The sequence below is a fragment of the Gemmatimonadota bacterium genome (genome assembly GCA_026387915.1).
Lineage (GTDB): Bacteria > Gemmatimonadota > Gemmatimonadetes > Gemmatimonadales > Gemmatimonadaceae > Fen-1231.
The window spans coordinates 57,060-287,745 of record JAPLKS010000017.1 but is presented as its reverse complement, the minus strand read 5'-3'; the positions used below and the strand labels follow the sequence as shown (position 1 = coordinate 287,745).

Genomic DNA, 230,686 nt, shown 5'->3' with positions numbered 1-230,686 from the left:
TACACAACCTCGCCGACGGGACCTACAAGCTCGTCGTGCACTTCATCGGGTTCCGTCCCGCGGAACGGACGGTCGTCGTTCGCGGCGGCACCACACCGCGCCTTTCCATCGCACTCACGGCAGCCGTGGTGACGCTATCCGCCGTGCAGATCAGCGCGCAGGCGCCGATAGCGGTGGATACGCGCACCGGCGACCAGACGTACACCGAGGAACGCGCCCACGAGGCCCCCACGACGTCGTCGTCGCAGATCATCCAGCAGTCGGTGGCGGGCGCGGTACGCGCGCCTTCGGGCGAGGTGCACATCCGCGGGCAACATGCCGAGTACACGTACTACGTGGATGGCGTGCCGGTGCCGAGCGGCATCTCGGGGAGTCTCAACGAACTGTTCGACCCGAAGATCGTGAACAACATCAAGTTCAAGACGGGCGGGTGGGACGCCGAGTACGGCAACAAGAACGCCGCCGTGATCGACGTCACGACGCGCGTGCCGTCGGGTGGGTTCCACCTGAACGCGTCAGCGTTCGACGGCGCCTTCAACACGAACGGCCAGTCGCTGAGCGCGAGCACCAACAGCGGCAAGGTCGGATTCTTCGCGTCGTTCTCGCGGCAGGGCACCGATATGCGCAAGGAACCGGTGGCGTTCGACACCGTGTCGTTCAAGCCGTACAACTTCCACAACCACGGCGAGGACCTCTTCGGCTTCGCCAAGCTGCAGATCAGCGCGTCGAACACCGACCTCGTGAATCTCGAGGCGAACTGGTCGCGCACGAAGTTCCAGGTGCCGTTCGACACGGCGGGCGGCGTGAGCGCCGACGACAACCAGGAAGACATGAACGCCTTCGTGAACCTGGGCTGGCGGCACCGGTTCGGCGACGTGACGGCCAAGGATGCCGACGAGGCGAAGGGCGGCGAGCTGTTCGCCGGGCTCTTCCACCGGACCGGGAGCCTGAAGTTCGTTCCTGGATTGGCTGACGACCCGCAGTTCTCGTTCTATCCCGATCCCACGGTGTACAGCCTCCGAGAGAACCGTTCGTTCACGACGGACGGGCTGAAGCTCGACTACAGCTACCGGCCGGACCACGAGTTTGAGTTCAAGACCGGCGTGCTCGCGCAGTTCACGAACGGATCGGAGTCGTTTTCCACCTTCACGCCGGCGGGCAAGGACGGTCCGGCGTCGAACTCGGCGCTCAACGGCAGCGACATCGGCGGCTACGCGCAGATCGCCTGGTCGCTCACCGAGCAACTCGAGTTGCGCGCCGGCGCGCGCTACGACGCGCACACGGCGCCGTTCGCAGGGACGCAGTCGCAGCTCAGCCCGCGTATAAAGCTCAACTACTATCTCGATCAGTCGAACACTTTCTACGCATACTACGGCCGGCTGTTCGTGCCGACGAACGTCGAGGACCTGCGCGCCATCACGAGTGTCGCGCAGGGGGGCGTCCCGGCGCTGCCGACCCTGCCGGAGCGCGACCACTTCTTCGAGGCTGGCCTCATCCATCGGTTCCCGCAGGGCGTCGTGGCGAAGCTCTCGGGCTACCACAAGGAGAGCTCGCCGGGCATCGACGACAACACGGTCCCGGGCTCGGCGATTGTGACGTCGGTGAACATCGAGCAGGTGCGCATCGACGGGCTCGAGGCGGTGCTGGAGGTGCATCCCGAGGACTCGCCGCTCTCGGCGAACCTCAACGTCGCGATCTCGCACGCCTACGGAAGCGGCACGATCACAGGCGGTTTCTTCCCTGACGCGCCTCCGAAGGGCTATTTCGACCTCGACCACGACCAGCGCCTCTCGGTCCTCGGCAACGTGGCGTACACGGAGGGGAGGTATTTTGTGAGCGCGACGGGGATCTACGGGAGCGGGCTCACGAACGGCGTCGCGCCCAGTGATTGCGCTTGCACGTACGGGCGCGGGTTGTTCGACTTCAACTCGGGCATCAAAGTGAAGCCGAACTTCGTCGTGAATGCGAGCGCGGGGCTCACGTTCGTCGTCGGCGAGACAACAGTGAGGCCGGAGGTGTACGTCGACAACCTGTTCGACTCACACTATTTGTTGAAGGGGACGTTCTTCAGTGGGGCGTCGGTGGGGCGGCCGCGGAGCGTGCAGTTGCGAGTGAACGTGGGCATCTGATCGGAATGCAGGTCGTGGCGGCGCGGCGCCCCTGTCGCGCCGCCACGAGCATCCGCAGCGAGAGTCGTGCAGAAGTAACCCGTGCGTCGTCAGTAGGATATGAAACCTCTTCTCGACGATGCGCTGTGGGCGGTCGTAGAGCCGTTGTTGCCCAAGGAACGGAAGCCGGGCAAGGCGGGCGGACGACCGCGCGTGAGCAACAAGCAAGTCTTCACCGGTATTCTCTTCGTGCTGCGCACCGGGCTGCCGTGGCAGTTGCTCCCGCTGGAAATGGGGTGCGGGAGTGGGTCGACGTGCTGGCGGCGGTTTCGGAGTTGGACGAAGCGCGGGATTTGGCGACGACTCCATGCGCTGCTGTTGCAGGAGTTGGCGTGGGCGGACGAGATCGACTGGGACCGCGTGGCCATCGACAGCTCGACGGTGGCGGCGAAAAGGGGGGCAACATCACCGGCCCGAACCCGACGGACAAGGGCCGTCCGGGCTGCAAACGCCATCTTGTGGTCGACGCCAAAGGCGTTCCCCTCGCGGTCCGCCTGACCAAGGCGAACGTCAACGATTGCCAGTTGTTCGAGGAAATGCTGGAAGCGATTCCCGCCCTGAAACGTCGCGGCCCCGGTCGACCGCGCCACCGTCCGGGCAAGGCCCATGCGGACAAGGGCTACGACTTCCGGAAGTGTCGGGACGCGTGCCGGACGCGCGGCATCAAGCACCGCATCGCTCGTCGGGGCATCGAGTCGAGGGAGCGCCTAGGTCGGCATCGCTGGGTCGTCGAGCGCACTTTTGCGTGGCTCAATCGGCAACGGCGCCTCATCTTGCGCTACGACCGCTGGGCCTCGCACTACTCGGGCTTCCTGCATCTCGGCTGCGCGCTCATCTGCTGGTACTACGTCGCGAAGTTATGAAATGCGCTCTTAGTCCGACCGAAGAGTGATGGCGGGGTCAACCGCCGCAGCGCGACGAGCAGGCACGTATGTCGCGGCGGCGGCCACACCAATGAGCACGAGCGGTACCAATACGAACGTCAGCGGATCGAGCGCACTGCCACCGTAGAGAATGCTCCCGAGCAGTCGCGATGCGCCTAACGCGCCAACAAGACCAATCGCAGTGCCAATCAATACAAGCGTGAGACCCTGCCGCATCACCAGCCGAATCACATCCGCCGGCGACGCGCCGATGGCCATGCGAATCCCAATCTCTCGCGTCCGCTGCGACACCGAGTATGCCATCACGCCGTACATGCCAACAGAGGCCAGGAGCAGCCCGAGCACGCCGAACACGCCGAGCGCCGCGCCGGTGACGCGTGCGGGAAGCATGGTGTAGCCGAGGTGCCGATCCATAGAACGAATGTCGCTCAAGGGAAGATTCGCGTCGAGCGCGGTTACTTCATTGCGGAGCGTCGCGATCATTGAATTCGGCTCGCCGACCGTGCGTAGCACGACTGTCATATGCGATGACCAACTCTGCGCCTGCGCGAACCACATGAACTCCGTCGGGGCCTCGCCGAGGCTCCGGTAGCGCCCCGTGGGCACCACGCCGATGACCGTGTAGTCGCGCCTGCCGTTGTGCACGGTGCGCCCTAACGCGTCTTGGCCTGGCCAAAAGCGATCGGCAAATCGCTGGTTCACCACGAGGGCGTGCACCGCGTTGCTGTCATCCTGCGGGGTAAACTCCCGCCCCTTGGTCAACGGAATCCCCATCGTGCGGAAATAGCCGGGACTCACAGCAGACGTCGCGATCGACATCCCTTCACCCTTGGCCGGCACGTAGCCGGGGATCTCGACACCACGCGTGTCGTTCGACGTTCCGAGCGGCATGACATCGGCCATTCCCACCGAGCGAATCGCGGGATTTGCCGCGAGCCGTTCGGTGAGCTGCCGGTAGAAAATTTCCGTGGCGGAGCGCGAGTACCCCTGTAACCCTGGGTCGAGATCGCCCAGCAACAGATTCCCGCCCTGAAATCCTTTGTCCACGCTCGTCGCGTTGCGGAGATTCGCGAGGAAGAGCCCTGAGCAGACAAGCAGCACCATCGAGAGCGCCATCTGCGCCACCACGAGCCCTCGCGTCATCCGAGAACGACCGCCGCCGGCGGGAGCCTCTCCCTTGAGTGCCGGAATGAGTTCGGGGCGCGTGGCCTGCAGCGCGGGTGCGAGACCAAACAGCACGCCGGTCAGCATCGTCACGGCGAGCGAAAAGGTCAGCACCAGCGGGCTCAGTCGAAAATCAGGACGAAAATCCGCATCGACGGGCAACGTGATGCCGTTGCCGAGGGTGATCGTTCCCCAGGCCAGCAACAAACCCGCCGCGCCCGCGACCACCGAAAAGAGCAGGCTCTCCACGAGCAACTGTCGCACCAACGCGCTACGCCGAGCGCCGAGCGCGAGACGAATGGCCATTTCACGGGCACGGTCGCGCGCACGCGCCAGAAACAGGTTCGCCACATTCACACACGCAATGAGGAGGAGCAGGAAAACGACAACCATCACGACCGCGCTCATCCCAACCTGTGCGTCGCGCATTGACGGATGAATCCCGGCGTCAACTTGCCGCACGAGAAGAATGTCACTCTTCTCATACTCCTCCGGAAACTCCGTGCGCAGGTCGCGGCTAATCGCACTCATGCGCGCGCGCCCCTGCGCCAACGAGATGCCGGGCCGCAACCGCGCAATTATGTTCATAAAATTATTGCCGCGGCTATCAAATTCGGCTGCAGGCTGCAGTTGTTTGAGCTGCATCAACGGCATCCAGAGCGCCGGCATGGCGAGCGGGAGCGGCCCGCGGAAGTCCGGTGGCGCAACACCAATAATCTCGGTACTCTGCCCGTTCACCAGCAATTTGCGTCCCACCACATTGGGATCGCCACCGAAAATCGATTGCCATCCGCCGTCGCTCAGCACCGCCACCGGATGGGCGCCACGTCCCTCATCCTCCGCTGGGACGAACGTGCGACCACGCACCGCATTCACGCCAAGCACCGAGAAAAAATCGGCTGACACGATCTGACCGAGCAGCCGCACCGGCCGCTCACCGGTCGAGACGTTCATGTAGCCGAAAGACCAAGCGGCCGTGCCCGCGAACACATCGGTGGCACGGCGGCGAACGTCCCAAAAGTGCAGGACGCTGTTGCTGCCGTACGGTTCGTTGGGCCAACTACGATACACTTGCACGAGTTCGCTGGCTTCCCGCGCGCCGGGGAGCGGGCGCAGGAGCAACGCTTCCACCGCCGAAAACACGGCCGCATTGAGCCCAATACCGAGCGCCAGCGTGAGCACAACAATGCCGGTAAAGAGCGGACTCTTCACCAGCATCCGTCGGGCGAACCGCAGATCTTGGCGCAGCGCCGACAGGGAAAAGAGGGCGCTCGTCTGGGAGTCAGGCATGGGTGGTGGCGGGGGAGAAGCCACGCACCGGAAGGTGTGTGGCGGGGCCAGCTTGGTACCAGTACGGTTGGACAGGGCAAACGGTGTCACTGTTTGAAGAGCCCCAGCTGACTCCAGATGCCTAGCGGCTTCCTGCCTCCCTCCTCGATGGCCCAGCACCCCCGAGTCGGATGTTGAGCACCAACACTCCACCGACCCCAAGGCACGCGCTCAGCAGTAGCCACGCGGCGGTGAACGAGTCGGTTTGACCACGCACCAGCCCGATCAGATACGGGCTCGCAAAGCCGCCGATATTGCCGATCGCATTAATCAAGGCAATGGCACCGGCAGCCGCGGTTCCACTAAGAAAAGCCGTCGGCAGAGTCCAGAAGGTACCGAGCGCGCCCCAAATCCCAATCGCGGCGAGCGAGATGGCGGCAAGCACCACCGTGGGCGTCGTTGCCACTGCACTGATCGCCATGCCGAGTGAACCGGCAAAGGCTGACAAGGCGATGTGCCATCGCCGCTCCCCGGTTTTATCCGAGTGTCGGGCAATAACCACCATGGCCACCGCTGCCGCGATATACGGAATCGCCGACAATACGCCGATCGCGGCATCTCCTCCTTGGGAGAACTGCCTGAGGAGCTGCGGCAGCCAAAAACCAATTCCGTAGATCCCCATGGTCAAGCAAAAGTACAGGAGACCGAGCAGGAACACGCGGGGCTCCAGCAATGCCTCGCGTAAGGTGAAATGGCGCGTGTTGTCTTTCGCCTCTCGCTCGGTCCTGAGTCGTTCGATGAGCCACGCTTTCTCCTCCGTCGTGAGCCACGTCGCTTCTGCTGGACCATTGGGCAGCACCCGCCACACGACGAACCCGAGCAGCACGGCCGGAAGCCCCTCAGCAAGGAAGAGCAACTGCCATCCCCTCAGTCCCAACGCACCGTCCATCGACAGGAGAAATCCTGAAATCGGCCCGCCAATGATTCCAGCCATGGCCGTCGACGTAATAAACAGCGCCATGGCCCGCGCACGCTCGGCGGCCGGAAACCAATAGGTCAGGTAGAGGATCATCCCTGGAAAAAAACCAGCCTCCGCAATTCCGAGCAGCAATCGGAGAGCATAGAAGCTCGCGGGGGTCGTGACGAACATCATGCCAGCAGAGATCACGCCCCAGGTGATCATGATACGCGCGATCCACGCCCTCGCTCCCACCCGCTCGAGGATCAGATTGCTCGGCACCTCGAGCAAGCTGTAGCCGAGGAAGAAGATCCCGGCGCCGAGCCCATAGACGGCCGGCGTAAACCCAAGGTCAGCGTTCATCCGGAGCGCCGCGAACCCGACGTTGATCCGGTCGAGGTACGAGACGACATACAGCAGGAACATGAAGGGAATCAGATGACGCCGAGCTTTGGCGGGGACGTGTTTCATTTAAGCTGATTGAGGTTTTAGACGGTATTCTGCGGCGTCGGATCGCCCTGCGCCAGTTACCGCAGTGTGTGGTCATCGCTCAGGGACCTGCATTTTGGTCCTGCGGCAGAGCGACTCGGGTTCGCCCGCCGCCTGCCCCCTTGCATCATCCGTTCATCCGGATATATTGATATAGACAATTGATTCGTGGCGATTTCGAGGCAACTTGCGGCCACGTTAAATATTCTGCTAAAGCGCCAGCCCGTGGCGCCTCATCGCACCGGGCATTTTTCGTCGGTATCCGCCATGTCGCTTCCGCTCAGCCAGCCGTTTCAGGTCTCCTTCGAGTTCTTCCCTCCCAAAACTGCGGAGATGGAAGAGAACCTCTGGCGCGCCGTCAAACGGCTTGAGCCACTCGCGCCACGCTTTGTGTCGGTCACCTACGGGGCGGGTGGCTCCACGCGCGAACGCACGCACAACACCGTGCACCGCATACTCAGCGAAACCACACTGCAGCCGGCCGCGCATCTCACCTGCGTGGGCGCCACGCGCGCCGAGTTGGACGAGGTCGCCGACGACTACTGGACGAGCGGCGTGCGCCACATTGTGGCGCTGCGCGGCGACCCGCCGGCCTCTTCTGAGCCGCACTATACGCCCACGCCGAACGGCTACGCCTACGCCTCAGACCTCGTGAGCGGACTCAAGGCGCGCCACGATTTTGAAATCAGCGTGGCCACCTTCCCCGAAGGGCACCCGGACTCCACCTCGCTCGATCGCGAGCTCGACAATCTCAAACGCAAAATCGACGCGGGTGCTACGCGTGCGATCACCCAGTTTTTCTTCGATAACTGGACCTATATCAAGTTTGTCGACCGCGCTCGCAAAGCGGGGATCACCGTGCCGATTGTGCCGGGGATTATGCCGGTCACGAACTTTGCCTCGATGCAGAAATTTGCGGCCAGCGCTGGCGCGAGTGTGCCGCGCGCCATGGCTACGCTGTTCGAAGGGCTCGAGCACGACACCGAAACGCGCAAACTGGTCGCCGCGACGTATGCGGCCGAACAGTGCCAACGGCTCGCCGACTCGGGCGTGACCGAGTTCCACTTCTACACGCTCAACCGCGCGGACCTGACGTACGCGCTGTGCCATATCCTTGGGCTGCGCCCAACGACACCCGACGTTAACGGTCAACCGTTAACGGTCAACCGTTAACCGTTCACGACAGTGAACGGGTGTTTGCCGACGACGCGTCGGCACAGCTGAGACGCAATGACCGCCTTCACACGCGCCACCCGCCTCGCCCTGCTCCCCGCCCTCGCGCAAGACCGTATCCTCTTGCTCGACGGCGCCATGGGCACCGAAGTCCAGAAACTCCGCCTTACCGAGGCCGACTATCGGGGCGCGCGCTTTGCCAACTGGCATCGCGAACTGCGCGGCAACAACGATCTCCTGCTCCTCACTCGCCCCGACGCCATCCGCGCCATTCACGCCTCGTATCTCGAAGCGGGCTCGGACATCATCGAAACGAGCACCTTCAACTCCACCACTATTTCCATGGCCGACTACGGCATGGAAGACATTGTCAGCGAGTTGAATGAGACGGGTGCACGCCTCGCACGCGCCGTCTGCGACGAGTTCGAAGCCCGCGACGGTCGGCCGCGCTACGTCGCAGGCATCCTTGGCCCGACCTCGCGCTCGGCGTCCATCTCCCCCAAGATCGAAGACGCGGGCTTCCGCAACGTCACCTGGGACGACCTCGTCACGGCGTACGACCAAGCGACGCGCGCCCTCCTTGCGGGCGGTGCCGACCTCTTGATGGTCGAGACCATCTTCGACACGCTCAACGCCAAGGCCGCACTCTTTGCCATTGAGCAAGTGTTCGACGCGCTCGGCGAACGTGTGCCCGTGATGATCAGCGGCACGATCACCGACGCGAGCGGACGCACGCTCTCGGGGCAGACCACCGAAGCGTTCTTCACCTCGCTGGCACACGCCAATCCATTTTCGATTGGCCTCAACTGCGCCCTTGGCGCCAAAGATTTGCGCGCCTACGTGCAGGAGCTGGCACGCGTAGCGCCGTGCCGCATCAGTGTGCATCCCAACGCCGGGCTCCCCAACGAAATGGGCGGCTACGACGAAACGCCCGCCTTCACCGCTGGCGTGTTGAAAGAGTTCGCCGATGCGGGGATGCTCAACATCGTTGGCGGTTGCTGCGGTACCACGCCGGCGCACATTCGCGCGATCGCCGAGTCGATGCGTGGGGTGGCGCCGCACGTCCCGGCTGCGCCGGAGCCGCGCCTGCGACTGAGCGGGCTTGAACCGTTTGTTATTGGAGCCGATTCCACATTTGTGAATATCGGCGAACGCACCAACGTTACGGGCTCCGCCAAGTTCAAAACGCTGATTCTCGAAGGACAGTACGACGCCGCACTCAAGGTGGCACGTCAGCAGGTAGACGCCGGCGCCGTAATCATCGATATCAATTTTGATGAGGCGATGCTCGACAGCGAGCTCGCCATGCAGACTTTCCTGAATCTCGTAGCGAGCGAGCCATCCATCTCGCGCGTGCCGGTGATGATCGACTCGTCGAAGTGGCGCGTGATCGAGACCGGGCTCAAGTGCCTGCAGGGCAAAGGGGTCGTGAACTCCATCTCGCTCAAGGAAGGGGAGGACGCCTTCATTGCGCAGGCCAAGCTCGTACGCCGCTACGGCGCCGCCGTGATTGTGATGGCGTTCGACGAGCAGGGGCAGGCCGACACGGTCGCGCGCAAAGTGTCCATCTGCACGCGCGCCTACAAGATTCTCACCGAGCAAGTCGGCTTCCCCGCCGAAGACATCATCTTCGACCCGAACATCTTTGCGATTGGCACGGGGATCGAAGAGCACAACAACTACGCCGTCGACTTTATTGAAGCCACGCGGCAGATCAAAGCCACGCTGCCATACGCCAAAGTGAGCGGCGGCGTGAGCAACGTGAGTTTTTCGTTCCGCGGCAACAACCCGGTGCGCGAAGCCATCCACGCGGTGTTCTTGTATCACGCCGTGGCGGCTGGCATGGACATGGGGATTGTGAACGCGGGCGCGCTCACCCTCTACTCCGATATTCCGCCGCAGGTGCTCGAACGTGTTGAGGACGTGGTCCTCAACCGCCGCCCCGACGCCACCGAGCGGTTGCTCGAAGTGGCCGACTCCGTCAAGGGCGAAGCCAGCAAGAAGGGAGCCGATCTCACCTGGCGCAACGCGCCAGTGCACGAGCGGCTCACCTACGCACTGGTACATGGCATCGCCGATTTTGTGGTGGACGACACCGAAGAAGCGCGCCATCTCGCCGAACAGCCGATTGATGTGATTGAAGGCCCGCTGATGGCGGGGATGAACGTCGTCGGCGATCTCTTCGGCAGCGGCAAGATGTTCTTGCCGCAGGTGGTCAAGAGCGCGCGCGTCATGAAGCGCGCCGTGGCCCACCTTGTGCCCTACATCGAGGCGGCGCGGCTCGCGGCGGGCGGCGCGGAGCACAAGGCCAAAGGGCGCATCATCATGGCCACCGTCAAGGGCGACGTGCACGACATCGGCAAGAACATTGTGGGCGTCGTCCTGCAGTGCAACGACTACGAAGTCATTGACCTCGGCGTCATGACGCCGTGCGCAAAGATTCTCGAAGCGGCCGTGGACGCCAAGGCCGACATCATCGGGCTCTCGGGCCTCATCACGCCCTCCCTCGAAGAAATGGCGTTTGTGGCTCAGGAAATGGAACGGCAGGGATTCACGATTCCGCTGCTCATTGGTGGTGCCACCACGAGCAAGGTGCACACAGCCGTGAAAATTGCGCCCGGCTATTCGGGGCCGGTGGTGCACGTGCACGACGCCTCGCGCGCCGTGGGCGTGGCGGGCGCCTTACTCAGTGCCACGCAGCGCGACGGATTCGTGCGCGACCTCGCCACGGAGTACGAAGAGGTGCGCGTCGCCCGCGCCGAACGCCGCAAGGAAGTCACCAAGCAGTCGCTCGCCGAAGCGCGCGCCAAACGCCCCGCGCTCAACCTGCAGGTTCCGGTGCCGCGCCCGACCTTCACCGGCGTGCGCACCTTCGACGACGTAGCACTCAGCGACCTCGTGCCGCGCATTGACTGGACGCCTTTCTTCCAGACGTGGGAACTCGCCGGGCATTATCCGGAAATTTTTGAGGATGCCACGGTAGGCGCCGCCGCGAAGAATCTCTTTGATGACGCGCAGGCCATGCTCCGCCGCATTGTGGACGAACAGTGGCTTCGCGCCCGGGCCGTGGTGGGATTCTTTCCCGCCAACTCCAATGGCGCCGAAGATATTTCGGTGTGGGCCGACGAAGCGGCGCGCGCGGCGGGCGCGGCTCCGCTCGCTACGATTCACACCATCCGCCAGCAGATGGTGAAGCCCGACGGCCGCCCCAATATGGCGCTCGCCGATTTTGTGGCGGATGCCACGAGCGGTGTGTGCGACTGGATGGGACTCTTCGCCGTGACCACCGGGCTCGGGCTCGACGAGCGGGTGGCAGCGTACGAAGCCGCACACGACGACTACAACTCGATTTTGCTCAAAGCACTCGCGGATCGGCTCGCCGAGGCGTTTGCGGAATATTTGCACGAGCGGACGCGGCGCGAGCTGTGGGGGTACGCGCCGCAGGAACAGCTGGACAACGCGGCCATCATTCGGGAGCAGTACCAAGGCATCCGCCCCGCGCCGGGGTACCCCGCCTGCCCTGACCATACGGAGAAGGCGACGCTGTTTGCGTTGCTCGACGCCACCGCGCGGACCGGCATTACATTGACGGAGAGTTTTGCGATGCTCCCGACCTCAGCGGTTAGCGGATACTACTTTTGGCGCCCTGAATCGTCGTATTTTGGAGTGGGAAAGATTGAGAAGGACCAGGTACAGGACTACGCAGTCCGAAAAACCATGTCGCTGGCCGATACGGAGCGATGGCTGGCGCCAATCCTTGCCTATGACCGATAATTAGATATGGCTACTGCCGCAGCCCCCCAATCGAAGTCGATTCCATCCAACGGACGCCGAATTCTCGTCATTGACGATGAACCGGCCGTACTCCGTGTCGTCGGCATGTTGCTCGAACGAAGCGGCTTTTCCGTCGAGAGCGCTGACAGCGCACACGCCGCCCTCAAGCTGGTGGAAAAGGACAAATACCACGCCATCCTCACGGACATCATCATGCCCGAGTTGTCGGGTGTGGAGTTCCTCCGCGAGTTGCGCCGCCACGACCTCGACGTGCCGGTCATTCTGATGACCGCCGGCCCGACCCTCGACTCGGCTATCGAAGCCATTGAATACGGCGCGCAGCAGTATTTGCTCAAGCCGGTGGAACCGGAAGCCCTCGTGCGCGCCGTGGGGCGCGCCGCCGCGCTCGGCGAACTCGCGCGGTTCAAGCGCAATGCGTATGCCAAGGCATCGTCGGAATCGATGCCGTACGGCGACCGGCCAACCCTCGAGAAGGTGCTCAACCAGGCGTTCGGCACCATTCGGGTGGTCTTTCAGCCGCTGGTATCGCTGCGTGAAAAGCGCCTGATTGGCTATGAGGCACTCATGCGGTGCGACGAAGCGCTGTTCGCCTCGTACGGCGCCTTGCTCGCGGCGGCGGATCGGATTGGCTGGCGCACAACACTGTCGCGCACCATTTATCAGCGCATTGCGGCGGCCTGCACCGAACTACCAGAAGGCGCCTTGCTCTTCGTGAACGTGCACCCGAACGACGCGCAGGAAGGATTACTCGCGGGCCCTGAAGCGCCGCTGGAGCCGATTGCGCGCAGCGTGGTGCTTGAGGTGAGCGAGAACACCTCGACGCAGCAGTTCGACTCGATGGCGTCGCAGCTGGCGAATCTTCGCGGCGCGGGCTTCCGCGTGGCCGTGGACGATCTTGGCACTGGCCCGTCTGGGCTCTTGGCGTTCATCCGCATGGCGCCGGACTATGTGAAGCTCGACCGTACGGTGCTCGCCGGGCTCGACAAGGACGAGCCGCGCCGCCGCGCCGTGGCAGGGATGTATGCGCTCGTCCGCGAACTCGGCATCCCGATGATCGCCGAAGGGGTGGAGAGCGCCGGGGAACGCGACGCACTCCTCGCGATGGGTGCGGACTTGGCGCAGGGCAACCTGTTCGGCGCTCCCGCGTCGGGGTTTGTGGCGCCGGTTCTCGGGTAGCTCGACCGTCCCAACCGCTGGCCCGTTGACCGCAACCCAGTGCTGCGGGTAGCCGGCGCGTGCCTCGGCGGTGTCCGTTCTGGCGCTCCTAGCCTTGGTATGCGTAGATTTTGTTTGTATACAAGTCTGCATACCAACCTTGGAGGCTGACGTGACGTTGCCGATACTGTTCGCACTGTGGGCCGGATCCGTGTCGGCCACCCCGCTCCCGCCGCAGGCACCGGTGGCCGCGAAAGCCGCTCAGGTTGCGGCTGCTCCGGCGAAGGCAGCATCGAAGGCGTCCGCGCCGGTCGCCGCCGCGCACGCGCGCGGACCGGTGGATAAAGCCGAAGTCGAAGCGTTCGTCGACGGCCTCCTCGGCGCCTACATGCGCGACAAGCACATTGCCGGCATCACGCTGTCGGTGGTGCGCGACGGCCGCGTGTTGCTCGCCAAGGGCTATGGTTTCGCCGACGTCGCCAAGCGCAAACCGGTGGACCCCGACAAAACGCTCTTCCGTATTGGCTCCATCTCCAAGCTCTTCACCTGGACTGCCGTGATGCAGCTCAATGAGATCGGGAAACTCGACCTCAATAAAGACATCAACGAGTATCTCGACTTCAAGATTCCGGCGACCTATCCACAGCCGATCACGCTCACCGACGTGATGACGCACACACCCGGACTCGAAGAGGACGGGCGCGATCTCTTTAGTTTCGACCCAGCACACATCACCCCGATGTCCAAGTGGCTCCCCGCGCACATGCCGGCGCGCGTACGGCCGCCGGCCACCTTCGCGTCGTATTCAAACTGGGCCACCGCCACGGCCGGCTACATCGTCGAACGACAGGGCGGCGAAAAGAGCTGGGACGAATACCTCGAAAAGCACATCTACGAACCGCTGGGCATGACGCATACCACTGGGCGCCAACCGCTGCCCGCGCAATTCGCCGACGACATGTCGGTGGGCTACGAGTACAAAAACGGTGAGTTCGTGCCGCAGAAGTTCGAGATCATCACCGGCGCGGCGCCGGCCGGCTCGATTGGCGCGTCGGCCACTGACATGGCGCGCTTCATGATCACGCACCTCAACAACGGCGTGCTCGGCAGCGTGCGCATTCTCGGTGAGAAACAATCCGAGTTCATGCACACGCGCGTCCGCGGACACGATCCGCGTATTCCCGGCTTTGCCTACGGCTTCTATGAGCAGTCGAGCCACGGCATGCGGCTTATTGGGCATGGCGGCGACACACAGTACTTCCACTCCGATCTCGCCCTGATTCCAGACGACAAAGTTGGCGTGTTCATCTCCACGAACACCGACAAGGGCAGTGCGATCAGTTTTGAACCGTTCCTCACGGCATTTCTGGATCACTACTATCCTGAATCGTATCCCGTGATCACGCCGAGCGCCGCGGCCAAGCAGACCGCCAAGCGCTTTGAAGGCGAGTATGTGTTCAACCGGATGAGCTACTCCACGTATCAGAAAGTGGCGACCCTCTTCGGCAGCATCCCCGTCAAGGCAATGGACGACGGTTCCTTGTTGGTGGAATCGCCACTCGGCTCGATGCGCCTCGTGTCGGTGGACTCCCTGCTCTTCCGCGACGTGAACAACGGCTCGCTCGTGGCGTTCCGGGCCGATGCGCAGGGAAACATCACCCACGGCTTTCTCGCCATGCTGCCGATGATGGTGATGGAAAAAATGTCACCGCTCTCGGCGCCGTCGCTGCATCGCATCATCCTGATTGGCGGACTGCTGCTATTCCTCGGCATCGTGGTCACCACGGTCGTCCGGTTCTTCTTGCGGAAGACCCCGGGGCGTATCGCCGCACCGGCGCTGGTGGTTGGCGGTCGCCGCAGTATGACGTGGGCGGGACTCGTGCTTGGTGTGTTCGTGGCGATGGTCGTCGGAATCGCGTCAGACCCGAGCATCATGACGGGTGATACGCCAACCTCCCTCAAAGTCGCCTTGGCCTTCCCGGTGATCAGCTGTCTGTTGGTGATTTGGGCGGCGTGGCTGGCGGTCGCCCAGTGGCGCGCCTCGGAAGGCACCATCTGGATGCGGCTCCGCCACAGCGGCGCGGTGGCGATTGCGGTGATCTTCTTCTGGTCGCTCAACATGTGGAACTTGCTCGGCTGGCGTATGTAGCGGTTACCCACCGACCAGCGACGGGGCAGTCCGCCCGTCGCTGGTCGGTGTTCGCCACGGCGGGAGGTGGCTAAGTTCCAGAGTGCACCGTAGGCACTCCACGTTCCGCCAGGTTTTCCGACCATGTCCTCCGAACATTCCGCGCAGCCCCTGACGCAGCTCTCTGAGGACGAATCCGCCTTCCGCGACGCGGTCGCCGAATTTGCGCGTGGTGAAGTGCAGCCGCGTGTCGCCGAGATGGAGCGCAACGCCAAACTCGACCCCACGCTCATTCCGAAGTATTTCGAACTTGGGTTGATGGGAATTCAGGTTCCTGAGGAGTACGGCGGCGCGGGCGGCAACTTGATGATGGTGACGATTGCCGTCGAAGAAATCAGCAAAATTGATGCGGCCGCGGCGATCATGGTGGATGTGCAGAACACGCTCGTGTTTTATCCGCTGCTCACCTACGCCACGGACGCGCAGAAGGCCAAATATCTTCCGCAGCTCACGAGCAGCGTGGTGGGCGCCTACGCGCTCTCCGAGGCCGATTCGGGTTCTGATGCCTTCGCGCTCTCCACGCGCGCCGAGTTGCGTGACGGAACCTGGTATCTCACGGGGCGGAAACTGTGGATTACCAACGGTGCCGAAGCTGGCATTTTCATTGTGTTCGCCACAACCGATCCGGCCAAGGGCTACAAGGGAATCACGGCGTTCATCGTGGAGCGCGGCTTCGATGGTTTTAGTGTCGGCAAAAAGGAAGACAAACTCGGCATTCGCGCGTCGAGCACCTGTGAGTTGATTCTCGATAACGTCCCGGTGCCGGCGGCAAACGTGCTCGGTCCCGTTGGGCAGGGCTACAAAGTGGCCATCGAGACACTCAACGAAGGGCGCATTGGCATTGGCGCGCAAATGATCGGCAACGCGCAGGGCGCACTTGATGCGACGGTCGCGTATGTAAAGGAGCGCAAACAGTTCGGCCGTGCGCTGCGCGAATTTCAGGGTATTCAGTTCCAGCTCGCGCAGGTGGCCACCGAACTTGAGGCGGCGCGCTTGATGGTGTACAACGCCACGCGGCTCAAGGATGCCGGTCAGGATGTGGCCGTAGTGGGCGCGATGGCCAAGCTGTTCGCGAGTCAGGTGTGTGAGCGGGTGACATCACTCGCCGTAGAACTGTTCGGCGGCGCTGGCTACACCAAAGACTACCCGGTGGAGAAGTTCTACCGCGACGCGAAGATTGGCGCGATTTACGAAGGCACGTCGAACATGCAGTTGCAGACCATCGCCAAGGCGCTGCTCAAGTAGTTCTGGGTTACGCGTCCATCACCAGCCGAATATCCGCGTCGATTTCGCTCGGCGCGTTCGCGCGCGTGAGGAGCGACACGGCAAAGAACACGAGCAATGACGCGACGAGCGAGAGCCCGGATACCGTCACACCCACCGGCAGCGAGTAGACGGTGAAGTAGCGCAGAGTCTCGCCGAGCAGGGTGACGACGAGGCCGGTGGCCATCGACGCAATGGCGCCGGCGCGGGTGGCGCCATCCCAGTTGAGTCCAATCGCCAGCGCTGGCACGATCGTCGAGGCAAAGAGCCCCCAACCGAAAATTCCAAGGAACGCGACGAGCGTTCCCGAGGCCTGCGCGACTGCGGCGGCGACCACCGTCAGCCCCACGGTGGTCAGGCGCCCCACAAACAATTCGTTCGTCACCGGCCGACCAAAGGCCTTGGGAAGGTCGTGCGTCAACGCGGCCGCGCCGACGCTGATGAACGAGTTGACCGTGGCCATGATCGCCGCGATCACGCCGGAGAAGACGAGCCCTGCCACCATCGACGGCGCGTAGTGCAGGAGAAAGGTCGGCGTGGCGTGATCGGCATTCGTGAGCGGGGGCAGTGCGCCCTGCACCACCAATGCTTTCACGGCCAATCCCACTCCGATGTACAGCAACACGATCGCCGCGAGCGCGATGGTCATCAGCACGGGATACCACTTGAGCTGCCGCGGGTCGCGCAACATGTAGAACTTGTGAATCACATGCGGCTGCCCGAGCGAGCCCATACTGAACACAAAGAAATAGGAGATCGCGGCCATCGGCCCAATGGTGCCCCAAGGGCCGAGGTAGGTGGCGTCGGCTGCCATAATGGTGTGCGAAATATGGCCAAGCCCGCCGCCGCTCTTCATCGCGAATCCAAATACGACGAGCGACGCGGCGGCCATCACCGATCCTTGAAAGACGTCGGTGTAAATCCCTGCCAGAATTCCGCCCGCCACCGAGTACGCAAGAATAATTGCGGCGCCCATCCAAATACCGGCGCCGAGTCCGGTAGAGAAGATCGCATCAATCACGAGGCCGAGCGCGAGCAGATTGGTGGCCATGTAGCCGACGACGGCAATGAGAATGGCCACCGCACTCAGCCCCTGCGCCGCTCTCGAACGATACCGCGCGCCAATGGCGTCGGGCACAGTCATCAGTCCGCGCACTTCACCGAGGAGGCGCATCTTCTTGGCCAGCACCCAGGCGCCGAGGGAGTTGGTGAGTGCGCCCGGGAGAATGATCATCACGGCGCCGATGCCAATCGTGTAGACGAGCCCTGGCCCGCCGATAAATGCGAACCCGGAGAGCGTTGCCGCCGTTTTGGCGATGGCGAGCGTAAAGAGTCCCACCCCAGCGCCCGCGACAAAGAAATCACTCGCATTGCGCATACGGCGCGTGGCCCACACCGCGATCGCCGCCACCACCACGAAATACGCCACGGCCACGCTGACAATCGTCGGCTGCGCAAGCGCTGGCAGTGCGGCCTGCAGGAGCAACGGTGGCATCAGACGCGCTCCTCGTGCGACTGGGCGCGGTGCGCCGCTCGGACGCGGGCCAGGTCGTCATCGCTGAGTGTGGATGCGTCGAACGTCAGCGCGTAGGCAAAGGGGAGGATGAACATCGGCACCACACCTACGCCGTACAGGAGTATCGCGGTCCGCACCGGAAATCCGAGCAGCAACGGTGCCGCCGCGCCTTCATTGGCCGGCATCGCCAACGCGGCGCCAAACGATGCGGCGCACAACACAAAGACAGTGAGGAATGTCCATCGGAGCGCAGGCGCGAGCGTGCCGCGTCGCGAGGCGCCGAGCGCCATGAGTGACATGACCGCGCCATTTGCGCCCATCGCGAGACACCACGGGGCCCACACGGGCGTGAGGGTAGCAACGATCACGCCGGCATAGCCGACGCCCGCCAGCGCACACGACGCCACGACGCAACCGAGCAGCATTCGTTTCAAGTGGCGTCCGTGGCCAGAAGGTCTCTAGAGCAGGCGCGCTCAATGCAGGAGCGCGCGGCGTCACCGGGAACGACCACCGGATTGGCGGCCGAAAGATCGCGCGCCTGAAGTGTAGCTTCTGCGCCTCGTTGGTGCGGAGTGCCAAGGGACGGCGGCTCGGACAGTTTCCGCGCGCCTTTCATATCGGCGACAGCGAAAACAAAAAAGCCGCGCCCCACCCGACGCGGCCCTCTTGCCAAGCACCTACGCTGGCCGGCTAGCGCCGGTGATGCCCGCCACCGCCACCACCACCGCCACCACCACCGCGACGCGGCGGCGGATAGTACGGCATGCGGCTATGACCGCCAAACAAGGGGAAGCCAAAGTTGAGGCTTACCCGCGGCCGGTAATAGTCGTAGTAGTCGTACGGCCGCACGTACACCACGCGGCGAGGTTCGACATACACCGGTTCCATCACGACCGTCTGCTCAACAACCGTTTGCTGAGCCGCCGTGCCGGCTGGGTCGAGATGACGTACCGTCACCGTTCCGGCCGCCGCCGCGCACGAGCGATCACCCTTGTGTTCCGACGCCACCAGCTTGCCCTGAACGAACAGCTGCACGTCGTTGTTGGTGGCCGACTCGAGCTCGACCAGCTCATTCGGCTGCACAGTCACCTTGCCACGCTCGTTCGTTCCGGCAACGACATACTCCACCGTGACGGCCGCGGCTCCTTCGTTACGCAGCGCGAACTTGGAGTCGCACTGATACCCGAAGGCCAGCTGTACTTTTGCCGCCTGCTGGGCGGCGAGGGGCGCGCTCACGAAGGCGAGCGCGATGGCACCAATGGCGTGCCGTGAGGTGTGAGACAGGTTCATCATGGTGATTCCTCCTTGTCTCAGGATACCCCGGCCCGCGAAAAAGGAGCCATCCGTCCGACGGCACCCGTGGCGACGCTCGGCCGCGCAATGCCAAAACCCTGCGCATACGTGGCGCCGTGCGCCTGCACCCAGGCCAGTTCCTCCGGCACCTCCACCCCCTCAGCGATCGTCTCGACACCGAGGGCGGCTGCGATCTCAATGATCTTCTGGGCGATAAGGGCTTTGTACGGATCGAGGTGGACGCCGCGAATGAGGTCCATGTCGAGTTTGACGAAATCTGGGCGCAGTTGATGGAGCACGTTGAGCGACGAGTAACCGGCGCCGACGTCGTCGAGCGCCACGCGGAACCCCGCGTCACGATAGAACCGGAGGAGGCCGCGCATATGGTGGAGTTCGTGCGACTGGTCGCTCTCTACAATTTCAAACACAATGCGCTCGTGCGGAATCTTGGCCGCATCGATCATCTCCACCGTCCGCTCCAGACTTGAGAACGGATCGTCGATGGCACTGGGCGTCAGATTCACAAAGAGCGTCTCGTCCATTTTGTCGGCCACCATACGGTCGATGGCCGACTTGCGCGCCGCGAGGTCGAGTTGCAGCAGCATGCCACAGCCGCGAGCCACGTCAAACATGTAGTTCGGATAGACGATCACATCGTCGCGGCCGATACCGCGCAGCAACGCCTCGCGCGCAAAGACGCGCTCAGGCTCCTTCGCGTAGACGATCGGCTGGAGCACCGACGTGAACCGTTCTTCCGACAGCATCTCGCCCAGCCACGTGGACTGACTGACCAACGAGAACTGCGTGTAGGATTGCACTTTCGGAATATCCGCCGTGGTCAGTTCACCGCCGGCTGGCTTGTAGAGGACGCGCAACTCGTCCGACTCGCTGTGCGTGAGCATCCGTCGCATGGGAATCACGAGATCGCGCATCGGCTGCCATTCGAGCTCCACAATCACGCACGGCCCGTCAGCGATCGTGTGCTCAATCCCACTGTCGTGCAGGAAGGCGACGAGTTTGGCCTGCGTCTGCGGAGCGGGCAGCCAGAGAAACAAGCGCCCGAGCGGCGCATAGGTGCCACCAGAATCACGCGCGGCGCGATGGCGAGCGGAGGAACGTCGGGTGGGGGGCATCGCGCGGTGCTACTCCAGTGCGGGGACGAACGAAGATTACGCACAAAATCTATGATGCGCGGTGGGCTACGTCACAGTAACCGACGGGCGGGATGCGCAGTGCGCTACGTCGCATATAACCAACGGGCGGCCCGTGACTGGGCCGCCCGTTGGTTTGCACACACGTGAATAGAAATTGAACTCTGTCAACTACGGCACGATGCGCGGGGCCGGTGGTGGACCCGTGATCGCGTTGAAGAGCAGTTTGAACGTGCCGTGCGGCTGCGCACGGAAGGTGATCTCTGGGCCAAACATATAGACGTAGCCCTGACCGTACGTGCCCTCGGCCATCGCGACACCCTGATCCAAATAGTTCTGGCCCCACGCCCACCCCGAGCGGAGTGGCGTGGCCGACTCAAACCACGCGACCGGCTTCAGCCCCTTGGCTGCGGCATCGGGTCCAAGGCGGAACACTGGGCTGTTGTCATAGAACACGATGCCGCGCGCATCCTGACCGCGCGCCACAGCGGACGTGGTATCGTACGCCACTTCGAGCAACGACCCCGGTACGTAGAATTTTTCGCTCGGCAGCGCCGTCCCCACCGTACCCGTCGGGGTGCGTTCCACGAGATGGCTCGTGATCGGGAAGCCAAACTGCTGACCAATGTTGATCGACGACGGCCCAATGGCGACGATGCGCCCGCCCTGCTGCACGAACTCCTTCAGCTTGGGTATGGTGCGATCCGCGCTCACGCTGCCCTGCCACGCCTGAAACTCGGCGGGGACTGTTTCAGCTGCCGCGGCACCGCCGCGACCGGCGCCACCACCACCACGACCGCCGCGACCGGCGCCCGTCCCTGGAATCGCAGATTCCGGGAAGATGATGACATCAAACTTCGCCCGCAGATTCCCGGCGTCGAGTTCCTGCGGATAGACCACCTTGTAGGGCAGTTCGTACTGCTCAAGCAGCCAACGGATGTGCCCGCTCGGCATCGAACCGCCAAAGCGATCCCAGAGGCCAATCCGGGCGGGGGGCGTTTTGTCGCTGCTCGCCGAGAGGTCGCTCGTCGATGCGAACTCCACACCGATATCCTTGGCCGACTTCTGCACCACCGGCGTGCTCTTGGCGTTGGCTGGCACATACCAGCTCCCCGCCGCGTAGGACTTGCCGTTAACGGTCGTGGCGCGGTTGAGACGATAGACGTCGGCGCCAGCTTCCCAGAGACGCGCGACGACATGGAACCCATCGTTCTGCTTGGGGCTCATCACCCAGCCAGCGCCGCCAGCTGCGACCGTGGTCGGATCCGGCTTGATGCGGTCGGCAAGCGGGTCCAGCAGTTTGAACGGTCCATCAAAGGCCTCGAGCACGCGATCAAACTTTACGCCCATCTGCATCGCCAAGGTCCAGCCGGCGTTGTCGTACGGGCGACTCGGCGGGGCACCCGGATACGGGAAGTCGTTCGGGTGATCCTGCGGCTCGAACATATCCAATACGTGCGCGCGGAACGCCTGACTGCTCTTCACCACGTACGAGCCCGCGGGATAGTTCTTGCCGTTGACGGTGAATGTCGCCGTCGCGCGGTGAATGAGGATGCCGGCTTTCTGCAACGCGACGAGGAACTTTTGCGCGGTCAGAAAATCGGACTGGTTCGCCGGAATGATATACCCGCGCGAAGAACGATTTTCCTTTTTCCGGAAATTCTCTTCGTACTGCTCTTTGGTGCCGCCACCGCCACGACCAAAGTCGGCATTGGCCATCGCATCGAGCGGGGCGCCACCGCGGCCACCGCGGCCGGCACCCATCTTGGCCTGAGCCTCGGCCAGAATCTTGGGCGTGACAATCCAGTCATCGCTGTTGCCGCGCGCGATTTCATCGCGGCCCATGCGGTAGATATTCCAGAGCACCGTCTCGCGGTACCGCGAGGCGTAGTCGAGGATCGCCTTGTTCGACGTCACCGAATAGTCGATGGACTGACGGAAGTGCCACTCCTGCAGCGGCGCGAGCGGATACGGCATGTCGGCAAAGCGAAGCTGCCGTTCGGGGAGGAACGGAATGTTCATCGGCGTGGGATTGCCGATGGTCTCCGTGAGAATGCCGATCATGTTGTGGAAGTAGGCCATCGTGCGGAGCCCGCCGTTCCACCACGTGGAGTACGAAGACAGCGAGCGCGACACGACGCCCGGCTTGTGCTCCGCTTCCATGCGCGCGTGAATCGCGGCGCCCACCACATCGATGCCCGTAATGATCGATTCGTGGAAGTTGTAGCTCGCCGGATCACGGAACGGCGGTGCGAACATCACGGTGCCCGTGGGGCCGGTCTGGTGATGGTTGTACATGATCTGCGGGAACCAGGTCAGGTACATCCACTTGTTCATGTTGGTGCTTTCGTTCTGGTTCGCAATATAGAAATCGCGATTGTCGTCGTGCCCGATGTACTTCTGGTACAGGCGCGGGATGTTCATGTTGCGTTTGAGCGGATCCTTCTCCTGCATATACCAGTCGGCGACGAGCTGCATGCCGTCCGGATTCGCGTGGACAAAAACGATGATCACATCCTTGAGGATGCGCATCGTTTCTTCATCACTCCGCGACAGGAACTGCCAGTTCGTCTCGATGAGCTGGTTCGCGCCGAGGACCTCGGTCGCGTGCAAGCCGCCATCGATCCACACCACAGCCTTCCCTTCCTTCGCGAAGGCCTTGGCCTCGGCTTCGCTGATGTCCGCATAGGCGAGCCGCTTCGCGATGTTTTTGTAGTGCGCGAGCTTCGCCATGTTCTCCGGACTCGACACAATCATCGAGAGCTGCGGACGCCCTTCGGCGGTCATCCCGATCGTGTCGAGATGCGCACGAGGCGATTCCTTGGCGATCTTCTGCCAATAGGCTTGGAACTGCGTGTAATTCGGGAGCCAGTAGTCGTCGCCGATATCGTGCCCGAAGAATTCCTTCGGAGACGTGACGTGACCCTGGGCGACGAGCGGCGTCGCGAACAGCGTCAGCACGACAGCAGACGCGGCCAGGCGGCGGAACGTGGAAAGTCGCATGGGAACCGGGGATTGGGTGGAAGACTGCTCTAATGTTGTGCTACGGACGTCTGGGAGCCAACGTTGAGGGGTTACATTGGGGAGAAATATATGCCCCCCGGCGTCGGCGCCCCGCGCCGGACCGTGCACTCCCATCCCTGAGGATTCCGTGAAGCTGCTGCGTCTTTTGCCGCTCGTCGCCTCGCTGGCCGCGGCCGCCCCGCTCGCCGCCCAGATTGCGCCTGCCGAATACGCCACACGCCGTGCGGCGCTGGCCGCCAGCCTGCCGACCGACGGCGTCCTCCTCGTGATCGGCGCGCCGGAACCCAAGGAAAACTTCCAAAATTTCTGGCAGACCGAAAACTTTCGGTACCTCACCGGTTTTCTCGAGCCCAGCGGAGCCCTGATCATCGTACGCAAGGGCGACAAAACCGAGCAGTTCCTCTTTGTCGAGCCGCGCGACCCCGCCCGCGAGGTATGGACCGGCGAACGACTGGGACTCGAAGGGGTCAAGCCCAAAACCGGAATGGAAGGGCGTGAGAGCAGCACGCTCCGCGGGGTACTCGACTCCCTGCTTTCCGCAGGGAGTGCGCTGTACGCCGTGGGTGATTTCTCCGCCGGCGGCGGCGCCGATGTCCCCGGCTCGCTCAAGCCGCGCACGATGGACGATCAGTTCCTCGACGCGCTCAAAGCGCGCCACAAAGACGTGAAGGTCGCCGATGTCGCGGCCAACGTGATGCGGCTCCGCGCCAAGAAATCGCCCGCGGAGCTCGCGCTGATTCGCACCGCGGCCAAAGTGAGCGCGGCCGCGCATCGCGAGGTGCTCCACGCCGTCGCACCTGGAATGGCCGAGTTCGAGATCCAGGCGCTCGCCGAGTACACGTTCCGTCGCAATGGCGCAGACGGACCGTCGTATGGATCGATTGTTGGATCCGGCCCCAACTCCACGACGCTGCACTACAACAAGGACGACCGCTTTATGAATGCGGGCGAAGTCGTCAACATGGATATGGCGGCGTACTATGCCGGCTACTCGGCCGACATCACGCGTACGGTGCCGGTGAACGGCAAGTTCTCGCCCGAGCAGCGCGACGTGTACACGGTTGTGTACAACGCGCAGGCCGCCGCCGAGCGACAGGTGAAGGTCGGGAATTATTTTCGCCTAGCCAATGATTCCGCAGTGGCGGTGCTGAAGAACGGGCTCGCCGCGCTGGGATTGATTGAGTCCGCGAACGCCACGTACGAGTGTGGCAGCGATGGGCGCGCGCGCAGTTGTCCGCAGTACACGCTGTACTACATGCATGGCCTCGGGCATCCGATCGGTCTCGATGTGCACGATGTTGACGTGTATACCAGCGGCCCCCTCGTCGAAGGAAGCGCCTTCACGATTGAGCCTGGCCTGTACGTGCGCGCGAACACCGTGGACATCATCTCGAATGATCCCAAGAACGCGGCGTTGAAGGCCAAGATCACGCCGGCCGTGAAGAAGTACGCGAATGTCGGCGTGCGGATCGAGGACGATTACATCGTCACGGCCAAGGGCTTTGACCGCCTCACCGCCGACGCACCGCGAGAGATGGACGAGATTGAGCGCGAGATGGCCAAGAAGACAGGGGTCTCGCCGCGGGATGCGAAGCAGGTGGAGGCGTACAAGAAGCCGTAGAACTGCCGATGTTCAGTCGTGGCTTGTTTACGGTTAACCGTGAACGGTAAACAAGCCACGACTGAACACAGTTTACTTTTTCGCGGCCGTCGTCTCGCCCTTCAATATCCCTTCTCGTATCCGCCTCGCCTTCTCAGAGGCCGCCGGATCTGCTTCTAGCCGCTGCTCGATCAGCACGGCGAGCTTCACTTTCACCGTGAGCTGCATCGGCCGCCGGTTGCGCACGATCCCAACCGCGAGCGACGCCCCTTCCTGCTTCGCGAACTTCACGCGCCACGCCTGCCACGCCGGATCGTTGGTGGAGACACCGTCTACGGACGCGAGAATGTCGCCGGGCTGAATGCCAGCGCTCGCCGCGACACTCGTGGGGTCCACCACCATCACACGCAGTCCAGCGGAGTCACTTTGCAGGCTGACGCCGAGCCGCGGTTCGCGCGTAGTGTCGCTCCGCACATACCAACCGGCTTTGGCCAGCCAGGCCTTCCACGGGTATGGCTCGCGGCCGTCGATGTACCTGGCGGCAAAGTCGTTGAACTTCATCCCCTTGGCCGCACGCGAGACGGCGTTCCACCAATCATCGCCCGTAAAGCCGCGACCGTTCTTGAAGTTTGCGTGATAGAGATCGCGCATCACGTCGTCGAGTCCGGCGGCGTTATTGCTGGCATCGCGAATTAAAATGTCGAGCGCGAGGCCGGCCAACGATCCTTTGTCGTAATAAATGTCGGCGGTCCCGTCGCTCATATGCAGCCACGTTTGCAACGAGGCGTCCTCGAGCGAAACGGGATCGAGCTGCGTCACATGATCCATCTTCCGCTGGGTGGTGCCAAGGAATCCCTGCGCGTTGATCACGCCCCCGCGCACCAGCGAGAGATCGGCATAGTAGTCCGTGATGCCCTCGCTCACCCAGAGCCAACCGGTGGGCTGCGCCGCGTCGTAGCGGTAGGGCCAGAGGTCGAGGGGACGCAGCCGCTTCACATTGAACGCGTGAAAAATTTCGTGCGCATACACCGATGGCACAAAATCTTCGTCGAGCATGTCCGCGCCGATCACCGCGACATTCGAGTTTTCATGTTCGAGCGCGCTCATGCCGCCGACCATAGAATCGGCAATCTGCATCAGGTCATAGCGCGTCCACGGGTGATCGCCGATGGCCGCCGTCTGCTTTGGGACGACCCGCGCCATTTGATCAAAGAGCCGCGCTTTTCGTTCAGCGCTCATCGTGCCTGCGGGATACGCCGACAACCGGAACCAGATCCCGTCCACGATCGCGCTGTCGAGGTCGAAGCGCCCCACGAAGAATGGATGGTCCACCAACTCGTGGTACGTGGTGGCTTTCCAACTCGCGCGCGAGGCCGACGGTAGTCCCGTGACCACACGCCACGCCGGTTCGGTTTGCACCGTCACGATGGAGGCAAACTCCGCTGGGCGCCCCTCCGGATACAAAAAGACGTTCGTCCCGTTGAAAAATGCGAATTCGTCGCGCGCCCAACTCCCAGCGTTGTCGAGCGTGTCGGCCTTCACGCGAAAACTCACCCGCACTTCGCCGGCGGCATCCGGGATGACGCGCCAGGTGTCGGGGTCGGCTTTATCCCACGTAAGCAGCTTGGCGCCCTCCACCGCGCTGAACTTCGAGACGTTCCGCGCAAAATTGCTCACCTCGTACGCACCCGGCGTCCACACGGGCAGCGAGAGCAATACCGGCTCGTGTCCGGAAACGGTAAACCGCATCGACACGTCCAGCATGCGGTCCACACCGTTCGCGGCCTTGAAGGTGACCGAATATTGCACATCAGTAATCGGCGCGGACCGCTGCGGCGCGCGCGTTTGCGCCCCAACCGCCGAAGCGGTGAGGCTCGCCAGTCCTGCGGCCATCCAACGACGAACTCGCATTGCGATCTACCTCATGGTGATGGACTGACCCCTGCCCCGCCAGCCACTGCCACCAGTATAACCTGACAAGTCGCGCCCGACGCCCCATATTCTTCGTATGCGCTCACCTAACGATCCCTACATCCCCGCGTCGCAGTCGCTCACCGAGCTGACCGTCGGCGCCATCGTCCTCGGTTCGCTCCTCGGCCTCGTCTTTGCCGCGTCGAGCGTCTACCTCGCCCTCAAGGTCGGCTTGACCGTCAGCGCCTCGATTCCAATCGCGGTGCTCTCGATCACGATCTTCCGCGCGTTGTCGCGCTCCACCGAGCCGCGCATCCTGCGCAACAACATGGTGCAGACCACGGGCTCAGCCGGCGAGTCCATCGCGGCTGGCACGGTCTTCACACTCCCCGCACTCTTGCTCCTCGGCTATGAACTGCCGTGGGCCAAGGTCGCGGCGATTGCGGTGGTCGGAGGCATTCTCGGCGTGCTGCTGATGGTGCCCCTGCGCCGGTCGCTCATCGTCAAGGAGCACGCGGCACTCAAGTATCCCGAGGGCACCGCGTGCGCCGAAGTCCTGATCGTCGGCGAAGAGCGCGGCGTGCAGGCCAAGACCGTGTTCCTCGGCTTCGGCCTCGGCGCGTTGTACAAACTGCTCAATGGCGGCATGCACCTGTGGGCCGAAGTGCCCGCCAAGATTTTCCAGCGCGTCACCAGCGCGGCCAAGCCGGAGCTGATCGGCGAGATTCGCGCCGAAGTCAGTCCGGAGCTGACCGGTGTCGGCTACATCATTGGACCGCGCATCTCCGGACTGCTCTTTGGCGGCGGGTTGTTGTCGTTCTTTGTGCTCATTCCAGCGATCAAACTGTTTGGCGCTGGGCTGACGAACGCGATCTTCCCAGCCACCAAACTCATCGCCGACATGTCGCCGATGGAAGTGCGCGCGAACTACGTCTATTACATCGGCGCCGGCGCGGTGACTGCGGCCGGCCTGATGTCGCTCGGCCGTGCGATGCCGATGATTCTCGCCGCAATGAAGGCCGGCTTCTCGATCGGCGGCGGCGGCGACAATACCGTGCGCACCGAACGTGAACTCTCTATGAAAGTCGTGGCGATCGGCGTGCTGGCGTGCGTTGCTGCGATTGTGTTCTTGCCGCAGATCCGCATGCCACTCGTTGGCGCGGTGCTCGCGGTCGCCTTCGCATTCCTGTTTGTATCGGTGTCGAGCCGCATCACCGGACAGATCGGCGCTTCGGCGAATCCGATTTCTGGTATGACCGTTGCCACCGTACTCCTGACCGCGCTGCTCTTTCTCGCGGTTGGCTGGAAGGGCATTGAACATCGCGTGCTCGCGCTCTCGATTGGCGGCGTGGTCTGCATCGCGGCCGCCGTGGCGGGCGCCACGTCGCAAGATCTCAAGACCGGCTTCCTGGTGGGTGCCACGCCGAAGAGTCAGCAGATTGGCCTGATCTTTGGCGTGACGACGTCCGCGCTGGTCATCGGCGGCATGATCTCATTCTTGAATACCGCCAAGACGACGTATGTCATCCGCAACTATCCTGGGGTCGCGATGTCGTACGTCGAACCCACCGAGCGCATTTCGCTCGACGGCGTAGCGTACAAGGTTGGGCGTCTCGACGAACGTACCGGCGACGCGCCGGCCGGCCGTTACCTGCTCGACGATGCGGGCGCCGTGAAGTTCCTCGTGGATCCGGGCATCGGCGGCCGCGAGGCCACCGACTACAAGGGGCACACGGTCGACAAACTCGACTCGCCCAAGTCCCAGATCATGGCACTCGTCGTGGACGGCATTCTCACGCAAAAGCTGCCGTGGGGGCTCATTCTTATTGGCGCCTTTATTGCCATTGCGATGGAGATCTTTGGACTCCCGTCGTTGGCCGTATGCGTCGGCGTGTACCTCCCCATCTCGACCTCGGCCACGATGTTCATGGGTGGCGTCGTCCGCTGGCTGATTGATCGTGCCGCCATCAAGCGCGGCGAAACGTCCGAGAGCGAAGACAGCGGCCCGGGCGTACTCTTCTCCTCCGGCCTCATCGCTGGTGGCGCCATTCTCGGCGTGGCGATCGCCGCGCTCCAGGCGTTGCAACTCGACGGCGCGATCAACGCCGAGAAGTGGTTTGGTCCGGGTGTGACGGCGATCACAGAAAATCCGATCGTAGCAATGGCAGCTTACGTGCTATTGCTCGCCGTCCCCCTGTACCGCATCGCACGCCGCCCCCCCGTATGACCAGTCTCGGATCACTCTCGAGTCGCCTTCGGCCTGCGCAACCGCGCCGGCTGAACATCGTGTTGCGCGACTCGATCGTAATTGAGGGGCACATCCACATTGGCGAGGACCAGTCGCTGGTCCAGTACTTCAACTCGCGGCGCGGCGGGTGGATGAACGTCACCCGCGCGCGGCGCACGCGCACCGACGATGCGCCGGGTCACATCATCGTGCAGTCCGAGCACGTGGTGATGGCGTCGGCACCCGATGGTGGCGTTATGGTGACGAGCGCGCCCGGCGCGGAGGAGCGCCCAGTAGAAGTCGTGCTGGTGGGAGGTCACACTATTCGCGGCCACCTGCCTGCCGGCCCGCAGCAACGCCTCTCCGACGTGATCGCCGCCTACGGAAAGTTCATAGGCCTCACGCGCGCGACGCTCGCCGACGGTCGCGCGCTCGGTGACTTGGCGCTCAACGCTGGTGCGATTGCCTTGCTACGCGACCTGCGCGACGCGGCACCGATCGACGAAGGACTGTCCGGGCCGGAACTCTAGCGCGTTCGGCGGCGCCATACCCGCCGCTGGTTATCGCGTGCAGCGCGGCGTCATGGGCGCCGGCGCGCCAGGGGCGAGCGCGCGCAGACGGTCGGCGAAATTCGTGAACAGTCCGTCTACGCCGAGTGCGAGAAGTCGGCGCATGTCGCGCTCGTCGTCCACGGTGTAGGGATGTATCGCCAGACAGTGCGCGTGCGCCGACGCCACAAAGGCGCTGTCCACCAGTTTGCGGTCGGGACCCACGCCGTCGGCGTAGCGGGCAATCTCGGTGAATGCGGAATCGAGGGCCGCGCGCGGAATCGGCTCACTCAGCAACTGCACCAGCGGCAGCGTGGGCGCGAGTTCATGCACGAGTCGCAAACTGCGCTGGCTGAACGACTGCACCACCACCTGCCCACGCGGCGCCTCGCCCGGCATCAGTCGGTACTGACGCACCAGGCCAAGGAGTCGCCGCTCCATCCCGGGCGCGTCTTCGGGGTTTTTGGTTTCGATGTAGTAGTTCGCCCGTGCGCCGTACCGCTGAAACAACTCCTCGAGGGTCGGAATGCGTGCATCGGCAAATGCGGGAGTGGCGAGCGTCGGCTGCCGCTCGTTGAACCACTGGCCAGCGCTGCAGCGCCGTAGCTGCGCAAGGGTGTGGTCGATGACGCGCCCCGTGCAGTCGGCCGCATCGCCGCGCGCGGTGCGATTGAGCGTCGGATCGTGGAGCACGACGAGCACGGAATCGCTCGTCATCTGCAAATCCTGCTCGATATAATCGGCGCCCATCGCTATCGCGCGGTCGTACGACGCGAACGTATGCTCGGGATTCGTACCCGAAGCTCCCCGGTGGGCGATGACGACGGGGCGGGCACTGAAAGCGAGCAACGCCGCGGCCAACCAGAGCGGTAGGAGTGCAAAGGGCATAACGGACGATATTCGCTCCGGTCTGGCCACGCTACGGGTGCCACGCGAATCCGCGTCACAAACGCGCCACAAGCGCGCCACGGCTGGACGGACGTTCGCGCGAGGGCGAACTTCATAGGGTTGCTCGTCCCGTCCGGCTCCTTCCACCCGTGCTGAACATGCGTCGCATTCTCGCGTTTCTTGTGGCCGCCGCTCCGCTCGTCGCGCAGCAGAAACCAACGGCCGATCTCATCGTCACCAATGCGCGCGTCTACACCGTGGACGACGCCCATCCCCTGGCCGATGCCATTGCCGTGCGAGGCGGCCGCGTGCTGTTCGTAGGCGACACCCGTGGCGCGCTCGCGCTTCGCGGACCGCAAACGCGCGTCATCGATCTCGACGGTCGCACCGTCATCCCGGGCATGGTGGATGCGCACGGGCATGTGTCCGGACTCGGCTCCGCCCTCGCGATCGTCGACCTCACAGGCGCCTCGAGTTACGACGAGATCATCGCGCGCGTTGTTGCCAAGGCCAAGAGCGCGCAGCCCGGCCAGTGGATCACAGGACGCGGCTGGGACCAGAACCGCTGGGGCGACACGCGCTTTCCGACGCACGACAAACTCACCGCGGCGGTGCCGAACAATCCGGTGCTGCTCCAGCGCGTAGACGGTCACGCCTACCTCGCGAACAAAAAGGCGATGGACGCCGCGCAGCTGAGCGCCGCCACCAAGGATCCTTCGGGCGGGCACATGGAGCGTGACGCGAACGGCGCGCCGGCGGGCGTGTTCGTGGACAATGCGATGGGGCTCGTGACGCGCGTGCTCCCGCGCACGACACGCGACGACGAAAAAAAGCAGATTCTCGCCGCCATCGCTGAGGCCCAGCGCTGGGGACTCACCGGCGTGCACGATGCGGGGTCGAGCGCTCAGGTGCTCGACATTTACGAAGAGCTCGGCAAAGCTGGGCAAATGAATTTCCGCATGTACGCCATGATTAGCGGCGGACGTGAAGAATCCGCCGTCGTCGACCAATGGCTCGCCCGCGGCCCGCAGAGCGGATTGTACGACGGCACGCTCTGGGTGCGCAGTATCAAGCTCTACGCCGACGGTGCACTCGGCTCGCGCGGCGCGGCGCTGCTCGACCCCTACACCGACGATCCGCACAACAACGGACTGCTCGTCTCGCCGCCGGCGTTTATTCAGGAAATCGCCATCAAGGCGCTCAAGGCCGGCTTTCAGGTGAACACGCACGCCATCGGCGACCGCGGTAATCGCGTGTCGCTCGACGCGTACGAAGCGGCGCTCAAAGCAGTGCCCGTGGCAGATCATCGCTTCCGCGTTGAGCACGCGCAGATTTTGAACTTTGCCGACATCACGCGCTTCGCCAAGCTGGGTGTCATTCCGTCAATGCAGGCGAGTCACCAAACCAGCGATATGTACTGGGCTGGCACGCGACTCGGCGTGTCGCGTCTGCCGGGCGCCTATGCATGGCGTTCGCTAATCGACGCTGGCGTGGTCGTCCCCAACGGCAGTGATTTTCCGGTGGAGCAGGTGAATCCGATTATCTCGTTTCACGCGTCCATTTCCCGACAGGACGCGGAAAATTGGCCCGCCGGTGGATGGTATCCCGAACAACGCATGACGCGCGACGAAGCGCTGCGCTCCATGACGATCTGGCCGGCCTACTCTGCGTTCCAAGAAAAAGAACTGGGCTCGCTCTCACCCGGAAAATACGCCGATTTTGTGGTCCTCGATCAAGACATCATGCGCGTGCCGGCGGAACTCGTGTTGAAGACGCGCGTGCTCAGCACCTGGGTCGGCGGCAAAGTCGTGTACGAGCACAAGTAGTGGCTGCACCAAAGCGGGCCCTGTTCCTGATTCGCACGGCGATGATCACCGGCGTGCTCGCTATGGCAGTCGCGGTGATCGTGACGCGCCGTCAGGGCGCCGTCACCGCTGCCACCGACCGCGCCGACACGCTTCGGATGATGGCATCCGTGGCCGCGCTGATTGCTGGCATTGCACTTATTGCCATGCGGACTCGGCTCTCGGCCGTCGCACCGTCACGCGATAGCACCATGCGCATCATTGCGTGGGCGAGCGGTGAGTTTGCCGCCATCTTCGGACTCGTGGCCGTGCTCCTCACCGGCGCCGACGCGGCCGCGGCGCCCGGGCTCACCGTGTTCGCGCTTTCACTTGTTCTCTTCCCCGTACCGCGCGACTGATATGCTCAAACCCGACGCCGTTGCCCTGCTCAAGCGCCTTCTCGACACGCCCGGCCCATCGGGATTCGAGTCGGCCCCTGCGCGCGTTTGGCGCGAGGAAGCCCGCACCTTCGCCGAGGTCACGGGCGACGTACACGGCAACTCGATTGCCGTCGTGAACCCAGGCGGGTCACCCACGGTAATGCTCGCGGGCCATATCGACGAGATTGGCGTGATCGTCACGTGGATCGACGACGACGGGTTTGTATACATCGGTCCAATCGGCGGTTGGGACCCGCAGGTGCTCGTGGGCCAGCGCCTTCGATTTGCCGGACGCGACGGTGACGTGCTCGGGGTGGTCGGAAAGAAACCGATTCACCTTATGAAAACAGAGGACCGCGAAAAAGCGTCGAAGATCACGGACCTCTGGGTGGACGTCGGCGCCAGCTCGCGTGCGCAAGCCGAAGCGATGCTCTCCATTGGTGACGCTGGCGTCATCGATTCGCGCGCGCTCGACTTTCCCAACGACCGTATTGTGTCGCGTTCCATCGACGATCGCATCGGTGCCTTCGTGGTGCTCGAAGCGCTGCGGCGCTACGCCGCTGATCCGGGCGATGCGCGCGTCGTGGCCGTCGCCACCACACAGGAAGAGATCGCGTACATGGGCGGCGGTGCCCTCGTGGCTGGCGCACGGGTGAACCCCGCGATGGCGATCGTCGTGGACGTCACCTTTGCCACCGATCACCCCTCGATGGAAAAGAAGGAACTCGGCGAGCACAAACTCGGCGGCGGGCCCGTGCTCACGCGCGGATCGGTGGTGTCGCCGGTCGCGTTTCGCATTCTGCGTGACACCGCCGAGTCACTGCGCATTCCGTACAGCCTCCACGCCGCCGGACGCGACACGAGCACGGACGCCGACGCAATCCATCTCGCGCGCGAGGGCGTGGCCACCGCGTTACTCTCGGTGCCGAACCGCTACATGCACTCACCCAATGAAATGGTGAGTCTCGTCGATCTCGATCGCGCGGCAACGCTGATTGCTGCCGCGTGCAAAGCAATCACGCCGGCGACGGATTTTACCGCGCGCTAACGCGCGACAGCGGACCGGCTGGGCTTACGCCGCAGACGGGCGCGGAGCAGCCAGCGCGAGTCGTGCGGCCTCCGCGACTTCTTTATCCCGGTCGCTCTGCAACGAACGGAGCGCATTGGTGGCGTTCGGCGTGCGCGCTTCGGCGAGCGCGTGCACGGCGGCCACCCGTAGCCCGGCATTCTTCTTGGTCTTGAACAAGCCACCGCCCGACTCCGTGGCTTTGATCAGCTTTTGCACCGAGTCCGGCGTCGCGATGCGACCCAGCGCCGCCAACAGCGCAAACTGCACCTCGAGCTGCTCTTCGTCGTCGATTGCCGCACTCAACAGCGTCGCGGAGCGCGTACTCTTGCGCGCTACGAGCGCGGCAATCGCTGCCAATCGCACGCTGGGTGAGGCGTCGGCAAGCGCGCGCGCCATGGCGTCGAACACGAACGCCGTTTCCGCGCGCGCCAGCGTACGCACCGCCGCGCGTCGCACGCGTTCGTCGGCATGATTGAGCAACTCGGCCACCGCACGCTCGCTCTGTGCCGCGCCGAGATCACCGAGCAGCAGCACGGCGTGGCGCGCCATAAACCACCGAGGGTCGCTCAGCATTTGCGTGAGCGCGCTGCGCACCCCGGGTAGCGACACCAGCGCGGCGCGATACAACTCGCGCTCGGCGTCTGCATGCGCGTTGATATACTGATCCACGAGGGCGTCGACGCCGTCCTGCCCAAACCGGTCGAGGATGTTTGCGGCCATCACGGCGTGCTCAGGATTCGTCGCCACGAGATTCGCGATCGGTCGCAGAAAATTCGGCTTGGTCAACCGACGCAGCGCCACGAGAAAGAACCGTCGCACTTCGATTTCGATCATCTGCGCTTCAATTTCCTGCAGCGCCGCGCACAGCAACGCTGCATCCACGACGCGCCCCTCACGGAACGCCGTCTCCGCCACAAACATCAGGTTGTCGAGCATCCCCGATGCCACCTGTGGGTCGGTCGCCTCCGCCAACTGCTGGAGTGTCGCGCGCTCCGGGGAATCCGGCGCAAACGCCGAGAGGGTCACGGTGGCAGGAGCGCGAGCCACCTCGACCGGCGCCGTCGCCGCCTCGCGCATCAGGCGCACCGTCGGCGCTTCAAACACCAGCAGCTGCCGCGCCGCCTCCGCCCCCACCCCATCGTTTCCGCTGCCCTCGGCCAGCAATCGCGCAATCGTCAGCAGGTCGGCAGCCACCGCGTGCTCAGCAATCTCGAGTTCCGCAATACCGTGTCGACCCAACCGGTCGATGAGTTCGCTGGCTCCGGAGAGCGCATTCGGGAGTTCCACGTCATTCACCATGAGCCGGCCGTCGGTCACCGACAAGCGCGCCGCCTTGTCCTTGGACACGGTCACCACGGCACGCAGCGCTGCCTTCTGCTCATCCACGGAGTCCGGCTCGTGGATCAACAGCCAGACGAGGCGAGCAAAATGACGGGCGAGAGTGAGTGCGTTTTCCATGCGTCTCGGAGGGCGATGCTGGTGCCACCTGCGGCACTCGCATAACATAAGCCGAATATCGGTTTCACACTACAGCGTCGCGCGCGCCGGCGACCGTCGCCAGCCTTCGCCACCACCAGCCCCCAGGGACGCCGTGCCGCTGCACGCTTGGTCGAGCGCCCGCCACACCGTTCCGCTTCCGGACGGGCATCGCTTTCCCATCGCCAAGTACCAGAAGCTTCGCGATGCGGTCATCGATGGCGGACTGGTGCCAGCAACCCACCTCCACGATCCCGCCCGCGTGTCGCGCGACGATCTGCTGCGCGTGCACAGCGCGGCGTGGGTCGACGCGGTCGAACAGGGCACCCTCGACGCCGCCGCTGTGCGCCTCGTCGGGTTCCCGTGGTCGCCGCTGCTCGTGGAACGCGCCTTCCGCGCCGTCGGGGGGACCTGCGAGGCCGCCGCTGCAGCCCTCGAACACGGCATCGCCGTGAATCTCGCCGGAGGCACCCATCACGCCTTCGCCTCGCACGGCGAGGGATTTTGCGTCTTCAACGATGTGGCGGTGGCCGCACGCCTGCTGCAAGCGCGGCCTGACGCACGCACGCACCGGGTGGCTATCATCGACCTCGACGTCCATCAGGGCAACGGCACGCACGCCATTTTTTCCGGCGACCCTGACGTGTTCACCTTCTCCATGCACGGTGGACGCAACTACCCATTTCGGAAAGTCCCCGGCTCGCTCGACGTCGAACTTCCGGATGGCGCTGGCGACGACGCGTACCTGACACTCCTCGCCGAGCATTTGCCGCGCGTGCTTGTGCACGCGAAGGCCGACGTCGTGTTCTACCTTGCCGGCGCGGACCCCCACGAGGGCGACGCGCTCGGCAGACTGGCCCTCACCTTCGACGGACTCCAGCGGCGCGACACCATGGTGCTGAGCGCCTGTCGTGAGATCGGACTCCCCGTGTGCGTCACCATCGCCGGCGGCTACGGTCGCAACATCGACGACACCGTGCGTGTGCATCTCAACACCGTACGCATTGCCGCGACATTCGCGTAATCGGTTAGGATTCGGCTATGTCTCCCGCCGCCATTCCCGAACCTCGCATCCACGGCTTTACGCAGCACACCGACACGCCGCTTTATTGGTGCCGCTACGGCAGCGCCGGCGCGCCGCCCATCGTCGTACTGCACGGCGGCCCCGGAGCGCACCACGATTACCTGCTCCCGCAGCTGCTCGACCTCGCCGACACCTTTGACCTGCTCTTTTACGATCAGCGCGGAGGGGGCCAGTCCAAGACCGACGATCGCACCCCCATCACCTGGCAGACGCACGTGGCGGACCTCGCCGCTGTGCTCACAGAGCTCGAGCCCGCGACGCCGACGATCCTCGGTTATTCCTGGGGCGGGATGCTCGCGCTTCTCTACGCCGTGGAGGCAGCTGCCGGGCGGGTGACCCCCGCCCCCTCGCGACTCGCCCTCGTTGACCCCGCTCCGCTCTCCCGACAGTGGCGGTCCGAGTTCGAAGCCGAATTTGCGCGCCGCCAGACGAGCAGCGAAGTACAGACCCTGCGCAGCGCCCTCGCCGCCTCCGGACTCCGCGAAAGCGACCCCGTGGCGTATCGCCAGCGCACCTTCGAACTCAGTGTGGCCGGCTACTTTGCCGACCCCCGACGCGCCACTGACCTTACTCCATTTCGAGTCACCGGGCGGGTCCAGCAATCGGTGTGGGAAAGCCTTGGGGAGTTTGACCTCATTCCCGCCCTCGCCACCGTGCCCATCGACGTCCAAATTGTCCACGGACGGCAGGATCCGATCCCGCTCGCGTCCTCCGAAGCGGCGGCCCGCGCCCTTGGGGCGGAGCTGGTGGTGCTGGAGGACTGCGGCCACGTACCGTATGTTGAAGCACGTAGCTCCCTGATGACCGCGCTGAGGCGGTTCCTCCGGCGACCGGATGCCGTCTAACGACGCCGCCGATTTGACCCGACAGCACACGCCCCTATGGCCTCTTTCGACGAAATCTCACAACCGCATTTGGCCACCATCGACAGCGAAGGTCGACGGTATAATGTGACCGTGCGCGTCGGTTACGATGGCGTGGAGTACGTCGGTCGCCTTTGGTTTGCCGACGAGTCGTGGGACGACCTCGGTCTCCCAGACCGCGGTGCCCTCCCGGGACGCACCAAAGAAGAAGTCCTCACGGCGGCACATCGCCTGACAACGGAAGATCTCGTCAAGCGCCATCGGCGCGCCCTCTCCGAAAAACGGCGCTTCCACGGACTTCGGAAAGCAACGGACGACATTCTCGCCAAGATCCGCTATCTCAATCAGGTCGCCATCTCCATGCGCGCTGGCCTTCTCGATGTCGAGGGCGCTGCGCAGGAAATCGACCTCACGGAGAAGCAGCTGCACTCCCTCATCGATCGCCTCGCCGCGTTCGCGGGCATCGAAGACTGATCGCGCCCTGACGCGTGCCACTGCCGCACGCTTCCCACCTCGTGGCCGAGCTCCACGCCCTGCTCGAACTGCAGGGCGTTGACACGCACACCCCCGACGTCAGCCAAGCCGTTGCCGAACTGGAACGCGACGGCGAGTGCACCCTGCTCGACCGACTGCGTGAGTCCACGCCCGAAGGGCTCTTTGAGATGCTACGGATTCCAGGGCTCGGCCCGTCGCGCATCCGTCGGCTGCACGAAGGGCTCGGCATCGACTCCTTACAAGGACTCGAAGCGGCCGCCCGCGACGGCCGCCTCGCGAGGCTCCCACGGTTTGGCAGCGCGATGGCCGAGCAGATTCTTCGCGGCATCAGCGGATTACGCGAGACCGGCACCGCGTTTCTGCTCCCCCACGCCAGCGCCGAAGCCGAACGCCTGTTGGCGATGGTGCGCGCCCTTCCCGCAGTGGAACGCGCGGCCGTGGCCGGCGCCGTCCGACGGCGCTGCGAAGTCGTGCGCGACCTCGACATCGTCGCCGAGTGCGTCGGCGATCCGAGTGCCGCGGCCGCGCAGTTCGCCCGTGGCGACGCCGTGCGGTCATCGCTTGGCAACGGCACACCACGCGTCACCATCCGGTTCAACGACGGCACGCGGCTCAACCTCCACTGCGTTCCGGCTCGTGAATTCGTAGTGGCACTCTGGCGCGCCACGGGCAACGAAGCGCACGTGGCCTCGGTCGTCACCCACGCCGCGGCAATGGGGTTCCGCCTCGGCGACGTGCTCACGGATGCGCTCGGCAGCACCGTACCACTCGCCGATGAGCCAGCGCTCTACACCACCATTGGCCTCGCCTATGTTCCGCCCGAAATGCGCGAGGGACTCGGCGAAACCAATGCGGCGGCGTCACGCACGCTGCCCACGCTCGTTACGCTCGCCGACCTGCGCGGCGTGCTGCATTGCCATTCGCAATACTCCGATGGCGGCACGACGATCGCCGAACTCGCCGACGACGCCAAGCGCCGCGGCTGGTCATACATCGGCATCAGCGACCACTCGCAGTCGGCGTTTTACACGGGCGGCCTCACGCGCGAGTCTATTGATCGCCAGCACGCGGAAATTGACGAACTCAACGCACGCCTCGACGGCATGCGCGTATTGAAAGGGATCGAAGCGGACATTCTTCCCTCGGGCGATGTGGACTACCCCACCGATGTGACCGACGGATTTGATTACGTCATTGCGTCGGTGCATTCGCGATTCGGGATGAACGAAGAGCAGATGACCGAACGCGTGCTCAAAGCGCTCGACGATCCCCGCGTGACCATCCTCGGGCATCCCACGGGCCGACTCTTGCTCACACGCGAGGCGTACCCCATCGACATGCAGGCGGTACTCGCCAAAGCCGGTGCCGACGGTGTGGCCGTGGAGCTCAACGCCGACCCGCATCGTCTCGACCTCGACTGGCGCCTCTGCCGCGACGCACGCCGCCATGGCGTGCGCATTGAAATCGGCCCCGACGCACACTCGCGCCAAGGCCTCGACCACGCCGCACTCGGCGTGGACATCGCCCGCAAGGGATGGCTGACCGCCCGCGACATTCTCAACGCCGGTGACGCCGACGCCGTGCTCGATTTTTCTCGCACCCGCCGCGCTCGCGCGGTGGCCGCGCACTAAGGCGACGCATGTCACCACATCGCAAAGCGTCGGCGCGAAGCAAAGGCCGCCCGATGGGCGCCGCCGCGCTGTTCTCGCACGCGGCAGAAATCGAACGGCGATTGCTCGTGGAGTACCCCGACGCGCACTGCGAACTCGACTTCGCCACGCCGCTGCAACTGCTCGAGGCCACCATCCTGAGCGCGCAATGCACGGATAAGCGCGTCAACATGGTCACCCCCGAGCTGTTCAAGCGATATCCGACCGCGGCGGCGCTCGCCGACGCCGAGATGGAAGAGCTTGAAGAGGTCATTCGCAGTACGGGCTTCTACCGGAACAAAGCCAAGAGCCTTGTGGGCATGGCGCAGGCGCTGGTGGACGATCACGGTGGCGAGGTTCCGCGCACGATGGCGGAACTCATCAAGCTGCCCGGTGTGGGGCGCAAGACCGCAAACGTTATTCTCGGCAATGCCTTCGGCATCAACGAAGGGATCGTTGTGGACACGCACGTGGCACGGCTCGCCGCGCGCTTTGGATTCACCGACGAAACCGATCCAGTAAAAGTGGAGAAGGCGCTGCTTCCCTTGTTCCCTAAAGATTCGTGGACGAAGTTTTCGCACTTACTCATCTGGCACGGCCGCCGCACCTGCGACGCCCGCAAGCCCCGCTGCGAGTCGTGCTCGCTCCGCGACATCTGCCCGTCTGCGGACGTGTGAGTGCGCGGCATCACCGACCAATGACCGTGCGATTTGCACCCCGCGCGTCGCGGACGGTAGGCCTCTTCGCGGCAATCGCAGCACTGCTCGCGGCCGCGGCATGCGCGCCGTCGCCCCCAACACCCGAGCCCGCGCCTGCAGCGCCTCCCGCAGCCGTCGTGCCGACGGGAAGCGACCTGTGCTACCTCACCGTCGCCGAGGCGGTAAAGAATCCGCGACTCGAGGTTGAGCGCGTGCCCTCACCCGTGAAGATGGATCCGCCGGTCTTCAAGCCGCCGTATCCGCGTGGCGTGTTTGGCAAAGGGAACTACATGGAGCTCACGTGGGAGGTCCTAGTGGACACCCTTGGAAAGCCCAATATGTCCACGTTCATCGTGCTCAAGGCATCGCATCCGTGGTTTGCAACGCAGGCGCAGAAGGCGGCAGCGAAATGGACCTTTACGCCGGCCGAAAAGGGTGGCTGCAAGGTGCCACGCTTCTATAAATTCGGTATCAGTTCGGGCCCCAAGCCCACCAAGTCGCCCTGAGTGGGCGGCACCGCCCGTCGCATCGTGCGCCGAGGCGTTCCACGCACTAGAATTCCTGTCATATGACCAAGACTGCGACGTTCGAAACCAACATCGGCACCATCGTGGCCGAACTCTACGAGACGGACGCCCCGATCGCGGCCGCCAATTTTGAGAAACTCGCCAACGCGGGCTTCTACGACGGACTCAAGTTCCATCGCGTCATCCCTGAGTTCGTAGTGCAGGGTGGCTGCCCGAATACCGGCAAGGACCCCAAGGGCCCGCCGGGCACCGGCAGCCCAGGCTGGACCATCAAGTGCGAAACCAAGGGGAATCCGCGCACGCATACGGTGGGCGCGCTCTCGATGGCGCACGCCGGCAAGGACACGGGCGGAAGCCAGTTCTTTATGGTGTTGAGCGAAGACAACACGCGGCACCTCAATGGCGTGCATACGGTGTTCGGTCAGATCACCAGCGGCCTCGATGTGATGAAGAAGATCAAACAGAACGATTCCATGACGACGGTACGCGTCGCCTAACGCGCCCCACCACGCGCCCAACCACGCGTCGCCTTCGCTTCTTTCTCGAGGATTTTCCCATGTCCGGCAACCACCATCCCTCCGATCGTAACGCGGCCTTTACGGGCCTCATTGTTGGCGCCGTTGCGATTGGCATCGTGCTGTACGGCATCGTGCTTTTGACCAACGCGCAGTACGCCAAGGAAGCCGGGGCGCCCAAGCCCACGGCAAGCGCTGTCAGGTAGCGTCGTGACCGCTCCATTGCAGGAACCAGATCGCCCCTCGGCCAGTGGTCGGGGGGCGATTTTTTTTGCGATCGTGTCGTCACCTGCCGCGCGGTTGCCATTGGCGGTACTCGCCTCCCTCGTGGTGGGAGCCATCGTTCGGATCTTTGACGCCACGCTCGCGGACCGCGTCTGGCTGGTAGCGCTCGTGCTCACGGGGGCGCCCGTCACGTGGAAAACGCTGCGCGGCTTGTTCGGTGGTCACTTTGCGGCCGATGTCGTGGCGATGCTTGCGATCGTCACGGCGGTGGTGCTGCGCCAGCCGATTGCCGGCCTCGTCATTGTCCTCATGCAAACGGGTGGCGAGTTGCTCGACGCCTACGCCGAAGGCCGCGCCTCCGATGCGGTGCGTGAGTTGGAACGCGCCGCGCCGCGTGTGGCGCATCGCGTGCGCGGAGAGACCACCGAAGACATTGAAGCGGACGCCATCGTCCCTGGCGATCTGCTCCTCGTGCGTCCCGGCGAAATGGTCGCGTGCGACGGCATCATTGCCGACGGCGCGTCGCACATCGACGTCGCGCGCCTCACCGGCGAACCGTCGCCGGAATTTGTGACCGCCGGTTCCGTGGTGCGCTCCGGCTCGGTCAATCAGGAATCGGCATTTCGTCTGCGCGCCACGGCTCCCGCACGCGACAGTCTGTACGCGCGCATTGTGGAACTCGTGCGGAGCGCCCAGGCAGAAAAATCGCCCATCCAGCGCCTCGCCGACCGCTACGCCATTTGGTTCACGCCGATCACCATCATCGCGTGCGCGCTTGCCTGGTTCCTCTCCGGCGATGCGTTGCGCGTGCTCGCCGTCCTCGTGGTGGCCACGCCGTGCCCGCTGATTCTCGCCACGCCGGTCGCGATCATCAGTGGTATCAACCGCGCGGCACGGCACCAGATCATTGTGCGCACGGGGAGCGCGCTGGAGCAAATCGGCTCGGTGGATGCGGCGGTCTTCGACAAAACCGGCACGCTGACCATCGGCTACCCAGAGCTCTCCGAGGTCCGCCCTGCCGACGGCTTTGACGAGGCCACCCTGCTCTCACTGACCGCCGGTGTGGAGCATGCGAGTGGGCATCTCTTGGCGCGCACCACGGTGTTGGCGGCGCAGGCGCGCGGGTTGCGGGTGCCTGAGGCGCGTGACTCTGTAGAGACGCCCGGCCGCGGAATTTCCGGCACCGTTGATGGGCGCAAAGTATCGGTGGGTTCGCTGCGCTACGTGGCTGCCACCCAACCCTCCGCCGCGTCCGGATTGGCGGCGCTGCACGAAGAGGGCGCTGGTCTCCGCGCGTATGTCGCGATCGATGGTGCGGCAGCGGGCGAACTTCGCTACGCCGACCACGCGCGCGAAGGGCTCCCCGCCTTTTTCGCGCGGCTCAAAACGTTTGGCGTGAACCGAACCGTGTTGCTCTCCGGCGACCACGAAAAGAACGTCGCAGAGATCGCCCGTACCCTCGGCATTACCGAAGCACGCGGCGACATGCTCCCTGACCAAAAAGTGGCCGTGGTGAAGGAGTTGCTCGCCGCCGGGCACAAAGTGTTGATGACCGGCGACGGCACCAACGACGCCCCCGCGCTCAGCGCCGCCACAGTTGGCATTGCCCTCGCGGCGCACGGTGGCGGCATCACAGCAGAAGCCGCCGACATCGTGCTACTCGCGGACGACGTCACACGCGTGGCCGACGCCATCGCGATCGGCCGGCGCGCCACACATATCGCGCGGCAAAGCATCTTCGCGGGACTCCTGCTGAGCGGCGCGGCGATGGTCGCGGCCGCGCTGGGGTACATCCCGCCGACCGTCGGAGCGCTCTTGCAGGAGGCCATCGACATCGCGGTCATCCTCAACGCTCTCCGAGCAGGAACTGGACCGGCGTCAGAGATTCCCTGACAGTCGATTCAATAACTGAGGATTGTGGATAACCGGTATCTGTCCTTTCTTATGGGCTGTCCTTCCGCGGAGATTCCCCACCATATGAACGCGCGTCTCGATTCCTTCTCGTACGACGACGATATCGTACGAAAGTTCCTGTTCGCGACCATCATCTTTGGTCTCGTCGGGTTCCTTGTCGGCCTCATCGTTGCCCTGCAGCTGGCAAACCCGGCCTTCAATCTTGGCCCGATCCTGACCTTCGGGCGGTTGAGACCGTTGCACACGAATGCGGTGATTTTCGCATTCGCGGGTAACGCCTGGTTCTGCGGAGCCTACTACTCCACGCAGCGTCTTCTCAAGACGCGCATGTGGAGCGACGGCCTCAGCAAGTTCCACTTCTGGGGCTGGCAGGCGATCATCGTCGCGGCGGCGATTACGCTCCCCTTGGGCTTTACCCAAGCCAAGGAGTACGCCGAACTCGAGTGGCCGATTGACATCGCCATCGCCGTGGTGTGGGTGGCCTTCGCCATCAACTACTTCATGACGCTGGCCAAGCGCCGCGAACGCCACATCTACGTGGCGATCTGGTTCTTCATTGCGTCGATCATCACCGTGGCCGTACTGCACATCTTCAACAACCTGTCCATTCCGGTCGGGCCGTTAAAGAGCTACTCGATATACGCGGGTGTGCAGGACGCTTTCATGCAGTGGTGGTACGGCCACAACGCCGTCGCGTTCTTCCTCACGACGCCGTTCCTCGGTCTGATGTACTACTTCATGCCGAAGGCCGCAGAACGACCGGTCTTCAGCTATAAACTCTCGATTCTGCACTTCTGGTCGCTGGTCTTCTTGTACATCTGGGCCGGCCCGCACCACCTGCACTACACCGCGCTCCCCGACTGGGCGAGCACGCTCGGCATGGTCTTCTCGGTGATGCTGATTGCCCCGAGTTGGGGTGGCATGATCAACGGCCTGCTCACGCTGCGTGGCGCCTGGCACAAGGTGGTCGAGGAACCGGTACTCAAGTTCTTCGTGCTCGCAGTGACGGCCTACGGCATGAGCACGTTCGAAGGCCCGATGCTCTCTATCAAGTCGGTCAACGCGCTCGCGCACTACACCGACTGGATTATTGCCCACGTGCACACCGGTGCGCTTGGCTGGAACGGGTTCCTGACGTTCGGCATGATCTACTGGCTCGCGCCGCGCCTCTTCCAGACGCAGCTCTACAGCAAGAAACTGGCGGAGACCCATTTCTGGGTGTCGACCTTCGGCATTCTGCTGTATGTGGCTTCGATCTACAGCGCCGGCATTACGCAGGGGCTGATGTGGCGTGCCTTTGACGAGACGGGGCGTCTGCAGTTCCCCGACTTCATCGAAACCACGATGCGCTTGATGCCCATGTACTGGGTGCGCGTCGCGGGTGGCACGTTGTTTATCATCGGTGCGTTGATCTTCGCGTACAACATCCTCATGACGTGGCGCCGGCGTCCCGCGGCCTACGAAGTGCAAGTGGTCACCGCAGCACCGCTCAGCGCCCAGCCGGCACCGCACCATGCGCCGGCCGCTGGCGGAGCGTTCGCTCGGCTCATTGGCATGGGGTGGCACCGCAAGTGGGAGGCCGCACCGCTCCTCTTCACGGTGATGGTGGTGGTCTGCGTACTGGTGGCGTCGCTGTTCGAAATCATCCCGACGTTCCTCATCAAGTCGAACGTCCCGACGATCGCGAACGTCAAGCCCTACACACCGCTGGAACTCGCCGGCCGCGATCTCTACATCCGCGAGGGCTGCTTCAACTGCCACTCGCAAATGATCCGTCCGTTCCGGTACGAAACCGAGCGCTACGGCGATTACTCCAAGCCCGGCGAGTCGGTGTACGATCATCCGTTCCTGTGGGGCTCGCGCCGCATCGGTCCGGACCTCGCGCGCGAAGGCGGCAAGTATCCCGCCCTCTGGCACGTGCGGCACATGGAAGATCCGCGCTCGCTCTCGCCCAAGTCGATCATGCCGGCGTATCCGAGCCTGCTCAAGAACAGCCTCGACTTCGGCGGTATTCAGAAACGTGTTGACGCGATGGCGATGCTTGGCGTGCCCTATGGCGAGGCCGTGAACAAGGCCGAGCAGATGGCGCGTGATCAGGCGACCGTGGTCGCGACCGACATCCAAAAGAACGGTGGACCGGCCGGATTGCAGGACAAGGAAATCACCGCGCTCGTCGCCTATCTCCAGCGTCTTGGCACGGATATCAAGAAACCCGCCGGCGTCGCAGTGGCGCCGATCCCGGCGAAGGCCGGGGGCAACTGATCGTGCGCAGTCTCGCAGACGTCGTGGGCGCGTCCGGACTCTCCGGCTACGCGATCGTGGCGTTGATCCTGTTCTTTCTCGCCTTCGTCGCCGTGGCGATCAATCTGCTCCTGCCGTCGCGCTCCGCTCTCTATGAGCGCGCCGGCAGGATGCCACTCGACGACTTGAACCCCCAGACTCCTCGCGAGCCCTGAGGCTACCCAATGACGAAAGCTGGTGAAGATCGCCCCATCATGGACCACGAGTACGACGGCATTCAGGAGTTCGACAATCCGATGCCGCGCTGGTGGCTCCTCCTGTTCCTCGTGACCGTCATCCTCGTGCCGGTGTACTATTTCGCGCCGGGCGACATCGGTGCTGGCGCCAAAAAAGCAGAAGTGTATGACCGGGAAATGGCCGCCTTCGCGGCGGCGCATCCCAATCAGGGCGGCGTGAACGTGACGCCGGAGCAAATGGCCGCCATCGTGGCGGACAAAGCGGAAGTCGAAAAGGGAAAAGCGCTGTTCAGCACGAACTGCGTCAGCTGCCATCGCGCCGACGGCGGCGGGCTCATCGGCCCCAACCTGACCGACGATTTCTGGGTGCACGGCAGCTCGCCCGTGGAAATTCACACCACGATCGATCAGGGCGTGTTGGCCAAAGGCATGCCACAGTGGGGAAAGCTCCTGAAACCCGAGCAAATCAATTCCCTCTCGGCATATGTGGTATCGTTGCATGGCACCAACCCGGCCAATCCCAAGGCGCCGGACGGTGTGCTCGCCACGTCGGCTCCGGCCGCTCCCGCCGCCGCCACGCCCACACCCAGCGCTGACCCAACAAAGAAGCCGTGACCGCACCAGCCCCCACCGAGCGCGTCCTCGCCACGCTGAACGCTGACGGATCCAGACGGTGGATCCGGCCCAAACTCTCCAAGGGCAAGCTCTGGCAAAGACGTCGCTCGGTGGCTTTTGGGCTGATGGTGCTCTTCCTCGCGATTCCGCACTTTCGGCTCAACGGCAAACCGTTGATGCTGCTCGACCTCCCGCGGCGCGAGTTCACGTTGTTCGGCACCACCTTTCTGCCGACCGACACCCTGCTCCTGATGCTCCTCGGCATCAGCCTGCTCATCGGCATTTTCCTGCTCACCGCGCTCTACGGGCGCGTCTGGTGCGGATGGGCCTGCCCGCAGACCGTGTACATGGAGTTTCTCTTCCGTCCCATTGAGCGCTGGCTCGAGGGCGGGTGGGGCGGCTCTCGGCAGATGGACAAGCAGCGGCAACACTTCCATCCGCGTCGCCTCGCCAAGTACGCCATCTACGCCGTGCTCGCCGCGATCCTCGGCAACACCTTCCTCGCCTACTTCGTGGGCACCGACGCGTTGCAGCACTGGATGCTCTCGTCGCCATACGAAGAGCCGGTGCCGTTCGTGGTGATGGCCGTGGTGACGCTGATGGTCTTTCTCGACTTCACCTGGTTCCGCGAGCAAACCTGTCTCGTTGCCTGTCCCTACGGGCGCTGGCAGGCCGTGCTGCTCGACAAACAATCGCTGATTATCGCGTACGATCCTGCTCGAGGTGAGCCGCGCCGCGCGCCCAAGAAAGGACTGCCCATCGCGGGTGCGTCCGTCGGCGACTGTGTGGACTGTAACGCCTGCGTGAACACCTGCCCCACCGGCATCGACATTCGCGATGGACTGCAGATGGAGTGCATTCACTGCACCCAGTGCGCCGACGCCTGCGACACGGTGATGCGCAAAGTCGGCAAGCCCGAAGGACTCGTCCGGTACACGTCCAAGGAAGCACTCGAGGGCCACGTCCGGCATTTCATTCGCCCGCGCACCGTGCTCTACCCGTTGGCCTTTGCGCTGTTCTTTGGCGGATTTATTTACGCGCTCAAGACCAAGGCCAAAGCGGACGTCACGATCCTCGGCGCCATCGGACAGCCCTTCTCCCGTGAACCCGACGGCTCCGTGGTGAATCAAGTCCGCGTGAAAATCGCGAATCGTTCAAACGGGGTGCGTCGCTACGCCGTTGAGTTGCTCGATGCCGACGGCGCGAAACTCATCGCACCGGAACTGCCGCTGACGCTCACCAACGGCAAGAACGCCGCCACGAGCATGTTCATCATCATGCCCGAGTCGGCGTTCCACGACGGTACGCACCGCATCACCTTGCGCGTGACGGATGATGCCGGATTCTCGCAACTGATTCCTTGGCGTCTCCGCGGACCGGACGAACACGAGCGCGAATCCCGAGAGCATAAATGATGAAGAAAGGATGGTATTGGCCGTGGCTCGTCGGCGGAATGTTGCTGGCCACCGCGGTGAGTCAGGGCTGGATGTACTGGACCGCCACGCACGACGCGTCGATGGCCATCGAGCCGGACTACTACAACAAGGGCGTCGCGTACGACTCCGTGGTCGCGCAGCGCGACGCGAGCGCGCGACTCGGCTGGAAGATCACGCTCACGGCGGGCTCGCTCGCCGATCACGCCTCGGACGTCGGCATCATGCTGAGCGACTCCGCTGGTGCGCCGATCACGGGTGCGCATGTCACGGTCGCGGCGATCAACAACGTCGTCGGCGCACGACACGTGGAATCGGCGCTTCCGGAACGCGGAGCCGGGCGATACGGCGCGGTGCTCGCGCTCGACCGTCCAGGGCTCTGGGAGTTCCAGATCGAAGTGGTGCGGGGCCGCGATCGGTTTGCCATTGACCTGCGGGCCGAAGTCTCGGCCGCCGCGACACCGGCCGCGCCAGCGCGGTGATCGCGCTCGTCGCATCCGTTTTTGTCGCAGCGTTGCTCGGCAGTGCTCACTGCGCGGGCATGTGCGGCGGACTGGCCTGCTTCGTCGCTGGCACCGGCCCGACCAGTGCTCGCGCCACGTTCGGCTATAATGCGGGACGGCTCGCCGCCTACGCGGCACTCGGCGCCATTGCTGGAGCGGCCGGCGCAGGGTTCGATCGCGCTGGAGAAATCACCGGCATCGCGCGTCCCGCCGCCATTGTGGCCGGTTCGCTCATGATCATCTGGGGCGCCTCCACCGCGCTTGTCGCCGCGGGAGTGCGGATGCCGACGCTCGGAGTGCCGCCCTTCATGCGGGCGGCACTCGCCCGTGCGCTCAAGAGCGTCAGTGCGCGCGACCCGCTCGTACGGGGCCTCACACTTGGCGTGCTGACACCACTCCTTCCGTGCGGATGGCTCTATGCATTTGTCGCCACCGCCGCCGCCGCGGGCACCGCCACGAGCGGGGCGATCGTGATGGCCGCGTTCTGGCTCGGCACTGTCCCGGCGATGGCCGCGCTCGGACTCGGCGCGCAATCGCTGCTCGGGCCGCTGCGGAAGCGCTTGCCTGCCGTCACCGCCGCGGCGATGGTTGTATTCGGCTTGCTCACTGTTGTCGGCAAGTTCGGCCCTCCGGCCATGCACGCCCACCAACACGAAGCCCCCACGCATGGTCAGTAGCGTTCGCGCGGAACAACCGACCACGGAGGCCACGGAACTCATCGCGTGCGCACACTGCGGTCTTCCGGTCCCTACCGGATTCCTCGAACCCAGCGCGCTGCGGCAGTACTGTTGCGCTGGATGTAGCACCGCCTGGTCGCTCATTCACGAGCACGGCCTCGAGGATTACTACTCGTTTGTAGAACGCCGCGAAGGGCCTGTCGCGGTGAGCGGACGTTCGTTCGAAGAGTTTGACCACGACGCATTCCGTGAGCTGTACGTGACGCCGCGTACCGACGGTCTCGTCGAAACCGATCTCTACCTCGAGCGCGTGCACTGTGCGAGTTGTGTGTGGCTCGTCGAGAAGATGCCGCTCGCCATTCCTGGCGTGGCGCGCGCCGAGCTCGATGTGGGGCGCGCCCTCGCCCACATCGTGTGGGATGCCACCAAGACGCCGCTCTCACAGATCGCCGGCTTTCTCGACCGCCTTGGCTATCCGCCGCATCCGTACCGCGGCGGCAAGGCCGACGAACTGCGCAAGCGCGAAGACCGTGCGTCGCTGACGCGCATCGGCGTGGCCGGCGCCATCGCGGCCAATGTGATGATGATCGCGATTGCGATCTACGCGGGCTGGTTCGGCGGCATGGACCCCGTGTTCCACCGCTATTTCCGCTGGTGGAGTTTTCTGTTGACCACGCCTGCCGTGCTCTGGCCTGGACGGGTGTTCTTTGTAAGCGCGTGGGGCGCGCTCCGGCAACGCGCGTTGCATATGGACGTGCCCATCGCACTCGCTATTGGCGTGGGATATTTGCGCGGATCGTGGAATACAATTCGCGATGCCGGCCCCATCTACTTCGATGGTGTGGCCACGCTCATCTTTCTGCTACTCGTCGGACGCTTTCTTCAGCAACGAGCGCAGCGCGCCGCCGCCGACTCCGCCGAACTTCTCTTTTCGCTCGCGCCATCCACGGCGCGCGTGGTAGACGGCGAGCAGATTCGCGAAGTCCCCACGCAAGCGGTGCTCCCCGGTGTCACACTTGATGTGCGCGCGGGCGACACCCTCGCCGCCGACGGCGTAGTGCTGACCGGTCGATCGTCGATGGATCTCTCGCTCCTCTCTGGCGAATCGCGACCGGTGGCAGTCGCCGAAGGCGCCGAGGTGTACGCGGGCACCATCAACCTGAGTGCACCGCTCCGCGTGCGCGTCACCAGTGCCGGCGAGCAGAGCCGACTCGGCCGCATTCTCAAAGACGTGGAAGACAGCGCCCGCCGCCGCGCCCCCGTGGTGCGACTCGCCGACCGCATGGCCGGCGGATTCATTGCCGCCGTCATCGCGCTCGCGACACTCACCTTTCTGATTTGGGTGCGCAAAGACACCTCCAGCGCTATCGACAATGCGATTGCGATGCTCGTGGTGACCTGCCCGTGCGCGCTCGCCCTTGCAACGCCGTTGGCCATCACCGTGGCAATAGGGCGCGCCGCGCAACAAGGCATTCTCGTGAAGGGTGGCGACGCACTTGAGCTGCTCGCCAAGCCGTCGCGCCTCATCCTCGATAAAACCGGCACGCTCACTGAAGGCCGCATGCAGCTCGTGCAGTGGGACGGCCCCGACGATCTTCGCGCGGCGGTGCTCGCGGTGGAACAACACTCCCGTCACCCCGTGGCATCTGCATTCCTCCGCGCGTGGGGCGATCCCACGCAGATCGCGAGTGATGTGCGCGAAACTATTGGTGGTGGGCTCGACGGCGTCGTCAATGCGCGCCGCGTGGTGATCGGCAAACCTTCGTTCGTCCTCGAGCGCGCCGCCGGCTCTGCTGAACAGTTCGCCGCGCTCGACGACGCGCTCACCCCCGTGCTTGTGGCCGTCGATGGCGTGGTGGTCGCGCGCGCCGGGTTCGGCGACCCCCTGCGCGACGGCACCAAAGAGGCCCTCGACACGCTGCGCGCCGCCGGCTGGCGCATCGGCATTCTCAGCGGCGACGATCCGCGCGTCGTCGCCGCCACCGCACGTGCCCTCGGGATTCCGCAACACGAATGCCGAGGCGGCGCGTCACCCGAAGACAAACGCGCGACCATCGAAGACGCAGCGCGCTCGGGAACGGTCGTCATGGTGGGCGACGGGGTCAACGATGCCGCCGCCATTGCTGCGGCCTCCGTCGGCGTGGGGGTGCGCGGCGGCGCCGAGGCCTGCCTTGCCGCTGCCGATGTTTTCCTCACGCGCGCTGGGCTCGTACCGTTCCTCGAACTACAAACCGGCGCGCGACGCACCGTCACGCTGATCCGCCTCGGCATCGGTTTCTCGTTATTCTATAATCTGGTCGGAGCCGCTCTCGCCCTCACGGGGGTCATGGATCCGCTCATTGCGGCCATCGTGATGCCGGTCAGTTCCCTGAGTGTTGTTATCGCGGCTTGGCGCGGCCGCACCTTCACCGGAGCTACCACGTGAGCGTCTTGTATGTGTTGGTCCCGCTCGCGCTGTTGCTCGTCATCGGTTTTGTCGTGGCCTGGGTGTGGAGCGCACGCGACGGGCAGTTCGACGACCTACAGACGCCGGCGCTCCGCCCGCTGCTCGACGACAAGCCGGAGCGTCGCCCCGCGGATGCGGCAACGCACTCCACAGACCCGTCGTCCGCGGCCTAGCGGGCGGCACTAACACCGCAACCGGCGTATGTTTCCTTCGTGACGCGCCTCCCTGCCCGCCGGTCTCTCTCCCCGGCATCAGATTTCCCCGGCACCGCCTGGCGATTTTTTTTCTCGGGCCTCGCCTTTCTCGCCATCGCCGGCGCGGTGGCGTTCGCGTCCATTCGCAACTTGCGCAATGACGCCGCGCTCGTCACGCAGTCCAGTCAGATTCTCGCCGTGCTCGCAAGCGTAGACGGTGAACTGACCAAAGCCGGATCGGCACGCCGAGGCTTTTTGCTGGTGCGCGACAGCAGCTTCGTCCGGCAGTACCGGTCGTCACGCGATCACGTCGACGATCTGTTTGAAGAACTCAAAGAGTCAACCAACGACGCCCCCGCGAGCACCCGCGAGCACCTGCGGCATCTGCGAGCCGCCGCCGGTCAGCGCCTCGATCTGATGGCGGTGTCGATCCGGAATGTCGCGACGGATCACGAGGCGCCGCAGGAACTGCTGCCGAACGACGAGAACGCTCGCAAGATCCGAGACGAACTCAACGAACTCGTCGCCGAAGAACGGCGCCTGCTCGCCACCCGCGAAGGACGCGCTGAACTCACCGAAATCGCAGCCGAAACATCGATGGCCGGTGGCTTCACGCTCGCCCTCGCGCTCTTCTTTCTCGCGTGGCGACGGTCCGTCCGCTCGGCGCTCCAGCGCGACGAGTCGGAACGCCTCCTTGCCGAACGCGCGTTGGAGCTCGATGTCGCCAACCGGCAACTCGAGCAACTGCTCTTTGCGGCTTCGGGACGACTCCAAGATCCGCTCCGCGCCATTCAAGACGCCGCGCTTTCTATTGCCCGTCAGGCTAGCTTGCAACAGGCGGAGCGTGCGCCCGCTATGGCGCAGCTCAGCGAGGGCGCCTCACGCATGAGCCGCATCGTCTCCGACCTGCGCACGTATGCACAACTCGTCGGATACGAGCCCGCACACGACCGCCTTGCCCTCGACGACGTCGTGCAGCGCGTCTTGCGAGAATTCGCTCCGCGCCTCAAAACGGCGAATGGCGTCGTGCACGTGGACCTATCCCTGCCACATATTGTCGGCGACCGGCGATTGCTGGAATGGGCGCTCGTGCAACTCATCGACAACGCCCTCTCCTTCTCCAAACCTGGAACGGCGCCGGCGGTGTACGTCGGAGCACGCGCGAGCGAAGGGCTCGCCACGCTCTACGTCCGCGACGAAGGCATCGGCATCCTACGCGACTACCACGCGCGCATCTTCGGCCTGTTCGAGCGACTCGCTCCCGAAATGCACCCGGGGAGTGGCATCGGCCTCCCCATCGCCCAGCGCGCCGCCGAACTCATGGGGTCGCGCGTACAGGTGGAGTCTGAGCCCGGCGTCGGCAGCGAGTTCACACTGGTACTCCCGCTGGCACGATAAGGCGCTTGACAGCTTACTGACCGCACAGTTATTTACTTGATCGGCGGGGAAACCCGTCTTTTCTACTACTCAGTAAATGACTTACCGGTCAGTTATATAGAATGAGCAGCTCCACTCCACTGACACATGACCCCAAGTGGAGGCGGCTCCCCGAGGAGCGGCCTCGCCAGATTCTCGAAGCGGCAATCGCCGTGTTCGGGGAACATGGCATTGCCGCCGCCAAGCTCGAGGAGATCGCCACACGCGCCGGCGTTTCAAAAGGCACCATCTACCTCTACTTCCCCAGCAAAGAAGACCTCTTTCGCGAGGTCATTCGCCAAGTGCTCGTGCCGCGCATTGCCCAAGTGGAGCATCAACTCACCGGCGGCACGGCGATTGAGCAGATCGAACGCTACCTGCGCGTGCACTGGCACTATTTCGACCGTCCCGAAGCCGCCAGTTGGCTCCGCCTCGTGCTCTTTGAACTGCACAAGTTTCCGGATCTCGAGCAGTTCTATTTCGACGAAGTCGTCGCGCTCTCCAACCGCGTGCTGGGCGATGTCCTCCGTCGCGGAGTAGCCAGCGGCGAGATCCGGCAGCTCGACCCTGCGGCCTCGGTCTCGCTCATCAAGGCCGTCCTGCTGATGCATGTCATCTGGATGAGTTCTCCCGCAGCAAAAGCCTCCGCCCGCGCTCCCCAGCACACCATCGACGGCATCGTCGATTTTGTGCTTCACGCTCTTCGTCCCGACGCCCCAGCGGGCGTCGCCGCTCCGGTACTCCCGTGATCCTCCTACGTTCCCGTGTGCGACACACGCTCGCGGCCACGCTCCTCGCCGCGCTGACCGGCGCGCTGATGAGCGCGCCCGAGTCCGTTGCCGCCCAACAGCCAACTGTCACGCTCACCCTCGGCGGCGCCGCGCGACTCGCCGCCGAACGAAGCGCGGGCACCGAAATCGCCCGGTCCCGTATGGACCAGGCCGATGCGCGCCTTCGCCAACGCCGTGCCGAGTTCCTTCCCTCGATTATGGCGGCCGTGGGCGAGAGTGAGCACACGTTCAACAGCGCGAGTTTTGGCATTTCGTTCGCAGATCCGGTCAGCGGCAAGTCGCTGTTCAATCCGAACGGCCAAGTTTTGGGCCCAGTAAAAATTTGGGACGTGCGCGGTACGCTCCGTCAAAGCGTCTTCGACCCCGGGGCCTTTGCTCGCATGCGCGCGTCGCGCGCGAGTGCGAGCGCCATTGGCACAGAAGCCAACGGCGCCGCGCAGCAGGCGGCTTCCCTGGCGGCGGCTTCGTATGTGCGCGCGTTGCGCGCCGACGCACAGTGGCTTGCCCGCATTGCCGACTCCACGCTCGCCGCTGAACTGCTCAGCATTGCGCGCGACCAACTCGCGGCGGGGATGGGCATTGCACTCGATGTCACCCGCGCCCGCTCGCAACTCTCGGCTGCCCACAGTCAACTCATCGCCGCTCGCATCGAACGGGACCGTGCGCGCCTCGATCTGGTGCGCGCCCTGAACCTTCCCCTCGGCACCGTCGTGGCGTTGGGCGATTCGCTCCGCGCCTCCCCCGCCAACGGCGAGCTACCGAGCATCGCGGAGGCGCTCGATCGCGCCACGCGCACCCGCGCCGACCTTAAGACTATTGGCGAACAGATCACGGCAGCCGAACGTCAACTCGACGCCGTGCGCGCCGAAAACCTGCCGTCGCTCTCCGCCTTTGCCGACCACGGCCCCACCGGCGGATCTCCCAACCATCTGCTGGGCACCTACGCGTGGGGGCTGCAGATTTCCGTGCCGGTGTTCGATGGCTTCAAGCGTGACGGACGGATGGACGAACAACGCGCCTCCATCCGCGAGCTCGATGCCCGTCGCCGCGAGATCACGCAGCAGGCCGCGGCCGATGTCAGTGCCGCATTGCTCGACCTCGGCGCCGCCGGCGAACAGCTGGCCGCCGCCGACGAACGCTTTGGATTGGCCGAGCAGGAGCTGGCGCAGGCCCGCGATCGTTTTCGGGCCGGTGTCTCTGGTAACGCCGACGTGATTGCCGCGTCGCTCGGGCTCAACGCCGCGCGCACGCAGGTGGTGGATGCCCGCGCCGGTGTGCTGGCCGCGCGCGTGTCGCTGCATCGCGCGCAAGGCAACGTCACCGACCTTCCCTGATCAACTTTTTTCCCTTTCTGAGACGACGCCCCGTATGGCTTCTCCCAATACTTCCACGGCCGACACGGCCGCCCGCCCGCGCAACAAGGCGCTGCCCGTGTTGCTCGTCATTGCCGCCATTGGCCTCGTGTGGGGCGGCAAGACCGTGCTCTACAATCAAGCGCACGAGAGCACCGAGAACGCGCAGTTTGATGGCACGATCATTCCCGTCATTGCCAAAGTCGGCGGCTTTGTGACGGCGGTGCGTGCTGTTGAAAATCAGCGCGTGGCGATTGGTGATCCGCTCGTGCAAATCGATACCGCTGAATACCTCATGCGCGTGCAGCAGTCGGACGCCGAGCTGGCCGCCGCTGAGGCAGCGGCTGGCAGCGCTGGCTCCGCTGGGCAAGCCGAGGCGGCGGTGCAAAGCGCGTCGAGTCAGCGTTTGGTGATTGATGCGCAGATTCAGTCGGCGCGTGCGGCGGTGGCCAAGGCCACAGCCGATCTCGCTCGAGTGAAGGAACTCGTGGCCAAACAGATCGTGTCGCGTCAACAGCTCGATGCGGCGCAGGCCTCCGCCGATCAGGCGAACGCAGCGCTGGCCGCGGCCGAACGCCAGTCGGCAACCGCCACCGCGCAGTTCGCGGGCGCGCAGGCCGGTGCCAAGTTCGCGCTTGCGCGGCTCGCCGGCGCACGCGCGACGCGTGCCAACGCGCTGCTGCAGCTCGGCTATACCCACGTCACGGCACCGCTCGCGGGTTCCGTGAGTCGGAAGCAGGTGGAAGTGGGTCAGTTGGTGCAGGCCGGCCAGCCATTGCTCACGCTGGTGTCCGATACGAGCGGGCTGATTGTCGCCAACTTCAAGGAAACGCAGTTGGCCAACATGAAGCTCGGACAGTCGGTCACCGTCGAGGTCGACGCGTACCCCGGCTGCGACGCCGTTGGCACGGTGGAGAGCATGAGCGCCGCCACGGGGGCGCGCTTTGCGCTGCTGCCGCCAGATAATTCGACGGGCAATTTCACGAAGGTCGTCCAGCGGGTTCCGGTGCGCATCAAGGTGACCACGGGCTGCGGCGCCACGCGGCCACTGCGCCCGGGCATGAGTGTGACCGTGCACGTCAGCACTAAGTGAACCGCTGATGGGGACGACCGCAGGCGTGTTGACCGCGTCCGCCGCTCCGGCGGCAGACGCGGATCGCTATCGCTATAAATATTTGATCGCGATCGCGGTGACGATGGCCGCGATGCTCGAACTCATTGATACGTCGATCGTGAACGTTGCGATTCCCCACATGATGGGGAATCTCGGCGCCACCCTCGACGAAATCTCGTGGGTGAGTGTCGGCTACATCATCGCGAACGTGATTGTGATTCCGATGTCGCCGTGGCTGAGCGCGTACTATGGCCGCCGACGGTATCTCACGGGCTCCATCTTTCTGTTCATCATTGCGTCGATGTTCTGCGGTGCCGCGGGGAGTCTGGCGTCGCTCGTCTTTTGGCGTGTCATTCAGGGTATTGGCGGCGGTGCGCTGCTCTCCACCGCGCAGTCCACGCTGTGGGAAGCATTTCCGCCGCACGAAGTGGGCATTGGGCAAGCGATGTTTGGCGTGGGCGTGATGGTCGGACCGACCCTTGGCCCCACGCTGGGCGGCTACATCGTCGACAACTGGAACTGGCCGTGGATTTTCTACATCAATCTGCCGCTCGGCCTGATTGCCGCCGTGCTCACCTGGACCTACGTGCGCGACTCCATTCACCAAGAGCGTAGCAACAAGGTGGACTGGCTCGGCATTGCGTTGATGACCGTGGCCGTGGGATCGCTCCAGTGGATGCTGGAGCGCGGCGAGCGCTATGACTGGTTTGATTCGCCATTTGTTACGGGGCTCGCCATCACCTCGGCGGTGTCGTTCGTTTGGCTGGTGTTTCACGAGCTGACAACCGACGAACCCGTCATCGATTTTCACATTCTTCGGAGCCGGCAGTTATCCGCCGGCGTCGTGATGGGCGCCCTGCTCGGCTTTGCGCTGTTCGGGAGCGTGTTTGTGTTGCCGGTGTTCTTGCAATCGCTCCACAACTTCACGGCCAACCAAACCGGCATGGTCATTCTCCCTGGCGCGATTGCGTCGGCGATGACGATGGCGATCCTCGGAAAACGGCTCCGGACGATTCCTGACGGGCGGCCGTTGATCGCCTTTGGTGCGGTGATCTTTATGGTGTGCATGTGGCAACTCGGCGGCCTGACACTCGAAAGCGGAAAGGAGGATTTTTTTTGGCCGCTCGTCCTGCGGGGTGTAGGCCTCGGATTCCTGTTCATTCCGCTCAACAGCATCGCGTTGGCTGACTTGCCCCCGCGCCAGCTCGCGCAGGGCACGTCGCTGTTCAACCTGATGCGTCAGCTCGGCGGATCGATGGGCATTGCGGTGATGGCCACGATGTTGAGTCGGTTCAGCAAGGAAAAGAAGGCGATCCTCACCGAACACCTCACCACCACGGCGCCCGATGCACTGGCCCGGGTGGATGCCATTTTCCACGGGTTGGTGGCCAAGGGGATGAACCCCGTGTCGGCCAAGCAGCAGGCCCTGATGGTGCTGGATCGCACGGTGTCGGTGCAGGCCAGCGTGCTGGCATTTTCCCGCATTTACCTGCTCTCCGGCATGGCACTGTTGGCGGTTATTCCGCTGATGCTTCTCTGGAAAACCGGGCGGGGGCGCATCGCCGCGCAGGTGGACGGGCACTAGCACGGAGCGACCACACGGCGCGACGGAGCATGATAGATTTCCGTTCTCCTACGGATGCGATTCCGCACCCATTGCTGAGGGACTTTCCCTATGACTCATCGTTTGATTCGCATTCTCCCACTGGTGCTCGTCGGGGCATTACTGCCCTCGGCGACATTTGCGCAACGCCCCAGTACGCGCAGCGAGGCCACGACCGGTTCGCGCCGTGAAAGTAAAAGCGGCCCCATGATGCGTGCGCCGAGTACGCGCGAAATCGAGGAGCTGAATCCGGCCTGGCTTATGGGCGACAAACGCCGCAAACTGTCGCTCTCCGACTCGCAGGTGACGCAGTTCAAGGCGCTCGAGGAAAAGATCAAGGAGCGCAACAAAACGTTGCTCACCGAGTACGATTCGATCCGGCGCGACTTTCATGCGCCGACCGGCAACATTGCGCGGGTGGCACCGGGCTCGGAACCGCAGATTGGCGGCCCCACAGATCGCGAGATGGAAAAGGCGATGCAGCAGATGCGGGTGATGCACTACATCATCACGCAGATCGCGGATCGCCGGAAGCAGGACGTGGACGACACGCTCGCGTTGTTCAAGGACGAAGGACAGAAGAAGAAGGCGCTCGACTTCCTCAAGGATCAGGACGAGGATCTGGCGAAGATCATGCCGAAGGGCGGACCGCCACCGGGCGGCGCGCTCTGATATGTCACGACGGGGCCGCCGAGTGGCGGCCCCGCTATTTTGAGTCCTATGACCGACCATTCTCTGCATTCCCGCGCCGACGCACTCGCTCTGATGGAGTCGTGGACGCCCAGTGATTCGTTGCGTAAGCACATGTTGTCGGTCGAGGCCGCGATGCGGGCCTATGCCGGCCATTTCGGGGAGGACGTCGAGCGCTGGGGGCTGGCCGGTCTCCTGCATGATTTCGACTACGAGCGCTACCCGAACGCGACACGTGAAAGCAACGCAGAGCATCCGGCCGAAGGGGTCCGCGAGCTCCGGCGCCTAGGGTACCCCGAGGATATGCTCGAGGCCATCCTCGGCCACGCGGACTACACCGGGGTCCCACGCGTCACTCCGATGGCCAAGACGTTGTTCGCGGTGGACGAGCTGTGTGGCCTGATTACGGCCTGCGCGCTGGTCCGGCCCTCGCGGAGCGTGAACGACTTGGAGTCCTCGAGTGTCAAGAAGAAGATGAAGGACAAGGCGTTCGCCCGGGGGGTCAGCCGAGAGGACGTGATACAGGGTGCGTCCGAGCTTGGACAGGAACTGGACGCGCACATCGCGTTCGTGATTACCGCCATGCGCGCCTGCGCCCAGCAGCTCGGGTTGGACGGCGGCACCAAGTGATGCTACGCATCGCGCGGCCTGTCCAACGCTCCGTACAGAGACCGCGTAATTTGGAGTGTGATTGTTGAGGCATTGGTATGACCGCCGTGACGAGTCCCCAAGCGGGCCGTCACGCGGCGGCAACGGCGCGGTTCGTGGCTGAGCGCGGCACGGACGAACGGGCGCTGGTGCTGTCCGCGCAGCGCGGAGAGCGCGAAGCATTCTCGCAGCTGGTGCGCACGCACGAGCGGCGGGCGTACGCGGTCGCGCGAGCCATCGTCGTCAATCACGAGGATGCGGAAGACGCCGTACAGGAAGCGTTCCTGCACGCGTACCGCGCCCTGCATCGGTTCTTGCCGGATCAGGCGTTCGGCGCATGGCTGCACCGGATCGTCGCGAATGCGGCACTCGACATTACGCGGCGTCGCAAGGTACGCGACGCTGATGAACTACCGGAAACGTTGGCCTCGCCATTTCGCGATCCCGCTGAGGGAAGCGAGTTGCGACGACGACTGCAGGACGCGCTGGCCACACTGCCGGTGCGACAGCGTTCAGTGATTGTGTTGCACGATGTGGAAGGATTCCGACATGCCGAGATCGGCAAGATGCTCAGTATTCCGGAAGGCACGGCTCGGTCGGACCTGCACTATGCACGGTCGCACCTTCGCGCCGTGCTGGGATCTGTCAGGAGTGATCTATGAACAACGATTTCAACGGACTCGAACTCATCCGGGACGACGACCCCCTGACGCAGGAGCTGCGCGCGATCTATGCGCCGCCAGCTGATGCGGCCTATTGGAGTTTTCTCGAACGCCGCATCATGGATCGCCTGTCGTTGGCAGACGGGGACTCGTGGTGGGCGGTATCGGGCACGTGGTTGCGCGCTGGACTGATGGCCGCCGGCATTGCCGTGATCGTGGCGGGGACGCTCTTACTGCGCACGCAGACCCAGATGGCGCGCGCCGAATACGAAACCGTCATCGACCCGGCGACGATCGACGCGCCGACACTCGCCGCGCGTGAACGCCTGTCCGAACAGCAGTCCAACGTCCGCATCCTTACCGGCCATTGAGCGCCCGCGCCTCATGACCAGATCTAAAGGACTCGCGCTGGTGGTGTACCTCGGCGCCGCACTTGGTGGCGCGGCCATCGGCATCTCGGTGGACCGACTCGTCGTGCGCGCCATGCCGCGCTGGTGGGATCAGTCGGCGATGCGCCAGCGGACGTTCGATCGCCTCAAGTTGACGCCGGCCCAACGGGACTCGGCGGCGCGCATTTATGACGAACGCAACCGCAAGCAGGATTCCATTCTCGCGCCGGTCCGTCCGGCGCTCGACTCGGCGAGCGCCGACTCGCGTCAGCGTATTGCGAAGCTGCTGACGCCAGAACAGCAGGTCATCTACGACCAAATGCAGCGCGAGCGCCAACAGGCGCAGCGCCAGGAGAAGAAATGAGGGTTGGGTTTCTTTGCGTCGCAACATGCGTCGCCATTGCCGCAGCGCCGTCCATGGGCGTAGCGCAGGGCGGCACCGCGCGCGCCATCTCGCTCGACGAAGCCGTGCACGACGCGCAGCAGAATGCGCCGAGCGTCGTGCTCGCGCGCAACAGCGTTCGCACGAGCGACGTTTCTATCAAGCAGACGACGCTGGGGTATCTGCCATCGTTGGCGCTGTCGGCAACCGCCAACCAGCGCGGCGGGACGCAGTTGATCAACGGCGTCCCGCTCGGGTTCAGTGGCACCCCATGGTCGTATTCGCGCGGCCTCAGCTCCAGCCTCACCGTGTGGGATGGCGGGCAGCGCTATTACAACCTGCGGGCCGCTGAGTCGAATCGCTCCGCCAACGAGGCGAACGAAACGCTTCAGCGTTATCAGACGGCGTTGAACGTCAAAACGCAGTACTTCGCCGTGCTGGCCGCGCGTGAACAAGACGCGGCCGCGCACCGTCAGCTGGAGCAGGCGCAGCAGCAACTCGTGGTGGCCAGCACCAAAATGATGGCCGGTACGGCAACGCGCTCCGACTCGCTCTCCGCGGCGGTGGCCGTCGGGCAGGCAAAGCTCGCCATCTTGAATGCGCAGAACGGGCTGGGCAACGCCAACGCCGCGCTCACCCGCCTCGTGGGGTCCGCCACGCTCGTCACCGCGGTGATCGCCGATACGTCGGACGTCGGGGTGATCAACGTGGGCGAAGACGAACTGACGCGCATTGCCGCCGATGGCCCGGCCATCCGGCAGTCGCAAGCGACGCTCACCGCCGCCGGCGCCACGCACAAGGCCGCCACGGCGCCGTACATGCCGCAGATCGCCATGACCGGCTCGTACAGCTGGACGCCCGAAGGTTCCAAGGGGTTCGATTTCGGCGACGGGCTGAGCAGCAAGAGCACCGCGCTTGGCTTCTCGGTGTCGTACAACGTCTTCAACGGCTACAACCGCGAAGCGACGCTCGCCAACGCCAAGATCAGCGAAGAAAACGCGCTGGCGAACCTGCGGGACGCGCGCCTCGCCGCCGTGCAGAATCTCACCACGCAGCTGAACAGCTATCGGACAGCCGTGCAATCGATCGAACTCAACAAGCTGCAGATCTCTGCGTCCGAGGAAAACCTTCGCGTCGTGCAGCAGCAGTACAACCTCGGCACCAAGCAGGCGCTTGATGTGCTGACGGTGCAGTCTCAGCTCGACAACGCCCGCCTCAGTCTCATCACGGCGCGCCTCAACGCGCGCAGCGCCAAGGCGCAGATCGAAGCGCTCATTGGCCGCGACCTCAAGTAAGGCCGTGACCAACATGCACCCGACCCATCGCCTCCATCCGGAGTTCGCAGTGACCCGCAAGATTTTGCTGCTCGCCCTCGTCAGCGTCGCCGCGGCGTGCGCCAAGACCGATACCAAAGTCGTCACGATTCCCACCGCCACCATTCAGCGTCGCGACATCATCGTGACCGCTGAGGCCACGGGCATCATCGAACCGATCAACGTGATCGAGGTGAAGTCCAAGACCGCCTCGGGCCAGGTCATGAAGATGCCGATCGAAATCGGCAGCTACGTGAAGCCTGGCGATCTCATCGTGCAGATCGATACGACCGACCTCACGACCTCCTTCCGCCAGTCGACCGCCGACTTGGCCGCGTCGAAGTCGAACTTCGACGTCGCCTCGGCGCAGCTCAAGCGTCAGGAAACGCTGTTCAAGGATCGCATCATCACGCGCCCCGACCTCGAGTCGGCGCAAACGGGTTTTGCGAACGCGCAGGCGACGCTCGTTCGGAGTCAGTCGAGCCTCGACCTCGCCGCGCAGAAGCTCAAGGATGCGCGCGTCGTGGCATCCATCGAAGGCACGATCATCACGAAGCCGGTGTCGGTGGGACAGGTCATTCAGGCCGGCGGACAGTCGGTGAGCGGCGGCAGCGTCATTGCGACGATGGCCGACCTCACCAAGGTGCGCTCGCGCGCACTCGTGAACGAAACGGACATTGGTGCCGTGAAGCCCGGCCAGCCAGCGCAGGTCACCGTGGACGCCTTCCCGGACCGCCCGTTCCGCGGCGTGGTGGAGAAGATCGAGCCGCAGGCGACCGTACAGCAGAACGTGACGATGTTTCCAGTGCTCATTTCGCTCGACAACAGCGAAGGGTTGCTCAAGCCCGGCATGAACGGCGAAGTGCAGGTGCTTACCGACGAACGTCTCGGCGCCATCGCGGTGCCGAACGACGCCATTCGTTCCACACGTGAAGCGCGCCAGGCCGCGACGCTGCTCGGCTTGAACCCCGACAGCGTGCAGGCGCAGTTGCGCAACGCGATGGGTGGCGGATTCGGTGGTCGTGGCGGCCAGGGTGGCCAGGGCGGTCGCGGTGGCAACAGCAACAGCACGTCGGCACCGACCGGCGCGCCGGCGGGTGCCGCCACCAAGACGCAGCAGTCGCGCGGCGAACTGGCCTTCCCTCTTCAGGGTGATCAGGGTGATCGCCGTGGCATGGGCGGACAGGGCGGGCGCGGTGGCTTCAACATGCCGCAGGTGAGCGACGCCGACTGCAAAAAGGTTGACGACGCGATGGCGAAGAAGCCGGACACGCAGAAGAAGCTCGATGCGATCCGCGAGCAGATGCGTGATCCGAACGCAGATCGTGACGCGCTGCGCAAGCAGAGCGAAGAGGTGTACAAGTCGCTCGGTATGGATGCCAACGTCGTGCGCGCCTGCCGCTTCCGGAATGGCGGCGGACAGGGTGGCGGCCAGATGGGTGGCGGCCAGATGGGTGGCGGCCAGATGGGTGGCGGCCAGATGGGTGGCGGACGCGGCGGGATGAGCGCGATGGGTGGCGGCAACAACAGCCGCGGTGGCGCAGGCGCCACTGCCGGTGCGGCCGGCGGCACCGGCCGACCGACGGCATTCCCGAATCGCCGCGACAACAGCGGCGGCGGCAATGGCCAGAGTGGAATGGGTGGCATGGGCGGTGGCGGTGGCAGCGGCGGGAGAAGCCGTAGCCGGTCCGGCCTCGTGTTCGTACAGAAGGGCACGACGTGGGAGCCGAAGGTGCTGCGCCTTGGCGTCGCCAACTACGACTACACCGAAGTGATTGACGGTCTTGCCGAAGGCGACAAGGTCGCGATGCTCAGCGCCGCGGCACTACAGGCCAAGCGTCAGGAGCAGAATGACCGCATGAAGTCCATGACGGGCAGTCCGCTCGGTGGCAGCCCGGCCGGTGGTGGCGGTGGTGGTCGTGGCGGCGGACGAGGGAACTAGCCAATGCTGATTGGCGAAACCGTTCGCGTCGCACTGGGCGCCCTCCGCGCGAACAAGCTGCGCTCGCTACTCACGATGCTCGGCATCGTGATCGGCGTGGCGGCGGTGATCGCGGTGGTGGCGCTCGGTAAGGGCGCGCAAAAACAGGTCAACGACCGCATTGCGGCCCTTGGCACCACGTTGCTCACCGTCAATCCCGGGCAGTCGCAGATGGGTGGCGTGCGGACTGGTGGCGGCGGTGCCCGCTTAATCATCGACGACGCGCAGGCGCTCGCCGATCGTGGCACGCACATCGCGGCGGTGCAGCCGGAAATGTCGGGCAGTCTGCAGGTGCAGTACCTCAACAAAAACACGAATACGCAGATCGTCGGCACGACCGCCAACTATCCAGCGGTCCGGAAGTACGAGATGCAAGAAGGACGGTTCTTCACGAACGCCGAAGACCAGACGCGCCAGCGCGTGGCGGTGGTCGGCCCGACCGTCGTCGAAAATCTCGGGGTGCAGTCTGCCGTAGGGATCGTTGGCGAAACGATCCGTGTGCGCGGCATTCAGTTCACCGTGGTCGGCGTCTTCAAGAGCAAGGGACAGGCCTCGGCGTTCCAAAACCCCGACGACCAAATTCTCATTCCGATTACCACGGCTCGGTTCCGCGTCTTGGGATCGAATCGCGTGCGCGCCATCAGCGTGCTCGCGCCGACGGAAGAAGACATCCCAGAAACGATGGCCGACATCCAGAAGATCCTGCGGCGCGAACACAAACTACGCCCTGGTCGAGATGACGACTTTCAGATCCGCAACCAGTCGGACTTCTTGAACACGCTCGGCGAAACCACGCAGGTGTTCAGCTTGCTCCTCGCCGGGATTGCCGCCGTGTCGCTGCTCGTGGGCGGCATCGGCATTATGAACATCATGCTCGTCTCGGTCACCGAGCGCACGCGTGAGATTGGCATTCGCAAGGCACTCGGCGCCACCAAGCTCAATATTCTGTTCCAGTTCCTGATTGAGGCCGTCGTGCTCTGCCTCTTGGGCGGCATGATCGGTATCGGCGTTGGCGCGGGCGGTGCCACGATCTTCACCCGCATTATGGGGTGGAGCACTGAAGTGGGCGCGTCCTCCATTGCCATCGCGTTCGGTTTCTCGGCGTTCGTCGGCGTGGTGTTCGGCGTATACCCCGCACGTCGGGCCGCCGGACTCGATCCGATCGTCGCGCTGCGCTACGAGTAAGTCGCCACCGTACGATAGACGGTACGAAAAGAGGCGGCGTGCAATGCACGCCGCCTCTTTCTATCTCGCATACCCTCGTGCTACTGGGGCTTCTTCGCGACTGCACGCTGCAGGAGGAACTTGAACTCCTGTTCTGCGAGCTGGCGTACGGCGCGGTTGCCGGCGAGCGCCGGGCGGAATCGCATGCGGGGCATCACGTCGCGCACTGCCTTGGCAAAGAGCGGGTGCGTCGTGCGAATTTCCTTTACGGTGGCCATATCCACGTAGCCTGTGGTGTCCACCACAAAACGCATGGTCGCTGACCCTTCCACGTTCTGCGCCATCAAGGTTTCCGGATACGACGGCGCCGCACTCGCGGGGTCGCGCACAGCCGCAGAATCCACGTCGAGCACACTGTACGCATTTTCTTCCGCGGTGGGCTCGGCGACAGCCAAGCTTGTCCTTGCGTCGTCGCCTTGGCTCGCCGCTTGGGGCTGCGCGAAGGCGGTCGAAGACGTGGTCCGCGTGATGTGCTCGGGCGGTCGCAGGCCAGACTTTGCGTCGTTGCCTGGAGAACCCGCGTATTTCAGCTGGGTTTCCACGGGGCGCGAAATGCGGTCGGCCGGCACGAGAAAACGCACCGTCTGTTGCATGACATCGGCAATGTCGCTGGCGTAGCGACGCCCACCGATCGCCACGATCGCAATGAGCGCGACGTGCGTGGCCGCGCTGATCACCGCCCCGAGGAGGGGGCGTGGGGTTTTGAAGCGTTCGTCGAACAGCAGTTGCATCGGGGGGTCTCGGTGCGGAGCTCAGGGCTCATCCAATAGGACAGCCTGCTCCGCCTAAAGGATTACCATAGGCGGGGGTCGATTCGTCACCAAGGGGGGGGATTGTCCGATATATCGGACGCGATATATTGAAGATATAACGAAGTTAGCTTTCCCCAGCTCTTGCTGGGCAAGTCGGACCACTCGGCACAGGAGGAATGATGTGGAAACACCACGATCACGGCACATGTGGCCCTCGCGACCGGCAATGGGCCGGACGTGGCGGTGACTGGTGGTCTTCTCCTGGCGGCGCCTTCTCCTGGGGGCTGGGGAGCTTTCGCGCGAGAACGCGTTCGGGCGGGCGGATGTTTGAGCAGGGCGACCTCAAGCTGGTCATACTGCAACTCCTCTCGGAAAAGCCCCGCCACGGCTACGACATCATCAAGGAACTCGAGGAGCGCTCAGGCGGGCGCTATGCCCCGAGCCCGGGCACTGTCTACCCCACGCTCACGCTGCTTGAGGAGATGGGCCATGCGGTCGCATCCGCCGAGGAGGGTGGCAAGCGGGTGTATGCCATCACGGATCAGGGTCGGGCGTACCTCGATGAGAATCGCTCGACGGTGGACGAGGTATTGCATCGGTTGGCCGAACTGTCGAACACCATCTTTGGTGACGATGTGCGGCCAGCGCACGAGGCGATGGGCGCGCTCGGCCGCGAATATGCACGCCTGTTGTGGCGACGGCCGGCGACGGCGCAGTTGGCCAAGCAGGTGGCCGATATTCTGCAGCGGGCCACCCGGGAGTTGAGCGACTTGGCGGAAACCCCGTAGGCGGGGCAAGCACCGGCGAGGTTCTTTGCCGTTCGTCCGGTACGGTGTGACAGAATGCCCTGGGTGGAGAACGCGGCGTTCGCTGGACGCGCCTGTGACACCCACTAGATTCTTCCAACGGGTCGCGGGTTTTGCGCGATCCGTTGGCCTACTCGTACGCCGGTCTCTTTACCGTGTCTCCCTCTCACGACCCGACATTGTCGGGGACGTACCCCGCCGCAACGGCCCCCAATACGCACGCGCATGTCGAGGCGCACCCCACCGGTAAGCGACTGGCGGTGCTCGCGCTGACGGCGCTCGGGGTGGTGTACGGCGATATCGGCACCAGCCCGCTCTACGCGTTCCGCGAGTGCTTCAAGCCGGAGTACGGCATCACGCCAACGCCCGCGCACGTGTACGGCGTGCTGTCGCTCATCGTTTGGTCGCTGATGCTCGTGGTGAGCGTGAAGTACATCGTCTACGTGATGCGCGCCGACAACCGTGGCGAAGGTGGCATTCTGGCAATCCTCGCCCTGATCATCGGCAAGGACACCACCCATCGCAAACGCCGGTTCGTCTTGATTGCACTCGGGTTGTTTGGCTCCGCGCTCCTCTACGGCGACGGCGTCATCACGCCCGCGATTTCTGTGCTCGGCGCCATGGAAGGACTTGAGGTGGTATCGACGCGGTTTAGCGTGTTCGTGATTCCCGTGACGATGGCTGTGCTTGTGGGACTGTTCTTGATGCAGCGGGTCGGCACGGCGAAAGTCGGCGCGATGTTCGGGCCGCTGATGCTCATCTGGTTTACGCTCATCGCGGCGCTGGGCCTGCACGAAATACTGCGCAATCCGGCTATTATTGGCGCGCTCAATCCGTGGTATGCGGTGGCCTTTTTCATTGAAGAACGAACCGTCGCATTCGTGTTACTTGGCGCGGTCGTGCTGGCGGTGACTGGCGCGGAAGCGCTGTACGCCGACATGGGGCATTTCGGCAAGCGTCCGATTCGCTTGGCCTGGTTCTGGTTCGTGTTTCCCTGTCTCTTGCTCAACTACCTCGGCCAGGGCGCGCTCGTGTTGCGCGATCCCACCGCCGTGGCCAACCCGTTTTACTTGCTCGCCCCGCGCGCATTGCTCTACCCGCTCATTGTGATCGCCACGATGGCGGCGATCATCGCCAGTCAGGCCCTGATCTCCGGCGCGTTCTCGTTGACCCAGCAGTGCGTACAGCTCGGCTACAGCCCACGCGTGACGATCATTCACACGTCCGCGCGTGAGGCGGGGCAGATCTACATTCCGGAAATCAATCACGCGCTGATGGTGAGCTGCCTGTTCGTGGTGCTCGGTTTCAAAACGTCGAGCGCGCTCGGCGCCGCGTATGGCATTGCCGTGACCGGCACGATGGCCATTACAACCATCCTCTTTCTCGTGGTGGCGGCTGGCCGCTGGAACTGGCCGCGCTGGAAGGTGCTCCTGCTCGGCGCGGTCTTCCTCACGATTGACCTCGCGTTCTTCGGAGCGAACGTCATCAAGGTGGCCAATGGTGGCTGGGTCCCGCTGGTGGTCGCCATCGTGTTGTTCACGATGATGACTACCTGGAAGCGCGGAAAAGAAATTCTCCGTGAGCGTCTCAAAGAAATCACGATGCCGCTCGGCGCGTTTCTCGAGAGCGTAGGGCGCGGCAAGATTCCACGCGTTCCCGGCACCGCCGTGTTCATGACATCGGAGCCCGACGGTGCGCCGGTGGTGCTGTTGCACCATCTCAAGCACAACAAAGTGCTGCACGAGCAGGTTGTGTTGCTCTCGATTCAAACCGCTGATGTGCCGGAAGTGGATGATGATCACCGCGTGTCGTACGAACCGCTCACGCACGGGTTCGTGCGTGTGGTCGCGCGCTACGGGTTCATGGAATATCCCGACGCCCCGCACATCATGGCGTTGCTCAAGAAGGACGGTATACGCGCACGACCGCTCGAGACGAGCTACTATCTCGGACGCGAACTGTTGCTTCCGTTACCGCGGCCCTGGAAGACGGGCGGGCTTTCGATGAGCATCTGGCGCAAGCGACTCTTCGCGATCATGTCCAAGAACGCGCGATCGGCCGCGGAGTTCTTCCAGCTGCCTCCTAACCGCGTCGTGGAACTGGGCACGCAGATCGAATTCTGATCGGCGCAGGGCACGTCGAGGGTCGCCGTGTAGAACCGGCACCGACCCTCGACGTGCGCACGGCCGTCACATCATCACGCGTTTTGTCATGCGGACGCGGGTGGCCGGCACGAGCTCACGCAACCGTTGCATATGTTCGCGGAGCGCCGGTAGTTCCAGTGCCTGCGCTCGGAGCTTTTCGCGGAGCGCTGGCAGTTCCAGTGCCTGCGCTCGGAACTTTTCGCGGAGTGCTGGCAGTTCCGCCGCATCGCGGCCGAGGCGCGCCCGAATCGTCGAGAGTTCCTGCAACGGCAGCTCAGGGTGAATCGGAGGCATCGGAGGCGTCGGAGGCGTCGGAGGCGTCGGCATGAACAGCATGCGGCCGGCCTCGCCGTGTTCGAAGCCGTTGATGTCGCTTGGCTTGACGGTCGTCACTTTGACGGTGCGTGACTTACCGCCAGCGGCGAGGACGAGTTCCACCGTCTGCCCGGGCTTCACCTTGCTCAGCTCGCGCTGTAGCCGCTGCACACGCATAGACGAGGCGCCGGCATCGCCGGCGTCTTCTCGCGGCACGCGCACATCCACGCCATTGATGCTCGCAATGCGTTCACCTTCAACGATGCCCGATTTGTCGGCCGGCCCCCCATCGTGCACTTCGGAAATAAACACGCCGGTGGTATCGCGCTTACTTCCCGACCCGCCGATGGTAATGCCAATGGCGCCGTGTTCGTCGACGCCATTCACGATGGCCTCGCTTAACGCAGACGCGGCAACAAGCTTGGCCTTCACGGATTTTATTTTGCCGCCCGACCACACATCGAGCGTGACGTCGTCACCCGCTTTGTGCTTGCCGATTTCTCGGCGGAGCCTGTTGCTGAGCACATTGGCCGTCTCGGGCTCGCCCGCATCGTCGCGCGAGGCTTTGAGCGAGACTCCATTGATTGTGACCAAGCGGTCTCCCGCTTCGAGTCCGGCCTTCTCCGCGGGGCCATTGCGCGTCACGTCGGCGATCAACAGACCGAGGGTGTCACGACGATCGCCGCCGGTGGTGGCCACGCCAAGCACGGGACGATCGGTCGCCTCCGCGTTCGACAGCATCTTAAACACTTGAACATTTGGTGCGGCCGTTCGCGTTTGAGCACGCGCCGCGGAGGCGGCAAGGCATAGCAGGGCGGCGGTGAAAAGCAGGCGCATGGGAATCCCCTCTGGGTGCTGGTTCACTGGATGAGTCACGCCCTCGGCCCAAGGGGTTGCCACGGCGGGCGGCGCGCACGGTTGGGAGCGCCTGCTCCGTTGTGCCATATTGAGGGAGATCCGGTGCGCAGCGTTGCCGCCGGCCACTCCCCTCCGCCTTACGCCCCGTGACTGTCGATCTGCACACCTTTCAGCACCATTGGCAGGACGAAGCGGACGCCGCGTTTCTCTACCGCGTACTCGCTGAACTCGAGCCCGATGCAGTCCGCCGCGATGTCTTCGTGCGCCTCGCCGAGGTGGAAGACCGCCACGTGGTGATTTGGAACGATCTCATTCGCGCCAACGGAGGAGATCCGGGACGCTTCCGCCCCACCGGTCGCACGCGGCTCCTCGCCCAACTCGGCCGCTGGTTTGGTCCAAAGTTTCTGTTGCCCTACCTGCTGGCCGAAGAAGGGCGCGAGGTCAAAGGCTATCTGCAGTTGCATCGCGCAACGCCGGCCGGCGCACCCGGCAGCGGTGCAGCGCTCTTGCTGGCCCGCGAATCGAAGGAGCACGCCACGGAAATCGGCACGCTCGTAGGGCGCAACGGCGAACCGTGGCATCAGGCGGAGAGCGGCGGACTGCTGCGCAACGTGGTGTACGGCTTTAACGACGGCCTCACGGCAAACTTTGGACTCGTCGCCGGCGTCATCGGCGCCACGGTGGCGGCACAGCACCACGCGGTGATCGTGGCGGGCGTGGCGGGACTCATCGCCGATTCGCTCTCCATGGGCTCGAGCGGCTATCTCGCAGCCAAGAGTGAACAGGAAGTCTACGCTAACGAAATCGCGATGGAGCGCGACGAAATCGCGCTGATGCCTGAGGTGGAGCGCGACGAACTCGCCCTCATCTATGAGATGAAGGGGATGCACAAGGATCAGGCCTATGCCCTCGCCACTGAGGTGATGGCCGATCCGGAGCGCATGCTCGCCGAGCAGGTCCAGGAAGAGCTCAAGATTGGCGGGCACGAGACGTCGCCGTGGCGCGAGGCGTGGATTACGGGTCTCGCAACCGCAATTGGCGCCTTGATTCCGGTTTTCCCGTTTTTTGTGCTGCAGGGGGCGGCGGCCATTTGGCTCAGCTTCGCGCTAGCCATGGGAAGCCATTTCTTGGTGGGCGCCGCCCGCAGTGTCTTTACGGGGCGTGGCATTTTCCGGTCTGGCATCGACATGTTCGTCGTCGGACTCGGGGTCGCCGTTGTCGGCTATTACGTGGGCGAGTGGATCGCGCGGGTGTTCGCGTGAGTCAGGGGCGCGCCTCCCACGGGCTTCTCGTCGGCGTTTACCCCGCTCCGTTGTCGGGTGCTTCCTGCTGGCGCCGGTTAGCGCACTCGGCGATTCTCCGAGCGTGCTAACCATCCCCCCTGTGTCGCCTATGACCGCCGCCGAGCGCGCGCGCGGATTACGCGTGCTTATAGGCAACACGCCTCTGCTCGCGATCGACTATCAGGTCGACGACGGAGCCCCGGCGCGGCTCTATGCAAAAGCTGAGAATCTCAATCTCACCGGCTCGATCAAAGACCGGATGGCGCTGCACATTCTCCGGTGCGGCTACGATTCCGGCGCTTTGATACCGGGCGCGTTGATTATTGAGGCGACGAGTGGCAACACGGGAATTTCGTTTGCTGCCGTGGGGCGCGCGCTCGGCCATCCCGTGGTCATCTACATGCCGGACTGGATGAGTGAGGAGCGCAAAATGCTCATTCGTTCGTTCGGCGCTGAAGTGCGGCTCGTGTCGAAGGCGGAAGGTGGCTTCCTTGGCTCCATTCGACTCGCCGAGGAACTTGCGGCGCGCACACCCGGTGCGTTCTTACCTCGGCAGTTTGCCAACGAACTCAACTCTGAAGCGCACGTCCTCAGCACGGGCCCCGAAATTCTCGCCCAACTCCGCGCGATGGGGCTCGCCCCGTCGGCGTTCGTGGCGGGGGTCGGTACCGGCGGCACGATTATGGGAACCGGACGTGCGCTTCGGGCAATGCATCCGGCCGTCCGTCTGCATCCGGTAGAGCCGGCGAACTCACCGACGCTCTCCACCGGCCACAAAGTCGGCAAGCACCGTATTCAGGGGATCAGCGACGAGTTCATTCCGCCAATCGTGCATCTTGCGGAACTCGACCGTGTGGTAGCCGTTGATGACGGCGACTCGATTCTCATGGCGCAGCAACTCGCCGCACAGCTCGGACTCGGCGTCGGCATCTCGAGCGGCGCGAATTTTCTTGCAGCCATGAGTATCCGAGACGAACTGGGCACGGACGCGGTCGTCGTCACCGTGTTTTCTGACTCGAACAAGAAATATTTGAGCACCGACTTAATGCGTGAGGAGCCTGTGCTCCCCACGCACCGCACGCCGCACGTTCGTCTGCTGGCCGTGCGAGCCTTCAACCGCGTGTGCGACATGTGTATGGATCCCACGGACCCGAGCTCGACGCCCGCGGGATTTTACACGATGCGGCGCCGCTAGCTGCGCTCGCCGCGGCACGTGTTGCGCCGTTAGAGCACCAGGCTGAGGAGACGCCCCGGCACGTAGATCACCTTCTTTGGCGTGCCGGTGATGAACTTCACGATGGACGGATCGGCATGGACGGCGGCGAGCACCGCTTCTTGCGTCGCGTCCTTGGGGAGCACAACGCTGCCGCGCGTCTTGCCGCCAATCTGCACCGCAATCGTCATCGTCTCGCCACCGGCGAGCGCGGCGTCGAACGACGGCCACCCCGAGTCGAACACGCTGACATCGTGACCGAGTACCTCCCACAGTTCTTCGGCGATGTGCGGCGCGAACGGTGACACGAGCTGCACCAGCGGCTCCACTTCGCCGCGGTGTGGCACGCGTTCACTGCGCCGCAGGACGTTCATGTACTCCATCATCGCGGCGATGGCCGTGTTGTAGCTGAGGCGCGGCACATCCTCGCCCACCTTCTTGATGGTCTGATGCAGTTTTTGCAGCACGTCGCGATCCGGCTCGCCCTCGGTGCGCGCGGCGTGCACGGAGGTCCAGAGACGATCAAGGAAGCGCTTCACGCCACTAATGCCCGCATCGCGAAAATCGCCGCCTTCCTCGAAGGGGCCGAGAAACATCAGGTAGGTGCGGAAGGTGTCCGCGCCCCAGCCGTCGATGTAGTCATCGGGATTGACGACGTTGCCCTTGGACTTCGACATCTTGGCACCGTCGCGAATGATCAGTCCGTGGGCGCGGAACTTGGTAAAGGGTTCCTCGAACGCGAGATGTCCTTCGTCGTGAAGCACCATCGTGAGGAAGCGCGAATACAGCAGGTGCAACACCGCGTGTTCGTTGCCGCCGATATACGAGTTGACGGGCAGCCACTTCCGCGTGATGGTTTGGTCGAATGCGACGGTGTCGAGTCCGACGCTCGGATAGCGCAGAAAGTACCAGCCGCTGTCGAGGAAGGTGTCGCTCACGTCGGTTTCGCGGCGCGCTAGCTTGCCGCACGTGGGGCACGGCACGCGGTACCACTCTTCGTGGCGCGCGAGCGGCGAGACACCAGAGTCGTCGGGACGATAATCCGCGATGTTGGGAAGGATCACGGGCAGATCCTTCTCCGGCACTGGCACCGTACCGCACGCATCGCAGTAAATGATCGGGATTGGCGGGCCCCAGTACCGTTGACGCGAGATGCACCAGTCGTGCAGACGGAAGTTGACGACGCCCTTGCCGGCGTGACGCGACTCGAGCCACGCCGTTACTTGCTGTTTGGCTTCGTCCACGGGGAACCCGTCGAACTCGCCGCTGTTGCAGAGACGTGCAGCGTCATCGTCTTCGGTGTACGCCTCGTCGAGCGGCGTGTGCGCCGTGTGATCGGGGCCCGCCACCACGCGCACAATCGGCAGCGCGAACTTGGTGGCAAACTCAAAGTCGCGTTCATCGTGCCCTGGGACGGCCATGATCGCGCCTGTGCCGTAATCCATGAGGACGTAGTCGGCGGTCCACACGGGAATCATCGCACCCGTGGCCGGATTCGTCGCGTACGCGCCGGTGAAGACGCCGGTCTTTTCTTTGTTGGTCTTGCGCGCCACCACATCCTGACGCGACGCGCGGTCGCGATAGGCCGCCATCGCGGCGCGCTGGTCACTCGTGGTGATGTCCTCGAGCATCGGATGCTCGGGTGCGAGCACCAAGTACGTGGCGCCAAAAATCGTGTCGGGACGCGTCGTGAAGACGCGGATTTCGTGCACGCCCGTTGAGAACTCCGCCGTCACGTGCACGGCAGCGCTGCCCGCATCCTCGGGAGCGTTGAGCACGCGAAAGCGTAGCTCGGCGCCGTCGGAGCGGCCGATCCAGCCGCGCTGCGCCATCTTGGTGGTGTTCGACCAGTCGAGCCCGTCGAGGTTGTTGAGCAGCCGTTCGGCGTAGTCCGTAATGCGAAAGAACCACTGCTCGAGAAAACGCTGCTCTACGGCCGAGCCGCACCGTTCGCAGGTGCCGCCTTCGACCTGCTCGTTCGCGAGCACGGTTTTGCAGCCGGGGCACCAGTTGACGGCCGCCTTTTTCTTGTACGCCAGTCCGCGCTTGTGCAGCTGCAGAAAGACCCACTGGGTCCACTTGTAGTAGTCTGGCTGGGTGGTGTCGACGGTGCGCGTCCAGTCCACCATGAGGCCGGCACGGGTGAGCTGGCTCGTGAAGTTCGCGATGTTCTTCGGAATGAGCTCCATGGGGTGCGACCCCACCTTGAGCGCGTAGTTTTCCGAGTGGATACCGAACGCATCAAAGCCGATCGGCTCAAACACGTCGTACCCTTGTAGCCGCTGGAAGCGCGCGAAGATATCATTCCCAGTGAACGCGAACAAATTCCCGACGTGCAGTCCCTCCGCGGAGGGGTACGGGAACATCATCAGCGCGTAATAAGGCCGGCGCGCGTCGCCGATGGCGGCAACGTTGGCGCGGCGCGTGGCCCAGCGGTCACGCCACTTTAGCTCGACGGCGGCGGGCACATAGCCCGCCGGTTCGCCGGTGGGCTCGGCCGGGATGGAAACGATGTCGGTCATGTCGGGTGCCGGAATGAGCGAGACGAGAAACCTCAATTTAGCGTCACCGTCGGCTGTAACAAACTTCGGCCCCCCGGAATCTCGTCCGGACGCCGGCGGCCACGGCACGCATATCATCGACCGGCTGGCCACTTGGCTGGGGACGGGCTCGGCGGTGGTGTTCCTGGGAATCGTCTGGTTCGGCCGCGATGCGCTCGCCCATCTCCTCCACGGCTCGGAGGCGTGGCTCCTGCTGGGCCTCGCCGCGGCCCTGGTGGTGCAGTCGGGCGCCCTGATTTTCCGGTTCCTGATCTCCCCCATGGTCGGGCGCGAGCTCGGCAAACTGGCAGATGCGGCCGAGGCCGTGGCGGCTGGCGATCTCACCAAACAGCCGGAACTGGTGCACGCCGGGGGGCAAATGGGGCGCCTTGCCCGGGCGCTGGGCCAGATGACCGCGGAGCTCCGAGAGCTGTCCGGCCTGCTGCGCGAGTCCGCAGACGAGACCAATCGCCTGTCTGAGGAGATCACGAGCGGTACGGAGCACGTGGCGCAGGCCGCCTCTGGGATTGCGGGCACCGCGGCCACGCTGAGCGACCAAGCGAGCTCTATGGCGGCCGCCGTGCACCAACTGAGTGGGGACGCCACCCGTCTCACCTCGCTGGCCTCAGCGGTGACGACAGGCGCCCAAGAAGGCATTTCCCGAAACCAACGCCTACGGCTCCTCGCCAGTGAAAACCACGCGCGCCTCGACGAGAGCGCCCAGCGCCTCGAAGAGCTCGCCGTGGATGTGCGCGACGGGGCGCAGGCCACCGAGGCGCTTGCGAGGGCCACGGAGCAGATTCGGGAGTTTGTCACCCTCGTGCAGAAGATCGCCCGCCAGTCGAAGCTCCTCGCGCTCAACGCCGCGATGGAAGCCGCGCGGGCCGGGGAGCACGGCGAGGGCTTTGCGGTGGTCGCCACGGAGGTCCGCCGGCTGGCGGCCTCCGCGTCGGAGGCTGCGTCGCAGACCGATGTGCTGGTGAAGGAAGTGTTAGGCCATATGCAGGCGGCACGCGCGATCACCACCAGAACCACCACGGCGGTGGATTCCGTGCAGGCGGCAACCGAGCATGGCCGCACCTCGTTCACGCAGGTGGAGGCCGCCGTGGCCGAAGCCGAGGCGTGGACAACAACGATGGCCGAAACGGCCGGCGCCGGCAGTGCGCGCGCCAACGACGTCACCCAACGACTGGACACGTTGACCGCCGGCACGCAGGCCTTTGCCAATGCCATGCAGGATGTGGCCGCCGCCAGCGAGGAGCAGAGCGCCAGCACTGAACAGATTGCCGCTGCCGCGAGTCATCTTACACAGGCGGCCGAGCGAGTGACGCAGGCAGCGCAGGCCTTTCGCGCCACCTGACCAGAACTCTCTCTCCCACGATGGCCGACCACTTCGATTTCGACTCAAATCTCCGCGCCGCTGTAGAAGGCGCGTACGTGCTCGAGCGCGAGCTCTTGGGCGGCGGGATGAGTCGCGTCTTTCTGGCCACGGAGCGGTCGCTCAATCGCAAAGTCGTCATCAAGGTGCTCCCGCCTGAACTCGCGGCCGGGGTGAATCGCGAGCGATTTCGTCGCGAGATCCAGATGGCGGCGCAGTTGCAGCATCCGCACATTGTGCCGCTGTACAGCGCCGGCGAACACGGCGAGTTGTTGTTTTACACCATGCCCTTCATTGAGGGCGAGTCGCTCAAGCACGCCATTGAGCACGGGGCGGCGTTCACGCCGCGCGAAGTCGCGGGCATTCTGCACGATGTGGTGGACGCGCTCGCCTACGCGCATGCGCGCGGGGTGATTCACCGCGACATCAAGCCCGGGAATGTGTTGCGGAGCGGCGTGCACGCGGTGGTGACCGACTTTGGCGTGGCCAAGGCTATCAAAGCGTCGCTCCCCGCTGCCGGCGTGACGACGAGCGGCATGGCCATTGGCACGCCCGCCTACATGGCGCCGGAGCAGTTGGCTGGCGATCCCGCAGCGGACCACCGAGTAGACCTGTACGCCGTTGGACTCCTCGCCTACGAGTTGCTCACCGGCGTGGCGCCATTCGCTGGCGCATCGCCGCAGGCCACGATGGCCGCGCAACTCACGCAGGAGCCGGCGCCGATTGAGTCCAAGCGGCAGGATGTGCCGCCGGCGCTGCTCTCGCTCATCAAGCGCTGCCTCGCCAAGGCACCCGAAGCGCGACCACAAAGTGCCACCCTATTGCTGGCGGAACTCGAAGCGATTGTGCTTTCGTCCGGCGATTTTCCGCCGGCGATCGCTCCGAGCGGGAACTCGCGCGTTGTGGCGATGACCGCCGCTGCGCTCGTGATACTGACAGGCGCGCTGTACGCTTGGCGCTCAAACGCGACGATGACGCCGGACGCCACGAAAGCGCCCGCCGCCGCCGATGCGCCGAAGCCCATCGAAGTGGCGCCGGTGGCACCGGGTGCCGGACGCGCCCTGATTACGCGCGAGGATTCGTTTGCGATTGCCGCGCAGATCGAGAAGCGCACCGGTCGTCTCGCCGCCGCGCCAGCGCCACAGCCCGCGCTGACCGCGGCGGAAATCGCACGCATGGTGGACTCGCTCTATAACGAGCGCGAGTCGAGACGTCTCGACTCGCTCCAGCGGAGCGCGCGCCAGGTGACCGAGGCCGATCCGATGCGGGTCATTCGCAGTCAGCGGGCGATCATCCCCGCTGAGTCGGTGAGTTTTTGGGCGCAGCGGGGCGGCACCACGAGCGGCACCGACACCGCCACGCATTTGCCGAACGTGGGCGCCGCCCGCGCGAACGATCGCGGACGTTCCGGTGGCGCGCCGACGCGCCGGCGACTCGTGATTACTGAACTCATGAGCGACGCCAAACACCCGGACTGGGCCGTCGCACAACACGCGGTGGTCGACACACTCCGAAAGTTTTTTGCGCGCGTTCGGCCGTATTCGCTTGTCCCGGCCGATTCCGTCACCTGGGCGCTCGCACAGTCGCGCACGGCGGAACGGGTGGGGGAAATGCTACACGCCGAACTGTTCGCGTCGGTGGGTGTGCGACCGGCGGGAAAGGATTCGGTGAGCTTCGTGGTGATTTTGCGCGACCTCGCCTCGGTGAATCGGCAAACGTCGGCGACGATGCCTGCCGTGCCGGTTGCGCAACCGCTTGAGCGGATTGAGCGCCTGCTGGCATCGGTGTTTGGTGAGTTACGCGCCATCGACCATTCGCCGCGAATTTCCGACGCATCGCCCGCCGCGACTGCACCGCCGGTGGCACCCGGCACACCGACGCCGGCACCGACCGCCAAGAAACCATGATCCGGCGACCGTGGCGGGTGCTCTCGATGTTGTTGTTGTTCGGAGCAGCGCCCACGGTGCAGGCGCAAGAGTTCATCCGGCAGTCGTTTTTTGTTGCCCCGTTTCTGGGAAGCGACAACGCCACCATCGATGCCGCTCGAAAAATCAGCACGGCGGTGCGATCGCAAATGGAGCGGTCTGCGTCGAAGCGCACCCTTGACGTGATTGACGGCGACGCACTGTACTACGCGCTCAAGCGGTCTGGGTACGACGAAGACATGCCGTTGCACACCCTCGAGATTCGCGTGCTCGCGCGCGAACTGCGCACCGATGAGATCTTGGTTGCCGAGGTCAGCAAAGAGAAAGACGAGTTCGTGGTGCGCGCGTCCATTGTGCTCGCGCGCGACTGGCGACTCCGCGAACCACTCCCCGTGGTGCGCGCCGCACGCGTGGACGCGGCGGCGCAAGCACTCACGAAATCCGTACTGGCCGCGCGGGCCGAGATGGCTCCGATTCGCCGCTGCGAGAACGCCCGACGCGAAGGAAACTTCGTCGCGGCGGCGGCAGCAGCGGCCGAAGCGATTCGCGCATATCCCGGCGCGCTGAGTCGTACCTGCCTGCTCGTCTCGCTGACGTACCAACCGACGCCCGCCGATTCGTTACGGCGCGTAGCCGAGGCGGTGCTCGCGGTGGACAGCCTGAGCGTGCTCGCAGCCGTCGAACGCGCCGAAGCGCTGATGACGCTCTCCAAGAACACCGAGGCGATTGCCGCGTGGCAACGGGCCATTCGCATTGCCCCCGACAGCGTGGACATCGGGCTACGCGCCATCGATGCGATGTTGCGCCTGCGCGAGTACGAAGCCGCCCTCACGCAGAGCCGCGCGCTCACAAAGCACCACGCCACGACGTTGTCCTTTCCGCGACTCACCTTTCGCACGCTGATCGCGCTTGCGCGGTGGCAAGATGCGGCGCGACTCGGCGATTCGCTGACGGCAGCCGACACGGCCTTCGCGCACGACTCCACCTACACCGTCCGCCACATCGAAGCCCTGCGCCTGAGTGGCGACACACTCGGCGCGCTCGCCTCGAGCACCGGCGCCATTCGTCTTCATCCCGGCGATGCGCGACTGTATCTGCAATATTTGCAACTCATTACCGGCGAAGCCGGCACAGCGCTCGCGCGTGGCCTCGCGCGCTTTCCGGAGTCGCCCGAGCTCTACGTATTGCAAATGCGCGAAGCGCGCGCCTCGGGGCATCGGCGTGAGGCCATCGCCGCTGCCGAAGCCGCGCTGCGGCGCGATCCGACGCTCTTGCCGATGTACTTACAAGTCGCTGACTTGTGGCTCGACGAACTACAGCCCGACAGCGCGTTCGACGCACTGGCTCGCGCACCGCGGGAGGGTGCTGCCGCGTCCGCAGCTCTGCGCAGTTACGCCCTCAGCCGCGGCACCAAGCTGCTACGCTCCGCGGCCGACACGTCACTGACGTTGGTGCGCGCGTCGGTGCCTTTTCTCGCACTCGCCGACTCGCTTGAGAGCGGCGATGACTCGCGTGCCATGCGCACGGCCGCGAGCTTGCAACTCTCGCGCGGTGAACTGATCGCGGCCGGACGCAACCGTACCTGCCCCGAAGCGCGGCGCGCCGACGACGCACTCGGCGACGGACGCGTCGCACTCGAACGCGGCATCAACGCCGCGGCCAGTGGCGCACAGTTACGAGAGAGCTATGACGCGATGCGTGCGGCGGTGGATGTCGCGCTCCGCACCTACTGCAAAAGCCCCGGCGCCCCCTAGGAGGCGCGCACGCGCTCGCGCAGCGCTTGCACCGACGGCGGGTCACCCATGGCGATGAGCCGAGTGCCCGGCGACACAATCACATCAGCCGACGGATTGAACTGATAGGTGCCCGACGGATCGCGCGTCGCGAGGAGCAACAGGCCGGTGCCTCCTTCGTGCAATCGGAGCGACTCCAACGAAACGCCGGCAACCGGGCTGCCGTTCGGCACGAGCACTTCCTCGATGCGAAGATTCCGGTTGGTATCGCGCAACATCTGATCGAGGAAGCCGACGACGGTCGGCCGCAGTAACTCGCTCGCCAAGCGCATGCCGCCAATCTGCGCCGGCGACACCACGGCGTCGGCGCCCGCCTGACGCAACCGCGCGCCCACCCGCTCCGACGTGGCGCGCGCCACAATGCGCAACTTGGCGTTGAGTTGCCGCGCCAGCACCGTCGTCACAAGCACATTTTTGTCGTCGTCGGTGCACACCACAATCCCCGCCGCGCGCGACACACCGGCTTTCGCGAGCGTCTCGTCGTCTGCGCAGTCGCCGTGGAGCTGCAACACGTCGGGCATGTCGGCTTCTAGCGTCTGCAGATGGGCGTGATTGTGCTCGATCACCACGCAGCGCTGTCCGGTGCTGCGGAGTTCGCGCAGGACGGCGGTACCGGTCTGCCCGGCACCGCACACCACATAATGCCCAGCAAGGGCGTCAATCTGCTTCTGCATGCGACGTCTCCGAAACCCGCGCGTCAAATCGCCTTCAACAATGAAGGCCGTGATCGTGGACAGCGTGTACACCGCCGCCGTAGCGCCAAATAAGATGTAGGCGGTCGTAAAAATTTCAGCGACGTGCGACTCCACCGGAATGACTTCGCGCAGCCCCGTCGTGGTGAGGATGATCGCGGCCATAAAGACGGCATCGAGCCAATCGTGCTCCGGGCCGCCAATCAAATGGTACCCCACCACGCCAACGACGAACGCGAACAACAACAACAGCGCCGCGTTCCGCACGCGGCGTTGGAGCGTCAGGAATTCCGTTTCGTCCTTGATACTCACCGTGCTTTCGGCCGCTCCGATTCCTTGAAGAGGTACACACCCTTTTCCACTCGCGGCCCCTTCTCGTCGCACACGGCAAAGGTGCCGCCCTCGTAGGCATTGCCGCCGGCGTAGCGACCGTCCTTTGAGAGTGCGTAGAAACTCAGATCAAAGTACGGACGCCCGCGATCGTCGAGCAGTCGCTTCTCGGTCATCGCGATCACGCGCTCCATCACTTTGATGAGCGCCGTCTGCGGATCCATCCCCTGCCGCATGAACTCCACCGCCAGGAACCCACCGCACACCATGATGTTCGATTCGCCGCGCCCCGTGGAACCGGCCGCGCCGACGGTATTATCGCAGTACTGCCCCGCCCCGATGATCGGCGAATCGCCAATACGGCCAGGCACCTTCCACGAAATACCGCTGGTGGTCGTCACCGAACTGATGTCACCGGTCGCGTTCACCGCGTCCATGTTGATGGTGCCATGCGTCCAGTTGAGTTCGCCATCGCCAGCGCCCTGCGGTTTACCCGCTGCGCCCTTGGGCGCGTGCGCGGCGTTCCACTTGAGCCACGCCTGACGCTTGTCTTCGTTGGTCCATCCGTCCTTGCGGCCCGCGGCCTTCCACTTGAGCCAATCCTGCTTCGACTTCTCCGTCAGTAAATTCTGCTCTTGAAACCCCATCGCGAGCGCGAACCGCTTGGCGTCCTGCCCCACGAGCATGATATGCTCGGTGTATTCCATCACCGCCTTCGCCACGAGCGACGGCGTGGCAATCCCTTCAATCGCCGCCACCGAACCGGCGCGCTTGGTGGGACCGTGCATGCAGCTGGCATCGAGCTGCACCACACCATCCGCGTTAGGCAATCCACCGAGCCCGACTGACTGATCCTCGGGATCGAGTTCCTGCGTGTTCACGCCTGCGATAATCGCGTCGAGTGTGTCGGCGCCGGCGGCGATTTTGTCGTAAGCAATCTTGATGCCCGCCGGACGGTCGGTGTGATATCCGTTCGTTGAACTGATGACCACTGGGCGACCACGAAACGAGGCCGGCGTCTGTGCACGGGACCGCGCGCGCTCCACGTCCCACTCCTCGGCGCTGATCTCGCGCGGAAGAAATCCCAAGGCGGCCAGCGTGGCAGACTTCTCCAAAAACTCGCGACGGGTCGGCTTCACGAACGCTCCAGATGAAAAGGTCTTCCCGCTATTGTAGCGCGAGAACGCGCACCACGCGACGGCACCTCACCGAACCACTGCTAGAGATCACCATACCGGCTCGGCGCACGCTCGGCCACCCACGCGCTGAGGGCACGGTGAATCGAACGTTCCACTGCAGCACTCGCCAAATCACCAGGGTGCAGCGCGATGCGCATCACGGGCACGCGACGTTGGAGCGTCCAGCGTAGCTGCGCCTGCACGTTCGAGCCCCAACTCCGGAAGGCACCTCGTGCGCTCCATCGCAATACGGGCGAGCGACGCGTCGTGCCGGAGGAATGCAGATAAATCGTGGCATCATCTTCACTCACAGCCAACCCCGCGTTCCGCGCGGCCACATGGGTGTCGGGCCGCGCAAGCCACGCGGGTGGCACAAACCCAATAGGTGTCAGCCCCTGCGCCGTGAGTCGAGCAATACCACGGTCTATACGCGCCCGCGCCTGCGGGAGATCGAGGGTCAAAAACTCTCCCTCCTTGTTGGTGCGACCCACGGCGCGCCACTCGTCCTGCCAGCCGCGCGGCAGTCCCACTTCGTCGTGGCGTTCTCCGTGCAGAAATATTTCGGCGCCGTCAGCGGCGCGTGCGCGTACCCACTGCAAAAACGATGGGTCCTGTTCGATGGGAGCCACGCCGTGCCAGTCAGGAATCACGAGCAGGCCCGGCACAATGCCGTGCGCGGCGCACATACTCCAGAGCGTCTCCACTCTGGGCTGCAGGGCCGGCGTGACATCGTGAATCGTGACGAGGAGTGCCACGATTAGCGCCGGACCACGGAGGCATACACCGCGAAGATGCGATCGAACACGGCATCCCACGAATGGTCGCGCTCGGCGTACTGACGCCCCAGAGCGCCAAGCGCGCTGAGGTCGGCGGCCAGAAGCGCCACCGCCTCCTCCGCGAGCGACGCGGCCTGGCCGCTCACAAAGCACCGACCGGCACCACTCGCGATCACCTGCTCCCCAATGCCGCCGCGGTCCGCGGCAAGCACCGGCGTACCGCTGGCCAGTGCCTCGAGCGCTGACAGGCCGAACGTTTCGACGGAACAGGGGCCCACGTAGATGTCGAGCGCGGCGATAAGGTCGGCGAGGCGATCACGATCTGTTTCGTAGGGCAGAATCCGCGCCCACGGGGCGTCGCGAAGCCGGCTTTCGAGTTGTGACCGCATGGGCCCGTCCCCGATCAGCACGAGCTGCGCGCGTGTGCGGGCGTACACCTGCGGCCACGCATCGAGAAGCACGTCCAGCTCTTTCTCCGCCGCAAATCGACCCACAAAACCCGCGAGCGGGCCGTCGGTTAATCCGTACTGGAGCCGCGACTCCGCGCGCCGCGCGCGACGTTCCGGCGTGTAGTGCGCGAGATCCACCCCAAGCGGAATGCGCGTCACGCGCTCGACGCCGGCGCGGCGCAGATCGTCTGCGGCAAAATCCGAGCAGGCAATGGTGTGCGCAAAATGTTTGTCGATGGTGCGCGCGTATTTCCAGGCGAGATCACCCAGCGCGCGCCGCGCACCGCCCGCTTTCTCGGGGAATGGCGAGAAGAGGCGCGGAAAGTTGCTGTGATAGAACGCCACGGCGGGAATGTCGAGCCCGCGCGACGCGAAGCGCGCGATCCACGGCACGAGTCCCGGACTCCCCACTTCAATAACGTCGGGGCGTTCGTGGAGCATGATCCGGCGGTTGGTGCGCGTGGCCAGCATGAAGCGATACGGCGCCTGTGTCGGCACGCGCGGCCCGCGCAGGCGGTAGCAGCGCACGCCGTCGCTACCAGAGAGTGCGTCGCGGGCCCCGGGGAGCACGAGGACTTGGCGGAGCTCCGGCCGGGCCTCCACGTAGCGCGCTTTGGCCCGCAAATAGGTGCGAATGCCGCCCGTTGTGTCGCCGTAAAACTCGGTGATATCGAGGACGCCGAGCCGAGCGGTCGGGCGAAGGGACTCGGGAAAACCGGTGCGCGCCAGATTTATGGCCGACGCCCGTAACACGGCGTCGGGTAGGAAGATACGATCGAGCAGAGGGCCGGAATCGATCACGCGGCGGAACAGCGGAGTTGGGGGATGACGAACGTTACTCGGAGCGGATTCGCTTTCGCTACCTGCTGGCGGCGGCCCACCGTAGCTTCCATATGGCAGTAATGTGATTCGCGAAGCACTCGACCGAGCGCAGGCTCGGCCACGATGGTTGGGAGGTTGTGATGGCAGGGGTAAAGCTGGATGGCGCCGGCACGCAGAAGATGAAGACAATCGAGGAAGCGCTGATGGTGATCTCGAGTCTTCATGGGACGGTGGAGCGGATGGCGGTGGATGTGAAGGCCAACAAGGGGTTGGGGATCATTCCGCAGCAGATCAAGCGAGTGCTGGTTCCGCTCCAGGGGCAGCTCAAGGGGCAGTTTGGACTCATCGCGGATCAGATCGCCGGGATGATTCTGGCCTCGAGCCGGGGCGGCGGGGGTGATCAGGCCCGGGTGCGCGTCATGCGGGAGCACGTGGCACAGCTACGGACGGCGCTCGAGCTGGCGGCGAATAAGGTCAAGGCGCAGCATGCCGTGGAGATTGAGAGCTCAGGCGGCTGAACCGGCGGCTGAACCGGCGCTGAACCGGCGCTGAACCGGCGCTGAACCGGCGCGGACACGGTCCCCGAGCAACGCAGTCCAAAGGGGGCACTTTAGACCCCCATTTCACCGGCCGAAACTATCCCCTTCACAGGTGACATTTGGGTTGCTCGGCGCATTGTCAGAGAATACCTTACATCGCCGTCCTTATGTAACCTCCAGGCGAGCGACTTCTCGCCGAGACTCACCGTTCTTCTTCATTAGAAAAGGATCCGCTTAATGTCCTTTTTCCGTCCGCGCCGGTACGCACCCGCTCTATTCGTAGCGGTTGCTTTGCTGGCGCTCGCCGCGTGTGGAGATCAGTACCCGAACTCCACGTTCACGCACATCACAGACAACAATCGAACGATTGGTGCGCTGTGGGATCGCCTCATGTTCTTCGGAACGGGCGTGTTCGTGTTCGTCGAGGCGTTGCTGATTTTCACGATCATCAAGTTTCGCAAGCGTCCCGGTGGGCCCGCGGCCAAGCAGATTCACGGCCATGCGGCGCTCGAGATCACCTGGACCGTCATTCCGGCGCTCATTCTTGTATTGATCGCCGTGCCGACGGTGCAAGCGATCTACAAGACGCAGGCGAAGGCGCCGGACGGCTCCTTGAAGGTCGAGGTCATCGGGCATCAGTGGTGGTGGGAGTTCCGCTATCCGGAACTCGGCGTGGTCACCGCCAACGAGCTGTACCTGCCGGCCGGCCGCACGGTGAGCTTTCAGCTCAACACGCGCGACGTTCTGCACTCGTTCTGGACGCCGCAGCTCGGCGGCAAGCGCGACCTGATTTCGAACCGCACCAACTGGATGTGGTATACGCCCGACAGTTCGCTCGCGGAGAATGCCTACAACGGTTTCTGCGTCGAGTACTGCGGCACCTCGCACGCGAACATGCGTTTCCGCACGTTTGTGGTGTCGAACGACAAGTTTGAGAGCTGGGCCAAGCATCAGGCGGGCATTGCCGCCGGTGCGCCGGTGCCCACCGCCGTGGCACCCGCGGCTGGCGCCCCCGTTGTGGCGGGCGCTGCGATGGCTGGCATGAAGATGCCTGCGGCCGCTGCGGCCGCTGCGGCTGCGCCGACCGCTCCTGTCGTAGCGGACGTGGGCTACACGTTCCCGCTCGACAAACTGCCGGCGCACGTTGTGCCCACGACGCCAATGCCCTCCGGCGAGCGCACGATCAAGTTCGATGACGCGCTCCTCGCCAGCGGAAACGCGGTGGCCGGTCGTGAGTTACTGACGAACATGGCGAACATGGGCAAGGCGCCCTGCCTCACCTGCCACGTGATCAAGGGTGAGATGGCGATGGTCAAGGATGACCAGGCCAAGGGACCGAGCCTCACGCACTTTGGCGCGAGACACACGCTGGGCGGCGGACTGTTCAGCAGCGACCCGGCCACGCTGGCGCGCTGGATTAAGAATGCGCCGGCCATGAAGCCCGGTTCGGTCATGCCGACCCTGGGCGCCGGTGAATACAACGCGATGATCAAGCAGAAGCTGGCCAGCGGGCTCGACGACCGGCAGATCGCCGATATCGTCGCCTATCTGAAGTCGCTCAAGTAAGGCCCGAGGAGATACCTACCCATGGCAAATACTGCCGCTACCCAGACGACGGCCGCACCACACGCCGCCTATGAGTCGGGCCTCTGGAGTTGGATTGCGACGGTCGATCACAAGCGGATCGGCACGCTCTATCTCTTCACGGCTCTGTTCTTCTTTTTGTTCGGCGGGCTTGAGGCGTTCCTCATCCGCCTGCAGCTCGCGCAGCCGAACGGCCACGTGGTTTCAGCTGAGCTCTACAACCAGCTGTTCACCATGCACGGCACCACGATGGTGTTTCTTGCCGTCATGCCGTTGTCGGCCGCGTTCTTCAACTATTTGATTCCCTTGCAGATCGGCGCGCGCGATGTCGCGTTCCCGCGCCTCAACGCGTTCAGCTACTGGGTGTATTTGCTCGGCGCCATTTTCATCACGGTGCCGATCTTCTTTGAGCTCGCGCCGAACGGTGGGTGGTTCGGCTACGCGCCGCTCACGACCATCCAGTACTCCGGCGGTCTGAACATCGACTTCTGGGTGATGGGCCTGCAGATCCTCGGCATCAGCTCGCTCGCCGCGGCGTTCAACTTCATCACGACGATCATCAACCTGCGCGCGCCCGGCATGACGCTCATGCGCATGCCGATGTTCACGTGGATGTCGTTCATCGTGCAGTTCCTGCTCGTGCTGGCGTTCCCGCCGATCACGGCCGCCCTCGTGTTCTTGCTGTTCGATCGCTTCTTCGGGACGAACTTCTACACGCTTGCCGCCGGCGCCGACCCACTGCTCTGGCAGCACCTGTTCTGGATCTTCGGACACCCCGAAGTCTACATTCTGATTCTGCCGGCCTTCGGCCTCGTGTCGGAGATTCTGCCGACCTTCTCGAAGAAGCCGTTGTTCGGCTATCACGTGATGGTCTATTCGGGCATCATGATTGGCTTCCTCGGCTTCGGCGTGTGGGCGCACCACATGTTCGCGGTCGGCATGGGCGCCACGGCAGACGCCATCTTCTCGATGGCGACGATGCTCATCGCGATCCCCACCGGCGTGAAGATCTTCAACTGGATCGCCACGATGTGGGCCGGCGAAGTGACCTTCACCACGCCGATGAAGTTCGCGATCGGCCTGTTGGCGCTCTTCACTATCGGCGGCATCTCGGGCGTCATGCACAGCTCGGCGCCCGCCGACACGCAGCAGACGGACACGTACTTCATCGTCGCCCACTTCCACTATGTGCTGTTCGGTGGATCGATCATGGGCATCTTCGCCGGTATTTATTTCTACTTCCCGAAGATGTTCGGCCGCTACATGAGCGAGTCGCTGGGCACCTGGCATTTCTGGCTGAACTTCATCGGCATGAACCTCACGTTCTTCCCGATGCACTTCAGCGGCATGCTCGGCATGCCGCGCCGCATCTATTCGTATGATGCCGGCCAGGGCTGGGAAAAGTTCAACATGGCGTCGACCATCGGCACGGTGCTGCTGATCATTGCCACGTTGGTCTTTGTCATCAACTTCCTGAAGAGCCGCAAGGGTGGCGCCGTAGCCCCGAACGACGCGTGGGGTGCCGGTACGCTTGAGTGGTCGATTCCGTCGCCGCCGCCGGATTACAACTTTGCGCAGATTCCGACGGTCACGTCGCGCTATCCGCTCTGGGATTTGAAGCACCCGGAGATGACGTCCGATATTTCGCATGCGTCCCCCGACGCCGCGACCGTCGCTGAGGCGCACGCCTCGCCGATGCACGAAGAGACGGGCGGCAAGACCGCGGCCGAGCTCGGTATTCCCATGCCGTTCTCCACGCTGAAGCCGCTGTTCACCGCGCTGGGGCTCGTCATTATGTTCGCCGGCCTGCTGTTCATGCACGCCGACAAGTTCGCGCTGGCCATGACGACCACGATCGGCGGCGGCGCGCTGCTCATCGGGTCGCTCTACGCCTGGCTCACCAGCCCGCTCGAGTAACCGGAGACCAGACCCAGTGGCTAACGCTCACGCTGCAGAATCCGCGCACGAACACGTGCACTACACGACGACCGGCCTCGATCACAAGAAGATTGCGATCTGGGCGTTTATCGGCTCGGAGTGCATGCTGTTCATTGCGCTCATTTCCACGTACCTGATTTACAAGGGGCGCTCCGTGGTCGGCCCCTTCCCGCACGAGGCGTGGACGAGCCCGTCGGGACAGCTGTTCGCACCTATCCTGAACATCCCGGTCACCTCGGCCTCGACGTTCGTGCTCCTGATGTCCTCACTCTTCATGGTGCTCGCGCTCGAAGCCGTGGAGAACAAGGACAATCCGGCGTATGCCAACAACATCCGCGGCAACTCCAAGTTCTGGCTGATGGCCACGGCCATTGCCGGCGCGACATTCCTCGGTTTTCAGGCGTACGAGTTCACGTCGTTCGTGCACGAGGGGCTCACGATCCGTACGAACTTGTTTGGCTCGTCGTTCTTTACGCTCACCGGCTTCCACGGCGCCCACGTCACCGTTGGCGTGCTCTGGATCCTGACGTTGTTCGCGATGGACTATTCGCGTGGCCTCACGAAGAAAGACACCGTGCTGGTGGACATCTGCGCGCTGTACTGGCACTTCGTGGACGTCGTCTGGATCGCGATCTTCACGCTCGTTTACCTTATCAAGTAGGGGACCCGCGCATGACCGACCGCGAACACGCCGACCACGCGCACGAGCATCCCACGTGGAAGCAGTACAAGTGGGTGGCGCTCATCCTCACGCTCATCACGGTGGTGGAAGTGTGGGTGTACTACACGCCGTTCAAGGACTCCCCGCTGTTTGTCCCGACGCTGCTCATCATGTCGGCGGTGAAGTTCGCGATCGTCGTGCTGTTTTACATGCACCTGCGCTACGACCACAAGCTCTTCAAGGCGCTCTTCACCGGGCCGCTGATCATCGCCATTTGCACGCTGACGGCGCTGATGTTCCTGTTTGGAAAGTTCTCCCTGTAACCCCACGGCAACGCAGGGTTTCAGCGGGCGCCGCCTCTCGGGGCGGCGCCCGTTTGTTTTTCGCCTAGATTTCACCCCATGCCAATCGTGTACCTCCTGCTGCACCCCGCCGCGCGCCTGAGTTGGCAGGACTTTAGCGTGCACTGGAGCACCGTCATCGGACTGGCGGCGCTACAGGTGCTGTACGAGTGGCGGTTGCGCGTGCACGCCCGCGGTGGCGCGAGCGCGGACGAGACCGCTGGTCCGTCGGTGGGACGCCGTGCGTCGTTCACGCTTGGGCTGCTGGTGATGTTTGTGACGCTGAATGGTCCGCTCCACGACCTCAGCGACTATTACCTGTTCAGTGCGCATATGGTGCAGCACCTGATTCTCGCTCTCATGGTGCCTCCGCTCCTGCTCTACGGGACGCCGGGCTGGATGCTGCGGCCGGCGCTCGACCTGCCGGGGGTGCGCACCATCGCGACGCGTGTAAGCGGCGGGCGAGCCGCGTTCGCCATTTTCAATTTGACAATGGCGTTCTGGCATCTGCCACCGATGTACAACACGGCGATGACCTACCATCCCGTGCACATCGCGCAGCACCTCACGATGCTCATCTCGGCGACCATTATGTGGTGGCCGCTGCTCAGTCCGTTGCCGGAGCTGCCGCGCCTCTCGTTTCCGGGGCAAATGCTCTACAGTTTTCTGATGACCATTCCGATGTCGGTGGTGGCCGTGTACATCACGATGGCCGACCACACGCTCTACCCGGCGTACAGCGCGGCCCCGCGCATTTGGGGCTTCACGCCGCTGGCGGATCAGCAGTTGGGCGGACTGATTATGTGGATTCCGGGCGGTCTGTTTTTTGTTGGCGTCGCGTCGTTCGTGTTCTTTAAGTGGTCGGCGAGTGGCGCCGATTCCGAAAAAGGCGCGCAGGTTCGGACTTGATGGAGCGCTCACGGCGCGGCCACGCGTTGGTGGCCAACCCAGCGAGCGTGCGGTAGAATGTCCAACCATCCCCTTCAGACGAGCGAGAACCCGGTGAGCCTGGAACCCCGTCGCGAGCGGCTCGTGGCGCTCGATGTTTTTCGAGGCATGACTGTCGCGTCCATGTTGCTGGTCAACAATCCGGGCACGTGGGGCGCCATCTATCCGCCGCTCGAGCACGCAGACTGGAACGGGTGGACCCCCACCGATCTCATTTTCCCATTTTTTCTCTTTATTGCCGGCATCACGACGCATCTGTCATTGTCGTCCCGCCGAGCGCAGGGCGCCGATGAAGGGGCGCTCCAGCGCCAGATTGTACGCCGCGGCGCGATGATCGTGCTTTTTGGGCTCCTGCTGGGCGCCTTTCCGTTTTACCAGCTCGATCGGTGGGTACACCTGCGGATCCCCGGGGTGCTCCAGCGGATCGGTGTGGCGTACGCACTTTCGGCATTGATCACCATGCGGGGGACGCTCAAACAGCAGGTGATGGTGTTGGTGGCGCTGCTGTACGGCTACTGGTTTGCCATGACCCTGCTCCCCGTGCCTGGGGCAGACGGTGGGATTGGCGCCAATCTGCTCAATGCCCCCTCTCGTACGCTTGCGGCCTGGCTCGACCGGTTCCTGCTCGACGGCCACCTCTGGGTGACCAGCAAGACCTGGGACCCTGAGGGCCCCTTCTCCACCCTCCCAGCCATCGGCACAGCCATGCTGGGCGTATTTACTGGGCGTTGGATTGGGAGCGACCGCCCACTGACCGAGCGGCTCAACGGCCTATTTGCCGCCGGCGCGCTCGCAGTGGTGGCCGGTTTGATGTGGCATTGGTCGTTTCCGATCAACAAGAGCCTCTGGACCAGTTCGTACGTGCTATTCACGGCCGGAATGGCCTGTGTGGCCATTGCGACGATTTCTTGGATAATTGACGTTCAACGTGTTACGTGGTGGACCCGTCCGTTCGTCATCTATGGAGTGAACCCGATCATCGCCTTTGTGGGCTCTGGGGCGATGGCGCGGCTTATCTATTCCCTGTGGAAGGTCGAATATCAGGGAAAGACCGTGTCGGTGCAGTCTGTGGTGTATGAGACCATGTTCCATTCGTGGCTCGAACCGCAGAATGCGTCGTTGGCTTTTGCGCTCACGTTCGTGCTGTTCTGGTACGCCATTCTGTGGGCGCTCTGGCGCAAAAATATCATCTTCAAAGTTTGAGGCTCGTGCTTCTTTCTCTCCTCGTCTCTGCGCTGTTGCCCGTCACCGCCCCGCAGGCGGTGCAGCCGTACGCTGCGATGCGTGCCTCCGTCGCCGCCGAGCTGCCGCGGAGCCGTGCGGTCGGGAAGAAACGTGTGAAGGCCGCCGTGCCCAAGGCACGGCGCACGGTTCGCGTTGCGGGCGCATCGGCTGCCGTGGCTGCTGGAGCGGCCACCGGGGAGATCCACTTTACCTCCCCGACCGGCCGTGCGGCACTCGCGCTTGATCTGGGCGCGATGCTCGACCGTGTGATGCGCGGAGGCAACTGGGGAGTGCTCGTCGTCTCGCTCACTGGGGGCGACACGCTCTTTGGACGTAATCCGGATGCGATGCTGCTGCCGGCCTCCACCATGAAGCTCTTTACCTCCTCGCTGGCGCTGGACCGCTTTGGCGCGTCGGGGCGTTTTGAGACGGAAGTCATGCGCTCGGGCGCGATTGGATCCGACGGTGTGCTACGCGGCGATCTCGTGCTCAAAGGCGCTGGCGATCCAACGTTGGGCGGCAAACCCGTTGACGGCGCAGAGCCGCCGATGACCGTGCTCGCGCGGCAGATTGCCGCCGCCGGCGTGCGCCGTGTGAGCGGTGGGATCATTGGAGACGCCTCCGCCTTTGAAGAACGCCACGTTCCTGACGGGTGGAAGAAGCGCTACCTCGGTGCCTCCTACGCGGCGCGCGTATCGGCGCTGTCGTTCAATGAAAACAAAATCACCGTCGTCGTGCGCCCAGAGGGTGCACGCGCAGAAATCTCGTTTCTGCCGGCTGTGACTGGTGTTCCGGTAGAGAATTCAGTGGAGGTCGTGCGCGGTAGCCGCGGCAGTCGCCTTCACATCCGCCAAGATTCATCTGGACGCTTTGCCGTGGTGGGCTGGATCGGCGCACAAAGCCCGGCGCGCGACCTCCAATACGTGCTTGAAGCGCCGGAAATGTTCGCGAGCGGCGCCCTGCGCGCCGCACTGGCTGGTGTCGGCGTCGTCGTCGACGGCCCCGTCCGCATGGGCCCCACGCCCGCCGGCGCCGCACGCGTCGCGTCACTGCCGTCGCCGCCGTTGGAGAAAATCGTCACGCAAATGAACGGTGAGAGCAACAACCACTTTGCCGAGCTGCTGTTCCGCAACGTCGCGCGCAGCGCTGGCGGGGCCGGCTCAGCGGAGAACGGCAATATCTTTTTGCACCGTTTTCTCACCGAGAAGGTGAGTGTTGCGCCGCAAACCGTGTTCGCCGCCGACGGCAGCGGCCTCTCTACCCTCGACCGCGTTACGCCGCGCGCGATGGTGCAACTGCTCGGCTACGCCAAGCGTGCGCCCTGGGGGCCGGTGTTTGAAGCCTCGTTGCCGGTGGCTGGCGAAACGGAAACGCTGCGTCGGCGCATGAAGTACACGCCCGCCAAGGGAAACTTGCACGCCAAGACCGGCACCACGAACGACGTTGCCTCACTCGGCGGCTACGTCACGGCGCGCAACGGTGAGCAGTTGGTGTTCTCGTTCATTTACAACGGGGCTGATCGCTGGCGCGCCAAGAGCGCCATGGATGCCATGGGCGCCACGCTCGCGGGCTTCACGCGATAAGCCACCCAGTTGCGGTACGTATCAAAAAGGGCGTCGCGTAAGCGACGCCCTTTTCACTTTCCGAACCCTTCCGTCGGGACGGATGCCCCCGCCGCGGTTTACGCCGTGCGTTCGCGAATCATGATGCCGCGCTTGGCGAGTTCGGCGATGTAGCGTTCGCCCGGCATACATTCGTCCGGCGTGTGCACGCCCACAGGGCCCGCGGCCTTTTCGGCTTGCATCAGTCCCGTGATGGCGAGCGAGAAGCCCGTGGTACGCTCCATCGCAGTAATGCGGCGGGACTCGTCAAAGCGATCGACGAGTTCCCACTCGTGCGACACGGCTTTTCCATTCTTGATGCCGTCCACCACCACGCGTAGCGCCACGAGATCCTTACCGCGCGGCTTCTTGAGGCGCGGACCCATCGTCGCCACCGCCACATCACGGGGGGACACCATCTGCCCCTTCACATTGATTGGCTCAAGCTCAAGCAGCCCCAACTCGCGCACCGCTTCCATAATGTGCGCGTGTCCCGGGTACCGCAGCGTCTTGTATTCCATCGTCGGGATCTTGCCTTCGTAGCGCGCGGCCATCGTGGAGAGGCCGCCGGCGGTATGGAACGCTTCGAGCTCGCCCACGGGGGCGTCGAACTTTACGGGCTCGATCTCCGACAGCGCCTTCACCTGCATCTGTTTGCCGTCGCGCACGACCCACGAGAGGGTCGTGTAGTAGTCGAGCACCCCTTCGAGTGAATACACGATCTGGTACTTGAGCGGCCCTTCCGGCGCCTGCGGCAGGCCGCCGACGAAGATTTTGACCTTGCTCACCGAATCGCAGCGTGAAATGCCGAGCTGTGCCAGGATGTTCACCATTCCAGGTGCGAGCCCGCAATCCGGAATGACGCTGACGCCTTTCGCGGCGGCCTCACCAGCGAGCGCCTTCTGTTGGTTCACAATCTCCGTGTTGCCGCCCAGATCGGAGAAGTGCACACCAGCGGCGATCGCCGCGCGGGTCATGTCGAGATTGAAGTAGTACGGGAGCGCGCACATCGCCGCGGTCATGCCGTGCATCGCGGCAGCAACGGCGGCGCTGTCTTTGGCGTCGAGATCAACACGGACGAGGCGTTTATCGTTGGCATACGGCGCCAAGAACTCGGGCCACGGCGCACCGGGTCGATCAGCCAGGCGTACTTCGGTGACGGACGGCTGCTGCAGGAGATCAAAGGCGCACGCGGACCCTTGGAGTCCGGCGCCGAGCACAAGCATGCGCATAGGGTGTTCGGGATCGTAGGTCGAGGGGCTATGGCGGAACGCGCGAACCCCTTTGAATTTACCGCCTCGGGAGGGTAGACATCAGGGTTAGGCTCCGTTTTCGGGAGTAACCGGTGCCTATTTCCAGCCTCGCCCAGTCCCGACATCTAGCGATTTCTGGTCCCTATACGCCGGCTGGAGTGGCCGTCAGCGTGCGCTTGACGAACGCGCCAATCTGCGCAATCGCCTCTCGTGCCTCCGGCACAAACGGCGCGGTAATGTGCCACACGTGCGGCAAACGCGACCACACCGCGAGTTCGACGTGCACGCCGGCGGCCCGCGCCTTATCGACCACCTGCAGCGAATCGTCGAGCAAAATTTCAGTATCGCTCACATGGACGAGGAGCGGTGGCATCCCAGCATAGTCACCGAAGAGCGGCGAGACCAACGGATCCCGTGGGTCAGCGCCCGCGCGATACATCTCACTCACCGGCGCGCAGAATTCGGCCTTGAGCATGTCATCCGCCACATTGTTGCTGATGCGCGAGGGAACGGAGTTGGTGAGATCAGTCCAGGGCGAAAGCACAACGGCACCCGCTGGCAGCGGCCCGCCGGCGTCGCGCAGTGCGAGTAGCAACGACAGCGTGAGGTTGCCCCCCGCGGAATCACCGCCGATGACTGTTGAAGCCGGATCGACGCCGCTGTTGAGCAGCCAGCCCCATCCCGCGAGCGCATCGTCGGTGGCCGCCGGATACGGATGCTCTGGCGCCAGGCGATACTTGAGCACAAAGGCACTCGCCTGCGACTCCGCCGCCATGCGCGCGACCATTCCCCGGTGCGTGGACGGCGAGCAACCAATGAAGCCGCCGCCGTGGAGGTAGTAGATCACACGTCCTGAAATCGCACTGGGCGGTACAATCCATTCCCCGCACACTCCAAGTTCGTCTACGTCGGTGACGCGCGTGCCGACGGGGAGTGAGCGAACCGATTCCGCACGCTGTTGCAGGCGCGCGCGCCACACGTTGATGTCGATCGTCAGGCTGAGACGATTTTTCACGAGCCAGCGCGTGAGCAGCGAGGCCAGAAGCGCGCGGAACGACCGTGACCGTCTCATGGAAGGCGGATGGTGGCGAGCAGCGATACGTCCGGATCGAGCAGCAGCGCCTTCGGCGGCGCCGAGAGCGGAAGGTCGAGCACGAACTGTGTGGAGCGATCGGCAGGCAGCTGCACGGTCACGCGATGCACGGTCCCAGCGGCATCGGTCACCGCCACCGTCAACGGCGCACGGACAGCGCCGAACCGCTCGCTCTGACGCACGTCGAGTACCACGCGGTGAGCGGCGGCATCGTACCGCCAACTCGCCGTGAGTTCGGCGAACCCGGGACGCCGCAGCCACTGATCAAAGAACCACGCCAGCGGCACGCCTGCTCGGCGCTCGACCGCGAGGCGGAGGTCGTCGGTGAGTGCCGTGCCGTGCCGGTGCGCGGCGACGTAGTCACGAATGCCGCCAAAGAAGGCACTGTCGCCGACGATACCGCGCAACATGTGCAGCACCCAGCCGCCCTTTTGGTAGCTGTTGGTGTTGAGCAACGCCAAGAGATCGGTTTGCGCGGTGTCGATCACTGGACGGACGACCACTTCGGGCGCGGCAACGATCTCCGCACGCGTCCGGCGCATATCGCCGACCCGCGCGGAGTCACCAAACGCATGCCCGCGGTACAGCGCCGCGAAATACGTGGCGAATCCTTCGGAGAGCCAGACGTGCGCCCACTCGCGCTCCGTCACGAGGTCGCCGAACCACTGATGCGCGGTCTCGTGTGCAATGAGTCCCACGTCGGCGCCGCGGCGGCGGAAGATGGCATCAGCATAGAAGATGGCACTCGCGTTCTCCATGCCGCCGAACCGCGTGCTACTCTGGAGATGCGCGAGTTTCTCGTAGCCAAACGGACCCACCAGCCGACCGAAGTACGTCACAATATCGCCGGCGCGAGCAAACTCACCCGGCAGAATGGCGCGTTGCTCCGGAGCCACGTACACGCTTTGGGGCACGCAACCACCGATCTCAGCGAGGCCGCATGCCGTGGGGCCCAGATCGTAGCGGGCCAGCGGTGCCGCCGCGATCACCATCAGGTACGTGGCAATCGGCTGTGCTTCGCGCCACCGCGTGAGCGTGCGTGCCATCGATCGACCCGACGACCCGTCGGGATCGCGCGGCTGCGGCAGCGGCGTTTCTTCGAGGAGCTGTCCGTTGGCCACCACGCGCAACGCGGACGGAGCGCGCACCGTCCAGGTGACCGTCGCTTTGTCCGACGGATGATCGACCGACGGAATCCAGTGGCGCGCGCGATTCGGCCAGTTGTCGCCAAAGGCCATCCAGCGTCCTGCACTATCGGTACCAATGATCAAGCCGTCGACCGGCACGCCGCTGTACGAGACCGTCACGAGCAGTGTGTCCCCGACGGCGCCGCTCAGCGGAATGCGTACGTGGCCTTCGGTCTGCACAAAAGCAACCGACGCCGCACCGACCCGCACTGTGCGCACGCGGAGATCGAGCAAGTCGAGCACGAGTGTGTCGGCCCGCAGCACGCGCCGCACGGACAGCACGGCCACGCCGTCAATGGTCTTGCCCGCATCGGGTAAATCGAGCGTGATGTTGTAGTCGAGCACGTCGAAGGCCCGCTGCTGTGCTGCCACCGGTGCACTCCACGCCATCACGAGCGCACCGAAAAGCGCGCGTATCACCGCTGGCGGCCGCGTCATCATGTGTCTCATCGGCCGAACAGCCGATCGAGCACGCCAACCCCGCCGTTGGCGGCAGCCTCGAGCGCCTCGGCAAACTCCACGCTCCGCGCGTACCGATCATCGGCATTCCGAGCCATACCCTTAAGGAGCACCCGTTCCACCGCGTCGGGGAAATCCATGCCCGGACGGCGCTCGCGGAGCGGAATCGGATCGTTGCGCAAGCGCGCGATCATCATCTCCTGTTGCGTGCGTCCCTCAAAGGGCAGCTTGCCCGTGAGCATTTCGTACGTCATCAGCGCGAGCGAGTAGATGTCCGTGCGTGCGTCGAGTGGCTTGCCGCGCAGCTGCTCAGGACTCATAAACTCCGGTGTGCCAAGAATGATTCCAGTGGCCGTGAGTTTCTCGAGTTCGCCCCCGGCTTTGCGTTCCTTGGCGAGCCCGAAGTCCATCACCACGGCGTACTCCGTGCCGTCAGCGCGCGTACACACCATGATGTTCTCTGGCTTGAGATCGCGATGAATGATCTTGAGCTCATGCGCCACCTGCAGGCCGCTGGCAATCTGCGAGATGAACGTCACCACCATGGGTAACGGCAGCAAGCCGATCCGGTTGTTGCGGTCGGCGAGGATCTCGCCTTCCACGAACGGCATCACGACATACACCAGCCGATCTTCGGTCTCGCCCATTCGCACGATGTGGCACACGTTGGGGTGCGCCAACCGAATCCCAAGCGCCGCCTCACGTCGCAGGCGCGCCATGGCATTTTCATCGGTCGAGAGCGCGGGCGACAGCACTTTGATCGCGTAGCGTTCGTTGGTGCTCACGTCATGGGCGAGATACACATACGACATACCGCCCTCGCCAATTTTCTTGACAATGCGGTAGCGACCCTCGAGCACCTGCCCCGCGAGATTCGCGTGCGTCAGCACCGGCCGCTGGCCGATCTCCGGTGTTGGCGCGCGAGGCGCCGTCACACGCGCATCAGCACCTGGAGCGGCGGTCGGCGGCGCCACGGGCGGTGGACCAAACGGTATGAGCCGCGTGCCATCTTTGGTGCAGAACTTCGCCTCGCCGCCATACAAGGTGCCGCACGCCGGGCACCGCGTGCTCATTGGCACACCTTGTTCCGCCCATCGGCCTTCGCGCGGTACAACGCTTCATCGGCAAGACCAAACAACGCGTCGATCGACGGAACGCCCGGCGCGGTGTATGCCGCCACGCCGATGCTGACCGTCACGCGAGCGCCACCATACGCCTCGGCGAAGATCATCGACGCAATGCGTTCGCGCAGGCGCTCGGCAAACGCGACCGCGCCGGCCGCATTGGTCTCGGGGAGGACCACCACGAATTCCTCGCCGCCGTAGCGCGCCACGACGTCCACACTGCGAATGGACTCCTGCAACATCGCCGCGATCTCGCGCAACATGTCATCGCCCGCCAAATGACCGAGCGTGTCGTTGATACGCTTGAAGTGGTCCAGGTCCACCATGAGTAACGAGACCGACGAGTCGTAGCGCCGAGCACGCTCGAGCTCCGCCGCCAAGCGCGCCGTCAGCGCGCGACGATTCAGCACTTGGGTGAGCGGATCGGTATGCGCTAACACCTCGAGCCGCGCATTGTCGGCCTTGGTTGTTTCAATCAACTGTGCGCGGTGAATCGCGGCGACGGCGGCTTTGATCACCGAATCCGCAAAGGCGACGTCTTCCTTCGTCAGCGGTTCCTCGTCTACCATGCGGCGCAGGAAGAAGACGCCCGCCTGTACGGTGCCGATCGTAAACGGCAATGCAATAACCGAGCGCACCGGCACCTGCGTGCCGTTACTCGCCCACTCACGGCGGATATCGACGTACAGCGGATTACTCTGCACGTCCTCCACCAACACGGGCGTCCCGTGCGCCAGCGCCGCCATGATTTCGGGGTATCGGTCGAGATGAATCTCAAAGTTGCGCAACGACGGATTGTCGAACGCCGTCGCGACCACACCCACGGTATCGCCGGGCTTGGCCAAGATCACCGAACAGCGCGACAGCTTGAGCGTGCGCGCGACGCGACGCGCGAGGATGTGATAGATCTCATCGCTCGTCAGGTCGCCCGTCACTTCGTGCAGAATGTCCACGACTTTGCGGCGGCTCTCGGCGTCCTCGCGCGCGCGCACCATCTCTTCTTCCGCTCGCACCAGTGCGTGTTTCGACATGGACAGCATGCGCTGGAGCCGCAACTGTGCCTGCACGCGAGCCACCAGCTCACGAGGCCCGAGCGGCCGGCGCAGGAAATCCGCGGCGCCCAGGCCAAAAGTCAGTTCCGTCACGTCGTCGGTCGCCAGGTCCGACACCATCATCACCGGCGTATCCGACCAGCGACGATCGCTTTTCAACTCCTTGAGGAGCTGCAGATCACTGGCACCAGCCATCGAGATGCTGAGCAGTAGAACATCCACCGGCGTTGACTCAAGCGCCTCGTAGAGTTCCACGCGAGCGGCGACCGCGACAACGTCAAAGCCGGCTTCCTGCAACACGGCACGCATGGTGCCGAGTTCAGACAGGTTGTCGTCCGCGACGAGGACGCGCTTTCCGCTAGCCATTGCCAAGCAGCCGCTGCAGGCCGTTCCATTCGATGTTGCCGCCGGAGAGCACACACACCGTCCGCGCGGCGGGTGTCACAATGCCTTCGAGCAACGCCGCCACGGTGATGGCGCCACTCGGTTCGGCCACGAGTTTGTGACGGTCGAGTAGGAAGCGCATCGCCCCGGCGAGGGCGGAGTCCGGAACCGTGACCACGTCGTCGAGATATTCGCGATGGTGCGCAAAGGGAAGCGCCCCAATCTTTACCGCCAGCAAGCCATCGGCGAGCCCGTCCGGATTGGCGGGAATGACGACTGGCTCTCCGGCCGCGCGCGCGCGCGTCAACTTCGGAGAGCCGGCGGGCTCCACGCCGATGAGCCTCGCATTGGGAGCCAGCAACTTGACCGCCGTGGCCACGCCGCTCGACAGTCCGCCGCCGCCCACCGGCACGAGCACCATCCCAACGTCCGGCATGTCCTCGGCGATTTCGAGTCCAACCGTTCCCTGCCCTGCGATAATGCGCGGATGGTCGTAGGGTGGCACCAGCGTCGCCCCCTCGCCGTCGGCAATCTCTACGGCTTTGGCCATGCGTTCAGCGGTGGTCGTTCCTTCGAGCACGACGCGGGCACCGAACCGCTTGGCGCCCTCCACTTTGGCAACCGGTGCATTGGTCGGCATGACGATGGTCGCGGGCACGCCGTACAACTGCGCGGCGAGTGCCACCGCCTGTCCGTGATTGCCGGAACTGGGCGCCACCAATCCGCGCGCGCGTTCAGCCGCCGAGAGTTGCGACACAAACCAGTACGCACCACGGAACTTGAAGGCACCGGCGCGCTGCAACATTTCCGGTTTGAGATACACCGGCACGCCAAAACGCGAACCGAGCGCGTCGGACGGAACGAGCGGCGTACGCAGTGCGATCCCCCGCAGCCCTTCGGAGGCGCGGCGGAACTCATCGAGCCCGACAAGTGTGGCGGACATACTGGGCATCAATAAAATTAGGGGGCGTTTCTGGCCACCGACCGACGGTCAGCGCGACGAGCGAATGCAACTTCGGGCCATCACGTGCGCGACAAACGGTTCCTAACAGGAATCACCAAAACTCTTGCCGATACACCAGAGGGGCGACTTACGTCGCCCCTCCGAATTATTCGCTATTTCGACTACCGAGTTTCCGATGCGACATCCCATTTTGCCAGCACCTGTCCGCGGGCCACGAGTTCCAAACCAATCAACGTGACCGCTGCACCGTGCTGATCATCGCGATGCCCCACCACAAAGCGCGCTTGAACCGTGATAGGCGCCCGCAACACATCAAGCTCGCGCGCCTTGGCACGGGCGACATGCCAGAGGCCCATCGCCTCGTAGGTCATACCGCCGTCGGGGCTGCACCAGAACACGGGGCGCGTGTAGCACGCCACTGCCAGCTGCGCGGCCCCAAGGTCACGGGCAATCGGAAGCGCGACGGTTTCGAGGCCAATGTCGAGAATTTCGCGATCGGGGTCGTACTTGGGGTCTTTCGCCGTGATCTGCACGACGAACGTGCGTGAGTTCTTGGCAAAGAATTCATCTTCGCGACGCTCATAAACGGCGAGCGCCTGCGCGCGACGGCCCGCGTATTCGGCGGAACTTTCGTAGGCATCGCGAGCCAGTTCCGGAGCCTTGGCGGCCAGTACTTCTCGCGCACCAGCCGCGATCGCCGACAGACGCTCAGCAAATGCCGAGGCGCTTACCGCTTCGGAGGTCGTGCTCCCGCGTACCGTCGATGCGGCGCGGGTCTGGGCGCGCGAGTCGGCCGCGACTTCGCCCTGCGCTGGCAGGGTCGGTGCGGACAGCTTCCGGCCGCGAACCACGGGCTCGCTTCGCCGTGTGGTGGGAGGTGCGGTTTTGGTGCGTGGTGCCTGAGCGACCGTGGCATCAGCAGCCTTGGGGGCCGCAACAACGGCGGCTTTCGGGGCTTCCGCCTTCGCCGTCGGTGCCGGAGTCGGCTTGGGCGCGTCGGCCTTCGGCGGCGCGGCAACTACCGCCTTTTGCGGGGCTGGAGCGGCCTTCGCCGAGGGCGCCTTTGCCCCCTCAGCTGCGCCAGCCTTGGCGATGGAGGTTGCGGCGCTCCCACGGCGAGAATCGGTGCAAAATGGCTTGTCCACATCGGCGCTGGCCGTCGGAGACGACACAATGGCAAAGCAGACATACGGCTCGATGCCAGTGTGCGTGGCATTCGCAGCCCACGCGCGCGCCGACGCATACGACATGGTCACGAGCGCGCCACTCTGCGGCGCAAACCCGAGCGCCTTGAGATCGACCGTAAATGTGTCTTGTTTTGGGCGAAATAGCTTCGCTCGAGCTCGGAGAGCTTCAGCAGATCCGCTTTGATCGCATCGGCTTTCTGCGCTCGCTCTCCGACCAGTTCCTGCGCCGACAGCGTGCGCCCTGCAGCGAAAAGGCTGAGGATCGCGAGGGTGCGAACGACGGTTCGGAATCGGAAGGACGCCATCTGACTGTATCTCCGGCGAGCAGAGAACGACCCGAAAGGACGGGCCGCGATTATGCAGGGAAAGACGGGTCTAATTTGGCCTACGGGCACCCGATCCGCAACATTAGAGCAGACTCAATGGAAAGCTCGCAAGCCCCGTCAGCGCATTGGGTTGCCGCAGTTTTCGGTCGGCGGCGGCGATGGCACCCCATACTGCCCCCTGACCAACTGCACCCGACCTGGCGTCAGAACAAGGGTGAAAAGGTTCGAATATTGGTCATCGCAGAGGTCGCTGAGCTTGGGCCCCCCGAGCGCCCCGATGATCGCGGGGATCGTATTGCTGTGCCCCACCACGAGCACGGTCTGTCCGGCATGCTTCCGCACCGCGTCTGCCACGGCGCGGACATGTTCCTCCTTGGCGCCGAGCGCTACGGACTCAATCGCCAGACCCCTCAGCTCGGCCACCGCCCGTGCGGTCTCCCGCGTCCGAACCGTTGGCGTGGCAATCACCGCATCCACATGCGTGTCGGCCAACGCCGCCACCAGCGCTTTGGCACGGGCAACGCCCGCCTCCGTCAACGGAGGGTCGTTCGCCGGAACGGCTCCTTTTTCCGCGTGACGGACGAGGACGACGACCGTCGGCCCCTGTTGGGCCTGCGCGGAGATCGCGCCAGCCGCCATCCATGCCAGCGTGACCAACAATTTTGCACGACGCATTTCGCACTCCGAGGGAGACAGGCCGAGAATCGCTCTCGCTTACGCATCCGTCAAGCATCAGGTAGGTTAGCCGCGACCCCTTTCGGACCTACCATGGCCATTTTGGCTCCCCGGCGCATACGGCTCGGCCTGTTGCTGCTTGTGTCCCTCGGCGCGGCGTATCCCACCCGCGCCACCGCGCAGCCACGCCGCCAACGGCCACTCGGCGTTCGCATCGCCGACTCGTCGTGGATCGCGGCCGCGCGGCTCCTCGACAGCGGAACCGTGGTGGTGATTCCGCTTGGCGCACAAGCCAAGGAGCACGGACCACAGCTCCCGCTCGGCAACGACTATTTGCTCGCGGAGTACTTTGCCGCGCGCGTGCAGTCAGCGGCGCGCGTCGTGGTGTACCCCACGGTGAACTACTCGTTTTATCCGTCTTTTGTGGAGTATCCCGGAAGCACCACGCTGCGCCTCCCCACCGCGCGCGACATGATCGTGGACATCATTCGCACCATCGCGGCGCACGGACCGCGGCGTTTTTACGTGCTCAACACCGGCGTGAGCACCATTCGCGCCCTCGAACCCGCGCGCGACTCACTCGCTGCGACCGGCATTGTGATGCGCTTTACCGATATCCTGAACGTTGGCAAGGACGTGGAGGATCGCATCCGCCGGCAGGAAGGCGGCACGCACGCCGACGAGATGGAAACCTCGATGATGCTCTACATGCACCCCGAAGTCGTGCACATGTCGCTGGCCGTCAAAGATTTTCACGACGGCAAGGGCGGACTCACGGCCGACTCGGCGAAAGCCGTGCGCGAAGGCAAGGTATGGTCCCGGAGCGGTATCTTTGGGGACGCAACGCTCGCCACGCGCGACAAGGGACGTCAGTTAGTGGAAGCGCAGCTTCGCGACATGCTCAAAGAGATTGAGACGTTGCGGCATACTCCCATCCCTCAATGAGGATGCGCGTGAATCGGAGTCTTTGGAGTGGCCTCGTGCCGCGCGCGTTGATCGCCACCACTCTCCTGGGGATCGCCGCCTGCGGGAGCAGCGATAAATCAACAGCGCCCACCGCGCCGAGCGGGTCGAACACGGCCACCGTGAGCATGCCCGGCAACGCGTTCGCGCCGGTGCAGGTCATTGTGACGGTGGGCGGCACGGTGTCGTGGGATTTTCCGTCCACCGCGCATAACGTGATCTTCGACGCCCGCACCGGTGCGCCAGCCGACATTCCCGTGACGGCATCGAAGATCGTGACGCGAACGTTCGGCACCAAGGGCACCTTCCCGTATCAATGCACGCTGCACAGCGGCATGATCGGAACGGTCGTCGCGAACTAACGGCGCGCTACATAACGGCGCGCTACTTCGTGATGCTCCAGTTTTTGGGCGTGTAGCTGGGAAAGAGCGTCGAGATGTTCGGATTGCCGAGGCGGTTCAGCGCGACCTCGGCAAGGATGTCGCGATGGTCAATGGTGACCGGAACGTCCTGACCATCCGCGAGATTTGCCTTGGCCAACGGGAGCCAGTTGTTGGTCACCACGCGTCCGCCATTGATGGACTTGCCCATCACGAACATGGCGCCGCCGCGGCCATGATCGGTGCCGGCGTCGGCATTTTCTTTGACATTGCGACCGAACTCGCTCATGGCCACCAGCGTCACGGTATAGGTGCCGTTGCCCTGCATCACGTCCGCCCAGAAGGCACCGATGCTGTTGGCAAAATCCTGCATGTTCTTGAACAGAACGCCGGCAATTGGATCTTCCTGCACGTGGGTATCCCAGCCGCCGATATCCACTTCGATCGCCTCGACCCCCACATCCGCTTTGATGAGCGCGGCAGATGACTTGAGCGCGCGACCGAAGCTCGTGTTCGGATACGCGGCGCCGTTGGACGGCTGATAGCTCCCGAGATTGAGCGAGCGGAGCAAGGTGAGCGTGGCCGTGACATTGAGCGCCTTGGAGCGCGCAGGTTCGGCGTCGAGAAAGTAGTCGGCCGCAAGCCAGTTGCCGCGTTCAATGGCGGTCGTGGCGCTACCACCGATGGCGAAGTTCGTGGGATCGGCAATGGGAAGCGTGAGCGGCGCGCCGTCGAAGCCGTCGGGGAGCCCGCTCGACACGGCAACACCGCGGAGAATCGCGCCCGGTGTGCGCGCCGTGGTGGTCGCCAGATGACGGCCGAGCCACCCTGAGGTGATGGTGAGGTCGGCGGCCTTACCGCGTTCGATGAATCGTTGCGCGTCAAAGTGCGAGCGGGAGTTATACGTAAGGCCGCTGCCGTGGACGATGGCCAACTGCGACGCCTGGTATGCAGGCAAGAGCCCGAGCATCCCTTTGCCGAACATGAACGTATTGTCGAGCGCCGTGCCTTTGTTGACACTGGTGCTGTCCGGTCGCGGAATCGCGATGGTCGGCCGACTCGAGTAGTAATTCGTATCGGCAAAGGGCGCCACGAGGCTCAGCGAATCCGCCCCGCCGCGCATGAAGATGTTGACGATGATGTCGCGCGTACTCGTCGCACTGTCGGCGAGCACGACGCGCGGCACCCACTCAGGGCGCACTGCGGCGAACATGGCCGCCACTGCGGCGCCTTTTACAAATCCACGCCGTGACAGCGCGTTGTACTCCTGACACCCGCAATCGATTTCATCGCTCATGGATTGCTCCGGGGTCAGTAGTACTGAAAGGACGAAGAGGACAGCGCGAGAGCGATCGTCTCTCGCACGCGCGTCGTGGATGTGGGCGTCACCGAGACGTAGGCCGTGAGTTCATCGGCGAGCCGCGACGACATCTCGCCGGCAAACAAATACTTGTTGATATTCGCCACGATGTTGGCCGGCGTGGCCGGCGTCATCCACGGCGTCACGATGAACTGCACCGTGGTCGCCGAATTGGCGTTGGCGAAGTACGAGGCCGCGTTCCAGCGCGGCAACATGTTCCCGCTCCAGAACTCAATCGTATCGGGATAGCCGTCAGGCGTCGCCCAATCAAACGGCAGGTGCCCGGCCGACGTGATGAGCGAGAGGACACTCCCGAAACCGCCGAGCGCGACGGTCGGCCCAAGCGCACGCAGCGTTGAGGCTACCAGGTGAAAGGGCCGTTTGAACTTCGCCGGCGCCGCCGCGAGGTTCGCCGGCGACAGCACCACGCGGAGCATCGCCTTCACGTCGCCACCGGTGGCGGTATACGATGCGGCCACATCGGTGATCTGCTGCGCCGTGGGATCGTAACGCAAAAAATAGCGCAGCATTTTCTTGGCAATAAACTTCGCGGTGCTGGCGTGATTGAGCAGATAATCGATCATCTGCTCGCCCTCCTGCTGCGCCGCCACGCCAGTGCTCGTGGAGGCGGCGGGGATGGTCACGCCGAGAATCGTTTTGGTCGCGAAGTCGTGCAGGTTGGGGTCGAACACGAATCCCGCACCGCGCGCTGAAACGGTCCATCCCGTAAGCACGCGCGACAATTCGGCGACATCCGTTTGCGTGTAGCCACCGTCCACGCCCAGCGTGTGCAACTCCATAATTTCACGCGCGTAATTCTGGTTGGGCGAAGAGGCGCGGCTAGTGTTTTGATCGAGGTATACGAGCATCGCGGGACTGTGCGCACTCGCCTTGAGCAGTTTCGGAAAGGTGGTCATCGCATTGGCGCGAATCACATCACGATCGTCCACCAGCTTCATGTACGTGACTTTGTCCCACTGAATATTGAAGTGGTCGCTCCAGAACTCGACCATGCGCTCCTTCAGTGCGCGCGCGCTAAAGGCCGAACGATAGATGGACGAGTACAACAGGTGCTGCTGCACCACGCCCGAGTCCTGCGTGTAGAGCTGCGTCGCCGACTGTTGTGTAAAAGGCCAGTTCGTGGCGATGTACGTTTCGACCGCACTATCGTCGATTTGATCGGCGTTGAGCTGATACTCCAAATACGCCGAGTAGCCCATTTGCTTGGCGCGAGTCGCTTCGGTGTCGGAGAGCCCCATCGACAGTCGGCGTGCGAGTCGCAACTCGGGACTTACCCACGCGCTGGTAGGATCAATGGACGGCGGTGTTACGGTGGCGGACGACGTTTGCGGCGTCGGCCCAGTTGGGGCGCGAGGACCCTTGGTCTTGGCCTGAGCACCGGCAACCGATGGCGCGAACAGCGCTGCGACCGCCGCGACGCCCGCCGCTACGCCCGCCGCGATCGCCGCGCGGCGATCCTCGTTGGGCGCGCGCCTCTCTTCGTGTTCAGGCGCCGCTCCGCTCTCCGACTCACACACCGCGGCCTGCAGGTCTTCTGACACGCAACACCCTCCGGAACTGGGGGACGTGGAGTTGGACTCCACTTCCGGTGGTACGTTATGGACGCCAGAACTTCGGCTTGGGGACGGCCGCGGTCAAGCTCGACAACATTTGGCCTAGCGTCCCCGGCTGGCGCACCGCGGGCGGGGGCGTGCTACTTCAGTCGCCCGTACTTCTTCAGCGCCGCTACCAGTCGGTCCTGCGGCAACGCGTAGACGCGATAATCATTCGCGCCGGTTGTCGTCTCGGCAGCGAGCATCGCGTTGAGAATCGCTTCTTCGGTGGCTTGCACCGTCGCCGTGAAGAGCGGGGAGATGCGGCCATTGCTGAGCATCGTCACGGTCGCCGAATCTGGGCGAGCGGCCGCGCCCGCATTGGCAGTGGAGAAGGCCACGAAAATATCGCCCGATCCATTGCCCCCAAATCCACCGGCACGGCCCACGCCAAGCGACACCCGCGTGGCAATACGCTTGAGCTCGTGCGGCAGCAACGGCGCGTCGGTGGCCACAATCACAATGATGGAGCCGAGTTCAGGGGCCTCGTCAATGCCCGCGGCGTGAGCGCTCGCGGCCGAGAGCGCACCCGCGCCTTGCTTGGCCGGCGCCACATCATCGCAGCGACGCCGTCCGGGCACCGCCGCCGCACCTGCCGGCACTGCGCCCGCCCAACAGTTTTGCAAATCGGAGATCTCTTCACCGACCGGCACACCGGCCACGCGCAGATCGCGACGCACGCCGAAGTTGCACTGCACCAACACACCCACGGTGTAGCCGCCTTGCGATGCATCCAGTTTGCGACTCGCCGTCCCGATGCCGCCCTTAAAGCCAAGGCAGGTCATGCCCGTGCCGCCACCAACTACGCCTTCTTTCACCGTACCAGCCGCGGCACCATCGAGCGCCGAAAAGACGTGCTCAGGCTTCACGTGAAAGCCGTTGATGTCGCTGAGTCCGCCGTCGTACGTCTCGGCGACCACCGGAAGTCCCCACGGCTGCATACCAGGGCGCTTCACCTGCCACTGGAGAATGGCATCGCGCACCACGCCCACACTGTGCGTGTTGGTGATGGCGATCGGCCCCTCGAGCACGCCACTTTCCTGCAACCAAGTGGTACCCGTCATCTCACCGTTGCCGTTGAGCGTAAACCAGGCACCGAACACGGGGTCGGCGTTCTTTTTTCCGCGCGGATGCACCACGGTCACGCCGGTGCGCACCGGCCCCTTCCCCACCACGAGCGGCCCGCTTCCGCTGATCAATGTGGTATGACCAACCTCAATGCCAGCAACGTCGGTAATCGCATCGGCGGCGCCCGGCGTACCGCCGATGAGCGCCGAGATGCCGAGGTCGCGCGCGCGCGGCTTGGAGCCACCCTGTGCGAAGGCAGCGGATGCACCGGCCACCAGCAGCAATGCGACCGCCGCCACGGTGGCCGGTGTGCGCATTAGTCCACCGAATCCAGCACGGCGCCGAGCACGTCCATGATTTCGTGAATGTGCGTCTTCTCGATGATGAGCGGCGGGGAGAGCGCGATGGTGTCGCCCGTTTGCCGCACGAGCACGCCGCGCTTGAAGCACTCCAAGAACACCTCGTAGCCACGCGCACCCGGCTTTCCTTCGCGCGGTGCTGCCTCCACCGCTCCCACGAGCCCGATGTTGCGCACGTCAATCACGTTGCGACGGCTCCGCAGGCTGTGCACGGCGTCTTCCCAGTATGGGGCGAGCGTAGCGCTGCGTTCGAACAGTCCTTCGTCTTCGTAGATATCGAGCGTCGCGAGGCCTGCCGCGGCGGCCAACGGATGTCCCGAATACGTGTAGCCGTGGAACAGCTCAATGCCGGCAGGCGCGCCATCGACGACGGTATCATAGATGCCGCGACGCGCGAACACTGCGCCCATCGGAACGGCGCCGTTCGTGAGCCCCTTGGCGGCGCAGATGAGGTCAGGCATCACGCCAAAACGATCGGCGGCAAAGGCCGCACCGGTGCGGCCAAAGCCCGTGATGACTTCGTCAAAAATGAGCAGAATGCCGTGCGCATCACAGATGGCGCGCAGGCGATCGAGATACCCAACCGGCGGAACGAGCACACCCGTGGAACCAGCCACCGGCTCCACGATGACGGCGGCAATCGTATCACCGCCGCGCTCCTTGATCAGGCGCTCCAGATCATCGGCCAACTCGGCGCCATGCGTGGGCTGTCCCTTGGAGAATGCGTTGCGGGCCAGATCGTGCGTGTGCGCGATGTGATCCACGTGCGGCAACAGCTGCGAGGCAAACTGGGCTTTGTTGGTGGGGAGTCCACCTACCGAGATTCCACCGAAGCCCACGCCGTGATAGCCGCGCTGACGGCCCACAAAGCAGACGCGCTTCTCGTCGCCGCGTGTCTTATGGTAGGCGAGCACAATCTTGAGTGCCGTGTCAACCGCCTCGCTCCCCGAGTTCGTGAAGAACACGTGGTCGAGGTCGCCGGGGAGCATCTCCGCCAGCCGTTCGGCAAGGGCGAACGAGAGTGAGTGTCCCATCTGAAAGGGCGGCGCGTAGTCGAGTGTCGAGGCTGCGCGGGCGACGGCTTCGTTAATGGGCGTGCGGCAGTGCCCCGCATTCACGCACCAGAGGCCAGCCACGCCGTCGAGCACTTGGCGTCCGTCGGCGTCGGTATAGTGCATGCCCTTGGCGGACACGAGAATACGCGGCGCTTTTTTGAACGCGCGATTATTCGTAAAGGGCATCCACAGCGACTCGAGCGACGGTGCAGCGTCGAGCGGGGCGTGGAGCAGGGCTCCGAGCGAAGGGCGGTTGACGGTGGTCATACGTCGAATCTACGCGCATTGAGGGCAGGTGACCAATTGGCCCCCGAAAACGGAAAACGGAGAACGGTAGCCTTCTACCGTTCTCCGTCACCGGTTATTCCGTCCGCCGCCTACTCCTCGGCGTTCAACTCCAACTGGCTGTCCGGCGTGGCATCGTCGCCCTCATCGGCGCCTTCGACGTCTCCATCGGCGGTGTCGTCTGGCACCACGCGGGCCACAGCGGTGATGACGTCGCCCATATCGAGATTCATGAGCTTCACCCCCTGCGTGTTCCGTCCGGCCACGCGCACGTCCTTGACTGGGGAGCGAATAATCTGCCCGCCGCGCGTGATGAGCATGATTTCGTCTTCGGCCAGCACCTCAAGCAGCGACACGACATTGCCCGTGCGCTCCGTGCGGTTGACCGTCTTGATGCCCTTGCCGCCGCGCTTCTGGACGCGGTATGCCTCAATGCCCGAGCACTTGCCGAGCCCGAGTTCGGTGACGACCAGTAAGGTGGCTTCGCGCCGCACGACGACCATGCCGACGACGGCATCGCCTTCGCCCAGATCGACGCCCTTTACGCCCGTCGTGTCGCGCCCCATGGGCCGGGCATCCTGCTCGTGGAAACGCACCGACAGGCCGTGCTTGGTGGCCAGCACGATGTCATTGGTGCCGCTGGTGACCTGCACGTCAATCAGCTGGTCGCCATCGTCGATCTTGATGCCCTTCACGCCCGAGACTCGCACGTTGGAGTACTCGGAGAGCGCGGTCTTTTTGACCGTGCCCTGCTGCGTGCAGAACAGCAGGTATTCAGTGTCGGTGAACTTCTTCACCGGCACCATCGCACGAATGACGGTATCCGGCGTGACGTTAATGAGATTCACGATCGGCTTGCCGCGCGTGGCGCGCCCGGCCTGCGGAATCTCGTGCACCTTGAGCCAGAAGCAGCGGCCGTCCTGCGTGAAGCACAGGATGTAGTCGTGCGTGGAGGCGATAAACAGGTGCTCAATGAAGTCCTCGGCCTTGAGGTCTCCGCCCTGTGAGCCCTTGCCGCCACGACGCTGCTTGCGATACGTGGAGATCGAGGTGCGCTTGATGTAGCCGGAGTGCGAGATGGTGACGACCATCTCCTCGTCGGCAATCAAGTCTTCGATGGTGAACTCGCCTTCGTCGGCCGTGATCTGCGTGCGACGCTCATCGCCGAACGACGTGGTTACCACGGCGAGTTCTTCTTTCATGATGCTCATGCGCCGTTCCTTCGAGGCGAGAATGCCCTCGAGTTCGGCCAGGAGCGCGCGCACTTCGGTCAGCTCTTCTTCCAGCTTCTCAATTTCGAGGCCGGTGAGCTTGGCGAGGCGCATGTTGAGAATGGCTTCGGCCTGCTTCTCGCTGAGCTTGAAGCGGGTGCGCAGCTCAATGGCCGCCGACGCACTGTCGTCGCTCGCGCGAATAATCTTGATGACCGCGTCGATGTTGTCGACGCAGATCTTGAGCCCCTCGAGGATGTGCTCCCGTTCGCGGGCCTTGGCGCGGTCGAACTCCGTGCGGCGCACAATGACTTCGTGGCGGTGCGCAATGAAGTGCAGCAGCACCTCGCGCATCCCCATGATCTTCGGCACGAGGCGCTTGGTGACCGAATCCGGCACCAAGGCCAGCATGATCACGCCGAACGTACCCTGCATGGTGGTGTGCTTATACAGCTGATTGAGCACCACGCGCGGAATCGCATCGCGCTTGAGCTCAATGACAATGCGGGTTTCGGTGGTGCTCTCGTCGCGGAGGTCGGAAATGCCTTCGACCTTCTTGTCGCGCACGAGGTGGGCGATGGTCTCAACGAGCGTCGCGCGATTCACCTGATACGGCAGCGCGGTGACGACGATCTGCGACTTGTTGCCCTTTTCATTTTCTTCGATCACGGCGCGGGCGCGCATCACGACCTTGCCACGCCCCGTCTCGAGATAATCCTTGATGCCGTTGGTGCCGTAAATGAACGCGCCCGTCGGGAAATCCGGGCCCTTGATATGGCGACGGACGTCGTCGATGGTGGCGTCGGGATTGTCGATCAGCATGGCGATCGCCGCCGACACTTCGCGGAGATTGTGCGGCGGAATGTTGGTCGCCATACCCACCGCGATGCCGCTCGACCCGTTCACCACGAGGTTCGGCAACCCACTCGGCAACACCGTCGGCTCTTCGAGGCGATCGTCATAGTTCGGCGCAAAGTCGACGGTGTTCTTGTCGATATCGCCGAGCATGTCCATCGCCACGCGCGTGAGACGGGCTTCCGTGTAGCGGTATGCCGCCGCGGGGTCGCCGTCCATCGAGCCGAAGTTGCCTTGGCCGTCAATCAACGGATAGCGCAGCGAGAAGTCCTGCACCATACGCACGAGGGCGTCGTACACCGACTGATCGCCGTGTGGGTGGTACTTACCCAGCACGTCGCCAACGACGGTGGCAGACTTCTTGTACGGGCGACCAGGCACGAGACCCAGTTCGTTCATCGCATAGAGCACGCGACGATGGACGGGCTTGAGTCCATCGCGAACATCCGGCAGCGCTCGACTGACGATGACGCTCATCGAATAATTGATGAACGACTCTTTGATCTCGTCGTCAATGAGGCGCGGGAGGATGCGCTCGCGGTTGTTTGGAGCGGTCATCAGAGGCGGGAAAGGAGGTGGCCTAGCCGCAAAACCGGACAAGGTGAATCTAATGAGTCGCGCGCACGAGAGCAACACCCGTGCGCGCTTCTAACCCATTGATTGTTCGAGACTTACAAAATGGCTTCGGGAGCGGTTCGGAGCGGATTCCCGATATTGCCGGTTACGCGCCAGTTGGAGGGGCTGGTGGCGGTGTCAGGGGCGCGCGGGGCGCGGTGTTTTCTGGACCGTTACCAGCACCGCTCGCCGAGGAATCGTCTTCGCCAATGCCCTCGGCATTCTCCTCAATCTTCACTTCGCGATCGATGGCATCGCGCTCAGCCTTATAGCGCTCATACCACTCGCGGGTGATCTCGCCGGCGAGGTCGCGGTTGCCGAGGCCGAACGAGAGCGCCAACGCTAATGCGATGGCGCCGAAGATGATCGCGAACGCCGTGGTGACGATGTTCGTCGCGACACCGAGCTCCTGCAGCGACATGAACACGGCGAGCAGCACCACACCGAACTTGCCGGCGCGGGCGAGCGTCGGGCCGCCATGCAGGGCGCTGGTGCTGGCCATAATCAGCCCGCCCACAAAGTCGCCGAGCACAATACCAAGAATCACGATCACGATGGCTGCGATCACACTCGGGATGTAGCCCACGAGTTCAGAGAACACCTGGCCGAGCGAGTCGAGCCCGAGCGCGTTGGCCGCCACGAGCATCATCGTGAACATCACGAACCAGAACGCGACGTTGGCAATGAGGCGCGTGGGATTCAGGTGCGAGCCGGGACGATCCACCGCCTGACTCAGCCCGCCCTTTCGCATAAGGTCGTTGAGGCGCGCGCGCCGAAGCAACCGCGCCACGCCTTTTTGCGTGAGCTTGGCGAGGAGATAACCGGCAAAGAGTACAATGGCGGCGCCGAGCAGCCCGGGAATGAAATCCCAGAGCTGCGCGAAACTCGCTTGGAGCCGATCGACAAAATTCACGGAGACACCTGAGGGGATGATGCCCTCAAATCTAGAAGGTGACTCGCCCCAGCGGATAGGCACCACGCCGCCCGCTGGCGATCCCCAGCAAGCCTGCGGGGTTGAGCTCCAACCGTCCGAGCATCCGACCGGCATCGGCCCTCGGCACCACATAGTGCTCGGTGAGCAGCATGCCGGCGACTGCGCCGGTTGCCGCAAAGGCCATTGTGGCGCCACTCATGCGCTGGTGCGAGGCCACCGTGAGCAGGCTCACGCCGCCGCCTAGCACGCCACCACCGAGGGCGCCAAGGGCCACCAGCTGCCCCTCTACGCTCGAATGATCGTAGGTCCGCACGAGGTAGCGGTCACCAACAAATGCACCTGCCAGGGCGCCCGCGCCGAGCACCGCGGCCACCGTCGGTGATGTGGGTGAGCCGTTCGCGATGAAGGTTCCAGCCGCGGTTGCACCGATGGCCGCTGAGGCCCAGAGGGTGGTCACGTCGCCGGCTGTCACGCGATACGACGCGCGACTGGCATACAGGTAGCCGAGCGGCGCGCCGAGGAGCGCAGTGCCCACGGCAACGGCGCCGCCGACTCGGCCGTTGGGCGCCGTGTTGGCGCGTGAGGAGCCCAGTCCATAGCCGAGGACGGCGAGGAAATCGCCGCCAAAGGTTGTGGCAGCGGCCTCGCCTTCGGTCATCCGGTTGCCGGACATAAATCCGCCGACCATGCCGGCGGCGGAGCCAAGAAAGATTGCGCCAGAGGTGCTGTGCACGTCGGCGTGTGTGGTTTGCGCGAGCGCCCAGCCAGCAATCGCGCCGCGCACGGCGCCGTTGGTGGCGGCATCACTGCCAACGCCGGTCACGCGGTGGTGCGCCGCGTAATCGGAGGCGGCAAAGTAGCTCCCCGCTCCCACGACGAGTGCCGTGGCAATGCCGGGAATCCCTTTGTCAGCGACGGCCATGGCAAAGGACGGCGCGTAGAGCACGACGCCGAGCACGGTCTGGTCGCGGACGAGGTGCACGGAGTTCTGCGTGAGTTCTGGGCGACGCGCGGTCGCGGATTCTGCGGTGCGTCCTACTGCTGCGCGAGCGGTCGGCTCCGTGCGTGGCTCGATGCGCGGCGCGACGCTCGTTTCGGGGCGCGCGTCATTCCGCGGCCCGTTGCGCGTGGAATCGGCCAGTTCGAGGCGGCGCGACTGTGCGTGCAACGCGAACGGCATCACCGCGGCGCACAAGGCGACGCGGCGGAAGAGCTGCGGGGTACGGGGCATCGGGGCTTCGTCCGTCGAAGAGGGGCGCGAGCGGGACCACTCTTTAGACGATTGGCACCCTGCGGACGTCAGTCGGGACGCGTGACGCGGGCGATTTCTTCGGCGGTGGTCACGCCGCTCCGTACGAGCGCCGCCCCGTGTGAGGCGAGATCGCGCATGCCGTCGCGCCGTGCGATGGCCGCGAGTTCGTTGGTGGGGACGCCGGCGGCGACGGCGGTGCGTAAAGCGTCGGTCATCACCAAGAGCTCGTAAAGCCCGGTTCGGCCGCGGTAGCCGGACTGACGACAGTCGCCGCACCCGCGTCCGGCGCAGGACCCGCACACGCGGCGCACGAGCCGCTGCGCGAGTACGGCCTCGACGGTGCTGGCAATGAGAAATGGCGCCACACCTAAATCGACCAAGCGCGTGAGCGCGCCGGGAGCGTCGTTGGTGTGGAGCGTGGAAAGCACGAGATGCCCAGTGAGCGCCGCCTGAATGGCGATTTCGGCGGTTTCGCCGTCGCGGATTTCACCGACCATGAGCACATCGGGGTCCTGCCGCAGGAGCGCTCGGAGCGCCACGGCAAAGCTGACGCCAAGTCGGTCGTTGACCGGCACCTGTGGGACGCCGTCGAGTTCGTATTCGACGGGATCCTCCACGGTCAGTATTTTTTCGCGGCCGCTCTGCAGGTGCTGAATAGCGGCGTAAAGCGTGGTGGTTTTTCCGGATCCGGTTGGGCCGGTGGCGAGGACAATGCCGTGCGGCCGTGCGAGCGCGTGTTGGAGCGCGTCGAGGATTTCAGGGGGACAGCCGAGGTCACTGAGGCTATGCCGTTCGCGCTCACGGTCGAGCAGGCGGAGCACCACGCTCTCGCCGTTGAGCGTGGGAACGATCGACACGCGCACATCCACCTGCCGGTCGCGCAATGGCAAACGAATGCGTCCGTCCTGCGGCACACGTCGTTCGGCGATATCGAGTTCCGCCATAATCTTGAGTCGGCTGACAATGGCGGAGGCGTACTGCGCGGGTGGCGACGGCGCGTCGTGCAACACACCGTCGACACGGTAGCGCACGCGTAGCGCTCCGGCGTATTGCTCGAGGTGCACGTCGCTGGCGCGCGCGTCGAGCGCTTCGACGAGGAGCAGATTCACGAGGCGCACGACTGGTGCGTCATTGGCGAGGCTGACGAGATCGTCGATCGCTGCGGCGCCGGTGGCGTGATGCGCGGTGGCGGCAAGCCCCGCGATGAGCGCTTCGGCGGTCACGCGTTCGCCACCGTAGGCGCGCCGCATCGCGTGACGGAGTTCGGCTTCGTCCGCGATGACGAGGGTGATGTCGGGTACGTCGAACAACAGGCGCAGGTCGTCGAGCGCTTGGTCGTCGAGCTTTTTGGGGTCGCCCCAGGTGGCGGCGAGGAGCGACGCGCCGACGATACGCACCGGCAGCAGACGATGATGCTCGAGCCAGGCCGTGGTGAGACGGTCGGTGAGCGGTGAGAGCGCGTCGAGTTCACCAGGCGCGATGGCGCTGAGCACGTCGCGCGCGCCGAGCGCATCTAGTGCGCCGAGCGTCCGCGAAGCGGCGCTCGGCGAGCCGGCAGAGCCGGCAGAGGCGGCAGAGGCGGCCGGGCCGTGGGTCACGGCTTGTTGGGTTTGACGATGGGTTTTTCCGCGGGCGTGACGCCGGTGGAATCGCTGCCTTCGCGCTTGAGTGAGTCGCGCACGCGGTCGGCATCGTCGTCGCTCGCGATCACGTGCGGGGTGAGAAAGAGAAAGAGTTCGCTCGTGGAGGTTTTTTCGATTTGGGTGCCGAACAGTGCGCCAATGAATGGCAGCGAGCTGAGGAAGGGCAACCCAGAACGACTCTTGTCGGTTTGCCGACCGACGAGCCCGCCGATGACGGCGGTTTGTCCGTCTTTCACGAAGAGATGGGTGCTTGCCTCGCGCGTGCTGATGACCGGCGCGCCGAACTGCTGTTCGTTGGTCGCGGCACTCACTTCCTGTAGCACCTGGAGGCTGACGTAGCCGTCCGGATTGATGGTCGGCAAGATGGTGAGCGTGGTGGCGACGTCGCGATACTGGACGATTTGGTCGCGCACGGCGCTTTCGGTGGGGAGTGAGCGCGACACTTGCACGAACGGCCGCTGTTCACCCACGAGGATGCGCGCCTCGGTGTTGTTTTGCGCTAACACGAGTGGGCGCGAAAGAATCCGCACATCGCCGCGCGAGGCGAGGGCCGCGAGGGCGACATTCGCGGTGAAATTCTTGTTGGTCTGCGTCAAGCTCAACACAAAGTCACTCGCCGCCGAACTATTCAGCTCGAGGGCGCGCGTGTTGGCCGGCGTGGCTCCGTTGCCGGCGACGACTTTCCCCGACGTCCCCACTTCGAGGCCATTGGTGATGCGCACTTCGGCAATGACCACTTCGATGAGCGCCTGCATGGGGCGCAGATCCATCAACTCCACCGCCTGCCGAATGGTTTCGTAGTCGGCGGGGAGTGCGCGAATGAGGAGCGCGTTGGTGGTTTCGTCAGGGACAATTTGAATATCGCCGCGCAGTTGCGCAGACAGAGTCGGCGCGGCGGCGAGCAGTTCCGGAGCGAGGCGGCGCACGGAATCGGCAGCGAATGGCGAGATGGCCTGTGCACGGAGTCGTTCGGACAGCGGCTGTGTGCTGATCCCTGGGGCGGCGGTCGAGCCCGTTCGGCCACCGCCAAAAATGGCTTGCAGTGTGGAGGCCAAGCGCGCGGCGCGTGCGTGTTTGAGACGATGCACGTAGAGGCGTACGTCGCGCATGTCGCTGCTGGCGGGCGCGGCCGTCGACGCCGGCGCGGCCACGGACAACCGAATGAGTCCGCCTTCTTCGGAATACGTAAGGCCATTCGAGAGCGCGAGGCTCTTGAGCAGCGCCGGTATGTTCTCACGCGTCACCGGCTGCCGCAGCCGCAACGTCACACGCTTGGCGGGCAGATCCGTGTACGACACATTGAGCGATCCCGCCTCGGAGAGCGCGGTGATCACGGCGCGAATATCGGTGTCCTGAAAATCAATGAGAATGCCCTGCGCGGTGCGGCGTACGCCCGTTGAGTCTTGCGCACGCGCGGAGACGGTCGTGGCGGAGACGGCGAGCCACGCGACCACGAACCCACTCGCGACGCGACGCCAAGCCGACGACTGCAGTGAACGACTGAGCACTTACGTTCCTCCTTTGGCCACGCGCAGGACGACGCGCGCCCCACCGGTGTCGGTGAATGTCGCGCTCCCCGCCTGCACACTCAAGAGCGTGAGCGCGCCGATCCGTTGCCCCGGATACACGACGCGCGCGGAAAGCGGTCCTTCCTGGCAGAGCACAAAACTTGGAGCCCCGTCGCGCACGACGGTGCCGACGAGGCGGACTTCGGCGGCGGTCACGAGCGGCAGAGCGGTGCCTGCTTTCACAACGCGATACGCAGGACCCGGCGTTCGATCTGGGGAAAATGGATTGTGGGACACGGTGCGATCAATGGCGATCTGCGTGATCGGGGCTAACGCTGCGTCTGCCGAGTTGATTGCCGTCGGCTGCACGACGGGGAACGCGTGTAGCGCGAGGCTTTGCGTCTCGCTCCACACGGTGCGCACCAGCAGGAGTGCGGCGAGCGCGGCCGCGACCTGCGCCGATCGTAGCCAACGCAGCGCCGAAGGGCCGTTCATTGGGCTCCTCGGGCGTTGCGTAGCACCACCGGTGCCTCAAAGGTCGCAGTGATCGTGAGCACGTCGTCGGACGGTGGCGCGTTCGGCGCGCGCACGCTCTGCCCTGCCCGTTCGATTTGCAGCGTGCGCACACGGACGCGCGGCGATCCCAACTCGACGGCGCGCACAAAGCCGAGGACGCCGCGCATATCCGATTCCCCTCGGACCGTCACCCGCACGGTGCGAAGTGCGGCATCGAGCGAATCTCCTGGCGTTTCCGTAGACTGCGTGATCAACACATGCTGGTCGCGCGCCGCGTCGCGGAGGCGTTCCGCCAACCGGATGCCGGCGGTTCCCGCGGCCGTCACGACAATTGCTTGGCGTTCCTCGACGGCGAGCGCAGTGCGCGTCGCGGCGAGCGAATCGGGCAACCTCGGCGCCATCGCAATCAGCGCACGTTCACGCGCGAGTAGCTCAAACTCACGAGCGACCGTTTCGCGCGCCGCGCTCTGGCGTTGCCACAACGGGCGGCCGACAAAAACGCCGCCGAGCGAGACAATGAGAATTGCGACGCCTATGCTGATGGCGCGGCGATCGCGTGCCGTGAGGGCCATCATGGCGATGGCCTCGTGAGAGCGCCGCGCACCGGAACCGGCGCGATGCGAGCCGTGATGGAGAATCGCTCCCCCACCACCTCACCGTTTTCGATTGCTTGTTGAATGGGCGCATCGAGCCGCACGCCGCGTAGCGCGGGCGACTGCGCGAGCGCCGTAAGCGTGGCCGCCGCGTGGTCCGCCTCGCCATTCAAATAGATGGTGTCGCCGCTCGCTCGCAGTTGAATGATGGACGCGTCTGCTGGGAGCGCATCGCCGACCGCGACCATCGCGGCGGTCCACGACGGCGACTGGCCCAAGGCGCGGAGGGCCGCGAGTCGCGTGGTCATCTGTGTCAGCGAATCGCGCAGAACGAGCGCCGATTCCAGTTGTGGTCGTAGCGACGCGCGATCGGCGCGTACGCTCGAGAGGCGACGCGCGTCGCCGACGAACGACACGACGGCCGCCATCAGCACGAGACCGAGCGCCAGCGCGCACCAGCGCACCGCCGCGCGCTGTGTGGCGCGGATGCGTTCGGCGCGAATCGTTGGCGGCCAGAGGGAGCGCGTTCGGCCAACGTTGGCGAACTGCGCGGCGAGGGCGCTCGCTTCGTCGGCGTTGCGGGCAATGAGTTGCACTGCGGCGTCTTGTGCCGCCGCGCGGTGACGTCGGAGGCCGAGTATGACACCGCGCTGCACGTCGAGAATGTCGACGCGATTCGCCGTGTGGGCTTGCACCGCGTGGCGTGTGCCGTTGGAGTGCGTGCGATCCGCAGCGGCCCAGGCGAGCTGCGCCGGTGCGAGTGATTCCACGGTAAAGCCAGCCGATGCGGCGGCGGCGAGAATCGCCGTGATGTCGCGTGATGGTGCGGCCGCTACGAGGTGCGGGGCGAAGGCACCGCCGCGCGCTCCGTCCGCAAGTTCCACATACGCGAACTGCGGTTCGTGGCCCACCGCAAAATATTTTGCGGCGTCTCGCTCGACCGCCGTCAACACATGGCCTGGCGCGGCCGTCGGTAAGCTGACGATGCGCACCTCCGCGAGCGGCGGAAGGAGCGACACATGGAGCGTACGCGCGCTAGGCACTGCCACGCGCAACGCGCGCATCGCACCACGGAGTGCGTCGTTCCACACGTCGGCCGAGGCAGTCTCAGGCAGTGGCCAGCGATGCACGGTTCCCGTGCCATCGAGCGCGCGAGCCGTGAGTTGGTCGCGTGTAAGCGCCACGCCGATCGACGTCATGGAAGCCGCCCGGCAGAAGCGAACACGGCGCCGTTGCCTCGCGACAACTCCACGCGGTGCGTGACTCGCACCGGGCTCCCGTCGACCCAACCCTCGCTTTCCACCGTCACAAGGCGCGTGTCGAATGTCAGCCGCGCATTGAGTTCGGCAAACGCATCGCGCAGCGACGTCCGGTCTCCCACGGGGAGGACCGCAATGAGCTGCTCGAATGATGCGATCATCACGCCGCGCGTACGCAACTGCAGGAGCGCGCGAACCACGCCATCGGTGAATGCGGGCATGCTGCGCAACACCGCGTCGTCGGCGGTGTTCACATTGATTCGCCCATCGCCGTCCACGGAGACCAATGGACGCAGCCGCTCAAACAGCGCCGGTGTCATACCATAGAGATCGCGTAGTTCCTCGATGCGCACCAGAGGGGCATTGCGCGGCAGCACCGGCAACCCCGCGCGCTGGTACAGTTCCTGTTCACTTCCGCCGACACCCGCCGCATCGTCGGCGTCGCGCCAGTCGACGATGGCGTGGGCGATGCCAGCGGCAGCTTCGGGCTCGGCGCCAAGAGCGCGCAGCAGACGCTGCAGGGTAGCCTCGTCCGCGAGGTTCACATTGACGCGCGCATTCGCGTCCGACAGGCGCAGGTGGTAATGCGCGTTGTCGAGCGGAACGGTGTCGCGCATGAGCGCGGCGACTCCCAACCATGGATCGCGCAACGGCACGCCGGAGGGGGTCGTGGGCACTTCATTAACCAAGCGTGTGAGTCGCGCTCTGGCGTGCTCTATGCCGGCGTCGGCCGCAGCGGCGGATTGCGCTTCTTCTGTGCGGTTCGCCGCACTAAGTCGGCGGGTGCGGGCGAGCGTTGCGATCTCGAGTCCGAGTGCGCCCAGCGCAACCATAAGCCAGACGGCAGCAATGAGCGCGAAGCCACGGCGTGTCTGGTTCATCGCGCGGCCTCTGTGGCGATCACCATAGGCACGCGCGCGAGCGGCGGCAGCGAGCTGCCGGCAGCGGCAATCAGACGCACACGCACACCCACTGGGAGCCGTGCCGGTTGGAGCCAAGTCCGTTGCCACTCACCGTCCGACACCACACTCGCTCGATACTGGACACTCAGCCCACGCACGGTTGAGTCGAGCAAGGCCGCCGAGTGTGCAGTCCCGTGCCACGCGGCATACTCTGCGGCGAGCCCTTGGGGGCGGCCAGCGGCATCGCGCGCAATGAAGAGGCGCACAATGCTTGGCCCGTCGCCGAGCGGTGTGTGCGCTCGTGTGAGAAAAGTGATGGCGTCGTCTTCCACTCCATCGCGGAGCGAGGCCACGCCGCGAAACGACTGAGTGCCGGCTTCGTCAATGCTGCTCCCCGCGAGGAGCTCAGTGAGGTGCGACCGCAGCGCCGCAATGCGGGTGACTTCGCGTACGTCCGCATCGAGCGCTTGGCGGCGATCCACGAGCGAGCCGAGCGCGGCGTAGCCCGCGGCGAGCGCGACGCTGGTGATGGCGAGGGCCACCACGAGTTCTAGCAAGGTGAATCCGGCGCGCGACTTCGCGGTCATGGGCGCGCCACGAGTGTGGCGGGGCGAAAGCGGCGTGTCGTGAGCGCGGTGGATCCCTCGGGCCAGGTGACGACCACGTGCAGTTCAAAAAGGTCCGGCTCCGCGCCTAGGAGCGTCGCGCTTGCCGACCACGCGTAACGATCACCGAACTCAGGAACCGCGCCGTGCGCGAGTGAATCGGGGAGTGCGGCGAGCTCGCGCCGCGTGGCCATTTCGAGACGGGCTAGGCGCGACTGTGCGAGCGAGGAGGCTTCGAGCGCCGATCGGGCAGCGTGGGCCGTGCGCAGGTCGCCGGCAAAGGCGCCGAGGACCGCCACGGATGTGACGCCGATGATCGCGAGCGCCACGACCGCCTCGAGTACGGTGAAGCCGCGGCGTTTACGGAGCACGCGTGACTCCGGCGACGATGGTCGCGTGCACGATGGGGTCGCCGTTCGCGGCTGATACGCGCAGTTGCGCTGTTCCGCGAGGCGAGGCGATCGTGAGCGCGTCGCCGGCTGCGTGACCGTCCGGATAGAAGGCGAATCGGACGCGCGCGCCATCCGCCGAGAGACGTACATCATCGGCGAGGGCGACGACGAACGACGTGTCCACGCCCGGTGCGGGGCCATCGGTGCGCACCCAAGCGCGTCGGGACGAGGGATCGAGAATCACGGTAGTGAGACGCGCCGATTCGACCGCCGTTTGTCTGGCGCGCAGCAAGGTACGCACCAGTCCTTCGGTGTCCCCCGGACGAGCGGCATCCGCGCGACCGGCAAAGGCGGGCACGGACACGGCCAGCACCATCGCGATAATCGCGAGCACCACAACAAGTTCGATCAGCGTAAAGCCGCGCTGCGTCGGCTGGCGCCCATCGACCCGCCTCATCGAAATGAGCCCGCGTTCACACTGTAAATAGCCTGCAGCAGTGCGAGCGCAATAAACCCGACGACGCCACCGAACACGATGATCATTGCCGGCTCGAGCAGTGTGACGAGCCGACGCACCGCGCGCTCATTGCGCTCTTCAAAGAGCTGGGCCGCTTTCATCAGAAAGAGGGGCACGCTCGACGCCGCTTCGCCCACGCCCACGAGTTGTGCGAGCATCGGTGGAAAAAGTGTTTCCGCGGCGAGCGCCTGCTGCAGTGTTTGCCCGTCACGCGTGGCGGCGTGCACGCGTTCAGCGCTTTCGCGCACGAGCGGATCATCGAGGGAGCGCGCGGTATCATCCAGCGCGACGAGCAGCGGCGCCCCGCCCTCCAGCAAGGTGCCAGCGAGCCGGGCAAACCGCGCCGCCGCGAGATCGCGTCGCCAACCGCCAATGAGCGGCAACGCGTACCACGCGCGCGCCAACCACCGGCGCCCGTCAGTGGAACCTCGCGCCATCTCAATGATGGCCACGAGCGCGACGAGGCCACCGGGAATCAGGTACCAGAATCGGCGCAGACTCCTTCCCAACGAGAGCACGAGCGCTGTCGAAGTAGGAAGTGGCGCACCGGTCTGCGGTAAGAGCGCAGCAAAATTCGGAATCACCACGAGAAGAAGCACCAACACCGCCGCGCCGCCGGCGACGAGCAGGATCGCAGGATACAGTGCCGCCGAGAGCACGCGACTCCGCAGCTGCGCATCTCGTTCGAGCTCGTCGGCGAGGCGGGCAAAGGCCGGGGCCAGTGCCCCGGACCGCTCTCCAGCGCGCACGAGCCCCACGTAGTGCGGCGGAAAGAATCGCGGGTGCGCCCCAAGCGCTTCCGTGAGCGTGGTGCCACTCTCCACCGCAGCGCGCACCGCATGCCACACGACGGCGCTCTGCGGCGTTCCCAGTTGCGCGACGGCCGTGAGGGTGCGCGCGAGTGGCAGCCCCGCACTCAGGAGCGCCGCGAGCGCCCGCGTGCCTTCGAGGAGCGCCGCGTCGCCGAACGGAGAGCGGCCCCACGTCGAGCCATGCTCCGCGGGCGCGTCGCTCAGCGAGAGGACGAAGAGTCCTTCGCGCTCGAGTGTCGCCGAGAGCACGCCGACGGTCGGGGCCTCGCGCACGCCGCGATGGCGTGCGCCGGAGGCGTCGATTGCGGTGAAGCCAAAATTGGGCATCGGCACGAAGTTCGCGCCGTGACCGTCGGATGGGAAGCGGACCCCGCGAACGTTACGCGCCGATCAGGGTGCGCCGCCGAACGTTAGGTCTTGGAGCGCGACCGATCCCTGCGTGAGCAGCACGTTGCCGGTGGCCGTGGTGATGACCGTATCGGAGTGGCGGAACCCGCCCAGCCCCGGGATGTAAATCCCGGGTTCGATAGTGAAACACATGCCGGGTTCAATAAACCGATCGTCCCCCTCCGCCAAGAACGGCCCCTCGTGCCCCGTGACGCCGATGCCGTGACCGCACCGGTGCAGCAGATTGTCGCCGTACCCGGCCTGACGGAACAACGCGTTCACCTGACGATCGACCTCACTCATGCGCACGCCAGGCACGGTGAGTTCGAGCGCGAGCTGACGTCCCGCCATCATCACCTCGTACGGTTTGCGCGCTGCATCGGGGACTGCGCCAACAAAGAACGACCGCTCAATCTCCGCCGCATAGCCGTTGATGGTGCAGTTGAGGATTGCCACGTGCGGGCCGCCAGGCTCCATCACCATGTGGATGTTGGTAAAGTTGTGCGGATCGTGCGAAACGCTGGGCGGTTGGAATACCCCCATCAGTTTTGTCGCGAGCATGTTCGTTTGCGGCCGGTCCGCCAAAATGCGCGGCATCATCATCTGCTGAAGTCCGCCGGCAAATTGCAGCAACGAGAACCCCGGCTTCGCGCCCCGCAACATGAGTTGCATCGTCTCGCTGATCAGCGTCGCCGCGTAGGCAATGCGCCCGATTTCGTACGCAGTTTTGACCATCCGCGCGTCGTCAACAGCGTCGTAGCAGACTTTCTCTCCGGCAATCGCGTTGTACACCTGCAGTGGGCAGGTGGACTCCACTCCGACGCGCGCGCCTGACGGAATAAGCGGACGCAACGCGTCCTCCCACCGCCCGCCCGCGAGGGCTGGGAACTCGGCGTACGCGACGATTTCGAGCGCGCCAACCACGCGCGATCGCACATGCGGCACTTCGAGTTTGGGCGCCACAAAACGCAGCGGCCCAGTTGGTGTGATCACCAGCAGGAACGGTCGCTCATGCACGTAGTTCGCGAAGTTCGTCAGGTAGAACACGTTGTCAGGCGAGGCCGCGACGTACGCGTCGAGTGAGTGGGTGGCCATGTGTGTGCGCACTTTCGCGAGCCGGAGCTGCATTTCTTCGGCGGTAGGCGCTGCGGCGATCGGTACGGGACGTTCGGTCATTGGAATCCTCCGTTGCCCTACTGCATCCGTTCACACATCGGTCGGCCAGACGGGCACCGCCGAGCTATTGGCTAGTTGCGCGTCCCGCGCTTCACGTCAAACAACGCACTGCGGTGGCACTTGGGGCAGATGAGCCATTCCCGCTGGCGCGCATAGCCGAGGCCAAAGCTACCGCCACCAATCGACCGTTTGGTCATTGGCACTTCGCAACGCGGGCAAGCAGGCATGGCGCCGCGCGCAAACGCCTCACGCATTACCCGTTGCTCGTCGGCGTCAAACTGCGCGCGTTCCGTCACGCGATACTCAGCACAATCTTGCCGAACTGCTCACGCGCCGCGAGCCGCTCAAAGGCTCGGCGCCCCTCGGCGAGCGGAATCACAGAATCCACCGGCGGCATCAGCCGGCCAGCGTGCAGTTCGGCGATAATCGCGTCGTACTCCGCGTCGCTTCCCATGGTCGAGCCCATAATGGACCACTGGTTCCAGAAGAGGCGACGCACGTCAGTTTCGACCATCGGGCCCGCGCTGGCACCGCAGGTCACGAGGCGCCCGTAGCGTCCAAGCGCGCCGAGTGATTGCGACCAAGTGGCCGCTCCCACGCTGTCTACGACCACGTTGACGCCACGCTTGCCCGTGCGCGCGCGAATTTCCCGCGCCACGTCCATGGTGGCGTAGTTGAGCGTTTCGTCGGCGCCGAGCGCGGCGGCCTGCGCGAGTTTTCGCTCGCTGCTGCTGGTGACCCACACGGTGGCTCCGCGCGCTTTGGCGATTTGGAGCGCCGCAATGGCGACGCCGCCACCAATCCCCTGAATAAGCACCGACTCGCCCGCTTTGATGTGGGCGCGGGTCACGAGCATGCGCCACGCCGTGAGTGTGGCGAGCGAAAAGGCCGCCGCTACAGCATCTGGCACGGTATCCGGAATGCGCCGAACGTTGGCGGCCGGAACCACGATGTATTCCGCAAAGGTGCCGGCGCGATGTTCGCCCAGAAGCCGGAACTTGGGGCACAGGGGATGTTCGCCCGCGCGGCAGTATTCGCACTCGCGACAGGAGATGCCGGGGTTAATCGCTACCCGATCCCCCAACGCGAGGCCCGCGACCCCGGCTCCCAGCTGGTCAATGCTGCCAACGCCGTCGGCTCCGAGGACCCAGTTGGGGGCAATCGAGACCCCCGGCACGCCGGCGACTACAAACAGATCCAGATGGTTGAGGGCCGCCGCGGTGAGGCGAATGCGGACTTCGCCTTGGGCGCATTCGTCCGGCGTGGGGACATCGCCGTACACCACTTGGTCCAACCCGCCGTGAGCGGATATCGTGAGCGCCTTCAAAACGGTGCCTCTTCGACCCCCCGGAGGGAATCGCTGGTTATATTTGAAGCTTGCCTGCCGGCGCCGGCCGGCGGGCACTTATCCTCGGCTCCCGGCATCAATTCAATGATTGCGATCAAGGTTCCGCCACTCGGCGAGTCCATCACCGAAGCGACCGTCTCCCGCTGGCTCAAGAAGGAAGGCGATCTCGTCGCCGCCGGCGAGACGCTCGTCGAACTTGAGACAGATAAGATTACGGTCGAAGTGCCCGCTATCAAAGCGGGCGTCCTCGCCTCGCGCGCCCGTCACGACGGCGATGTGGTCGGCGTGGACGACCTTTTGGGCGAGCTAAACGAAGATGTGTCGGCGGCTGTTGCTCCGGCGGCACCTGCCGCAGGAGCAAGTGCTGCACCGGTGGCACCGGTGGCACCGGTCGCACCGGCTGCCGCGGTGACGCCCGCCACGCCAGCGGCCGACGTTCGTAGCACGCCATCTGCACGCCGTCTCGCCGACGAATCCGGAGTGAATCTCGGCAACGTGGCAGGTACTGGGCGTGGCGGCATCGTCAGCAAGCCCGACGTGATGGCCGCCGCCTCGGCGGCCCAGCGTCCGGCCGCTCCGTCAGCGCCTGCTGCGCCGCCGGCCGCTCCGCGTTCGGCGCCGCAAGCGAATGCGGGCGCGCGCGAAACTCGCGAGAAAATGACGACGCGCCGCAAGCGCATCGCCGAAAATCTGTTGCAGGCGCAGCACAACACCGCGCACCTCACGACGTTCAACGAGATCGACATGAGCGCCATCTCGTCGCTCCGTGAACGGTTGAAGGAAAAGGTCGAGAAGGAACACGGCGTGAAGCTGAGCTTTATGCCGTTCTTCGCCAAGGCCGCCGTGCTGGCGCTCGAAGCGTTTCCTGTGGTCAACGCGCAGATCGATGGCGACGCTATTGTCTACAAACACTATGTGAACCTCGGCATCGCAGTAGCCAGCGAAGCTGGGCTTGTGGTGCCAAACATCAAGGACGCCGACCAACTCGGCATCCTTGGCATCTCGCGCGCGATTGCCGCGGTGGCGAAGCGGGCTCGCGACGGCAAGCTCTCGATGGATGACCTCACCGGCGGCACGTTCACTATCACGAATGGTGGTGTGTTCGGCTCGCTGGTTTCCACGCCGATCATCAACTATCCGCAGGTCGGCATTCTCGGCTTGCACAAGATGCAGGACCGGCCGATTGCCGTGAACGGTCAGGTGGTGATCCGGCCGATGATGTACGTGGCGCTCTCGTACGATCACCGTGTGATTGACGGGCAACAGGCCGTGCTCTTCCTCGTTCGGCTCAAGGAGCTGATGGAAGATCCGGCTTCGATGCTGATCGAGTAGGCCATGTCTGACACCCTGTTGACCCCAGACGTCCTCGTCATTGGCGGCGGGCCCGGCGGCTATGTGGCCGCCATTCGCGCCGCGCAGCTTGGACTGCAGACCGTGTGCGTCGAAGGCGACCGCACGTTAGGCGGCACCTGCGTGAATGTCGGATGCATTCCGTCGAAAGCACTGCTGCAGTCGAGCGAACGCTACGAAGCGACGCGACTGCACTCAGAGGAGCACGGCTTTTCGGTTGGCGAACTCACGCTCAACCTCGCGCAGATGCTCAAGCGCAAGGACGATGTGGTGGCCGCCAACTGCAAGGGCGTTGAATTTCTCTTCAAGAAGAACAAAGTCACGTGGGCCAAGGGTTGGGCCACGCTTATGAGCGGCAATGTGGTCGAGGTGAAGGGGCACGACGGCGCGCTGACCACCTACCGCGCCAAGCACGTGATTATCGCCACCGGTTCGGTACCGAGTGGTCTGCCGTTTCTTCCGTTCGACGAAGAGCGGGTGCTCTCGAATGTGGGCGCGCTGAACATTCCGCAGGTTCCGCAGCATTTGATTGTGATCGGCGGCGGCGTGATTGGACTCGAACTCGGTTCCGTGTGGCGGCGGCTCGGCGCGAAGGTGACGGTGGTGGAATACGCGCCGACGATCTTGCCCGGCAACGACGACGAGATCATCAAGGAAGCGGACCGAATCTTCCGGAAGCAGGGACTCGCGGTGCACGCCGGCACGAAAGTCGTCGGCGGGCGTCGTGAAGGGACGAAAGTGTTGGTCGACATCGAGAAGGACGGCACCGCGCAGACGCTCGAAGGCGACTACGTGCTCGTCTCCATCGGTCGCAAGCCGTCGCTCTACGGCATTGATGCCGCCGCGCTCGGGCTCACGCTCGGCGCGCGCGGCGAGATTGCGGTGGATGATCGGATGCGCACGAATCTGCCGAATGTGTTTGCCATTGGAGATGCCGTTGGCGGCAAGCTCTTGGCGCACAAGGCCGAAGAAGAAGGGGTGGTGGCCGCCGAGGTGATCGCTGGCAAGCCGGTGCACATGCACTATCACAACATGCCGGGCGTGGTGTACACCTGGCCGGAGATCGCGACCGTTGGTTTAACGGAAGCGGAAGTGAAGGCATCTGGCCGCGCGTATCGCACGGGCAAGTTTCCGTTCTCCGCGAATGGCCGCGCGCGCACGATGGCCGAGACGAGCGGCTTTGTGAAGTTTGTGTGCGACGCCGAGTCGGATGAAATTTTGGGCTGCCATATTATTGGCGCCAATGCGAGTGATCTGCTCACGGAAGTCGTGCTGGCCATGGAAGTGCGCGGCACGAGCGAGGACATTGGCATCACGGTGCACTCGCACCCGACGCTCAATGAGGCGGTGAAGGAAGCGGCGCTCGCGGTGACAGGGCGCGCGATTCACATCTGAGCACTGTTGGATGAAACGAACGAGGGGCGATGCGCTGACGCGCATCGCCCCTCGTTGCATGCAGCCACGCGACGGCTACAGATATCGCTCGCGAATGATCCGCATGTGGTGCTTTTCGTGTCCGGCCGTGATGTAGGCCAGTGCGCGGGCCGACACCGGCTTGCCGCTCGCGGTGCCACGGCGTGCCCAGGCTTCGTCGGGGAGTGAGGCGAGCAGCGTGAGGGTGGCCGCGCGCACGGAGGCGAACTCGATCAGCAGGCTTTCGAGGGTGCGCGTGTTGGCGCCGGAGGTTGGGATCCAATGATCCTGTTCGAAACCAGGGAGCGGGGTCTCGTCGCCGCGCGCAATGCGGAGCAGGCGGTACGCGAACACGCGTTCGGCGTCGCAGATATGGCTCAGAACTTCCTTGAGAGTCCACTTCCCCGGCCCGTAGGCACGGCTGGCGACGTCGTCGCCGACGCCGGTGAGCGTGGCGAGTGTCTCGTGGAGCTGTTGGCGCAGATGATCGCGGACGTCGCCGCCAGGGACGAGGGCGATGTAGCCACCATAGTAGGGCGCGAACTCATCATCGGCTGGGCGGGTGGCGGCCGCGGAGGAAGCAGGGGGCGTTGGCATGGTGTGTCGGGGCGATTGGAGGAGCTCGGAAGATGCCTCGGCCTGACAGTCAGCGAAAGAGTGGCGGCAAATGCGGTGGGATATTCCGATTTCTTTTCTTTCAAAACGTGACGTAAGTCACAGCGGGGCTTCGTACTTCTACGGAGTTTGCCCTCTACGCCTCGCGAATCGCGGAGGTGCGTGAAGCCACGCAAGTGGCCCCTGTGCTGAGACCAGCCACGCGCCTCGCTCGACTCTTCGTCGCGACGGCAAGCCTACCCCCACAGACATCGCATGTCATCTCAGAGCACGGCCCATGCCGGGACGGCTATCCAGCCGCCGCGGGTACACCTACCGCACCCATCAGCCTCACCGGTGCCGGCGTCGCATCCTCAGCCCGTCGGCGATCCGCCGCACCGGGCACCCGCGGAGCGTCCGACAGCGCCAGCCAAACGGCCGGCGGCCGCGCCAAAAAGTCGCGGTGGTGGGCTCGCGCTCGCCATCATCGTGTTGCCGCTGGTCGCCGTGAACATTGCTGGCGCGGAGTACTACCTCGCCGCGGTGCCAGATCGGGTCCGGCATCCATGGCACGCGTGGCTGCGACCCTCGGGACTCGTGGGGCAAAGCGCGGGACTGCTCGCCTTTGTGGTGTTCGTGTTTCTCTGGTTGTATCCGTTGCGTAAGAAGTGGAAGTCGCTCGCCTTCACGGGATCTGTGGGTAAGTGGCTCGACGTGCATGTGACGACGGCGCTGGCCCTGCCCTTGCTCCTCGCGATTCATGCGGCCTGGCGCTCCGACGGCGTGATTGGATTGGGGCTCACCGCGATGCTCATTGTGATCGCGAGCGGCGTAGCGGGGCGGTATTTGTACACGCGCATTCCGCGCGCCAAGAGCGGCGTGGAACTCACGCGCGACGAAGTCGCCACACAGCGGCGCGAGCTGATCGACCGCCTCGCCGCCACGATGGGGCTCTCCGTCGATGCGGTCGAGCAGATGCTGCAACTGTCGCATGACGACGTCGCACAGGACGGCGTGCTCCGCGTGATCACACGATTGCTTACGAATGACCTCTCGCGCTGGAGCCGCACCCGCGAGCTGCGCCGTCGCTGGTCTGCCGCGGCGCCCGATGGACGGCCCATCCAGCGCACGACGCTTCGCGAAGCGCTCAAGCTGGCGGACCGCGAGATGTCGCTCATGCAACAGACGCGCATGCTTGAGGCCACGCACCGTGTGTTTCGCTATTGGCATGTGGCGCACCGCCCATTCGCGATCACCGCGCTCGTGGCGGTGGTGATTCACGTAGTGGTCGTCGTCGCCGTCGGCGCGACCTGGTTGCGGTAGGCGACGCGATGCTCGAAACAACCGTCGCTTTTTTTGCGCTGACCGCATTGATGGTGTGGCTCCACCTGCGCGCCCGTGGCGCGCCGTCGTCCGCACCGTTGGCACCTGCCGCCGTCCGCGGGCGCCCGTGCCCGCGGTGCCGCGTGGTAGTACCACAAGGCTCTACCTTCTGCCCCGGGTGTGGGGTGCCGCAACAGATCTTTGAACTGGTGCAGGCGCCCAACTCCAAGCCGGCAACAGCCGACGGCGGCGTGCTGCGCGCGATGGTGCGTGGCGACATGTGTGTGGGTTGCGGCACCTGCGTGGCCGCCTGCCCCGAGCCAGGCGCCATCACGCTACGCGGCAAACTGGCCGTCGTGGACGACGCGCTCTGCCAAGGACATGGCGAATGCGTGCGTGGCTGCCCGGTAGGCGCCATCTCCGTGACGACGGGCTCAGCGGTGAATCGCGTGCAGGTGCCGCTGATTGACGACCAATTCGAAACGAACGTCCCTGGCCTCTTCATTGTCGGTGAACTGGGCGGTCGCGGCCTCATCAAAAACGCGATCAACGAAGGCAAGATGGCCATCGAAGGCGTCGCGCGGTCCCTCCCTCCGGGCGCTGTGCGCACGGACGGTGATGCCGACACGGTGGATGTTGCGATTGTGGGCTCCGGACCGGCCGGCCTGAGCGCTGGACTCGAGGCGCTGCGCTGCGGGCTGAGCTATGTGATTCTCGAGCAAGGCTCGCTCTCCGACACGGTGCGCAAATATCCGCGGCACAAACTGCTGCTCGCGGAGCCGGTGCACATTCCGCTCTACGGCGACCTCTGGATTGCCGACGCCTCCAAGGAAACGCTTCTGCAAGTGTGGGAGACGATCGTCGCCAACACGGGGTTGCAGGTGCAGACGCAACAGCGCGTGGAAACGGTCGTGCGCGAAGATGGCGTCTTCCGCATTCAGACGCCCGACGGTGTGCACCGCGCGCGCCGAGTTGTCCTTGCGATGGGTCGCCGTGGCACGCCGCGCCGGCTTGGCGTGCCGGGCGAAGAGCTCGCGAAAGTATTTTACGACATCGTCGAAATGGAGGCGTTCGCTGGGCGGCGCGTGCTCGTGGTGGGCGGCGGCGATAGCGCGGTTGAATCGGCGCTTGGGCTCGCCAACCAGAAGGGCACCGAGGTCATTCTTTCGTATCGCGCCCAGGCGTTCTCCCGCATCAAAGAGCGCAACCAAGCCAAACTTCAGCGGCTTATCGACACCGGTCGCGTACGCACCATGCTCGGCAGCACCGTGCGGGAAATTCGCAACGATGTCGCCGTGCTCGAGTACAACGGCGAGACCACGATTCTGCCGAACGATCACGTGGTCATTCGCATTGGCGGCGATGCACCCTTTGCGTTCCTCGAGCGGCTCGGGGTGCGCATCGTGGAGAAAGACGTGCCGTTGCCGCCTGATCAGGCGCGTGCCGGATGATGCGCCGAGTGTGGCGTGTGCTCCCGTGGCTGCTGCTGGCCACATCGAGCGCGTTCGGGCAGATCTCGCCCGGCGCGCTCGCCAAGGCGCACGCCAACCTCGAAGGTCCGGCCAACTGCATCAAGTGCCACGGGCTCCGCAAAGAGCCAATGGCGCAACTGTGCCTCGCGTGTCACAAAGATCTCGCGTGGACCGTCGACAAGAACCGCGGCTTGCATGCGCGCGAAATGAAGGCCGGTGGCAAACCGTGCGCGAGCTGTCACCCCGATCACGCGGGCACGAACTTCGCGCTCATCGCGTGGCCCGAAGGATCGGCCGCCAAGTTTGATCACCGTCGCGCAGGGTGGGCGCTCGACGGCAAGCATGCAACGACCAAATGCGAAAAGTGCCACACGCCCGCGAATCGCGTGTCGCCGGCGGTCGCGCTCTTTCCGCGGCACGCCGCGCCAGGGTGGCTGGGGCTCGAAACGACCTGCGCCACCTGTCACCGCGCCGACGACATCCACCAGAACTCACTTGGCGCATCGTGCGACAAGTGCCACGACGCCAAGGCGTGGAAGCCCGCGCCGAAGTTCGACCACGCCAATAGCGACTATCCGCTCACCGGAAAGCACGCGGACGTGGAGTGCGACAAGTGCCACCTCGCGGCGCGGTTGCACATCGCGCCGACGGCCGCCGGCCGCACGGTTCCGCTCTTCAAACCGCTTGGCCACAAAGAATGCTCGGCCTGTCACGAGGACCCGCACAAAGGCCGTCTCTCAGCAAAGTGCGGCGACTGCCACGTGACGCGCGGCTTCGCGATTGTGGACCGCAAGGAGTTTGACCACAGTCGCACACGCTATGCACTCGACGGCAAGCACCGCACGGTGCGGTGTGAAGCCTGCCATGGCCCCACCATGAAGAAGAATCCGCCGTTCGCCACGTGCGGGTCGTGCCACACCGATGCCCATGCCGGAGAGGCGTCGCAGAACGGCGCGCCGCTGGATTGCAGCACGTGCCACACCGTGAGTGGCTTCGCGCCCTCCACCTTTTCATTAGCCAAACATCAGGTGACGCGCTTTGCGTTGCGTGGGCGCCATCAAACGGTGAAGTGTGCCGCGTGTCATACGGCCGTGGCACGCGCGGCCAACGCACGCGGACCGAAGACCGTGCGTCTGCACCTGTCGTTCAACGCGTGTGCCTCCTGCCACACCGACGCGCACGGCGGACAACTCAACGCAAGCGCCGACAAGGGTGCGTGCGAGGGCTGTCACACGGACGCCGGGTGGAAGCCGAGCACGTATTCCCGCGCGCAGCACGCCACGAAACGCCTGCCGCTCGAGGGCCGTCACGCTGCCGTGCCATGCGCCGCCTGCCACGCGGCCACGCGTCGCGGGCTGCCTGCGCTCACCCTCGCGGCCTCGCTCGGCACGGCGAAGGTCGCCATCGCCATTCCGGAAACCGCGTGCGAATCGTGCCACGCCGATCCGCACGCGGGGCAGTTCACCACCGATGCCGCGCGCGCGAACACGCAAGGGTGCCGCAGCTGTCACGACGCCACCGCGTTTCGGCCGTCGACGGTGACGGTCGTGTCGCACGGAAATTTTTCCTTCGCACTCGACGGTGCGCATCGGGCCGCGCCGTGCGTGGCCTGCCACGACGCTATGAAATCCGTTGGCGCCAGCTCAACACTTATCGCGGCACCAGTCAAACTCGCATCCCTACCTTTCACGCAGCGGCGCGATCGGTGTGCGTCCTGCCACGACACGCCGCACGGGAGCCAGTTCGGCGGCCGCAAGGATGGCGGCGCCTGCGAGTCGTGTCACGGCATCGCGAGCTTTGCCCCTGCGACCCGATTCAATCACGATCGCGACGCGACCTTCTCGCTCGCTGGCGCGCACGCGCGTACGGCGTGCGCGTTGTGCCATCGCCGCGACGCTCAACAACGCGTCATCTACCGCCCCCTCGCCGGGGCGTGCGAAAGCTGTCACGCCAAAGTGCCCACCGGGAGATCGAAATGACATGGTCGCACGCCGGCCTCGCCGCGCTCGTGCTCGCACTCGCGGGTCAACCCGCACACGCACAAGGCGCCGACAATCCGCATGGTCCATCCATTGGCGCGTGCAGTGGGTGCCACCGCGCTGACGGATGGAAGCCAGCGGTCATCGCCTCAACCTTCCGCCACGCGGAGGGTCGCTTTCCACTCGACGGCGCACATCAGCGCACCGAGTGCGTGAGCTGCCACAAGTCGTTGGTCTTCTCGACCGTCACGTCGAGCTGTGCGTCGTGCCACACGGACGTACACAAGAGCGAGTTCGGCACCACGTGCGACCGATGCCACACGACGCGCAGCTTTGTAGACGTCGCACGCATGGCGCGTGCCCACGAACTCACCCGCTTTCCGCTCCGCGGCGCACACGTTGGTGTCTCGTGCGAAGGGTGCCACACCGGATCCGTGCCGGGACAAGGCCAGTATCGCGGCCGTCCCACGACGTGCGTCGGCTGCCACGCGGGCACGTTCCGGAGCGCGACCTCGCCGGACCATCAGGGCGCGGGATTTTCACAGGATTGCGCATCGTGCCACGACGTCTCGACTTGGCACTCCGCCAAATACGATCACAACCTCACGCAGTTTGCACTCGCGGGCGCGCATCGCGCCGTCAACTGTGCGGGATGCCACGCCGATCGCGTGTTCAAGGGCAAACCGATGGCGTGCATGAGCTGTCACGCCCCGGACTACAACAAAACCGCAGCGCCGCCGCACGCGGCCTCGGCGTTCCCGACGTTGTGCACGACGTGCCACGGCGTGCAGGCGTGGAAGGGTGCGACGTTCGATCACAGCACCACGCAGTTCCCACTCACCGGCGCACACGGCCTCGCCCTCTGTAGCGGCTGCCACGCCGACAATGTGTTCAAGGGAAAGTCTGCGGTGTGTCAGTCGTGCCACCAGAAAGACTTTGCCGCCTCGCTACGTCCACCGCACTCGCAACTCGGTTTTACCTCCGCGTGCGCCGACTGCCACACCACCGCAGCGTGGAAGGGCGCACCATATGATCACAGCGTCACGCGCTTCCCGCTGACCGGCGCGCATCGCACGGCCACGTGCAACGATTGCCATGCGAACGGTGTGTTCCGCGGGCGCGTATCGACGTGCGTCAGCTGCCACCAAGGGGTGTTCGACAAATCGGTGAATCCGCCGCACGTCGCATCGGGGTTCCCGGTGACGTGCGAGCTGTGCCACAGCACCACCGCGTGGAAGGGTGGGTCATTCAGTCACGACGTCACGCTCTTTCCGCTCACCGGCGCACACCGGCGCACACCGGGCTGCCTCATGCGCGGGCTGCCACGGCGACAACATCTTCAAAGGCAAGGCGACCTCCTGCCAGTCGTGCCACCAAAAGAACTTCGACGCCTCCGCGCGCCCGCCACACTCGGCGCTCGGATTCTCGTCGGCGTGCGCATCGTGCCACACCACCACCGCGTGGATGGGCGGCACCTTTGACCACACACTCACGCAGTTCCCCCTAACGGGCGCGCACAAAGCCGCCACCTGCGCGTCGTGCCACGGCGATGCGGTGTACCGCGGCAAAACCAAAGAGTGCTCGGGCTGCCATCAGTCCAACTTCACCGCCACCAAGAATCCGCCGCACAGCGCGGCCGGCTTCCCCGCCACCTGCGCCAGTTGTCACTCCACCACGGCGTGGACGCCGAGCAGTTTCGACCATAACGCCACCAAGTTCCCGCTGGCCGGCGCGCATAAAGCCGCGTTGTGCATCTCGTGCCACAGCGACGGGGTGTACAAGGGCAAGAACACCGCCTGTGTGTCCTGTCACCAGGCAAGCTTCACGAACTCGAAGATGCCGCCGCATTCGCAGCTTGGATTCTCGAGCGTCTGCTCAACCTGTCACGGCGTCACCACGTGGAGCGGCGGCACCTTCGATCACAACGCCACCCAGTTCCCGCTCACCGGCGGTCACAAAGCCGCGGTCTGCGCCTCGTGTCATAGCGATGGCGTGTTCAAGGGAAAATCGACCGTGTGCGCGTCGTGCCATCAGGGCAACTACAACGCCACCAAGAATCCCCCGCACACCGCAGCAGGATTCGGCACCTCGTGCGCTTCGTGCCACACGACGAGCGGCTGGAGCCCGGCCACGTTCGATCACAACGCCACGCAGTTCCCACTCGTCGGTGCACACCGGACGGCGGCGTGCAGCCGCTGCCATACCGACGGCGTCTACAAAGGCAAACCCACCGCGTGCGTCTCCTGCCATCAGGCGAACTACAACAACACCAAAAATCCGCCGCACGCACAGATCGGCTACTCCACCGTCTGCTCTACCTGCCACACGGCCAACGCGTGGACGCCAAGCACGTTCGATCACAACGCCACGCAGTTCCCGCTCAGCGGCGCACACCGCGCGGTGCTGTGCAGCGGTTGCCACGCCGACGGCGTGTACAAAGGCAAACCCACCGCATGCGTTGCGTGCCATCAGGCGAAATACAGTGCCACAAAGAGTCCGCCGCACACCCAAGTCGGCTACTCCACCGCCTGCGCCACCTGTCACAGCACCAACGCGTGGACGCCGAGCACCTTCGATCACGGGCTAACGCAGTTTCCGCTCACCGGCGCCCACAAGGCCGCGCTCTGTGCGTCGTGCCACGCGGACGGCGTCTATAAAGGCAAGCCGACCGCGTGCGTGTCGTGTCACCAAAAGGATTACACCGCATCCAAGCTTCCGCCGCACTCGCAGCTCGGCTATCCCACCGCCTGCGCTTCGTGCCACGGCACCGCGTCGTGGAAGGGCGCCAGCTTCGATCACGGTACGACGGCATTTCCGCTCACCGGGGCGCACCGCGCGGCGGTGTGCACCGACTGCCACGGCGACGGCGTCTACCGCGGTAAGACCAAGGACTGTGTCGGCTGCCACCAGGCGAAATACAGCGCTACGAAGAATCCGCCGCACGCCGCGGCCGGCTTCGGCACGACCTGCGCCACCTGTCACACCACCACGGCATGGACGCCGGCCACGTTCAGCCACTCTGCCACGCGATTCCCGCTCACCGGCGCGCACGTGAGCACGCCCTGTAGTTCGTGCCACGGCGACGGCGTGTACCACGGTAAGACCATGGTGTGCGTGGGCTGCCATCAGGCCAAGTACGACGCCACCACAAATCCCAACCACAAGGCCGCCAGCTTCCCCACTGACTGCGCCTCGTGCCACACCACCACCACGTGGAGCGGCGCGACGTTCAATCACGATGGGTCATTCTTCCCGATCTACTCAGGCAAACACAAAGGACGCTGGAGCGTCTGCGCCGACTGCCACACCGTGCCGACGAATTTCAAATCCTTCGTCTGCACGACCTGCCATCTGAAAAACAAAATGGACAGCGCGCACCAAGGACGTTCGGGCTACAAGTACGACAGCCCCACCTGCTACTCCTGTCACCCGCGAGGCACCACATGACCGCGCACCTGCGACTCTACACTGGCACACTGCCCGTCTTTGCACGGGCCGTCGCACTCTTGGTCGCTGTTTCCTCGCACGCCGGCGCGCAGGAGTCCGGCGGTGCGGTTGCCGCGCGCACGGTGCGCGGCAACCACACCGCCGACACCACGACGACGACCGACGCCACGACGGCGTGGACTCGCGTTAGCTACCTCAGCGGCGCGATGGTGTATCTTGAGGCCGGCACCAACGCAGGTCTGCGCGAAGGATCGCGACTCGCCGTCATACGCGGCGGCACCGTCGTTGGCGAACTCGTGGTGACCTATATCTCGTCCTCACGCGCGGCGTGCACTCGGCAAACCGCTGAGGCACAGGCCGAAATCGGCGACTCCGTGCGCTTTGCACCGGCCCGCCTGGCCACCAGTACGACCACTCTGACCGGCGCGATGACACCAACGAGCATGCGCGCCAGCAGCGGCGGCTCGCTCCGCGGCCGAATCGGCCTGCGCTACCTGCTGTTGAATCCCGCTGCCGGCGTCGCGCTCGCGCAGCCGGGCATCGATGCGCGCCTCGACGGACAACGCCTCGGCGGCTCGGCCATCGGCATCGCCCTCGACGTGCGTGCCCAGCGGTCGACATTTACACGCCCGAGCACTTCCACGCAAAGTCCCGACGAACAAACGACGCGCGTCTATCAAGCGGTGATTCAATACACGCCCGATCATTCGCCGCTTCGACTCGCGCTCGGTCGCCAGTTCCCGCAGGCATTGTCCTCCGTTGGTATGTTCGACGGCGCCGCGCTCGACCTCGACGGACAGCGCTGGAGCAGTGGCGCATTCGCCGGGCAGCAACCGGACCCCGTGTCGCTCGGCCTCTCGAGCCTGTCGCGACAGTACGGCGCATACCTGCAGCTCCATAACACACGCGATGAAACGCGGCCCTGGTCGCTCACGCTCGGCGGCGTCGGTTCGTACGCCGGTGGTCAGATCGACCGAGAATACGCCTTCGCCCGCATCACCTACAACGGCCCGAAGCTTTCCATTTACGCCACGCAAGAACTCGACTTCAACCGTGGTTGGAAAGGCACGCAAGAACACGCGTCCACCACGCCCACGTCATCGTTCCTCACCGCGCAGTTCACCGTCACCGATGCATTTTCGTTGTACGGTGGGCTCGACAATCGGCGCAACGTGCGACTGTATCGCGATTTCTTGAACCCGGAAATCATCTTCGACGACAGCTTCCGCGAAGGCATGTGGGGCGGCGGGGCGTTGTCGCTGTTCGGCGTGCTGCGACTCAGCTCCGACGTGCGCCGCAGCACCGGCGGCAACACCGACGCCACGCAATCGGTGACCTCCTCGGCGTCGCTCACGCGACTCACCCGCGCGCAGATCGGTATGCATGTGCGCATGACCACGTACGACGGGCCGGCAAGTACCGGTCGCCTGCAGTCCGCATCCGTTGAAACCACGCCCTTCGGCGCGCTCCACGTGATGTACAGTGCTGGGGTACGCGAGTCCTCAACGCCCCTCAGCAGCACGGGGGCATCACGCGTGACGTGGACTAGCACCGACGCTGACATCGGCATCGGACGCTCCCTCTACCTCATGCTCTCCACGTACGCAGAATCCGGCACGCTTGACCGGAGCCGACAGACGTACGCCTCGATCAGCTACCGGTTCTAGCGGAGACGGCTGACCGCTGTTGCGTGCTCCGAAGTAGCTCACGCCGAATGCGGTTCGCCAAGCGAGCCGTATTCGGCGTTAGGGCTTCAACGCCTCAACGCCGGCTTTCGCGACCTGTGCGTCCTGCGCTGAGGTCGCACCGCTCGCACCCACCGCGCCAATGAACTTGCCGCCGACGATCACCGGCACACCCCCCTCCACCGCGACCACCCCTTCGAACGACAAAATCCCCGTGCGCCCCGCTGACACCACGGAGTCGAGGGCCTTGGTCGGCCGGCGCATCCGTGCAGCCGTGCGCGCCTTGGCCTGCGAGATCCCCACGCTTCCGGGCGACGCGTCATCCATGCGCACAAAGCCAATGAGTTCCCCCGCCGCATCCACCACGGCGATCGACACATTCCATCCGTTGCGCTTCGCCTCCGCCTCGGCAGCGGCGAGCATCGTGCGCGCGGCCTGCAGCGTGATGGTCTTGGCGTCGCCCAGCTGAGCGGCGGCCGAGCGCGGAAGCCCGCCAAGCACGAGGGCAGCAAGGGCAATCGCGACAAACCGCAACGAGAGACGGGGCATGGTCGGTGGGGTCGAGGGAAGGGAGGTTCCCGAATATATAGCGGCGCCAATCCCGCCGTGATTGGCGCCCCCCCCTCAACAAGTGGAGCGTCCGCGCCGTATCTTCTGCTGGTCATCTCAACTTTCCACACGGGACCGCCAGTGACACACTCACGTCGCGACTTCCTGCGCACCACAGCGGCCGTCGCCGCTACGGCCGCTGTCGGTTCGCGCGCACTCTACGCCGGCGACGCGTTCGCCGCACCGATGCCGACCGCCGGCGACCCAGTCGTCAAAGCACTCATGCAAGTCGCCCTCGACGTGGCCAAGGCGTCAGGCGCCAGCTACGCCGACGTGCGCGTCTCCGCGCGCCGCCAGCAGAACGTCAACACGCGCGACAAAATCGTGCAGGGCGCCAGCGACACCGACACCTTCGGGCTCGGCGTTCGCACGCTTGTTGACGGTGCGTGGGGCTTTGCCGCCACAAGCCAGCTCACCAAAGACTCCATCGCACTGGCCGCCAAAAGCGCCATCGAACAGTCCAAGGCCAATCGCTTTAGTCAGATCAAGCCGGTGAACCTCGCCCCCACCCCGGGGAATCAGGTCGGCGAATGGAAAACGCCCATCATCACCGACCCCTGGAGCATTTCGATTCCCGAGAAGTGCGCGCTGCTGCTCGACGCCAACGCCGCCGCCGCCAAAGTGAAAGGCGTGCGCAACGTCACGAGCTCAATGTTCTTCCTCAAGGAAGAAAAAACGCTCATGACCAGCGACGGCACCTACACGGTGCAAACGGTCTACCGCACGCAGCCCTCCATGAGCATCACCGCCGTCTCGAGCGACTTCAGCGATTTCCAAACGCGCCAGTCGAACGACATCGCGCCCGCAGGCGCCGGCTATGAACATGTGATCAAAGCCAATCTCGGCGAGAACTCCACGCGTTGGGCCGAAGAAGCCGTCGCCAAGCTCTCCGCCAAGCCGGTGGAACCGGGGCGCTACGACCTCCTGCTCCATCCGTCCAACCTCTGGCTCACGATTCACGAAACCGTGGCGCATCCCACGGAACTCGACCGCGCCATGGGCTACGAAGCCAACTACGCAGGCACCAGCTTCGTTGCGCCGCCAGAGAAAGTGCTCGGGCAACTCAAGTTCGGCTCCGACGTGATGAACATCGTCGGCGACCGCGACCAGCCGGGCTCGCTCGGCGCCGTCAAGTGGGATGACGAAGGCGTACAGCCCGTGAAGTTCGACATCATCAAAAACGGCCTCTTCGTGGATTACCAGACCACGCGCGAACAAGCCACGATGCTCGATTGGTATTACAAGAAAGTCGGCAAACCCGTGCGCTCGTACGGCTGCTCGTACGCACAGAGCTGGAGCGACGTGCAGTTCCAGCGCATGCCCAATGTCTCACTGCAACCGGGCAAGAACGACGACACGTGGGACAGCATGATCGCCTCAATGGACAAGGGGATCGCCATCGTCGGCGACGGCTCCTTCTCCATTGATCAGCAGCGCTACAACGGCCAGTTCGCCGGCCAAGTGTTCTACGAAGTGAAAGGCGGCAAGATCGTCGGCATGCTCAAGGACGTCGCGTATCAGTTCCAAACTCCGCTCTTCTGGAAATCCATGGACCGCATCGGCGGCCCGCGCAGCTACCACTTAGGCGGCGCCTTCGGCGACGCCAAGGGACAGCCAGGCCAGAGCAACTCGGTGAGTCACGGTTGCGTCCCCGCGCACTTCACGCAGGTCAACATCATCAACACGGGACGGCGCGCATGAGCGACTTCTCTGCCCCGAAATCGCTCTTCGCCCCCACCGGTGTGCTCTCGCGCGCCGAGGCCGAAGCGCTCACGCAACGCGTGCTCAAGCTCTCCCCAGCGGAGGAAACGCGCGTCACCGTCAACAGCTCGGCGCGCGGCGACACACGCTTTGCCGTGAACCAAGTGACCACCAGCGGCGAGAACCGTGACACCACGGTCACCATCACCGCGTTCGTCGGCAACCGCGCCGCGAGCGCCGTCACCAATCGGTTGGACGACGCCTCACTCGCCGCGGCCGCCAAGCAGGCGCACGAAATCGCCAAGCTCGTGCCGCCGAATCCGGAGCGTATGCCGGAACTCGGCACGCAGGATTATCAGTACCCCGCGCCAAAAGATCGGGCGATTGGAATGCCGAGCCCGAGCGAACGCGCCGCCGCTGCCAAGAAGGTGACGGAACGCGCGCGCGCCGCTGGACTCGTAGCGACCGGCTTTATTGAGTGCCGCGCCGGCGCCAGCGCCCTCGCCAACTCCAAGGGCTTGTTCGCGTACGACTCAAGCTCCGTCGTCACGATGACCGCGACGGTGCGCACCACCGACGGCACCGGCTCCGGATGGGCCTGCTCCGACGGTGATTCGTTTGCCGATATCGACGCCGAACGCGTGGGCATGACCGCAAGCGAAAAAGCACAACAGTCGCGCAGCCCCGTGGCTATTGAGCCCGGCCGCTACGTGACGATTCTCGAACCCACGGCCGTTGGCAATCTTGTGCAGATGATCGCCGGTGCCATGCAAGCGCGCTCGGCCGACGAAGGACGTTCGTTCTTCTCCCGCCAGGGCGGTGGCAACAAGATCGGCATGAAAGTCGTGGACGATCGCGTCACGCTTATGAGCGATCCCGCCGACTCGCCGAGCACCGGCGGCGGCTACGATGAAGATGGCGCGCCACTCGAGAAAGTGGTCTGGATTGAGAACGGCATCGTCAAGAACCTCAACTACGATCGCTTCTGGGCGCAAAAGCAGGGCGTGAAGCCCACGCGTTCTGGCGGTGGTGGTGGCGGCGGCGGTGGAGGTGGCGGCGGAGGCGGTGGTGGAGGCGGCGGGCGCTCGCTCCGCATGCTCGGCGGTATGTCGAATGTGCCCGAGATGATTCGCAGCACCGAACGCGGCATCTTGTGCACGCGCTTCTGGTACATCCGCGCCACCGACCCGCGCTCGATTCTTTACACGGGCCTCACGCGCGACGGCACGTTCTTGATTGAGAACGGCAAGGTGACCAAGTCGTTGAAGAACTTCCGTTTCAACGAAAGCCCGATCTTCTTCCTGAACAATCTCGAGGCGCTCGGGCCAGCGGTGCGCGTGAACGCGAGCGAAGCGCTCGGCGCCGGCGGCGCGACGTGGATGCCGGCGATCAAAGTGCGCGAGTTCACCTTTAGCTCCCTCTCAGACGCAGTATAGAAACCGGCGCCGTCGCTCAGCTCCAGAGCCGAGCGACGGCACCGGCGCATCAGCATGACGGCCAGAATGCAGAAGGGGCCGATCCAGTGGATCGGCCCCTTCTGCATTTCACTCGAGATAAAACTCAGCCCTTCGCGATCGCACTCATGATCTGCGCCGCAACGTGCGTCGGCGTCTTCATGCTGCGGCGGCTCGTCGTCTCGCTCTGGATCTGCTTCCAGAACTCATACTCCTTGCCCGCGGCCATCAACTGCGCGTCGCTCACCGACTCACCATCGAGCCACGCGTGCGTGGCGTCCGACATGTGCGCGCCGGCGACTTCCACTTCACGATCGGCCATTGCGGCCTGCTCGACGTTGGGGCGCGAGGTCGCGGGCTCAATATGCCCGGCGTCGCGCGGTTCAAGATTGTTGTGCATCACAGGTACCGGTCCTCCAAGAGTTTCTGAAGCGCTTCGCGGGCGCGGTGCACTCGCATCTTCAACGCGCCGACGCTGGTACCCAGCATATCGGCCATTTCTTCATACGAACGACCTTCCACGTGCTTCATGATGAACGCTTCCCGCAGGGACGCCGGGAGAGCTGAGAGGGCGTCGTCCAGATCGCCCCGCAGCTCGCCTCGGTCCAGCTCTTCTTCCGGCGTCTCGTATCCAGACGGTTGATCGTCTTCTTCGTAACTGAGATGCGTCCGCCGGATGTTCTTCAGCCAGTCCTTGCAACCGTTGGCCACGATCCGGAAGACCCAGGCATCAAACCGCCCACGCACCTCGCTGAGGTGGTGAAACGCCTTGATAAACGAGTTCTGCAGGATATCAGCCGCATCATCAGGACTCCCGGTCATCCCCACCGCGTGCCGGTACAGCGGATCGCTGTAGCGCGCGACAAGAATGCCAAAGGCCTGCTGATCACCGGCCAGCACGCGGTCAATCACCACTTGATCGGCGTCGACCTGGGGTTCCTGCGGTTCAGGGGGATGCGTCATCTTCACAGCGCTAGTGTAACCTCTCACACGCGCTGTGGACAGACCCGCCCGATGCCGAAACACCCGTGCCGCCGGTGCCGTCACATTGATATGACGACAGGGCATTCCGTCGGTAACTGTTCGGGGGTCTGATCATGGACACAGCTGCGCGGCCGTCTGTAACGGGACGGGCACCGTTGGAATCGTAAACCTATAGGCGGTATTGAGCGCGAGCGCAGCCGCGTTAGCGAGCAACTGCTGCCCGTTCACATTGGGATGCACACCGTCGAGTGACACGAACTGGCCGTAGGGCGACACGCACGACAGCTGAGTGGCCACGCTATACGGTGCCCGTGCGGCGACGATGGGGGCGAAGACGGCGTTCATGTCCACCAGCGCCCATTTGTTCTGCTGCGCCAGAGAGGTGACCACCGCGTTCATCTGATCCACCACGCCATTGAGCGTGGTCACATCGGTCGGCGTGAGAACGTAGTCCGCCGTGAGCGGTAGATCGGCACAGGACAGCGCCTGCGGCGAGCCGGTCGCCAGGGCCCGGGCAACGAGCGAGGGCACCAGCGCCGCAGTAAACACGAGATTCGCGGAGCCACTACAGTTGGGGTCCACCGCCACCCCAAACGACGCGAGGGCGAGCCGGTCGTTCCAGAGCTCGCTCCCGGCGCGCAAGGACACGAGGGTCGTGACTTTCGGCACGGTCAGGATCAGCGCCTTCGCACCGGATTTCTTGATACTATCGGCGATGGCCGTGAACACCGCACCAAACACCGACGCGGGCACGTACGTGTACGGCGCCGTTTGGCCGTACGCCGTCGCGGGAATCAGCGCACCGCTGGTGGCGGCGCCCAGCACTTCGTTGGCGCCGAGTTCCACGGAGACGAGCGATGGGGCGCGCACGAGCATGGCCGTTACTTGCGATTGCGTGGCGGCGAGCACCGCCGCGTAACGGGCTTTGTCGCTCGTGGCGTACTTGGCGCCAACGGTGGTGGTGAGCTTGGGGGTGAGATTGAGCGCCGTCCACGCAGTGGCACCGCTGAGCGCGACGTTATTGAGCGGCGGCACCACCGTGCCGACGGTTCCGGCGCAGGACGAATCACCGTCCGCGAGACTCGCGCCCGAGAGAAAGCGCGCCAACAGCAATGGCGCGACGATGGGCGGCGTGCATCCCGGCGCATTGAAGAAGGGGATCGCGAAACTCGCCCCCGCCTGATGGGCGAGGAGTGCCGGCCAGGCCTGCGCCTGGAACGAGGCGGTGAGGCCAGCCGACTGCACACCCATGGAAATGCTGGTGCCCATCGCGATGTAGCGCGTGAACGCGCTGGTGCCGACTGGGCCGGAGACGTGCGCGTCCTTGCCTTCGCAGGCCGCGAGCGTCAGGGCAACGGCGGCCAGCGCGACGAGCGCGGCGCGAGGGAAGAACGAGAATCGCATTACAGGATTCTACACCCGCGACTCATGCTTGTGCGACGCCCGCCCAGCCCTGACTGCGCAAGAGCGCGCCGTGCTGATTGAGCGTCGGTGGCACGCGGCGCACCGTCCCCGGCGCCAACGGCGCGACGCCCGTGAGCTCAGAGCCCGCCACATCTTGCAGCGCCTCGAGCACGGAGCGCACGACACCACACGGCACCCCCGCATCGCGCAGACGCCCCATCCATTCTTCGGAGCCAGCGGTGATGATGCGCAGGCGAATGGCGCCCGTGACTGCCTCGCGGTGCGCAAGGCGCCCCGCATTGGTGGCAAAGCGCGATTCGGTGAGCGCGGGAATGTCGAGCGCCTCGACCAGCGCGGCAAACTGCGCGTCGGTGCCCACGGCAATCACGATCGGTTTATCGCCCGTGTCAAAGAGTTCGTAGGGCACGAGGTTCGGGTGCGCATTTCCCCACCGCGGCGCCTCGGCAGTGGTGACGAGCGCATTTTGTGCCACATTCGCGAGCGCGGCGATGGCGCTGTGCTGCAACGAGACGTGCATATGTCGCGCCGACGGACCGCCGCTCCGCCCGCCAACGAGCGTGGCAAGAATGGCGATCGCGGTGTCGCGTCCGGCGATCACGTCGGCGAGGGCGACGCCGGTTTTCATTGGCTCCCCCAGCGGTTCACCGGTAATCGCCATCCACCCCGACTCCGCCTGCACCACAAAATCGTAGCCCGGCCGATCGCTTAACGGCCCGAACCCGGAGATGGTGCACCACACCAGTCGTGGATGCGCCTCGAGCAGCGCGAGCGGATCGAGCCCAAAGGCGGTAAGCGTGGCGGGACGGAAGTTGTCGATGACTACATCGGCGCCGGCAATGAGCGTGCGCAGAAAATCCTGATCGGCGCCGATCGTGAGATCCACGGCGACGGACAGTTTGTTCCGATTGCAGCAGAGGAAGTACGCGCTCTGTCCGCGGTCGTCAAACGGTGGCCCCCAGCCACGGGTGTCGTCGCCATTACCGGTCCGTTCGACTTTGATGACGTCCGCCCCCATATCTCCGAGGATCATGGCGGCAAGAGGGCCCGCAAGAACGCGGGATAAGTCGAGAACTCGAAGTCCTTTTAGGGGCGAACTCATGATAGTGGCCTATTTGTGTATTGTTACTGGCCTACAAATGGCGCGTAAATTATGCATTTTGGTTCAAAAAAACGTCGATTTTGCCCGAATTTGGGCCATTTTACCAATGTCACGCCATCACTTGCAACGCGCGTCTTAAAGGGTATACTTGCCCCCGATCACTCCGCGCGGAAAATAGCTAGCAAGTTCCCGGCCGTCGCCGGCCGACCGCGTGGTCCTTGATGCCGAGTCCTTGCCGGCATCCCGCTTGTGCACGGAGTTGGTGCAAATGCCCGACAAGATTCCCCAGCCACCTGAAATTATCGAACCGGTGACTGGTGCTGCTGCCCCCATTCGCCGGCACCCCGGTCACCGTGGTGCTGACGTTCGCGACACCGTCGCGGAAATGGCAGCGAAGGCTCAGGAAATTTCCATGGAGGCTGGTAGCAAGATGGCCTCCGCCATGAAAGATGTCATCAGCGCCGCCGCGGGGCTCACTGCCTTCGCCATCGAGAGCGCTCGCGATCTCGTGCAGTACATGGTGCGCCGTGGCCAGATGACGCAGGACGAAGCAGACAAACTCATCCGCGAAGCGGAAGAGTCATGGGCCAAGAAGAACAAGGGGAAGTTGCCCCCGCCGCCGAGCGTCATCAAGGCGGCCAAAGTTGCCGCTGCCGCGGCAGCCGCGAAGGCGCTTCTGCCGGTCAAGCCGAGCGCTGCGGCGTCGGCCGCGGCAAAGGCACCAGCTGCGAAGCCGGCGGCCGCAAAGCCTGCCGCGAAGCCGGCAACGAAGCCAGCCGCTAAGCCAGCTGCTAAGCCGGCCGCCAAGGCCAAGCCCGCGCCCAAGAAGTAACAGTCTCGGAGTGTGAGGGGCGTCGCGATCGCGCGCCCCTCTCGCCCCGCTACCGCACATGACTAGCCGCTCCATTCCCCTCGGCGACGCCGTCGCCCTCACGCGCGCCCTCGTCGCGGTGGATTCGCGCAACCCGTTGTTAGTGGCGAATGGCCCTGGCGAACAAGCGTGTGCCGAGTTGCTCGCGCACGTGCTCACCGACTGGGGCCTGCGCGTGGAGTTGCAGGAATCCGCTCCCGGTCGCCCCAACGTGATTGCCCGCGGCGGCGCGCGCGACGGAGGCCGGTCACTGCTTCTCAATGGCCACCTCGACACCGTGGGCATTGAAGGGATGACCCACGCACCCTGGGAGCCCACCATTCGCGATGGTCGCCTCTACGGGCGCGGCAGCACCGACATGAAGAGCGGTGTCGCGGCGATGTGCGCCGCGGCGGCGCTCGCCACGGCGCAGGGCTTTGCGGGCGAGGTCATCGTCACCGCCGTGACCGACGAAGAGTTCACGAGCCTCGGCACCAAGCGCGTGATTGACGCAGGCATTCGTGCCGACGCCGCGATTGTCACCGAACCGACGCGCCTCGCCATCTGCCCCGCGCATCGCGGCTTTGCGTGGGGCGAGCTCGTCGTGCACGGTGTGGCCGCGCACGGCAGTCGCTATGACATTGGCGTGGATGCCATCACGTTGGCGTCGTTGGTGGTGGCGGAGCTCGACGCGTATCAGCGCGAGACGCTCACGACGCGCACGCATCCGCTCCTCGGGCGGCCGTCGTTCCACGCGTCGATCATCACGGGCGGCATTGGCTCCTCGACCTACCCCGACCGGTGCAACGTGCAGTTTGAACGCCGCACAATTCCCGGCGAGGGGCCGGAGGATTTTGCGCGGGAACTGCGCGAGGCCGTGGCGCGCGTGCAGCAGCGCCGGCCGGAACTCCGCGCGGACGCGCATGTGGATTTTTCGCAGGGGCCAAACGACATTCCGGCCTCGCACCCGATTGTGCTCGCGATTGCCGACGGACTTGCCGCGCACCGACTCGCCGCGCCGATCGAAGGATTGTCCTGCTGGACCGACGCCGCGTTGCTCTCCGGCGCCGGCATTCCCGCGGTCTGTTTTGGCCCCGGCGACATTGGTTTGGCGCACGCCGCCGAGGAGTACGTGATGGTGCACGAGATTGAGCAGGCCGCCGCGGTGCTGGAGCACACGGTGCGGCATTGGTGCGGCGTGGGCGCGTGACGCAACTCTCCGTGGCGGAGTACGACGCCCTCGAGCTGGCGATTCGGCGCGGCACGCGCATTATCGTGCGGCGACGCGGTACCGATTTCATTGTGATCGCCGAACGACTCGTGCTGCGCGATCGCCGCGAAGCCATTGAAGCGCGCCACCCCACCACGGGCCAGCCACTCACGTTGTGGGTGGACGAAGCCGATTCCATTGAGGTCGTCCGGTGAGCGAGGGCGCGTTGGTGTCGATCTTTGCCGACGAGAGTTGCCTCGGCAATGGCAAGGAAGGCGATAATCCCGGCGGCGCCGGCGCGCTCATCGAGTACGAAGTGCCGGCGACCGGCGCGCTGGTTCGTCGCGACCTCTGGTTGTCGGAGCCCTCGACGACCAACAACCGCATGGCATTGCGGTCGGTGACGGAGACGTTGCGCGCCATTGGTGCCAAGGGTGCCCAGTGCCGCGTGGTCTTCACCACCGACTCGCGGTACATCGTGGACGGCATGACGCAGTGGGTGTTTGGATGGGCGCGCAATGGCTGGAAGCGAAAGACCGGCCCCATCGAGAACCTCGCGATGTGGCACGACGCCATTCGCGCCGCCGACGGACACGCGGTGGCCTGGAAGTGGGTGCGCGGCCACGACGGGCACGCCCAGAACGAGTATGCCAATCATCTCGCCACGCGCGCGGCCGCTGATCAGTCGGCGAGTGGCGGTCTGGTGGAGTCTGAGTTTGAGTCGTGGCTGAGTGCCACACGCTCGCGCGGCGCGCGGCACGCCGATCCGAGCCCCTTTCCCGCGCGCGAGAGTTTTCGCGCGGGCGCCACGCTCCCTGCTGTTCCGCGTTAATCGTTAGCTTTCCGTTCGTCCCCCGCGCTGGTGAAGCCTCCGATGACCGACACCGTTCGCGACGAGCTGGACCGCCTGTTTCTACGCCTCGTGCGTGCTGCGCGCGAAGCGCGCCCCGAGTACCTCGGCCGCGCCTTCGAAGTGGCCGAACTCGTGGCGCTCGTGCCGTATCGCAAGGTGCGCGCCGACCTGCACGTGGACACCAACGACGACTACGCACACGCGATCACGCGTTTGTTGAGCGGCGAGCGTGGCTACGTATTTGCCGACGACTTGATGCAGGATGATCTCGCGTCGGAGCTGGCGTCGCCGAACCCGGATTTGGCGGCGTACCGCGCGTATCTGAACGCCAAGGTGACGCTGGCGCAGGAGCATGTGCGCGTCGCGGTGACGCGCATTGAGGGAGAGCTCGCGGGGACGCCGGCGTCGGTGGCATTGGTCGCGGCGGTGTCGGAGCCGTTGCCGGCGGCGCCGCTGCCGACAGTGCCGATACCGACGGAGCCGATACCGGTGGCGCCTGAGCCGATACCGGCGAAGCCCATTGAGGTGGCGACTGCTGCAGCGCATGAGGCACCGGCCGATGCGCCAAGTAAGCCGCGCGCAAAAGCCACATCGGCGACGCCGCGTGTCGTGGTGCCCACCAAGCCGGATCCGGCGCCGCGACCGCTGCATCCCGATGCGGAGATGCGGCAGCACGAAGCGCGGCCGGGATGCCGTTACTGCGGCAAGGGACTCCCCGAGGGGCGCGAGATTGTTTTTTGCCCATCGTGCGGGCAAAATCTGCGCGTACGGCAGTGCGCCGCGTGCAGCGCCGAACTCGAACCTGAGTGGAAGTTCTGCGTGACCTGCGGACGCGCTGCAACGACGTAATGCTGGCACCAACTGCGTTCCGCGCTCGTAGGGATTCCTGATGGCAGACGACCTCACGCCTCCAGGCTCCGCTCCGGTAGTGCTCGACCGTGCCGCGCTCGAGCGGGTGCTGGCGCGCGCTTCTGAGTTGCAGGCAGCCATCGGCGACGCCCCAGAAGCGTTGAGCGAATCGCAACTGCTCGAACTTGGCACCGACGTGGGCATTGAGTCGGAGCACCTGCGGCAGGCACTCGCTGAGGAACGCGGGCGCGGGCTCGTGCCACCGGAAGGCGGCCTCGGCGTGTGGTTCGCAGGGCCGACCGTCGTTGCGGCGGCACGCGTGGTTCCTGGGACTCCGCAGAGCGTGCTCGCGGCGCTCGACGCCACGATGCAACGGGACGAAGTGCTGGTGCTCAAGCGCCGATTTCCTGAGCGGCTCTCGTGGGAAGCGCAGCGCGGGTTTATTGGCGGGCTACGACGCGGGCTCGCGCTTGGCGGACGCGGCCTCCACCTCTCCAGCGCAACGGACGTGTCAGCCACGGTCGCCGCGGTGGATAGCACGCGCGTGCATGTGCGGCTGGTGGCGAGCTTTCGCGATGCGCGCTCGCGCCGCCTCGCCACGGCGGCCACGGCTTGCACGGCGTTTCTGCTCGCCGGCGCGCCGGTGCTTGCTATCAACGTGCCGGCGTGGCTCGCCGCGATGCCGTTGCTCGTGCTAGGCGGCGCCACGCTGATCGCCACGCGCCGCGGGTATCGCCGCCTGTTGGCGAACGCCACCGTGGCGCTGGAGCAAGTGCTGGATCGCCTCGAATACGGACCGGCCAAGTCGAGCGGAGCGGCGGCCCTGCTCGAGGTCATCGCGGGCGCACCGCGCCGCTAACGGTTGGTCGGTGCTGGTGTGGGTCTGCCGAGCCGAATACCCTTCACGTTATGACTGCGCCGATCACCCCATCTGTTGCTGATTCGCCGCAGCGCGTGCACGACGCACTGCGCTACGGGCGACAGGCGTTGCCGGCGGTCTCGCGCACCTTCGCCATATCGGTGCGCTTTCTGCCTGGCATGCTCGGGCGCGCGGTGCTCACCGCGTATTTGCTTTGCCGAATTGCCGACACCATCGAGGACGACGGCACTGCAGCACCCGAGCGCAAACAACAGTTGCTCGACATGCTCTCGCGTTGCCTAGACGACCGCGCAGCAGCCGACGCCTTTCCGGCCCACGTGACCGACATTCATGGCGACGACGCCCACGTGGCGTTGTTGCGACACACCGATGTGGTGTGCGTATTGCTACGTTCGTTGCCCGCCGCTTCGCGCGATCGCGTGGTGCACTGGGTGCGCGAGATGATCACCGGGATGAAGAAGTTTGTGGGACTCTACCCTGCCGGCATTCGTATTCAGACGGTGGACGAGTACAAGGAGTACTGCTACTACGTCGCGGGCACCGTCGGCTGCATGCTCACCGAGCTCTGGCAACTGCACGCGCCGAGCGTGGGGCGCGAGGAGTTCGCGGAGTTGTGGACGAAATGCCGGCAGTTCGGCGAGGCCTTGCAGACGGTCAACATTCTCAAGGACATCGCGTACGACGCAACGCACGAGAATGCGATCTACATTCCCGAAGCCACGCTGGCTGCGCACGGCAGTTCGCAGGCCACGTTGCTCGTGGAATCGTTTCGTGAGCGCAATCACGAGGCGGTGAGTGCGTTTGTGCAACTCGCGTGGGCTGACCTCGACGACGCGCTCACGTATCTCCTGTACGTGCCGCGTCGCGCCGTGGCGATTCGCGCGTTCTGTGTGTTGCCACTGCTCTTTGCTTATGCCACGCTGCGCGAACTCACGCGCTCCACGGACATGCTGCGCGTGGGCGGAAAGGTAAAAATTTCGCGACGCGAGGTGCGCGCACTCATGGTCGCGGGCGTCGTCGCGCTCGTGAGCAATCGCGCGTTGCGCGCGTTGGTGGCGCGGGTCAAGGACCGGCCGTTCACGCCGCTGTCGCCAGCCACGGCGTAACTCCTCAAACGGCGAGTCAGGGTTCCGCGCACGCTGTGTGAGTGAAACGCTCTCGCACGGAGTGGCGTGAACGAGCATCCTTCTTGCGTTGACCGGCCGCCTCCGCATACAGGCGCTGGGCGGTCGACGGGAGGACGACCGGCCACTCGCTCCGCGCCGATTCCGCGGATCTCTATCGTGAGGAGGCTGTATGTACACCCCAACCCTCAACAACGTCCTCGACCGTATGCTCACGCTCAGCCGCGTGATGGATGATGCGGTGGTGGATCGCATCTACCCGGCCATCACCGACGCGCCAGCGCGTGCGCAACTCTGGTTGCCGCTCGTGGACACCTACCAGACCGACAAAGCCTTCATCGTTGAGGCAGATCTTCCGGGGGTGCATCCGGAGAATGTCGACGTGAGCTTTGCCAATGGGACGCTGACCATCGCGGGCACCCGTGGCGCGACGTTGCCGACACAGGACAAGGAAAAATCGCAGTTGCAGGTATTCACATCCGAGCGGGTGGCCGGTGCGTTCTCGCGCTCGCTGCGGCTGCCAGAGCAGGTGGACGTCGAGAAGATCGACGCCACCTTCAACCATGGCGTGCTGACGATTGTGGTGCCCAAGCTGGCCAGCGCACAACCGCGCAAGATTGTGGTGAACGTGAAGGACAAGTCCGCGCAGGTGAAGGAATAGGCGCACATTCCTCACGACGCGTCGCCGCGGAATGGTGATGCGCGTCGTGATGACAGCGTCGGCGGCGCCCCGCGGTGGGCGCCGCCGCTTGTTTGTGGGGTGTCGCCTGCGCATTCTGTGAGGGTGCGCCCCGATCACTTCCGCGGCACCTTCCGCGACGACCTCCCCGCGCGAGCGGTGTACAGCGAAAGCGCCGGCATTGCGCGCATCGTGCCGGCTGCCGTGGCGGTGCCCGCCGACGGCGACGATTTGGTGGCACTCGTGCGATGGGCCGCGCGCTCCAACACTCCGCTGATCCCGCGCGGCAGCGGCACCTCGATGGCCAATGGCGCCGTGGGTGAGGGAGTGCTGCTGGACTGCTCTCGCTTTAACTCCATTGGCGCCGCCGACCGTGCGACCGGCACCATTGCCTGCGGACCGGGCGCATTGCGCGATGCGTTGAACACAGCAGCCGCGCATGCCGGGCTCTGGTTTCCGGTGGATCCGTCGAGCGGCGCGTATTGCACCATCGGTGGCATGTGTGCGACGAACGCAGCCGGCGCCCATTCCCTGCGATACGGTCCGACACGCGCTTGGGTGCATGGACTCGACTGCGTCTTCGCAGACGGGAGCCGTGCGTGGATCCGACGCGGCCAACCGGCGCCGCGCCACATCCCCGCGGTCGCCGAGTTTCTTGACCGCGTGGCCCCGCGACTCGCCGACGCCCGATTCGCCCTCACGCATTCTGGCGTCCGCAAGGAATCCAGCGGGTACGCGCTCGACGATTTTGCCGCGAGCGGCGAACTGGTCGACTTGCTTGTGGGCAGCGAAGGCACACTCGCGGTGTTTGTGGGCGTCGAGCTGGCGCTCTTGCCCGCCGATCAAGCCACCGCGAGCCTGCTCGCGTCGTTCGACGCGCTCGAAGACGCGGTCTCCGCCGCCACGCGGTGCACCGAGCTGGGCGCGCGCGCCGTGGAGTTGCTCGACCGCACCTTTCTCGATGTGGTACGGCAAGGCTCGGCGCTGGACGTGCCCGAGTCGTCCGAAGCGGTGCTGCTCATTGAGGCGGAAGGTGCACGCGGCGAACTCGCCGAGGATCGCATGCGGGCACTCGCCGCCTGCTGCCGCGGTAGCGGGGCGACCTTCGTGGTGGAAGCGCCGCACACCGAGGCCGCCACGGCGTTGTGGGCCATACGCCACGCCGCCAGCCCGATTCTCGCGCGGCTCGATCCGAATCTTGCGTCGCTACAGCTGGTGGAGGATGGCGCGGTACCACCCGATCACTTTCCGCAGTACATCCGTGGCGTACGCGCCATCTTTGCGCGCCATGGCTTTCGCTGCGTGATCTTCGGCCATGCCGGCGATGCACACGCCCATGTGAACGCCCTCGTGGACGTGCGTGAACCCGCGTGGCGTCCGCGGCTCGGCGCCGTCCTCACCGAGGTGACTGCGCTGGTGGCGCAGTTGGGCGGCACGATTGCTGCCGAACATGGCGATGGGCGGCTCCGTGCACCCTTGCTCCCCAGACTGTGGAGCCCGCTGGCGATGGAGCTGTTTCGCGCCACCAAACGCGCCTTTGATCCGGCTGGCATCCTGAACCCCGGGGTGATTATCGCTGCGGAGGGCGCACGGCCGTTTGACCAGATCAAGTACGACCCGACGCTGGCCCCTCTTCCTGAGGAGGCGGCGGCGGCCCTCGCGACGGTGGTGCGCGAGCGGCGTTGGTCCGCCTTTCGGCTTGGCCTCGTCGCACAGGCAACTACCTGAGGCCTGCCTGACGGCTGCCTGACGGCTGCCTGACGCCCGCCGGCGCGCATTCCGAGTGGCGCGCCAACCCCTCCGAGCTCCCGCCAACAGCGCCGACGACTGCTCCCACGGCGCGCCGCGCTTTAGATTGTTGGCGTCTCCGACTCCCACGCCCATGCCTGAGTTCTTTGACGCTCCTCGTATTTCCGTGCTCGCGCGCCCGACCTTTGCCGAGCCCGCGCATCTCCCTGTGAATTGGATGGGAGAGAGCACCGATGGTGAACGCCTCGCAGAGTTTGCCGGCCGTCTTTGCTACATGAGCCAGAAGAATCCGGCCAAGCGCGACACCCGCGAGTATCTCGAGAACATCAAGAAGCAGGGGCACGGCAGCGTGTTGGAACACGCGTCGTACTCGTTGCTCCTCGAGGGGATTTCGCGCTCTCTCACGCACGAACTGGTGCGGCACCGTGCGGGCTTTGCGTACTCACAGCTCTCGCAGCGGTATGTAGACGAGAGCGACGCGGCCTTTGTGATTCCGCCCGCCATCATCGGTGACGCAACGCTGCTGGCCGCCTGGAAGGCGCAGGTCGAAAGCGCGCAGACCACGTACGTGGCGCTCGTCGATCAACTGATGACCAAGTACAGCTGGGTGGAAGACAAGGTGCACCGCCGCAAAATGTCGCGCGAAGCGGCGCGCGGCGTGCTGCCCAATTCCACCGAAACGAAGATCGTCGTGACGGGCAACGCCCGCGCCTGGCGCACCATGCTCGAACTGCGGTCGAGCGAAGCCGCCGAGTTCGAGATTCGCCGGATGGCCGTGGCCGTGCTCCGCGTGCTGCAGCACGAAGCGCCGGGGTTCTTTGCGGACTTTGAGATTTATACGGCGGGAGACCGCGCGGAAGCGGCGCGGATTTCGTACCACAAGGTGTGAGGGTTGGTTAAAAACGGATAACGGTAAACGTTTTACCGTACACGACGAAACACCGCGCGCCCGGTCCAGCATTGGATCGGGCGCGCGGTGTTTCGTCGTGAATGGTTTTCGATATTTCGTTATTCGTTTACCCCAATGGTCAGTCTTCGTGCTCCTCTTTCTTGTTCTTCGCCGCTGCCTCGATCACCTTGTTCGCGTGTTCCGCCGGCATGTTCTCGTAGCCGTGGAACCGGTGCACAAAGTAGCCGCGCCCGTGCGTCAGGCTCGAGAGCTTGGTGCCGTACAAATGCAGATCCGCCTGCGGGACGATCGCTTTGACGCGCGTGACACCGGGCATATCGGGTTCGGCTTCGGTGCCGAGGATGTGGCCGCGCCGTGAGCTCATGTCGCCCATCACGTCGCCCAGATAGTGATCCGGGGTGAAGACCTCGACCATGTCGAGTGGCTCAAGCAGCGTCGGCTTGCACTTGGGCGCGATGGTCTTGAAGGCCAGAATGCCGGCCATCTTGAACGAGGATTCGTTGGAGTCCACCGAGTGGTAGGAGCCGTCAAAGCACTCGACCACAAAATCCACGACGGGATAGCCGGCCAGGACGCCACGCGCCGCCGCTTCCTGAATACCGCGGTCTACGGCCGGGATGTACTGCCGCGGAATGGCGCCGCCGACGATTTCGTCGTTGAAGCGGTAGCCCGCGCCGCGTTGCCCGGGCATGATGCGCACCCAGCAGTCGCCGAACTGTCCCTTTCCGCCCGTCTGCTTCTTGTGACGCCCCTGCCCCTCGGCTTTCCCGAGGAGTGTTTCGCGGTACGGAATGCGCGGCGTTGAGAGTTCTGGCTTCACACCGAACTGCCGCGTGATGCGTGCGAGGGCGACTTCGATGTGCCGCTCGCCAAGCCCGCCAACGATCGTCTCGTGGGTTTCTGCGTTGAAGTGCGTCTGGAACGTGGGGTCTTCGTCGTGCACGCGATGCAACCCCATCTGCAGTTTTTCTTCGTCGTTGTGCGAGACCGCTCGCACGGCAAAGTTGACCAGCGGATCGGGGAAAGCCACCTGCGGCAAACGCACCGGATGTTCTTTGGTGGACAGCGTGTCGTTCGTGTGCGTGTTGCGGAGCTTGGCCACGCAGCCAATGTCACCTGGGAATAAGCGCGTCACTTCCACGCGTTCCCGTCCCTGCGGCACCGCGAGGTGGGTCAGTTTTTCCGCCGTATCGCGCGTGGCGTTGTAGACATCCTGCCCGCTGTTCACCGTGCCAGCGAACGTCCGGAAATACGACACGTCGCCCACGTGCGGCTCGGCGGTGGTCTTGAACACGAGCGCGCAGAAAGGATCGCTGTCCTTCGGGTGGATTTCCACGGTGCGGGTGCCTTCGGCACCCTTGAACGCGTGGGCCTCCTCCATCTCGTACGCGTTCGGCATGAGCGAGACGAGGAAGTCGAGCACGGTGCGCGCGCCCCACGTCAGTTGGCTTGAGCAGCACAGGAGCGGGAAGAGCTCTTGGCGCTTCATCGCCTCCTTCATGGCAGCCATTTCTTCGTCGCCGGGAATCTCTTCGCCACCAAAGAACTTCTCGAGCAGCGCATCGTCCGTGGAGGCAATTGCCTCGACCATTTCGGCGTGATATTTCTCGAATCGCGCCTTTTCGGAGGCCGGAATGTCCACTTCTTCGTACTCACCGGCTTTGGTGCCGGGCTTGAAGACGTGCGCTTTCTTGGTGAAAAGATTGATGATCCCCTGGAACCCGGCGCCTGCACCAATGGGGATCTCGACCGGCACGACTTTGGTCGTGAGCCGTTCCTTGATGGACAGATAGGCCGCGTCAAAATCCGCATGCTCTTTGTCCATCATTGGCACCACGAACAGCACCGGATCTTCGCGCGCGACGGCTTCGCGGAACATCCGCTCGGTGCCGGCCTCAACGCCCGTGCCGGATCCGATCGTGATCAGCGCGCCGTCAGCGGCAGCCACGGCCGCGATCGCGTCGCCCTGAAAGTCCAGGAAGCCGGGGGTGTCGAGCAGGTTGATCTTGGTGTCTTTCCACTCCGCGAAGGCGCAGCCAAGAGCGATGCTGTAGCCGCGTTCTATCTCTTCGGGGGAGGTATCGGTGAGGGTCGTACCATCCTTAATACTCCCATGCCGCTTGCTGGCGCCGGACACGAAGGCAAGAGCGTCGACCAAAGTCGTTTTGCCGCTCGCCCCGTGTCCCACTACCGCGACATTTCGGATGGCCTCACTGCGATACTCCTTCATACTGCCTCCTAGAATGGGAAATCTCTGTGTACCTCTTGAGCCTTGCGCCTGGGAAAGGGGGCGTCAAGGGATGAAACCCCGACACCGGTTCGGTGAAATGCGAAGGGGCACACCCATAGAGTGTGCCCCCCGATGGCCCTCTTCGGGCCCCTGCAGCTGACAGAGTAGCGTTCTGCTAGTTGTCCTCGCCTTCGAATGTGAACCCGTCCGCTTCGCGGAGCGAGGCGAACATGGCCTCAGTCGGCACCAACGTGGAGGCGCCGCCGCCTGCGAACGAAAAGGAAATGGCCCGAGACGTGCCTTCCGGCCAATCAGGCATCAGAAGTCCGGCAATCAGGCGACTAATGGCTTGGCCGCAGTCCTTCAGAATGGCTCCGGAGGTCTCCACCAAGAGCGCCAGCGGGATCTGCAGGTTGTGTGTCACCAACTGCCCCGTGGACTGATCCCGCCACTCCGCGTCGCCCACTGCATCGCGATCCGCGAACACCCCAAGCACACGCGCTGACTCCGTCTGACTGCCGCCCGGTACGGCGGCGCGTCGAGACTCGAGTGCGGCCGCCAGTGCCAGCGCCAGCGACTCGGAGCTGGGCACGCCGTACAGCGTGACCACATCGCGTGACGGGCGCTCACTGAAGCGCGACCCGCGCACGGAACTCACCTTCGCCCACACCGGAGAAGGCTCAGAACCTTCGTCCAGTCGTACCAGAACATCCATCGCGCTCCTCCTCTTGGTTGCCGTCCGCCAAAACGCGGGCGCATCGTTCCACGGACGGATGTTGACTGAGCACTCCAGCAGATCGCGATCCGCTCGCCTGTTCTTCTACTAGACGCTCAACTGTACTACCTCGCAATACGCCGATTCATCACGCCACACAGGGCTTCGTGACACGACCGTTGCATGGCGCGGCGCTTAACAGATTTTCGGCTCGCGCGTCTGTCTACTGTACCCCTGATCGGGAGTTGGCCGTGTCTCAGGTTCGAGTGCTCGTCATACTGCTCGCATGCGCGGTTGCCGCCAGTTCGTGCGGCCAATCGGCCAAGTCTTCTGCCGGCGGCAACCCAAGCCCGTCATTCTCGGCGGCGGGCGCGCGCGAGCAGACCGCCGACCAGCAGGTAAGCCACGTCCTGAGCCGCCTGACTTTCGGAGCCCGACCCGGTGACGCTGACCGCGTGCGCACCCTAGGCGTGGACCGGTGGATAGAGGAACAGCTTCACCCGGACCGGATTCCCGATGCCGCCGCCGACGCGTTTTTCGGGAGTTACGAGACGTATCACAGCTCGCCGGACGAACTGGAGCAGAAATATCCGCGCCCCCAGACAGTGCTCAATCAGTTGGGCAAATCGCCGAGCGCCGAGCAGGCGAAGGCCGACAGTGCGCGACTCCGCGAGTTACAGCTGGCCCAGCGCCGTCTGCTGACCGAGCTGCAAAGCGGCCGCGTGGCCCGCGCCCTCCTCACCGAACGGCAGCTCAACGAAGTGATGACCGACTTCTGGCTCAATCACTTCAGTGTGTATGTGCAGAAAGCGCCGGTCGAGCACTACCTACTGGCGCAATACGAGAACGAAGTCATCCGCCCGAACGCGCTCGGGAAATTCCGCACACTGCTGGGCGCCGTCGCGAAGAGTCCGGCGATGCTCTTCTACCTCGACAACTGGGAAAGTCAGGTCGATAGCAATCGGCTACGGCTCAACGCGCAGGGGCGGCCGATCCCCAGTGTGACACCGCTGCAGGCGCAGCGTGCACTGGAGCAGCGGCAGCGCGCGGGACGTCCCATGCCGGCGGGAGTGAACCCCCAGAACGTACAACAGGCGGTGGCAGCGCAGCGCCGGCGTGGACTCAACGAGAACTACGGTCGCGAATTGCTCGAACTGCACACACTGGGCGTGGACGGTGGCTACACGCAGACCGATGTGATCAACGCCGCGCGTGCGCTCACCGGCTGGACGTTGCTCAGACCGCCCGTGAGCGCCTTCGCCTTCAAACCGCAGATGCACGACGCTGGCGACAAAGTGCTGCTCGGGCACCATCTGACGGCCGGCCGTGGGATGGAAGACGGCGAGGAGGTGCTCGACATCGTCGCGCGCCATCCGTCTACTGCGCACTACATCGCCTTCAAACTCGCTCGGCGCTTTGTGGCGGATACGCCGTCCGCCGCGCTGGTGGACCGAGCGGCCAAGACCTTTACCGCGACCGACGGTGATATTCGCGAAGTCGTGCGCACGATCATCACGAGTCAGGAATTTTTTGCCCGCGCTGCGTATCGCGGCAAAGTAAAAACGCCTTTTGAAGTCGTGGCGAGCACGTTGCGCGCGCTGAATGCGCAGCCTGACTCCACCCCGCGCACCGCCGCGCTCGTCGCGTTCCTCGGCCAGCCCATCTACGGGCACCAGACGCCCAACGGCTGGCCCGAGACGGCGGATCAGTGGATGAACACCGGCAGCATTTTGAATCGCATCAACTTTGGGATCTCGGTAGCGGCGAATCGCGTGCCCGGCGCATCGGCGCTCGGGTGGAACGGCGCCGAAGCGCTGAAGAATGCGCCCCTCGATCAGCAGGTAGACGGCGTCGTGCGAGCCCTGCTCGGCGGTGATGTGTCAGTGGACACGCGCGCCATTTTGACGAGCGGTGCCAACCCGCTTGCCAAGAACGCGGCGCCTGACGCGAGCACGACAGACATGATGCAGCCGCCGCGCGGCGGTCGGCCGGCACCCGTGGCGCAACGCGATCCCGCAGCGGCCGCACAGCGCTTGCTCGCCAATCTTCCGCCGCTCAAAGGATTGCCACAGATCGTCGGGTTGGCCATTGGGTCCCCCGAATTTCAGAGGAGATAGGCCCATGACGATGCCACGCCGGTACTTTCTGAAATCGGGGGCGCTCGCGCTCGCGACCATGGGGCTCAGTCCGTCATTCCTGCGGCGCACGGTTTTCGGGATGGAACTCCCCGCCGCGGCCAAGGGGAAAGTGTTGATCTGCCTTTTTCAGCGCGGCGCCGCCGACGCGCTCAACGTGGTCGTTCCGTTTGGCGACAAGTCGTACTACCAACTCCGCCCCAACATCGCCATCCCGGAGCCGTTGCGCGGACAAGGCGCTGCGGCGGCGCTCGACCTCGACGGGTTTTTTGGACTGCATCCGTCGCTGGCGCCGCTGAAGCCGCTGTGGGATCGCGGCTTGCTCGCACCGATCCACGCCGTAGGAAGTCCGAGCAGCACGCGCTCGCACTTCGACGCGCAGGATTACATGGAGAGCGGCACCCCCGATCTCAAAGCCACGAACGACGGCTGGCTCAATCGGTATCTCGCTACGAGCGGCACCTGCGAGGCGTCCTGCGAGCCGTCGCCGTTCCGCGCAGTGGCCATGACACAGCAGACGCCGCGAATCCTAGCCGGCATAGCGCCGACCGTCGCGATGAACACGCTCGAAGAGTTCACCGTGCGCGGCGGCGGCGATCAAACCGCGCGGCTCGAAGCACTCTACCGCACCGGGTCGGCCGACGTCATTCACGGCGCCGGCAAAGACATGTTCGAAGCCGTGAAGATGCTCAAGTCCGCCAATCCGCTGCAGTACCAACCACAGAACAGCGCCGAATATCCCAAGTCGCCCTTTGGCAACCATCTCAAGCAGATCGCGCAGTTGATCAAGAGCAACGTCGGACTCGAAGTGGCGTTTGCGGATATCGGCGGCTGGGATACGCATGTGAATCAGGGCGCGGTGACGGGTGCGCTCGCGCAGCGGCTTGACGATTTTGCCAAGTCGATTGCCGCGCTCACCGCCGACCTCGGCGACCGTATGGACGACGTGGTGATTCTGACGATGAGCGAGTTTGGGCGGATGGCGCGCCAAAATGGGAATGGCGGCACCGACCATGGCCACGCCGGCGCGATGTTCGTGATCGGCGGCCATGTGCGGGGGAAGCAGGTGTACTGCAAATGGCCCGGCTTGGCGCCGGAGCAACTGTACGAGGGGCGCGACCTCGCGCTGACGACCGATTTTCGCACGGTCTTTGCGGAAATAGCAGGGCGCCATCTTGGGGCGTCCAAGATGGACGCGCTCTTTCCTGGGTTCTCACCGCGTGCGGGGCTGGGGTTGCTCGGATAGCGCTGAGTGGCGCGGCGACGCAACAGATTGCCGACCTCCAACACGCGGGTGATGCCTTCTCGCGTGACGAGTCGTTATTTTTCGCGCGTGAACTCACTCCGCCTTGCCACCATCGTCTCGCTCGCGCTCACTGCCGCGAGCGCCCCCGCGCAATCCGGCACCCGCGCCCCGAACCCCAACGGCCGCGTGCCGATTCTCGAGTATCACCTCGTCAGCGACAAGGACAGTCGCTGGGGGCGTTCCGTCGAGCATTTCCGACGCGATCTCGAGTTGCTCTATCAGCGCGGCTATCGCCCAGTGACCGTCGCGCAGTTTATTGACGGCAAGTACGACATCCCGGCGGGTACGACGCCCGTGGTGTTCACGTTCGACGATTCGTCGCCAGGGCAGTTCCGCTACATCGAAAAAAACGGCACGCTCGAAGTGGACCCCGCGAGCGCCGTTGGCATTTGGCTCGACTTCAATCGTGCGCACCCGGACTGGGGGAAGCGCGCCACGTTTTGCATGCTGCCGGGTGCTTCCGCTGGCCATGCATTCTTTGGCGACAAAGGCATCGACGGACAGAAAACCGCGTGGCGCCTGCAAAAAGTGAAGTTCCTCGCCGAGCAGGGCTTTGAGCTGTGCAATCACACGCTCTGGCACGCCAATCTTGCGAAGTACAGCGACGCCGTGGTGCAGGAACAGATTGCACGTGGCGTGCTGGCGATTGATTCCGCGGTTGCCGGCTACAAGGTGCGCACCTTTGCGTTGCCGTTGGGCATCTGGCCCAGGAACCGTGCGCTGGCCAAGTCCGGCGTGTGGCGCAATCCCAAGAATGGGCAAGAAGTCCGCTATAACTTCGACGCGATTCTTGAAGTGTCGGGCGCTGCGGCGCCGAACCCTTCATCGGGCAAGTTCAATCCACTCTCGTTGCCGCGCATTCAGATTGTGGGCACGGAGCTTGAGAAGACGTTGGACGATCTCGACAAGCGCAACGACCGACTGGTGACGGCGGGCGCCAAGAAGTAGCGCGAGTCCACCCGACTCGACACCTCCCAATGCAACGCAGCTCCCCCGGACACGGCGTCCGAGGGCGCTGTGCAATTACGGCATCAGGATTTCTTGCCCGACGGACGTAGCGCGTCGATCGCCTGCTGCAAGGCCACGCGTTGCGCCGTGTTCGTGGTGGCCTTGAGTAGCGACTCGTAGGTGGTAATCGCCGTCTTGAGCGCCACGGGATCGTCTTCGGCGCCAGCGAGACCGGCGGCGTTGTCGGCAAGGTTCACTTTGGCGAGCGGATCGTCGGGAAAGCGATCCACCACCTGCTGCCAGCGCTGCACTCTGCCGCGTGGCGTCCCTTCGGTGAGCGCCCACATATGCCAGCCCGCGCGATTCGCCGGGTCGAGGGCAATGATGCGTGAGGCGAGGTCGCCCACCACATCAGGGCCGCGACCCGTGAGCCAGAAGGCGTTGGCGAGTCCAACCAGTGCGCGCACGTGGTCGGGATGGCGTGACACCACGACTTCGAAAATCGGGCCCGCAACCTCGTGCAGGTCCTGATAAAACTCAGCGGCCGCAACGAGTTCGTCGATCGGCGCGAGGCGCGCGAGGCGCGTGACCTCTTCAAGGAGTCGTGGGACATCGCCCCGATGCCGATACTCTTGAACGATTGCGTCGAGCTGGGCGCGCGCGCCGGCGTCACCGGTGGGGATCAGAATGTCCATGACTGGGAATTTACCCGGGCGACACTCGGGAGGGAGCCAGATGGTGATCAGACCGTGGCGCGTGCTGGTTTCGAGCGTCGACGAGCCGTTTGCCGCGACGGTCGGCGCCGTGCTCCAAGTCCAGTTGCCTGGGTCCACCTGCGAACGCGTTCAGGCGGATCAGCTGCGCTCGGCACCGAACGCCGAGGCACTAGTGATCGACGCGCGCGACGAACCCACGGCCACGGTCGACCGGGCACGCCGGATGCGGGCGATGGGATTTGGTGGGGCGCTCGTGCTGGTGGGCTCGGCGGTGGACGATGCGCTCGGTGCGCCACTAGGTATTGGTCACGCCGCCCCGCACCGGCTGCCGGAAGAGCTCATGGCCGCGCTGACCACTGGGATGGAACAGACCGAAACGCCATTCGCTGACGCCGTGCGCCAGTCGCGTCGACTAGTCGCGGCCGGCCAAGTCGCCCTCGGACTGCAGCACGCGGTCAACAATCCGCTCGCGGCGATTCTGGCGGAAACCCAACTGATGCAACTCGAACCCTCGAGCGTGGAGCAGCAGGCGGCGCTGGAGCGGATTGTGGTGATGTGTCGGCGAATGGTGGTCATTCTGCGCTCACTCGACGGGATTGGCGAGCGAAAAATCTAAAATCCACCCCCCCATCTTGGCGAAGGGTTGCGCGATGGAGGGTCTGGAGGCATAATCAGGGGGTACGCCTCGCCCGGCAGGTGTTCGGGCCATGGGGAGCAAGATCGCCGGACTGCGCGTGTTTTTTCCGCTCATGTCCCCGCGAATCGCCCGCACAGTTGCGGGCAGCCGTTGCATCAGACCGCATCCATACCGTTTGTGCCGCGCTTTGTGCGCATCCGTGACGCTGACGAGTGATTCGTCCGTCCATTTCAGGTTCCAACGTACCACCAGCTCCATCACACACCGTAATGACTGAAAGACGTCCCAACCGTCGTGGCCGCGGTACTCGCGGCCGTGCAAGCGCCTCGGCGCCCGCCCCTGATCAGCAGGGTGAAGAAGATCCGTACCGCGATGCGTCAGAAGACGCCCCGCCTCCGGCTGCGGCTCCCGCTGAGCCGCCCAGTGCGGGACCGCCGCCGTCCGAACCGACCACCGAGGCACCGTCGTATTCCGATGCGCCACGGCAAGGCAGCGACGGCGGCAATAGTGGAAATGGCGGCGGAAACGGCGGTGGACATGGTGGCGGTGAGCGCCACCCACGACGTGGGCAGGGCGGGCAGCAGGAACGCCAACAGGGTGGCAACAACGACGGTGGGGATCGTCAGGGCGCGCGTCGCGGACGCCGGAACCGGCGAGGCAGGAACCGCGGTGCAGGTGGTGGCGGTGGCGGCGGTGGGAACGAGCCGAACCAGCAACAGTCACAGCATTCGGGGCCGCCAGCGGTCATTGTGCCCGATGGCGTAACGGAAGGGTGGTATGACCCGTCGCGTGATGCCGGCTTTGTGCGCCGCGCCACCTTCAGCTACCTGACCGATCCGGGCGATGCCTATGTGCCGCCACATGTGGTGCGCGAGTTCGGACTGCGCCGCGGCGACAAGATTGTGGCATCTGTGGGGCGCGATCATCGCGGCCGCTTAACGGTCGCCGAAATTACCTCGATCAACGATGGCGAGCCGGCGGACGCGCTGAAGCGTCCGGACTTTCAAACGCTGACGGCGAGTTATCCTGAGCGCACGTTGGTGCTCGAGACTGGCCGTCCGGCCAAGGGTGGCCCAGAGCTCACCCGTCGCGCCATCGACCTCATCGCTCCCATCGGCTACGGCCAGCGTGCGCTCATCGTGGCCCCGGCACGCGCCGGCAAGACGATGCTCATGCAGGCGATCACCGAAGGCATCGCCATCAACCACCCTGCCGCGACGTTGCTCATTTTGCTGGTGGACGAACGTCCAGAAGAAGTGAGCGAAGCCATCTCGTGGGGCGTTGGTGAAGTCATTGCGAGCAGCTTCGACCAGCCCGCCAAGCGGCACGTGGAAGTGGTGGAAATGGTGATGGAGCGCGCCCGTCGCCTCGTGGAAACGGGGAAGGACGTGGTCATCGTCCTCGACTCCCTCACGCGCATGGCCCGCGCCTTCAACACCGCGGAACGCGGCACCGGACGCACGCTCTCGGGCGGCCTCGACAGCTCGGCGATGGCGCGCCCCAAGGCGTTCTTCGGCTCGGCGCGCAACATTCTGCCCGAACATGGCGGCGGCTCGCTGACGATCATTGCCACCGCGCTCGTCGAAACCGGCTCGCGCATGGACGACGTGATCTTTGAAGAGTTCAAGGGCACGGGCAACTGCGAAATTAAACTCGACCGCTCGCTCTCCGAAAAACGCATTTTCCCGGCGTTTGATATTGGCATGAGCGGCACGCGTCGCGAAGAAAAGCTCTATCGTCCGGGTCAGCTCGACGCCATTTACACCCTGCGTCGCGGCCTGCAGCAGATGCCGCCGCAGAGCGGCATGGAGTGGCTCATCAAGCGCATTGCGGGAACCACGAGCAACGACGCGTTACTCGCGGGGCTCTAGCACAACGAGACAGCCGTCGGGTGACGGACTGGCCTCCACAAGTAAAAGTGCCGCCGGCTCTACAGCCGGCGGCACTTTTTTTGGTGCGAGCGCGTGACCTCAGCCGCTACGCTTTTACGTACTCATCCCAGAGCGCTGCCATAGCGCGCATGCCGCCACGCAGGTTGGCAACGCTAATCCACTCGTCCGGCGCGTGTGCGTTCTCACCGGGGAGCCCAAAGCCCACGAGCAACACCGGCACTTTGAGGATGCGTTCGAAATCGCCGACCACTGGAATACTCCCCCCTTCCCCGACGATCACTGTCTCCTTGCCGAAGGCGGCGCGCAGTGCGCGGCGCGCGGCGTCGAAAATCGGGCCGTCGAGCTCGGCACGCCACGGATGACCGCCATGCAAATGTTGCACGTGCACGGTGACGCCCGGCGGTGCGACTTTCTTGACGTGCGCTTTCATCAGTTTTTCGATCTTCGCTGGCGACTGCCCCGGCACGAGACGGCAACTGACCTTCGCCATCGCCTTTCCGGGGAGCACGGTCTTGGCGCCCTCGCCGGTGTAGCCGCTGAGCAGGCCATTTACTTCGCAGGTGGGACGCGTCCAGAGTTTTTCGAGTGTCGTATACCCTGGCTCACCGCCGAGCGCCTTCACACCGATTTCTTTTTTGAACCGCGCATCGCTGAACGGTAGCTTCTTCATCCCTTTGCGCACCGCGGCGCTGAACGGCTTGATAGCGTCATAGAAGCCTTTGATGGCCACTTTGCCGCGCGCGTCGTGGAAGGTGGCGAGGATGCGCGCGAGCGCCATGCCGGGGTTCACGACGGCGCCGCCGTACATGCCCGAATGGAGGTCGCTGGCCGGGCCGGTGACGTCAATCTGAAAATACGCCAGGCCACGGAGTGAGCTGAGAATGCTCGGGATGCCGGGGGCGAACATCGTCGAATCGGAAATCACCACGGCGTCGCACGCGAGGCGCTGCGCATGCTGCCGAATGAACGGTTCAAGATTCTCGCTCCCAACTTCTTCTTCGCCTTCGGCGAGGACGATGACGTTGCAGGGCAACGTGCCGCGCGTGGCGAGATGCGCTTCGAGCGCCTTCACGTGAATCCAGAGCTGGCCTTTGTCGTCCACCGAGCCGCGCGCAAAGAGTTTGCCGTCGCGGATGGTGGGTTCGAACGCCGGCGAGGTCCAGAGCTCGAGCGGTTCGGGCGGCTGCACGTCATAGTGGCCGTACACGAGCACGGTGGGTGCACCGGCCGGCGCCTTTTTCCATTCCGCGAGCACCACGGGGTGTCCTGCGGTCGGAATAGTTTCGGCGGTGAAACCAATCGCGGTCAGTTTGCCGCGGAGCCAGTCGGCGGCGGCGCGCATATCGCCGTTGTGTTCGCTCCGAGCGCTGACGCTCGGAATGCGCAGAAACTCAAAGAGCTCGTCGTGAATGCGCTGATCGTTGGCCGAGAGCCACTGCTCGAGATCGGCGGGAATGGTGGGCTTGGTCATAGCGGTCAATCAGTCCAGGGAAAAGGTTGTGCGCGTGTAGGCCATTCACCGTTCCACACGCCGAGGAACCAGAGCCGCTTGCGCGAAACCAGCGCACCGTCGCGCACCATCGCGACGCGCTCGCCCTGATCAATGCGCTGAAAGCAGCAGCCTAACTTCTGGATGAGCTTGGGTTCGGCGACTTCGTCGTCGAGGACCAGCAAGATGCTGGCGCCGATTTCGGCCGAACCTTTAAACGTATCCCACAGGTCGTACTGATTGGGGCGCCCCATCAGGTTTAGCGAGAGGACGTGCGGCTGCCCCTTGAGGTGGAACGCGAGTTCGCTGGCATCCTGATATCGTTCCGCCGCAAAATACAACGTCGTGACGCCGAACTTGGCGCGATCCTCGTAAAAAACTCGTCTCCGATCCACGGCCTTTGCGACTTCGTCCCATCCAAACGCCTTCGCCACCTGATCGCGATCGGCGCGGAGCGGGAGAATGGGCGTCACCACGTGCACGTACACGACAAGCGAGAGTGCGGCCGCAAAGATGAGACCGCCATTCATCCATCGGCGTCCCCGATCGGACGTGGGCGGTTCGACCGCCGCCAGCACCATCGCGGGGATCCAAGCGAGCGCGGGCCAGTTGGCTTCCACGGAGCGCCGCGTGGCGCTGTATACAAAGAAAGCGATACAGGTGACCGCAACCGTACCCAATACCACGCGAAGTCCGCTCGGGGTGGGATCAAAGGCGCGCCGAATTCCACGGACTACAAAAAAGAACAGCACCGGCGTGACGAGTCCGATCTGTCCGCCCACGAGTTCGAGTTCACGGTTGAGGGCGCCGAGTGCGCCGCCCTTTGGCGCGCCGAGGCCATGGCCCAGTTGGAAGGCAAAGGACACCCAGTCGTGTTGGCCATTCCAGATGAGCACGGGCGCAAGCACGGCGGAGGCAATGGCAATCGCGAGGTAGGGCCCCGGATGCCCGAAGCGGTTCTGCAAGCGGGCGTGCAGCAGGCAGGCCAGCGCGATACCAGCGGGCACGAGCACGCTGGTGAACTTCGAGGCCATGGCGAGGCCAATGCAGAGGCCCGTGAGAGCCCACCATCGGGTTTCGCGACGGCGGGCGTCCTGCGCGTGGGTGGTGTCTGCGTCGGTGTCGAGCGCGCGGATGGTGCAGTACAGCGTCCAGGCCACAAAGCAGAGCATGGGCGCATCGGGGGTGGCGAGCACCGAACCCGCGGCGGCCAGTGGCAGGCAGGCAAAGATGAGCGACGCGGTGCGCGCGGCCTCGTCCCCTTCGATGCGCCGAGCCGTTTGGGCGATAGCGAGCGCAGTAAAACCACCGGCGAGAATCGGGAACAGACGCACGCCGAACGGAGTTTGGCCAAAGAGTGTGGTGCCGGCCCGCACGAGTAGCGCGATCATCGGGGGATGATCGAAATAGCCGGCCGCGAGCGAGCGCGACCAGTCCCAGTAGTAGGTCTCGTCGGGAAAGAGCGGCACCACCGCGCCAAGAATGAGGCGCAGAACGGTGGTGCCGGCAATGATTGCGAGCGCGTGGCGCCAGGCGCGCGAGTTTGTCACCCCGTAAACTTCTCCATCGCGCACGCCGAACGCCACTCAGCGCCCTCTCATGTCAAATCGCCTCGCCTCGTCTACCAGCCCCTATTTGCTGCAGCACGCGGAGAATCCGGTGGATTGGTATCCCTGGGGCCCTGATGCGATGGCCGAGGCCAAGCGCCTCGACCGGCCGATTCTCCTCTCCGTGGGTTACGCGGCCTGCCATTGGTGCCACGTGATGGCGCGTGAGTCGTTTGAAGACCCACAGACGGCGCAGTTGATGAACGCGCTCTACGTGAATGTGAAAGTGGACCGAGAAGAGCGCCCCGATCTCGATGCCATCTACATGCAGGCCGTTCAGGCGATGACCGGTCAGGGCGGCTGGCCGATGACCGTATTTCTCACTCCGGCGGGTGAGCCGTTTTATGGCGGCACCTATTTTCCGCCTGCCGACCGGCACGGCATGCCGGGGTTTCGCCGAGTCCTTCAGTCGGTGAGTGATGCGTGGACGACCAACCGCGAGGAAGTGGCGCGCGCGGTGACGTCGGTGGCGCAGGTATTTGTCGCTGCGGACGACGCGGCGCGAGGGGGCACGCTCGACGCGATGGTGCTGGACGAGGCGTGGAAAGGGATGGCCCGACGCTTTGAACCGCTCGCCGGCGGCTTTGGCGGGGCGCCCAAGTTTCCGCACGCGATGGCGCTCGACGCGGCGCTGCGGCAGTGGGCACGTTCTGGCGACACCCATGCGCTGCACATCGCGCAGCACTCGTTCCTCACCATGGCACGCGGCGGAATTTGCGATCAAATCGGCGGCGGCTTTCACCGGTACACGGTAGACGCACTCTGGCTTGTGCCGCACTTCGAAAAAATGCTTTACGACAACGCCCTCCTCGCACGGTTGGGCGTGCACCTCTGGCAGGCCACTGGGAACGCCGAGGTTCGGCGCGCCACCGAAGCCGCGCTCCAGTGGGTGCGCCGCGAAATGACTGACGCTCAGGGCGGCTGGTATTCCTCGCTCGATGCCGACAGCGAACACGAAGAAGGCAAGTTCTATGTGTGGTCGCTCGAGGAGTTTGCGCGCATCGCCGGCGACGACGCCGACTGGGCGATGCGCGCCTACGGGGTGACCGTCGCTGGGAATTTTGAGGGCGCCAACATTCTCACAGCGCGCGCACCGAGCGCGGAAGACGCCGTTGTCAACGACGACCGCCGCACGGCACTCCGTAAACGCCTGTACGATGTACGCGCCGACCGCGTGTGGCCGGCGCGCGACGACAAAGTGATTGCCTCGTGGAACGGGCTGATGCTGCGCGCGATGGCCGAAGCCGCGCGCGTCTTTCAGGACAATGACGCCCACGCCTCCGCGCTGACCAACGGACACTTTCTCTGGAACACGATGGTGCGCGACGGGCGCGTCCTGCGCATTCACGCGCGCGGCGTGACGCACATTTCCGGATTTCTTGAAGACCACGCGGCCGTCGGGCTCGGGTTCGTCGGCCTCTACCAGCTGACCTTCGATCAACAGTGGCTCGATCGCGCGCTCACGCTCGCCGCGGCGTGTGTGCAGCATTTCTGGAGTGAGACCGAAGGCTGTTTCTACGACACCGCGGACGACCACGAGCCGTTGGTGGTGCGGCCCCGCGACGTCATGGACAATGCCACCCCTGCGGGCGCGTCGCTGGCCGCCGAACTCCTGTTGTTCGCCGCCGAATACACCGGGCGCGATGCGTGGCGCTCGATTGCGGAGCGCACACTCAACAACGCGGCCACCCCGATGCGGGAGTACGGCGTGATGTTCGGGCACGCGCTCGGCGCTGCCGATGGGCTTGTGCATGGCGCCATTGAAGTAGTGATCGCCGGCGATCCGGCGTCAGACGCATTTCGTGCACTCGCGCGCGCCGCCGCCGATTGCTACGTACCGTCGCTGGTGCTTGCGGGGGGAGTTCCCGCTGATGGCAATGCGTTGCTCGCGGGCCGCGACACCCCGGTGGGAACGGCCGTGGCGTACGTCTGTCGACATTATGCCTGCGATGCGCCCACGAGTGACCCACGCGAACTGCGATCGCAACTGAAGCGCGCCGCGGCACGATAGCCGGCGGCGCGTCAGAACCGGCTAGTCGAAATCCAGAGCGAGGTCGAGGGCGCCCGCCGAATGCGTGAGTGCCCCAACGCTAATGCGATCCACGCCAGTTTCGGCAATGGCGCGCACGGTGCTGAGCGTCACGCCACCGCTGGCCTCCGTCACACAGTGCCCGCGCGCGATGGTCACGCATTCGTGCAGTTGATCGAGCGTCATGTTGTCGAGCAACACGCTGTCGGCGCCGGCATCCACCGCCGCACGCACCTGCTCTGGCCGGTCGCACTCAACCTGCACCGCTAGGGGGCGGTCAGCAAACTCTCGCACGCGCCGCACGGCCATTGCCACATCACCATCCACCGCCGCGAGGTGATTGTCCTTGATGAGCACCGCCGCCGCGAGATCCATGCGATGGTTCGTGCCGCCACCACACAACACCGCGTATTTCTCGAGGCGACGCCAGTTCGGAGTCGTCTTGCGCGTGTCGAGAATCGCGGCCTGCGTGCCGCGCACCGCCTCCACGTATCGCTGCGTGAGCGTGGCGATTCCACTGAGGCGCTGCAAAAAGTTAAGCGCAACACGTTCCGCTGAGAGCACGCCGCGCGCGTGCCCCGAAATAAAGAGCACGGCACTGCCGGGGCGCACCGACGTGCCATCCTCGGCGTCCACACGAATCTCCACGCGTTCGTCGAGCAACCGAAACGCCGCGAGCGCCAGCGGCACGCCAGCAATCACTCCGGGCGCCCGCGCAACCAACCGCGAGCGCTGGTGACGTACCGAGAGTACCGTCGCGAGCGTGGTGACATCCTCGAAGGCACGATCTTCGTCGAGCGCGCTTCGCACCAACGCCACAATCTCCGTGTCACTCAGCGGAAACGCCGAGCCGCCCGCATAGTGGGGCGGCCCAGACGGCGAAATGCGCCGAGGCGGATTCGGCTGATCGGCCACTACTCGCCGGGATCGACGCCCGGCGCCGGCGGCGTCGCTGAGACGGCACCACCAATCGACACCATGCGCTCAATCGCCAACTGCGCTCGCGCCGCAATGTCGGCAGGAACGGTGATGCGATGCGTCAACTGCTGCAGCGACTCGAGCACCTTCGGAAGCGTCGTCACTTTCATGTACGCGCACGACGCGCGCTCATTGGCCGCGTAGAACTGTTTCGTGGGATAGGCGCGCTGCAGACGGTGCAGAATGCCCACTTCGGTCGCAACAATAAACGCGTTGGCCGAGCTCTCGCCGGGACGTTTGATCATCCCCTCGGTCGAGAGAATGAACGCGTTGTTGGGGTCCACATCGCCAGCGGAGATCGCCTCCACCACGCTCGTCGCACACCCACATTCGGGGTGAATCAAGAATTCGGCGTCCGGGTGCAACGAGCGCTGAAGCCGGATGTTCTCCGGATCAATACCCGCGTGCACGTGACACTCGCCCATCCACACATGGATATTGCGGCGCCCCGTGACGCGGCGCACGTGTGCGCCAAGAAACATGTCAGGCAAAAAAAGAATCTCTTGGTCTGCCGGGATTGCGTTGATCACCTCAACCGCGTTCCCCGACGTGCAGCAATAATCACTCTCCGCCTTTACCTCGGCGGTCGTATTCACGTAGGAGACGACCGTCGCGCCTGGATGCTCGGCCTTCCACTCGCGTAACTGAGCGGCGTTGATCGTCGAAGCGAGTGAACAACCCGCCGCGAGATCCGGCAGGAGCACCTGCTTGGTGGGCGAGAGAATGGCCGCGGTTTCGGCCATGAAGTGGACGCCCGCAAAGACGATGACGTCGGCGCTGGTGCGGGCGGCTTCTCGGGACAGTCCGAGGGAGTCTCCGACGTAGTCGGCGACATCTTGGACTTCGGGGCGTTCATAGTTGTGAGCGAGGATGACCGCGTTCCGGTCACGTGCGGTGCGGCGGATCTCCTCGTGCAGCTCGGCGTAACGAGGCTGCGGGGCTTCTGGCGGCATCCTGTAATGATAGCCGCCGCTCCGCCGCCGAGGGAGTCGGTGAGGGCGGTTGCCGTGGCGCGGTACGCATCGCATGGGGCATCTTTACAGCCGGTCGGTACCGCTCCAACTCCAAACACAGGTGCATGTTGATGCGTTTTCGTTCGTTGGTCGGCGGCGGCGGTATGGCGGCGGCGCTCGCGCTGTCGACGGCCGCGACTCCGGTGCGCCGCCATACTCAACTCGTGAAAAGCCAACCGGCCGCCCACGACACACTGACAACGGCCCCGACGCAGCTCTCATTGTGGTATTCGGAACGTCTCGAACTCCGCGTGAGCACCTTCAAGCTCGTCGGCCCCAAGGGAGCCGTCGCGCTCGGACCCGCCACAAACGATGTCAAACAAAAGAGCGCTCCTATTCTTATTCCGATCACGGGGGCGATGGAGCATGGCAGGTACGATGTGCAGTGGAACGTCTCGGCCGATGACGGACATCCGGTAAAGGGCACGTTCTTCTTCGTCGTGAAGTGAGCGTACTGGGCGCGCTGTTCCAAGCCGCCGGCGGCACCGCCACGGTCGCTTTGCGCGCCCTCGTGTTCGTGGCGACGATTGTCGCGGCGGGCACCGTGGTGTTTCGACTCGCGCTCGCGCGCTCCCACGAGGATCGGGCCAGCGCGACCCCAATGGGTTGGGCGGCGGCGATGGCTCTCGTGCTTGCCGCAGCACCGCGGCTCTGGCTGCAGGCGCGTGGATTCGTTGATGTTGGCGACCCCGTCACGCCCATGATGGCGAACGTGTTGCAAACCGGCTGGGGGCGTGGGTGGCTCCTGCAGCTCGGAGGGGCGGCATTGGCTGGCGTCGGCTTTGTGTTGGCACGTCGCACCACGCGGACTGGTGAACTGTTGGCCATTCTCGGCGTGAGTGCGCTGTGCCTCGCCCCTGCCCTCATGGGTCATGCCGCGGCGGTTCCGTCGACGCGCTGGTTGGCGATCGGCACCGATGCAGTGCATGTGGCCGCGGCGGCGAGCTGGACGGGCACCCTGGCGATCTTCGCGTGGCGCGCTCCCGCTTTACTCCAAAGCTCCGACGGTGGCGCGCGACTCGCCGCGTGGATTGAGCGATTTCACCGCGTGGCACTCGGGAGTGCCGCGCTCCTTATAGCGACTGGGGCCGCCGGTGTGTGGCTCCGCGTGCAGCGGCTTGGCACGTTGCTCCAGAGCGATTACGGACTGCTCCTGTTTGCGAAACTCGTGGCGGTTGGCGTGGTCGTAGCGCTCGGAGCGTGGCACTCGCGTCGCGCGCCTGCAGCCGCACGGCAGCAGGCGCCCACGCTCGCGCAGTCGCTACAGCTCGAAGTGTTCTTTGCGGCGTTGACGATCATCGCGACGGCAGTGCTCGTGGGAACGTCGCCCGAACCGGACGCGTAAGCGCGCCTTTGGTTGTGCCGATCGCCGTGACTACGGTGGTGTCAGCGACTGCCATGCCGCGCGCATTTTAGCCGCGCCGCAGGTACCAGAACCAGAAAACAAGCGGCACTACGGTTCCCAGCGCCGTGAGCCATCCGCCGCGCCCGGTGACCCCGAGTTTCCCCTTGAGCACAAACAGACCAGTGATGGCGAGCACAATCAACGCCGCCCCAAAGATGTCGGCCACGTACGTCCAGACGCGCTTCGGGTGATTGAGGTGAAGTTGGTTCAGTTCGTAGAGCACGCGCCGCGGGACGGTGGACTCGACCATGACCTTTCCCGTCGGCAGGTCTACGTGGTACACCTTCTCCGGGTAAAACAGCTGTACGGTTTGGGGATCGGGGCGGAAGGTGCTCTTAGGCGCAGTGGCAAGCCCGAGCTGCGCGACGGCCACCGCGACAATCTCCGGCGACGTGGGCGCGGTGATCGGCGCGATGTCCACGAATGACTTGGTAATCCGGTAATTCGGATTCCAGTCTGCAATGTGATTGACGGCAATCCCCGAGATCGCGTACGCCAGCGTGAGCGCAGCCGCGAGGTAGCCGATGTCGCGGTGGAGCACGATGCTCCACCGCCGCCACGGAATGTGTGCGCCGCGCACTACTTGACCCGCGCGCCTTCTCCCGTCAGCTGGACATCTGTCACCGGTCCTTTGATACGCGCCGGGTCGAAGGTGGCGAGCTGACCGCGTTCCTTGGCGGCTTCGCGTGCCTGCGCCACGGCTTGCTCGCGCGTCAACGTCTTCATCGACACAATCCCCTCGGCCAGCACGAGCTTTCCTTTGGCGTCTAGCGGGAAGGTGATGAGCCCGTCTTCCACCTTGAAGCGCATGGACTCGAACTCCTTGTCGCTCGCAATGCGAATCCAGCAGCCCCGCTCTTCGCAGACCTCAACAATCGTCCCTTCGACGAGTACACGCTTGCCGTGGTAGGCCTTGGGGTCTTTGAGAATGGCGGAAATTGGCGTCTTGGTCTTGAGCGTCAGTGCTTTGCCGTAGTCCGTGTTGGCTTGCGCCAGCGCAGAGGTGGCAGAAAGCGCAACGGACGCAAAAACGATCGCAACAGCTCGTTGGATATTCATGATCGGCCTATGAAACGGGGGATGGTCGTGCTTGCCATGGATGGTTCGGCGCACGCCCATAGTCGGCACGGGTGGACGCAGTCTACCCTCGCAGTATGCCATTGCTACGTGGCGAGTACAAGCAAGCACGCGCCGAGAAAAATTTCTCACGGCGGCGGTTGATTGTGCTTCTCATGTGCGCGACGATCAACACCGGTTTGGTGGTTGTTTCCGTGACGCCATTTCCCCGCTCGGCGCTACGGTTTCGCCGGCGCCGGCTTGGTGTTGACAGCCGGCGCGGATGCGGGACGCACCTCCGCACTCTTCGCCGCACTCGGAGCGGCTGTCGCGTTATTCGTGCCGGGCGATCCACCCCAACTGCTGACGGAAATGGCGCCCCACGAGCCACCGCCCGAAGCTTTCGGGACTGGCGTGTCACGGGGATTCCGAGCCGGCGCAACGGAAAGCGTCGGGTCCACCGTCATGCTCGCCGCACGTGCGGCAGACGGGCTCGCCGTTACCGCGGCGGATGACGTTGTCGTTCGTGTGGCGTTGGCGCGCCGCGCGGACGGAGTGGTCGGCACTGTGTCCCCCTGCGGGCCACGATACTTCTGTGCGCCAAGCGGCGCCGAGGCCACAACAGCAACGATTACAAAAAGGGCCAACCGACGCGAGATGCGCATGATGCCTCCTCTCTTGGATACCCGTGCGCTCAGCGGAAGTTCTCGCAACCGAACGCTCTTGCGGCCGACCACACGGCGACTACCACTCGATATGCTTGCCGCGCCATTTCCGCTTTTCCCTTGGAAAGTCGCTTCGAAAGTGACCGCCACGCGATTCCTTGCGCAGCAACGCGGCCTCGGCAATCAGCAGCGCGGTGTCGGCGAGATTGCGCTCCTCGGTGGCTCCTTCGGGCAAACGGGAGGTGATGTCTCCGAGCCGCTCGACGCATTGACGCAGTCCCTTGGCGGTGCGGTCGATGCCAGCGTGTTCCCACATCAGCATTCGCACCGTGTCGGCCGCGACCTGCGCGGCGCCACGATCCACCAGCGGTGGCACCGCCCACGCCTCGGCCTTGGGGACGCGCGGCAGCCGCGGCGCGGCAACTATGTCGCGCGCCACGCGTTCGGCAAAGACGAGCCCTTCGAGCAATGAATTGGACGCCAGTCGGTTGGCACCATGCACACCGGTGCAGCTCACCTCACCGCAGGCGTACAACCGCTCGAGCGACGATCGCCCGGCCAGATCGGTGACGACACCGCCCATCATATAGTGGGCAGCAGGTGTGACGGGGATGCGTTCTTTTCTGGGATCGATGCCGCGCGCCATGCAGATGGCGCTGATGCCAGGAAAGCGGCGCGTAAAGGTGCGGCCGAGTTTGCGCGCGTCGAGCCAGACACGCGAGCCGCCGCGCTGCTCGCGGAAAATTTCGCGCGCCACAATATCGCGCGGCGCAAGTTCTGCGAGCCGGTGTTTGCGTGTCATAAATCGCTGCCCGCGATCATTCACCAACACGGCCCCTTCGCCGCGCACCGCCTCGGAAATCAGCGACAGCGGATTTTCCGGCGTGTCGAGCGCGGTGGGATGGAACTGCACGAACTCCATGTCGGCGAGTCGAGCACCGGCGCGATGCGCAATGGCAAAGCCATCTCCGGTGGCGACTTCGGGGTTCGTCGTGTGGCGGTACACTTGCCCACAGCCGCCCGTGGCGAGCACGGTGGCGTCGGCAATAATCTCGACCGCGCGCCCGGACACGCTCGCCCGCACGCCAATGCAGCGCCCGTTGGAGATAATAAGATCGAGGGCGCGCGCCCATTCGATCACCGAAATGTTACGGCTTTCGCGCACTCGCTCGATCAACGTCCGCGCTACCTCGGCCCCCGTCTGGTCGCCGTGCGCGTGCACAATGCGATTGCGCGAATGGGCGGCTTCTTTGCCGAGCGAGAGGCGGCCGGTGTCGTCGGTGTCGAAGCGAGCGCCCATGGAGGCAAGTTCGCGCACGCGCTGGGGGCCCTCAGCCACGAGTACCTCGACCGCGGCCGCGTCGCAAAGCGCCGCCCCCGCCGCCAGCGTGTCCTTGCGGTGGAGCTCGGCGCTGTCCCCCGCCCCAAGCGCCGCGGCGATGCCCCCTTGGGCGTAGGCCGTGGCGCTATCGAACAGTGACCGTTTGGTGAGCACGCACACGTCGCCGTGCTCGGAGGCGCGCCATGCGGTGTGCAGCCCGGCGACGCCCGAACCGATAACGAGAAAGCGCGTGCGGATACGGTCGGCCATGGCTGGAATCTAGCGGATGGCCGCCTGCTTGCGACGGTCTGCCCCGGGCGCGATTGTACAGGTTCTTATGCGCAAGCTCTTCGGGTTTGTCGGGGTCCTGCTGGCGGTGCACGTGGCGCTGCTGTTCGTCCACCCTGCAGGGGCGGCGGCGGTGCCCACTGGGCACGCGCTGGACATCGGCGTGGTATTCGACCTGGGCGGCCGTGGCGACAAGTCGTTTAACGACGGCGCCTACATTGGCGCCATGCGCGCCGCCGAACAACTCGGCGCCCGCGTGCGCTTTGTGGAGCCCGGCGAGGGGTCTGACCGCGAGGCAGGCCTTCGCCTGCTAGCCGCCGAAGGGATGGATCTGGTGGTCGGCGTGGGCTTCATCTTTACCGACGACCTCACCGAGCTCGCCAAGGAATACCCGAACGTCGCGTTCGCTGGGGTGGACTACGCCGTCACGATCGGGCCAGACGGCAACGCGGTTGCGCCACCCAAGAACCTCGCGGCACTCAAATTCCGCGAAGAACAGGGTTCTTTCCTGGTGGGTGCGCTGGCCGCGCTTGTAGGCGACTCCAAGAAAGTTGGCTTCGTGGGCGGCATGGACTCGCCACTCATTCACAAGTTTGAGGCGGGCTACCGCGCCGGCGTCAAACAGGTCTGCGCGGACTGCACGGTGATCGCCCAGTACGCGGGCGTCACCCCCGAGGCCTTCCGCAATCCGGGACGCGGCAAAGAGCTCGCGCTGTCGCAGTATCAGCAGGGCGTCAACGTCATCTATCACGCGTCGGGCTCCACAGGGCTCGGCGTCTTTGAAGCCGCACGCACGCTCAAGAAGTTCGGCATTGGCGTGGACGCGGACCAATACAAAGAAGCGCCCGGCTTTGTGCTGTCGTCGATGGTCAAGCGCGTGGACAACGCCGTGTTCGACGTCATCCGGCGCGTGAACGCCAAGACCTTCACCGGCGGCATCTATTCGTTTGGCCTTGCCGAAGACGGCGTGGGCTACGTGTACGACGAACACAACAAGGCGCTCATCCCCGATGCGGTGCGCCAGCGCCTCGAGGCGCTCAAGGCCGACATCGTGGCGGGACGCATCACCGTGCCGGCCACTCGATGACCAGTCCTTCGAAGCAGGTTCCTGCGGTGCGCCTCACGGGCATCGACAAACGTTTCGGCGCCGTGCGCGCGAATCGCGGCGCCACGCTCGAGGTGCGGCAGGGCGAGATCCACGCGCTCGTCGGCGAGAATGGCGCTGGGAAAAGTACGCTGATGAAAATCCTCAGCGGCGCGCTCCCCTGTGACGGCGGCACTATCGAAGTCGGCGGACGCAACGTCACGGGCTGGACCACCGCCGAAGCTATCGCGTCAGGCGTGGGGATGGTGCACCAGCACTTTATGCTCGTGCCTACGCTGACCGTGGCCGAAAATGTTGTGCTCGGCCGCGAGCCCGTGAGTGTCGGAATGTTTGACCGCGCCCGTGCCATGCAGGACGTGGAACGACTCTGCGAACAGAGCGGCTTGATGGTGGGCGCAGATCGGCTGGTGGCCGATCTCTCGGTAGGTGAAGCGCAGCGCGTGGAAATCCTTAAGACGCTCTATCGCGGCGCGCGAATTCTCCTGCTCGACGAACCGACGGCCGTGCTCTCCCCGCCGGAAGTCACCGAACTCTGGAAAGTATTGCGCCGCGTGCGCGATGGCGGCGCGACGATCGTGTTAATCACGCACAAGCTCGACGAAGTCATGCACGTCACGGAGCATGTGACGGTGATGCGACAGGGCGAGACCGTGGCGCAAATGGCCACCAAGGACACGACCCCGGAAGGGATCGCCCATGCGATGGTCGGGCGAGCGGTGGATCTCTCCGTGCGCGAAGGGCGTCGTGCACCGAGCACGGCCAACAACACGAGCACCGCTCCCGCGCTCGAAGTGCGCAACCTGGTGGTACGCGGCCCACGCGTGGCACGCGCCGTCAACGACATTTCCTTCAGCGTTGCTCCAGGGGAAATCCTTGGCATTGCCGGCGTGGAAGGCAACGGGCAGACTGAGCTCCTCGAGGCGATTGCCGGACTTCGCGCAGCCACCAGCGGACAGATCCTGCTCGGCCAGCGCGACATCACCGCACTTGCCGTTCGCGACCGCGGCGACGCCGGACTCTCGCACATCCCTGAGGACCGGCATCGCCGCGGCCTCATTCTCGAGTATTCGATTGCCGACAATCTGATTCTCGGGCAGCAGCATCATTATCAACGCCACGGCGTGCTCGATGCGGCCGCGATCGCGGCGAATGCAGCCAAGCAGATCGCCGCCTACGACATCCGCCCCACCGATGCCGCGCTCGCCGCCGGCGCGCTCTCGGGTGGCAATCAGCAGAAGATTGTGATTGCACGCGAAATGTCGCGTTCTTTTTCCGCCCTGCTCGCCGCGCAACCCACGCGCGGCGTGGACGTGGGCGCCATTGAGTTTATTCACGATGAACTCCGAAAGGCCCGCGACGCTGGCAAAGCGATTCTCTTGGTGAGTGCGGAACTGCGCGAAGTGCTCACGCTGGCCGATCGCATTGCCGTGATGTACGGCGGGCGGTTCGTCACCGTGCTCTCCCGCGCCGAAGCCAACGAAGAAATTCTCGGACCGTTCATGACCGGCGCCAAGCAGGAGAGTGCCGCGTGAACGCCCGATTCCGGACGATTCTCGAAGAAGGGGTGCTCCCGCCGCTCGTCGCACTGGCCATCGCGATGGTCGCCGGCGATCTGCTCATCCTGATGTACGGGCAAGCGCCCGGCGCGGTGTGGCGCATGTTGATCGAAGGCACGTGGGGCAACGCCTACGGCTTTGGCCAAGTGCTCTACAAAGCCACCACGCTCACCTGCACGGGTTTGGCCGTCGCCGTGTCGCTGCGCGCTGGACTGTTTAGCATCGGCGCCGAAGGGCAGTTGGCGGCCGGCGGTTTTGCGGCAGCGGTTGCCGGACTCGCCATGCCCACGGGAACGCCCGCGTTCTTCGCCGTGCCAGTGTGCGTGTTGGCTGCGTGCCTCGCCGGCGGCGCCGTGGGCGCCGTGCCTGGCGTGTTGCGCGCAAAGTTCGGCGCACACGAAGTCATTGTCACGATCATGCTCAACTTCATCGTGCTCGCGTTGCTCAACTATATCGTGAGCACCAAGCTGCACGTCCCCGAAACGCTGCACACGCCAGAGCTGCACGCGGGTGTGGTGTCGCGACTCTCGGGCACATTCGCCGTCTTCCATGGCTCCGCGGCAAACTGGACGCTCGTGATTGTGGCCGCAGCCGCGGCCGCACTCTGGTGGTTTCTCTTCCGCACGCGCGCTGGCTATGAACTGCGCGCCGTAGGGCTGCAGCCCGACGCCGCTGAGAACGCCGGCGTGAAAGTAGGCGCCGTCTGGCGCAACGCGATGATGCTGTCCGGCGCACTCGCCGCACTCGGCGGCATCAATTTCGTGCTGGGCTACAAAGGCTATTACGAAGACGGCTTTGCGGGTGGCGCCGGCTTCCTCGGTATTGCCGTCGCGCTGGTTGGCCGCAATCATCCGTTCGGCGTGATTCTCGCGGCGCTCTTCTTTGCCACGCTCTCGCAGGGCGGCCTCGCTATCAACGCGATGGTGCCCAAGCAGCTCGTTGAGGCACTGCAGGGCATCGTCATAGTTGCGGTGGCCACCTCCGTGCCGGAAGTACGGCGCATTGTGCGCCAAGCTGCAGGCAAGATGGCCGGAGGACGCGCATGAGTCTCCTGCTCTTTCTCGCACAGACGGTGCGCATTGCCATCCCGTACTTGTTCGCCGCCGCTGGTGGCGCACTCGCCGAGCGAGCGGGCATCGTCAGCTTGACGCTCGAAGGCTTTATGCTCGGCGGCGCTTTTGGCGCGGTGCTGGGCGCGCACTATGCCGGCAGCGCGTGGATTGGCGTCGTGACGGGCGTGAGCGCGGGGCTCGCGCTCGCACTGGTGCACGCAATGTGCACTATCCGCTACAAAGCCGATCACGTGGTCATGGGCGTGGCCATCAATCTGTTCACGGTTGGCATCACGCGCTTCTTCTTGCAGTTGGCCTTTGGCTCGAGTTCCAACTCGCCGCGCGTGGTGGGCTTTGGCACCGAAGGCACCGCCGCCAGCACCTTCGGCTTCTTGCTGAATCCGCTCGTATGGCTCGGGATTATCGTGATGCCAGCGCTCTGGTGGCTGGTGCAGAAAACCACCTTCGGCTTGCGCGTGCGTGCCGTGGGCGAGCATCCGCAGGCTGCGGCGAGCGTGGGGGTTCCCGTGAGCCGTGTGCGCTATGTAGCAGTGCTCGCGTCCGGCGCGCTCGCGGCGCTCGGCGGTGTGTACCTCGCGCTCGACCAACACCAGTTCACCGATTCCATGACAGCCGGGCGCGGCTTCATTGCGCTCGCCGCCGTGATCTTTGGGCGCTGGGATCCGCTGCGCGCCGGGGTGGCATGCCTGTTGTTCGCTGCCGCAGAGACGCTCCAGATTCAGCTACAGGCCGCGCAGCTCATTCCGTCGCAGTTCGTGGCGATGATTCCCTACGTACTGACCATCGTGGCTGTGGCAGGCGTCGTGGGACGCTCCACGCCGCCTGCAGCGCTCGGTCGCACCACCGACTAACGATCACGCGCGGCCTATCTCGCCGCCGCGCACCCACCGAAACGACAAAGGGGCGCCGTCCGAAGACGGCGCCCCTTTGCGTTCTCTGCCAACGTGTTACTTCGACAGATTCGGATTCGACGCCAGTTCGTTGGTGCTGATCGGCACGCACTTGCTGCGACCGGTCAGGAAGCTGTTGGTACCAGCCGCGTTCCAACGGCGAAGATCCCACAACCGGCGGCCTTCGAGCCACACGACCGAGCCCCGCTCGGCCTGGAGCAATGTCCACGCGGCATCCGTCGTGGCCGGAGCCGTAACCGCTGTGAGGCCGGCGTAGAGCGCACGCTGCTGATTGATCAGCGTGGTCATGCCAGCAATGTCGCCGTTCCGCAGAGCAGCCTCGGCGCGGAGCATCAACATTTCTGCTCCCTTCACCAGCGGCACGTTGCTCGCGAGCGACGTGTACTTGGTCTGACGGAAGAACTTCGTCTTGCCGTCCTGCCCCGTCTGCACGGCACCGGACGTTGTCTTGATCGTATCCCACGGGGTGCGAAGATCCTTGAAGATCGAGGCATACACCGTACCAAACACCGTCGTTTCGCGACGCGTGATGGTCTGGTTGGCCAGATCGTTATTCTCGCGCGCCGTGCCCGTGCCGAAGATCGCGTTGTAGACAAACGTATTCGGCACCAACGCGGCGTCCGTTACGGCGCCCGTCCAGTTGCCCTGCCAAGCGCGCACCGAAGCACGGCCGCCCAATGCGGCATTGGCGACGGTGGTGTTATTGAGCGCCGCGGCCAGTGTGTAGGCTCGCGTAAACAGACTTTCCGCGCGCACGAAGTACACGCTGTCGCTCTGCGCCGGCCCGCCGTCGATGACGGCCGTGCAGACGTTCTCGCCGAGCATCCGGTTGGCGAACGCGCCGTACAGATACGCGCGCGGCGTGTCGGCGTTCTTTTCAAAATTCGCACCGAGCACCGACTTCATGCGATCCAGTCCGTTCTCCGCCGACCAACGCGCCTGCTGCATGTTGGACCAGTCGGGGTTCACATCTTCCGGCCGAATGACGCCAATGAAAAACTGCTGTTCGGCGGAGAAGTTGCCGGCCTCGGAGAGTTCGCCCGACGCGAGCCCGCCGCGGTCGATGTAGTTACCAAGCGCAAAGGAGAGATCGCCCGACATGCCGTTGACCAGCGCCGGCATGGCGGTCGGGGTGTTGAGCTGTGCGTCCTGCAGCGGCCCCGGATTGGTGACCGTCATATTGCACGCCGCGCAGAGCACGGCGACGACGCCAACCGAATGGCGTCCGAAGTTGCGAAGGGTCGTCATGATCAGAAGCCCAGGCGGAGGGTCATCGTGAACGACCGAGAGGTCGGGAACACGTAGTAGTCGCGACGTGCGAATGTGTCGTCGCGTTGATCGGAAGTTTCCGGATCGTTGCCGGTGTACTTGGTGCTGGTCCAGAGGTTGCGACCGGCGAAGGCGAGGGAACCGCTCTTGGCGCCCAAGAGATACTTGGATGGCAGATCGACGGTCACCGACACGCTGCGGAGCTTGAAGAAGTCGTTCGCTTCAACCCAGAAGCTGTAGTCGCGCGCAATCTTCGTGTTGATCGTGCAACGCGCACGCTCAAGCGCCGTGACACTGCTGAGACCCGAGGAGTCACCCGCGGCGGCCTGACGCATCTTGGCCTGCGCTGCGTAGCACGGCTGCCATGCCACGAGGTTGGCGTTCTGATAGCCGACGGCATTCAGGTTGTGGCCACCGATCTGCCATTCACCCTGCATGTCGAGCGTGATACGATCCAGCACCTTCACCGAGAGACCCGGCGTCCAGATGCGCGTCGGGTATGCCGAGCCAAGATACTGATTGGCCTGAATGATCGGATTCGCAAAATCATTCGGGTTCATCACCTTCAGACCGTAATACGACGGCACCGGAAGCCCCTGCTGCACATACGTGCGGCCGAGCGCAAAGATGGTCAGCGTCTGTCCACCGACGTTGCCCGCTTCGCTGTGCAGGTTCATCAACCCAACGCGCGCGGTCACGTCCACGAGCTTGTGACGGAACACTTCCGCCGTCAGCATCACTTCGTGTCCCGAGTTCATCAGCTCACCGACGTTGATGAGCTGCGAGCCCGAGAAGCCGAGCGACGGCGACTGCTGCACCGGGATCAGCGCCTTATAGGTGTGATCGTCGAAGTGCGAGTACTGCAGACTGATGCGCCCGTCGAGCGCGCTGGCGTCAAAGCCGAGTTCGATTTCGCGCGTACGTTCCGGCCCGAGCGCCGGATTGCCAATCTGATTGGTGCTGAACGCCGGCTTGCCGTTTTCAGCAGCGACCGGTGTCCAGGTGCGCACGGCGTCAAACGCGCCTGGCGCCTTGCCCGCGTCGCCCACGGCGCCGCGGATCTTCATGGTCTCAATCCAGCGACGCGGCCAGAAGGCTTCGTCCGAGATCACGTACGAGGCGCTGATCTTCGGGTAGGTCTGTAATCCGAAGCTCTTGCCGAACGCGCTGTTGCCGTCCATACGCACGCCGACCGTCACGAACAGAATGTCGCGCCAGCCGATCATTTCCTGTGCAAAGAAACCGGCGTTGATCACGCGCTGCTGATCCACGCTGTTGATCAAGCGGAGCGCGCCCGATACGAGCGTCGGATCGCCGGGACCCGCAAAGTTGTCGGACTGGAGATCGGTCGAGTACAACTTGCTCTCGAACACCTGGCCACCCACCGATGTACTGGTGCTCCAGTTGCTCGCCACCTGGCGGCGATAGGTCGACGCAAAGTCGGCAGAGAGGAACTGACGCTGCCAGAGCGTCTCGAACATCGAGCCGAGCGGCACACGATAGTTGCCGAACGGCACCACATAGCGGATGTCCGCGTTGTTGTAATCGAATCCAACCGCGAGGCGGTTCGTGAGCGCCTCAACCGGCTGATACGTGAGCGTGACACCGGTGATGAAGTGATTGGTGGTGTTGTTGATCTGGTTCGTGAAGAGGCTGTCGTTGTTGATGCACACGACGGTCGCATCGGCACAACCAATACCCTTATAGTTGGAGCCGGCGCCGCGGGAGATATTGAGCATCGCGCCGTTGGCGCTGTTGCCGTCCGCGAAACCGATGGTGCGGCTGTTCGTGATCGACTGATTGATGTTGACCGTGAGCCCCTTCGCCGGCTTGAAGCCGAGGTTGGCGCGGAGGCCGCGATTGAAGGCGCCGCCGGTGGGGAGCACGCCTTCTTCATTATCAGCGTTGGCCGACACCTGATACGTCACGCCGCCCGCACTGCCGCCGCGCACGCCAATGTTGAGGCGCGCAATCGGGCCGTTGTGCAACCAGCTCCCGCTCGAGGGGCAGGTAGCATCCTGGAACTTGGTGCCATCTCCGATCGTCAGTGTGCCACTGCAGTTATTGAAGAACTGACCGTTCGGATCCGACGACGGTCCGACGTGGCCCATATTGGTGAACCCACTCGTCATGCTGACGTTCCACGCTGCGGCGCCTTCGCGCCCCTGCTTGGTAAAGATCTGCAGCACACCACCCGACGCCTCGGTGCCGTACAGCGTGGTAGCTGCGGGGCCCTTGACGATTTCAATGTGGTCAATGTCTTCAGCCGCAATGTCATTGAGCGGCGAGATGAACTGACGGCCACCGACGTTCGTCGGCGTGCGGCCGTTGAAGACGCGCACACCGTCGATATAAATGAGTGGGCTATTCCCTTGGCTCACGCTGTTGACGCCGCGCAGGCGAATCGTGCCGCCCGAACCGGGCTGACCGCCGTTGGCCAGCACCGTGACGCCAGGCGTCGAGCCGGCGAGCAAGTCCTGCGGGTTGGTGGCCGCGGACCGTGCGATCTGCGCCGTGTCGATGGTGGCCATTGCCGTACCGACCGAGCGACGACGCTCTTCGCCTGTGGCCGTGACGACCACGCCCGACAGCGTGACCGCCGCGCGACTCAGCGCGAACGACACGCGCACCGTGCCGGACGCCGGCACCTGCACCGTCTGTTCCAGCGGCTCGTAGCCGATGAGTTGCGCGCGCACTTTCACCGCGCCAGCCCCAACGCCACGAATGCTGAATGCACCCGACTTATCGCTGGCAGCCCCAAGGCGTGTGCCTGGGATGCTCACCTGCGCCCCTTCGAGCGGCGTGTTCGAACCACGCTCGGTCACCGAACCGGCAACCGTTGCGCCGCCCTGAGCGCGCAAGGCGAAAGGTGCGAACACCGCCAGCAACATCGCTAGCCAGAATGCGCGCCCTCTCTTCAATCGTGTCATGAGAAAATCCCCTTCCAGCGGAGTGTTGTATTCAGGTCCGAACCAGTGGCAACAAAGCCTGAACGATATGGTTATTCGGTACTATTTCTGTCAGGGTTTCACCGCGAAATGAGTCAGGGAAGAATCCCAGCGCGGTAACCTAATTACCAGCCGCGCACCTCGCCATCGCGCCGCGGGTCAGCCGCGCCCACCCAGCGGTTTCCAATGCGCGCAATGACATGCACGCCGCCAAAATTCATGTCCACCGCGGGCGCCACGCTCACTTCGTAGCCTAACCGGCGCGCTTCGGCGTATACGACTTCGGCAAACCCATCTTCCATGCGCAACTGCGGCCCCGCGCCGGGAATCATCCGCGGCATCCGCAGTGACTGCAGCGGATCGAGCCCATAGTCCAAGCGATACACGATCGTCTGCACGATCGCCGGGGGAATCGCCGGCGAGCCGGGGCAACCGACCACCATCTCGACGAGGCCGTTGTGCAGCACAATCGTCGGCGCAATGGTCGAGGCGGGTACACGCCCAGGGCCCCAAGCATTGGGCGACGCTCCATCGCGCGCAAAATTGAACAACGCGCTGTTCAGGAACACGCCGTCCACCCACGTCCCCGTGCCGAAGGCCAAGCCGAGTGTATTGGTAATCGACACCGCGTTGCCGTCAGCATCCACCACCGACATGTGCGTGGTCTCCGCCATCGATCCATCGCCCGGCGCACCAGGGGCTGACGGACGCGGGCGCACGGTCGCGGGCGCGGCCGCATCGAGCGCCGCGCACTCACCGGTGGCGGCACGATCGAACGCCCACGGATCGCCGGCCGCGAGACGGCCCTTCACGGGCGCTTCCACCTGCGCCGCGCGCGATGCCGCGTACGCCTTGCTGGTGATGCCGGACATCGGCACGCCGACTTTGTCGGGATCGCCGATAATCGCATCGCGGTCGGTGACCGCCACGCGCAATGCACCGGTCATCACGCGGAACGCGTCGGGCGAACGACTCGGCAGCCCAAGCGCCGGCATGTTGTGATCGGCCACAAGATTGAGCGCCTCCACCACCTGCACGCCAGACTGTGGCGCCGCGGCCGAGAGTACCACGCGGCCGTGATACGTCGTGCACACGGGACGCGTCCACCGCGGCTGATAGGCCGCAAAGTCGGCGCGCGTGATGGTCGAGCCGGCCGCGCGTAGTGTTTCCACAATGTGGCCACCAATCTCGCCGGCGTAAAACACATCGGCCCCTTCGCCTGCAATGCGACGCAACGTGGCGGCGAGTTCGGCTTGCACTAGGTGATCACCGGCGCGCAGCGGTTTGGCATCAGGCATGAACAGGCGACTCGCCCCAGGCGAGGTCGCGAGCTTTTCTGTGCTCGACGCAATCTCACGTGCCAGCAACGCATTCACCGTGAACCCCTCTGCCGCGAGGCGAATCGCAGGCCCAAGCACCGTGGCGCGCGGCAACTTGCCGTACTTCGCATGGGCAGAGAGCAGTCCACGCACCGCGCCTGGAATTCCGACCCCGCGGGGCGTGTACGTCGCGTTCGCAGCCGTCGAAGCGCGTAGCCCCGAATCCGGAAGACTCCCCGCCGCACTATAAAAATTCAGATATTCGGCGTGGCGCGTCTTGGCGTCCCAATACAAGAGACCGCCACCGGCACCGAGTCCGCTCATCATCGGCTCCGTCACGCCGAGCGCAAAAGCCGTCGCGACCGCGGCATCGACGGCGCTGCCGCCCTGTCGCAACATTTCGAGTCCCGCGTCGCTGGCATACGCGTTGCCCGCCGCGACCACACCATGCTCGGCGACCACGCGCTTTCCGATATCAGGACCCACGGAGGCCGGCGGCGTGCCGCGAGCACAGGCCAGGGCAAAGGTGGCGAGGAGCGCGATAGCCAACCGCGCCGGAGCGGCGGGGAACCAGTCGCCAACCGCGGGCGTATGTGAAGTCATAGTCACCAACTGTGTGGGGAGGCGTGAAGGCCCGTCTTCCACGACCGAAAAGCTGTAGATTGGACGGGGCTCGGAAACGGCGGTTCGTGAAGTATATAGTCCGCTTTTCGGCCAATCGTTGAGATTCCGTGTCGCCACTATCGCCCTACGGGCGGAGCGTCGCTTTGGGCAAACTTGTCGTGCTAATGGTAACGGGGTTCGTGGACATGCTGGGAGTGCTGATGGTCATGCCTCTCCTGCCGTTCTACGCCAAACGTTTCCTCGGTCATGGACCGCTGTGGACCGCCCTCGATTCTATGGGCATGGGTGGTTCCGGAACGGTGGTGTCACTGCTCGTCATGATGTTCGCGCTGGCGCAGCTCGCGAGCGCGCCGGCCTGGGGGCGCGTCTCGGACAAATACGGACGCCGCCCCGCGATGATGATTGGACTCGGCGCCTCGGTGATCGCGTATTCGATTTTCGCCTTTGCCAACTCACTCGAGCTGCTCTTTCTCTGCCGCATCGTGCAGGGCGCTGGCGGTGGTACGGTTGGCGTGATTCAGGCCTACGTGGCCGACGCCACCAAGCCCGAAGACCGTGCCAAAGCACTCGGTTGGCTCTCCGCTGCCACCAATGCAGGCGTAGCAATCGGCCCCGTGATTGGGTCGGTGATGATGAGCTTCGGTTCGTCCGGCCCAGGGCTGGCGGCCGCGGCGCTTTCGCTCGTGAACATGGTGTTCGCTTGGTTCTACCTGAGCGAATCACACGACGCGGGCGCAGCGAAAGCCGCCGGGAAAGTTGTGCGCAAAGGCCGTGAGGCTGTGGCGCGCGTGGTGAGTCACGCCGGTGAACCGGCGTCACGCCTCATCTGGATTTATGCCATCACGATGGGCGCGTTCCAAGGCATGAACACCGTGCTCGCACTCTTTCTCTCGGGCAAGTTCGGCGTCACCGAGCACACCATCGGCTACTTCTACACGTATGTGGGTGTGATCTCCGTCGTCACCCGCGCGCTCGTCCTTGGCAAAATGGTGGACTGGCTCGGCGAAGCTCGACTCTCTCGCTTTGGCATGGTCTTGCTCGCCATCGGGCTCGGCACGATGCCGCTGCACTCCACAATCCCCGGCTTTGCGCTGAGCGTGGCGCTCGTGCCACTGGGAACGGCGTTCACCTTCCCCTGCGTCACTGGTCTGCTGTCGCGCATCGTGCCACAGCATGAGCGCGGACTGTACATGGGCGTGCAGCAGACCTTCGGTGGGCTCGCGCGGGTGCTCGGCCCCATTTACGCGGGATGGGCGTTTGATCATCTCGGCCACGGCGTGCCGTACTTCACCGCCGGCGGCATTGTGCTCGCCACGATTCTGCTCGGGCTCGACATGGAGAAGTACGCCGAGACGGCCAAGGCGAACGCGGCCTGAGTCTGGGGTGCGGAGTCCGTCGGCTGAGGCCGTCGCGGACTCCGCGTGATTTACGGAGCGATCAGATCGCTTCGGAGGTGATGGCCGCGTTCGACGGACGCCGCCCGAGCACCACACCCACCAAGACGACGGTGAGTGCGCCCACCACGTTGTGCCAAAGAAAGCTCACCGTTGGCGCGCCAAAGCTTACCGCGGCCACCGCTGACATTCCCGCGAGCAGTCCCACAAAGGCGCCGGTCGCCGTCGCGCGCTTGATCATCGCGAGAACAAAGACCCCGAGGATCGAGCCGTAGAAGAAGGAACCGAAGCGGTTCACGACTTCGATCAGCGAACCGAGCGAGACGGCATATGTTGCCACCACGCACGCAAAGAGCCCCCACGCGGCCGTCGCAAAACGGGACACGCGCAGAAAATGCGCATCACTCGCCTCCGCACGCACCCATCGCCGGTAGAAATCGATCACCGTCGCGCTCGAGAGCGAGGCCAACTCGCCCGCTACCGCAGACATCGCCGCCGCGATCACCGCCGCAATGAACAGCCCAGTCAAGCCAATGGGCAGCTCGTGCAGAATGAAATACGGGATGATGTAGTTCACATCCTTCGGCGGCTGCCCCGTGGCTTTGCGCGCTTCTTCGAGCGCGTCGGCATGGATCGTTGCGGCCTCGCGGTCCGCCTTCTTCAGGAGTTGCCGTTCGGGAATATCGTTGTCCGCGCGCGTGCTCATCAGCGCAGCGAGCGCCTGCTGCTGGTTCACCCACGCGGCGCTGTGCAAGCGTTCGAGTTGCACGTAGGCGTCGGGCGCTTTCTCGCGCACCGCACGGTCCTGCGCCGGATTCCAATACAGCGGTGGCGGCACCAGCAGGTAATACACAAACACCAATACGCCCACGAGCAGCACCAGTGCTTGGAGCGGAATCTTCCAGTACGCGCTGATCAAGTGTGACGACCGCGCTTCATCTACATTCTTGGCCGTGAGATAGCGCTGCACCTGACTCTGGTCGGTGCCGAAGTACGACAGCATCAAGAAGGTGCCGCCGATGAGTCCGCTCCAGAACGTGTAGGTCTCCGTGAAAGTAAAACGGAAATCGAACACGTTGAGCCGGCCAGCGGCGCCCGCTACGCGGAGCGCATCAGCCGGGTGCATGGGCAAGCGCAGGAGCAGTACTGCGACGACCGCGATCAGCGCACCGATCACGAGCACCATCTGCTTGACGTCGGCCCACGCCACGGCCTGCACACCACCAATCATTGTGTAGACCACCGTCGGAATACCAATGAACGCGACGCTCGCCCACATCGACCAGCCAAATACGGTGGAAAACACCACCGCGGGCGCCGCGATGATGGTGCCGCAACTCAATCCGCGCGACAGCAAAAACAAAAACGCCGTGAGCGACCGTGTCTTGGCGTCAAAGCGCTTTTCGAGAAACTCGTACGCCGTGTAGACCCGCGCCTTCATCAGAAACGGAACGATAGTGACGCCGAGGATGAGCATCGCCACCGGCAATCCAAAATAGAACTGAATAAACCGCATGCCGTCCGTGGCGCCCTGCCCCGTGGTGCCAATGAGCGTGACCGCCGAGAGCTGCGTGGCCATCACGCTCAGCCCCACGGCCCACCACGGCAGCGAGCGGTTGCCCAAGAAGTAGCCGTCGAGTTTTGTGGTGCCACGTGACCGGCGCAGTCCGTCGATAAACACGAACGCGAGCCAACCGATCACAATCAGCCAGTTGATCCAGTGCATAGGAGACCCTAGTGGTTGTACGTGGACTGCAACCACCAGAGCAACAGCAACACCAGCACTTCAACCCCCAGCACCTTCACGGCTAACATTCGGAACGAGCCGTGCCTCGACCCGTCGGCGCTCACGGCTGCACCTTCTTGGGCAGGTCGAGACCAATGCTCAGGAGATTCACAAACAAGCGCGGACCGCCATTCACGCCGCCCGGAATCTGCCGAAAGAGCGAGAGCGTGGTGTACACATACGTCCCCTTGCCCAGCGGCGTGACGAGCACGGCGCCCTTGTTCTCAGGCTCATTAGGGTCGTGCATCTCGAGCGGGGTCGCATAGTGCGCGTCAATCGTGCTCGGCATATACAGCGCGCGCTCCTGCACCCAGTCGGCCCAGTCGTCGTCACCGATTTTGTTTGGGCCGTTGAGCAGGCGCGCCCTTGAATCGAGCACCGTCACCGGCGCTTCTTCAATCGTCACGCGCGCCGCCGGAGCGGTGAACGCCACCGGATACGGCATAATGCCTGGGCGCGCCATTTCATTCTGGCCGTACTGCACCACGACCGTGCCGCCCTTCTTCGCAAAATCGAGCACGCGATTGTTGTACGTGACGAGGGCTTTGTGAGCCTCGTACGCGCGCGGCCCCACCACCAGCGTGCTGAAGCGCGAGAGATCGGTCACGGCGAGTTCTTCGGGGCTGATAATCGCCACCGGAATGCCGAGTTGCCGCAGATACGTTGCTACTACGTCGCCGACACCCTGCACGTAGGCCACGGCCAGTGTTGTGGGAATGGAGATCTCCACCGCCTGCAAGTACAGCGCCGACGACCGATACAGATTGATCGGGCGAATATGCGGATACTCGATTGCGGTAATGCCTTCGTACGACTTGCCGGTCTCGGTCATCGCAATCAGCCCGAACTCGTAGCGTCCGGGCTTGAGCGTGCCGCGGAGGCGCAAAAAGAGTTCGCGTTCTTCCATCGGCGCCAACGTCAGCGTTGCGGGGAGCGAATCCACCTTGATGCCGGGCGGAGACACCAGTTGGAACGTCAGCGTTTTTGTGGAAGACGAATACGACTTGAGCGAGAGACGGAGCAGTCGATCGATCGGCTTACCCGCGGGCATCCACTCTAAGCCAGAACCGAACGCCATCGTCACAGGTGGTACGCCTCCAATAGGGCGGCGCGCTTCACCAAGCACGCGATCGGTGTAGCGATAGTTGATCACACCGAGCGGCACGGTCACCGTCGCACCTGCCACGCGCAACGTCACGTTCACATCCGATTCGCGCCGCGCATCTTCGGGCACCGACACCGCTGGCACCAGAGGCGGTTCCCCAGCGGTCGAAAGCCGCGCGAGCCCATCGGCCGGCACTTGATGCGTCGGGAACATGTCGGTCACGCGACCACCAATCCACCACGGCCGCTTGTCCACCAACCCAATCACGGGGCGCGTGAAGCGCGCGGTGCTATCCGGTGCCACGGGAATCGCGGTAAACGGATGGGGCATCGTGCCGGACATCCGAATGTCGGTGATCACCACTGGAATCGGCCCGCGATTGTACAACGACACCGTCACTGGCATCGAGTCGCCAAAGGCGAGGAGTTCTTTTTCTGCCGTGGCTTCAATGGCCACGCTGGACGAGGCCAGGAGCGCCTCGCTGATTCTCCGGTTCATCACATCGAGCGCCGCATCGAGATCGGCCGCGGCGGCATCGCACGTCGCCGCGCGTTGTTCCTCGGGGCGTCGGACGGTGCGGGTGGGACCAAAACCACAGCGCGGCGTATCCGCTCTCGCCCACTGCACGGCCTCAGCGGCCCGGGCGAGCAACGGCGTGATCTTCCAGGGCGCCATCAAGTCGAGTTGCGCACGCGCCGAGTCGGCGAGCACTCCGGCGCGTTTCACGAGCGAGCGTACATACTCGCTCGCGCCTGCTCCGAGCCGCGCGTAGGTGGTGTCCACGCCGTCGAACAACGATTTCTCGTCGGTCGCTGGCGTCGCTTCGTTCACGCGCGACGCCGCCCGCGACACGCCAGTGAGCGACACACCCTTGGGCTGCGCCGTTCCCTGCCCCTGCGAGCGGTGCTGCGAGCGGCTCTCGCCGGCAATCTCCGCATAACTGCGCCCAATGACCGGATCAAACTCGCCCACGTTGAACGTCATCGTCCGTGGCGCGCGGCCAAATCGCGCATTGCGATACAACTTGGACGGCGTCCACAGTTGCCCGTACTTCGCCACCGGAAAACGCACGGTGTCGCCGGCCAACTCGTACGCTTCTTGCGCCAGCAGTCCGGACACCTGATGGTGCCCGTGGCCGTCGGCGGGCGTGCCGCTGAAAATCGCGACCACCACCTGCGGCCGGAAAGAACGCATGACCGTCACGACGTCGCCGAGGAGCGAGTCGTGGGCCCAGTGCTTGTACGTTTCCTCGGCGTTCTTCGAAAAACCAAAATCGTACGCGCGACTGAAGTACTGCCGGCCACCGTCGAGCCGACGTGCCGCCAACAGCTCCTCGGTGCGAATCGCGCCGAGCGCTTCGCCGAGTTCGTTGCCAATAATGTTTTGCCCGCCGTCGCCGCGCGTCAGCGCGAGATACGCGGTTTCCACGTGGCGGCCACGCGTGAGCCACGTAATAAGAAACGTGTCTTCGTCATCGGGATGCGCGCCAATCACGAGCACGCGGCCAGTGGCGGTGAGGCCGTGAACCGTTTGCTCCACCGCCACCGCGCCGCGCTCCTGCGCATGGGCAGGGCGCGGCGCACACAGGCCGAGAACGAGCGCAGCCGAAGCGAGGCGGCGAAGTGCGGACATGCAAACTCCCGTGGGAGGTAAACTCAGACCGCGCCCATCACCCCGGACGCCCGTTTGTTGCCGCCAGCACGAGAGGCGCTGAGCGCATCCTCAACAATCCGCGCCTGTTCTTCGGCGTGGTGCTGCTGATACCCCTCAGCCGGGCTCGCGCGTTCCGGACGACCAACGTACCGAATGGCGAGCGCGTTCCCCACGGATCCGCGCAACCGAGGCGCCACATAGGTCCACGCGCCCATGTTCTTCGGTTCCTCTTGTGCCCACACGATCTCCGTCGCCTGTGGATAATGATCCAGCACGCGCGACACGTCGCCGTGCGGCCACGGATACAGCTCTTCCACACGCACCACCGCAACCTCAGCCGGCACCGCCTTCGCCACGAGGTCGTAGTACACCTTGCCCGTACAGAAGACGATCCGGCGTACCGTACCACGCTTCGACGCACCCGCCGGATCGTCGATCACCGTCTGGAAGCCGCCGTGTGCGAGGTCCGCGAGCACCGACGACGCATCGGCGAGCCGGAGCAACGACTTCGGCTGCATCAGCACCATCGGCCGACGCGGCGTGAGTCGCGCCTGCAAGCGGAGAATGTGAAAGTACTGCGCCGGCGTGGAGGGGTACGCCACGCGGAAATTGCCTTCGGCACACATCTGCAAAAAGCGCTCGAGACGCGCGCTCGAATGCTCAGGGCCCTGCCCCTCGTAGCCGTGCGGCAACAAGAGCACGAGCCCAGAGTCCTGCCCCCACTTGGCGCGGTCGGCACTCAAGAACTGATCGATAATCGGCTGCGCCACATTCGCAAAATCGCCGAACTGCGCTTCCCACAGCGTCAGCGTGTCTTCCGCTGCACAGCTATAGCCGTACTCAAAGCCCATCACCGCCATTTCGCTGAGCGCGGAGTTGTACACCTCAAAGCGCGACGACACACCCGGTAAGTGTTGCAACGGCGTGTAGGTGTCGCCATTCGCCACATCATGCAGCACCGAATGCCGATGCGAAAACGTGCCGCGCTCCGCATCCTGTCCACTGAGTCGCACGTGCATGCCGTCGGAGAGAATCGAAGCATACGCCAGCGCTTCGGCGTGCCCCCAGTCAATGCCACCGGCGGTCACGGCGTCCTTGCGCCGGAGCAACTGCTTGGCGAGTCGCGGATGCGGCGTCAGCGACGCCGGCCACGCAAGCATCGCGTCATTGAGCGCCACCAAACTGTCGGCGCTCACCGCCGTGGGCGGAATCACCACCGGTAGTTCAGTGCCCTCGTAGTCGCTGTGCGTCGTGTCGTTGTCGGCTTTCGACTGATCAAAGAGCGCGCTGAAGTGTGCGGCCACCTGCTTTTCAGCGGCGTCCACGTCGCCCTGCGTGCACACGCCCTCGTGCACCAACCGTGCGCCCCACACTTGCCGCTGCGTGGGATGCGCCTTGACCTTGTCGTACAACTGCGGCTGCGTGTACGCCGGCTCGTCGGCTTCGTTGTGGCCGTGTCGGCGATAGCCCACAAGATCCACCAGAAAATCTTTGCCGAACTGATTGCGATACGCCACCGCAATGCGCATCGCAATGACGCACGCTTCGGCATCGTCCGCGTTCACGTGGATAATCGGGCACTCAAAACCCTTGGCCACGTCGCTCGCATAGCGCGTCGAACGCGAATCAATGGGATCGGTGGTAAAGCCCACCTGATTGTTCACAATAATGTGCAGCGTCCCGCCCACCCCGTACGCGCGCAGCCGCGCGAGGTTGAACGTCTCCGACACAATCCCTTCGCCAGGAAACGCGGCGTCACCGTGAATGCACACGGGCACGACCGCGCTCACGCCGCCCTCACGCTGATGCGCGCGCACGTAGCCCTGCAGCACGGGGTTCACAATCTCGAGATGGCTCGGGTTCGGAACCAACGACACGTGCACCGACCGACCGGCAATCGTCGTGCGCGCACCCTCGTAGCCGAGGTGGTACTTCACGTCGCCGGTAGAGATGTCGCCTTCGAGGTGATCGTGCCGCCCCTGGAACTCGCCGAAAATCTGCTCCGCCGGCTTGCCTAGCACGTGCGCGAGCACGTTGATGCGGCCACGGTGCGCCATCGAAATGGCCACATGCTGTGCGCCGCTCGCCGATGCTTCGTCAATCGCCGTGTCGAGCAACGGCACGAGGGTGTCCGTGCCCTCAATGGAAAAACGTTTGTAGTTGGGAAAGGCACGGCCGAGAAAACGCTCGAGCCCGTCCACTTCGCTCAATCGTACCAACAGCCGCTTCTTCTCGTCCGCATTCAGCGGACGCGTGAGTTGCTCGGCGGTGAAGAGCGCGCGGAACCAGGCGCGCTCCTCTTCCGATCCAAGGTGCGTGTACTCCACGCCCAAGTTGCGGCAGTAGCGGAAGCGCAACCGTTCGGCGACATCGCGCCCCGTGGGGAGATGCGGCCAGCCCAGCGCGGCGCCCGTCACGACGTCGAGATCCGCGTCGGTGATGCCGTGAAACTCAGGCGTCAGCTCGGCGGCGCCTGGCGGCGACGACCCAAGTGGATCAAGCTGCACCGCCAAATGGCCGTACTGTCGGATCGCGTTGGTGTACCGCGCGACACCGGCCACTTTGCGTGCAAAATCCTGATCGTCGGCGCCAGCAGAGTTGCCTCCACCAAAACGCGCGGCAAGCCGGAAAAATTGACGCCACGACTCGTCCACAGAACCCGGATCGCGACGATAGGCCTCAAAAACCTCTTCGATGTACGCGTCGTTGAACGCGCTGCTCACAGTATCGGACATTCTTGAAATCTAATCTCAATTCCAAGGGACACGGCGAGGCCGTGGATCACCCCGCAGAGGGGCCCAAACCGGCTATCCCATCACCTTTTGGGCAACGGCACCTGAGCCCGAAGCAGCCGCACTGGGATTCCCCCGTTTCGAAAACGGGACACCTCGGTCAGCGGGAGCCGAAGCTGCATATCAAAGGCATGGTCGGCCGACAAAAAGGCCAACGTCCACCCGCCGCCCTGCACTCGGGCCACCTTCCCTAACTGGGCGTACAGGTTTCGGACTTGGGTGCGGTCGCCAATCCGGTCGCCATACGGCGGGTTCGTGAGGAGTAACCCCGGCGCGGACGGCACCTCGATGGCCGAGAGGGCGCACTCGCGGAACTCAATATCCTCGGCGACCCCAGCGCGCACCGCATTCGCCGACGCGGCCACAATGGCCCCCGCGTCACGATCCGAGGCCAGAATGCGCACCCCCGCGCGCGGAAGCGCCGCCGCCCGTGCCACGCGGCGCGCGTTATCCCCCACCGTCGGTGGCACCGATGGCCACGTTTCAAAGGCAAACCGGCGAGTCGCCCCCGGTGCGACCCGGCGGGCGATCATCGCCGCTTCAATGGCGATCGTCCCCGCCCCGCACATCGGATCGAGTAACGGCGTTGAGCCATTCCAGTCGAGGGCCAGGAGCATTCCGGCGGCCAGCGTTTCACGAATCGGCGCCTTCGCGGTCGCGAGCCGGTACCCGCGCTTATGCAGCGGTTCGCCGGAACTGTCCACGCTAATGGTGCACACATCGTGAGAGAGTCGCACGATGATCAGCAAAGCGCCGTCATCAGGGGCACGCTCAGCGCCGCCTTCGGCGACGACATCCTCGTCATCATCCGTGGCGCCCGTCACCACGCGTGACCCGGGCACGGCGCGCATAATCGCCGCGCCCACGCGCTCGGCCACCGCGTCGGAGTGATAGAGCCGCGATTTCTTGCACGTCACGCGCAGTTTCACCGCGCGCCCCGGCGCCACGTATTGATTCCAGCGCACGGCACGCGAAAACCGCTCGAGTTCGTGAAACGCCTTGGCCTGAAACTCCGCGGCGCGGACAATGATGCGGCTCGCGGTGCGGAGCTGGACATTCGCGGCGGCCAGCAGATCGTCCGTCGCGCTGAACGCGACGCCGCCGGTCTCCGGTGCGAGGGCGGTCACGCCGAGCGCGCGCAGTTCAGCGACGGTCACGGGCTCCAGTCCCGGAGCAGATACAGCCCAACAGCTATGCTGCGGCACGCTCATACCGCGCGCCGCGCGCGCCACCGCTGTACGCGAAACGTAAAGAGTACGGCGAGCCCAGCAGCAAACAGGGCGGGCTGGCCAATGTCCTTCTTCACGGCCATAAAGAAATGGATCACGCCAAGCACGCTGATCACGTAGATGAGCTGGTGCAGACGGTTCCACCGTTGCCCGCCAAGGCGTCGGATCATTCCCTTGGTGGAGGTGACCGCGAGCGGCACCATCAAGAGCAACGCCGCCATGCCGATCATGATGTACGGCCGCTTCGCGAGGTCGATGGTGAGATCGTGCCAGTCGAGTTGGACGTCGAGCACGGCATACGCGAGCCAGTGCAGCATCAGGTACCCAAAGGCGAACAGCCCGAGCGTACGCCGCTGTTTGGCGAGCCAATTCCACCCCAACAAATGACGCGCCGGCGTGATGCAAAGCGTGGCGAGAATAAACCGGAGCGTCCACTGGCCGAAGTAGTGCTCGACCGCTTTGATCGGGTTCGACCCAAAGAAGCGCGTATCCGCGAGCAAATCGGAGGCCGTGCCCGCAACGCCGATGACCGCCGGTAGCAATGCGACCACAAAAAGCGCGGGCACGAACCACTGGGGTTCGAGCACCGACCGTCGTCGCATCGCGTTGAGGCTGTCGCTCACCTCAATAATTCTTGCGGAGGTCCATACCGGCGTACATCGAAGCCACCTGCTCGGCGTATCCGTTGAACATCAATGTGGGGCGCCGCGAGAACTCGCCAATCCGGCGCTCCTTGGCCTGACTCCAGCGTGGATGATCGACGTCGGGGTTCACGTTTGAGTAGAACCCATATTCCTGCGGCGCCGCGAGATTCCACGCGCTGTTGGGCATTTTGTCCACGAACCGGATGCGCACAATCGACTTGATCCCCTTGAAGCCGTACTTCCAGGGCACAACCAAGCGAAGCGGCGCGCCATTCTGGTTGGGGAGATCGCGTCCGTACACCCCAGTGGCCAGCAGGGCCAGCGGATTGAGCGCCTCGTCGAGGCGTAGCCCTTCGACGTACGGCCACTGCAAAACATTCGAACGCTGGCCCGGCATGCGCTTGGGATCCATGAGCGTGGTGAACTCCACGAACTTGGCCGCTGCCGTCGGCTGCGCGCGCTTGATGACATCTGCGAGCTGAATCCCGCGCCACGGTATGACCATGGACCACGCTTCCACGCACCGGTGTCGGTAAATGCGATCTTCAACCGCCGACGGTTTGAGGAAATCTTCGAGCTGATAGCTGGCCGGCTTGGCCACCAGTCCATCCACCTGCACCGTCCACGGGCGCGGCACAAAGCCACGGGCGTTCTCGATCGGTTCGTCTTTCCCCGTCCCAAATTCGTAGAAATTATTGTAGCTCGTCACGTCCTTGTACGGCGTCGGCTTGTCGTCCGACTGCAGTCCGTAGGGCTTCCCCAGCGCCTTCGGTTCCTGCGCGCGCCCAGCGGCGTTTGCCGAGGTTGGCAGGGCCACGCCGGTGAGGCCAGCGCCGAGCAGGCCTGCGGCCGCCAGGAACTCTCGCCGGTTTAAATAGTGTGATTCAGGGGTGATCTCAGACGACCCAAGAGGGTCGGTGCGACGTACCAGCATCTGTAACTCCGGGAGGGGTCAACCATATTATACATATTGGCACCGTGCAGGGTTCAGCTGTTGCCTCCCTTTTGACCGAAACATTGATGTTTTCTGCCTCCATGAACTCCATGTGGTACGGCAACTCGCTCCACGACTGGCTCTTCGCGCTCGGCGGCGCGATTGCGGCAACGCTCACCATTGCGTTGCTGCGCCGCTACGTCGTTCGCTACCTCGAAGTCGCGGCCGCCAAAACCGACACGATGGCCGACGACTACATCGTCGTCCTCCTGAAAGCCATTCGCACCCCCTTGGTGGTGGCCATCTCCATCGCCATCTCGGAGCGTTTCCTCGACTTGCCCGCAAACGTCGACAAAGTCGCAACGACGTTGATGGTGATTGCGTTTGCCGTGCAGGGGCTCCGGTGGGCAAGCAAGACGGTGGATTTTTGGGTTGGGGCGTACACGGACCGGCCCGATACCCACATTGAAGCGTCGGCTGTTGGCGTGCTCAAGTTCGTCTCGCGCATGGTGCTGTGGACCACCGTCGTATTGGTGGCGCTCGAGACGCTGCACTTCCCCGTTGGCACGTTCATCAGCGCGCTCAGCGTTGGCGGCATTGCCATCGCGCTGGCCGTTCAAAACATCCTCGGCGACCTCTTTGCCGCGCTCTCGATTTGGCTCGACAAACCGTTCATCGGCGGCGACACGATCTCCGTGGATGCCTTTGAAGGCACGGTCGAACACATTGGCCTTAAGACGACGCGTGTGCGGAGCATCAACGGCGAGCAGTTGATCTTCTCGAATGCCGATCTTCTGCGGAGCCGCATCCGCAACTTTTCGCGCCGCGAAGGGCGTCGTCTCGTGATGACGTTATCGATCGCGCCGGGCACAACGAGCGAGCGACTCGCACGCGTTGCCCCGCTGATCGCCGAAGCGGTGGCCACGGAGCCGCACGCCACGCTCGTGCGCACGCATCTCAATGGCACTGGGGCGATTGGATTTGAATTCGAGACCGTCGTGATTGTCGACAACCCCGATTACAAACTCGCCATGGAGGCCCGCCAACGCGTGCTCCTCTCGATGTTTGCGCGGTTTGAACGCGAGGGCATTGCCCTCGCCCGCCCCGTGGTTGCCGTCGCGGCTCCGCCAGCGAGCTAACGAGCGAGCCCGCCCTGCTTCGACCAAAGGGCGGGACCCCGCGCGGTCTGGCGCAGCCTCGCGAGGCGGCCCTACACTCGCCACGGAACTCTCCACCCCCCAGATTCGTTCATCCGCCCACCCCCCTTCCCGAGGCTTTGCACTATGGCTGACACCCGTCCACAGAACTACGGCAACCACGTCCGCTTCCATCCGCTGTGGCACTTCGTGGCGTTCCCGATCGTGATGCTCAACGTGTTTGTGGCCGCGCGCCATTGGTGGCATGAGCAGTCGCGATTCAATCTCTGGGGCGTGGCGTTCGCCCTCGGCGTGTTCCTGGCCGTGTTTGCCGCGCGCGGCGAAGCGCTGATCGTGCAGAACCGCATCATTCGTCTCGAAATGCGCCTCCGCCTGCGCGAACTGCTCCCGGCGTCGATGCACGCGCAGATCCTCAGCCTCACCGTCGGACAGTTGGTGGGCCTGCGCTTTGCCGGCGACGACGAACTGCCCGCGCTGGTGGATCGCTGCCTCAAGGGTGAGTTGAAGAGCGCCGGCGACGTCAAGAAGGCTGTCAAGAATTGGCAGGCGGACTGGCTGCGCGCATGACACAGCCGGTGACGATCACTGTCCGCAAGAATGGTTCGCTCCTCGTGACTGGCGACATCACGCTCGTCGACTACACGGGGCTCGAGATTCCGCGCACGCCCGGCAAGCCAAATGTGGCGCTCTGCCGATGCGGACATTCCCAGCGCAAACCGTTCTGCGACGGCGCACACAAGTCGGTCGGGTTTATTGACCCGCCGGACGCTGACCCCGTCACCGCTCCGTGAACTGGCTCGCGAACGCATGGATCTGGGTGACGACGGTGGGACTGGTCATTGCCGGTACCCCCGTCGTCGCCCTGGTCTGGGCGTGCACGGCGCCGTTTGACCGCGGACGGTATGCCGCGGGCCGAACCTTTCGGTTGATCGGCGTCACGCAGGTGAAGTTGAATCCGCTCTGGACCTTCGAAGTGTCAGGCACCATGGTGCGCGACCCGCGACGTCCGTATGTCGCGGTCAGCAACCACGAGTCATGGGCCGACGTGTTCCTCATCTCCCACCTGCCGTGGGAAATGAAATGGCTGTCCAAAGATGCCATGTTCAAGATTCCGTTCTTTGGATGGATGATGCGGATGGCCGGCGACATCTCCATTCGCCGCGGCGAACGCGGCAGCGGCGTGCAGGCGCTCGCCGCCGCTCGGGAGCGACTCTCCAATCACGTTTCTGTGATGGTGTTTCCGGAGGGCACTCGCTCGCGCGATGGCTCCCTCCTGCCCTTCAAAGACGGCGCCTTCCGCCTCGCCATCGAAAGCGGTGCCCCCATTCTGCCGATGGTGATCGCGGGCACCCGCCACGCCATGGCTAAGGGAAGTATGCGGTTCACCCGCGCACACGCGCGACTCCGCGTGCTCGACCCGATTGATACCGCTGGGCTTTCGATTGATGACGTCGCCGCACTGCGCGATCGTACGCGCGACCTGATTGCAGCGGCACACACACAGTTGCTGCGCGAGTTGGAAGCGGGCGTCTGAACGCCGGCTACGTCGGTGGTGTTAGCCGCCCAGCAGCGATTTGTGCCACCCTGCGCCAGCGGTCGTCACAAATCGCTCGTTATAGTCGGCCAGTGTCGTGATGGTCTGATCAAACACCGTCGTGCTGGGCCCCACGTTCCCGGTAGCCGCCAGTCGTTCAAACGCCGCGCGCGGCAGCGCATGGACGAGCCCAACCTCGTCGCGAAAAAAGACCAATCCACCGGCCACCAGCGAGGTACCGATCCCTTTTTCGATTGACTGAAGCGTTCGAAACAGCCCGTCCACCGAGCACCCGCTCGCGCCTTCCGTCCGCTGGTCCACCCCGACCACCAAAAAGTGGTCGTCGCGCCAGTGGCGAGCGCAGGTCAGCGGATGGCCGTGCGCCTTCCAGCCAAACAAAAAGGCGTCCACCGCGGCAAGAAGCCGTGGGGCATCCACCTCGTCGACCGGCGCGGCAGCGCCAAAAACCCAAAGGCGGGCGTCGTCCGGCAGCGTTTCAAAGGGAACCAGCGGCATGAGAAGCACTCCAAACGGTCGTTTATGCTCGACCCCGTCACTCACAGGGACCATCGCCTTGGAAAATACACGGATGCGGCGCCTCACGGGCCAATCCCCTAAGTGAGCCGAGCAGCTGCCCTGAATCGTCTATTACCAAGGACCCACTCCTTGGAGCGCCATCCACTCGGTGGTGCGACCCTCCTTAGGCCTGGATTTCACCCTATTTTGCCCCTAACCCCGCACAAATTGGCTAGATTTACGCCGATGCTTTGTTTTGATTCATCAAGACCACTTCCCCCGAAACGCTTGAACTTGCCGCACGTGACGTTGACGATTCGTCGCTTCTCCCTGGCGCTGGCCGGCCTGCTCTTGGTGAGCACCGGTTCGTTAGCCGCACAGGCGTCCACCGAGCCCGTAAAGCCGGTGAGCGACTTTATTGTGCCCTTCTCCCACGGGTATTTCGCCGTAGGCTCGATGGGCATGGATGTGTCGAGCCTGAACGCGCATTTCAATCGCACCGACCTTGCCGGCGGGACGGGCTTCTCGAGCCTGTCGAACGACGCGTATTCCTACGGCGTCGGTGGCTACGTGTCGCTTGGCCGCGTCATGCTTGGCGGCGAGTGGCATTATGGCGATTTCGGGTATGAAACAAGTCCCAAGGGAAAGACGAATCGGCTCGAAACGTCCTACCTCATGGCAACAGCTGCGATGCCGGTCTACACCACGTGGCGCCTCACCATTTTTCCGTTCCTCGGAATTGGCGGCGGCAACGTGCGTCTGTCACTCAAGAATCGCGACGGCGGTGGCACCGTCTCGTTGCGGAGTGATCCGACGTTTGACGAGATCATTCTCAACCCCGGGCTCGAAAGTCAGATCTTGGGCAACTATCTGATGGTGCAGCCTGGCATTGGCGTGGATTGGTTGCTCCTCAAAGAATCGACCTCTCACACCGGCTTTACCGTCGGGCTGCGTTTCGGGTCGGCCATCACACCCAATCGCACCACGTGGACCTACCGTGGGCACGAAGTGTTCGGCGGACCCGATTTGGGCCCCACCGGTGGCACCCTCCGTGTGCTGATGGGCTTTGGCGGCTTCAAGATGGCCAAGAACTAGCCCTCTCTCGGGGCTGGTTCTCGGCGCTGGCGGCTCAACAGGCTGCCAGCGCCTCTTCAATTCCGCGAGCCATCGCGCCAACGGTGAACAGCGTCCGCGCGCGCCGAGCCCCTGCCGCCGCAATGCGCGCAGCGCGCGGCGCGTCATCACGCAGCGCCGCGATGGCCGCCGCGAGCGCGGCCGCGTCACCGGGGGGAACTAACACGCCGGACTCGCCGTCCACGATGAGTTCGGGAACACCGCCCGCATTGCTCGCCACCACCGGTCGGTGTGCCAGCATTCCCTCCACCACCACGCGGCCGAATGGTTCCGGCAGCGTCGAGGCATGCACCACCACATCGGCGGCCGTCAGCAACGCGGGCACGTCGTCGCGAAACCCGGTGAAGTGCACGCGATCCATCACGCCCAGTCGAGCGGCGCGCGCGCGCAGTTCATCGGCGAACGCGTGCTCGCCGAAGAGTGGCGCGCCCGCAATGATGGCGTGCACGCTGGGCAACTGCGCGAGCGCATCCAGCAGCACGTGCTGCCCTTTCCACGCGTGAAAGCGCCCCGGCATTGCCACGGTGAAGGCGTCGTCGGGAATGTGCAACGCCAGACGCACCGCGCGACCATCAGCCTCCGTCACCGCATCAAATGGCGCCGCATCAATGCCGTTGTGCACCACCCGCACGAGCGAGCGGCGCCCACCGGCGGCCACGAAGGCGTCGGCGGTCGCCTGCGAGTTGGCCACCACACAACAGGCGCGCCAGTTCGCGAGCGTGATCACGGCCCGGATGTTTGCCCTGCTAAAATGCGGTGGCGCCAGAATGTCCCGCAGCATCCACGCCACGGGTCGCCCCGCGCGCCAGCCAGCCAGCGCACTGACGACGAACGCTTTCTGCGAATTTGCGCAGAGCAGTTCCGATGGGTCCACCGTCACACCTAATGCGCCGGCCGCACGCCAGGCGGCGGCGACAGCCCCGAGCGACGGAAGCCGCGTATCCTTGCGCACCTCGGCCAGCGCGCCCATCGACGTCGTCGTCACGCGTACGCCACGCGCGCGCAGCCGATCGGCAAACGGACCGTCAGCCAACAACGCCACCCGCGCCCGACTGCCGAGCGCCGTAGCCAGGTCGAGCAACGACAACTCTGCACCACCCAAGACGCCAGCGTGATCGACAAACACGAATCGGCGCGGCGCGCTCATCGCATGGCCTCTTCGTACACGAGTCGCGTGCGTTCCGCGATCACCGGCCAGTCATAGTGGCGGCGCGCGTACTCAGTACAGGTGCGCGCATCTGGGAGCACCAGTTTACCGCTCAGCGCGTTCGCGAGCCCGGCGGCAATCGCTTCAGCGCCGGTGCTCGGCAACACCAAGCTCGGCGAGAGTCCCGATACCGCTTCCGGCAATCCGCCGACGGGAGTGACCATCGCGGGTGTGCCGGCGGCCAGCGATTCCGCGACGATCAATCCGAATCCTTCGAGTTCCACCGTCGGCACGATCGTGATCGTGGCGGCGCGGTACGCCTGCGGCAACAGCGCATCGGGCACAAACCCCAGCAGGCGCACGTGATCCGCGAGCCCAGCGGCATCAATGCGCGCCTGCAACTCGCCGGCAATCGGTCCGCGTCCCGCAATCAGCACCAACACATTCGGAATGGTCTCGCGCAGCTTCGGCACGGCGGCAATGAGGTCGTCGAGCCCCATGCGGCGCATGAGGCGCCGTACGGCGAGGACAATTGGCCGATCCGTGGGCCAGTCCAGTCGCAGGCGGCACTCCTCAGGAGAATCCTGAATCGCAAAGCGTGGCACATCCACACCACCGGGAATCACATGAATGCGCTCGCGTGGAATGCCGAAGCGCGACTCGAGAATCCGGCCAAAGGGCGTCGAGAGCACGATGAAGGCTTTCGCGCGCGAATACACCGCCCGCTCGACGGCGGACTTGGCCATCTCGGTGAACTTCGACTGACGTTCCGCTCGCCCTTCAAGTCCCCACGGGCCCTGAAAGTGCACGACCAGTGGATGGTCGGCGAGTTCGTCGAGGAGTGGCGCCGTGTAGAGCGCAAAATGACTCACCACCAGCACACCGGGATCAGAGCGAAGCAGCGGCCCCGCTTTTCGGCGCACCGCAAGCAGGCGGGGTAAGAGTCGCTCGGAGTGCGGCGCGAATCCTTCAATCATTCCGCGAGCGTCCACCGTCACTTGCGAGGTGCCCGCCACAAGGCCGTGCACATCCACGCCGGCGTCTGGGAGGTGCCGCATCAACTCGAAGTACACGCGATTCAAACCGCCGGGCTTCTCAGCGAACCATTCCATACCGAGCTGTAGCGTGCGAAGCGTCGTCCGGCGCGCGCGCTCCGGCTTTCGCAGGAAATCATCCATGCGCGCGTCACGATCGAGCGTGCGATCGAGGACGAGGCGCGCCCACACTTCGAGTACGAGCAACGTCCATATCTGCTCACCCCAGTCGCGCACGCCCGTAAAGTGTTCGGCGAGGATGCGGCGCACGAACTCCGGCCGCACCCACCCGCGATCAAAGAACGTGCGGTTGTCGAGTGCCGCGCGTACGAACGGGGCGAGTTCGCCGCGCAGCCAACGGGCGGCGGGCATGACGAATCCGCGTTTGCGGCGGAAGAGCACCTCGGGCGGAACGAAACGTCCCGCGAGTTTTTTGAGCAGATACTTCGTTTGAAAATGCCGCAGGCGGAGCGCCGTGGGGATGGTCGCCGCATACTCAATCAACTCACGATCCAGCAGCGGCGATCGCGCTTCGAGACTATGCGCCATCGACGCACGATCCGCTTTCGCGAGCAACTGATCGGGGAGATAGGTATTAAAATCTCCATAGAGCGCACGGTCCACATCGTCCAGCCCGTCGGCTTCATTCCACACCGTCCGATACAGCGCATCCGGATGCGTGTTGCCCACGAGATTCTTGAGCACTTCGGAATACGCTTCAGCGCGGAACGGCCGGAAGGCGCGATCATACGTAAAGGCGTCAGCGGCGCTGCCGGCGCCGGCGCGTGCCAGCAACCCAAAGCGCCGCAGCGGGCCGTCGGATGTCTGGGCGAAGAGTCCGCCCAGGGCATTTCGCATTAGCTCCGGTATCGCACGCCGGTACGGCGCCGTAACACGCGCGAGCATCGGCCGCGCATAGCCGCCAAATAGTTCGTCGCCACCATCGCCGTTCAGGGCCACGGTCATCCACCGTCGCGCCGCGCGCGCCAGATAGTGGTTCGGCACAATCGACACGTCAGCCACGGGTTGCCCGTAATGCCAGACGATCGACGGCAAGTCGGCCACCAGCGCCGGGCGCAGCGTCTCTTCGTGAAGCGGCATCTTCAGGTGCTGCGTCACGGCGCGCGCGTACTGTCGTTCGTCGAACGCTGGTTCTTCGAACCCGAGCGTCATGGCTTCGATGGGCTTGGTACTTTCCTGCGACGCCAACGCCGCCACGAGCGAGGAATCCACGCCGCCCGAAAGGAACAGCCCCACCGGCACGTCGCTTTCCAAACGCTTGGTGACCGCCGCGCGCGCCAACCGTTCAATGTGCTCGAGCACTTCCGCTTCCGATTCATCGGTCTTGGTCGCGTACGAGAGCTGCCAGTACCGCTCTTCCTGACACGCACCGGTGTTCGCGTGGAATGTCAGATGGTGCGCCGGCCGTAACTGGCGAACGCCACGAAAAATGCTCAAGGGCGACGGCACGGCCTGGTACACAAGGAATGCGTCAACGGCCATCGGGTCCACGGGCGGCGTACCGGGCAAAAATGCCAGGAGTGCATTCAACGTGGACGCAAAATGAAACTGGCGGTCTTCATGCCGATAGTAAAACGGCTTCTTCCCCGCGCGGTCGCGCGCCGCAAAGAGCGTGCGCGTGTCTTCGTCCCACAACGAAAATGCGAACATGCCATCGAGCCGCTGCACGAGTCCAGTACCGCCCCATTTCCGATAGCCGTGGAGCACAACTTCGGAATCCGTGTGCGACTGAAAAACAAAATCTCCTTCCAGTTCCTTGCGGAGCGCGCGGTAGTTGTAGATCTCGCCATTGAACACCAAGACGCGCTTGGCGTCCGAACTGACCAACGGTTGGTGCCCTGTCTTGGAGAGATCGATAATCGACAACCGTCGCGCACCGACGCAGGCATGCTCGCCGGCCCACACGCCCGCGTCATCCGGGCCGCGGTGCCACATCAGTTCGCGCGCCGCCACGAGTCGGTCGCGCGAGGCGGCCGCTCCTTCCTTCACGACGCCGATGATGCCGCACATCTACCCGTGACTCCGTTCGGCCGCCGCCGCGGCCAACACCGCATACTGCTCGTCGGCAATCCGGCTCCAGTCGTAGCGTGCGGACGACGCCACCGCCCCCGCCGACAAACGCTCACGCAGCGCACGATCGTCGCGGAGCAATAGGAGTTTTTCGCGCAGCGCCTCCGCGCCAAAGGGCACGAGCCACCCATTTTCGCCGTCACGCACCAACTCTTCGGTGCCGTTGATCGCGTGCGCTACAATCGGCAAACCCGACGCCGCGGCCTCGAGCGTCACCAGCGAAAACGCCTCGTAGCGCGAAGGAAAACAAAAGGCATCACACGCCGCGTAGTACGCCTCGGGCGTCTGGCTCGGCGGCGCGAATGTCACGCGCCCAGCGGCGCCGGCACGCGAGACATGCGCTTGCATCGCGGCCACGTCGCCGCGACCCAGCACCACGAGATGTCCGTCAGCAATCCCAGCAATCGCATCGATCGCGTCGCGCACCCCTTTGCGCTCCCAGTCGCCGCCCACGAGCAACGCTAAGAAGGCATCGCGCGGCAAGCCGAGTTGCGCTCGCAGGGCCAGACGCGCCGCCGCGTCGGCCGCCGGGCGAAACACCGCGCGGTCCACACCGTTTGGTACCACGGTGATGCGCGACTCCGGCACCCCGTACGATTCCTGCAGTTCGCGCGCCGTGCCGCGCGACACCGCAATCACCTGCCGCAAGCGTCGCGACCCATACGCCACCCGTTCTTCCGCCACGAACCGCGACTGCGCAAAGCGCTGATACAGCGCACGCACACCTGAGCCGCCCCGCAATCCGCCAAATCGTTTGGTGAATGCCGCGTGACAGAACTGCGCCGTAATCACCTCCGCATCGATCGCGGCCGCGCCAATGCTATTGGTGATGGTGCATCCCGCACGCCGCTCCGCCGCCCGCGCGGCGCGTGCAAACGCCCACGTGCGCAACGGTGCGGGACGCGTGGGGCCCGTCACCGGAATCCAACGGACGGGCGCGTCGCCCAGTGCACAGGAGCGCGCGATCACCGTCACTGATATACGCGTGGCCAAACGCGACAGCACCTCGGCGGCGGCGCGCTCCATGCCGCCCTGCCGATGCACATCGTGAGCCACAAAGGCCAGCGAGAACGGTGTCACGAGAGCCTCACCCGCGACGCGGCGGAAAAAGTGTTGGGGGGACGCACGCCGCACATGTCATCCCTCGGGAACCGCCGCCACACGGCGCCGTGCCCCCGCTGTTGACTCCCGAAAGTTAGGGCACGCCGCAGCGGCACGCACCCGCGTCGTCACACCGTCGGACGCGGAACACTCCGAGCCGGATCCCCTCCGGACCCGCACCACGATTTCCATCCTCGGACGCGGCCTACCAGCGTCCAGCGCCAGCGCGCCACGGCAAGGGCATCCCCCATCAGCCAGAGCCGCGGTATCTGCGCCAGCCCAGGCTCCATGCGAGTCCCGACCAGCAGGGCCCATGCTATGAACGCCAAACGGCGGAACCCCCGCTGATGCTCGAGGAGAATCAACGTCTCGTTGTGCACCGCCTGCACCTGCGGTTCGGGCACGAAGGTGCCGCGATGCCGCTGGTCCGCATCGTGCCGCGGCTCAATGTGATGCTCCACGGCAATCGCTGGATCGTATACGAGCGTCCACCCGGCACGGCGTAGCGGCAGGCAGAGCGCCAACTCCCAGAACATCTGCGCCCCCGCCCCCTGCAATCGGCTGTCGAATCGCAGCGTCCGCAGTAGTGGTGCCCGAAAAGCCGCATTGACCCCTTTCAGCACATCCACCGGCCTCGCCGGCCCCACCCCCAAGTGATGATGGCCAATCACGCGACCAAACCACTGGATCCGCCCCACCTCCTCGCGGGAGCCCCGTTCCGTTGGCTGCCAGTCCCGCCCCCCGGCCCCGCCCACGGCGGGGTCGTCAAAGCAGCGTCCAAGGCGCTCCAGCCAATCAGGACGGGGCTCGGCATCGTCGTCGGTAAGCGCAATCACGGTCCCCGTGCAGAGCTCCAGCGCGGCATTCATGGCCGCCACCACCCCGGGTTCGGCGGTCATCGCCTGACGGACGGGGACGCCCAGCTCTAGGGTGAGGGTGGCCAACGCCAGCGCCGTTTCCGAGTCGTCGGCCCTCCACCCCACCACAATCTCCACCGGCGGCTGGCTCTGAGCGGCAAGCGCCCGCAGGCACCGCGCGAGCGATTCTGGACGGCGCCAGGTGGGCACAAGAACCGAGACGGTTGGCACAGCCACAGTATGCACCGAGGAGCGGGCCCGAGCCAAGCGGCGAGCCCTTCCTTACGAGGGCGCGTGGGGTAGAATCCACAGGATATGGACGTCCAGCGATCAACCCCCCGTCGAGCGTGAGCGAACCCCTCGAGGTCATCCGGCCCGTCGGGACTCACCGCTTCCCCGACTTTGTGGAAGTGTGGCGCTTTCGCGACCTCGCCGCGGCTCTTGGCCGGCGCGATGTCACGCTACGCTACCGCCAGACGCTCCTCGGCGTCGTGTGGGTGGTCCTGCAACCGCTGATCGCCGGTGGGCTCTTCACGGTCGTCTTCGGTAAAGTGGCCAAGCTTCCCAGCGACGGCATTCCGTATTTCCTCTTTGCCTATGCGGGCTTTATCGCCTGGACCGCATTCCAGAATGCGCTCGTCCGGAGCAGTGGATCGCTACTCGCCCAAAGTAGCTTGGTCACTAAAGTGTACTTTCCGCGCCTCGTGCTTCCGTTGTCCGCGCTCTGGAGCACGACCATGGATTTCCTGGTCGGCATGGGCTCGCTCGTTGTCTTGATGGTGATCTACCACGTTCCGCTCAGCTGGCCATTGTTGCTACTACCCGTGTGGGTCGCCCTGCTCCTCCTCACCGGACTCGGCATCGGCACTCTCTCGGCGGCGCTGTCGGTGCGGTACCGCGATTTACAGTACGCGCTCCCGGTGCTCGTCCAGTTGTTACTCTATGCGAGTCCCGTGGCATACGGCACGGCCGCCGTACCCGAACGCTTTCGCGCACTCTTTGTGCTGAACCCACTCGCGGGTATGCTCGACGGCTTTCGCTGGTCGGTAGCTGGCACGGCTCCTCCGACATCGTTGTCGGTGATGATGTCCGTGGTTGGCGTCCTCGTGGCGCTCACCGTGGGCTGTGTATTCTTCGCGCGTTTTGAGCGCCGGCTGGCCGATGTCATCTAACGCGCCGAGCGAACTCGCGATTGCCGTTGCCGGCCTTTCCAAGGCGTACCGCCTCGGCATGGATACTGGGGCGACGACCATACGCGAAGCACTCATCAATAAGGTGTCCGGTAGTTCAAAGGACGCGACCGACCTATTGTGGGCACTCCGGGATGTGTCGTTCAACATTCAGCGCGGCGAAACGGTCGGCATCATTGGCCGCAACGGCGCGGGCAAGAGCACCTTGCTCAAGCTGCTCTCGCGCATCACCTGGCCCACGGAAGGTGAAATACGTTTGTATGGTCGTATCGGGAGCCTGCTCGAGGTAGGCACTGGGTTTCATCCAGAGCTCACCGGCCGCGAGAATATATTTCTCAATGGCACCATCCTCGGCATGCGCCGTCACGAAATTCAGCAGCGTTTCGACGAGATTGTGGAGTTCGCCGAGATCGAGCGCTTTCTCGACACGCCGGTCAAGCGCTACAGCAGCGGGATGTACGTGCGCCTCGCCTTTGCGGTGGCCGCGCATCTCAATCCAGAAATTCTTGTGGTGGACGAAGTGCTCGCCGTCGGCGACGCTGCGTTCCAACGCAAATGCCTTGGCAAGATGGGCGAAGTGGCGCGAGAAGAAGGGCGCGCCGTCTTGTTTGTGAGCCACAACATGGTCGCCGTCACGGCGCTTTGTGCGCGCGGCATTCTCCTTGAAGGCGGGCAGGTCTCCGCCGACGGGCCAGCGGGAGCCGTGGTGCAGCAGTATCTGCGCTCCATCGAAACGATCGGTGAGATTCCGTTGCAGAATCGCACGGATCGCACGGGGAACGGAGCGCTCCGCTTTGAATCGTTTGCGGTCGTGAATGCGGCCAGCGGCGGCGGATTGATCCGCTCGGGCGACAGCGTGCGCATTGAGGTTCGGTACCACGCCGAAGCCAGCGCCCTGCAGAATGTGCACATCGACGTCGTGATCCACGGATTCGTGGACGAGCAGCTCTGCGAGCTCTCGAGCGACGCGCAGCGCGGCGATTTTGCCAGCGTCCCCGGATCCGGCGTCTTTACGTGCAGCATCCCACGACTGCCCTTTGAACCCGGCACCTACCGCGTCTCGCTGTTCAGCACGGTGAACGGCGACATCGCGGATTTCGTGTGGCATGCGGGCGCGATGAATGTGGAGCCGGGCGACTTCTATGGCACGGGGCGCACCAACCCAGAAGCACCGAGGTATTTCCTCGTCGACCACTCGTGGGACGTGACCGGCTGACCACCATGCGTCCACGCGTGCTGATCATCCACCCCGAGGGCAATCTCAACAACAATCCCAATCTGACGGGGATTGTCGAGCTGCTCGTCGAGGCGGGTTATTCCGTTGATGTGAAGTGCCCACGCATGCCCATCAGCCAGACGGCGCCCTGCGACCACGTGCGGCTTCGCTTTGAATTGGGCCCGTTCTCCAGACGGCAACCGCGGCTCATTGACCGATTCCGTTTCCATCTACTCACCGGACTCGTCGCGCTACTGTGCGATCCCAAGATTCTCTTCCAGCGCTACGCGCTCGTGATCGGCGTCGATCGCTACGGCCTCGTGGAGGCCTCGGCCATTGGCCGATTACTCGGCATCCCCACCGCGCTGATTTCCTACGAAATCTTTTTTGCCGATGAGTGCAGCCCGGGATTCAAAGACGTGGAGCGTGAAGCGGCGCGCACCCTCCAGTTTGCCATCTGCCAAGACGCCGTGCGCGCCGGATTCCTTGCACGCGAAAACAACATTCCCGTTGAGAAGATCCTCTGCGTACCCGTTGCTGGCCGCACTGCGAAGGATGGCGATCGCACCTTTCTCCTGCACGATCGCCTAGGGATTGATCGGAGTAAGAAGATCGCGCTGGTCTCTGGGTCCATCGAACACTGGTCGGGCATCGGGCCACTGGCCGCCAGCGTTGGAGATTGGCCCAGTGATTGGGTTTTGGTGCTGCACGATCGGTACGCCGCGGCGAGCGCTGCGGATTTTCAAAAACGTGCCGGCAACGCGCGTGTCTACGTGTCGAACTGGGACATTCCTGACGTACGCGATATTGGCCAGCTCCTCCGGAGCGCGGATCTGGGCATCGCGCTCTACACACCAGATTTTCAGAGTCGCTACACGGGGAAGAATCTGCAGCACATCGGCCTCGCCTCTGGGAAAATCAGCACCTATCTGCAGCACGGCCTACCGGTGCTCGTTAACGAGGTGGGCGAACTGAGCGACCTTGTGCGACGGTACAACCTCGGGTTCGTCATTACGAACGTCAGCGATATTGCGCCGTTCCTCATCGCGTTTTCGCGCGACGCATACTCACGTCGATGTGTGGACTTCTTCAGCAGCCACCTCGACCTCAACGGATTCGCGCCAGCGCTACTCTCCGCGGTGGAACGCGGCGTGCGCCAAGCGCCGCACGCTTAGTCGGTCGGTAACACTACGGGGCGCCGCCCCTCGGCGCAGGCGTGCAGCATCGCGGCGTAACGCGGCGCCAGGTTGGCCCATCCAAATCGGTCACGCACCCAGGCGTGCTGCGCAACGGACACGGCAAGCTCGGGCGGCGTTGCAAGCAACGGCTCGAGGTGCCCGGCGAGCACGCCCGGCACTGACAGATCCGCGCGGTGACCAAAGGCGCCGTATACATACGCGGTGGTCGGCGTATCCTGCACGACGCATGGCACACCGCTCATAAGCGCTTCCAAGTATGCGAGACCGAATCCTTCGCGTGGCGACGCCAGCACAAAGGTATCCGCCGCACGATACGCCGCCATCGCCAGCGTCCGATGGACAGTGCGCATGGTGTAGCGCCCCGCGCCCAGTTCACGTTCGGCCAGTGCGCGAACAGTTGGCGTTTCCGGCGTCTCCTCGCCCAGCAACAGCAGATGGGGTCGCACGCTGGTCAATGCGGCGGTCTCACGGATCACGAGATCCATGCGCTTCACCTGCTGGTCGAGCATACCGACACTCAGCACCAAGGGCCCTTCAAGGGGCACACCAAGTGCCGCGCGCGTGGCGCGACGTTCGTCATTCGTCACCGGTGTAAACTGTGCGGACACCTGCAGCCCGTGCGGCAGCAGCACTTGCCGCTCCGCCGACTCTCCGCGAGCGAGCGCGGCGTCATAGTGCTCGGGACTCACCTGCTGCACCAAATCACAGCGCGTGAAAGGCTTGGTCGTTGCGCCCCCGTTGTAAAACAGCAAGCGAAAGCGTTGACCGCTGATCCGCCGCCAATGCCAACAGGCATTCCCCACGTTGAGATCCGCGAAATAGACCACGTCCGGATCACCGGCAATCAGGGCAGGAAGAAATGCGGCCGCAAAGCTCGCTTGCTCCACGAAGTACGGATCACGATGCAAGAGCTTGCCCAACAGGCCAGCCGCTGCGCCCCGTCGTGACAACGAGGCAATGTGCCGCTCTCCTTCGGTCAGCTCCTGGCCGCCACCGAACACCGTCAGCGCCACATCGTCGCGCCCGCGCAGGGCGTCCGCACAATCGCGCGTGAAGGTCTCGAATCCGCGCGCCACGCGGCCGAGTCCGGTGCATGGAAAGAAAACGCGGATCGGGCGTGCGGTCGAGGACATCAGCCGTCCTTTCGCGCAATGAGCAGACGCATGTCGCTCGTGCGCGTGCGCCACGAATTCCATACCGACCGCTGATACCGCGATTCAAACAATAAGTACTCTTCGCTCACCATCGGCCGACAGCCAGAGGCGGCAAGCACCTCCTCGACGCGCGCCCACTCAATATGATCGTCCGGCCAGATGTGAAGATCGCCCTCCGGCATCCAACGCGGATCCTGCCACAGCCGCCACTGCAGCTTTGGCTTGATCCTGTTCCAGTAGCGGCTCGGTTGCAACCAGTAGTACCAGCGACGGGGCGGCCACACGACCGCCTCCCCCTGAAATTTCCGATAACTCTCACTGGTCCACGACGCATCGTTCCGCTCGTGATCGATATACACCACGCCACCCGGCCGCGTCACGCGCGCCATCTCCGCTACCAGCGTCAAATAATCCGGCACGTGGTGTAGCACGGAGTATGCGGCGACGAGGTCGAACGACTCAGTTGGCAACGGTTGCAGATCGGTCCCATTGAGCGCTTGCGTTTCGAGTCGGCCGGTGGAGGCAAACCGACGGCGCGTCACCTCAAGCAGTTTCGTTGAGAGATCCGCTGCCGTCACACGCGCGCCGAGGCGCAGGAGATGATTGGTGAGATTCCCCGAACCGCTTCCAACGTCGAGGGCGCGCATGGCACCGTCCCCGTCGCGCGTGGCACCCACAGCGCCAACAGCACGCGCGAGTGCATCCGCGAGCCGTTCCTGCTCCACGGAATTAAAGATTTCGGGATGGCCGCTGTCGTACGACTCGGCGTATTGATCGTGCGCGACGCGGTTGTGCTCGATCGCCTCGCGACTCATCACGTCAGTATGGCGCGTGCGACACACACCATATTCCAGTCGTTTTCCGTTGGGGCCGCGGCATTCTCCTGCGTACGTGCCTCAACCAACTCAAACCCGGCCACCTGCAGGAACAACCTGATTTCCTGCAGAAAGAAGTACCGCATCACATGTGCTTCTTCGCTTCGGTCCACAAGTTGAGACCCGCGAAGACGCCAGAGCTGGTACTTCACCAAGCAGGTCTGTTGGGCACTGTCGAGCGTGCCGTCCGCCGCACGCAACAACGTATCGCCGCCGGCCTCGATCACTTTCACGCGAGGTGATGGACCGATGCGCACCACCGCTGGCCCGTGCCACACATCAAAGATGAACAGCGATCCCACCGCAAGGTGGGCACGGACGGCCCGCAACGTCGCGAGCACATCGGCATTGTCAATTTGATATCCGAGTACGGCGAACATCATCAACGCCGCGTCAAACTCGCGCCCCAGCTGCACGGTGCGCACGTCGGCTATGGCGAACGTTGGCGCAACGCCGGCGGTCGCGGCCTTCGTACGCGCAATCGCCAACATCGCCTCCGATCGGTCGACACCGGTCACCGCATAGCCGCGCTGCGCCAGCGGAATCGCATGATTTCCGGTCCCACAACCGAGATCGAGTATCGACGCAACCGGCCCGCCGGCGTGCGACCGGAGCAGTGATTCAATCAGCGTGCACTCCGCCGCGTAGTCCTTTTCCCCGTAGATCGCGTCGTAACTGCCCGAATAGGCCGCACCGAATGGAGCCGTCATGCGCCAAGCACCTCTCGCACCGCCACGCACACGGCGTCCAGTTGAGTCGGCGTCAGCGCGACGCCAGACGGGAGATACAACCCTTGCCGCGCCAATCGCTCCGCTACGGGATAGTGCTCGCCGCCAAATAGGCCACGCTGTTGCAGCACGGGCTGTTCGTGCATTCCAAGGAAGAACGGCCGCGTTTCCACCCCTTGGGCAGCCAAGCGTTCGGCGAATGTCACCGCATTGAGTCCGGTGCTCTCGTCCACCACGAGGCCGTACATCCAAAAGACGTGCCGCGCCCAGGGTTTCGTCATCGGAATCTGCAACCCCGGAATCCCCGCGAGCCGTTCCCCGTACGCCTGCCCCATCCATCGTTTCTGCTTCAGGACGTCTGGCATCCGCTCCAACTGCGCCACGCCCACGGCGGCCTGCAGGTTGGTGAGTCGGAAATTGAAACCGAGTTCCTCGTGATAGAACCGACGCTTGGGCTGAAAGCAGAGGTTGCGGAGCGATCGGGTGCGCGCGGCCATCGCGTCGCTGTCCGTCACCAACATGCCACCTTCGCCGGTGGTGATCAGCTTGTTGGCGTAAAAGCTGAACACACTCGCATCGCCAAAGCTGCCGCACCGACGCCAGGTCGGAGCGGAACGTCCAAACGATGTGAGGTACTCGGCGCCGTGCGCCTCGGCCGCATCTTCGATCACCGCAAGGCGATGTTCCGCGGCGAGCGCGAGCAACGGGTCCATGTCCACCGGGTGCCCATATAAATGCACCGGCATAATCGCCCGCGTCCGCGGCGTAATCTTGGCCGCCACCTGCGCGACGTTCATGCCGAACGTCTCAGGGTCCGCATCCACGAGCACCGGCACGCCGCCGCACTCCACCACCGCCGCCGCGCACGAAATGATCGTGAACGTCGGCATGATCACTTCGTCACCGGGCTGTAGATCGAGGGCGGCCACCGCCAATCGAAGGGCGACCGTTCCATTGGCGACGGCCACACCGTGCGCGCGGTCGCAGTAGGAGGACCAGCCCGACTCAAAGGCGTCGATGAACCGGCCAGCAGAAGAGATCCAGCCTGTACGGATGCACTCCGTCACATTGGCAAGTTCACGCTCGCCGATCACCGGCTCATTCACGGGAATCATGATGCAGTCCGAGATGACTAGAAGCGTTCTTTTTCTTCGAGTCCAGTATATGGACCCTGCTTCACTTCGAGCAGCACCGTCGGTTCCAGCATCCGAAATCCGTGTCCGCCGCCCACCATCAACATCACGTCGCCCGTCGCGAGCTCGCGCGTGGCGACCAATTCACGCGCATCGTTATACACGTCCATCTCGCAACGCCCCTGCTTCACGATCAGCACTTCAGACGTTCCCACGAGCCGGCGTTGGAGCGGCAAATGCACGTGCCGTTGAATCTCGCCGCCCGCCGGATACACCACATAGCCCACCTGCTGCTTGAACTCGGGCGGCGTCAGAAACGTGGTGCGTTCCGGTACCAGCGAGGCGCGGATGATATAGGCCAGTGGCTGACCATTGGAGACGATGTGTTCAATCTGTTCCATGTCGCGTGTCCTTTTCGTCCGTCAGATGACAGAGGGAACGCGAGTGACCGGCACCCGCGCTCGCTGCCGTTCGGCAAATCGACGAGCCTGCGATTTGATTGCGAGCCCAGTCGTGGTGTGATACGCGTGCGCGCTAATCCCAAAGCCGACCATCGCCCAGAGCAACAGCCCGGTCGCGCCCGTGAACACGTCTCCCACGGGAATCATGGAGAGCAACGCGACCGCGGTGGCGCGCGCCGTCCCCGCAAACGAGTCGGCTCGCGTCTCCGCAAAGCGCGCCGACTGCACGAGCAGTCCGGCAATACCGAGAAAAAACGCCGTGCCGCCCGGCCAGCCGAGCACGTAGAAGATTTCAAGAAATCCGTTGTCGAGGGAGCGCATGCCTTTCGTATTCGAGAGCTTGGTCGCGCCGCCGGTGGAGCCGAGGCCGGCACCCTCCGCCGATTCGACAATATTGCTTGCCGTCACCGACGAAAACGCCACGCGCTTCATAAAGCTGTTGTCACCACGCAGATTCGAAAACGTATTGAGTCGCGACGCAATCGACGACCGAAATTGCGGCATGGTCGCCAACGGAAGCGCCATCAACGCCACCGCAATAAGCGTGATCGTGCGCTTCGGCATTTGCGATAGGGGCTGCGACAGCTGCGACACAAACAACCCGACAATGAATGCCACCCAAGCGGACCGGGTGCGCGTTAACAACAGCGCGAGCAGCGACAGCGTCACCGACACATACCGAAACCATCCTTTCGTTGGCAGAATCATCAACACGCCCGTCAGCAGCACGGCCGCAAACGGCCCAGGCGTGTTGAGCGTCCCGAACACGCGCACCAGAAAGGGCAACGGCAGCCCGATGCTTCGCAAATCGGCGTTCCGCATCCAGCCAGAATCCCATTGCGGCAGCCGAACAAACTGATACACGCCGTACGCGGCAAGGAGCGGCAGGGCAATACGAAAGGTGTGCAAGAGCTCCTCGCGCATGGCGGGGTACCGCCGCCACTCGACCGCCAAAAACAAACCGAAGAACGCCGGCGCGAGCCACGTCACGAGCGCATACGTAGCGGGCACAATCCCTGCATTAATGATTCCCACCGAATAGCCATACGCGAGTGCCGCCAACACCAGCAGATACGGCGCAAACAGAGGATTTCGTAGCGATCGGGCACGACGCGCCAACGTCATCACCGCCACGGCAGCGGCAAACTGGGGGGCGAGGAGCGCCGGACTGGTCGGGTTCCACCCATGGTGCATGTCGAGCACGCGCCGCACAAACGGCGACACAAACCACATCCAGAGCGTGAAACTCATATACGCTACCGGATCGCGCGTATGGAGCACCAGCGCCACAAACCCCGCTGCCAACGCGTACACGATTGCCGCCGGACGGCCACCAACGCCGGACAAGAGCAAGAGCGTGAGCAGGGAAAAACCACCGATCAGCACGTTGGTAAACGACGCACGGCGCTGCGCCACACGCGGCCGCAGTCCCACCGACGGCGCCACAAACGTCGCTGCCGCTGGGCTGGACGGTTCCACGCGCACGCTGCTCATCAGGACAGCGCGCCGCTACGAATCAATGATGCGGCGCGAGGCACCGCCGCCACCACGGCCACTGCGGGGGTCAACCTCTCGCAATCGACGGCGCAGGCGCCGACGCCCCAGCACCACCGAATACGCCAAGAGGCTGATGGCAATCGTTGACGCCGCGCCATGCGCAAACAAACTAAAGGGCGCAACGCTCGTCTGCCCCATATCGATTGGTGCTGTACTCGCCCGGTATTGCCGCATGCCATTGAGCGCCGACAGCGCACCAATATCCACACCGAACATCGCCGTGGGCAACGTCGCCGAGAAACCGGACGATAGCGTCGGATCGCTCGCCCGGAAAATCAGCATGACCGTTAGCCACATCCCGATCAGCAACATCGTGCTCAAGTACAACAGCCGCGAGGTGATCCCGCGCCGGCGCGTCCGCTTCCGGCGACCCGACCATGGCTGATCGAGCATCCACCAGAACAGCACCGACACCACGAGCGTAATGCCGAACGTCAGCGGCGCGGCGAATAATTCGAGCGCAAACAAAACGAGCCCCGAAATCGACGCGGCACTGAACTGACCGCTCGACGGCAAGCGCTCGACCCCCGTGTCGAGAAGATCCGGCACGAGTTCAGAAGGGGAGCGGTCCGAGACCGAGAGCGGCACGCGGCCGCTATTCCGAAAATGATCAGCGGGCATAATCGTAGTAGTAGCCGTAGCCGAGCCGATACCGCGAACTGCGGCGGAACTCGACATCGTTGAGAATCGTCCCCGCCAGCGTCACCTGCACATTGCGGAGCTGCTGCACCGCATAGCGCAGTTCGTCCTTGTCCGTCTTGTCCGCACGTGCGACGAGTAGCAACGCGTCGGCGTGCGCGCCAATCAGCGCGCCATCCGTGAACAAATTCAGCGGCGGCGTGTCGATGAGCACAAAGTCGTACTGCCCACGCAGTCGCTCAAACAACGGCTGCAGGCGCCCAGCCACCAAGAGATCGGCGGGGTTCACGCTCGGCGAGCTGCCCAGCGGCAATACGTCAATCGTGCCGCCCCCTTCCATCTGCACACGACGAATGCACTCGCCCGGCGACGCCTGCCCATACATCAAGTCAAAGAAACCAGGAGCGGACGGAATCCCGAACACATCGTGCACCGTTCCTCGGCGCGTTTCCGCGTCAATCAGAATCACGCGCTGCCCTTGGTGCGCCAGCGTCACCGCGAGATTCACCACAGTGGTCGTCTTTCCATCACCCGGCAACGCACTGGTGACCACAATCACGCGCGGCGCCCGCGGCGGTGTCAAATAATTTAGATTCGTACGCAACGTACGATACGCCTCGGCGGCCGGCGTTTGATATTCACGCCCCGCCGCTGGCTTCGGTTCGTCGGCCCCGGTCTTGGGCGACGGCAATCGATAGCCAACGCTTCGCGCCTGCTGCATCAAGTTTGGAATGATGCCGACCACCGCCACGCCCACGATATTCGCCAGATCGGTCTCCGAGCGAATTGTGGTATCAAGCCAGTCGCGGAGAAACGCTACCAGCACGCCAACAAACAGACCGCTGAAGATCGCCACCGCAAAGATCAACGTCTCCGAACTGCCGCCAATACGCGACGGGTTGACCGCCTCGTCGAGCACCGTCGCCGTGGAATCCTGCACGGCCGTCGCGATTTCCGCTTCCTTCAGACGCCCCTGCATCAGCGTCATCATCTGTTCAACGATGTGCCGGTCACGCTCGAGCCGTCCGAACTCGGTCAGGTGTTCCGGCACCTGCTGCAATTTTGCCTCGGTCCGTGCCAAACGCGGACGAAGCGCGCGCATCTGTTCATCAATATTCGCGAGGTACGTCACGACGCGACGCCGAATATTGTCCTGCGACTCGCGAATCTGCTTGTCCAGATTACGAACGACCAGATTGTTTGGCATGTAGCGCGTGAGCTCTTGCGAACGCTGCGCCATCAATGCCTCGTAGCGTTGCGTCTCGCCACCACCAATGCTGGCTTTCCCGAAATCGGGCGTGGCCAGCAATTTCTGCAGGAACTGCGTGCGTCCCGCGAGGGTGTCCGGATCCTGCAACGGCTCCATCGCCCGCGTCAGATTCTCTCGTTCGCGCTCCATCTCGCGCATCGAGTTCTGCAAGAGCACCATCTCCTGCGACAACACCGCCTGCTCCTGTTGCACGCCCGTAATGCCGAGGCGCTCCAGGTAGGCCTTCATCTGGGCTTCTTTGTCTTCGACATCAGCCGTCAATGTCGCCAGCTGGCGCGTGAGATAATCCACCTGGGTGCGCGCACCGCTGCGATCGAGTTCCATTTTCCGGTGCACGAATCGACGCGCCACCACGTTGGGAATGGTTCGCGCCAGCGCCGAATCTTTCCCGCTATACGAAATGCGCAGGACGTTGGCGTCCTTGTTGGTCGGCTCCACGACGATCAATCCGCGAAGCCCTTCCGCGATTTGCGTCCGGGGGTCCACGTTCAACGAAAAGTGGTCCAGCATCCGGCCATCGCTCGTCAGCCCAATCTCGCCACCGATAATCCGGACCGGCAGGGAATCTGGGTACGTGCCCAACAGCGAATCCTGTGACTGCACCACGTGCACTTCACGGGCCGACCCGTCCGCAGTCCGCACCACGCGGTACTGCACCGACGGTGCGTCCGACGAGAGTCTCGCCCACAAAATGTACCGGCTCCGCACCGGCGTTTGCGGCTGAGCCACTGACAGCCGGAGCCCGAGCGAGTCCACCACTTCGGCCGCCAACGTCCGGCTCGTGATCACTTCACCAGCCATAGCGAGCGTGGCTTGATTATCACCGCCAAACGAATACATCGCCATCGGCCCGCCAGAGCCTTGCGAATTACGCTTGTCTTCCACACGTACCGTCGCCGACGCCGAATAACTCGGCTCCAGCTGCCGCGCCGCGATCACCGCCGCGGACACCGCCAAGCCAACGCAGACGACAATGATCCACGCGCTCCGCGCGATCGTCTGCCATGCGCGGCGAAGATCAATTTCATCGGTTGGCTCAGCAAACGCCTGAGACGCGGCGGGGAGTTGTTCCACGAAATCGCCTACTTGAGCACGGTGAAAATAAGAGAAATCGACGTCAAGAGCAGCTGCGACATCGACCCCACAAGCGCGAGGTTCTGTTGATTACGACTGAGAAATCCTTGGCCCTGCACAAATATCGCGTCGCCATGCTCGAGATCGATCGACGACAGTCGCGCGTCACCCGCGAGCGCGTACGTACGGCGATTCGCCTTCACCAACCAGATCGTCGGATCACGCTCGAGCGCGGTCGACCCGCCCGCCTTGGCCAACGCCCCCAGCACCGTCAGCGCCTGATCCGCCACCACCGTGCCCGGCGTCCGCACCTGACCATAAAACACGATGTCGCGTGACATCGAAACATCCAGCGTCGGCTCCAGCACTAACCGCTCATACCGCGCCTGTAAATCGGTTTGTAAGGAATCCAACATCAATCCGGCCACGTGCACCCGACCGAGGCCAGCGAAATACACATCTCCATTCCGATTCACCGTCGCATCGGTCGTCAACTCTGGTTCACGGTAGAACTTCACCTTCACCTGATCGCCCGTCTCCAAACGCCACACCGGCGTCGGGGACACCGGCAACGGCGAAACCACTGTCTCCGGCCGGCGCGCGGCACAGGCGGACAGCAGCAACGCTGCGGCAATCGCCGAACCCATCCTGCTCAACCGTGAGAAACTCATGATGTCGATGCCAATCCTCTGGTGAAATCCCAACGGCGAGCCCCTGCCCAGAATGGCCCGCACCCCTTCTTCCTTTAACGATGTCCCACAGGTCCACGTCACCGTAAATCCGGTGTTCGGCCGTCCGAGGACGCTAATACGCCCCTTTCATGCTCAGAACGGCTGGAATTGTCCGCAGCAGAATCGCGAGATCTTTCCACACCGTCCAACCGCGAATGTAGGCCGCATCCAACCGAACCACGTCTTCAAAGTCGCGAATCGCATTCCGACCACTCACCTGCCACGGACCGGTCATGCCGGGCAACACTTCAAATCGAACAAAATGATGCTGTTTGTACTTCAGCACCTCTGCCGGCACCGCCGGACGTGGCCCGACCAACGACATTTCGCCGTTCAACACGTTGAATAACTGCGGCAATTCATCCAACGACGAGCGGCGCATGAACATCCCAATCGACGTCAGCCGTGGATCGTGCGCCAGCTTAAACAACGGCGTGCCAGAATAGACGTTCGCCTGCTCCAGCGCCTCCTGCTGCCGCTCAGCGTCGTGCACCATCGTGCGGAACTTGAGCATCATAAAGGGATCGCCGCCAAGCCCGACTCGCGTCTGCCGGAAGAAGACCGGCCCCTTTGAGGTCAGGCGCACCGACAATGCCACAAAGAGCATCACCGGCGACAACACAATCAATCCCAACAGCGATCCGACCATGTCCATCGCCCGCTTAATCACCAGCTGCGATCCCACGAGCGCAGGGCGCGACAACAACGCCAATGGCTCCGCACGACGCAGCACAAAACTCGGCTCATCCAGCTCCCGAAATGCCTCGCGCCGCGTCGCATACACACTGGCCCCAGCACTCGATGACGCAATCATCACCGCCTGCAACGCCGAGTCCGTCAACGACCCCACCAGCACAATCGTGTCGGTTGCCGACTCCGCCATCGCGTCGTACAACCCGCGCATACTTTCCTGCGTTCCCGTCGGCCACGAGTCCGAAAGCGGAAACATCGGCGGCGTCACGCCGCCACTCTCTTTTCGCTCGACCGCCAGACGCTGCACATCGTCCGCCGGCCCCACAATCAACGTGCGTGCCGGATCGAGCCGACGCGGATCGATCGGACGCAACACCTCCGACATCCCGCGCCGCTGCAACGACATCACACCCCACGTCACCGCGAGCACACCGCCAATCAACAACCAGCGGCCGGTCGTCTGCGCGGTCCACACTTCCTGCCAGCGCGGCAACACCAAGCCCAACAACAGCGCCGCCGCAATACGTGCCGGAAGTTGCGGACGCTGCATGTAATCGTAGGAACGCGTCACCATCAGACAAAACAACAACGATGTCACACGACGGATCAACGCCACCGGCGTCTGTGGCAATAAGCCACGCACAAACGACTCCGCATCACGCACGCCGGATCCTGGCAGAATCGATTCCAACGGCAACATCGCCAAGAACACAAATACCGCCGACAGCGTGATCACGTCGGCCAACAGCATCACCCCACCGTAACTCACCTCGCGCCAGAACCGGCGACGCTGGAATGCCAGCGCGCGGTGCCGAAGCTCAAGCCTCGCCAAATGCAGGGGGGGGTTGGTGCCCATCGGGTCAGACAGTCGTCATATAGATGTCAATTGGGATGTCGGGGGGGGTACCACTATGACAAGATGCCCCGATTTCCCTAGTTTCGCTTGGGGCTTACAAGTAATATAGTAGCGGCCACTGGAAACTTTTGCACCACTGTTTATATTGTAACAGTGGTACGTTCCTTGCGCCAATACCGAGACGCCACACCTCTGGCGCCCGGTTTAGTTATTAGCGTTCGATAAGAGGCGCATTTCGATGTACCCTGCCGTCAGAGCACAGGAATCCCAATCTCCTTCGCCCATGTCGTCCAGTAGCGCTCCCGAGGAACGACGCTTTCGACCCTCGGCCTCACAGGCCGAGGTCGAAAAGCTGCGGAAATTCCTCGCTGAGGGCATTGAACGAGGCGCCTCTGATATCCATATCAGAGCGGGCGACGTCGTCTACGCACGCGTCGGGGGCCAACTCACCCCCCTCGACACCCCCGTCCTGACCGCCGTCAGCACCTTCGAGATGGTCACCCATATCCTTGGGACCTCCTCGAATGCCCCCTCCATCGACGACGTCCGCGACTACTCAGGACCTTGGAGCGCCCCGGGCATCGCCCGATTCCGCGTCTCCATCCTCAAGCAGCGCTCCAGTTTCGCCATTGTTATGCGCGTCATCCCCGACGTGCTGCCAACCGTCGAACAGCTGGGACTCCCGGCCAATGTCGCCAATGCCGCCCTCAGCGAATTCGGCCTCATTTTCGTCACCGGCGTCCCTGGGTCTGGGCGAGCGAGCACCATCGCCGCGCTCATTCACCACCTGAACACCAACGCCCCTCGCCGGCGCCACATCGTCGCCATCGAAACGGCTATCGAGTTCCTGCACCGCAATAACAAGTGCGCCATTACCCAGCGTGAAGTGGGCGTCGATACCGACAGCTTCGCCGACGGTATGCGCGCGGCCCTCGACCAAGACGCCGACATCATTGTCGTTGGCGAAATGGACGATCCCGAAATCATCGAACTGGCGGTGCGCGCCGCCGAATCGGGACGCCTCATCATCGGCAAGATGAACGCCCCCGATGCCACCGGCGCGCTCCGGCACTTCCTCGGCGGTCTCCCAAGCGATCAGCAGGACACGGCTCGCTTGCACGTCACCGAAATGCTCCGCGCCATTGTCGCGCAGCGCCTGCTGCCGCGCTCCGATGGTCAGGGCCGCGTGCTCGCCTCCGAAATTCTGCTCATGACCCCAATGGTTCGCGACGTACTCGGCGATCCGGGGCGCCTGAGCGAAATCCGCCAGACCCTCGCCGACGGCCGCGCCGAGTTCGGGACGCAAACCTTCGACCAGCACCTCGCCGATCTCGTCATCAGTGGTCAGGTCTCGTTCGAAGTGGCGCTTACGCTCGCCACCAACTCGCTCGACTTCGAACTGCAGCTGCGCGGATTGCGCCGCTAGTTAGCGCGAACCGCCCCGGCGTTTCCCAAAGAGGCGTGCCCACAACGGGCGCGCCTCTTGTGCGTCGCCCCCCACAGCATCAATCGGCGGCACCGGCAACGGCAACTCACCCGCCAACACACGCGCCGGATTTACCACGGTCAGCAACTCAGCCTGTTCACTCGCTCCGAGGCCAACCAGCGCCGCTGCAAACGCGGCCACCCCTGGCTCGCCCCGCGCGTGGTAATCGCTCGACACATAATCAATCCACCCCAACGCCAACAATCGACGCGCCTGACTCTGCGCCGTCCTGCCATACCCACCCAGCAGCGACCCAGCGTTCATCTGCATCACCGCGCCAGCCTGCATGAACCGAGCAATCGTCGTGAGCCCCTCGTCGAGATTGCGATACCGCTCAGGATGCGCCACCACCGCACGCCATCCGCTCTCCCGCAACGCGACTATCGCAAACTCGGCGTTGATCGGCGGCACATGCAGTCCGGGAAACTCCACGAGCACATACGGCCCACCCGCTAACCGCAGCCGCGCATCCGACACATCGGGATCGGGCACATCCAACATCACTTCGGCGCCGCGCTCCACGCGTAGCGGCGTCCCCGCACGCTCGCCGTCCTCGCGCACGAGCCGTTGGAGCACCGCCCATCCAGCATCGAACTCGGCCAGTCGCTCGGCGAGCCGCTCGGGGTCGCGCGTGAGCGATCCCATAAAATGCGGCGTCGTCACAATCTGCCCCACGCCCTCGCGCCGGAAAAACTCGAGCGCGCCGGCACTGAACTCTTCGCCAGCCGAACCATCGTCCACACCTGGGATCAGGTGCGAATGCAGATCTGTTCCCCGCAGTTGGTTCATCGCGCCCCCTCGGCGGTCGCTCGTCCCATTCTCAGCTGTCCATACCCAACTCGGCGCGCAAGGCGGCGGCGAGTGATGCATGCTCAAACTTAAAGCCAGCGGCCACAAGACGCGATGGCTCCACGCGTTGACTCGCCAGCAGAGTTTCCCGCGCCATTTCTCCAAACGCCAGCTCGAGCGCAAAAGCCGGTAGCGGGAGCACGGCAGGACGATGCAGCACCCGGCCGAGCGTTTTTGAAAACTCGGCATTGGGAACGGGCGCCGGCGCGACCACATTCACCGCGCCGCTCATGCCGCCGTCGTCAAGCAGTGCGATCAGTGCGCGCACGGTGTCGGTGAGCGAAATCCAACTCATCCATTGCTGCCCCGTGCCCACAGGTCCGCCGGCCCCAAGCCGAAACGGTACGAGCAACTTTGCCAGCGCGCCGCCCGTCTCCGCGAGCACTACACCGAGTCGCGGATGCACCACGCGAATCCCCGCATCGCGCGCAGCGCTCGCTGCGCCCTCCCACGCCGTACACACCGACGCCAGATATCCCGCGCCGGCGGCACTCGCCTCGCTGAGAATTTCATCCCCGCGATCGCCGTACACACCAATCGCTGAGGCACTCACCATCACACGGGGCGGCACTGGCATCGAACACGCGGCGTTCGCTATGAGCGTGGTGCCCTGCACGCGACTCTCGAGAATCGCGCGCCGGCGCGCTGGCGACCATCGCTCACCAATTGCCGAGCCCGCCAAATGAATGATCGCTTCTACTCCGTTGAGTGCGGGCGCATCGAGTGCCGAGGCCGCGGGATCCCAGCGCACGTTCGCGCGCGCATCGCGGCCCACGGTCAGCACGGTCCATCCCTGCGCACGCAACGCCGGCACAAGCGCCGCGCCCACTAACCCCGTCGCACCGGTCACGGCGACGCTTCGCGTGGCCGCCATCAGTCGTCCAACTCGAGGCTACGCCAGAGGTACCACGCCGCCACCGAGCGCCACGGCGACCAGCACGCGCCAAGCTTGAGCAGGCGTTCGGGCGACGGCCGCGTACGGAGTCCGTGTACTTTCTGCAGTCCTTTTTGCAAACCGAGGTCGAGTTCCGCGAGCACGTCGGAGCGTTTGAGCCGGAACATCAGAAACATCTGGGCGGTCCACCGCCCGATGCCTTTCACTTGGGTAAGGGCGTCGATCACCGCTTCGTCGTCGAGCTCGTGCAGCGTCTCGATAAGCAGCGTTCCAGCCTTCACCTGTGCGGCGAGCGCCTGCACATATTCCACTTTGCGGCCCGAGAGCCCAGCGGCACGCAGCCGTTCGGGTGGCGTGCGCAGCAACTGCGCCGGCGTTGGCGGTTGATCGCGGTATATCGCCGTTACGCGGTCGTAGATGGTGCCCGCGGCCTGCCCCGAGAGCTGCTGATACACAATGGAGCGCACCACGGCATCGAAGTGCGTGCCTTGTTCGCGACGCCCAGGACGATACGGCCCCACGCGATCAATGATCGCGCCGAGTTTCGGATCCACCGCGCGGAGATGGTCGAGCGCACGCTTGCTCATCCCAGCAAACTAGGGCGCGGTCGCCGCCGCCGACAGGCGCGGGACGCGCGGTTCGCTGATCTCGGCGTCGGGCTCGTACGCGGCGGCTTCTACCAGTGCCGCATCGTGCAGTCGGGCGGCCTGATAATCCGCGCGGCCCGGCTCGAGCTCGCGCAGAATGTTCGCGGTGCGAAGCGCTCCGAGGTCGGTACAGGAGAGGACGGCGGCCGACACTAGCGCCGCGACCTTGAGTTCCGACGCATCGTCGTCAATAATCTGCGCGATGGCGTTGAGGCTATCCCGCACGCGATCGCGCATTTGGACGTAGGCATTGGCGGTGGTGCGTTTGCTCACCATCACGTCGCGCGACGACGGCACGCGCGTCGGCGTGCGCTCCAAGGCGCGGGTAATCCGTGC

Annotated in this window: 193 protein-coding genes, 1 pseudogene and 1 riboswitch (2 of these 195 only partly in view); of the genes and pseudogenes, 102 read left to right on the top strand and 92 right to left on the bottom strand. The window is 64.3% G+C overall.

Going from position 1 to position 230,686, the window contains the following annotated elements:
- A protein-coding gene (locus NTZ43_11020) for a TonB-dependent receptor (GenBank protein ID MCX5767742.1) crosses the window boundary here: on the top strand, positions 1-2,129 show its 3' portion. It extends 232 nt beyond the left edge of the window; 2,129 of the gene's 2,361 nt are visible here — the last part of the coding sequence; its start codon lies off the left edge, out of view; the stop codon is at positions 2,127-2,129.
- Between the two features lie 99 nt (positions 2,130-2,228).
- Positions 2,229-3,031, top strand: a protein-coding gene (locus NTZ43_11015) for an IS5 family transposase (GenBank protein ID MCX5767741.1) whose coding sequence is annotated in 2 segments (ribosomal slippage) — positions 2,229-2,559 and positions 2,559-3,031 — 804 coding nt in all. Because the reading frame shifts where the segments join, the coding sequence is not laid out codon by codon here.
- Positions 3,032-3,040: 9 nt separating this feature from the next.
- Here NTZ43_11015 and NTZ43_11010 read toward each other — a convergent pair.
- Positions 3,041-5,506: an ABC transporter permease gene (locus tag NTZ43_11010; GenBank protein ID MCX5767740.1), complete on the bottom strand. Its 2,466-nt coding sequence runs from the start codon at positions 5,504-5,506 to the stop codon at positions 3,041-3,043.
- Between the two features lie 121 nt (positions 5,507-5,627).
- The gene (locus NTZ43_11005; GenBank protein ID MCX5767739.1) at positions 5,628-6,914 is read right to left on the bottom strand and encodes an MFS transporter; all 1,287 of its coding nucleotides are present in this window, start codon (positions 6,912-6,914) and stop codon (positions 5,628-5,630) included.
- Between the two features lie 176 nt (positions 6,915-7,090).
- Positions 7,091-7,166: riboswitch (SAM riboswitch) on the top strand.
- A 33-nt stretch (positions 7,167-7,199) separates the two neighbouring features.
- On the opposite strand from NTZ43_11005, the gene metF reads away from it, so the two are divergent.
- The 5 genes from metF to NTZ43_10980 all read left to right on the top strand — a co-directional run bounded on the left by metF (position 7,200) and on the right by NTZ43_10980 (position 16,488).
- Positions 7,200-8,105: a methylenetetrahydrofolate reductase [NAD(P)H] gene (gene metF / locus NTZ43_11000; GenBank protein MCX5767738.1), complete on the top strand. Its 906-nt coding sequence runs from the start codon at positions 7,200-7,202 to the stop codon at positions 8,103-8,105.
- A gap of 57 nt (positions 8,106-8,162) precedes the next feature.
- A complete protein-coding gene (metH, locus tag NTZ43_10995) occupies positions 8,163-11,879 on the top strand; it encodes a methionine synthase (GenBank protein ID MCX5767737.1) in 3,717 nt (1,238 codons plus the stop codon).
- A 6-nt stretch (positions 11,880-11,885) separates the two neighbouring features.
- Positions 11,886-13,076 carry an EAL domain-containing protein gene (locus NTZ43_10990; protein ID MCX5767736.1) on the top strand — a complete coding sequence of 397 codons (1,191 nt, stop codon included), beginning with the start codon at positions 11,886-11,888 and terminating at the stop codon, positions 13,074-13,076.
- A 151-nt stretch (positions 13,077-13,227) separates the two neighbouring features.
- Positions 13,228-15,204, top strand: coding sequence for a serine hydrolase (locus NTZ43_10985; GenBank protein ID MCX5767735.1), 1,977 nt, complete (start codon positions 13,228-13,230; stop codon positions 15,202-15,204).
- Between the two features lie 123 nt (positions 15,205-15,327).
- Positions 15,328-16,488: an acyl-CoA dehydrogenase gene (locus tag NTZ43_10980; protein ID MCX5767734.1), complete on the top strand. Its 1,161-nt coding sequence runs from the start codon at positions 15,328-15,330 to the stop codon at positions 16,486-16,488.
- A gap of 7 nt (positions 16,489-16,495) precedes the next feature.
- On the opposite strand, the gene NTZ43_10975 is transcribed toward NTZ43_10980, so the two are convergent.
- The 5 genes from NTZ43_10975 to NTZ43_10955 form a co-directional block, all read right to left on the bottom strand.
- The gene (locus NTZ43_10975) at positions 16,496-18,001 is read right to left on the bottom strand and encodes a hypothetical protein (GenBank protein ID MCX5767733.1); all 1,506 of its coding nucleotides are present in this window, start codon (positions 17,999-18,001) and stop codon (positions 16,496-16,498) included.
- Positions 18,001-18,456 carry a hypothetical protein gene (locus tag NTZ43_10970; GenBank protein ID MCX5767732.1) on the bottom strand — a complete coding sequence of 152 codons (456 nt, stop codon included), beginning with the start codon at positions 18,454-18,456 and terminating at the stop codon, positions 18,001-18,003. Before NTZ43_10970 ends, NTZ43_10975 begins: the two co-directional genes overlap by 1 nt.
- Before the next feature lie 256 nt (positions 18,457-18,712).
- On the bottom strand, positions 18,713-19,315 hold the full coding sequence (locus NTZ43_10965) for a hypothetical protein (protein MCX5767731.1): 603 nt from the start codon (positions 19,313-19,315) through the stop codon (positions 18,713-18,715).
- Positions 19,316-19,332: 17 nt separating this feature from the next.
- Positions 19,333-20,448: an EAL domain-containing protein gene (locus NTZ43_10960; protein ID MCX5767730.1), complete on the bottom strand. Its 1,116-nt coding sequence runs from the start codon at positions 20,446-20,448 to the stop codon at positions 19,333-19,335.
- A gap of 189 nt (positions 20,449-20,637) precedes the next feature.
- Positions 20,638-23,469, bottom strand: a complete 2,832-nt coding sequence (locus tag NTZ43_10955; protein MCX5767729.1) for a M14 family metallopeptidase — start codon at positions 23,467-23,469, stop codon at positions 20,638-20,640.
- A gap of 148 nt (positions 23,470-23,617) precedes the next feature.
- Here NTZ43_10955 and NTZ43_10950 point away from each other — a divergent pair, with 148 nt between their 5' ends.
- A complete protein-coding gene (locus tag NTZ43_10950) occupies positions 23,618-25,111 on the top strand; it encodes a Xaa-Pro aminopeptidase (protein ID MCX5767728.1) in 1,494 nt (497 codons plus the stop codon).
- 72 nt (positions 25,112-25,183) lie between these two features.
- Here NTZ43_10950 and NTZ43_10945 read toward each other — a convergent pair whose 3' ends face one another.
- Entirely contained in the window at positions 25,184-27,001 is a 1,818-nt protein-coding gene (locus NTZ43_10945; protein MCX5767727.1) for a PDZ domain-containing protein, read from the bottom strand.
- A 97-nt stretch (positions 27,002-27,098) separates the two neighbouring features.
- Here NTZ43_10945 and NTZ43_10940 point away from each other — a divergent pair, with 97 nt between their 5' ends.
- Together NTZ43_10940 and NTZ43_10935 are read left to right on the top strand one after the other, a co-directional pair.
- Complete coding sequence (locus NTZ43_10940) at positions 27,099-29,228, top strand: oligopeptide transporter, OPT family (GenBank protein MCX5767726.1); 2,130 nt, start codon at positions 27,099-27,101, stop codon at positions 29,226-29,228.
- Positions 29,225-29,758, top strand: a complete 534-nt coding sequence (locus NTZ43_10935) for a hypothetical protein (GenBank protein MCX5767725.1) — start codon at positions 29,225-29,227, stop codon at positions 29,756-29,758. Before NTZ43_10940 ends, NTZ43_10935 begins: the two co-directional genes overlap by 4 nt.
- 30 nt (positions 29,759-29,788) lie before the next feature.
- Here the strand turns inward: NTZ43_10935 and NTZ43_10930 are convergent, their stop codons facing one another.
- A complete protein-coding gene (locus NTZ43_10930; GenBank protein ID MCX5767724.1) occupies positions 29,789-30,664 on the bottom strand; it encodes a glycerophosphodiester phosphodiesterase in 876 nt (291 codons plus the stop codon).
- A gap of 158 nt (positions 30,665-30,822) precedes the next feature.
- On the opposite strand from NTZ43_10930, the gene NTZ43_10925 reads away from it, so the two are divergent.
- The 3 genes from NTZ43_10925 to NTZ43_10915 are packed head-to-tail and all read left to right on the top strand — an operon-like array spanning position 30,823 to position 33,936.
- Complete coding sequence (locus NTZ43_10925; GenBank protein MCX5767723.1) at positions 30,823-32,490, top strand: amidohydrolase; 1,668 nt, start codon at positions 30,823-30,825, stop codon at positions 32,488-32,490.
- Positions 32,490-32,867: a hypothetical protein gene (locus tag NTZ43_10920; GenBank protein MCX5767722.1), complete on the top strand. Its 378-nt coding sequence runs from the start codon at positions 32,490-32,492 to the stop codon at positions 32,865-32,867. The genes NTZ43_10925 and NTZ43_10920 overlap by 1 nt, the downstream gene beginning before the upstream one ends.
- A 1-nt stretch (position 32,868) precedes the next feature.
- On the top strand, positions 32,869-33,936 hold the full coding sequence (locus NTZ43_10915) for a M42 family metallopeptidase (protein MCX5767721.1): 1,068 nt from the start codon (positions 32,869-32,871) through the stop codon (positions 33,934-33,936).
- Positions 33,937-33,960: 24 nt separating this feature from the next.
- Here the strand turns inward: NTZ43_10915 and NTZ43_10910 are convergent, their stop codons facing one another.
- Complete coding sequence (locus NTZ43_10910; GenBank protein MCX5767720.1) at positions 33,961-35,415, bottom strand: HEAT repeat domain-containing protein; 1,455 nt, start codon at positions 35,413-35,415, stop codon at positions 33,961-33,963.
- A 133-nt stretch (positions 35,416-35,548) separates the two neighbouring features.
- Between NTZ43_10910 and NTZ43_10905 the strand changes: the two genes are divergently transcribed.
- The 30 genes from NTZ43_10905 (at position 35,549) to NTZ43_10760 (ending at position 65,274) form a co-directional block, all read left to right on the top strand.
- Entirely contained in the window at positions 35,549-36,457 is a 909-nt protein-coding gene (locus NTZ43_10905) for a histone deacetylase (protein MCX5767719.1), read from the top strand.
- Between the two features lie 17 nt (positions 36,458-36,474).
- Positions 36,475-37,362: an alpha/beta hydrolase gene (locus NTZ43_10900; GenBank protein ID MCX5767718.1), complete on the top strand. Its 888-nt coding sequence runs from the start codon at positions 36,475-36,477 to the stop codon at positions 37,360-37,362.
- A gap of 36 nt (positions 37,363-37,398) precedes the next feature.
- Positions 37,399-37,854 (top strand): hypothetical protein, encoded by a 456-nt coding sequence (locus NTZ43_10895; GenBank protein ID MCX5767717.1) that lies wholly within the window; start codon positions 37,399-37,401, stop codon positions 37,852-37,854.
- Positions 37,855-37,895: 41 nt separating this feature from the next.
- Positions 37,896-39,506, top strand: a complete 1,611-nt coding sequence (locus NTZ43_10890; protein MCX5767716.1) for a PHP domain-containing protein — start codon at positions 37,896-37,898, stop codon at positions 39,504-39,506.
- A 53-nt stretch (positions 39,507-39,559) separates the two neighbouring features.
- Positions 39,560-40,201, top strand: a complete 642-nt coding sequence (gene nth / locus NTZ43_10885) for an endonuclease III (GenBank protein ID MCX5767715.1) — start codon at positions 39,560-39,562, stop codon at positions 40,199-40,201.
- Positions 40,202-40,221: 20 nt separating this feature from the next.
- Positions 40,222-40,728 (top strand): hypothetical protein, encoded by a 507-nt coding sequence (locus tag NTZ43_10880; protein ID MCX5767714.1) that lies wholly within the window; start codon positions 40,222-40,224, stop codon positions 40,726-40,728.
- Between the two features lie 62 nt (positions 40,729-40,790).
- Complete coding sequence (locus tag NTZ43_10875; GenBank protein ID MCX5767713.1) at positions 40,791-41,246, top strand: peptidylprolyl isomerase; 456 nt, start codon at positions 40,791-40,793, stop codon at positions 41,244-41,246.
- Between the two features lie 59 nt (positions 41,247-41,305).
- Positions 41,306-41,470 carry a hypothetical protein gene (locus tag NTZ43_10870; GenBank protein MCX5767712.1) on the top strand — a complete coding sequence of 55 codons (165 nt, stop codon included), beginning with the start codon at positions 41,306-41,308 and terminating at the stop codon, positions 41,468-41,470.
- Between the two features lie 73 nt (positions 41,471-41,543).
- On the top strand, positions 41,544-43,382 hold the full coding sequence (locus tag NTZ43_10865; GenBank protein ID MCX5767711.1) for a heavy metal translocating P-type ATPase: 1,839 nt from the start codon (positions 41,544-41,546) through the stop codon (positions 43,380-43,382).
- A gap of 84 nt (positions 43,383-43,466) precedes the next feature.
- Positions 43,467-45,665: a cytochrome-c oxidase, cbb3-type subunit I gene (gene ccoN, locus NTZ43_10860; protein MCX5767710.1), complete on the top strand. Its 2,199-nt coding sequence runs from the start codon at positions 43,467-43,469 to the stop codon at positions 45,663-45,665.
- 2 nt (positions 45,666-45,667) lie between these two features.
- Complete coding sequence (locus tag NTZ43_10855; GenBank protein MCX5767709.1) at positions 45,668-45,859, top strand: cbb3-type cytochrome c oxidase subunit 3; 192 nt, start codon at positions 45,668-45,670, stop codon at positions 45,857-45,859.
- Between the two features lie 9 nt (positions 45,860-45,868).
- A complete protein-coding gene (locus tag NTZ43_10850; GenBank protein ID MCX5767708.1) occupies positions 45,869-46,495 on the top strand; it encodes a c-type cytochrome in 627 nt (208 codons plus the stop codon).
- Positions 46,492-47,910, top strand: a complete 1,419-nt coding sequence (gene ccoG, locus NTZ43_10845; GenBank protein MCX5767707.1) for a cytochrome c oxidase accessory protein CcoG — start codon at positions 46,492-46,494, stop codon at positions 47,908-47,910. The genes NTZ43_10850 and ccoG overlap by 4 nt, the downstream gene beginning before the upstream one ends.
- Positions 47,907-48,410, top strand: a complete 504-nt coding sequence (locus NTZ43_10840; GenBank protein MCX5767706.1) for a FixH family protein — start codon at positions 47,907-47,909, stop codon at positions 48,408-48,410. The genes ccoG and NTZ43_10840 overlap by 4 nt, the downstream gene beginning before the upstream one ends.
- The gene (locus NTZ43_10835) at positions 48,407-49,108 is read left to right on the top strand and encodes a sulfite exporter TauE/SafE family protein (GenBank protein ID MCX5767705.1); all 702 of its coding nucleotides are present in this window, start codon (positions 48,407-48,409) and stop codon (positions 49,106-49,108) included. Before NTZ43_10840 ends, NTZ43_10835 begins: the two co-directional genes overlap by 4 nt.
- Positions 49,098-51,533, top strand: a complete 2,436-nt coding sequence (locus tag NTZ43_10830; protein MCX5767704.1) for a heavy metal translocating P-type ATPase — start codon at positions 49,098-49,100, stop codon at positions 51,531-51,533. The genes NTZ43_10835 and NTZ43_10830 overlap by 11 nt, the downstream gene beginning before the upstream one ends.
- Complete coding sequence (ccoS, locus tag NTZ43_10825; GenBank protein ID MCX5767703.1) at positions 51,530-51,727, top strand: cbb3-type cytochrome oxidase assembly protein CcoS; 198 nt, start codon at positions 51,530-51,532, stop codon at positions 51,725-51,727. Before NTZ43_10830 ends, ccoS begins: the two co-directional genes overlap by 4 nt.
- Positions 51,728-51,766: 39 nt before the next feature.
- On the top strand, positions 51,767-53,146 hold the full coding sequence (locus NTZ43_10820) for a CHASE3 domain-containing protein (protein ID MCX5767702.1): 1,380 nt from the start codon (positions 51,767-51,769) through the stop codon (positions 53,144-53,146).
- A gap of 101 nt (positions 53,147-53,247) precedes the next feature.
- Positions 53,248-53,913, top strand: coding sequence for a TetR/AcrR family transcriptional regulator (locus NTZ43_10815; protein ID MCX5767701.1), 666 nt, complete (start codon positions 53,248-53,250; stop codon positions 53,911-53,913).
- The gene (locus tag NTZ43_10810) at positions 53,910-55,289 is read left to right on the top strand and encodes a TolC family protein (GenBank protein ID MCX5767700.1); all 1,380 of its coding nucleotides are present in this window, start codon (positions 53,910-53,912) and stop codon (positions 55,287-55,289) included. The genes NTZ43_10815 and NTZ43_10810 overlap by 4 nt, the downstream gene beginning before the upstream one ends.
- Positions 55,290-55,323: 34 nt before the next feature.
- Positions 55,324-56,400, top strand: coding sequence for an HlyD family secretion protein (locus NTZ43_10805; GenBank protein MCX5767699.1), 1,077 nt, complete (start codon positions 55,324-55,326; stop codon positions 56,398-56,400).
- 7 nt (positions 56,401-56,407) lie between these two features.
- The gene (locus NTZ43_10800) at positions 56,408-58,006 is read left to right on the top strand and encodes a DHA2 family efflux MFS transporter permease subunit (protein ID MCX5767698.1); all 1,599 of its coding nucleotides are present in this window, start codon (positions 56,408-56,410) and stop codon (positions 58,004-58,006) included.
- A gap of 90 nt (positions 58,007-58,096) precedes the next feature.
- Entirely contained in the window at positions 58,097-58,696 is a 600-nt protein-coding gene (locus NTZ43_10795) for a hypothetical protein (protein ID MCX5767697.1), read from the top strand.
- Positions 58,697-58,759: 63 nt separating this feature from the next.
- On the top strand, positions 58,760-59,344 hold the full coding sequence (locus tag NTZ43_10790; GenBank protein ID MCX5767696.1) for an HDIG domain-containing protein: 585 nt from the start codon (positions 58,760-58,762) through the stop codon (positions 59,342-59,344).
- A 77-nt stretch (positions 59,345-59,421) separates the two neighbouring features.
- A complete protein-coding gene (locus NTZ43_10785) occupies positions 59,422-60,024 on the top strand; it encodes a sigma-70 family RNA polymerase sigma factor (protein MCX5767695.1) in 603 nt (200 codons plus the stop codon).
- Positions 60,021-60,395, top strand: coding sequence for a hypothetical protein (locus NTZ43_10780; protein MCX5767694.1), 375 nt, complete (start codon positions 60,021-60,023; stop codon positions 60,393-60,395). The genes NTZ43_10785 and NTZ43_10780 overlap by 4 nt, the downstream gene beginning before the upstream one ends.
- Before the next feature lie 13 nt (positions 60,396-60,408).
- Entirely contained in the window at positions 60,409-60,777 is a 369-nt protein-coding gene (locus tag NTZ43_10775) for a hypothetical protein (protein MCX5767693.1), read from the top strand.
- Positions 60,774-62,090 (top strand): TolC family protein, encoded by a 1,317-nt coding sequence (locus NTZ43_10770; protein MCX5767692.1) that lies wholly within the window; start codon positions 60,774-60,776, stop codon positions 62,088-62,090. Before NTZ43_10775 ends, NTZ43_10770 begins: the two co-directional genes overlap by 4 nt.
- 49 nt (positions 62,091-62,139) lie before the next feature.
- Positions 62,140-64,050 (top strand): efflux RND transporter periplasmic adaptor subunit, encoded by a 1,911-nt coding sequence (locus tag NTZ43_10765; GenBank protein ID MCX5767691.1) that lies wholly within the window; start codon positions 62,140-62,142, stop codon positions 64,048-64,050.
- A 3-nt stretch (positions 64,051-64,053) separates the two neighbouring features.
- Positions 64,054-65,274, top strand: a complete 1,221-nt coding sequence (locus NTZ43_10760) for an ABC transporter permease (protein MCX5767690.1) — start codon at positions 64,054-64,056, stop codon at positions 65,272-65,274.
- An 80-nt stretch (positions 65,275-65,354) separates the two neighbouring features.
- Here the strand turns inward: NTZ43_10760 and NTZ43_10755 are convergent, their stop codons facing one another.
- A complete protein-coding gene (locus tag NTZ43_10755; protein ID MCX5767689.1) occupies positions 65,355-66,044 on the bottom strand; it encodes a TonB family protein in 690 nt (229 codons plus the stop codon).
- A 197-nt stretch (positions 66,045-66,241) separates the two neighbouring features.
- Between NTZ43_10755 and NTZ43_10750 the strand changes: the two genes are divergently transcribed.
- On the top strand, positions 66,242-66,853 hold the full coding sequence (locus NTZ43_10750; GenBank protein ID MCX5767688.1) for a PadR family transcriptional regulator: 612 nt from the start codon (positions 66,242-66,244) through the stop codon (positions 66,851-66,853).
- A 173-nt stretch (positions 66,854-67,026) separates the two neighbouring features.
- The gene (locus tag NTZ43_10745) at positions 67,027-68,994 is read left to right on the top strand and encodes a potassium transporter Kup (GenBank protein ID MCX5767687.1); all 1,968 of its coding nucleotides are present in this window, start codon (positions 67,027-67,029) and stop codon (positions 68,992-68,994) included.
- Positions 68,995-69,060: 66 nt separating this feature from the next.
- Here NTZ43_10745 and NTZ43_10740 read toward each other — a convergent pair whose 3' ends face one another.
- Positions 69,061-70,167: a PDZ domain-containing protein gene (locus tag NTZ43_10740; GenBank protein MCX5767686.1), complete on the bottom strand. Its 1,107-nt coding sequence runs from the start codon at positions 70,165-70,167 to the stop codon at positions 69,061-69,063.
- Positions 70,168-70,334: 167 nt separating this feature from the next.
- Between NTZ43_10740 and NTZ43_10735 the strand changes: the two genes are divergently transcribed.
- Positions 70,335-71,450, top strand: a complete 1,116-nt coding sequence (locus NTZ43_10735) for a VIT1/CCC1 transporter family protein (protein MCX5767685.1) — start codon at positions 70,335-70,337, stop codon at positions 71,448-71,450.
- Between the two features lie 130 nt (positions 71,451-71,580).
- Positions 71,581-72,666 carry a cysteine synthase family protein gene (locus NTZ43_10730; GenBank protein MCX5767684.1) on the top strand — a complete coding sequence of 362 codons (1,086 nt, stop codon included), beginning with the start codon at positions 71,581-71,583 and terminating at the stop codon, positions 72,664-72,666.
- A 29-nt stretch (positions 72,667-72,695) separates the two neighbouring features.
- On the opposite strand, the gene leuS is transcribed toward NTZ43_10730, so the two are convergent.
- Positions 72,696-75,206 (bottom strand): leucine--tRNA ligase, encoded by a 2,511-nt coding sequence (gene leuS / locus NTZ43_10725; GenBank protein ID MCX5767683.1) that lies wholly within the window; start codon positions 75,204-75,206, stop codon positions 72,696-72,698.
- A 13-nt stretch (positions 75,207-75,219) separates the two neighbouring features.
- Here leuS and NTZ43_10720 point away from each other — a divergent pair, with 13 nt between their 5' ends.
- From NTZ43_10720 to NTZ43_10710, 3 genes are read left to right on the top strand one after another with little or no spacing between them, the layout of a single operon-like run.
- Positions 75,220-76,584 (top strand): methyl-accepting chemotaxis protein, encoded by a 1,365-nt coding sequence (locus NTZ43_10720; GenBank protein MCX5767682.1) that lies wholly within the window; start codon positions 75,220-75,222, stop codon positions 76,582-76,584.
- Positions 76,585-76,604: 20 nt separating this feature from the next.
- Positions 76,605-78,509, top strand: coding sequence for a serine/threonine-protein kinase (locus NTZ43_10715; GenBank protein MCX5767681.1), 1,905 nt, complete (start codon positions 76,605-76,607; stop codon positions 78,507-78,509).
- Positions 78,506-80,281, top strand: a complete 1,776-nt coding sequence (locus NTZ43_10710) for a hypothetical protein (GenBank protein ID MCX5767680.1) — start codon at positions 78,506-78,508, stop codon at positions 80,279-80,281. The genes NTZ43_10715 and NTZ43_10710 overlap by 4 nt, the downstream gene beginning before the upstream one ends.
- On the opposite strand, the gene NTZ43_10705 is transcribed toward NTZ43_10710, so the two are convergent.
- The 4 genes from NTZ43_10705 to NTZ43_10690 all read right to left on the bottom strand — a co-directional run bounded on the left by NTZ43_10705 (position 80,278) and on the right by NTZ43_10690 (position 84,546).
- The gene (locus NTZ43_10705) at positions 80,278-81,324 is read right to left on the bottom strand and encodes a potassium channel protein (protein MCX5767679.1); all 1,047 of its coding nucleotides are present in this window, start codon (positions 81,322-81,324) and stop codon (positions 80,278-80,280) included. The genes NTZ43_10710 and NTZ43_10705 overlap by 4 nt on opposite strands.
- Entirely contained in the window at positions 81,321-82,481 is a 1,161-nt protein-coding gene (locus NTZ43_10700; protein MCX5767678.1) for a N(4)-(beta-N-acetylglucosaminyl)-L-asparaginase, read from the bottom strand. Before NTZ43_10700 ends, NTZ43_10705 begins: the two co-directional genes overlap by 4 nt.
- Positions 82,482-82,561: 80 nt before the next feature.
- On the bottom strand, positions 82,562-83,275 hold the full coding sequence (locus tag NTZ43_10695) for a polysaccharide deacetylase family protein (protein MCX5767677.1): 714 nt from the start codon (positions 83,273-83,275) through the stop codon (positions 82,562-82,564).
- Between the two features lie 2 nt (positions 83,276-83,277).
- Positions 83,278-84,546 carry a glycosyltransferase gene (locus NTZ43_10690; protein MCX5767676.1) on the bottom strand — a complete coding sequence of 423 codons (1,269 nt, stop codon included), beginning with the start codon at positions 84,544-84,546 and terminating at the stop codon, positions 83,278-83,280.
- 161 nt (positions 84,547-84,707) lie between these two features.
- On the opposite strand from NTZ43_10690, the gene NTZ43_10685 reads away from it, so the two are divergent.
- The 8 genes from NTZ43_10685 to dacB all read left to right on the top strand — a co-directional run bounded on the left by NTZ43_10685 (position 84,708) and on the right by dacB (position 93,385).
- On the top strand, positions 84,708-85,085 hold the full coding sequence (locus NTZ43_10685; protein MCX5767675.1) for a hypothetical protein: 378 nt from the start codon (positions 84,708-84,710) through the stop codon (positions 85,083-85,085).
- A 258-nt stretch (positions 85,086-85,343) separates the two neighbouring features.
- Positions 85,344-86,672, top strand: a complete 1,329-nt coding sequence (gene coxB, locus NTZ43_10680; protein MCX5767674.1) for a cytochrome c oxidase subunit II — start codon at positions 85,344-85,346, stop codon at positions 86,670-86,672.
- A 21-nt stretch (positions 86,673-86,693) separates the two neighbouring features.
- Positions 86,694-88,607: a cytochrome c oxidase subunit I gene (gene ctaD, locus NTZ43_10675; GenBank protein ID MCX5767673.1), complete on the top strand. Its 1,914-nt coding sequence runs from the start codon at positions 86,694-86,696 to the stop codon at positions 88,605-88,607.
- A 16-nt stretch (positions 88,608-88,623) separates the two neighbouring features.
- Positions 88,624-89,289 carry a cytochrome c oxidase subunit 3 gene (locus tag NTZ43_10670; protein MCX5767672.1) on the top strand — a complete coding sequence of 222 codons (666 nt, stop codon included), beginning with the start codon at positions 88,624-88,626 and terminating at the stop codon, positions 89,287-89,289.
- An 11-nt stretch (positions 89,290-89,300) separates the two neighbouring features.
- Positions 89,301-89,612, top strand: a complete 312-nt coding sequence (locus NTZ43_10665; GenBank protein ID MCX5767671.1) for a cytochrome C oxidase subunit IV family protein — start codon at positions 89,301-89,303, stop codon at positions 89,610-89,612.
- A gap of 78 nt (positions 89,613-89,690) precedes the next feature.
- Positions 89,691-90,539, top strand: a complete 849-nt coding sequence (locus tag NTZ43_10660) for a cytochrome c oxidase assembly protein (GenBank protein ID MCX5767670.1) — start codon at positions 89,691-89,693, stop codon at positions 90,537-90,539.
- A 93-nt stretch (positions 90,540-90,632) separates the two neighbouring features.
- Positions 90,633-91,781: a DUF5009 domain-containing protein gene (locus tag NTZ43_10655; GenBank protein MCX5767669.1), complete on the top strand. Its 1,149-nt coding sequence runs from the start codon at positions 90,633-90,635 to the stop codon at positions 91,779-91,781.
- A 5-nt stretch (positions 91,782-91,786) separates the two neighbouring features.
- Complete coding sequence (gene dacB / locus NTZ43_10650) at positions 91,787-93,385, top strand: D-alanyl-D-alanine carboxypeptidase/D-alanyl-D-alanine-endopeptidase (protein MCX5767668.1); 1,599 nt, start codon at positions 91,787-91,789, stop codon at positions 93,383-93,385.
- A gap of 98 nt (positions 93,386-93,483) precedes the next feature.
- On the opposite strand, the gene NTZ43_10645 is transcribed toward dacB, so the two are convergent.
- From NTZ43_10645 to NTZ43_10605, 9 genes are all read right to left on the bottom strand, one after another.
- A complete protein-coding gene (locus tag NTZ43_10645) occupies positions 93,484-94,635 on the bottom strand; it encodes a saccharopine dehydrogenase NADP-binding domain-containing protein (GenBank protein MCX5767667.1) in 1,152 nt (383 codons plus the stop codon).
- Between the two features lie 163 nt (positions 94,636-94,798).
- Entirely contained in the window at positions 94,799-95,728 is a 930-nt protein-coding gene (locus tag NTZ43_10640; GenBank protein ID MCX5767666.1) for an alpha/beta hydrolase, read from the bottom strand.
- Positions 95,725-97,356, bottom strand: a complete 1,632-nt coding sequence (locus tag NTZ43_10635; GenBank protein ID MCX5767665.1) for a M1 family metallopeptidase — start codon at positions 97,354-97,356, stop codon at positions 95,725-95,727. The genes NTZ43_10640 and NTZ43_10635 overlap by 4 nt, the downstream gene beginning before the upstream one ends.
- A 26-nt stretch (positions 97,357-97,382) precedes the next feature.
- The gene (locus tag NTZ43_10630) at positions 97,383-98,468 is read right to left on the bottom strand and encodes a serine/threonine-protein kinase (protein MCX5767664.1); all 1,086 of its coding nucleotides are present in this window, start codon (positions 98,466-98,468) and stop codon (positions 97,383-97,385) included.
- On the bottom strand, positions 98,465-99,937 hold the full coding sequence (locus NTZ43_10625; GenBank protein ID MCX5767663.1) for a diguanylate cyclase: 1,473 nt from the start codon (positions 99,935-99,937) through the stop codon (positions 98,465-98,467). Before NTZ43_10625 ends, NTZ43_10630 begins: the two co-directional genes overlap by 4 nt.
- Positions 99,930-100,898 carry a threonine/serine dehydratase gene (locus NTZ43_10620; protein MCX5767662.1) on the bottom strand — a complete coding sequence of 323 codons (969 nt, stop codon included), beginning with the start codon at positions 100,896-100,898 and terminating at the stop codon, positions 99,930-99,932. Before NTZ43_10620 ends, NTZ43_10625 begins: the two co-directional genes overlap by 8 nt.
- Positions 100,899-101,080: 182 nt before the next feature.
- Positions 101,081-102,175 carry a hypothetical protein gene (locus NTZ43_10615; GenBank protein MCX5767661.1) on the bottom strand — a complete coding sequence of 365 codons (1,095 nt, stop codon included), beginning with the start codon at positions 102,173-102,175 and terminating at the stop codon, positions 101,081-101,083.
- Positions 102,172-102,411, bottom strand: coding sequence for a hypothetical protein (locus tag NTZ43_10610; GenBank protein MCX5767660.1), 240 nt, complete (start codon positions 102,409-102,411; stop codon positions 102,172-102,174). Before NTZ43_10610 ends, NTZ43_10615 begins: the two co-directional genes overlap by 4 nt.
- Positions 102,412-102,549: 138 nt before the next feature.
- Positions 102,550-103,107 (bottom strand): phosphoglycerate mutase family protein, encoded by a 558-nt coding sequence (locus NTZ43_10605; protein ID MCX5767659.1) that lies wholly within the window; start codon positions 103,105-103,107, stop codon positions 102,550-102,552.
- Positions 103,108-103,200: 93 nt separating this feature from the next.
- On the opposite strand from NTZ43_10605, the gene NTZ43_10600 reads away from it, so the two are divergent.
- Both NTZ43_10600 and NTZ43_10595 read left to right on the top strand, forming a co-directional pair.
- Positions 103,201-104,052, top strand: a complete 852-nt coding sequence (locus NTZ43_10600; GenBank protein MCX5767658.1) for a creatininase family protein — start codon at positions 103,201-103,203, stop codon at positions 104,050-104,052.
- Between the two features lie 8 nt (positions 104,053-104,060).
- Positions 104,061-104,432, top strand: coding sequence for a hypothetical protein (locus tag NTZ43_10595; protein ID MCX5767657.1), 372 nt, complete (start codon positions 104,061-104,063; stop codon positions 104,430-104,432).
- A gap of 22 nt (positions 104,433-104,454) precedes the next feature.
- Here NTZ43_10595 and NTZ43_10590 read toward each other — a convergent pair whose 3' ends face one another.
- The 20 genes from NTZ43_10590 to NTZ43_10495 all read right to left on the bottom strand — a co-directional run bounded on the left by NTZ43_10590 (position 104,455) and on the right by NTZ43_10495 (position 126,694).
- Positions 104,455-105,747, bottom strand: coding sequence for a DUF1501 domain-containing protein (locus NTZ43_10590; protein ID MCX5767656.1), 1,293 nt, complete (start codon positions 105,745-105,747; stop codon positions 104,455-104,457).
- A gap of 14 nt (positions 105,748-105,761) precedes the next feature.
- Positions 105,762-107,372: a DUF1800 domain-containing protein gene (locus NTZ43_10585; GenBank protein MCX5767655.1), complete on the bottom strand. Its 1,611-nt coding sequence runs from the start codon at positions 107,370-107,372 to the stop codon at positions 105,762-105,764.
- Between the two features lie 152 nt (positions 107,373-107,524).
- The gene (locus tag NTZ43_10580) at positions 107,525-108,808 is read right to left on the bottom strand and encodes a P1 family peptidase (protein MCX5767654.1); all 1,284 of its coding nucleotides are present in this window, start codon (positions 108,806-108,808) and stop codon (positions 107,525-107,527) included.
- Positions 108,808-110,139 carry an aspartate aminotransferase family protein gene (locus NTZ43_10575; GenBank protein MCX5767653.1) on the bottom strand — a complete coding sequence of 444 codons (1,332 nt, stop codon included), beginning with the start codon at positions 110,137-110,139 and terminating at the stop codon, positions 108,808-108,810. The genes NTZ43_10580 and NTZ43_10575 overlap by 1 nt, the downstream gene beginning before the upstream one ends.
- A gap of 143 nt (positions 110,140-110,282) precedes the next feature.
- A complete protein-coding gene (gene gyrA, locus NTZ43_10570; GenBank protein MCX5767652.1) occupies positions 110,283-112,814 on the bottom strand; it encodes a DNA gyrase subunit A in 2,532 nt (843 codons plus the stop codon).
- A gap of 163 nt (positions 112,815-112,977) precedes the next feature.
- Complete coding sequence (locus NTZ43_10565; GenBank protein ID MCX5767651.1) at positions 112,978-113,784, bottom strand: hypothetical protein; 807 nt, start codon at positions 113,782-113,784, stop codon at positions 112,978-112,980.
- Between the two features lie 31 nt (positions 113,785-113,815).
- Positions 113,816-115,036, bottom strand: coding sequence for a hypothetical protein (locus tag NTZ43_10560; GenBank protein MCX5767650.1), 1,221 nt, complete (start codon positions 115,034-115,036; stop codon positions 113,816-113,818).
- Between the two features lie 68 nt (positions 115,037-115,104).
- Entirely contained in the window at positions 115,105-116,655 is a 1,551-nt protein-coding gene (locus NTZ43_10555) for a GspE/PulE family protein (GenBank protein ID MCX5767649.1), read from the bottom strand.
- Positions 116,652-118,208 carry a hypothetical protein gene (locus NTZ43_10550; GenBank protein MCX5767648.1) on the bottom strand — a complete coding sequence of 519 codons (1,557 nt, stop codon included), beginning with the start codon at positions 118,206-118,208 and terminating at the stop codon, positions 116,652-116,654. The genes NTZ43_10555 and NTZ43_10550 overlap by 4 nt, the downstream gene beginning before the upstream one ends.
- Positions 118,209-118,703, bottom strand: coding sequence for a hypothetical protein (locus NTZ43_10545; protein ID MCX5767647.1), 495 nt, complete (start codon positions 118,701-118,703; stop codon positions 118,209-118,211).
- Complete coding sequence (locus NTZ43_10540) at positions 118,700-119,299, bottom strand: GspMb/PilO family protein (protein ID MCX5767646.1); 600 nt, start codon at positions 119,297-119,299, stop codon at positions 118,700-118,702. Before NTZ43_10540 ends, NTZ43_10545 begins: the two co-directional genes overlap by 4 nt.
- Positions 119,296-120,516, bottom strand: a complete 1,221-nt coding sequence (locus tag NTZ43_10535; protein ID MCX5767645.1) for a hypothetical protein — start codon at positions 120,514-120,516, stop codon at positions 119,296-119,298. Before NTZ43_10535 ends, NTZ43_10540 begins: the two co-directional genes overlap by 4 nt.
- On the bottom strand, positions 120,513-121,457 hold the full coding sequence (locus tag NTZ43_10530; protein ID MCX5767644.1) for a type II secretion system protein GspK: 945 nt from the start codon (positions 121,455-121,457) through the stop codon (positions 120,513-120,515). The genes NTZ43_10535 and NTZ43_10530 overlap by 4 nt, the downstream gene beginning before the upstream one ends.
- Positions 121,454-122,065: a prepilin-type N-terminal cleavage/methylation domain-containing protein gene (locus tag NTZ43_10525; GenBank protein MCX5767643.1), complete on the bottom strand. Its 612-nt coding sequence runs from the start codon at positions 122,063-122,065 to the stop codon at positions 121,454-121,456. The genes NTZ43_10530 and NTZ43_10525 overlap by 4 nt, the downstream gene beginning before the upstream one ends.
- Positions 122,062-122,454 (bottom strand): type II secretion system protein, encoded by a 393-nt coding sequence (locus tag NTZ43_10520; GenBank protein MCX5767642.1) that lies wholly within the window; start codon positions 122,452-122,454, stop codon positions 122,062-122,064. The genes NTZ43_10525 and NTZ43_10520 overlap by 4 nt, the downstream gene beginning before the upstream one ends.
- Positions 122,444-122,932 (bottom strand): type II secretion system protein, encoded by a 489-nt coding sequence (locus NTZ43_10515; GenBank protein MCX5767641.1) that lies wholly within the window; start codon positions 122,930-122,932, stop codon positions 122,444-122,446. The genes NTZ43_10520 and NTZ43_10515 overlap by 11 nt, the downstream gene beginning before the upstream one ends.
- Positions 122,929-124,131 carry a type II secretion system F family protein gene (locus tag NTZ43_10510; GenBank protein MCX5767640.1) on the bottom strand — a complete coding sequence of 401 codons (1,203 nt, stop codon included), beginning with the start codon at positions 124,129-124,131 and terminating at the stop codon, positions 122,929-122,931. The genes NTZ43_10515 and NTZ43_10510 overlap by 4 nt, the downstream gene beginning before the upstream one ends.
- A 63-nt stretch (positions 124,132-124,194) precedes the next feature.
- Complete coding sequence (locus tag NTZ43_10505; protein MCX5767639.1) at positions 124,195-125,367, bottom strand: Xaa-Pro peptidase family protein; 1,173 nt, start codon at positions 125,365-125,367, stop codon at positions 124,195-124,197.
- 71 nt (positions 125,368-125,438) lie between these two features.
- Positions 125,439-125,663, bottom strand: a complete 225-nt coding sequence (locus tag NTZ43_10500; GenBank protein ID MCX5767638.1) for a hypothetical protein — start codon at positions 125,661-125,663, stop codon at positions 125,439-125,441.
- Positions 125,660-126,694, bottom strand: coding sequence for a zinc-binding dehydrogenase (locus NTZ43_10495; protein ID MCX5767637.1), 1,035 nt, complete (start codon positions 126,692-126,694; stop codon positions 125,660-125,662). Before NTZ43_10495 ends, NTZ43_10500 begins: the two co-directional genes overlap by 4 nt.
- 105 nt (positions 126,695-126,799) lie before the next feature.
- Between NTZ43_10495 and odhB the strand changes: the two genes are divergently transcribed.
- On the top strand, positions 126,800-128,047 hold the full coding sequence (gene odhB, locus NTZ43_10490) for a 2-oxoglutarate dehydrogenase complex dihydrolipoyllysine-residue succinyltransferase (protein MCX5767636.1): 1,248 nt from the start codon (positions 126,800-126,802) through the stop codon (positions 128,045-128,047).
- 3 nt (positions 128,048-128,050) lie between these two features.
- Positions 128,051-129,460 carry a dihydrolipoyl dehydrogenase gene (gene lpdA, locus NTZ43_10485; protein ID MCX5767635.1) on the top strand — a complete coding sequence of 470 codons (1,410 nt, stop codon included), beginning with the start codon at positions 128,051-128,053 and terminating at the stop codon, positions 129,458-129,460.
- A gap of 75 nt (positions 129,461-129,535) precedes the next feature.
- On the opposite strand, the gene NTZ43_10480 is transcribed toward lpdA, so the two are convergent.
- Positions 129,536-130,075: a DinB family protein gene (locus NTZ43_10480; protein ID MCX5767634.1), complete on the bottom strand. Its 540-nt coding sequence runs from the start codon at positions 130,073-130,075 to the stop codon at positions 129,536-129,538.
- Between the two features lie 354 nt (positions 130,076-130,429).
- On the opposite strand from NTZ43_10480, the gene NTZ43_10475 reads away from it, so the two are divergent.
- The 6 genes from NTZ43_10475 (at position 130,430) to NTZ43_10450 (ending at position 139,960) form a co-directional block, all read left to right on the top strand.
- Positions 130,430-131,395 carry a hypothetical protein gene (locus NTZ43_10475; GenBank protein ID MCX5767633.1) on the top strand — a complete coding sequence of 322 codons (966 nt, stop codon included), beginning with the start codon at positions 130,430-130,432 and terminating at the stop codon, positions 131,393-131,395.
- Between the two features lie 185 nt (positions 131,396-131,580).
- A complete protein-coding gene (locus NTZ43_10470; GenBank protein ID MCX5767632.1) occupies positions 131,581-132,846 on the top strand; it encodes an NAD(P)-binding domain-containing protein in 1,266 nt (421 codons plus the stop codon).
- Positions 132,843-134,846, top strand: a complete 2,004-nt coding sequence (locus NTZ43_10465; GenBank protein MCX5767631.1) for a hypothetical protein — start codon at positions 132,843-132,845, stop codon at positions 134,844-134,846. The genes NTZ43_10470 and NTZ43_10465 overlap by 4 nt, the downstream gene beginning before the upstream one ends.
- On the top strand, positions 134,843-136,327 hold the full coding sequence (locus tag NTZ43_10460; protein MCX5767630.1) for a cytochrome c3 family protein: 1,485 nt from the start codon (positions 134,843-134,845) through the stop codon (positions 136,325-136,327). Before NTZ43_10465 ends, NTZ43_10460 begins: the two co-directional genes overlap by 4 nt.
- Entirely contained in the window at positions 136,311-138,293 is a 1,983-nt protein-coding gene (locus NTZ43_10455; protein MCX5767629.1) for a hypothetical protein, read from the top strand. The genes NTZ43_10460 and NTZ43_10455 overlap by 17 nt, the downstream gene beginning before the upstream one ends.
- On the top strand, positions 138,290-139,960 hold the full coding sequence (locus NTZ43_10450; GenBank protein MCX5767628.1) for a hypothetical protein: 1,671 nt from the start codon (positions 138,290-138,292) through the stop codon (positions 139,958-139,960). Before NTZ43_10455 ends, NTZ43_10450 begins: the two co-directional genes overlap by 4 nt.
- Positions 139,961-140,038: 78 nt before the next feature.
- On the opposite strand, the gene NTZ43_10445 is transcribed toward NTZ43_10450, so the two are convergent.
- Positions 140,039-140,527: a heme-binding protein gene (locus NTZ43_10445; protein ID MCX5767627.1), complete on the bottom strand. Its 489-nt coding sequence runs from the start codon at positions 140,525-140,527 to the stop codon at positions 140,039-140,041.
- A 141-nt stretch (positions 140,528-140,668) separates the two neighbouring features.
- Here NTZ43_10445 and NTZ43_10440 point away from each other — a divergent pair, with 141 nt between their 5' ends.
- Together NTZ43_10440 and NTZ43_10435 are read left to right on the top strand one after the other, a co-directional pair.
- A complete protein-coding gene (locus tag NTZ43_10440) occupies positions 140,669-142,288 on the top strand; it encodes a TldD/PmbA family protein (protein ID MCX5767626.1) in 1,620 nt (539 codons plus the stop codon).
- On the top strand, positions 142,285-143,724 hold the full coding sequence (locus tag NTZ43_10435; GenBank protein ID MCX5767625.1) for a TldD/PmbA family protein: 1,440 nt from the start codon (positions 142,285-142,287) through the stop codon (positions 143,722-143,724). Before NTZ43_10440 ends, NTZ43_10435 begins: the two co-directional genes overlap by 4 nt.
- Positions 143,725-143,848: 124 nt before the next feature.
- On the opposite strand, the gene NTZ43_10430 is transcribed toward NTZ43_10435, so the two are convergent.
- The 4 genes from NTZ43_10430 to NTZ43_10415 all read right to left on the bottom strand — a co-directional run bounded on the left by NTZ43_10430 (position 143,849) and on the right by NTZ43_10415 (position 147,250).
- On the bottom strand, positions 143,849-144,142 hold the full coding sequence (locus NTZ43_10430) for a hypothetical protein (protein MCX5767624.1): 294 nt from the start codon (positions 144,140-144,142) through the stop codon (positions 143,849-143,851).
- Positions 144,142-144,705 (bottom strand): sigma-70 family RNA polymerase sigma factor, encoded by a 564-nt coding sequence (locus NTZ43_10425; GenBank protein ID MCX5767623.1) that lies wholly within the window; start codon positions 144,703-144,705, stop codon positions 144,142-144,144. Before NTZ43_10425 ends, NTZ43_10430 begins: the two co-directional genes overlap by 1 nt.
- Positions 144,706-144,837: 132 nt before the next feature.
- Positions 144,838-146,130 carry an SGNH/GDSL hydrolase family protein gene (locus NTZ43_10420; GenBank protein MCX5767622.1) on the bottom strand — a complete coding sequence of 431 codons (1,293 nt, stop codon included), beginning with the start codon at positions 146,128-146,130 and terminating at the stop codon, positions 144,838-144,840.
- Positions 146,131-146,152: 22 nt separating this feature from the next.
- A complete protein-coding gene (locus NTZ43_10415) occupies positions 146,153-147,250 on the bottom strand; it encodes a CoA transferase (protein ID MCX5767621.1) in 1,098 nt (365 codons plus the stop codon).
- Positions 147,251-147,518: 268 nt separating this feature from the next.
- On the opposite strand from NTZ43_10415, the gene NTZ43_10410 reads away from it, so the two are divergent.
- The 10 genes from NTZ43_10410 to thyX all read left to right on the top strand — a co-directional run bounded on the left by NTZ43_10410 (position 147,519) and on the right by thyX (position 156,333).
- Positions 147,519-148,082 carry a hypothetical protein gene (locus tag NTZ43_10410; protein MCX5767620.1) on the top strand — a complete coding sequence of 188 codons (564 nt, stop codon included), beginning with the start codon at positions 147,519-147,521 and terminating at the stop codon, positions 148,080-148,082.
- A 58-nt stretch (positions 148,083-148,140) separates the two neighbouring features.
- Entirely contained in the window at positions 148,141-149,310 is a 1,170-nt protein-coding gene (locus NTZ43_10405) for an ArgE/DapE family deacylase (protein MCX5767619.1), read from the top strand.
- Positions 149,307-149,525: a hypothetical protein gene (locus tag NTZ43_10400; protein MCX5767618.1), complete on the top strand. Its 219-nt coding sequence runs from the start codon at positions 149,307-149,309 to the stop codon at positions 149,523-149,525. Before NTZ43_10405 ends, NTZ43_10400 begins: the two co-directional genes overlap by 4 nt.
- A complete protein-coding gene (locus NTZ43_10395) occupies positions 149,522-150,142 on the top strand; it encodes a ribonuclease HI (protein MCX5767617.1) in 621 nt (206 codons plus the stop codon). Before NTZ43_10400 ends, NTZ43_10395 begins: the two co-directional genes overlap by 4 nt.
- Positions 150,143-150,184: 42 nt before the next feature.
- Positions 150,185-151,012: a zinc ribbon domain-containing protein gene (locus tag NTZ43_10390; GenBank protein MCX5767616.1), complete on the top strand. Its 828-nt coding sequence runs from the start codon at positions 150,185-150,187 to the stop codon at positions 151,010-151,012.
- 40 nt (positions 151,013-151,052) lie between these two features.
- Positions 151,053-151,871 (top strand): hypothetical protein, encoded by an 819-nt coding sequence (locus NTZ43_10385; GenBank protein MCX5767615.1) that lies wholly within the window; start codon positions 151,053-151,055, stop codon positions 151,869-151,871.
- 50 nt (positions 151,872-151,921) lie between these two features.
- Positions 151,922-152,998, top strand: coding sequence for a squalene/phytoene synthase family protein (locus NTZ43_10380; protein ID MCX5767614.1), 1,077 nt, complete (start codon positions 151,922-151,924; stop codon positions 152,996-152,998).
- A 190-nt stretch (positions 152,999-153,188) separates the two neighbouring features.
- Entirely contained in the window at positions 153,189-153,677 is a 489-nt protein-coding gene (locus NTZ43_10375) for an Hsp20/alpha crystallin family protein (GenBank protein ID MCX5767613.1), read from the top strand.
- 123 nt (positions 153,678-153,800) lie between these two features.
- Positions 153,801-155,423: an FAD-binding protein gene (locus tag NTZ43_10370; protein MCX5767612.1), complete on the top strand. Its 1,623-nt coding sequence runs from the start codon at positions 153,801-153,803 to the stop codon at positions 155,421-155,423.
- Between the two features lie 154 nt (positions 155,424-155,577).
- Positions 155,578-156,333, top strand: coding sequence for an FAD-dependent thymidylate synthase (gene thyX, locus NTZ43_10365; GenBank protein ID MCX5767611.1), 756 nt, complete (start codon positions 155,578-155,580; stop codon positions 156,331-156,333).
- A gap of 139 nt (positions 156,334-156,472) precedes the next feature.
- On the opposite strand, the gene NTZ43_10360 is transcribed toward thyX, so the two are convergent.
- Complete coding sequence (locus tag NTZ43_10360) at positions 156,473-158,584, bottom strand: elongation factor G (protein MCX5767610.1); 2,112 nt, start codon at positions 158,582-158,584, stop codon at positions 156,473-156,475.
- A 175-nt stretch (positions 158,585-158,759) separates the two neighbouring features.
- Positions 158,760-159,299 carry a hypothetical protein gene (locus NTZ43_10355; GenBank protein ID MCX5767609.1) on the bottom strand — a complete coding sequence of 180 codons (540 nt, stop codon included), beginning with the start codon at positions 159,297-159,299 and terminating at the stop codon, positions 158,760-158,762.
- Positions 159,300-159,550: 251 nt separating this feature from the next.
- On the opposite strand from NTZ43_10355, the gene NTZ43_10350 reads away from it, so the two are divergent.
- The 3 genes from NTZ43_10350 (at position 159,551) to NTZ43_10340 (ending at position 163,688) form a co-directional block, all read left to right on the top strand.
- On the top strand, positions 159,551-161,416 hold the full coding sequence (locus NTZ43_10350) for a DUF1800 domain-containing protein (protein ID MCX5767608.1): 1,866 nt from the start codon (positions 159,551-159,553) through the stop codon (positions 161,414-161,416).
- A gap of 10 nt (positions 161,417-161,426) precedes the next feature.
- The gene (locus tag NTZ43_10345; protein MCX5767607.1) at positions 161,427-162,680 is read left to right on the top strand and encodes a DUF1501 domain-containing protein; all 1,254 of its coding nucleotides are present in this window, start codon (positions 161,427-161,429) and stop codon (positions 162,678-162,680) included.
- 87 nt (positions 162,681-162,767) lie between these two features.
- Complete coding sequence (locus tag NTZ43_10340; protein MCX5767606.1) at positions 162,768-163,688, top strand: polysaccharide deacetylase family protein; 921 nt, start codon at positions 162,768-162,770, stop codon at positions 163,686-163,688.
- A gap of 83 nt (positions 163,689-163,771) precedes the next feature.
- Here the strand turns inward: NTZ43_10340 and NTZ43_10335 are convergent, their stop codons facing one another.
- Positions 163,772-164,383: a hypothetical protein gene (locus NTZ43_10335; GenBank protein MCX5767605.1), complete on the bottom strand. Its 612-nt coding sequence runs from the start codon at positions 164,381-164,383 to the stop codon at positions 163,772-163,774.
- A gap of 40 nt (positions 164,384-164,423) precedes the next feature.
- Between NTZ43_10335 and NTZ43_10330 the strand changes: the two genes are divergently transcribed.
- Together NTZ43_10330 and rho are read left to right on the top strand one after the other, a co-directional pair.
- Positions 164,424-165,020, top strand: a complete 597-nt coding sequence (locus NTZ43_10330) for a hypothetical protein (protein MCX5767604.1) — start codon at positions 164,424-164,426, stop codon at positions 165,018-165,020.
- Between the two features lie 290 nt (positions 165,021-165,310).
- Positions 165,311-166,912, top strand: a complete 1,602-nt coding sequence (rho, locus tag NTZ43_10325) for a transcription termination factor Rho (protein MCX5767603.1) — start codon at positions 165,311-165,313, stop codon at positions 166,910-166,912.
- Between the two features lie 106 nt (positions 166,913-167,018).
- Here the strand turns inward: rho and NTZ43_10320 are convergent, their stop codons facing one another.
- On the bottom strand, positions 167,019-168,404 hold the full coding sequence (locus tag NTZ43_10320; GenBank protein MCX5767602.1) for a dipeptidase: 1,386 nt from the start codon (positions 168,402-168,404) through the stop codon (positions 167,019-167,021).
- A 5-nt stretch (positions 168,405-168,409) separates the two neighbouring features.
- A complete protein-coding gene (locus tag NTZ43_10315; GenBank protein ID MCX5767601.1) occupies positions 168,410-169,972 on the bottom strand; it encodes a glycosyltransferase family 39 protein in 1,563 nt (520 codons plus the stop codon).
- A gap of 49 nt (positions 169,973-170,021) precedes the next feature.
- On the opposite strand from NTZ43_10315, the gene NTZ43_10310 reads away from it, so the two are divergent.
- Positions 170,022-172,040, top strand: coding sequence for a thioredoxin domain-containing protein (locus NTZ43_10310; protein MCX5767600.1), 2,019 nt, complete (start codon positions 170,022-170,024; stop codon positions 172,038-172,040).
- Positions 172,041-172,061: 21 nt separating this feature from the next.
- Here the strand turns inward: NTZ43_10310 and nadC are convergent, their stop codons facing one another.
- Positions 172,062-172,973 (bottom strand): carboxylating nicotinate-nucleotide diphosphorylase, encoded by a 912-nt coding sequence (nadC, locus tag NTZ43_10305; GenBank protein MCX5767599.1) that lies wholly within the window; start codon positions 172,971-172,973, stop codon positions 172,062-172,064.
- Positions 172,973-173,989 (bottom strand): quinolinate synthase NadA, encoded by a 1,017-nt coding sequence (gene nadA / locus NTZ43_10300; GenBank protein ID MCX5767598.1) that lies wholly within the window; start codon positions 173,987-173,989, stop codon positions 172,973-172,975. The genes nadC and nadA overlap by 1 nt, the downstream gene beginning before the upstream one ends.
- Positions 173,990-174,120: 131 nt before the next feature.
- Between nadA and NTZ43_10295 the strand changes: the two genes are divergently transcribed.
- Together NTZ43_10295 and NTZ43_10290 are read left to right on the top strand one after the other, a co-directional pair.
- Positions 174,121-174,498, top strand: a complete 378-nt coding sequence (locus NTZ43_10295; protein ID MCX5767597.1) for a copper resistance protein CopC — start codon at positions 174,121-174,123, stop codon at positions 174,496-174,498.
- Positions 174,495-175,394, top strand: a complete 900-nt coding sequence (locus NTZ43_10290) for a CopD family protein (GenBank protein MCX5767596.1) — start codon at positions 174,495-174,497, stop codon at positions 175,392-175,394. Before NTZ43_10295 ends, NTZ43_10290 begins: the two co-directional genes overlap by 4 nt.
- A 67-nt stretch (positions 175,395-175,461) precedes the next feature.
- Here NTZ43_10290 and NTZ43_10285 read toward each other — a convergent pair whose 3' ends face one another.
- From NTZ43_10285 to NTZ43_10270, 4 genes are all read right to left on the bottom strand, one after another.
- The gene (locus tag NTZ43_10285; protein ID MCX5767595.1) at positions 175,462-176,034 is read right to left on the bottom strand and encodes a PepSY-associated TM helix domain-containing protein; all 573 of its coding nucleotides are present in this window, start codon (positions 176,032-176,034) and stop codon (positions 175,462-175,464) included.
- Positions 176,034-176,513: a DUF4920 domain-containing protein gene (locus tag NTZ43_10280; GenBank protein ID MCX5767594.1), complete on the bottom strand. Its 480-nt coding sequence runs from the start codon at positions 176,511-176,513 to the stop codon at positions 176,034-176,036. The genes NTZ43_10285 and NTZ43_10280 overlap by 1 nt, the downstream gene beginning before the upstream one ends.
- Positions 176,514-176,749: 236 nt before the next feature.
- Positions 176,750-177,175, bottom strand: a complete 426-nt coding sequence (locus tag NTZ43_10275) for a hypothetical protein (protein ID MCX5767593.1) — start codon at positions 177,173-177,175, stop codon at positions 176,750-176,752.
- A 79-nt stretch (positions 177,176-177,254) separates the two neighbouring features.
- The gene (locus NTZ43_10270) at positions 177,255-178,766 is read right to left on the bottom strand and encodes an L-aspartate oxidase (GenBank protein MCX5767592.1); all 1,512 of its coding nucleotides are present in this window, start codon (positions 178,764-178,766) and stop codon (positions 177,255-177,257) included.
- Positions 178,767-178,833: 67 nt separating this feature from the next.
- Here NTZ43_10270 and NTZ43_10265 point away from each other — a divergent pair, with 67 nt between their 5' ends.
- Genes NTZ43_10265 through NTZ43_10250 form a run of 4 tightly spaced genes read left to right on the top strand, consistent with a single transcriptional unit; the run spans position 178,834 to position 183,369 of the window.
- Positions 178,834-179,871, top strand: a complete 1,038-nt coding sequence (locus NTZ43_10265; GenBank protein MCX5767591.1) for a BMP family ABC transporter substrate-binding protein — start codon at positions 178,834-178,836, stop codon at positions 179,869-179,871.
- Positions 179,868-181,421: an ABC transporter ATP-binding protein gene (locus NTZ43_10260; GenBank protein ID MCX5767590.1), complete on the top strand. Its 1,554-nt coding sequence runs from the start codon at positions 179,868-179,870 to the stop codon at positions 181,419-181,421. Before NTZ43_10265 ends, NTZ43_10260 begins: the two co-directional genes overlap by 4 nt.
- Entirely contained in the window at positions 181,418-182,491 is a 1,074-nt protein-coding gene (locus NTZ43_10255) for an ABC transporter permease (GenBank protein MCX5767589.1), read from the top strand. The genes NTZ43_10260 and NTZ43_10255 overlap by 4 nt, the downstream gene beginning before the upstream one ends.
- Positions 182,488-183,369 carry an ABC transporter permease gene (locus tag NTZ43_10250; GenBank protein MCX5767588.1) on the top strand — a complete coding sequence of 294 codons (882 nt, stop codon included), beginning with the start codon at positions 182,488-182,490 and terminating at the stop codon, positions 183,367-183,369. Before NTZ43_10255 ends, NTZ43_10250 begins: the two co-directional genes overlap by 4 nt.
- 96 nt (positions 183,370-183,465) lie before the next feature.
- Here NTZ43_10250 and NTZ43_10245 read toward each other — a convergent pair whose 3' ends face one another.
- The 3 genes from NTZ43_10245 to ggt form a co-directional block, all read right to left on the bottom strand.
- Positions 183,466-184,677 carry a RagB/SusD family nutrient uptake outer membrane protein gene (locus NTZ43_10245; GenBank protein MCX5767587.1) on the bottom strand — a complete coding sequence of 404 codons (1,212 nt, stop codon included), beginning with the start codon at positions 184,675-184,677 and terminating at the stop codon, positions 183,466-183,468.
- A gap of 2 nt (positions 184,678-184,679) precedes the next feature.
- A complete protein-coding gene (locus NTZ43_10240; GenBank protein MCX5767586.1) occupies positions 184,680-187,628 on the bottom strand; it encodes a TonB-dependent receptor in 2,949 nt (982 codons plus the stop codon).
- Between the two features lie 143 nt (positions 187,629-187,771).
- The gene (gene ggt / locus NTZ43_10235; protein MCX5767585.1) at positions 187,772-189,568 is read right to left on the bottom strand and encodes a gamma-glutamyltransferase; all 1,797 of its coding nucleotides are present in this window, start codon (positions 189,566-189,568) and stop codon (positions 187,772-187,774) included.
- Positions 189,569-189,753: 185 nt separating this feature from the next.
- Here ggt and NTZ43_10230 point away from each other — a divergent pair, with 185 nt between their 5' ends.
- The gene (locus tag NTZ43_10230; GenBank protein MCX5767584.1) at positions 189,754-190,965 is read left to right on the top strand and encodes an MFS transporter; all 1,212 of its coding nucleotides are present in this window, start codon (positions 189,754-189,756) and stop codon (positions 190,963-190,965) included.
- A 61-nt stretch (positions 190,966-191,026) separates the two neighbouring features.
- Here NTZ43_10230 and NTZ43_10225 read toward each other — a convergent pair whose 3' ends face one another.
- The 6 genes from NTZ43_10225 to msrP all read right to left on the bottom strand — a co-directional run bounded on the left by NTZ43_10225 (position 191,027) and on the right by msrP (position 201,126).
- Positions 191,027-192,709 carry a sodium:solute symporter gene (locus NTZ43_10225; protein MCX5767583.1) on the bottom strand — a complete coding sequence of 561 codons (1,683 nt, stop codon included), beginning with the start codon at positions 192,707-192,709 and terminating at the stop codon, positions 191,027-191,029.
- Positions 192,710-192,830: 121 nt separating this feature from the next.
- Positions 192,831-195,506 carry a PIG-L family deacetylase gene (locus NTZ43_10220; protein MCX5767582.1) on the bottom strand — a complete coding sequence of 892 codons (2,676 nt, stop codon included), beginning with the start codon at positions 195,504-195,506 and terminating at the stop codon, positions 192,831-192,833.
- A 23-nt stretch (positions 195,507-195,529) separates the two neighbouring features.
- Complete coding sequence (locus NTZ43_10215) at positions 195,530-198,262, bottom strand: 2-oxoglutarate dehydrogenase E1 component (GenBank protein ID MCX5767581.1); 2,733 nt, start codon at positions 198,260-198,262, stop codon at positions 195,530-195,532.
- Positions 198,263-198,342: 80 nt separating this feature from the next.
- Complete coding sequence (locus NTZ43_10210) at positions 198,343-199,476, bottom strand: class I SAM-dependent RNA methyltransferase (protein ID MCX5767580.1); 1,134 nt, start codon at positions 199,474-199,476, stop codon at positions 198,343-198,345.
- A gap of 50 nt (positions 199,477-199,526) precedes the next feature.
- On the bottom strand, positions 199,527-200,171 hold the full coding sequence (locus tag NTZ43_10205; GenBank protein MCX5767579.1) for a sulfoxide reductase heme-binding subunit YedZ: 645 nt from the start codon (positions 200,169-200,171) through the stop codon (positions 199,527-199,529).
- 1 nt (position 200,172) lies between these two features.
- Positions 200,173-201,126, bottom strand: coding sequence for a protein-methionine-sulfoxide reductase catalytic subunit MsrP (gene msrP, locus NTZ43_10200; protein ID MCX5767578.1), 954 nt, complete (start codon positions 201,124-201,126; stop codon positions 200,173-200,175).
- Between the two features lie 101 nt (positions 201,127-201,227).
- Between msrP and NTZ43_10195 the strand changes: the two genes are divergently transcribed.
- The 4 genes from NTZ43_10195 (at position 201,228) to NTZ43_10180 (ending at position 203,817) form a co-directional block, all read left to right on the top strand.
- Positions 201,228-202,265 (top strand): mechanosensitive ion channel, encoded by a 1,038-nt coding sequence (locus NTZ43_10195; protein ID MCX5767577.1) that lies wholly within the window; start codon positions 201,228-201,230, stop codon positions 202,263-202,265.
- A gap of 144 nt (positions 202,266-202,409) precedes the next feature.
- Positions 202,410-202,850: a DUF6526 family protein gene (locus NTZ43_10190; GenBank protein MCX5767576.1), complete on the top strand. Its 441-nt coding sequence runs from the start codon at positions 202,410-202,412 to the stop codon at positions 202,848-202,850.
- Positions 202,847-203,074: a CDGSH iron-sulfur domain-containing protein gene (locus NTZ43_10185; protein MCX5767575.1), complete on the top strand. Its 228-nt coding sequence runs from the start codon at positions 202,847-202,849 to the stop codon at positions 203,072-203,074. The genes NTZ43_10190 and NTZ43_10185 overlap by 4 nt, the downstream gene beginning before the upstream one ends.
- Positions 203,071-203,817, top strand: a complete 747-nt coding sequence (locus NTZ43_10180; GenBank protein ID MCX5767574.1) for a lysophospholipid acyltransferase family protein — start codon at positions 203,071-203,073, stop codon at positions 203,815-203,817. The genes NTZ43_10185 and NTZ43_10180 overlap by 4 nt, the downstream gene beginning before the upstream one ends.
- Positions 203,818-203,838: 21 nt before the next feature.
- Here the strand turns inward: NTZ43_10180 and NTZ43_10175 are convergent, their stop codons facing one another.
- Positions 203,839-204,333 carry a hypothetical protein gene (locus tag NTZ43_10175; GenBank protein MCX5767573.1) on the bottom strand — a complete coding sequence of 165 codons (495 nt, stop codon included), beginning with the start codon at positions 204,331-204,333 and terminating at the stop codon, positions 203,839-203,841.
- Positions 204,334-204,621: 288 nt separating this feature from the next.
- Between NTZ43_10175 and NTZ43_10170 the strand changes: the two genes are divergently transcribed.
- Positions 204,622-205,428 carry a hypothetical protein gene (locus NTZ43_10170; GenBank protein ID MCX5767572.1) on the top strand — a complete coding sequence of 269 codons (807 nt, stop codon included), beginning with the start codon at positions 204,622-204,624 and terminating at the stop codon, positions 205,426-205,428.
- 34 nt (positions 205,429-205,462) lie between these two features.
- Here NTZ43_10170 and NTZ43_10165 read toward each other — a convergent pair whose 3' ends face one another.
- The 5 genes and pseudogenes from NTZ43_10165 to NTZ43_10145 form a co-directional block, all read right to left on the bottom strand.
- Complete coding sequence (locus tag NTZ43_10165; GenBank protein MCX5767571.1) at positions 205,463-206,614, bottom strand: glycosyltransferase; 1,152 nt, start codon at positions 206,612-206,614, stop codon at positions 205,463-205,465.
- The gene (locus NTZ43_10160) at positions 206,611-207,792 is read right to left on the bottom strand and encodes a glycosyltransferase family 4 protein (protein MCX5767570.1); all 1,182 of its coding nucleotides are present in this window, start codon (positions 207,790-207,792) and stop codon (positions 206,611-206,613) included. The genes NTZ43_10165 and NTZ43_10160 overlap by 4 nt, the downstream gene beginning before the upstream one ends.
- A gap of 48 nt (positions 207,793-207,840) precedes the next feature.
- Positions 207,841-209,679, bottom strand: a pseudogene (gene asnB, locus NTZ43_10155) (asparagine synthase (glutamine-hydrolyzing)).
- Positions 209,680-210,819, bottom strand: a complete 1,140-nt coding sequence (locus NTZ43_10150) for a glycosyltransferase family 4 protein (protein ID MCX5767569.1) — start codon at positions 210,817-210,819, stop codon at positions 209,680-209,682.
- Between the two features lie 149 nt (positions 210,820-210,968).
- Complete coding sequence (locus NTZ43_10145) at positions 210,969-211,934, bottom strand: glycosyltransferase (protein MCX5767568.1); 966 nt, start codon at positions 211,932-211,934, stop codon at positions 210,969-210,971.
- A gap of 110 nt (positions 211,935-212,044) precedes the next feature.
- On the opposite strand from NTZ43_10145, the gene NTZ43_10140 reads away from it, so the two are divergent.
- Genes NTZ43_10140 through NTZ43_10130 form a run of 3 tightly spaced genes read left to right on the top strand, consistent with a single transcriptional unit; the run spans position 212,045 to position 215,278 of the window.
- Entirely contained in the window at positions 212,045-212,869 is an 825-nt protein-coding gene (locus NTZ43_10140) for an ABC transporter permease (protein MCX5767567.1), read from the top strand.
- Entirely contained in the window at positions 212,859-214,103 is a 1,245-nt protein-coding gene (locus tag NTZ43_10135; GenBank protein MCX5767566.1) for an ABC transporter ATP-binding protein, read from the top strand. The genes NTZ43_10140 and NTZ43_10135 overlap by 11 nt, the downstream gene beginning before the upstream one ends.
- Positions 214,104-214,108: 5 nt before the next feature.
- Positions 214,109-215,278 (top strand): hypothetical protein, encoded by a 1,170-nt coding sequence (locus NTZ43_10130; GenBank protein ID MCX5767565.1) that lies wholly within the window; start codon positions 214,109-214,111, stop codon positions 215,276-215,278.
- Here the strand turns inward: NTZ43_10130 and NTZ43_10125 are convergent.
- From NTZ43_10125 to NTZ43_10080, 10 genes are all read right to left on the bottom strand, one after another.
- The gene (locus NTZ43_10125) at positions 215,275-216,435 is read right to left on the bottom strand and encodes a glycosyltransferase family 4 protein (GenBank protein MCX5767564.1); all 1,161 of its coding nucleotides are present in this window, start codon (positions 216,433-216,435) and stop codon (positions 215,275-215,277) included. The genes NTZ43_10130 and NTZ43_10125 overlap by 4 nt on opposite strands.
- Positions 216,435-217,271 (bottom strand): class I SAM-dependent methyltransferase, encoded by an 837-nt coding sequence (locus NTZ43_10120; protein ID MCX5767563.1) that lies wholly within the window; start codon positions 217,269-217,271, stop codon positions 216,435-216,437. The genes NTZ43_10125 and NTZ43_10120 overlap by 1 nt, the downstream gene beginning before the upstream one ends.
- Positions 217,271-218,041: a class I SAM-dependent methyltransferase gene (locus tag NTZ43_10115; protein ID MCX5767562.1), complete on the bottom strand. Its 771-nt coding sequence runs from the start codon at positions 218,039-218,041 to the stop codon at positions 217,271-217,273. Before NTZ43_10115 ends, NTZ43_10120 begins: the two co-directional genes overlap by 1 nt.
- Positions 218,038-219,174 carry a DegT/DnrJ/EryC1/StrS family aminotransferase gene (locus tag NTZ43_10110; GenBank protein MCX5767561.1) on the bottom strand — a complete coding sequence of 379 codons (1,137 nt, stop codon included), beginning with the start codon at positions 219,172-219,174 and terminating at the stop codon, positions 218,038-218,040. The genes NTZ43_10115 and NTZ43_10110 overlap by 4 nt, the downstream gene beginning before the upstream one ends.
- A 17-nt stretch (positions 219,175-219,191) precedes the next feature.
- Positions 219,192-219,593: a hypothetical protein gene (locus NTZ43_10105; GenBank protein ID MCX5767560.1), complete on the bottom strand. Its 402-nt coding sequence runs from the start codon at positions 219,591-219,593 to the stop codon at positions 219,192-219,194.
- Between the two features lie 21 nt (positions 219,594-219,614).
- The gene (locus NTZ43_10100) at positions 219,615-221,147 is read right to left on the bottom strand and encodes an O-antigen ligase family protein (GenBank protein ID MCX5767559.1); all 1,533 of its coding nucleotides are present in this window, start codon (positions 221,145-221,147) and stop codon (positions 219,615-219,617) included.
- A gap of 15 nt (positions 221,148-221,162) precedes the next feature.
- Positions 221,163-221,759, bottom strand: coding sequence for a hypothetical protein (locus tag NTZ43_10095; GenBank protein ID MCX5767558.1), 597 nt, complete (start codon positions 221,757-221,759; stop codon positions 221,163-221,165).
- Between the two features lie 61 nt (positions 221,760-221,820).
- On the bottom strand, positions 221,821-224,193 hold the full coding sequence (locus tag NTZ43_10090) for a polysaccharide biosynthesis tyrosine autokinase (protein ID MCX5767557.1): 2,373 nt from the start codon (positions 224,191-224,193) through the stop codon (positions 221,821-221,823).
- 8 nt (positions 224,194-224,201) lie between these two features.
- Complete coding sequence (locus tag NTZ43_10085; GenBank protein MCX5767556.1) at positions 224,202-224,840, bottom strand: polysaccharide biosynthesis/export family protein; 639 nt, start codon at positions 224,838-224,840, stop codon at positions 224,202-224,204.
- A 157-nt stretch (positions 224,841-224,997) separates the two neighbouring features.
- Positions 224,998-226,473 carry an exopolysaccharide biosynthesis polyprenyl glycosylphosphotransferase gene (locus NTZ43_10080; GenBank protein ID MCX5767555.1) on the bottom strand — a complete coding sequence of 492 codons (1,476 nt, stop codon included), beginning with the start codon at positions 226,471-226,473 and terminating at the stop codon, positions 224,998-225,000.
- A 283-nt stretch (positions 226,474-226,756) separates the two neighbouring features.
- Here NTZ43_10080 and NTZ43_10075 point away from each other — a divergent pair, with 283 nt between their 5' ends.
- The gene (locus NTZ43_10075) at positions 226,757-227,899 is read left to right on the top strand and encodes an ATPase, T2SS/T4P/T4SS family (GenBank protein ID MCX5767554.1); all 1,143 of its coding nucleotides are present in this window, start codon (positions 226,757-226,759) and stop codon (positions 227,897-227,899) included.
- Here NTZ43_10075 and NTZ43_10070 read toward each other — a convergent pair whose 3' ends face one another.
- The 4 genes in view from NTZ43_10070 to NTZ43_10055 are tightly spaced (at most 31 nt apart) and all read right to left on the bottom strand, a layout consistent with a single transcriptional unit that may run on beyond the window.
- The gene (locus NTZ43_10070) at positions 227,900-228,748 is read right to left on the bottom strand and encodes a hypothetical protein (protein MCX5767553.1); all 849 of its coding nucleotides are present in this window, start codon (positions 228,746-228,748) and stop codon (positions 227,900-227,902) included.
- Positions 228,749-228,779: 31 nt separating this feature from the next.
- Entirely contained in the window at positions 228,780-229,682 is a 903-nt protein-coding gene (locus tag NTZ43_10065; protein ID MCX5767552.1) for a TIGR01777 family oxidoreductase, read from the bottom strand.
- Positions 229,682-230,290: a DNA-3-methyladenine glycosylase gene (locus NTZ43_10060; protein ID MCX5767551.1), complete on the bottom strand. Its 609-nt coding sequence runs from the start codon at positions 230,288-230,290 to the stop codon at positions 229,682-229,684. The genes NTZ43_10065 and NTZ43_10060 overlap by 1 nt, the downstream gene beginning before the upstream one ends.
- 9 nt (positions 230,291-230,299) lie before the next feature.
- Positions 230,300-230,686 carry the 3' portion of a response regulator gene (locus tag NTZ43_10055; GenBank protein ID MCX5767550.1) on the bottom strand. It continues 330 nt past the right edge of the window, so only the last 387 of its 717 coding nucleotides appear in the window; its start codon lies beyond the right edge, outside the window; it ends in the stop codon at positions 230,300-230,302.

Bases quoted from the DNA above. Each gene is read 5' to 3' on its own strand.
- gyrA (MCX5767652.1), bottom strand. From the start codon at position 112,814: ATGACCGCTCCAAACAACCGCGAGCGCATCCTCCCGCGCCTCATTGAC.
- NTZ43_10420 (MCX5767622.1), bottom strand. From the start codon at position 146,130: ATGCGATTCTCGTTCTTCCCTCGCGCCGCGCTCGTCGCGCTGGCCGCC.
- NTZ43_10435 (MCX5767625.1), top strand. From the start codon at position 142,285: ATGAGCGACTTCTCTGCCCCGAAATCGCTCTTCGCCCCCACCGGTGTG.
- NTZ43_10375 (MCX5767613.1), top strand. From the start codon at position 153,189: ATGTACACCCCAACCCTCAACAACGTCCTCGACCGTATGCTCACGCTC.
- ctaD (MCX5767673.1), top strand. From the start codon at position 86,694: ATGGCAAATACTGCCGCTACCCAGACGACGGCCGCACCACACGCCGCC.
- metF (MCX5767738.1), top strand. From the start codon at position 7,200: ATGTCGCTTCCGCTCAGCCAGCCGTTTCAGGTCTCCTTCGAGTTCTTC.
- NTZ43_10195 (MCX5767577.1), top strand. From the start codon at position 201,228: ATGAACTCCATGTGGTACGGCAACTCGCTCCACGACTGGCTCTTCGCG.
- NTZ43_10320 (MCX5767602.1), bottom strand. From the start codon at position 168,404: ATGACCAAGCCCACCATTCCCGCCGATCTCGAGCAGTGGCTCTCGGCC.
- NTZ43_10815 (MCX5767701.1), top strand. From the start codon at position 53,248: ATGAGCAGCTCCACTCCACTGACACATGACCCCAAGTGGAGGCGGCTC.
- NTZ43_10715 (MCX5767681.1), top strand. From the start codon at position 76,605: ATGGCCGACCACTTCGATTTCGACTCAAATCTCCGCGCCGCTGTAGAA.
- NTZ43_10165 (MCX5767571.1), bottom strand. From the start codon at position 206,614: ATGAGCGCGCCGCGCCGATTCGTGTTTGTCGATCACGCTGGCGTCTTG.
- nth (MCX5767715.1), top strand. From the start codon at position 39,560: ATGGGCGCCGCCGCGCTGTTCTCGCACGCGGCAGAAATCGAACGGCGA.
- NTZ43_10900 (MCX5767718.1), top strand. From the start codon at position 36,475: ATGTCTCCCGCCGCCATTCCCGAACCTCGCATCCACGGCTTTACGCAG.
- NTZ43_10230 (MCX5767584.1), top strand. From the start codon at position 189,754: ATGGTAACGGGGTTCGTGGACATGCTGGGAGTGCTGATGGTCATGCCT.
- NTZ43_10355 (MCX5767609.1), bottom strand. From the start codon at position 159,299: ATGGATGTTCTGGTACGACTGGACGAAGGTTCTGAGCCTTCTCCGGTG.
- NTZ43_11010 (MCX5767740.1), bottom strand. From the start codon at position 5,506: ATGCCTGACTCCCAGACGAGCGCCCTCTTTTCCCTGTCGGCGCTGCGC.
- NTZ43_10930 (MCX5767724.1), bottom strand. From the start codon at position 30,664: ATGCCCTTTGCACTCCTACCGCTCTGGTTGGCCGCGGCGTTGCTCGCT.
- thyX (MCX5767611.1), top strand. From the start codon at position 155,578: ATGCCTGAGTTCTTTGACGCTCCTCGTATTTCCGTGCTCGCGCGCCCG.
- NTZ43_10330 (MCX5767604.1), top strand. From the start codon at position 164,424: ATGGTGATCAGACCGTGGCGCGTGCTGGTTTCGAGCGTCGACGAGCCG.
- NTZ43_10250 (MCX5767588.1), top strand. From the start codon at position 182,488: ATGAGTCTCCTGCTCTTTCTCGCACAGACGGTGCGCATTGCCATCCCG.
- NTZ43_10085 (MCX5767556.1), bottom strand. From the start codon at position 224,840: ATGGGTTCGGCGATTGCCGCAGCGTTGCTGCTGTCCGCCTGTGCCGCG.
- NTZ43_10830 (MCX5767704.1), top strand. From the start codon at position 49,098: ATGGTCAGTAGCGTTCGCGCGGAACAACCGACCACGGAGGCCACGGAA.
- NTZ43_10660 (MCX5767670.1), top strand. From the start codon at position 89,691: ATGCCAATCGTGTACCTCCTGCTGCACCCCGCCGCGCGCCTGAGTTGG.
- NTZ43_10730 (MCX5767684.1), top strand. From the start codon at position 71,581: ATGACCGCCGCCGAGCGCGCGCGCGGATTACGCGTGCTTATAGGCAAC.
- NTZ43_10465 (MCX5767631.1), top strand. From the start codon at position 132,843: ATGATGCGCCGAGTGTGGCGTGTGCTCCCGTGGCTGCTGCTGGCCACA.
- NTZ43_10620 (MCX5767662.1), bottom strand. From the start codon at position 100,898: ATGTCCGCCACACTTGTCGGGCTCGATGAGTTCCGCCGCGCCTCCGAA.
- NTZ43_10545 (MCX5767647.1), bottom strand. From the start codon at position 118,703: ATGAACGGCCCTTCGGCGCTGCGTTGGCTACGATCGGCGCAGGTCGCG.
- NTZ43_10215 (MCX5767581.1), bottom strand. From the start codon at position 198,262: ATGTCCGATACTGTGAGCAGCGCGTTCAACGACGCGTACATCGAAGAG.
- NTZ43_10530 (MCX5767644.1), bottom strand. From the start codon at position 121,457: ATGAACCAGACACGCCGTGGCTTCGCGCTCATTGCTGCCGTCTGGCTT.
- NTZ43_10065 (MCX5767552.1), bottom strand. From the start codon at position 229,682: ATGGCGGCCACGCGAAGCGTCGCCGTGACCGGTGCGACGGGGTTAGTG.
- NTZ43_10240 (MCX5767586.1), bottom strand. From the start codon at position 187,628: ATGACACGATTGAAGAGAGGGCGCGCATTCTGGCTAGCGATGTTGCTG.
- NTZ43_10685 (MCX5767675.1), top strand. From the start codon at position 84,708: ATGGCAGGGGTAAAGCTGGATGGCGCCGGCACGCAGAAGATGAAGACA.
- NTZ43_10895 (MCX5767717.1), top strand. From the start codon at position 37,399: ATGGCCTCTTTCGACGAAATCTCACAACCGCATTTGGCCACCATCGAC.
- leuS (MCX5767683.1), bottom strand. From the start codon at position 75,206: ATGACCGACATCGTTTCCATCCCGGCCGAGCCCACCGGCGAACCGGCG.
- NTZ43_10410 (MCX5767620.1), top strand. From the start codon at position 147,519: ATGCCCGACAAGATTCCCCAGCCACCTGAAATTATCGAACCGGTGACT.
- NTZ43_10270 (MCX5767592.1), bottom strand. From the start codon at position 178,766: ATGGCCGACCGTATCCGCACGCGCTTTCTCGTTATCGGTTCGGGCGTC.
- NTZ43_10640 (MCX5767666.1), bottom strand. From the start codon at position 95,728: ATGAGACGGTCACGGTCGTTCCGCGCGCTTCTGGCCTCGCTGCTCACG.
- NTZ43_10220 (MCX5767582.1), bottom strand. From the start codon at position 195,506: ATGTCCGCACTTCGCCGCCTCGCTTCGGCTGCGCTCGTTCTCGGCCTG.
- NTZ43_10430 (MCX5767624.1), bottom strand. From the start codon at position 144,142: ATGCACAACAATCTTGAACCGCGCGACGCCGGGCATATTGAGCCCGCG.
- NTZ43_10295 (MCX5767597.1), top strand. From the start codon at position 174,121: ATGCGTTTTCGTTCGTTGGTCGGCGGCGGCGGTATGGCGGCGGCGCTC.
- NTZ43_10480 (MCX5767634.1), bottom strand. From the start codon at position 130,075: ATGCCAACGCCCCCTGCTTCCTCCGCGGCCGCCACCCGCCCAGCCGAT.
- NTZ43_10105 (MCX5767560.1), bottom strand. From the start codon at position 219,593: ATGGAACAGATTGAACACATCGTCTCCAATGGTCAGCCACTGGCCTAT.
- NTZ43_10385 (MCX5767615.1), top strand. From the start codon at position 151,053: ATGGCAGACGACCTCACGCCTCCAGGCTCCGCTCCGGTAGTGCTCGAC.
- NTZ43_10955 (MCX5767729.1), bottom strand. From the start codon at position 23,469: ATGCGACTTTCCACGTTCCGCCGCCTGGCCGCGTCTGCTGTCGTGCTG.
- NTZ43_10870 (MCX5767712.1), top strand. From the start codon at position 41,306: ATGTCCGGCAACCACCATCCCTCCGATCGTAACGCGGCCTTTACGGGC.
- NTZ43_10710 (MCX5767680.1), top strand. From the start codon at position 78,506: ATGATCCGGCGACCGTGGCGGGTGCTCTCGATGTTGTTGTTGTTCGGA.
- NTZ43_10720 (MCX5767682.1), top strand. From the start codon at position 75,220: ATGAGCGAGACGAGAAACCTCAATTTAGCGTCACCGTCGGCTGTAACA.
- ccoN (MCX5767710.1), top strand. From the start codon at position 43,467: ATGAACGCGCGTCTCGATTCCTTCTCGTACGACGACGATATCGTACGA.
- nadA (MCX5767598.1), bottom strand. From the start codon at position 173,989: ATGCCGCCAGAAGCCCCGCAGCCTCGTTACGCCGAGCTGCACGAGGAG.
- NTZ43_10075 (MCX5767554.1), top strand. From the start codon at position 226,757: ATGTCGTCCAGTAGCGCTCCCGAGGAACGACGCTTTCGACCCTCGGCC.
- NTZ43_10245 (MCX5767587.1), bottom strand. From the start codon at position 184,677: ATGACGACCCTTCGCAACTTCGGACGCCATTCGGTTGGCGTCGTCGCC.
- NTZ43_10785 (MCX5767695.1), top strand. From the start codon at position 59,422: ATGACCGCCGTGACGAGTCCCCAAGCGGGCCGTCACGCGGCGGCAACG.
- NTZ43_10780 (MCX5767694.1), top strand. From the start codon at position 60,021: ATGAACAACGATTTCAACGGACTCGAACTCATCCGGGACGACGACCCC.
- NTZ43_10755 (MCX5767689.1), bottom strand. From the start codon at position 66,044: ATGCAACTGCTGTTCGACGAACGCTTCAAAACCCCACGCCCCCTCCTC.
- NTZ43_10425 (MCX5767623.1), bottom strand. From the start codon at position 144,705: ATGACGCATCCCCCTGAACCGCAGGAACCCCAGGTCGACGCCGATCAA.
- NTZ43_10390 (MCX5767616.1), top strand. From the start codon at position 150,185: ATGACCGACACCGTTCGCGACGAGCTGGACCGCCTGTTTCTACGCCTC.
- NTZ43_10750 (MCX5767688.1), top strand. From the start codon at position 66,242: ATGATGTGGAAACACCACGATCACGGCACATGTGGCCCTCGCGACCGG.
- NTZ43_10850 (MCX5767708.1), top strand. From the start codon at position 45,869: ATGACGAAAGCTGGTGAAGATCGCCCCATCATGGACCACGAGTACGAC.
- NTZ43_10960 (MCX5767730.1), bottom strand. From the start codon at position 20,448: ATGCCCCCCACCCGACGTTCCTCCGCTCGCCATCGCGCCGCGCGTGAT.
- NTZ43_10795 (MCX5767697.1), top strand. From the start codon at position 58,097: ATGACTCATCGTTTGATTCGCATTCTCCCACTGGTGCTCGTCGGGGCA.
- NTZ43_10455 (MCX5767629.1), top strand. From the start codon at position 136,311: ATGGGCGGCACCTTTGACCACACACTCACGCAGTTCCCCCTAACGGGC.
- NTZ43_10805 (MCX5767699.1), top strand. From the start codon at position 55,324: ATGGCTTCTCCCAATACTTCCACGGCCGACACGGCCGCCCGCCCGCGC.
- NTZ43_11005 (MCX5767739.1), bottom strand. From the start codon at position 6,914: ATGAAACACGTCCCCGCCAAAGCTCGGCGTCATCTGATTCCCTTCATG.
- NTZ43_10610 (MCX5767660.1), bottom strand. From the start codon at position 102,411: ATGGCGTCCTTCCGATTCCGAACCGTCGTTCGCACCCTCGCGATCCTC.
- NTZ43_10405 (MCX5767619.1), top strand. From the start codon at position 148,141: ATGACTAGCCGCTCCATTCCCCTCGGCGACGCCGTCGCCCTCACGCGC.
- NTZ43_10775 (MCX5767693.1), top strand. From the start codon at position 60,409: ATGACCAGATCTAAAGGACTCGCGCTGGTGGTGTACCTCGGCGCCGCA.
- NTZ43_10600 (MCX5767658.1), top strand. From the start codon at position 103,201: ATGGCCATTTTGGCTCCCCGGCGCATACGGCTCGGCCTGTTGCTGCTT.
- NTZ43_10980 (MCX5767734.1), top strand. From the start codon at position 15,328: ATGTCCTCCGAACATTCCGCGCAGCCCCTGACGCAGCTCTCTGAGGAC.
- NTZ43_10840 (MCX5767706.1), top strand. From the start codon at position 47,907: ATGATGAAGAAAGGATGGTATTGGCCGTGGCTCGTCGGCGGAATGTTG.
- NTZ43_10510 (MCX5767640.1), bottom strand. From the start codon at position 124,131: ATGCCCAATTTTGGCTTCACCGCAATCGACGCCTCCGGCGCACGCCAT.
- NTZ43_10280 (MCX5767594.1), bottom strand. From the start codon at position 176,513: ATGAATATCCAACGAGCTGTTGCGATCGTTTTTGCGTCCGTTGCGCTT.
- NTZ43_10175 (MCX5767573.1), bottom strand. From the start codon at position 204,333: ATGCCGCTGGTTCCCTTTGAAACGCTGCCGGACGACGCCCGCCTTTGG.
- odhB (MCX5767636.1), top strand. From the start codon at position 126,800: ATGATTGCGATCAAGGTTCCGCCACTCGGCGAGTCCATCACCGAAGCG.
- NTZ43_10345 (MCX5767607.1), top strand. From the start codon at position 161,427: ATGCCACGCCGGTACTTTCTGAAATCGGGGGCGCTCGCGCTCGCGACC.
- NTZ43_10110 (MCX5767561.1), bottom strand. From the start codon at position 219,174: ATGATTCCCGTGAATGAGCCGGTGATCGGCGAGCGTGAACTTGCCAAT.
- NTZ43_10580 (MCX5767654.1), bottom strand. From the start codon at position 108,808: ATGCGCACACCGGCCACCGTGGCGGCGGTCGCATTGCTGCTGGTGGCC.
- metH (MCX5767737.1), top strand. From the start codon at position 8,163: ATGACCGCCTTCACACGCGCCACCCGCCTCGCCCTGCTCCCCGCCCTC.
- NTZ43_10080 (MCX5767555.1), bottom strand. From the start codon at position 226,473: ATGGGCACCAACCCCCCCCTGCATTTGGCGAGGCTTGAGCTTCGGCAC.
- NTZ43_10525 (MCX5767643.1), bottom strand. From the start codon at position 122,065: ATGACCGCGAAGTCGCGCGCCGGATTCACCTTGCTAGAACTCGTGGTG.
- NTZ43_10540 (MCX5767646.1), bottom strand. From the start codon at position 119,299: ATGATGGCCCTCACGGCACGCGATCGCCGCGCCATCAGCATAGGCGTC.
- NTZ43_10450 (MCX5767628.1), top strand. From the start codon at position 138,290: ATGACCGCGCACCTGCGACTCTACACTGGCACACTGCCCGTCTTTGCA.
- NTZ43_10415 (MCX5767621.1), bottom strand. From the start codon at position 147,250: ATGAGTTCGCCCCTAAAAGGACTTCGAGTTCTCGACTTATCCCGCGTT.
- NTZ43_10460 (MCX5767630.1), top strand. From the start codon at position 134,843: ATGACATGGTCGCACGCCGGCCTCGCCGCGCTCGTGCTCGCACTCGCG.
- NTZ43_10260 (MCX5767590.1), top strand. From the start codon at position 179,868: ATGACCAGTCCTTCGAAGCAGGTTCCTGCGGTGCGCCTCACGGGCATC.
- NTZ43_10770 (MCX5767692.1), top strand. From the start codon at position 60,774: ATGAGGGTTGGGTTTCTTTGCGTCGCAACATGCGTCGCCATTGCCGCA.
- NTZ43_10160 (MCX5767570.1), bottom strand. From the start codon at position 207,792: ATGGATGATTTCCTGCGAAAGCCGGAGCGCGCGCGCCGGACGACGCTT.
- NTZ43_10910 (MCX5767720.1), bottom strand. From the start codon at position 35,415: ATGGAAAACGCACTCACTCTCGCCCGTCATTTTGCTCGCCTCGTCTGG.
- NTZ43_10120 (MCX5767563.1), bottom strand. From the start codon at position 217,271: ATGAGTCGCGAGGCGATCGAGCACAACCGCGTCGCGCACGATCAATAC.
- NTZ43_10335 (MCX5767605.1), bottom strand. From the start codon at position 164,383: ATGGACATTCTGATCCCCACCGGTGACGCCGGCGCGCGCGCCCAGCTC.
- NTZ43_10070 (MCX5767553.1), bottom strand. From the start codon at position 228,748: ATGAACCAACTGCGGGGAACAGATCTGCATTCGCACCTGATCCCAGGT.
- NTZ43_10590 (MCX5767656.1), bottom strand. From the start codon at position 105,747: ATGAGCGATGAAATCGATTGCGGGTGTCAGGAGTACAACGCGCTGTCA.
- NTZ43_10925 (MCX5767723.1), top strand. From the start codon at position 30,823: ATGCGTCGCATTCTCGCGTTTCTTGTGGCCGCCGCTCCGCTCGTCGCG.
- NTZ43_10130 (MCX5767565.1), top strand. From the start codon at position 214,109: ATGCGTCCACGCGTGCTGATCATCCACCCCGAGGGCAATCTCAACAAC.
- msrP (MCX5767578.1), bottom strand. From the start codon at position 201,126: ATGCTGGTACGTCGCACCGACCCTCTTGGGTCGTCTGAGATCACCCCT.
- NTZ43_10100 (MCX5767559.1), bottom strand. From the start codon at position 221,147: ATGAGCAGCGTGCGCGTGGAACCGTCCAGCCCAGCGGCAGCGACGTTT.
- NTZ43_10115 (MCX5767562.1), bottom strand. From the start codon at position 218,041: ATGACGGCTCCATTCGGTGCGGCCTATTCGGGCAGTTACGACGCGATC.
- NTZ43_10360 (MCX5767610.1), bottom strand. From the start codon at position 158,584: ATGAAGGAGTATCGCAGTGAGGCCATCCGAAATGTCGCGGTAGTGGGA.
- coxB (MCX5767674.1), top strand. From the start codon at position 85,344: ATGTCCTTTTTCCGTCCGCGCCGGTACGCACCCGCTCTATTCGTAGCG.
- NTZ43_10185 (MCX5767575.1), top strand. From the start codon at position 202,847: ATGACACAGCCGGTGACGATCACTGTCCGCAAGAATGGTTCGCTCCTC.
- NTZ43_10645 (MCX5767667.1), bottom strand. From the start codon at position 94,635: ATGCGCATGCTTGTGCTCGGCGCCGGACTCCAAGGGTCCGCGTGCGCC.
- NTZ43_10965 (MCX5767731.1), bottom strand. From the start codon at position 19,315: ATGATGAACCTGTCTCACACCTCACGGCACGCCATTGGTGCCATCGCG.
- NTZ43_10875 (MCX5767713.1), top strand. From the start codon at position 40,791: ATGACCAAGACTGCGACGTTCGAAACCAACATCGGCACCATCGTGGCC.
- NTZ43_10310 (MCX5767600.1), top strand. From the start codon at position 170,022: ATGTCAAATCGCCTCGCCTCGTCTACCAGCCCCTATTTGCTGCAGCAC.
- NTZ43_10940 (MCX5767726.1), top strand. From the start codon at position 27,099: ATGCGCTCACCTAACGATCCCTACATCCCCGCGTCGCAGTCGCTCACC.
- NTZ43_10560 (MCX5767650.1), bottom strand. From the start codon at position 115,036: ATGCCCCGTACCCCGCAGCTCTTCCGCCGCGTCGCCTTGTGCGCCGCG.
- NTZ43_10265 (MCX5767591.1), top strand. From the start codon at position 178,834: ATGCGCAAGCTCTTCGGGTTTGTCGGGGTCCTGCTGGCGGTGCACGTG.
- NTZ43_10800 (MCX5767698.1), top strand. From the start codon at position 56,408: ATGGGGACGACCGCAGGCGTGTTGACCGCGTCCGCCGCTCCGGCGGCA.
- NTZ43_10515 (MCX5767641.1), bottom strand. From the start codon at position 122,932: ATGAGGCGGGTCGATGGGCGCCAGCCGACGCAGCGCGGCTTTACGCTG.
- NTZ43_10975 (MCX5767733.1), bottom strand. From the start codon at position 18,001: ATGCCACCGTTGCTCCTGCAGGCCGCACTGCCAGCGCTTGCGCAGCCG.
- NTZ43_10625 (MCX5767663.1), bottom strand. From the start codon at position 99,937: ATGGCTAGCGGAAAGCGCGTCCTCGTCGCGGACGACAACCTGTCTGAA.
- NTZ43_10630 (MCX5767664.1), bottom strand. From the start codon at position 98,468: ATGAGCACGCGGTGCCCGGCGTGCGGCACCTTGTATGGCGGCGAGGCG.
- NTZ43_10275 (MCX5767593.1), bottom strand. From the start codon at position 177,175: ATGCGCATCTCGCGTCGGTTGGCCCTTTTTGTAATCGTTGCTGTTGTG.
- NTZ43_10760 (MCX5767690.1), top strand. From the start codon at position 64,054: ATGCTGATTGGCGAAACCGTTCGCGTCGCACTGGGCGCCCTCCGCGCG.
- NTZ43_10665 (MCX5767671.1), top strand. From the start codon at position 89,301: ATGACCGACCGCGAACACGCCGACCACGCGCACGAGCATCCCACGTGG.
- NTZ43_10535 (MCX5767645.1), bottom strand. From the start codon at position 120,516: ATGACGTCGATCGGCGTGGCGCTTACACGCGACCAACTCACGGCTCGC.
- NTZ43_10880 (MCX5767714.1), top strand. From the start codon at position 40,222: ATGACCGTGCGATTTGCACCCCGCGCGTCGCGGACGGTAGGCCTCTTC.
- lpdA (MCX5767635.1), top strand. From the start codon at position 128,051: ATGTCTGACACCCTGTTGACCCCAGACGTCCTCGTCATTGGCGGCGGG.
- NTZ43_10605 (MCX5767659.1), bottom strand. From the start codon at position 103,107: ATGCGTCGTGCAAAATTGTTGGTCACGCTGGCATGGATGGCGGCTGGC.
- NTZ43_10945 (MCX5767727.1), bottom strand. From the start codon at position 27,001: ATGCGAGTTCGTCGTTGGATGGCCGCAGGACTGGCGAGCCTCACCGCT.
- NTZ43_10740 (MCX5767686.1), bottom strand. From the start codon at position 70,167: ATGCGCCTGCTTTTCACCGCCGCCCTGCTATGCCTTGCCGCCTCCGCG.
- rho (MCX5767603.1), top strand. From the start codon at position 165,311: ATGACTGAAAGACGTCCCAACCGTCGTGGCCGCGGTACTCGCGGCCGT.
- NTZ43_10380 (MCX5767614.1), top strand. From the start codon at position 151,922: ATGACTGCGCCGATCACCCCATCTGTTGCTGATTCGCCGCAGCGCGTG.
- NTZ43_10060 (MCX5767551.1), bottom strand. From the start codon at position 230,290: ATGAGCAAGCGTGCGCTCGACCATCTCCGCGCGGTGGATCCGAAACTC.
- NTZ43_10915 (MCX5767721.1), top strand. From the start codon at position 32,869: ATGCTCAAACCCGACGCCGTTGCCCTGCTCAAGCGCCTTCTCGACACG.
- NTZ43_10935 (MCX5767725.1), top strand. From the start codon at position 29,225: ATGACCAGTCTCGGATCACTCTCGAGTCGCCTTCGGCCTGCGCAACCG.
- NTZ43_10445 (MCX5767627.1), bottom strand. From the start codon at position 140,527: ATGCCCCGTCTCTCGTTGCGGTTTGTCGCGATTGCCCTTGCTGCCCTC.
- NTZ43_10125 (MCX5767564.1), bottom strand. From the start codon at position 216,435: ATGTCCTCGACCGCACGCCCGATCCGCGTTTTCTTTCCATGCACCGGA.
- NTZ43_10135 (MCX5767566.1), top strand. From the start codon at position 212,859: ATGTCATCTAACGCGCCGAGCGAACTCGCGATTGCCGTTGCCGGCCTT.
- NTZ43_10225 (MCX5767583.1), bottom strand. From the start codon at position 192,709: ATGCACTGGATCAACTGGCTGATTGTGATCGGTTGGCTCGCGTTCGTG.
- NTZ43_10505 (MCX5767639.1), bottom strand. From the start codon at position 125,367: ATGACCGAACGTCCCGTACCGATCGCCGCAGCGCCTACCGCCGAAGAA.
- NTZ43_10990 (MCX5767736.1), top strand. From the start codon at position 11,886: ATGGCTACTGCCGCAGCCCCCCAATCGAAGTCGATTCCATCCAACGGA.
- ggt (MCX5767585.1), bottom strand. From the start codon at position 189,568: ATGACTTCACATACGCCCGCGGTTGGCGACTGGTTCCCCGCCGCTCCG.
- NTZ43_10190 (MCX5767576.1), top strand. From the start codon at position 202,410: ATGGCTGACACCCGTCCACAGAACTACGGCAACCACGTCCGCTTCCAT.